The sequence below is a fragment of the Gordonia sp. SL306 genome (assembly GCF_026625785.1).
Taxonomy (GTDB): domain Bacteria; phylum Actinomycetota; class Actinomycetes; order Mycobacteriales; family Mycobacteriaceae; genus Gordonia.
In genome coordinates, this window is the sequence record NZ_CP113063.1 from 3,210,802 (window position 1) to 3,441,487 (window position 230,686).

Sequence of the window (230,686 nt, forward strand, 5' to 3'; positions counted from 1 at the left end):
CAGGCCAAGGCCCTGTTGGCCAAGCGTGGCTTCGATCCGGTGCTCGGTGCCCGGCCGCTGCGTCGGACCATCCAGCGTGAGATCGAGGACCAGCTCTCGGAGAAGATCCTGTTCAACGAGATCGGCGCAGGCCAGATCATCCTGGTCGACGTCGAGGGCTGGGACGGCGAAGACGACGGCGAGGACGCCAAATTCGTGTTCACCGGCTCCGAGAAGCCGCGCGAGGTGCCCGACGCACCTGCCGAGCTGACCAAGGCCGGCGACAGCAACGGCGAGTCGAACTAGTCGCTCACACAACTGAACACAGACGGGCCGCCGCGACAGTCATTGTCGCGGCGGCCCGTTCGTGTCGGTCGCCTTCGTTCCCTGCGTAGTTCTTGTTCCCTGAGGTGCGAGGCGCCAGCCGAGCCTCGAAGGGGCCGGCGTGCCCTTCGAGACGCTCGCAAGCTCGCTCCTCAGGGGGCGGGGGTGCGGTGCCGGGAGCACTCACAGCGCCGCGATCTTCTCCTCGAGGACCCGACGTTGAGCTCCGTTGGCGGCGAGGTCGCGGGCGCGTTCGAGTTCGATCCGCGCATCGTCGGTCCGGCCGAGTCGCATGAGCAGCTCCCCGCGGACGCTCGGCAGCAGGTGCGACCCGGCAAGGGCCCTGTCGTCGACCTCTGCGGCGAGTAGCTCCAACGCCGTGTCGGCGCCCGACGCCATGGAGATCGCGACGATCTTGTTCAGGGTCACCACGGGGTTGCGGGTCAGTTGCTCCAGGGCCTCGTAGAGCACGACGATCTGGGGCCAATCGGTTGCGTCGACGTCGGGCGCACCTGCGTGGCAGGCGGCGATGGCCGCCTGCAGGGCATATGGACCGCGACCACGCCCGAGCGCGTCGGACCGCTCGAGTGCAGTCAGCCCGCGGGCGATCTGTCCGCGATCCCACCGACGACGGTCCTGGGCGGCGAGCAGCACCGGTCGCCCGTCGGCGCCGACACGAGCTGCGAAACGGGAGGCCTGCAGTTCCATCAACGCGAGAAGTCCGTGGACTTCGGGCTCGCGGGGGACCAGAGTGGCGAGAACACGCCCGAGGCGAACCGCCTCCTGCGCCAGGTCGTGACGCATCCAGGTCTCGCCCGCCGTCGCGGCATACCCTTCCGTGAAGATCAGGTAGATGACGCCGAGCACGCCGGAGAGGCGTTCTCGCCACTCCGGCGGCTCGGGGACCTCGTAGGGCACGCGGGCGGCCGAGAGCGTCTTCTTGGCGCGCACGATCCGCTGCTGCATCGTCGGCACCGACGTCAGGAACAACCGGGCGAGCTCCTCGGTGCTGAGCCCACCGACGACCCGTAGCGTCAAGGCCACCTGCGCTTCTCGTTTCAGAACGGGGTGGCACGCGGTGAACACCAGTTTGAGCACGTCGTCGCGGACCGGTTCCCACTCCTCCTCGGTGACCGTGCCGAGATCGCGCGCGATGACCTCATATCGCTGATCGAGGCGTTCTTGTCGGCGCCACCCGTCGATCGCGCGTCGTTTCGCGACGGCCGTCAGCCAGGCGCCCGCGTTTCGCGGGACACCCGACCGCGGCCACTGTTCCAACGCCTCGGCGACGGCTTCTTGCGCAAGGTCCTCGGCAAGTCCGACGTCACCGACCACGCGGGCCAGAGTGGCGACGATCCGGGTGCCCTCGATGCGCCAGACCGCATCGACCCTGCGCCGTATCTCGACGTCGTTCACTCCGAAGCGAGCTGTTCCCGCCAGCCCTTCTCCTTCTGGATGTACTCGTTGTCGGCGAACTCCGCGAAGTCGGTCTCGTCGTTGATCCGGCGGACCTCCAGTTTGGAACCGGTCCCGAGCGGGGCCTTCTTCGCCCACTCGAGCGCCTCTTCCCGGCTGGAGACCTGCAGAATCCAGAATCCGTTGAACAGTTCGTGGACCTCGCCGTACGGACCGTCGGTGACCAGGGGTTCGTCGTCGTCGGAGAAGGTCACCACGACGCCTTCGGACGGGTCGCTGAGTCCCTCGCCGGCCGCGAGGACTCCGGCGTTGATCATCTCCTCGTTGTACCGGCCCATCGCGTTGATGATCTCGGTGAAATCGACCTCTGCAGAGGCTGCGATGGCTTCCTCGTTGTCTCGCATGATGAGCATGAACTTCATGGTCTTGCCTTTCGTCACGGGGCCGCGGGGTCGAGGCCCTCTAACCATGCGTCGAACGGGCTCGCGACAGATCGACACAGTCCGGAGAATGATTTTCCGCCAGGGTTAGTATCGCGAACGTGACTTCAGATCAGACCGCTTCCGGCTTGTCCGCTGCCGAGTCGGAGGGTGTCATCTCCGTTGAGCTCGACGAAGAGATCGCGGTGATCCGTCTCAACCGCCCCGACCGCCTGAACGCCTTCACCTACCAGATGGGGGAGGAGATCAAAGCCGCCCTGGACAGGTGCGACGCCGACGACTCGATCCGGGCCGTCGTGATCACGGGGAACGGCCGGGCGTTCTGTGCGGGCGCAGACCTCGGTGGAGGAGCCACGACATTCGAACTCGAGGAGCCCGCTCCAGGCGAGATCCCGCCGGATTCCGGCGGACAATTGACCCTCCGGATCTTCGAGTCGTTGAAACCCGTCGTGATGGCGATCAACGGCGCCGCCGCGGGCGTCGGCGTGACGATGACGCTGGCCGCCGACGTCCGGATCGCATCCGAGGATGCGAAGTTCGGATTCGTGTTCGCCCAGCGAGGATTGGTCCCGGAGGCGTGCTCGACCTGGTTCCTGCCTCGACTCGTGGGACTGCCAACCGCGCTGCAATGGACGATGGGTGCACAGATGGTGCCGGTGGGCGAAGCCCACGAACAGGGGCTGGTGCAGCAGGTGGTGCCCAAGGCGGATGTGCTGGCCACCGCGATCGGGGTGGCGAGGAAGATGACGTCCGGCACCGCGCCGGTGTCGGTCGCCCTGACGCGCCAATTGCTGTGGCGGATGGCAGGTGCGCCGAGCCCCCGGGTGGCCCACGAGGCCGATTCGAAGGCCATCTATTACCGCGGCACCATGCCCGACGTCGCCGAGGGGGTCACCTCCTTCTTGGAGAAGCGACCCGCCACCTTCACCGATCGGGTGTCGACAGATCTGCCGCAGATCTTCTGATCACCCGGCGCGCACAACACCTTCGGCATGATCGGCGGGGTCTGTGCGCTCGGTGGGTGACCCTGTGTGAGACTATCCGTCATGAGGCGTGAACTCGTGACCCGCGCGGCGACCATCGCCGCGTCCGTGGCCGCCGTGGCCGCCGTCGTGGTCCCCGGTACCGCGATCACCGAGACGGTCAGCCCTCCGGTGAAGGCGAATGCCGCGGGCTCCGGCCACATTCCCAAGACGTATGTGGCACTGGGCAGTTCCTATGCCGCCGGGCCCGAATTGTCGTCGGCGCCACGAACGCCCTGTATGCGATCGACCGACAACTACCCGCACCAGGTGGCCTCGGCCCGTCGGATGCGCCTGGTGGACGTCACCTGCTCCGGGGCAAAGACAGCCGACATCGTCGACCGCGCGCAGCGGGGCAAGACGAGCGAGCCGCAGGTCGCCGCGGTCACCCCGAAAACGGCCCTGGTGACGATCACGACCGGCGGGAACGATCTCGACTACATCGGCCGTTTGACCTCACTCAGCTGCGGCAACGCAGTGCAACCAGCCGCTGCCGGAGTGGCCCAACGAGTCTGCGGTGCAGGGCGCCTGCCCGCTCCCGAGCCGACGCCTGCCGCCTACCGCGAGGTCGAGCGGACGATCGCCCGAACCGTCGAGGCCGTTCGTGCACGAGCTCCGCATGCCGAGATCGTCCTGGTCGATTACCCGCCGGTGATCGGGACGACCTCGACATCGTGTTCCGAGCTACCGCTCACGTACTCAGAACGCGCAGAGACCAAGCGTGTCTTCGACGGGCTGGCCGAGGCCACCGCCCGCGCCGCGCGGTCGACCGGAGCCGTACTGGTCACCGCATCGAAATCGGGTGCTGCCCATGCTGTGTGCTCGCAGCGCCCCTGGCTGTACGGATTCGAACGCGGAGTCTTCTACCACCCGAATCGCACGGGCAAGAGCGCTGTCACGCAGCTGATTCTCAGAGCGCTGCGGTAGCGGCTCGGCGCTGACGCCAGAACGCCAGACCCGCGGAGACGAGCAGCAGGGCGCCGGTGGCGACGATGAGATCGCCCACGAGAGCAGCGAACACAACGCGCAGGAGCACACCCAGAGCGATGGCGATGGTCGCCACGGCCATCGATCGGCCGGGATTCTGGGTTCGCCAATCGATGGTGCTGCGGCCGGTCGTGATCAGACTGATCGGGCTGCGCCGCAACACCTCCACGATGAAGATCGTCAGGGCGACGGTGCCCACGTAGGCGACCAGGATCAGCGGCCAGGTCGGTAGATTTCGATGCTCGGCGATGATGGGCATCAATTCGCTGAGCGCGAGCGCATGCGCCAGGTAGATGCCGAACGAGCGGTCGGCGGCGGTCCGCATGAAGTTGTCGGGTACGGAGCCCTTGGTGCGGCGGCTCTGCCAGATCGTGCCGAGGCAGTAGAGGATCGTGATGATCGCGATGTAGGCGAATGTGTTGTGCACCATGAACACGTTGGTGGCCCGGAAGATGGTCTCGCCCATGTGTGTCTCGTGCAGGTAGTAGAGCAGCGTCAGCGCGATCACCACGGCTGCGCCGGCGATGAGCGGCCACCGCCACCGGGTCATGAAGTGCTGGAACGCCGGGTAGTGCATCGCAGCAACGCATCCGGCGAGCACGAAGAACTGGTACGGCAGGATCGTCGCGACGAGATGCGCCCACAGCATGTGCTGGGGGCCGTGGGTGAAGAAGTCGAGCGGAGGCCGGACCATGAAGTACAGCAACGTCGTCTGCGCCGCAAAGCTCACGAGCAGCAGGTACCGGTGATATCCCCAGGTCTTGCGGAGCACGATCAGGATGAGGGGGAAGACCGCATAGATCTGCATGCTCACCGACAGGAAGTACAGGTGATACCAGGCGTTGCCGGTGACGAGGTCGTAGGCGATGCTCTTGAGCGACAACGCGATCGAGTGGGGGGAATCGATCAGATCGCCCAGAGCGGACATACCGCCCGCGCGGTAGCGTCCGTACACCCAGTAGAAGAGGCTCCACACCAGGAACGGCAGACCGATCAACTTGTATCGACGTCGCCAGAAGGTGAGGGGTTTCAGTTCGCGGTCGCGGTATTGGTATGTGAGGACGAAGCCGGTCAGCGCGAAGAACGAGTACCTGGTGTAGCGCAACAGGAGCCCGAGTGCTCCGGCGCCGACATCAGTGCCGGTCGCGATGCCGAGGAGGACATGGTCGAGGATGACAGCTGCGAACGTCACCAGTCGGACGAAGTCGATCTGGTAGAGGTGCCGGTCCGGCTTTGCGGTCACCGGCTTCGCAGGGGCAGCCAATTGGGTTGCAGCGCTGTCCGGTTCGTCCGGATTCGGCGGAGGTTCGGGGGGCTGTGTCTGTTGTTCCTGTGTGACGATGCCCCGGCCCTCCCGCTTCACTACGGCCACCTCGGACACCAGATGGCCGAGGGACCCGCGGAGAGGTTACTCCTCGAACCTGAGAGTTCTCGGCTCACCCCGCGAGCCTTCGCGACGATGGTTCGGTGAACCGCCCCGAGCGGGCGTCGTGGTGAGTTAGCGTCAGTCGCGAATCCCGCCGACGACGAGGTCGGGGACCTGCAGAGGAGCGCACCATGACCGAAACGTTCACCGTGACCGCAGGCGACGGGAGCCCGCTGCTGGGCCGCCGATGGGTTCCTGACGGCGATGCCCGCGCGGCAGTGGTGCTGGTGCACGGCATGGGCGAACACTCACAGCGCTACGCGGAGACTGCCGAGGCGCTCGTCGATGCCGGGTTCGTGGTCCACGCCTACGATCACCGCGGTCACGGTGGGTCGGTGCTGGCGGGACGTGAGCCCGGTGACCTCGGCCCCGACGGCTGGCAGCGCCTGGTCGACGATATCGGCGTCGTCGTGGCCGGCGTGCGCGCCGAGTGCCCCGGCCTGCCGGTGGCGATGATCGCCCACAGTATGGGGTCGTTCGCCGCGCAGCAGTTCCTCCTCGACCGCAGTGACGCCGTCGACGCGGTGGTCTTGAGCGGGACCGCTGCGCTCGACGGCCTCGAGCCCGCGCTCGACCTCGACTCCGAGATCGATCTGTCGGGATTCAACGCGCCGTTCGAGCCGGCTCGAACCGAATACGACTGGCTCAGTCGCGACGATGCGATCGTCGACGCCTACGTCGCCGATCCCCTGTGCGGCTTCGGCCTCGATGCCGAGTCGGGCAAGGACATGTTCGTGCAGGCCCGCGCGATCGCCGACCCCGATCGGGTGGGCGGCATGGCTTCGTCGCTGCCGATCCTCATCGCCGTCGGTGACCTCGATCCCGTCAACGGAGGGCTCGCCCTGTCGAATCTGCTCGCCGATCACTATCGGGCAGGCGGCCTTACCGACGTCACCGTGAAGGTGTATCCCGGTGCGCGGCACGAGATCCTCAACGAGATCAATCGTGACGAGGTGCGGCGCGATCTCACCGAATGGATCGAACGCACGCTGGCCGGCCGAGACTGATCGCGGTCGGGGCGACCGGTCAGGTGGGCAGTGGCAGGGCATCGCGGGCGCGGAGCAGCAAGGTCATCTGCCCGATCTCGTCACCCTCGTCACTGATCATCGTCAGGGCGAGCTGCTTTGTCACGGAACTCGCCCGGGCATCGTTGTGAGCTGCCGCGGCCATGTCGATCCCACCGCGATGGTGGCGGATCATCAACTGTAGGAAGAGGATTTCGGCGGCACGGCCGTGGGCGACCGACAGCCGCGTCAGTTCGTCGATGCTCGCCATCCCGGGCATCGGCGGCCGATCGTCCGGGGACACGTCGTGATGATGGCTCTGCGGGTGGTCCATCCACGACATCGGATGATCCGAGGTGACCGGGAGGCCGAACCACGTCAGCCATCCGCGCATTGTCGACGTCTCGGCCGTCTGCGACACGACGATCCGGTCGGCCAGACCGCGGATCTCGGGTGCGGTGTCGGGAGAGAGGCTCTGTGCCATGAGGATCGCCTGATCGTGGTGGGCCGACATGTCCTGGGCGAACCCGATGTCGGTGACGCTCGGGCGGTACGAGGTGCCGGTGCCGTCGTGGGTGCTCTGCCATGCCACGCCTGCCACCACCCCGACCGAGATGAGCAGCACCGCGACGGCGGCGGTGGCGACGGCGCGGATGGTGGTGCTCATCCGATCGTCGACTGCTGGTCGGCGGGCGGCGTGTAAACCTTCGGGCTCAGGGCGAGTGCGTAGAACCCGCCGTCGGCACACGTCGTCCAGAGTTCGTTGCCATGGAACTCGGGTGGCGAGAGGCACCAGTCGGTGGACATGTCGCCGCCGATCACCATGCCGGAGCGCGGGCCGATGACGTCGCCGAGCTTCACCTTCCCGTGCGCCATCGACATCCCGAGGCTCAGGAAATCGACGGCCGGGACTCCGATGACGGACCCGAGAACGTGCGGTGAGTTGGGCGCATCGGCAAGGGTGGCGCCCTTGCGTGCGGGTGGATTGAAGTAGGCGATCTCCCGGATCCTCGTGAAGTCGCGGATGTCGAAGACCCGGATTCCGGACGACTCCCAACCACACGCCAGGGTGGTCGGATTCGTGGGGCGGTCGACGGCGCAGTAGTGCGGATTGCTGCTGAACAGCGACCCACCCATCGACGAGCGCACGTTGCGGTCGAGATTGTCGGGCAGGTTGATCTCGAGTTTGATCTGTGCGGCATATCTCGGCCGGTCGACCGTGCTGACGTCGAAGATCTTCACGCCGCCGGAGCCGCCCTCGTCGGCGGTGATGATGTACGGCCGAGATCGGCTGGTGATCGGGATCGAATGCTGATTGAGCTGGCCGTCCGGCCACAGATAAGCGGCGAGATGAGGGACCTGCGGATAGGGGGCGCGACGCTGCACGGCACTGATGTCGAGGACGGTGATCCCCGCCATGTTCGAGAGGTACATCCGATTGCCGTCGGGGGAGATACCGAACCCGTGCCCGAGCAGACTGTGCAGGCCCTGCCAGATGACCCTTGGCCTGCGCGGATTCGAGACGTCGATCGCCGACAGGTGCCCCGGCGACAGGCCGGAGGCCCAATAGGTTCGCCCGTCCGGGGAGAATCCGCCTTCGTGCGAGGTGAACGGCAACGGCGTGGCGAGGCCTGGACCGCCGGCATTGAGCAGTTTGGGGTGTGCGCAGTCGGAGATGTCGTAGACGGCGAAGAGGCCGCCACCCCACAGCAACGGGACGGCCGTCGCCGCCAAGAGCTTGCGTTGCCGGTTGACCTTCAGCGTTTCCCAGGTGCCACCACGCATGGCGGGATCGGTGAGCGAGCCGACGACGTGCGGGCGCTCGGGATTCGACGCATCGACCACCTGCACGCCGGGCTGCTTCACGAAGTTGTCGCCCGGGAACAGACTGCCCGTATAGCTGCAGTGGTCAAAGGTGGCCGAGACGATCCCGCCGCCCGCGCCGCGCACATTTCCGAGTTGGGTCAGGTTGCATCGATAGCCGCGTGTACTGCGACCCGAGTTGCGGTCCTCGGCGCTGACCTCGCCCTGCAGGCCACGTTCGGGAAGTGCCCCCGGGCCGCATTCGGCCTTCGGTACCGACTTCTCCGAGATGTCGGGGAAGTAGTGCGTGGCGGCAGTGGCAGGTGCCGCGCCGAGGATCGAGATGAGCACCATGCCCACCGTGAGCACGGCTGACGCCGCGATGTGCGGGCGACCGCCCGACCGACGTGAGAACAACGCACGGCCCGACATGTAGCCCCCCAGGTTCGACCGACTTCCGTGTGGCGATCACCCTAGACGGTTGGACGTCCTCGCATCAGTGGTTTCCGGTATCTGGTTCGGTAAGGGTGTCGGTGGGAGTCAGTCGCGCTCTCTGCACGCGTCGGCGGCGCCACACCAGCACGCCGAGCGCGGCTGCTACGAAACACGCGGCGGCACCGACCGCCAGGCCAACGCGTGCACCTGCCGATTCGCTGATCGCCCCGATGATCGGCCCGCCGATCGGGGTCGATCCCATGAACGCCACCGACCACAACGACATCACCCGTCCCCTCATCCGGGGCTCGGCGTTGAGCTGCAGCGTCGCATTTCCGGTGGACATGAACGTCACGCTCAGCCACCCGACGAAGAACAGGGCCGCTATCGCGACCGGCAGGGTGGGCGCCACGGCGGTGATCGCGATCGTCACCCCGAAGCCTGCCGCTGCGATCGTGAGCGGCCGCAGGCCCGTGGTTCCACGGGCGGCCACCAGGAGACCGCCGACCACCGCGCCGATGCCCATCGCGGACGTCATGAATCCGAGGGCCTGTGGCCCACCGTCGAACGTCTCCTTGGCTGCCGCGGGCAACGACACCTGGAACTCGTAGGCGAGGGTGCCGACGAGTGCCATCATCACCAGGGGAATCCACAGTGTCGGTGACCCGGCGACGTAGCGCAGACCTTCGCGCAGCTGTCCACGCGCCCGGACGATCGGTTCCTCGTGTTCGATCGACGCGGTGTTCATCACGATGAGGGATACGACGACCGCGACGAAACTCCCGGCGTTGACGGCGAAACACCAGCCCGCGCCGACCGCGGCGAGTAGCACGCCCGCGACTCCGGGGCCGACGGCGCGTGCGGCATTGACCATCACCGAGTTCAGCGTGACCGCATTGCGGATCAGCGACTCACCGACGATCTGGTGGATGAACGCCTGCCGAGCCGGATTCTCGAATGCGTTGTTGAGCCCGAGTAGCAGGGCAAGGACGGCCACGTGCCAGATCTGCACCCGGCCGGCGAGGGTCAGCGCGGCGAGCACCGCGGCGAGCACGCCCATGACGGACTGCAGGATGATCATCAGCCGTCGACGATCGACCCGATCGGCGATCACGCCGGCGTAGGGCCCGAGGAGCAGCACCGGCAGCGCCTGAAGCGCGACGATGACGCCGAGGATCGATGCCGACCCGCTGAGGGTGAGGACGAGCCAGGCCTGTGCGGTGGCCTGCATCCAGGTGCCGACCAGGGACAGCGCCTGCCCGAAGAAGTAGAGCCGGTAATTCGGGTTGGCCAAGGAGGCGAATGCGCCGCCGGCGGCCGGTTTCGCGGCTTCGGGTTGCGGAGTACCCGGTTCGTAAACGTCGGGCATCCGGTCTTCGGTCATCGACTTCCATCGTATGCCGAGCGATCTGGGCCGCCGTGCCCCTACCCGTTGGTCGAGTGGCCGCGCCACCGACCGGCAAGCGAAATCACATCCATACCGCCCGCGAGCCGCTGTCGCCGATTCTGTAGATCGTGATCACCGATCCTATTGCCACGACGAGCGTCGCGGCGCCGAGCAACCAATCGACGGCCCGGCCCGCTCGCCCGAACACAGGAAAACGGTCGGACACGAACGCTCTCACGCGTTCGTCGTGCGCTGCCCACCAGAGAAATGTCAACGCGAAAAGCGGTCCAGCCCAGTAGATCATCTGCTCGCCCAGTTGGGTGTGGTGCTCCACGGCTTCGGTGTGCGGTACCCGTGCCTCCAGCGCTTCACCCGCACTGGTGGCCAGCGGCACCGCGATCAGGGCGGCCAGCGCGGCCAGTGGGACAAGGAATTCCAGACGCCGGCGTGCGGCGGGCCAGAGCACTGCGAGTACCGCCATCAGCGAAGCCAATGGGACGAGCACGACAACCGCATGAACGAGTAACGGGTGCGCGGGCAGTCCATTGACCGTGTTCACGCCATGAACGTAGACCCGCGAAGTTGAAAGGAAGCTGAAAGCGTGGCACCGCTGGTCCGCGGTCAGGCCCCCAGCGCCCGTGCGAACATGGGCCACGACTCGTGCATCTGGTCCTGCCAGTAGCCCCACGAATGTGTGCCGGTGGCAGGGAACCTCACCGTTGCCGGGATATGGAGCTGGCTCAACCGCCGGACGAGGGCGTCGGTGCAGTATCGTGCTGCCGCCTCGTCAACTCCTCCGGCGATCACCTGCTGAGCGAGTCGACCGCCGTTCCCGGCGATTCTGCGGTCGGCGAGGTTGTCGTGACCACCGGGGAGTCCGCTTGCCGCGCTTATCCACAGCGCTGGGGTACGCCGAGCCAGCTTGTGCGCGTTGATGACCGGGTCCTGTGCCGCCCACTCGGGGTCGCCCGGCGGCCCGTACATGTTGCTGGCATCGGCGCCGTCGGGGAGCCCGGTGACGATGCGGACGATGAGTTGTCCTTGTACAGAGGCCGTCTCGGCACACCCCGAGTACGCGCCGACGGCACGGTACATTCCGGGATGGTTCTCGGCGATCCGCACGACAGATGTACCCGACATCGAGATCCCCGCGATCCCGCGCGAACGACCGGGACCTGGTCCCCCATGGGCGCGCTCGAATGCCGACGGCAGTTCCGACGTCACAAATGTCTCCCACCGGAGCGGTCGGGTGGTCTTGACCCCGAACCGGAAGTTCGCAGCCGGATCCACTCTCTGCCAGTCGGCGTAGTAGGTCGCCGCACCACCGATCGGCGTCACGGTCCACACGTTCTTTGAACCGTAGAAAGCATTGGCATCGGTGGCGTGTGTCCAGTCGTCGCCGCGTTCGCCTCCGCTCGAGCCGTTCAGAAGGTACATGACCGGTGCGCCGGGGTTCCGATTCGCCGGCGCCTGCACCAACACGGGCACTTGTGTGGCCATGGATCGGGACCACACCGATGCGACGAGGTTTCTCGGCGAGAGCCTGGTCTCACGATAAGGGTGGGCAGCGCTCGCATGTGCGTAGCTGATGCCGTCCAACGTGTCCGCCGTAGCGGCGGGTGATCCGGTGAGTGTCATCCCGACGGCGGCCGCCACCGACAGGACCAGCACGCTGACCCTGGCAAAGAGTGCGTACCTCGTGCGCTGCATGCCGAGATGTTCCCATGGTCGACACGAGTTCGGGGCGAACTCAGCGAGCTGCTCCGCTCGGTCGAATGGTGCCACGGCCGAGTTTGTGCGATCCGTCGCACATCGGCGTGATGGAACTGCGTCCACACCGACACAATGCAACGGTCGAACGTCGGACCGGGATTGGGCTACCGTCGGAACGGCAGAGATCTATCGGTCCTCGCACAAGCAGGGGTCCGTCGTCGCAGACCACGATCATCGTCGGTGCGATGCGCCTGCCTCGGTCGTCGTCATCATCTTGGAGGCTGGAGTCCATTTGTCCTCACCTTCCGCACACCCGATCGACAGCAGTGGCGTCGACGCTACCAGCGCAGGTCAGCCGCGAATGCCGCTTCCAGCGCCACGTGGGCCGTTGAGCCGCACCGTCGTATCGACCCTCACCGGCCATCACACCGGACTCGATCAACTGCGTGACCGCATGGTTGCGGATCTGCCTACGGGCAACGACTTTCTGCTCGACGAAGACATCGCGATCACGCTGACAATGCTCTACGAGCTGCACCTCAGGGGAATCGTGGGAGTGTCCGACGACTGGGAGTGGAACGCGGACCTGCTGGCTGCGCGCGCGGTTCTCGAAGCCCGCTTTCTCGAGGCCATCGACGACCTGGTCGGAATGGTGCACCCGCCGGCCGACCTGGAAGGTGCTCTGTGGGCGGTCGGTAATGCGGATGACGGTCCGCCTCTGTCGTCGTTCATGGCGCGAACGGCCGAATGCGATCACTTTCGCGAATTGATCGTTCACCGCTCGTTCCATCAGCTTCGCGAGGCCGACGTGCACACGATGGCAATACCGCGCTTGCACGGCGCCGCGAAGGCAGGTCTTGTCGAAGTCCAGATGGACGAGTACGGCGGTGGATCCGTCGACAGAATGCACGCGACTCTCTACGCGCGGATGATGCGTGCACTGGGGCTGAACAGCGACTATGCACACTATATCGACGTGATTCCGGCGTCGACGCTGGCCGGGGTGAATGCGTTGTCGATGTTCGGCGTGCATCGCTCTCTGAGGTATGAGCTGATCGGTCACCTGTGCACAGTCGAGATGACCTCGGCGCTACCGAGCAGGAAATACAGTCGAGGGCTTGCCAGGCTCGGGTTCGGCCCCGATGCGCGACTCTTCTTCGATGAACACGTGGAGGCGGATTCGGTTCACGAGCAGCTCATTGTTCGCGAGGTGGCTGGTCGTCTGGCGGCCGGCGATCCCGCTGCCGGGACAGCGTTGATCCGAGGTGCCCGTGCCTGCGCCGCTTTCGACGTACTGGCCGCAGAGCATGTCTGGCAATGCTGGGAGTCTGCCGAGACGTCACTGCTGCGTTCACTCGAGGGCGTTACATCGTGAGTTTCAGCCGAATTTAAGTGTCTGGGTATTAGCGTCGATGAGATGTCCACAGTCAATGAGGAGAGTAGCCACCGGTGTGCGGCGGGAGGGTTGTGAACTGCATGATGAATGCTGACCGGGCCGTAATGCGTGGGCGCGGAGCACATGGGTGACGCGATCCTTGACCGGCGGACCCACGGCATCCTCAGTGCACTCCCCGGTCCCGTGCCTCAGATCGCGGAGCATCCCGAGGTGTACCGACCGTCGGTCGACTCCGCGCTGCTGTGTCTTGGGCTCGCCGAGGAGTTCCGGGTACGTCCGTCCCGATCGTCGTCGGCCACCGAACTCTGTGCGGGCGCAGGTCTAGCGAGCCTCTATGCGACCCGCTGGGCGTCCACGGTCATCGCCGTCGATCGGAACCCGGCAGCGATTGCGGTGATGCGGTCGAACGCTCGGGTGAACGGCGTCGCGCTGGATCTCCGCTGTGCCGATGCGAACGACCTGGACCGTTCCTTCGCGGCCGACGTGGTGTTCGCGAACCCGCCCTATGTGCCGACTTCTCCCGATGCGACTCGATCCGCACTCGGGTATGCCTGCAACGGTGGTGAACTCGGCCGCGATGTGATCGACTCGATCATCGAGCGCGCACCGATTCTCGTTCGCCCCGGTGGGACCTTGCTTCTGGTCCAGTCGACGATCAGCGGTGCCGAGCAGACCATGGCCGCACTGTCTGCTCTGGGCTTTCAGGTATCGGTGTCACACACGCGGACAATACCTTTCGGGCCGGTCATGCTGGGGCGTGCGGTGTGGATGGAAGAGCGAGGGCTGATCGCACCCGGGCAGCGATGGGAGCAGCTCGTGGTGATCCGAGCACGTCGACGGTGAAGCCCGTGTCTACATCCAGGATGATTCCGATGAATCGGGCACAGTCAGCTCTCTGGTACGCCCAGCAGGCTCTGGGGGACGTCCCACTTGCAGTGGCGCACTACATCGAGTTGGCGGGCGACGTCGACGTCGACACGTTGTGTTCGGCAGGTTCGCAGGCGGCGGTCGAGCTCGGTATTGCTTCGTCTCGGGTGATCACCGGGGCGGAGGGTGAGCCCCGACTTGTGATCGGGGCGGGGTCGCCCGACGCCGTACCGCGGATGTCCGCGAGTTCCGTCGCAGACGCGCTCCGACAGATGGAGGAAGCTGCGGCGAGTCCGCTTCCGCTCGACGGCCCGCTCACCGAGTCGATGGTGATCGAGGCCGACGGGCGGTGGTTCTTCTATCTCCGTGCCCACCATCTCGTGATCGACGGGTACGGTGCCGCAGCATTGCTGTCCCGGACTGCCGAGTTGTACCGGCGCGCGGTCAGGGCCGAGACGGACGCAGACGGCCCCGCCCCGCAGTCGCCGGAGGTGATCGTGGATTATGAGCAGAAGTATCGCTCGTCGTCGCGTCATGGGCAGGATGGGCAATACTGGTTCGAGGAGCTTACCAAGCGTCCGGAACCGTTGTGGCTGAACGGATCACCGGCGGACCCGGTTGTCTCACCGGTCCTCTCCGGCATCGACATCGAGGCGTCGATAGCGGCCGGAATCGAGGAATGTGCGCGGACTCACCGTACGGCCGTTGCGGCCATCTGGATTGCGGGTATCTGCCTTTACCTCTCGCGTGCGCGTGACCGTGCCGATATCCCGTTGCTCATCGCCAGCTCCGGGCGTACGACAGCGAGGCTGCGAGCGGCCGCTGGATGCATGTCGAATCTGCTTCCGGTCGCGGTTCAGGTGAACACGGGCGCCTGCGTCGCGGACTGGATCGGTGAGGTGTCGGCAGTGCTCTCAGAGATGTTGCGGCACCAGCAATTTCGTGTAGAAGAGATGAGACGCGACCGTGACCCGGGGATGTCCTCGCCGTTGCACGACGCGCCGGTGATCAACATCGCACCGGTCGCTCAATCCCTCGAGCTCGGTGATGCGGTGACGTCGCGCCATCGTATCCTCACCACCGGTCCCGTAGCCGATGTCAACATTGACCTGTACGCGACAACGCCTGGCGCCTGGCGCCTCGACGTCGAGGCGAACCCACGACGATACGAGAACGCCGATGCGGCGGCCATCGCCGACGGTGTGTTGGCCTGTGTACAGGCGTTGTCGGAATCAGCGGCCGACGCGGTGGTCGGCGACCTGCAACCGTGGCCGGCCAGGCCGGAAGATCCGCGACCGCAGGCAGGGCTCGCCACCATCGGGGACTGCGTCGTGAGCCACGCCGGTGGTGCCTCGACGGCGGTGGTCGACGCGGATGTCGAATACACCTATGCAGACATCGACGCGGCCGCGCGCCGAATCGCCGATGTCTGCCGCCGCCACGGCGTGCACCCAGGAGACATGGTTGCCTCCGTGCTGCCGCGCAGCGTCGCGGAAGTCGCAGTGTTCTGGGGTGTCGCGTACGCGGGAGGCTGTTTTGTCCCGATCGACCCCGCGCATCCTGTTCGCCGGCAACAGGCGATGGTCGACACCGTTCGGCCGGCGATCGCCTTCCACGCCGGCCCCCGGCCCGCGCTGGGCGGCGTCGAACAGGTCGATGCGGCACCGCTGATGTCGTCATCGAGCAACTGCGTGTCGGACGACCGCGCCGCGGTCACGGTCGACACCCCGGCATACGTCATCCACACTTCCGGTTCCACGGGGCAGCCGAGGGCAGTGGTGGTCTCGCATCGTGGAATAGGCGATCTCGCTGCAGAGATCGTCCGATCGTATGACCTCGACGAGAACTGCGTGGTCGCGCATGTTGCCGCGCCGGGATTCGACACCGCTGTGGTGGAGATACTCGCCGCTGCGCTGGCAGGTGCGTCCCTGGCTGTGGTGCCGGACAAGATCCGCGGCGGGACGGAACTCGCGGAGTTCCTCAATCGCCACCGGGTCACCCACCTACTCATCACGCCCGCCGCACTGGCGACGCTCCCGATCGATGACATCGAGACGGTCACCCACCTCGTCGTCGGAGGGGATGTTTGCCCCGCACCGTTGATCGATCTCTGGGCAGCCGAACATGTCGTCCGGTGTGCCTACGGACCTACGGAGGCGACGTGCAGTGTGGCCATGACGGACCCGATCGAGCCGTTTGGCACCAGGCGGCGAATAGAACTCGGCGATCCGATGAGCGGTGTCGCCCTGTTGGTCCTGGACAGCCATCTGCGAGCGGTGCCCCTGATGGGGGAGGGGGAGCTCTACATCGCCGGTCCCAGTCTCGCGCTGGGATATCTACGACAACTCGGCGTCACCAGTGCTCGTTTCGTAGCGCACCCATGGGGTGAACCGGGTAGCCGGATGTACTGCACGGGGGACCGGGTGATCGTCCGCGCAGAGGGTCGATTGGAGTACGTCGGCCGGTCCGATGAGCAGGTCAAGATTCGCGGATTCCGCGTGGAGCCAGCTGAAGTCGACGCCGCAATACTCCGAACCGGACGTGTCGCGGCGTGTGTCACCGTGGCGCGGCGGCGTCGTGATCTGACCGAACTGCATTCGTATGTGGTCACACGGGAACCGGCCCGAGACCTACTCGTGCAGCTGCGGTCCGAGTTGTCGTCCGAGCTGCCCACCTATCTGTTACCCGCGAGTATCACCCCGATCGCAGACATCCCGGTCACCGCCAACAACAAGGTCGATCGCGCGAGGTTGCCGGAGCCGCTGTTCGTGTCGAGCGCTCGGTTCGCAGCACCCCAATCCGTGCAGGAGCGTCAGGTGGTCGCTGCGTACGAGCGGCGACTCGACGTTGCCGACGAAATCGGCGTCGACGACGACTTCTTCGAGCTCGGGGGCAATTCGCTCAGTGCCACAGAGCTCGTCGCCGACCTCGCTCCGCAGTATCGGGTGACGGTGCGTGACGTTTTCGACGGACCGACCCCCCGCGAGCTCGCAGCGCGGCTCACGCTGCGCACCGATGACGAACTCCGCGCACCGTGGACGGCGACCACGGGGAGGCCCGTCCCGCTTTCCCCGGCACAGCGCAACGTTCCGCTACCGGACGGGTCGTCCGCAGGCCTGATCCCGTTCGTGCTGACCGTCCCGGGTGTGATCGACGCCGGCGTCGTTCGTGCCATGGTGCGCGGCACTGTCGAACGCCACCAGATGTTGCGATCCACTTTTTCCGGCGATCGGATGTTCGTGGACGCGCTTGCGCGGGACGACCGGTGGTCCGTGACCGAGGTCGAGGACACGGATTCCGGGTTCGATTGGGCGCGTGCGTTTCTCCACCGTCCAATGGATCTCGCGTCCGAGTACCCGTTTCGCATCGGTGTCGGTCGCGGTGACGCCTGCACACACATAGCCGTCGCGTTCCACCACATCGCGGTGGACGGTGATTCATTGCGGGCGCTGGCCACGGCGCTCCGCGGAGGCATGTGCCCAGCGGGGTACGACTACCTCGACTACGTACCGATCGCATGTCGCGAACAAGCCAGGGTCCGCGAGTCGGAACTGAGCTTCTGGCGGTCGACGGTACAACCGGGACGTCTTCTCGTCTCGGGAGCGGATCGGGCGCGGCCAACTGTGTTGGATCAGGATGGCCGCCGATTCACGCGAACGGTTCCCGAATCACTCTGGCCGCGCGTGCTGGATTACGCACGGCATTATCGTCTTCCATGGCTGACCGTTGTCCGGGCAGCCCTTGCCGTCTGCCTCTCGGCCCGGGGTGGTCAGGATTCGGTGCACATCGGTGGGCTCGTATCCGGTCGTGACGACCGTCGATGGAGCGGAGTCGTGGGCATGTTCGTCAACACTGTGACGGTCGTCTGTCCAGTCTCAGACACCATCTCGGGAACAATTGCGGCCGTTCGTGACGCCGAACTCCACGCGTACGCCCATGCGCGGACGCCGTTCGTGGAGGTTGCGGCGGAACTCGGTGGACACGTCTCGAATGCACACCCGTTGTTTCAGGCGATGGTGACGGTGGACGATCTGTCCCTCGGTGATACGGCTGCGAGCCCGGATTCGAACGCTGAATTGTTCACCGGATTGGATATCGGGGTCACGCCTCTGCCCACGGACGTCGCCAAGTGTGATCTGCACGTATCGATTGTTCCGGTCCGCGGACGCCAGGCCACTATCGAGATCCTTTATGCGACAGCACTCTATGACGAGGAGACGGCGCACGCGATCGTCGATGAACTCCTGGTGATCCTTCACGCTGTCGTTGCGGGCCCGAATACGTCGGATTGAGCGTGTCGAATCGAGGCCACACCCTCACGCGACCGACCGCACCCAATTCGTCGCATCCCGTCCCGTCCAGTTCGCGAGTTGCTCGGTCGGCCCGGCCTGGGGCCGCGGTTCGATGACGGGCCCGAACGGGACCTCGGCATCCCCACGGATCTCCGCCGGGATGAACTGCTGCGCCACTGCCAGCACGGGTCCGACGAACTCGGGATCGGCCTCGGCAGGTTGGCCGGTGGCCACCGCGAGGTCCCACCCGTGCACCAAGGTCTCGCTGACATAACCCCACAGGGCGCCGGCGCCGGGAACCTCGCCCCAGGGCACGCGCACCATTGCCCCGAGTTTGGCGTCGTCGGACCACAGCTCGACGGCCCGGGCGACAAGGGCGGCATAGGATTCGGCGTCGTGGGTCTCGGCAAACCTAGGCACCGCGAGAACGTCGCCGCCTTCGGCCAGCACGATGGCACGCTGTGCGGTCGCGGTCACATGTGCCGCGAGCGTGCCGACGTCGAACTCCTCGCACGGGGTCGGCGAGGTGAGCTGGTCGTCGGAGACCGCGGCGAGCAGGCCGATGACCCACGTGGTGGCGGAAGCGTAGGCGGGTCGGGGATCGGCGGGTTGGTTGCTGGTCATCGCAGTTCCTTCGGTTGTTCGGGCTGGTGATGACCAGTCAATCGCATAAACATGACATCTACTGTCATGTTTTCTTGGGATGATTGTGGACATGCGAGCGGAACGCCTGTTGTCGGTGCTGATGTTGCTGCGCTCGAAAGGTCACATGACCGCAGCCGAGCTCGCGGTCGAGCTGGAGGTCTCCGAGAGGACGATCCTGCGGGACATCGAGGCGCTGTCGCTGTCGGGCGTGCCGGTGTATGCCGAGCGTGGCCGCAACGGTGGATTCGCGTTGGTGCAGGGGTACCGGACGGACCTGTCCGGGTTGACGTTGCCGGAGGCGATTGCGCTGTTGTCGGGTGGTGGTCGGATCGATTCGGCTGCGGCGGCGAGTGCGAAGCGCAAGTTGGCGGCGTCGTTGCCGGAGGTGCATCGCGGTGGTGTGGCGGAGGCCAGTCAGCGGATTCTGGTGCGGCCGGACGGTTTTGTGCGTCCACCGCAGCAGCTCGAGGCATTGGCGCCGGTGCAGCAGGCGGTGTTCGAGGGTCGTCGTGTGCGCCTGTCGTATGAGCGGCGGGGAGGCATGTCTGCTGAGCGGGTGCTGGACCCGATCGGGCTGATCGTGGCCGGCGACACCTGGTATCTGGTGGCGTACTCCGACGGTGTGGAGCGGATGTATCGGGTGTCACGGATGTCAGAGGTGGTGGTGCTCGATGATTCAGCGCAGCGGGAGCCGTCGGTGGATCTCGAGGAGGTGTGGGAGCGGCATCGGGAAGCGTTCCGCTCGACGTTCGAGCCGGTCGATGTGGTGATCGACTGCGCGGCGGGCGATGTGGAGAGGGTGTCGGCGTTTGCTGAGGTGCTCGGTCGCGTCGAGTCCGGGAAGGGGGTTCGCGTGGGCTTGAGGTTCGCCGACCGGAATCACGCGATGCGGGTCCTGTGGATGGGCTACCTGGAGTCGACGTTCAGCGTCGTCGAGCCGGAATGGATTCGGGACGGACTGCATGATCGCGTTGGTGTGGTGGCGGAGATTACCGCGGCCGGTGACGGGTGAGTCGCCGCTTCATCCCGACTCGAACGCTCGAGCAGTACCACGTCGGTAATGTCTTGGACGTCGGCAGCATGAGACGTCGGACTCCGATCAGGTGGACGAGATCGTGTCGCCGGTGGCTGGTGCGTTCAACATGGGAACCAGGAATTGCCGTGCGACGTCCGCGAGTTGGACATCGTCGTCGAGGTCGATGATCCGGCTCGGTACTGTCAGGAACGAAGCAGAGACGCGAACCATCATCTCGGCCGCGAGTTCGGTGTCGAGGTCGGCGGAGATCGTGCCCGCCTGCTGTTCGCTACGGAGCTGCCCGGCGACGAAACCGCGGACGGTGGCCAGCAGACTCCCGTTGTCGCCGATGCCGATGATCGAGCCGATCAGCAGGGTCGGCTCGGTCTCGAGCAGACCGCCAATGAGTGGATTGCCGGAAATGGCGCGCAGCGAGCTGACGAAGCCGGCCACCACGCGATCCGCGACCGTGTCGGCGCCGGCGATGTCGTCGAGGAACCGGGCGAAGTACCTCCGGAACTCGCGAATGACGACTTGCTCGACGAGCGTGTCCTTCGTGTCGAACTTCCGATAGATGGTGATGCGCGTGACGCCGGCGCGACGAGCTACCTCTTCCAATGAAGATCGCTGAATTCCCATGCGGCAGAACTGATCATATGCGGCGTCCAGAATTCGGGTCCGCGTCGGGTCGTCGTGGTCGTCGTCGTCCTGAGAGATCAACCCGATGTAGGCGCGCTCGAGGAGCGATTTGGAGGGCACTGCCGCCGTCGGACGTGGTTGCACGATTTCCCTCCTCGACGGCCGCCTTCGCCGATCAGCCTATCGACCGCGATCGGCGACCCGCCCCTTGTGATGCGGACCACAATCATGGTAGCAATGTTACAGAGTTACAGTCATTGTTACATCGCGTCATCGAGTCGGGCGTTCGACGGGAGTGAAGAATGGAAGATCTGAAAAGGCGCACGCTGCTGAAAACCGGGGGAACGTTGGGGGCCCTCGGTGCGGCAACGGTCGTCGCACCGGCCACACCGTGGACGTGGTCACCGGCGGGGTCGGTACCAGGGGTCGGAAGCGGCGCGGATCCGAAGGGCGAGTGGGATCCGGAGGCCGATGCCGTGATCGCCGCGTTGCTCGATCGCGGCGAGGTGCCGAAGGTCAACAAGATCCTGCGGTCGTGGACCAAGAACGGTCAACCGCTGCCCGCCGGCCTGCCCACGGAGCTGCGGGACTTCATGGAGCACGCCCGGCAGTTGCCGCCGTGGACCGACCGCGAGAAGCTCGCGACGGCGGTCCGTTTCAACCAGAAGCGGGGCACGTATCTCGGTGTGCTGTACGGCTTTGCGAGCGGCATGATGAGCACGGTCATCCCCAAGGAGGCGCGGGCGGTCTATTACTCCAAGGGTGGCGCGGACATGAAGGACCGCATCACCAAAACCGCCAAGCTCGGATACGACATCGGGTCGCTCAATGCCTATCAGCCCGATGGCGAGATGATCGTCACCTGTGTGAAGACGCGAATGGCGCATGCGGCCGTTCGCCACCTCCTGCCGCAGTCACCGCACTGGGTGCATGCGGCGCCGGAGAAGAAGCCGATCAGCCAGGCCGACATCATGGTCACCTGGCACAGCCTGCCGACCACGGTGTGGCGCAATCTGCAGAAGTGGAATGTGCCGATCGCTCGGGACGAGTCCGAGGGGTTCCTGCACTCGTGGCAGGTGAGCGCCGCCATGCTCGGTGTCCAGGATCAGTACATTCCGGCGTCGTGGAGTTCGGCTGACTCGCAGGCGAAGCAGGTACTCGACCCCATTCTGGCGCCCACGCCGGAGGGCAAGAAGCTGGCCGACATTCTGCTCGGCCTCGGCTTCAACCTCGATCTGTCCCTGCTCTCGAGGGGTGTGCTGGGGGCGCTGACCAGATTCATGCTCGGCGACAAGATCGCCGACTGGCTCGACATCCCCAGAGAGCCGGTGTGGAGTCCGCTGCTGGAGACCGCGTGGGGCCCGTATGTCGCAGTCCGCGAGGGTGCTCTGAATGTCGGCGTACCAAAAGAGGCGTACTGGCTCTTCGACGAGTTCCTGAGGCAGTTCGTGTTGTTCTACATGTCCGAGCTCCACATGCCCATCAACATCGAGATCCCGGTGATCAACAATCCGAAGTACGGCTGATGTCGATCCTTTGTCGACAGATACCGGCGAATAGTTCTGTGGGGGAATGGAGATGGTGATGGGTGCGGTCCAGCCGTGGCATGTCGTCGTGGTGGCGATTGTCTTTGTCGTGTTGTTCGGTTCCAGCAAATTGCCGGCCGCCGCGCGGGGTCTGGGCAGCTCGTTGCGAATCCTCAAGAGTGAGGTCAATGAGATGCACGATGACGGTCCCGAGAACCCACGTGACAATAGGTCCGAGGGGGTCTGACTCGATGGACAGACAGGCGCTCGACGACGGTCTGTCGCTCGTCGATCTTCCCGACGACGGGCTGACCGTCCGCTTCTACCAGATCCTGTTCGACCGGTATCCCGCAGTCGAGCCGATGTTCCGTCGCGACAACAAGGTTCAAGCCGCCATGCTCAGGACCGCGATCGTGTCGGTACTGGACCATCTCGACGACGGCGACTGGCTGACCGCCAACTTGCAGGCATTGGGGCGGCGTCACGGCGACATGGGTGTCACGGCAGAAATGTATGACGCGGTGGGCGAATGCATGATCGCGGCGATGGTCGAGATCGGCGGGGACCGCTGGAGCTCCGAGATGACCCGGGCCTGGCGGGAAGCACTCGGGGTGGTCTCCGCAATCATGCTCGACGGCCACCGTTCCGTGGCCGCATCCTGAGGCGGCTCCCGGTTCGGCCATGGCTACCCTGGCCACCGTGAAACATGCTCCCGATGTCACCTACGCCGACGATCTGCAGGTCGGCGCTCGGTATCCGCTCGACACCTACACCGTCACCGAGGCCGAGGTGATCGACTACGCCACGGCCTGGGATCCGCAGGGCTTCCACGTCGACAAGGAGATCGCCGAGGCCGGCGCGTATGGAGGACTCATCGCGAGTGGGATCCACACGCTGGCCATCTACCAGCGGTTGGCGGTATCTGGTGTCTTCGGCGGCTGGAGCGTGATCGCGGGCAAGAGTCTCACCGACGTCCGGTTCCTGCGGCCGGTCCGGCCCGACGACACTCTCAGCGGTTCGATCGTGGTCGACGCGATCGACATCGACGAGCGGGGGCGGGCGTTGGTGACGACGACGGCCGAGCTCGTCAACCAGCGTGGCGATTCAGTGATGACCCTCGTCGTCGAGGCATTCGTGCGCGTGCGGCCGTAGTCGGTCTCCCGCCTCCGAACGCCGGCGGTGGCCTGCGCTGTACTCCCTTACTAGGATATGCAAGTATTTGGGGGATATCCGACGACGTTCGAGGAGTAGATGATGGTGGACGAACCATCGGTGCTGTCCGTGGTGGACGGTCGGCTCGCGACGCTGACGCTCAACCGGCCCAAGTCGATCAACGCGCTCGACCATTCGATGGTGACCGCGATGGACGAGCGGTTACGCGCCTGGGCGGCCGACGACGCGATCGCCGCGGTGGTTCTTGTCGGTGCTGGTGAGCGCGGCCTCTGCGCCGGCGGCGACATCGTCACGATCCACCGCGATGCCGCCGCCCTGAGCGGTGATGCGACGGCTGGGGACGCCGAGGCGGCGGCCTGCCCGTCCGCGGCGTTCTGGCGCGACGAGTACCGGCTCAACGCCGACATCGCGCGCTACCCGAAGCCCTATGTCGCGATCATGGACGGCATCGTGATGGGTGGCGGCGTCGGTATCTCCGCCCACGCGAACACCCGGATCGTCACCGACCGCACTCGCCTGGCCATGCCCGAGGTGGGTATCGGGTTCGTGCCCGATGTGGGCGGGACACATCTGCTGGCTCGGGTACCGGACGGCTTGGGGGCCTACGCCGCGCTCACTGCCCGGACGCTCTCCGGTGCGGATGCCATTGCGCTCGGCCTTGCCGATCACTTCGTTCCCGCCGACGACCTCGACGCATTCCAGCGGGCTCTCCACACGACACCGCTCGAAGACGCGCTCGCCGAATATGCGCAGCGGACACCGGAGTCGGCGCTCGCCACGCAGCGGAACTGGATCGGTAAGGCGTTCGCGGCTGAGACCGTCGCAGAGATCATCGAGCGCTGCCGAGCTGTCGGCACCGAAGAGGCGACCAAGGTCGCGGACACGATCGCCGCCAAGAGTCCGACCGCCCTGGCGGTCACGCTCAGGTCGTTGCGAGACGAAAAGCCCACGCTGGAGGAAACCTTGGCGCGCGAGTACCGCGTTTCGTTGCGTAGTCTCCTGCATCCGGACATGGCCGAGGGTATTCGCGCGCAGGTGATCGACAAGGACCGCACACCGTCGTGGCGACATAGCGACCACTCGGCAGCGACCCCAGCAGAGGTCGACGCATTTTTCGCCCCACTTCCCGACGAGCTGGAATTGACCATCGACACCGCACCACAGGAGGATTCGAGTGTCTGATCTGGAGACGATCATCGTCGAGCGCGATGGACGAGTCGGTGTCATCACACTCAACCGGCCGAAAGCCCTGAACGCGCTCAATACCACCCTGATGAACGAGGTGGTCGCTGCGGCAACCGATTTCGACCGCGATCCGGATATCGGCGCCATCGTGATCACCGGCTCCGGTAAGGCGTTCGCAGCAGGTGCCGACATCAAGGAGATGTCGTCGAAGACCTACAGCGCGGTGGTGACGGAATCCTTCTTCGGCGCGTGGGACGAACTGTCCCGGCTGCGCACGCCCATTGTCGCGGCCGTCACCGGCTACGCCCTCGGCGGTGGTTGCGAACTTGCGATGATCTGCGACATCCTCGTCGCCGGCGACAACGCGGTGTTCGGTCAACCCGAGATCAACCTCGGTGTGATCCCGGGAATCGGTGGCTCCCAGAGACTCACACGGGCGGTCGGCAAGGCCAAGGCGATGGACATGATCCTCACTGGCAGGAACATGAAGGTCGACGAGGCCGACCGACTCGGCCTGGTGTCGAGGGTGGTGCCGGCCGAGGATGCGCTCGACACGGCCAAGGAAGTAGCGGCCACGATCGCGTCGAAGTCGTTCATCGCCGCCTCGCTGGCCAAGGATGCGGTGAACCGGGCCTTCGAATCCGGTCTCGCCGAGGGGATCCGTGCCGAGCGGGCACTGTTCTACTCCACGTTCGCCACCGACGACCAGACCGAGGGTATGGCGGCCTTCGTGGCGAAACGCGACCCGAAGTTCACGCACAGCTGAACCTCGATCACACCGATCCGCCGGTCCGTTCGCCGGTGGAGTAGCGGCGAGCCGCCAGGCGAGCCGTGTATCGAGACCACGGGTCGACGAGGTCAGAGGCTGCCACCTGCGTCGATCACCTGGGTCGTGCCGGTCACATAACGCCCGTCGTCGGAGACGAGATAGACGATGGCGTTCGAGATGTCGACCGGGTCGAGCGCCGGGACCGGCAGTCGGTTCATCTCGCGGGCGGCGACTTCATAGTCCTCTCGGGTCGGCGCTGGGAGATCCGGTCGGAAGAGGCGGTAGGTCGCATCGTTGAGGACCATCTCGGTGGCGACCGTCGTCGGGTGCACGGTGTTGACCCGAATGCTCTGCGGGCCGAGCTCTTTCGCGAGGACCCTCATCAAACCGACCAGTCCGTGCTTGGCCGCCGTGTAGTGTGCGATGTTCTCGTTCGCCACGAGTGCGGCGAGGGAGCTCGTGAGCACCACCGAACCGCCGCGTCCGCCCTCGACGATGTGGGGGACGGCCGCGCGCACCGTCTTCCATGCGCCGGTGAGATTGATGTCGATCATCGTGTCCCACATCTCCTCGTCCATCTCGAGGGTGGGCGCCATGGTGTTGATGCCGGCGTTCGCAAGGACGATGTCGATGCGCCCCAACGCGGCCATGCCGTCTGCCGCTGCTTTCTGCAGCCCGGCGAGATCACGCACGTCGACCTCGGAGGCGATGATGCGGCGGTCGAGCGCCTCGACCTCCTTGACGGTCTGCTCCATGTCGCCCGGCCGGGCGGTGTCGTAGGGGACCGTCGAGACCTGCTCGGTGACGTCGACCGCGATGACGTCGGCACCTTCCTCGGCCAGTCGGATCGCGTGACTTCGTCCCTGACCACGTGCCGCACCGGTGATGAAGGCGACCTTGCCCTCCAATTTGCCCATCTGACGCACTCCCTTTCGCTGCGGACATGTGATCCACGTCTCAGGTCGAGGCTATGTCACACGGTGACAAAACACCAGGGTGTCGATTCCGGTGGTGCCGGTCCGACGGTGAGACGATGGTCCGATGAGTCGCGAGGTCACGCCAGGTGATGCGGGGGTTTCCTCGGAAGGCGAGATCGATCGAGGTGGACGTCCCGCGAGTACCAGTGCCCGCGAGCTCGCGGCCGCCGCACAACGGCTGTTCCTCGGTGACGGCTTCGACCAGACGACGGTGGAGGACATCGCGGCCGCCGTTGGCGTGAGCCGGCGGACGTTCTTCCGCTACTTCGCCACCAAGGCCGACGTGGTGTGGGTCGAGTCGGATGCCGAGCTCCGGCATTTCCGCGCGATGATCGCGGAGTCGGCGCCCTCCGCGAATCCGGTGGACGTCGTCGAGGAGGCGTTCATCGAGGCGCTGGACCATGGGATCGCCGAGGATGAATGGGCCCGGCATCGTGCCCAATTGATCCTGCACGCTGCGGCGGTGCAGGCGCAGGCGGGTGCCGTGTACCGGCAATGGCGCACCGTGATCGCCGAATTCGTGGCGGAACGGACCGGTCGTCGGCACGACGACGAGTACCCGCTGGCCGTCGCGTATGCGGTGATGGCCGCATCGTCGGCCGGCCATGAACGCTGGCTGGCCGACCCGGACGCCCGGCTCACCGAATGCCTGCGACCGATGTTCGCGCTCATGGTTCCGCGCCACCCGGACGTCACAACTGACTAACAAGCCTGTTCCACGACTTGGGGCGACGATGACCCACGGCTAGCATTTGTGACAGATGTGACTTTTGTGACTGAAGGGAATCGTGGTGGACACACGTTGGGGTCCTCGATGGGGTGCGTGGGTCAGTGCCGCGGCCGCGGTTGCCGTCGCACTCACGATGGGGTCGGCGGCGGCGTCCGCAGCCCCGGTCCCCGACCCGGCCGTGTCCCGGATCGACACGGTGATCCACGACAACAAGCAGCAGGCCACGGCCATCGTCTATTCGGCGTCGATGCGGCGGATGATCCCGATCACCGTCCTCCGGCCACGCGACACGAGCAAGCCGCGCCCGACCTTCTATCTGCTCAACGGGGCGGGTGGTGGTGAGGACTCGGCGACCTGGGCGGCCAAGACCGACTACGTGAAGTTCTTCTCGGACAAGAACGTCAACGTCGTGACCCCGATCGGTGGCGCATTCTCCTATTACACCGACTGGCGCCACGACGATCCGGTGTTGGGACGAAACAAGTGGCAGACCTTTCTGACCAAGGAATTGCCACCCTTGATCGACAAGGAGTTCGGCACGACGAAGGTCAATGCGATCGCCGGGATCTCGATGGCAGGCACCTCGGTGCTGAATCTCGCGATCGCGGCTCCGCACCTCTATCGGTCGGTCGCGGCGTACAGCGGGTGCGCGCGGACCAGTGATCCGGTGGGGCAGGCCTACATTCGCATGGTGGTTGCCGACCGCGGCCAGGGCAATCTCGACAACATGTGGGGACCGGTCGGCGGGTCGGGCTGGCGGGAGAACGACCCGTTCGTCAACGCCGCCAAGCTGCGGAGCACCAAGGTGTACATGACGGCCGGCACCGGCCTGCCCGGCCCCTACGACCGTCCCGAGGCGCGCCTGATCCAGGGCAACCCCCTGACGTTGGCCAACCAGGTCGTGCTCGGCGGTGTCATCGAGGCCGCGGTCAACTCGTGTACGCAGCAGATGGCGACACGGATGCGTGGTCTTCGCGTTCCGATGCAGACCATCTCGCGTCCGACCGGCACGCATTCCTGGGAGTACTGGGAGTCCGATCTGCGGCGTACCTGGCCGATGCTCTCGGCCGATCTGAACCGGAAGGTGGCGCCGGCGAAGCCCGCGGCGCATTCAGCCCACTGACCGCTCCACCCCTCGCTCCGCCTAGCGTCGCCGATCGTGCGCAATTCTGCGTCGATCGTGCCCAGTTTGTCGTTGACTGTGCGCAGCCTGGTGTCGATCGTGCGCAGCCGCGCACGATCGAAGAACGTTCGCGCACGGTGGGCGAGAAGCTGTGCACGGTGGGCGAGGAACTGTGCCCGCTCGGCGAAGGAGGACGGTCGGATCGGTGCTGAGGCAGCCGGGTGACTAGTCCGCGCGATCCTTGAGGAGCAGTCGAACGGTCAGTTCGAGTCGGTTGGTGACGTCGGTGGCCGAGGCGCGACGGGTCAGCCACTGCACCAGATTCGACATCCAGACGTCCGACAGGACCCGCGCGATTGCGAGGTCTTCTTCACCGGGCTCGCCGTTGCCGACCATGGCGCCCGCCAGAAGGCGATCGATGATGCCGGCCACCTGATCGACCTCGGCGGTCGCAGACGCGTCGGCGAACATGAATGCACGCGTCATGGCTTCGGTGAGCAGGGGGTCGCGCTGCATCGCGTATGTGATCATGTCGAGGACATGCCGCAGGCGTTCGACCGCGGTGTCGCCTCGCAGTTGCGAGCGATCGACGCGTGCCTCGACCCGCTCGAACTCGCGGGCCAGCGCGGTCACGAGCAGGTGGACCTTGGACGGAAAGTACCGATAGAGGGTGCCGACGGCGACGTCGGCCTTGTCGGCGACGGTCCGCATCTGGACCGCGTCGTAGCCGCCCTTGGATGCCAGCGCCAATGTGGCGTCGAGAATGCGACGGCGGCGTTCGCGCTGGGCCGACGATCCGGTCTCGGTTCCCCCCGACGATGTGCCGGCCGTCGGGGCGGGGTTCGCCGCCGTGTCGACGGAGGCGCTTGCCGGTGCAGAACGTGCCATGTGGTCGAAGACATCCTCACGTGTTTCGGTTCCTGAAGGGTGCCTACCGGTTGGCAACCACCCATGGCATATTAGAACAGGTTCTAATTGCCCGTCACAACCTGACATACAGAGGAATAGCGTGACAATCGCCACGTCAACCGAACAGATCGCCGTCTGTGACGCGATCGCAACCTGGGCGCATGGTGTCCAGACCACCGAACTGGTCCGCGCGGATATCGACAAACCGGCGGATCAATGGACCGGGCTGCTCGCCCAACTCGCCGAATTCGGCGTGTTCGCGGCGGCGCTGCCCGAGGAATATGGGGGTTTCGGCGCCACCTTCACCGATGTCGCCGCGATGATCGAACAATGTGGCCGCAGCCTCGTGCCGGGACCGATCGGCCCCATCGTCGCAGCGGCTCTCGGACTGTCTCGCAGCACCGACGACGACCGAGCCGCCGGTCTGCTCGCCCGCCTCGCGGCAGGTGAAGTGGCCGCCGCGGCGCCGGCAACCGCCTTCGCGGGCGCAGGTGTCACGGAACTCCGCGACGGCCAGATCGATCTCGGATCGGTCCCCGGCTACGTGGACGGCTCTGCGCTGCTGATCCCGCTGCGGTCCGCCGATGGTGATCTCGCATGGCGGATCCTGCCGCCCGGGATCGGCGTCTTCGACGTGACGCTTCAGGGGTCCGTCAGCGGCACCGAGTCGGTCTCGCGGGTTCGCGTCACGTCGGTCGCACCGTCGGATCTCATCGCCCTCGACGACCCGGACTTCGTGGCGGGCGTTCTGTCCGCGACACTCGCCGCGTATCAGAGCGGGGTCGCCCGGTGGGCCCTCGACACCGCGGTGGACTACGCGAAGGTGCGGACGCAGTTCGGTGCGCCGATCGGTTCGTTCCAGGCGATCAAACACATCTGCGCGGACATGCTCTGTCGGAGCGAAGAACTCACGGCCGTGGCCTGGGACCTCGCGCGCGCGGTCGACGACGTGCTCGTCGGCGTGGAACCCGAACGCGCACACGGGCAACTCCGGATCAGCAGATGCGCCGCCGACACGATCGTCGCCGAGGCGGCGGTCGCCAACGCCAAGGACTGCGTCCAGGTGCTCGGCGGGATCGGTTTCACCTTCGAGCATGACGCCCATCTGTATCTGCGATCGGCGATGAATGCCCGAGCCGCATTGGGCCAGGCCGTCCATGCCCGTCGTGAGCTGGGTCGTCTCGGTGTCCAGGGTGCGCGGCGGGATTTCGAGATCGACCTGTCGTCGGTGGAGAAACGGCGCCCTGAGGTACGGGAGGCGGTGGCGGCGATCAAGGCAGCCGAGCCGGAAGTTCGTCGTCAGGCGATGGCCGAATCGGGCTATCTGATGCCCCATTGGCCCACGCCGTACGGTCTGTCGGCCGAGCCGGCACTCCAACTCCTGATCGACGGCGAGTTCGATCGGGCCGGAGTTGTGCGGCCGGACCTGGTGATCGGCGCATGGGCCATCCCGACGATCCTCGAACACGGCACCGACGCGCAGCGTGACCGATTCGTCGGCCCGACGCTCGCCGGCGACATCGTGTGGTGTCAGTTGTTCAGCGAACCCGAGGCCGGTTCGGATCTGGCCGCACTGCGGACCAGGGCAACCCGAGTCGACGGTGGCTGGCAACTGCAGGGGCAGAAGATCTGGACGTCACAGGCGCACAACGCCACCTGGGGGGTCTGCCTCGCTCGGACCGATCCGGATGCGCCGAAGCACAAGGGCATCACCTACTTCCTGATCGACATGAGCTCGCCGGGTATCGACATCCGGCCGTTGCGTGAGCTCACCGGCCGGGCCAACTTCAACGAGGTCTTCCTCGACGATGTGTTCGTCCCCGACGATCACGTGGTCGGCGAGGTCAACGGGGGGTGGCGGCTGGCGCGCACCACGCTCGCGAACGAACGCGTGGCCATGGGCGGATCTGGCCTCGGAAAGGAGATGGACGCACTGCTGCGGCAGGTCGTCGACATGCCCAGGACTCTCGAACCCGACGAGATGGCGACCCTCGGCGGACTCGTCGCCGAGGCACACGTCGGGCAGGTGATCGACGCGCGTGCGGTGACCCAGCGGTTGGCCGGGCACGATCCGGGTGCGCTGTCGAGCGTGCGGAAGCTGATCGGCGTCCAGCACCGTCAGGCGGTGCCGGAGTTCGCTCTGGATCTCCTCGGCACGGACGCGGTGGTGGCGGGTGACGCATCGGACGTTTTCCTCCAGAATCGATGCCTCTCGATCGCGGGCGGGACCACACAGATCCTGCGGACCGCAGCAGCGGAACGGATTCTCGGTTTGCCCCGCGGCTGACCCCGGCGAATCCGCGAATTCGGCAACGAATTGGCAGATGAGGGCCGGTAGCGGACACGGGCGCTAACCCGTCTGATACAACTAGAACAGGTTCTAATTGTCGCAAGGAGGCAGTAGGGTGGACTTTGCCCTCGACGACACGGCGGTCGCGGTACGCGATGCCGCCGCGGAGGTTTTCGCCCGGCACCAGCCGGACTGGGAGACCAAGTTCGGTCAGCGGGGTTTCGGCCCCGAGGTGACGGGTGCGTTCGACGACGTTCTCTGGCGATCGATCGCCGACGCCGGACTGATGGCGTTGCCGCTCCCGGCGGATCTCGACGGCGACGACGTCGCCGTGATCGATCTCCTTCCGCTGTTGCGGAAGATGGGTGAGTCCGCGGCGGTCACGCCGGCACTCGGAACGCTCACCTCGGCGCTCACGCTGCGCCATGCATCGGGCACATCTCGCGCCACGTGGGGTCCGACGTTGCAGGGGGCGGCGTGGCATGCGGTGGCCATCGGCGAGCAGGGCGACACCCTGACGCCGACGCCGCGCACCACGATCCGTGATGGTCGGCTGACCGGAACGAAGACCGGTGTGCTGCACGCGGACGGTGCCACGGCTCTCGTGGTGTCGACCGACGGCGGCGTCGTGATGGTTTCCGCCGACAAGCCGGGCGTCACCATCTCGCGGACGCCGACCTCCAGTGGGTGGGGCGAGTACACCGTGCGTTTCGACGATGTCGAGATCGACGAGGCCGATGTCCTCACCCCCGATGTCTCGGTGCTGCGTGATCGCTACCGGCTGGTGCTGTCGGCCTATGCAGACGGCCTGGTGGCCGGTGCGACTCGGCTCACCGCCGACCATGTCACCGGGCGTGAGCAGTTCGGCAAGCCGATCGCGCTCTTCCAGGCGGTGGGTCAGCAGCTCGCCGACATCTACGTGATCGAGCGCTCGATTGATCTCGCGACCACCGCGGCCGCGTGGCGGATGGCCGAAGGGCTCGACGCGACACAGGATCTCGGGATCGCGTCGTATTGGCTCGCGGCGGAGATCCCGGCGACCATGCGCACCATGACCCACCTGCACGGTGGGATCGGCGTCGACGTGACCTACCCTCTGCATCGCTACTTCTCCATTGCCAAGGATCTCGCGCGGCTGATCGGCGGTGCCGATGCCCGTCTGGACGAGGTCGCCGACGATTCCGATGCGCGGCTCGATTCGAAAGCGCAGGCAGCACATGTTCATTGATCTCACGCCGGAACAGAAGTCCCTTCGTGCCGAACTGCGCGAGTACTTCGCGAACCTGGTCAGCCCGGCCGACGCCGAGGCGATGCTCACCGAGCGTCACGGCGAGACCTACCGCAAGGTCATCCGGCAGATGGGCAAAGACGGCTGGCTCGGAGTTGGCTGGCCGAAGGAGTATGGCGGCAAGGGTTTCGGTGAGATCGAACAGCAGATCTTCACCAACGAGGCGGTGCGCGCCGACGTGCCGTTGCCTGCGGTGACACTGCAGACCGTCGGACCCACGTTGCAGGTCCACGGCACACCGGAACTGAAGGACAAGTTCCTGCCCGACATCCTCGCCGGTGAGGTGCATTTCGCCATCGGGTACACCGAGCCGGAGGCAGGCACCGACCTCGCCTCCCTGACGACGAGTGCTGTCCTCGACGGGGATCACTACGTTGTCAACGGGCAGAAGATCTTCACCACCGGTGCGCACGACGCCGACTACATCTGGCTGGCCGTCCGGACCGACAAGGAAGCCCCCAAACACAAGGGCATCTCGATCCTGATCGTCGACACCAAGGACCCCGGCTTCAGCTGGACTCCGATCATCACCGCCGACGGTGCGCACCATGTGAACGCGACGTACTACAACGACGTCCGCGTGCCGGTGTCGATGCGTGTCGGCGACGAGGGCGGCGGCTGGAAGCTCATCACCACGCAGCTCAACCACGAACGCGTCATGCTCGGCCCCGCCGGCCGCATCGACGGCCTCGCGGCCCGTATCAGGGCGTGGTCTCAACAGCCCGGTTCCGACGGCACGGTGATCGCCAAGCATCCCGATGTCCGACGCGCTCTCGCCGAGATCGAGGCCTACGCCCGGATCAACGAGTTGCTGAACTGGCAGGTCGCATCCACCGGAGAGGCGATCTCGATGGCCGATGCCGCCGCGACCAAGGTCTTCGCCACCGAGCGTCTCCAGCACATCGGCCGCCTCATCAACGAGATCGTCGGGCGCTACGGAGATTTCACCGATCCCGAGACCGCGGCGCTGGTCGACTGGTTGGACGTCCAGCAGAAGCGCAATGTGGTGATCACTTTCGGCGGTGGTGTCAACGAGGTCATGCGCGACATGATCGCGACCTCCGGACTGGGATTGCCGAGGGCGAAGCGATGACTGAAGTGGACATCCGCGCCGCCGCAGAAGCCATCAAGGCCGACGGCCGCAGCGCACCCGTCGCCGGGCGTGACCCGATCAACCAGCCGATGATCAACAACTGGGTCGAGGCGATGGGGGACGAAAACCCCATCTACGTCGACGAATCGGTGGCACGCGCCGCGGGGCACCCGGGTGTGGTCGCGCCGCCGGCCATGGCCCAGGTCTGGACGATGCGTGGACTGCACGGGCAGCGCAGCACCGACGATCCGCTCGGTCGCGCCAGCGAGCTGTTCGACGAAGCGGGCTACACCTCGGTCGTCGCGACCAACTGCGACACCGTCTATCACCGCTACACCGAGCCGGGCGAGGAGGTCAGCCTGTCCGCTGAACTCGTCGACGTGGTCGGCCCCAAGAACACGGCGCTCGGTGAGGGATGGTTCTTCACCACGCGCAACGTGTGGTCTGTCGGCGACGAGGTGGTCGCCGAGATGTCCTTCCGCATCCTGAAGTTCCGCCCGCCGTCGTCGGAGGCGGAGACAGATGTGGCCACGACGGTTCCCGAGGATCTCGACCCGACTCGCATGCTCAAGCCGAGCGCTTCGCGAGACACCGCGTTCTTCTGGGACGGCGTCGCGCAGCACGAGTTGCGGATTCAGAAAGTGGCCGACGGGACGCTGCGACATCCGCCGATCCCGGCAACCTGGAAGCCGCGCGAGGCGGACGGCGTTGTGCCGGAGACGGATTACGTGGTCTCGACGGGGCGTGGAGCCATCTACAGCTACGTCGTCCATCACGCGCCGAAGGTGCCCGGCCGCCAACTGCCCTTCGTGGTGGCACTCGTCGAGCTCGACGAAGGCGTGCGCATGCTGGGCGAGCTCCGCGGCATCACGCCGGCACAGGTGCGGGTGGGCCTGCCGGTCGAGGCGACATATCTCGATTTCCCGGCCGACGCCGACAGTGGATCCGACTCGTGGACCCTGTACGCATTCACACCCGTCGAGGAAGGAAAGTCGTGACAGCCCTTGCACCCCAACCGGTTCAGGTGGCAGACACGCTGCCGCCGTTGACCATCGAGGCGACACCGACGTTCGTCGTCGCGACCGCGCTGGCCACCCGCGACTTCCAGGACGTGCACCACGACCGGGATCTCGCCCAGGCCAAGGGTTCCAAGGACATCTTCGTCAACATCCTGACCGACACCGGTCTGGTGGAGCGTTTCGTCACCGACTGGGCCGGTCCGACCGCGCGGATTCGATCGATCTCCCTGAAACTCGGCGTGCCGTGGTACGCCTACGACTCGGTGACCTTCGCCGGTGAGGTCACCGACATCACCGACGGCCTGATCACCGTGTCGGTGACCGGCACGAATTCCCTGGGAAAGCACGTGATCTCGACGGTCACGCTCACTCACGGGCAGACCACGGAAAGGACGGCGTGATGGCGGGGCTCTCCGGACAGGCCGCGATCGCCGGCATCGGCGCCACCGAGTTCTCGAAGAACTCCGGGCGCAGTGAATTGCGACTGGCGGCCGAGGCTGTGTCGGCCGCGGTTGCCGATGCCGGGCTCACCCCGGCCGACGTCGACGGTCTGGTCTCTTTCACGATGGACACCAACGCCGAGATCGCTGTGGCGCGTGCGGTGGGCATCAAGGAGATGACCTACTTCTCGCGTATCCACTACGGCGGTGGTGCGGCCTGCGCGACCGTGCAACAGGCGGCGATGGCAGTTGCGACCGGAGTGGCCGACGTCGTCGTCGCCTACCGGGCCTTCAACGAACGGTCCGGCCTCCGATTCGGTCAGGTCAACAGTGCTGTCGCCAATCAAGAGAATTCGTCAGGTACCGACAACGCGTTCTCCTACCCGCACGGGCTGTCAACGCCGGCCGCCTTCGTCGCGATGGTCGCGCAGCGGTACATGCACGAATATGGCGCGACCAGTGAGGATTTCGGGCGAATCGCGGTGGTCGATCGCAAGCATGCGGCGGTCAACCCGAACGCGTTCTTCCACGGCAAGCCGATCACCCTGGAAGATCACCAGTCCTCCCGTTACATCGCCGAGCCGTTGCACCTGCTCGACTGCTGTCAGGAATCCGACGGTGGTGTTGCCATCGTGGTCGTGTCGGCCGAGCGTGCGCGCGACCTGCCGCAGGTGCCCGCAGTGATCTCGGCGGCCGCGGCAGGCAGCGCCGACGACCAGTTCATCATGTCGAGTTACTACCGCGACGACCTCGCGGGCCTTCCGGAGATGGGCCTGGTGGGCCGGCAGTTGTGGAAGCAGTCGGGGCTCGGTCCGTCCGACATGGACATGGCCATCCTTTACGACCACTTCACTCCTTACACGCTGATGCAGCTCGAGGAGTTGGGGTTCTGTGGTCGAGGAGAGGCGAAGGACTTCGTCCGGCGCCCGGGCGCGCTCGAGGTCGGTGGCGACCTACCTCTGAACACCCATGGGGGACAACTCGGTGAGGCCTACATTCACGGGATGAACGGGATCGCGGAGGCGGTCCGACAGATACGTGGCGATTCGGTCAATCAGGTCGAGAACGCCGACAAGATCGTGGTCACCGCGGGTACGGGGGTCCCCACCAGCGGTCTGGTGCTCACGCGGTCTCAGGTCAACTAGGCGAGTTCAGCAAAAGGGAGAAAGACAATGAAGTTCAATCTGGCCGACGTGTTCGAGGCAGTCGCCGATTCGGTGCCCGAGCGCATCGCGCTGAGCTACCAGGGGCGTCAGATCAGCTACGCCGAACTCGACGGGCTCGCCAACCAGGTCGCACATCTGTTGGCCGGTTCCGGTATCGGCGCCCATGACAACGTCTCGTTGTTCCTGAAGAACAGTGTCGAGCATGTGACGAGCCTGCTGGGTCTGCTGAAGATCCGTGCTGTGCCGGTGAATATCAACTACCGCTACACCAATCCCGAGCTGAAGTACATCTTCGACAACTCGGATTCGCGCGCGATCATCGTCGAGCTGCCCGAACACCAGCGCAGCGTCGCTGCCCTGCTGCCCGAACTGCCCTCGGTCCGCACAGTTCTGGTGATCGGTGAGGTCGAGAACGAGCTGTCGGACGCCGCAGTCGATCTCCCGGGTGACCGATCCGTGGAGATCGTGTCGTTCGCCGATGCGGACACGAAGTCCACCGAGCGTGACTTCGAGGCGCGCAACGGTGAGGAGCTGTACCTCCTCTACACCGGTGGCACCACGGGCTACCCCAAGGGCGTCATGTGGCAGCACGACGACTTCTTCCGGAAGCCGCTGTCGGGCGGGAACCCGTACGGTGAGGCTCGGAAAGACCTGGCCGAGATCGCCACTGCGGTCAAGGATTTCCCGTCGATCGCCTTCCTGCTTGCGGCTCCGCTGATGCATGGTGCCGCGTCGTACTCGCTGTTCACCTTCTTCACCCTCGGCGGGCGGCTCGTCATCGAGCGTGACTTCGACCCCGTGGCCATCGTGTCCACGGTCGAGGCGGAGAAGGTTCAGATCATCCTCATCGTCGGCGACGCCATGGGAATGCCACTCGTCGAGGAGTTCGAACGTCGCACCGGCGAGGTCGACCTGTCGTCGCTGTTCTCGGTCACCTCCGGTGGCGCGATCTGGTCGCAGCATGTGCGCGACCGCTTCCTGGCGGTGAAGTCGGATCTGGTGTTGCGCGACAACTTCGGTGCATCGGAGTCGGGCAACGACGGCGAGATCATGATGGACGACAACGGGAATCTCCGGGTGCCGCCGACCGACCGGATGATGGTGGTCGACGAGTCGCTCAACAAGATCGAACCCGGTTCCGGTGATGTCGGCTACATCGCGCGCATCGGCAACGTTCCGCTCGGCTACTACAAGGACGAGGCGAAGACCGCGAAGACCTTCCCGACCCTGCCGGACGGCACCCGGATCTCGATCCTCGGCGACATGGGCACGGTGGAGGCCGACGGCACGATCGTGTTCCTCGGTCGCGGGTCGCAGTGCATCAACACCGGCGGCGAGAAGGTGTACGCCGAAGAGGTCGAAGCCGAACTCCACGCGCACCCTGCGGTCGCCGACGCGCTGGTCGTCCCGGTGCCCGACGAGCGTTACGGTCAGCGCGTGGCGGCCGTCATCCAGGTGGCCGACGGCGCAATCGAGCCGACGCTGGAGGAGATCCAGGAACATTGCCGGAAGAGCCTCGCCCGCTACAAGGTTCCGCGAACCGTGGTGTTCGTCGACGAGGTCAAGCGGACCCCGGCGGGTAAGGCCGACTACCGCTGGGCGAAGTACGCCGCCGCCGTCGCCGGCGAGACCGCGGGCGCTGCCACGTAGACGCGCCCTTCCGTCACATCTGACACCTCGCCGATCGGGTACAGAATCCCGCCGACCGTGCGCAATTTCCCATCGAGCGTGCGCAATTCGTCGTCGGTCGGGCACTGGATCGCGTCGACTGTGCGCAGCAGTGAGCAGCATCGACTGATTGCGCACGATCGGCGGATTTCTGTGCACGGTCGGCGCGGTGTTGTGCCCGATCGGCGTGGTGCTGCACGGTCGGCGGGGTCAGCTGACCTGCAGGCTGATCCACAGCGCGACGACCGCTGCGATCAGGGTGGGCGGCACCGACAACAACCCGAGCTGCAGGTAGCGCCGCGACGGCGGCGGCAGGGCCTGGCGGTGCATCACGTCGCGCCACAGCAAGGTCGCGAGCGAGCCGAAGTAGGCGAGGTTGGGACCGATGTTGACGCCCAGTAGCACTGCGAGTACCAGCGCGGGCTGATGAGCGACCAGCGGTACCAGCAGCAGGGTGGCAGGCAGGTTGTTGAGGACGTTGGCCAGCACTGCGGCGAGGGCCGCGACGGCAAGCAGTGCCAACAGGCCTGAGCCAGATGGGATCAGGCCGGCGACCGCGTCGCCGAGCGGTCCCTCGCGAACGGGCAGGATGACCACACCGAGAGCCGCGACGAAGGCGAGGAACGGGACGTTGGCCGCCCGAAGGACGTGGATCGTGTCCGAACGGGGAGCCGCCACCAGCAACGGCACCGCCATCAAGACGGCGCCGATGGTGGCGACGCCCACCAAGGGGATGCCGAGCGGTTCGGCGACGAGAAATCCGATCAACAGGATCCCCAAGCAGGTGAGAGTCCAGCGTGGTGGACGGGGTGTGTCGCGTTCGCCGCTGCTCGACGGCGTCCCCGACGATCCGGACGTCGTCGGCCGGGCGCGGAGGTCGTCGGCGAAGAATACTCGGAAGACGATGAACTCCACCACGATCGCGACGATCCACGGCGCGGCCATCGTGGCGGTGAAGCCCAGGAAGGTCAGCCCGGTGGCCGAGAACGCGATGAGGTTGGTCAGATTCGACACCGGCATCAATGTCGACGCACTGTTCGCCAGGTGTGCACTCGCGTAGCCCACTGGGGCGACCCGGGCTCCGATCCGTCGCGCCGTGTCGACGGCAAGGGGTGTCAACAAGACGATGGTGGCGTCGAGGCTGAGGATTGCTGTGACGATTGCAGCCGCGGCGAACACGATGCGCAACAGACGGTTCGGTGAATCCCGGCTCCACCGGGACATGAGGGAGCCCACCCACGCGAAGACCCCGGTGCGGGCGCAGACATCCGCGACGACCAGCATTGCCGCCAGGAACCCGATGGTGGGCGCCATGAAGTCGAGTTCGTCGGCGGCGCTCGACCATGACGTGAGCCCGGTCGCGACCACCAGAACTGCGGCGGGCACCGCGACGACGGCCGGGGGGAGCCGACGGGCGGTCATGGTGAACGCGATGACCGCGATGAGCAGCGCGATCGACACCCCTGCGCCGAACACGTTGTCGGCCGAGATCATGGGTGAGCGGGCGGCATTCAGCCGCCTGGCCGCGTATCGACGGTATCGGCGTCGGCGTCAGTGTCCTCGGGGGCGGCACCGTCGGCGTCCGCGAGGCCGGAATCGTCGGTGCCGTCGGGAGATTCCTCGACGATGCGCATCGGCGCCAGCCAGAACAGAAGTAATGAACTGGCGACGATCAATGATCCGAGCACGATGTAGGCCTGGCTCAGCGGACCCATGAATGCCTCGCGGGCCCCGTCGAGGATGCGGGCGGCGAGTGGGCCCGCCTGATCGGCGAGACGGTCGGCGACGGCGCTCGCCTCGGCGAGGGACCGGCGAATGGTGCCGGCTGCGACATCGGCCTGCGCGATCAGTGCCTGCCCGCCGGCAGCGTCACCGGCAGCGATTCTCTCCTGTCCGGCCTCGACCATCTGGTCGCGGGCCGCGTCGGCCACTGGGCCGATCCGCGACGACCAGCCCGCTGCCACGATGCTTCCCGCCAATGCGATCCCGATGGCCGCGCCGACTTCGCGAGATGTGTCGTTGACCGCGGACCCGATTCCCTGGTTGTCCAGGGGAGTATTCGACATGATCGCAGTGGTCGACGTCGCGTTCGCCAGCCCGATACCGCTGGCGAAGATCCCGAGAATCCATGCGACCGAAAGATAGTCGTCGTAGTCGATGGCCCCCATGAGGATGATGCCGACCCCGGATAGCAGCACACCGCCGCTGATGAAGTACTTCACCATGTGAAAGCGGACAGCGGCCCAGTTGCCGACCAGCGAGAAGATGCCGACGCCCGCGACGAAAGGAAGCAGGGCAAGAGCGGACTTGAGTGGCGAGTATCCGAACACCAATTGGAGTTGCTGCAGCAGCAGATAGAACATACCGAAGGAGCCGAGGAACTGCATCGCCACCGACAGGGATCCCGACCCGAAAGCGCGGTTGGCAAACAGGCGGATGTCGAGCAGCGGCGACTCCCGTCGCAACTCGATGATGCAGAACACCCCGACGAGCAGGATGCCTCCGACGAGGCAGACCAGAACGACCGGATCATCCCAACCGCGGTGCGGCGCTTCGAGGAGACCGAACACGATGGCCGTCACGGCCAGCACCGAGGACATCGTGCCGAGATAGTCGAATGCGCCGGGATTGCGGTCTCGTGAGGTGCCGATGGTGAAGCACAACGCCGCCGATATCACCGACGACGCGGCGAAGGTTATGAAGATCGAGTGCCACGAGAAGAATTCGAGCAAGATGCCGGTGACCAGGAAGCCTGCGATGGCGCCACCGCCTGCGACGGCCGCCCAGATGCTGACAGCCATCGCACGCCGCGACTCCGGCACGCCGGAAGTGATCAACGAGAGGGTGGTCGGCATGATGAGCGCAGCGGCCGCGCCGGCAAGGCAGCGGGTCGCGATCAATTCGGTGGGGCTACTCACCCAGATGGCGAGCAGGGATGCGATGCCGAAGATCACGAGACCGGCGATCAGAACGCCACGGCGGCCGAATCGATCACCGACGGCGCCCGCCGGCAGCAACAGTGCGGCCAGCGCAAGGGTGTATCCGTCGACGATCCATGTCATCTGTCCGGCGTCGGCGCCGACGTCGATGGCGATGTCGGGGAGCGCAGTGTTCAGTGCGGCCATCGCCGCGACGACCATGCTCACCGCCGCGCACGCGATCGAGATCAACCACGCAGACCGGAGGTCGTCTCGACTCATATTCGGGCGCATCGCCTCACCTCATCAGATCCCCGGTCGCGGTGTTGCTGTTTCGTAATCGAGACACGCGGCGTCGGCGACGTCAACCTGAGCGCAACATGTGACACATTTATCACTGCAGTAACAAAATCCCGGCGATAGTCGGCCGTTCGGTCGACCATGACCCGGACAACCGAAAGTGGGAGATCATGGCGTCATCCCGTGTCGCCTCTTCACAAGGTACCGACTACTCGCCTGTGCGCGTGCACGTATGGCGTGTGCTCTCGATGGTGGCGGCGTTGGTCGCGGTGGTCGTCGGCCTGCTCGTCATCGTCACATCTGCCGCCTGACACGATAACGCGCGCCGCCGAGGACTCCTCGGCGACGCGCGCGTGGTGGCGAGTCGAATCAGCCTGCGTGCTTCTCGATTGCGGCGCCCACTCGAGGGAGCGCCGCAATGACATAGCCTTTGGCCTTGCCTCGCAACGAGTTGTAAGCCTTGGCCAGCGACGGCTTCGCGGTCGCGGCCTGATCATCGGTGACCGTCAACAGTGCTTCGGCTGCGGTATCGCCGTTGGCGACGAGATGATCGCCGAAGGTGACCCCGGCAGGCTTCGAGTCCCACAGCGGTGCAAGCGCCGACAAGAAGTCCGGGAGCATCTTGTCGGTCGCCGATGCGGTGATGCCGGGCTTGACCTTCTGGGCGGCCGCGTAGGCCGTCTTCACGGCGGCGCCGCCGAGTCCCTTCTGGTCCGACACCTCGGCGTCGATCACCTCGACAAGGTCGGCGACCACGGCGGGGCGATCGTTGTCGAGCAGGGACTGCAGCGAATCACTCATGAGTTCTCCTCGCGGATGCCCGGCGGCCGGGCAAAGTCGACGGCGGTTGTCCGCGTCGAGATTACTGCCCGGCCGACCGAGTTGGGGTCACGCGCACCGTGCTGTGGCGCAGACCACTCGAACTCCTCGATCAGTACTTCTCGGACTGTCCTCCGTCGATGGGGATGACGGTCGCGTTGATGAACGACGACTCGTCGGAGAGCAGGAAGGCGACCAGGTGACCGACCTCCTCGGGCCGACCGAATCGCTTCATCGGGTTCACGCTGACGAACTGTCGGCCGGCCTCTTCCCAGTTCTCCGGGTCCAGCTGCTTGAGCGAACCCTCGACCATCGGGGTCATGATGGCCCCCGGTGCGATGGCCTTGACCGAGACGCCGTACTGCCCGTACTCGATTCCCGAATTACGGGTCAGGCCAACCACGCCATGCTTGGCGGCGGCATAGCCCGACTGGTTGCCGACGCCGCGAATACCGCCGACCGATGCCGTGTTCACGACACTGCCCGATCCCTGCTCCTTCATGACCGCGAGCACATGCTTGAGGCCGAGAAACACTCCGCGCAGGTTGATCGAGAGCACTTTGTCGAACTCTTCGGTGCCGAAGTCCTGCGTGAGATCCTGCTTTCCCTCGATGCCTGCGTTGTTGAAGAACGCGTCGATGCGACCGAAGGTCTCGACGGTCCGGGCGACGTAGCCCTTGACCGCATCTTCGTCGGCGACGTCGGCGACGATCTGGATCACCTTCGCGTCGGAGGCGACCTCGGCGATGGCGTCTGCAGTCCCGGCCAGGCCCTTCTCGCTGACGTCCACCAGAGCCAGGGCGGCCCCTTCGCCGGCGACCCGAGTTGCGGCGGCCCTGCCGAGCCCCGAACCCGCGCCCGTGATGAGCACTACCTTGTCGCTGAAGCGAGCAGTCATGGTGCGAACCTTCTTCCGTGAAAACCCGGCCCGTCCCATTGGCGGGTCGTACAGTCCTAATAACGAGACGTATGGTTCCGTTATTCCGGAGGGCAGGGCGAGATGGTCGACGGTGAGGTCGGGCGAGGGCGAGGTCGCCCACGAGACGAGCGACTCGACGAGAAGATCCTCGACGCCACCAGGGCGCTCATCGACGAGGTCGGATATCACCAGACCACGATGGATGCCATCGCCGCCCGTGCGGGCGTGGGCAAGGCGTCGTTGTATCGGCGCTGGCCGACGAAGGCCGCGGTCATCACCGACGCCGTCGCTGCCGACCTCGCCGCCCCACCGGCTCCCGATACGGGTTCGGTCGGCGGGGACGCCCTGAGCTATCTGCGCGACCTCAGGCACGCGCTGACGCTGCTGGGTGGGCCGTCCGTGGTCGCCGGAGCGCTCGCCGAGCGCGGCGAGGCCGGGCAGCTCGAATTGCGTGAGATCCTTCGCGCATGGAACGAGCCGGGAGCGGCGCTCCTGCGTCGGGGGATCACACGATCGGAACTACCTGCCGACCTGCCGATCGAGGTCATCGTCGACAGCTGGACCGGGTACCTGATCTATCAGATCGTGTTGGTCCGCGTGGTGCCGTCCGACGACGACCTGCGTCGGCTCGTCGGTCTGTTGTCCGCGGGATGATCTCGATACGACTTCCTCGCTGCGCTCGTCGTCTACTCGATCAGCGGTGAAATGCTTACCGCGGGTCGGCGTTGAAATGCCTACCGCGGGTCGGCGGTGAAGTGCTTCCCGCCGGTCGAGTAGTCGGCGAGCGCAGCGAGTCGACGTATCGAGACCCTGTGTAGCCGAAAGCCTCTCGTTCCCTCAGCGCGCGACGGTGAGTACCACGTTCGCCAGTGCCGGCGCGCCGTCGCGGTCGGCGACGGTTGCCGTGACGAGAAGTTGCTCGCCCTCGTCCCAGACGTTCACGTCCAGCGTCTCACCGGGGAACACCACACCGGCGAAGGACGCCGAGTAGTCGCGGACCGCGGTGACATCGCCACCGAGGACGACATCCGTGACGGCGCGGCAGACTGAGCCGTAGGTGCAGCGACCGTGCAGGATCGGACGCGGGAAACCGGCATTCGCGGCGAACTCCGGGTCCGAGTGCAACGGATTACGGTCACCGCACAGCCGGTAGAGCAGTGCCTGTTGCGGGAGCGTCGGCACCGACAGTCGATGGTCGGGTTCTCGATCCGGGTAGGCCACTTTGGCGGACGCGCCGCGTTCGCCGCCGAAGCCGCCCTCGCCCTTGGCGAAGATCGACCACTGGGTGGTCCAGAGCGGACCGGCATCGTCGGAGGTCGCTGCTTCCAGGATGACGACCGCCGCGGAGCCCTTGTCCTGGACCTCGATGATCCGCGTCCGGCTCGTCGCCTTGCCGGCCGCCGGCAGTGGACGATGCGCGGTGATCTTCTCGCTCCCGTGCACCACCTTCGCGAGATCGATGTCGATGCCGGGAAAGTTGACCGTCGGGGGCTCGGTCATGTGGAACGACGCGGCGACAGCAGCGAACGTCGGTAGAACCTTCGGCGCGACGTCGTCGACGTAGGCGAGCCCGGTGGTGTCCATCGGGTCGGCCGCTGCGCCGACGGCGAGGTGATACAGCGCGACGTCGGAGGCGGACCACTCGAAGGAGACCTCGCCGAGATCGGCGCCGACGGCTACGGATGGATCGATGGGCACGGTGATCAGGCTCCTGTGGTGCTCGTGGACGGTGCTGCGGTCTGCGCCTTCGCCGCGGCATCGAGGGCCGCGAGATATCCGAAGACCATGGCCGGGCCGATGGTGGCGCCCGGGCCGGCGTAGGTGTGGCCCATCACCGGTGCGCTGGTGTTGCCCGCGGCATAGAGGCCGTCGATGACGGAGCCGTCGGCCCGCAGTGCGCGACCGGACGCGTCGGTGTCGATGCCGCCCTTGGTACCGAGGTCGCCGGGAACCATCTTGGCCGCATAGAACGGCGCCTTGGCCACCGCGCCGAGGCTCGGGTTCGGCTTGTTGGTGATGTCGCCGTAGTAATGGTCGTAGCCGCTCTTGCCGCGTCCGAAGTCGGCGTCCACACCGGAGCGTGCGAAGCCGTTGAATCGCTCGGTGGTCGCCGCGAGGGCGTCCGCAGGCAGGCCGGTCTTCTCAGCGAGTTCGGCGATGGTATCGGCTTTGACCACCACACCCGACTCAAGCCACTTCTTCGGAAGCGGTTGGCGCGCATTGATTCCCGCGAACAGATAGCGGTTACGACAGGTCTGGTCGAAGATCAGCCACGACGGCACGTTAGTGCCGGGCCCCTCGCCCTGACCGAACTCTCCGCCGTACATCTGATGCACCGCCTCCACGTACGGCAACGATTCGTTCATGAATCGCTGTCCCTGCTCGTTGACGATGAAGGTGCCGGGAACGGACCGTTCCGACAGCGCGAACCACGGACCGCGGGGCAGCGGGATCGTCGGGCCCCACCAGGCGTCGTCCATCAGTGAGACCGCAGCGCCGATCTTCTGTCCCGCACTGATGCCGTCACCGGTGTTGGACGGTGCGCCGGTGGTCCAGTCCGAACCGATCGGCTCCCGCTGGTACTTGCGCCGCATCTCGGCGTTGTTCTCGAAGCCGCCGCACGCCAGGATCACGCCGTGCCGAGCGTGGATGGGGAAGGTCGCGCCGTCGGACTCGGCGACCACGCCGACCACGCGGCCGTCCTCGGTCAGCAGATCGGTGAGACCGGTGTTGAGACGGAGCGGAACTCCGAGCTGACGGACCCCGAGCAGGAGTTCGGCCGCGAGTGCGGCACCCATCGCGATGAGCTTCTTGCCGCGCGAGCGGGCCCAGAAGAACCGACTACCGACCTTGGCCATCCGCAACGGCCCCCGCCAGTGCCGGAGACCGGTGTTGAGCCACCGGTAATCCGACTGCAGCACCACCATGTTCAGCGGAGCCTTGGTGTACTGCGGATGCAGGGTCTTCAGGTCGTCGCCGAGTTTGCGGGCGTCGAACGGGCGGGGCTCGACGGACCGACCGCCGAGGCGGCCACCAGGGGCCTCGGGGTAGTAGTCGGAGTAGTTCTTCACCCATTCGAGGTCGAGCGGGGCGTTCTTCATGAGGAAGTCCAGCGCCTCGGGCCCACGGTCGATGTAGGCGTCGATGCGCTCGGCGGGCGCGTGTTCGCCGATGATCGCGTGCACGTACTCGCGGGCCCTGTCGGTGGTGTCGTCGACACCGTCCCGCTTCAGCACCGAGTTGTTCGGGATCCAGACACCACCGCCCGAGCGTGACGTCGAGCCACCCCAGTACGGGGACTTCTCGATGATGACGGTCTTCAGGCCGCTCGCGGCGGCCGTGATGGCCGCGCTCAAGCCGGCCGCCCCGGCACCGACGACGACGACGTCGTACGTCTCGCCCTCGGTCGACTGTGCCGTGGTGTTCTGTTCTGCAGGATCGGTCGCGCCGGCCATGGAAGTCCCTTCGTGCGCCGCGGGGTGCAACAAGTTCTTGTTCTGAATTAGAACACGTTGCAGAAATGGTACGCCAGAGGAGGCCCGCAACTCCGGGTCACTGAGAGCTCCCGTCGTCGAGCGATCCGAACAGCGGAGGCAGACCGCCGCGGCGCAGCATCTTGGTCCGGAGCCCCCGTGGCGATGTCACGCAGGGTCGAGCCGACCTGGCGGCGGGCGGCCGCGTCCGTGATCATCCAGCGGTAGTAGTCCTGCATCATGCGCACTGCCTTGGCCCCACCGAGGGCCTGCTGCTGGGCCGCCGGGCCACTGCCGATGATCCGGTTGACCGTCAGATAGAAATCGTTGTCGGGATCCCTTATCGGCTGCTTGATGTACCGGAGCGGCGGGAGACCGTCCGGGCTCGCGGCGACCTCGTTGGGTGACCGGACGTCGACGATGTCAGTGACGCCCAGTGCGACGAGCTTCTGCTTATCCACATCGGTCAACGTGTTGAGTGCATTGCTGCGATAGACGACGCCGGTGTGGACGGTGGGAGCGTGGCGATCCCGACCGACGTCAGGCAGATGCTGACGGCCGCAACGGCGCCGCGGATGCCGACGGCGAATCGTGGTCAGGACAGGATTGTTCCCTCCTTCTCGAGTGGGTTGTCGATCAGAATCTGATGCGGGCGAAATCACCGTTCGGCCGGGCCTGGCATGCCAGGACGTAGCCGGCTTCCAGGTCGTCCTCGTCGAGCACGCCGGTGTCGGTCATCGTCACGTCGCCGTCGACGACGACACAGGCGCAGGTGCCGCATTGCCCTTCGCGGCAGGAGTAGGGGACGTCGATTCCGTGGGCGAGCATCGCTTCCACCAGGTTCTGCGATCGCGGCCAGTCGATGGTGTGAGTGTCTCCGTCGGTATCGACCTGCGCGGTCGTCGTGGCGAGGACATCGGACTCCGAGGCGGGTTCCGGTGCGCGTGGTTCCGATGTGCGCTGGGCGAAGGGGTCGCCGCGAAGAGATGCGAAGACCTCGGCGTGCACCCGTGACCGTGGTACGCCGAGGCTCGCCATCGCGTCGCGAACCGTCGCCATGAACCCTGCGGGACCACACACGTAGGAGTGGCGGTCGGCGAACGGCTCGGCCAACCGTGCGAGTCCGTCGGCGGTCGGTCGTTCCCGGACGGATTCGAGCCAGTGGATCACGACCAACCGGTTCGGGTGCCGCGCTGCGAGAGTGCGTAGTTGCTCGTCGAAGATGATCGAGTCGGCATCGCGGTTGGCGTAGATGAGCGTGACGTGCCCACTCCCGATCGCGAGGGTGGACTTGAGAATCGAGAACAGCGGGGTGATGCCACCACCGGCTCCCCAGAGGAGGAGGTCCTCGTCTGCCGACGTCGGCGTGAAGGCGCCGGACGGCGGGAGCAGGTCGACGACGTCTCCTTCGGACACGTTGTCGCACAACCAGTTGGAGCCGTAGCCGTTCGCGGTGCGCTTGACCGTGACCATCAGCTCGTCGTCGCTGACCGGGCAACTGGCGAGGGAGTAGCAGCGGGCCACCGACCCCGTTGTGTCGCTGGGGATGCGCAGGGTGAGGAATTGGCCGGGACGATAGGTGAAGTCGTGCGTGCGGTCGGCCGGCACCTCGAACACGATGGACTTCGCGTCCCGGGTCTCGTCGATGACTCGTGAGACCCGGGCCGACGCGGGACGCGGCGGGGCCACGCGGGCGGCAACCGTCGTCATACCAACCTCCTTCGTTGCGATGACGTCATGGTGTGTGGTGGGTCGGCTCCGCGGAGCGGCGGATTCTGTTGTCCGGGAGAGATTCGGTGGCTGCCCGCTGAGTGGGAGGCGTGCCGTCGCGTGCGGTCGCGGCGGCCTTATGGTCGCGGCCATGCACAGGTGCTCCGGGAGAACCGAATGAATCGCATGCGTGATCAGGTCGTCCTGGTCACCGGCGCGGCCAAGGGGATGGGGCGAAGCCACTGCGTGCGGCTCGCAGAGGAGGGCGCGAGTGTCATCGCGGTCGACCTCGAGGCGTCTGCCGACGATCTGGCCGGCACGGCGCGCGAGGTCGACTGGGTGGGTGGGCGCTGCGTGACCGCTGGTGCCGACATCCGCGACTTCGAGAGCCTCGCTGGGGCTGTTCGCGGCGGCGTCGACGAGCTCGGCCGCCTCGACGCCGTGGTCGCCAACGCGGGTGTCTACCCGGAGGCCCGCCCATCGTGGGAGATCGACGATGACAGCTGGCGCCGCGTCATCGACATCAATCTGACCGGAGCGTGGCACACGGTGAAGGCGACGGTGCCCTTGATGGAACCGGGCGGATCGTTGGTGATCATCGGTTCGACCAACGGGCTCAAGGGGATGGCCGGAACGGCGCACTACTGCGCGAGCAAGCATGGTGTCGTCGGGCTGACCCAGACATTGGCGAACGAACTCGGCCCGAACGGTATTCGAGTGAACGCCGTCCATCCGGGATCGGTGGGTACGTCGATGATCCTCAATGAACGGGTCTTTGCGAAGCTGCGCCCGGACCTCGCAGCACCCGCCGAGGACGACGCCGCAGTCGCGCTCGCCTCCCGCAATCTCCTGGGCGTGCCGTGGGTCAGCCCCGTCGACGTCAGCAACGCCGTGCTGTTCCTGTTGTCCGCGGAAGCACGCTACGTCACCGGGACGAATGTCGTGGTGGACGCCGGCCTCGTGGCGAAGGTCTCGTGATGGGCCGCGTGGCAGGGCGGGTGGCGCTGGTGACCGGTGCGGCGCGCGGTATCGGGCGAGCTCAGGTGTTGCGCTTCGCCGAAGAAGGGGCCGACATCATCGCCCTCGACATCTGCCGGTCCGTGGAGACGACGGTGACACCGCCATCGACCCCCGAAGACCTCGCCGAGGTGGCATTGCTTGCCGAGAAGCAGGGCTCACGGGTGATCTCCGCTGTCGTCGACGTCCGCGACGGCGAGCTCCTCCGCGACACCGTCGACGCTGCTGTCGCTGATCTCGGTGGCCTCGACATCGTCTGTGCAACAGCGGGCATCACCTCGAAGGGCGCGGCGGTCGAACTCGGCGACGACGAGTGGGACACGATGCTCGATGTCAATCTCACGGGAGTGTGGCAGACCTGCAAGGCGACCGCACCGCACCTCATCGAGAAGGGTGCTGGTGCGATGATCCTGACCAGCTCCATCGCCGGGCTGCGGGGACTCTCCGGAGTTGCCCACTACGTGTCCGCCAAGCACGGCGTCGTCGGCCTGATGCGGTCGCTGGCACATGAACTGGCGCCGTACGGCATTCGGGTGAACTCGGTACATCCGACCAACGTCGACACGCCGATGATCCAGAACCCCATGGTCCGCAAAGCGTTCCGGCCCGATCTGGAGAACCCCACCCGCGAGGAGTTTGCGGCCGCGGCCCAGACGATGAACATGTTGCCGGTCCCGTGGATCGAACCGGTCGACATCGCGAACGCCGCGCTGTTCCTCGCCTCGGACGAGGCGCGATACATCACGGCGGTCACGCTGCCCGTGGATGCGGGGTCGACGCAACGCTGACAGCGAGACTCGCACTGTGACCGACGACGTGGCCCCGTATGGAGCGGGCCACGTCGTCGTCTGCGTCGATGACTTTGCCATTCGTAATCATGTTGCAGTGCAGATTGTTTCGTGACGAGTTCTGGATGATCATCTGTCCCGAACAGCGGGAACCTCGGCTGGTGCAGGCAGTTCGGTGCCGGTGTGATGTGACTGGCACCACATCCCGTGGTCGTCGATCACTTTGTTCCGACGCGCGGTCTGCGGGTCGGTGTCCCTGGAAGGTATCCGATGCCTGTACAACCCACCCCGAGCGAGGGCTCGGGCGTCACGCCTGGCGCGACGACATCCGACTCCCAGCGGGTCTGGACCCCCCGGCTCGTGCTCGGTCTCGTGTCCATCGTGCTGTTGCTGGAGGTCCTGGCGATCAGCTATCTGATGATCTCCACGGCACTGCCGTTCATCGTCACGCATTATCAGACAACGCAGGGGGCCTGGCTGCTCACAGCATTCCTGCTCACCGGCGCGGTCACGGCGCCCGTCATCGGCCGCCTCTCGGACATGTTCGGCAAGCGTCGCCTCCTGCTCGTCTGTGTCGCGTTGGCTGCGGTCGGGTGCCTGTTGTCGGCGATCGCGCCCTCGTACGGCGTGATGATCGCCGGCCGTGCACTGGCCGGATTCCTCGTCCCGTGCCTGTTCCTCGGTTATTCGCTGATCCGAGATGTGTTCCCGCCGAAGGCCGTCGCCCTGGCGGTCAGCATTGCGACAACCGGGATGGGCCTGGTGGCGGTGCCTGCGCCGTTCCTCACCGGCTGGCTGATCGACGACTTCGGATTCCGCAGCATCTTCTGGTTCCTCTTCGCCGTGGTGGTCGCGATCGGGTTCGCGATCCTCGTCACGGTCGACGAGTCGCCGCTGAGGGTACGGACAACCGTCGATCTGGTCGGCGCGGTGCTGCTCGGCGCGGGTCTCGCCGGAGTGCTGGTCGGCGTCAGCTTCGGGCCGTCCTGGGGCTGGACCGCGGCATCGACCCTCACCTACCTCCTCGGTGGGGCTGCGTTGCTCATGGCATGGCTGGTGTCGGCGAGAACGGTCGCCGCGCCTCTGGTGGATCTGGATGTGCTGCGTCGTCGTCCGGTGTATCTCACGACCATCAGCGCCGGTGTCGCTTATGGGATCTCCGGGCTGTTCGCGGTTCTGTTGCCGATGATGGTGATGGTGCCCGGCATCATGGGACTCGGGTACGGCTGGGGTTTGTCGGCGGAGGATTTCGCGCTGTTCCAGTTGCCGATGGTGATCGCGATCGTGGCCGGCGGACTGTTCGTCGGTGTGTTGGTGAGCCGAGGCTTCGCGCCGCGGCTGCTCATGCTCGCGGGCCTCTCGCTGATGGCGATCGGCATGCTCGTGGTGGCGTTCAACCATTCGGAGAAGTCGACGATCATCCTGGGAGCGGTGATTCTCGGCCTGGGTCAGGGTATGTCGTATGCGGCCGTGCCGAACTTGGTGATCGAGGCCGTGTCGCCCACGCTGCAGGCCAGTACGGCCAGCATTGTCGCCGTGAGTCAGAGCATCTTCCCGGCGGTGCTGTCGGTGGTCGCGTTCACCGTGCTGAACAATTCGCACGTAGCGATGGTTGCGGAAGGCGCCACGTTCTATGACTCGGACGGGTTCAAGGTGGCCTTCGTGATCGGTGCGATCGTCTCGGTGGTGGGCGCGCTGACCGCGCTGGCCATGCCACGGCGAGCGAGTGACGAAATCATCGAGACCACTGGAGTTCTCGGCGCTGCCTGATCGGCGACGGCGCCATACGGTGTCGCGTATCGCGCACCACTCCGTCGGGTCGGAAGACCCTGATCTGGGTGGCCGTCGGGTACGCGACACCGTACGGTGTTGCCCGATACTCACACTGTGGAGTTTTCAAGGGACAGATGCGGTCCCCGCCGGGGCAGGGCGCGTGGGGAGTCGTGCAGATCGTCCACGTCGGGTCAGGTAGGCGGGGATCTCGGTGTCATGCCGGTTTGGGCCGGATCACGCAGCCGCAGGAGGGTTGTCGAGATTCAGTGTGCGCCGGTTGTGAGCCGGTATCGGTTGCCGTCTGGAGTCCACGGTGGTCGGTGGGATCAGCCAGGGGTGTCTGTCGAGTCCCATCACCACGTCCCAGCCGTTGTGGTGAACGTCGGCGTGACAGGACGGGCAGAGTAAACAGCCGTTTTCCAGACAGGTTTCGCCGCCGTCGGCCCAGTGATGCAGATGGTGCGCATGGGTACGGGATGCGGGCGCGCCACATTTGATGCAGCACTTGTCGCGCTCATGCAGAGCTCTCCGTATCGGCGCCGGAAACAGTCGTTTTTCCCGGCTGATGTCGAGGGGCACCTTCTCCCCGTCCACGATCATGGTGGTGATGGTGCCGTCGCACGTGAGGGTGTGCAGGGTGGCTTCGGTGATCGAGCCCATGAACTCCGACTCTGCCTGCGTGGGTCTCTGCGCCGGCACGGTGATCAATGTTTGGGTCCGGGGTGCGGATGCGATATGGGTGTTCCCGCCGCGGGCGGCGATATCGAGCAGCGTTTCCAATGCATCGGCCTGGCGGCGTTCGGTCGACCGCGCGTCCGGTGACCCGTCGGGTTCGAGCCGGGGTTTGGCGAGTTCTTCGATGGCGGCATGGAACTTTTCGCCGACTTCGACGTTGAGGTCGGCACGCACTTCCAGGCGACCATCGTTGTCAATGGATTTCGACAGGGCATTCAAATCACGGTCTTCGGCCGCGGGGATTCCGCCGGTGTCGTCGGCGTGCTGATTACCCAGTGTACGAGCATGTTTGGCGATCTGGGCGGATGTGGCGCCGGAGAAGAACTGGCCGAGAAGGTCTGTCACAAAGGTCAGACGCGTCGCGTCGTCGATCGGTTCCGCACATCGCGAAGCAGCATGGGTCATCCCCTTGACGATGGCATCGACGTGTTCGCCGGAGATCGCACCGTCGATGGCATGTGCGTGCAGTGTCGGCAACGATGACGAGGCTGCGGCGACGCGTTGTAGCCGGGCGGCGAATGCGGGGGCGAGGCCCATGACGATCAGCAGTTCGGTCATCTTGCGGCCGTGGTCTTTGGCGACTCCGAGGCGGTCGAGGTGGCCGGCCACGGTCGCCATGCGGTGTTCGAGCAGGTTGCCCATCACGATGAGCGCTCTCATGGTGTCGAATGCCGAGGGCTTCGTCAGATCCGAAACGTCGTCGAAGTGCAGGTCACGCACCGAATCGACAACGGTATCGACTGTGGTCATGAGTTCCCCCGAAGTTCTCATGCCAACCAAGATATTCGAACAAATGTTCGACGTCAAGGTTTTTCTTGAAGATAGTGCAGAGGATTTTCAGGGGTAGGGAGGGGATCTCGATACGAGCTCGGCTGGCGCCTCGCTCTACTCGATCGGCGGAGCATGCGAGCTCGGCGGAGCATGCGCTCAGTTGGGTGACGAGTCTCGACGCGTGCCCAGGAGTATGGCGTTGTCAACGCCTTTCGGCCGCCGCGGCTCCGGCGCGCCGTCCGAAGAAGGTGCCGTCGCCCAGTGAGGTGCCACTGATGTAGCCCCACGAGTGCAGGCCCGACGTCGCGCGCCCGGCCGCGAAGAGCCCTGGTATCGCCTCTCCGTCGAGATCCAGGACCGCCCCGTCGACTGTGGTGCACACGCCACCGAGGGTGAAGACCTCTGCTCCGCCGCCACCGGCGGCACCGTATTCCGGTGGGGCGATGCCCTTGCGGACGTCGATGGCGGCGAATGGAGCCTGCAATGGCCGCAACCACCGGGCGGACTTGTGGAAGTAGGGATCGATGCCCTCGCCGGCATACCGGTTGTATTCGGCCACGGTGTTCTGTAGGGCTCCGTCAGGCATGCCGATCTCGCATTCGAGCTCTGCGACGGACTCGGCGACGAAATGAGGTACCACACCCCATCTCTCGTTCTCCGGGACCTCCTCGTACCCCCTCTCGTCGAGAATCACCCAGACTCGCAATCCGTGCTTGAACAGAGCGGCCTGACCGACCAGGCCGGGGTACACATCCTCGTTGATGAAGCGCTGGCCCAGGTCGTTCACGATCATCCCGCGGACCATCATCCCGGGGATCAGCGAGATGCCGACCTGGCCGGCCGACATGTGCCGGATCGCGGCACCGGCCGCTTGTGCCATCCGGATACCGCGACCGTCGTCGCCGCCGTCACTGTTGACGCCCAGGCCGACGAGCTGGGGAGCGTGCTGAGCGACCATCTCGGTGTTGTCGGCGAAGCCACCGGTGGTGATCACGACCCCGCGCGCCCGGTAGGTAACGGTCTCGCCGAAATGACGGGCGGATACGCCGACGACCCGGTCGTTCTCGACGATGAGTCGTTGGACCGCGGTATCGGTGTGGACGGCCACTCCTGATGCCGCGATCGCGTCACCGAGCACCGCCATCAGAACCTTGCCACCGAAGCCGTCCGAGGTGACGCGGTGGCCGCGGGGTGCCGGTGTCGCAAGGTCGCAGAAGGGATACGCGTTCTCGCCCATCCACATCAGGCCGTCGTCGGTCGGGGGGACCCAGGTGGGCGAGTCCCACAGCGACGGCTTGAACGGAACGCCCTGTGCAACCAGCCATTCGTAGTGCTCGACACTGCCGTGGCAGTAACGTCGGACCTTGTCGGTGTCTGCGTCCGGGCCGAGGGCGGCGAGCAGGAATTTCTCCATCTCCGCAGGCGTATCCGTGAATCCGCACGCCTGCTGGATCCCGGTGCCGCCGCCCAAGTAGATCTCGCCGCCGGACAACGCGGCCGATCCGCCACCACCGCTCTGCCGCTCGAGGAGGATGGTGTGGGCGCCGGCAGAGTCTGCCTCGAGGGCGGCAGCCGCACCGGCACAGCCGAATCCGATCACGAGCACGTCGGTTTCGTGGGTGAACTCGTCGACCTCGGACGCTGCGAGCGGTCGGACGGATCTGGGCGTGCTGGTCATGCCTGGCCTCCTGTGGGGTGACTGTCGCTATCGGGTGCCGCCGACGGCGGGCTCCCGCCGCAGAAACGCCGACACCGCACTCTCGAAAGCCGACTTCTGCTCGATCATGGCCCAGTGGCCGCATCGCGGGAACACGTGCAACTCGGCGTTCGGGATCGTTCGCATCGGGATCAGCGCCATGTCCAGCGGGCTCACGCGATCGTCGCGACCCCACGTCAGCAAAGTGGGTGCGCTGACCTTGTGCATCGTCGCCCAGGGCGGGGGAGTGTCCGAGTTCTCCATCGCCGCGATCATCGCGGCGAATGCCGTTGAGCCGTACATCCGTCGCGCGCTCTCGAGCGTGCCGGGCTCGGTGGCTTGCGCCCAACGTTCCTCGATGAGCTCGTCGGTGATCAAGGCGGGGTCGTAGACCATCGAGTGCAGCCAGCGCACGAGTCGCTCGCGGTTCGGGTCGTCGGTGAATTCCTGCAGGAGCCGGATTCCTTCACTGGGTCCCGGGCTGAAGAGGTTCTTGCCGATTCCGCCGATCGTGACGAGGCTCCGGACCTTGTCCGGGTGGGCGGCCGCATAGCTCAGGGCGACGCCGCCGCCCATCGAGTTGCCGATGATCGCGGCATCCGTCAGATCCAGCGCGTCGACGAACTCCTCGACCGCGGCCAGCGCGGTGACCATCGGATGGCCGCCGAAGTCGTCGCTGACGCCGAAACCTGGGAATTCCAGTACGAGGCAACGGAAATGCTCCGCAAAGAACGGTAGATTTCCGCGGAAGTTGCGGAGCCCGGTGACGCCAGGTCCTGAGCCGTGCAGAAGCAGCAGGATCGGTCCGTCGCCGGCCTCGTGGTAGCGAAGGACGCCCCGGGAGGTGGTGATCTCGTATGTCGTCACCCCAGGGATCGTCACAGCGGGATTCGTCACGGTCATGATCACTGTCCCATCGCGTAGGCGACGGTGGGGCCCGCGGTCCATCCGCCGTCCACGGCGAGCTCGGCACCGGTCATGTATGCGGCGTCGTCGGACAGGAGGAAGCTGACGGCGCCGGCGATCTCGTCCGGGAGCCCGACCCGACCCATCGGCGTGTTGGGATACTTGCCGTCGCCGGTCTCGATACCGATCGACGATGTCATCGGCGTGTAGGTCATTCCGGGGTGGACCGAGTTGACGCGGATGCGATCCGTGGCGAGTTCTACCGCGGTGAGCTTGGTCAGTCCGCGGACGCCCCATTTCGATGCGCCATAGCCGCTGGTGAGTGGCAATCCGGTGAGTCCGGCAGCGGAAGAGATGTTGACGATCGATCCGCCGCCGGCCGCCCGCAGCGGTGCGATGGCGGCGCGGATGCCGTTGAACACGCCGACGAGGTTGATCTCGAGGACCTGTCGGAAGTTCGCGAGCGTGTCCTGCTCGACGAATGCGCCCGTCGAGATCCCGGCGTTGTTGACGATCCCTGTGAGGGATCCGAATTCGGCCTGTGCGTGCGCGACGGCTTCCGACCACTGGTCGGGATCGGTGACGTCGAGACGGACGTAGCGTGCGGCGTCACCGAGATCCTCGGCGGTCTGCTTGCCCACATCGTCGAGGATGTCGCCGATCACCACCTTGCCGCCGCGCGCGACGATGCGGTGCGCGAACGCCGAGCCGAGGCCTCGCGCGCCGCCGCTGACGATGATCACCTTTCCGGCCAATTGTGCTGTGTCCGATGGTGTTGTTGGAGTGCTCATGATGTCAATCTCCTGAGGTGTTCTGATCGCGGCGCAATCGGTTGGGTAGTCCGCGGGTCGGCTCGACCCGAAAGCTGTCGGTCGCCAACCGTCCGCTGCGTGCGGCTTCTTCGATGGTTTCGCGGAGCGCGGGGCACGTCGGGATGGCGCTCACGTTCTCACCGGCCGCAGTGATGCGAGCGAACTCGGGGCAGGCGTGGTTGGCATCCTCGAGCCACTGAATGCTGGTATGGCTTGGACTGAACTTCTCCGCGAGGACAGTGGTTCGGCAAGTGCCGCAAGTCAACTCTTGCATCACGGGCCTCAGCGGTCGGCAGCGGCGCGGCGTGCCGCGACGTAACCGAAGACCATGGCGGGACCGATGGTCGCACCGGCGCCCGCATAGTCGTTGCCCATCACCGCGGCGGACGTGTTGCCGGTCGCGAAGAGACCGTCGATGACGGTTCCGTCGTCGCGTAGGACCTGTGCGTCTGCGTTGTACACGAGACCTCCCTTGGTGCCGAGGTCGCCGGCACGCATGCGGAGCGCATAGAACGGGCCGCGATCGAGAACGTCGAGTGTTGGCTGATCGAGACTGGGGTCGCCGTAGTAGTTGTCGTACGCGCTGTCGCCGCGACCGTGATCAAGATCTTTCCCGCTACGGGCGAAACCGTTGTAGCGCTCCACGGTTCCGGTGAAGGTGGCCGGGTCGACGCCGATGGCGAGCGCGAGTTCGCCGAGGGTGCTCGCCTTCACCAGGAGACCGCTCTGTGACCAGTCCTGCGGGAACGATTGTCCGGGCATGATGCCGCCGATCGGATACCGGTTCTTCGCAGTGCGATCGAAGATGAACCATGCCGGTTCGTGACCGCCGGCCAGTTGGGCGTGCACGAATGTCACATAGGGCGCCGCCTCGTTGGTGAACCGGCGGCCGCTTTGATCGACGATGATCGAACGCGGAATCGATCGCTCGGACACCAGGACCTGGTTGATGCCGTCGGGACGCTGGAAGGACGGCATCCACCAGGCGTCGTCCATGAGATCCACCGCGGCACCGACGTCGGCGCCGGCGACGATCCCGTCTCCCGTGTTGTCCTTCGACGCCGCGCTGTAGTCGTCCTGGCCGCCGGACGGGAGATGGCGTTTGCGCATCTCGTCGTTGTGTTCGAAACCTCCGGTCGCCAGCAGTACTCCGGCACGGGCCCGGATGCGGATCTGCTCGCCGCGATGTTCGGCGACAACACCGATCACCGCACCGGACGCGTCGGTGATGAGTGACTGCAAGGGCGTGTCGAGGAGCAGCGGCACACCGGCATCCTTCGACGCCAGTCGCAGCCGGGCGACGAGTGCTCGGCCGAGCGTGTCCATATGACGTCGCAGGACAACCGCTTTGACTGCCCGGAGCCCCGTCATCAACGCGGTTCGTCTGCCCTTCCAGGTGCGCATCACCATGTTGAGCGCGACGAAGTCCTTCGACGTGATGAACAGGCCGGGAGGCGTGGCCAAGGCGGCCGGGCGCAGCCGGTCCTCGTCCTCGCCGAGCTGCCTGAGATCGACCGGCAGTGGCTCGATCGACCGGCCTTCCGGACGACCGCCGGGCCGCTCCGGATGGTAGTCGGAATACCCCGGACACCACTGGAAACGCATGTGCGAACTGGACTTCTCCAGGAACTCGATCATCTGCGGCCCCTCGTCGATGAAGGCGTCGACGTTGGCGGAGGGAACCCGGTCGCCGACCACGGCGTCGAGATAGGCACGCACATTCTCGCGCGAGTCGACGATCCCTTCACGGCGCAGCGTGGCGTTGTTCGGAATCCAGACCCCGCCGCCCGACAGCGCCGTGCTTCCGCCGAAGACCGAGGCCTTCTCGATGATGAGCGTGTCCAGTCCTTCCGCGGCAGCGGCCAACGCACCGGTGAGCCCGCCGGCCCCGCTCCCGACCACGACGAAGTCGACGTCGCGATCCCACTGCAGTTCATCTGTGGTCATGTCCGGTCTCTCTATCGGTTCTTGATGGTCAGGTCGTCGGGTCCCCAGATCGCACGCATGCTGGTGATCTGGGCGTCGTCGTCGAACGTCATGATGTCGATGGGTTCGACGACGATGACCTGGTCGGGAGTTCTTGTGGTGACGCGGAATCCGAATGCAGCGGTGTGGCCGGCCACGCGCAGCGTGAGGAGTTCGGCGTCGCAGTCGGCTCCGCTCAGCGCTCCGTAGAATTCCTCGATCGCCATTCGGCCGGTACGGATTTCGGAACCGACGGGGTCCTCGACGGTGGCGTTGTCGGCGTAGAGGGCGGCGATGTCTGCGGCCGTTCCGGCTCCGATCGCCGACAGATATTGCAGGACCCGGGAGCGGATCAGGTCATTCGGCTTCATCGGCACTCCTCGAGATCGTGGTGTCGGGGTCGGGATCTCCGGTGCGGGAGAGCATGTCGAGGGCTGCGAGGTGGCTGAACAGGACCGAGGCGCCGATCGGGTTGCCGCCGCCTGGATAGGTGGTCCCACTCACCGCGGCCATCGTGTTGCCCGCGGCGTAGAGGCCATCGATTCGTCGGCCCGTCTTGTCGAGAGCGGCCCCGGTACTGTCGGTGCGCACGCCACCCTTGGTGCCGAGGTCGGAGATGCCGAAGGCTGCTGCGTGATAGGGCGGCTGGTCGATCGGCACCATCGGCGGCTCCCCGCCGGAGAACGCCCGGTCATACGCCTCGTCGCCCCGGCCGAAGTCCGGATCGACGCCATCGGCCACGAACTTGTTGAAGCGCTCGACGGTCGCCACGAGTCCGGTCGGGTCGACCCCGATCAGGGCGGCGAGGTCCTCCAGCGTGTCGGCGGAGTGCCACAATCCCGCGGACTCGTAGTCCTCGGTGTCCACCATGGACACGTTGGATGCCTTGACCGGCGGGACCACACCTTCCTTGTCGTCATAGACCATCCAGAAGGGCAGGGCCAGCGTTTCCTGTTCGATGGCCTGGATGACCTCGCGCCCCAGTCGGTCATACGGTGCGGACTCGTTGACGAATCGCTGCCCGTCCTGGTTCACGAAGATGCCACCGGTGAACCACAGGGCAAACGCCGAGCGCCCGTCCGGATGGGTCATCCCGGGCGACCACCAGGCCTGATCCATGAGGTCGAGGTCTGCGCCCGCGGTGATCGCGGCCTGATGTGCGCGGCCGAGATTCCCCCACGGTCCCATCGTGTCGCGCGCCGAGCCGGGAACCCCGAACCGATCGCGCATCTCGTCGTTCTGCTCGAAGCCGCCTGCAGCCAGCAGCACGCCACGGAAGGTCCGGATCGCACGGCGCGTCCCGTCGTGTTCGACGATCGCCCCGACCACCGAACCGTCCTCGACGACCAGGTCGACCAGAGGCGAATCGAGGTGTAGTGACGCATTGGGGAACCGGCTGAGGGCCTTCAGGAATCGTCCGATGAGCGCTTGTCCGCCGATGAGCAGGTCCGGGGGTGGCGCACCCAGCCGATCGGTGTCGAGCGGACCGCGCAACGAGTCCCGCAGGTCGCCGAGTTCCGACGCGGGTAAAGGTACGGGAGTGATGTGGCGCTGTCCGTCGAGCCGCGCCCCTGGCGCCTTCCCGAAGTAGTCGGGCCAGGGGAACATCTCGAAGTCGAACGCCGGATCGCTCTCCAGATACTCGATCACGTCGGACCCGCGACGGATGTAGGTCTGCTGGAGATCGGCCGGAGTCCGATCGCCGACGACCGCCTCGAAGTACTCGAGTGCCTCGTCCAGGGTGTCGTCGGTGCCGGCTCGACGCAATGCCGGGTTACACGGAAACCACATCCCGCCGCCGCCGGAATACGCGGTGGTACCCCCGAACTTGTCGGTGGCCTCGACCACGGCCACACGCAGTCCTTCGCGTGCCGCGGTGTAGGCGCCGGCGAGTCCGCCACCCGATCCCGCGACGAGCACATCTACTTCGTCGTCCCAGTGCATGCTGTTCCCCTTCCGTGAACCAATGCCGACGGTAGGCGAGCAGGGCGAGTCGCGGAGGTGCGTTGTCCCGATGATCGGGAGGATGATGTGACCGGTGCCGGGTGTGCCGATCAGCGGGAGGAACACTGGCATCCGGCGGGCTCGCGATCCTAGCGTCGGCGGTCAGTGAAACGTACCGATCGGAAGGCGAATTCACGTGGAGAGCACCAACTCAGAAGCCGCCGCACATGTGCGTACCGTCGACGTCGTCGTTGTCGGTGCGGGAATCGCGGGATTGTATGCACTGCAGCGGTTCCGACGTGACGGTCATTCCGTCCAGGTCTACGAGGCCGGCGGCGGAGTGGGCGGCGTCTGGTACTGGAACCGCTATCCCGGCGCGCGTTGTGACGTCGAGAGTGTCGACTACTCATACTCTTTCGACGATCAGCTGCAGCAGGAGTGGGACTGGAGCGAGAAGTACGCCACGCAGCCCGAGATCCTCCGATACCTCAACCATGTGGCGGACCGATTCGACCTCCGGCGCGACATCGCATTGAACACCCGGGTCATCGATGTGACGCTCGACGAGTCGACACTTCGCTGGCTGGTGCGGACCGACACCGGTGAGGAGGTGTCGGCCAGGTTCTGTGTACTAGCTCTCGGACCGCTTTCGAGTGCGAACATCCCGCAGATCCCCGGCCTGACATCGTTCGCCGGCGATGTCCACCACACATCCTCGTGGCCGCACGACGGCGTCGATTTCGCCGGGCGACGTGTCGGGGTGATCGGGACGGGATCGTCGGGGATACAGGCGATTCCACGAATCGCCGAGACCGCGACAGAGCTCCATGTCTTCCAGCGGACACCGAATTACAGCATCCCGGCCGGCAACGTGCCGCTCGACGATGCGACGCGAACGGCCCACAAGGCCGATTACCCGGAGCGTCGTCGCCGATCGATGGAGAGCGGCGGGGGCTCACCGCACCAGCCGCACCCGCGGTCGGCGCTGGACGTGTCCGACGACGAACGCCGGGAGGCATACGAAAAGCGTTGGCTCCTGGGCGGAGTACTGTTCAGCAAGACCTTCCCGGACCAGCTGACCGACCTCGACGCGAACCGGACCGCCCAGGAGTTCTGGGAGCAGCAGATCCGTGCGGTGATCGACGACCCGGCGGTCGCCGACCTCCTCATCCCGCGCGACCATCCGATCGGTGCGAAGCGGATCTGCACCGACGACAATTACTTCCAGACGTTCAACCGTCCGAACGTGCACCTCGTCGACGTGCGCGCGACGCCGATCGAGCGGATCACGCCCGCGGGTATCGACGTCGACGGTCGATCGATCGTGTTGGATTCGCTGGTGCTGGCCACCGGATTCGATGCGATGACCGGCTCGGTGGAACGGATCAATATCGTCGGGCGTGGGGGTGAGACCCTCAAGCAGGCCTGGAGCGAAGGACCGCGAACCTACCTCGGTCTGGGGGTCGCCGGATTCCCCAACCTCTTCAACCTGACCGGTCCCGGCAGCCCCTCGGTCCTGGCGAACATGGTGCTGCACTCCGAACTTCATGTGGATTGGGTGGCCGACGCACTCACGGCCCTCGACGCTGTCGGGGCGGAGGCCATCGAGGCCCGGCCCGACGCTGTCGACAGTTGGGTCCGGGAGTGCTCGGAACGAGCTGCTCGAACATTGATGCCCGAGGCGAACTCCTGGTACCTGGGTGCGAACATCCCGGGAAAGCCCAGGGTGTTCATGCCGTTCGTCGGGGGGTTCGGCGTGTATCGCGACATCGTCGAGGAGGTGGCGGCGGACGGGTACCGCGGCTTCGAGCTGATTCGCAGCCGGTCCGAATCCGGGTGACCTGCTCGCGGTCGGATCAACCGATCACACCGGCGCTCCCCGTTGGATCCACCGCGGGGAGCGCCGTCGGTCATCCGACGAGATCGCCGAAGGTGCCGAGGCCACCACGGAAGAAGAGCAACGGGCCCTTGACTTCCTGCGCCGACAACCCGGTGATCTGCGCGACGACGATGGTGTGATCACCGGCGTCGTGCTCTGCGTCCAGACGGGCGTCGATGTGGGCCAGCGCGTCGTCGAGGATCGGGGCACCGGCGAGACCGGGTCGCCAGCCGATGCCCCGGAACTTCTCGGTTCCGGTTCGGGCGAACTGCCGGCACATCTCGTGCTGATCGTCGGCGAGGATGTTGATGCAGAACTCGCCGATCGCACGGATCCGTGGCCAGCTCGTGGATGTCGCGGACGGGCAGAACGACATCAGCGGCGGTGCCAAGGAGACGGACACGACGGATTGGCAGGTGAAGCCGATGGGTTCCGTCCCGTCGTGTGCGGTGATCACCGCCACACCGGTCGCGAAGTTGCCCCACACGCGCCGAAGGCTGCGCTCATCGATGTCGAACTGCCTGGTCATCACCTTGTCGTGACTCATGATTCCTCCGAAAGTTGCCGTGTCACAACAGAATCAGCTCATCGCGTCGACGAATCAACGGGCTGTCCCGCTGAGTGCGCGGCCACGTCGCGAGCGTCCGGCCATCAAGTTGGTAGCATTTTGCCCGTGACCTCGGAAAAAGTTGACTTCGAGGACCTGCCCAATCTTCCTCCGACCTCGTGGGCTGTCCTCTGCATGCTCGCTTACGAGGAAGAGGTCTCCGGGTACGACATCAAGAAGTGGGCGGACTGGAGCCTTCGTCACTATTACTGGAGTCCGTCGTTCAGCCAGATCTATTCCGAGCTCAAACGGATCGAGAACCACGGGTACGCCACGTCGCGGATGGCCACCGGCGATGGCGGCCGGAATCGTAGGGTGTACAAGATCACCGATGCCGGTCGCCGGGCGGTCCGCATCTGGGCGCTCGATGCACCGGTCGATCCTCCGATGCTCAAGCACGGCGTGTTGTTGCGGACCGCATTCGGGCACCTCAGTACGCCGGAGACGGTCAAGGCGATGCTACGCGAACATGTGGAGCGGGTTGAGGCGTTGCAGCACAGGGTCGCTGTTGATGCCGCCGCCGCCGAGGCGGAACCGGCATGGGCATACGCGCGGATCGCGATGCGATGGGCCGAGCGCTATTACGCCAACGAACGTGAACTGGCGCTGGAGCTGATCGACGAGATCGACGGCGCCGAAGAGATTTTCACCGCGGGCAAGCACGGCGAGAGCTTCCCGCGCCCGCGACCGGGACATTGGCGTGAGGTCGAGAAGCAGGTCCAGGCAACCGAACACGACGACTGATCGATCTCAGTCCTGATCCGCCAGCGCGCGAAGGTCGGTCCATGCCTGCTTGCGTGCGGCCTCACACAGGTCGAGAACGGGCATCGTCATGAATCCGTGGATGGCGCCTGCATGGTCGTGGTGGACGGTCCGGACGCCGGCCGCAGCGAGCGCACGCGCGAGGTCGGCACCTTCCGACCACAGCGGGTCATACCCGGCAGTGATCACGAGGGTCGGGGGCAGGCCGGCGAGGTCCGCCCGAATGGGGGAGGCATGGGGGTGTATTCGGTCTGCGGGTTCCGGAACGTACTGATCCCAGTACCATTTCATCGCGGCTGCCGTGTTGTAGTGGCCGTCGGCGAACCGGACATATGAGTCGCTGGTGAAGTCAGCGGCAACGACCGGGTAGAGCAGCGCCTGCGCACGAATCCGGGGTTCGCCTGCCTCGCGGGCCAGCAGCGACGCGACGGCGGCGAGATTCCCGCCTGCGCTGTCACCGGCCACGATCAGGCGCTCCGAATCCGCGCCCAGGTCGGTGGCCACCTCAGACGCCCACATCGTGACCGCGTGGACATCATGGGCAGCGGCCGGCCACGGATGTTCGGGAGCGCGGCGATAGGCGACAGACACGACGACGGCGCCGGCCCCGTTCGCCATCGAACGACAGAGGTCGTCATGGCTGTCGAGGTCGCAGAACACGAATCCGCCACCGTGGGCGAACACGATCAGCGCCCGTGCGGTCTCGTCGGTGTCCCGATCCAGAGGCCAGTAGATCCGCACCGGGATCTCGCCACCGGGCCCGGGGACCGTCCGATCATGGACGCGGGCCACCGGGACGGGCTCTGGATCAGGTTGCAGCCGGGCACGGATAGCTGCCCGCGCCGCAGGGGCCGACATCGTCTCCACTCGAGGAAATCCCTCGTTCAGTCGAGGCAGGATGGCGGCGACTCCCGGGTCGATCATCGTGCCACCCGGGTCGGCGCGCCGCTGATCGGGGAGACCGACGCCCGACGCATCCCGAGATGCTGATGCCTGCGCTGCAGGGTGGGCACCACCCGGCCCGATCCGCCCTCGAGGTTGCGCCATATCGCCAAGGCCGTCATACGCACGGGTGCCGCCAGCCGGTGATCGAAGTTCATCCGGTCTGCGGGACCGCAGACCGATACCGCGGCGACGGCCTCGTCGAGGTCGCCGATCGGCGCCGCGACACAACCGATGCCGGGAAGCGACTCTTCACGCTCGTAGGCGATCCCGTGGGTGCGGATCTTGACGAGTTCGGTCTCGAGGCGGGAGCGCGTCGAGATGGAGTAGCGCGTCTTCTGGGTCAGCGGTTGACCCGCTCCGGGTTCCCGGTTGTCCGCCTGGTGGTCCGAGTGCGCGAGGATCGCCTTGCCGACCGCGGTGCAGTGGGCCGGCTGCCGGCCGCCCACCCGCGTCGGGATGGCGGCCGCGAGGGTGCCGCCGATCTTCTCCAGGTACACCACATCCGGTCCGTCGAGGATCGCAAGATGGACGACGAATCCCGTGGTCCGGTGCAACTCGTGCAGGAACGGAAGGGCCGCCTCGTGCAGGCGATCCTGATGGACGGCGATCGAGCCGAGTTCCATCAACCGGATCCCCAGTTCGTAGTCACGTCCCTGCCGACGTAGCCACCTCAGCGCGACCAGACGTTCCAGCATTCGGTGGGCTGACGATCGCGGCAGGCCGGTGCGCCGCACGATCTGGGCGAGGGTGAGTCGGCCTGGCCCGTCGAACGCGTCGAGGACGAGGGATACACGGTCGAGTACGGCATTCGGGGTGGATGTCTCCATCTCGAGGGTCATGACACCTCCATGGGGGAGCAGTGAGGAGTGCGGGCTGCACGCTATGCCTAATAGGCATATGCCTATTAGTAACATAAAATGTGGGCGCTGTCACACAATTCTCCCGGCGGACCCGAGCCGACCCATCTCGACGCAGACGGGGCGTCCCACCCTCAGGTGAAACGCCCCGTCTGTCTCATGACCGCAGATCGCTGCTACATCGCAGCCAGTGGCTCACTTCCCGACCAGTCGTGGCCCCAGTAGCTGTCGGCGGTGATCTCCTCGGCCGTGTAGTGGGCCTCGTCCACCTTCATGCCCTCGGTGCCGAATTCGATGTCCCAGCCCCCGGGTGCCCGGACGTAGAAGGACACCATCTTGTCGTTGGTGTGCCGGCCCAGCGTGGACGAGACGGAGAAGCCGTCCTTGACCACACGGTCGAGGGCCTGGCCGACCGCGTCGAGGGAGTCGACCTCGACCATCACGTGGATGAGACCCGGTGCTCCGCCGTGGGGCGCAGGGCAGAGCGCGAGGCTGTGATGGCGCTCGTTGACGCCGAGGAACCGGATACGCATCGGGCCGAACTCCGGCGGTGCCGGAAGGCGCATCGCTCCGCGGGGCAGGAACCCGAGGACATCGGTGTAGAAGTCGAGGGCCCCGACCGGGTCGGTGGTCGGTAAGACCACGTGGCCAAGGCCCTGCGCGCCGGTCACGAAGGTAGCGCCGAACGGAGTGACGATCGGGCTGTGATCCAGGACCGGTCCATGGAACACCTCGACGTTGGCCCCGGTCGGATCGGTGAAGGAGATGACCTGCTCGACGCGACGGGCCTCGGCCTCTTCGACGGACAGTGGCTTCACGGCTGCGCCGGCCCGTTCCAACGCGGACTGGACTCGCGCCAGCGCCGCGCCGTCGCGCACTTCCCAGCCGATGTCGACGACCTCGTCGGTGTCACCCGGCACGACGACGATGCGTGCTGCCCGTTCGTCCATCCGGAGGTACAGGGCGTCCTCGTCGGGTCCGCTGCCCTGCGCGAAGCCCAATACGTCGAACGCGAAGGTGCGCCAACGGTCGATGTCGGTGGTCTGGATCTTGAGGTAGCCCAGACCCTTGATCTCTGTCATGTCGATTCCTTTGTGGATCAGTTTCTTACGTGGTGATGGCCGGTCAGATCATCTTCTGGAGCTGCTCGGGTGGCTCGATGCCGAGCGAGCTGAGGGCCGAGGCGTGATAGACCGTGCTCGGCACGTGAATTGCGTGGTTCAGTCCGGCGTGCGCGTCGCGCCAGAATCGCTGCAGTGGCTTGTCCATGCGCAGGGCGTTGCCCCCGGAGCGCGCAAAGATCTGATCCACGGCCATCACGGCCCGCCATGCGGCCCGCACTTGGGTCCGACGCCCGGCGGCCCTCTGGTCGAACGACACCTCCTTGCCGGCATCGACGATGTCCCACATGGTGTCGACGGTGGCCAGCAGCTCCTGTCGGGCCGCGTTGATGTCTGCTGCGGCCTCGCCGACGGCAAACAAGACGTAGGGGTCGTCCTTGATCGCGGTCCCCTGGGCGCCGACCCGTTCGCGCTGATAGTCGAGGTGCGCGGCGAGAGCGCCCTCCGCGATTCCGATGACCGCCGAGGAGATGCCCAGCGGGAACATGTTGGACCACGGCATCTTGTAGAGGGTCTCGGTCACGCCGTACTCCCGCTGCGCTGTGCCGTCGATCACCTGGTCGCCGTTCATCACCCGGTACGAGGGGACGAAGGCGTCCTTGACGATGATGTCCTTGGAACCGGTTCCCTTGAGGCCGACCACGTTCCATGAGTCATCGACGATCTGGTAGTCGCTGCGGGGCAGGATCATGTGCAACATCGTCGGGGGATCGGCGATGGACCCGTCGGCCGTGCCGAGCAGTGCACCGAGAAAGATCCAGTCGCAGTGATCGGTGCCGGAGCTGAATTGCCAGCGGCCGTTGAAGACGTATCCGCCGTCGACCGGGACGGCGAGCCCTGTCGGGGCATACGGTGACGCCATCCAGGTGTCGTTGTCGGTACCCCAGACCTCTTCCTGGACCTTCGGATCCGCGAACGCCAACTGCCACGGGTGGACGCCGACGATGCCGCAGACCCACCCGGTCGCACCGTCGAGTGCGGCGGCGGCCATCACGGTCTCGGCGAACTCACGCGGATGAGCTTCGTAGCCGCCGTACTTCTTGGGCTGCAGCAAGCGGATCGGACCGGCCGCCTTGAGCTTCTTCGCGGTCTCGTCGGGCAGCCGGCCGATCCGCTCGGCCTCATCGGCCTGGCCGCGGATCTCCTCGGCCAGCGCGGTGATGTTCTCGAGTGCTTCGTTCATGTTCGCTTCCTCGTGCTCGTGGTGGTGTGCGGTAGACCGGGCCCGGTCAGGCGTGGGCTTGCAGTGTGTTGCTGTTGGCGATGTTCTCGGCGACCTCGGCCTCCCAGCTCTGCACCGCCCGCTCGGTGTCGATCTCGAACTCGAAGCGGTTGGTCATGTCGTCGGTGACCTCGTCGACATCGACGTAGAACTGCTCGTACCAGCGGCGCAGCTGGTATACCGGTCCGTCCTCTTCAGAGAGCAGCGGGTTGTCGATGGGCGCTTTGTTCTTCCAGATCTCGATGTCCTGCTCGAAACCCATCTCCACGCCCTGGGCGAACTGTGCTGCCATGCCGGCGGCCGCCTCGTCGGACATGCCCTCGGGCTTCTTGACCATCGCGCCGTACTGCAGCACAAAGGAATTCGACGAGACCGGGTAGTGGCAATTGATCAAGACCGTCTCGATGGTCATGCCCTGAGCCTCGCTCCACAGCCAGTCGATCATGTACGACGGACCGAAATACGATGCGTCGGAACGCAAGGTGGAGTTCGGATCGTCGTAGTTCGTGCCCACTTCGATGTCCTGGCGAGGAGTGGATCGCATGTACTGCGTGGCGACATGACCTTCGAAGACGTTCTTGAAGTAGCGGGGGAACGCGTAGTGCACGTAGAAGAAGTGCGCCATGTCCACCACGTTGTCGACGATCTCGCGGCAGTGAGATCCTTCGACGAGGAGCGAGTTCCACGTCCAGCCGGTCCATTCCGGACTTCCGAATCCCTCGATCTCGGGGATCGTCACGTCGTCGGTTGGCTTGCTGCCCTGCGGATCATGCCATACGAAGAGCTGTCCGTTGCGCTCGAGCGTCGGCCACGAGCGGGTCTTTGCCACCGGGGGGACCCGCTTGGCGTAGGGGATGTCGGTGCAGCGGCCGTTGCCGCCCCAGCGCCAGTCATGGAACGGGCAGGCGATCGAATCGCCTTTGATGGTGCCGAGTGCGAGGTTTCCGCCCATGTGCCGGCAATAGGCGTCGAGGATGTGGAGCTTCCCGGTCTCCGCGGCCTGAAAGACCACCAGCGTGGTACCGAAGGCCTTGACCTGGTGAGGCTGACCGTCCCGGAAAGTGTCGAGCAGCCCGAGGCAATGCCAGCCGCGGGCAAAACGGGCCGGCGCGGCCGCCGCTTCGATCGTTCTGAACTCCTCGGTTTCCGAGGGGCATTGACCATTCGTGTGACCCAGCATCGAGACCTCCAACTCTCCAGACGGACTGGTGTGACGGTTTCGATGGTCGCCGGAACCGGTGGCGAGCGAACGGCTCCTTCCCGGTCAGTGGGCGGGAATTCCGGCTTCCCGCTCAGTGGATGCCGATTGCACCCGCGACGACGTCGTCTGGTGGTATCGCTGGGGTAGCGCCGAGAGAGGGAGAACTGCGATGCAGCCAGGCAGTGGACAGCAACACGGTGGACAACACGACGTGGGTCAGCGGTATCGGGGACGCCGGGTCCTGATCACCGGTGCGGGTTCGGGGATCGGTCAGGCGACCACCTTGCGGATGCTCGAGGAAGGGGCGCAGGTTGTCGCGGCCGATGTGAGCGAGGCGGGCCTGGCCGACACCAAGGACAAGGCGGGGGCCTCGGCGACCCTGACGACTGTTGTCGTCGACGTCGCCGACGAGGCGTCGGTCCGGGCGGGCGTTGCCGCGGCGGTCGAGTCGCTCGGCGGCCTGGACGTCCTGGTCAACGCCGCGGGAATCCTGCGTTCGGCGCACAGCCACGAGATGTCGGTGGAGTTGTTCGAGAGCGTCCTCCGGATCAATCTCACGGGTACCTTCCTGATGATCCGTGAGTCCATCCCGGCACTGCGGGAGGGGACATCGCCCGCGGTGGTGAACTTCAGCTCGACGTCGGCGGCATTCGCGCATCCCTACATGGCCGCGTACGCCGCCAGCAAGGGCGGCATCCAGGCGATGACCCATGCCCTGGCCTCCGAATACGGGAAGGCGGGCATCCGGTTCAACGCGGTACAGCCCGGATCGATCTCGTCGGGGATGACCGACGGCAGCGGAGCGAGCGGACAGAGTGCGGGACCCGGGCTGCCCGAGGATGCCGACTACTCCCTGTTCCCCACACCGCTGCTATTCGGCGGCGGCTTCGCGCCGCCGCAGGTGGTGGCAGGTGTGGTCGCGATGCTGGCCAGCGCTGACGCGGCGTTCATCACCGGCACCGAGGTACGGGTCGACGGCGGTTCGCACGCCTGACCTCATCTGCCGACGTCATTCGACCAACGGGGAGTGGCGGCGGCATGTCGCGAATCTGCAACATGTTCTAAACTAGAACACGTTCACTCGGTGTCGCCCGGAGCGCAGCGAGCGGGCCGAAGGCAACGGAGAAGGAGACGAAGTGGCGGTCGACCAGGCAATTCGTGAGCAGATCGCGGCCGATCTGTGGAACGCGGAGCAGACCGCGGTCGCGATCGATCGGCCCACCGACACTCACCCCGACCTCGATGTCGTCGACGCCTACGAGATCCAGCTGATCAACATCCGCAAACGGCTCGATGCCGGTGCGAATGTTGCCGGTCACAAGGTTGGCCTCGCCTCCGAGGCCATGCAGAAGATGATGAACGTCGATGAGCCGGACTACGGCCATCTGCTCGACGAGATGCAGTACTTCGAGAAGACCCCGATCGACGCGCAGAAGCTGTGCTTTCCGCGTGTCGAGGTGGAGGTCGGCTTCATCCTCGGCGCAGATCTGCCAGGCGAGGGTTGTACCAACGAGGACGTGATCGAGGCGGTCGAATGGGTGGTGCCGTCGATCGAGCTGATCGACTCACGCATCAAAGACTGGAAGATCACGCTGTGTGACACCATCGCCGACAACGCGTCGTCGTGCGGCTGGATCCTGGGCGAACAACGTGTCCCGATCAGCGAGATCGACACCGGGAACATCGACGCCGTGTTGCACCGTAATGGTGAGGTGATCGCCAAGGGCAACTCGTCGGGGGTGCTGGGCCACCCGCTGAACGCGGTCTCCTGGCTCGCCCGCAAAGTCGAGGGCTTCGGCGTGCGACTCCGCAGGGGCGACGTGATCCTGCCCGGCACCGCGACCCGCGCGATCGACATCAGTTCGGGTGACCATTTCGTCGCCGAGTTCGAGGGGTTGGGCAGCGTGACCCTGGACTTCGACTAGCTCAGCCCGCTGACGTGCTGGGACGTCCCGCACACGAGAACTGAAGAACTTCGACATGTACGAACGAGCAAGGAGGCGCAGGTGGCAGCCAAGCTGACCGCAGCGATCATCGGGTCGGGCAACATCGGCACCGACCTGATGTACAAGCTGGAACGATCCGGGGTCATCGAACCGAGGTGGATGGTCGGCATCGATGCCGACTCCGAGGGCATGAAGCGGGCCGCCGACCACGGCCTGATCACCATGAGCGGCGGGGCCGACGAGCTCCTGTCGTCGTCGGAACGTCCGGACTTCATCTTCGAGGCGACATCGGCCTACGTGCATCGCGAGTACGCCCCGAAGTACGAGGCCGCCGGGATCACCGCGGTCGACCTCACCCCGGCCGCGGTCGGTCCGGCGGTCGTCCCGCCGGCGAACCTCCGCGAGCACCTGGACGCGCCGAACACCAACATGATCACCTGCGGTGGGCAGGCGACGATCCCGATGGTGCACGCCGTGTCGTCCGTGGTGCCGGTGCCCTACGCCGAGATCGTTGCGTCGGTCGCGTCCGTCTCGGCCGGCCCGGGTACGCGCGCGAACATCGACGAGTTCACCGCGACGACGTCGAAGGGTGTGGAGACCATCGGCGGGGCGACCCGCGGCAAGGCGATCATCATCCTGAATCCGGCCGATCCGCCGATGATCATGCGCGACACCATCTTCTGCGCGATCCCGGAAGACGCGGACACCGACGCGATCGCCGAGTCGATCCACAAGCGCGAGAAAGAGATCCAGGCGTACGTGCCCGGCTACCGCCTGCTGCAGGATCCGCAGTTCGATCCGCCGTCGGTGCTCAACGGCGGGCATGCGCGGGTCTCCATCTTCGTCGAGGTCGAGGGCGCCGGCGACTTCCTTCCGCCGTACGCGGGCAACCTCGACATCATGACCGCCGCCGCCACCAAGGTCGGCGAGGAAATTGCAAAGCAGAAGTTGGGAGTCTCGGCATGACGACCGCAGTTGACCTGATGGCGAACGCACGTAAGTACTCCGACACCCTCGACATCCGCATCACCGACTCGTCGTTGCGCGATGGCAGTCACCACAAGCGGCATCAGTTCACCGAGCAGGAGGTGCGCGACATCGTCGCGGCGCTCGATGCCTCGGGTGTGCCGGTGATCGAGGTGACCCACGGTGACGGGTTGGGCGGGTCGTCGTTCAACTACGGATTCTCGAAAACCCCTGAGCAGCAACTGATCAAGGCTGCCGCCGAGACGGCGAAGCAGGCCAAGATCGCGTTTCTGATGCTGCCGGGCCTCGGGACCAAGGACGACATCAGGGCCGCGCAGGACAACGGCGGGCAGATCTGCCGGATCGCCACGCATTGCACCGAGGCCGACGTGTCGATCCAGCATTTCGGCTTGGCACGCGACCTCGGGCTGGAAACGGTCGGCTTCTTGATGATGAGCCACTCGCAGCCGCCGGAGAAGTTGGCGGAACAGGCCCGGATCATGGCAGACGCCGGCTGCCAGTGCGTCTACGTCGTCGACTCGGCGGGCGCGCTGGTGCTCGAAGACGTCACCGTTCGCGTGCAGGCGTTGCGAGCCGAGCTGGGTGACGACGCCCAGATCGGTTTCCACGGCCACGAGAACCTCGACATCGCGGTCGCCAACTCCATCAACGCGATCCGTGCCGGAGCCCAGCAGATCGACGGCTCGATCCGCCGGTTCGGCGCGGGCGCAGGCAACACGCCGACCGAGGCATTCGTCGGGGTGTGCGACAAGCTGGGCATCTCCACGGGCGTGGACTTCATGAAGATCGCCGACGCCGCCCAGGACGTGGTACGCCCGGCGATGCCGTCCGAATGTCTGGTCGATCGCTCGGCGATGATGATGGGCTACGCCGGGTGCTACAGCTCCTTCCTGAAGCACGCCGAGGGGCACGCCGAGCGCTACAACGTGTCGGCGGCCGAGATCCTGCTGGAGGCCGGTAGCCGCAAACTCGTCGGCGGCCAAGAGGATCAGCTCATCGACATCGCGCTGGAACTGAAGAAGAAGCAGGACGCGAACGCCGGAGTTTGAGTAGGGACGCGCCGGTCGTCTTCTCTCGCGCTGGCGGGTTCGGCTCTCGCGGGTCGTCGACGACCCGCGAGAGGCCGGACGACCCGCGTCCCGCGACGGCACCCGCGTGTGCGTCGCCTTGATGCCGATCACGCCGCGATGATGGCGAGTCGGGTCAACCACTCCCGGAGGATGCCCACCACGCGACCGTTCTCGAGGTCGGACCAGGTCCAGCGCACGACGACGATGTCGAGTCGACGGAGTGCGTCTTCGCGAGCTTTCTCGCGGATGACGACGTCGGAGGTGCTCTCGCCGGGCCGGACCAGCTTCTCGTACTTGACCTTTCCGTCGAACTCGCCCACCAGAAGTCCGGCCCAGTCGTAATCGGTGCGCGCGATGAACGTCCCGTCGGTGCCATGGAACTCGTGCTGAAGTCGGGGGACCGGTAAACCTGCCTCGATCATCTGGGCACGGCCCCACGATTCGCCCGGATTCTCCGACATCCCATCCGCATGATGCAGCGCCCGCCTGGCGTGAGCTGCGCCTCGATGCCTGCTGCCGAGCAGTCGCGCCATCACCTCGCGATCTGCGCCTTTGCGCAACGCGGAATCGAGGACAGCCAACGCCCCGGCAAATCCCAGGGGACTCGAGCAGGCAATGTCGACCGCGGTGCGTTCCAGGGAGGTCACTCGGAGACCCTCGAACTCGACGACCTCGTCGGGGGCGAACCTGCCGACATGTCGATGTTGAGTGGTGGTGCGGTAGCCGCCGTTCGGCGAGCCGGTGGTCATGTGGATGCGGCGCAGGTTCGGCCTCAGCATCTCGACGCCGTGGATCACGGCGGCCGACTGGTGGCTGAGTGTCGCGGCGACATCGCTTGTGACCGACGCCGCGACGGCCTTCAGCCGGTGCCATTCGGTGGGGGACCGCTTGCCCGCGGGTACACACACGCCTCGGCCGACGGAGATCGTCTCCTTGGATTGCAGTGCGCGTCGGTACTCGTCGGCCGAGAAGTGGGCGGACAGAACGGCAGCGCGATGGATCAGGCCGTGGCGATCGGTGGGGAACGGTGTCATGAACGTAGGACGCAGCAGGTCTGAGATCGGTGCCCACCGATCTCAGAACGCGGATCAACTCGGCTGACGCGGGGCGGCTGAGCAAACGCGGGTCGGCCGGCCGAACGCGGGTCGTCGACGACCCGCGTCAGCACAGTCGACCCGCGTCACCTCGGCCGACCCGCGTGCGGGAACCTTCCGCCGTCACGGTGCCTGTCGCATCATCCGCTCACATGGTTAACTATGTGTGATAACGGACGATGGGAGGGTCGATGGATTTCGCGCTGAGCTCCGACCAACAGGATCTGGCCGACGCCGAGCGTGCGTGGTTGCAGAAACATGATCCGATCCTGGAGCGGCGCCCGTCGATCGACGACGGACCCGCCACCGTCTCGTCGACCATGCGCAGGCACATGACCGAGGCCGGGTACGCGGGACTGCTGACGAAGGAGCTCGGCGCGACCAACGTCGACCTCCTGGTCCTCGTGGAGGCACACGGTTGGGCCGGCAGCCCGGTGCCGCTCGCGGAGGTGGCCATCGCCGTGGGGCTGCTCGAAACGATGGGGCACCGGGCGTGGGAAGACGCCGCCGCCGGTGAGGAGATCGTCATCCCGGTCCGTCCGTCCACGTCGGGTCGTCTCGACGTCGAACAGGTGGGTGGCGGACTCCGGATTCGTGGGACGACCGCTCCGGCAACCGGGTTGGTCGACGCCGACCGCATCGTGCTGGTGGCACAGACGGCCGATGGCGGTGACGTCGCGGCGGACATCCCCGTTCGCGACGTCGAAATCCGGGAGCGCGACACCCTCGATCTGCTCCGATCGTGGGGGGTCATCGACCTCGACGTCACCGTCGCGGCCGAACACTGGGCGTCGATGCCGACCGGCACGGTCGGAACGGTCACCGAGCAGCTGGCGACGTTCCGTGCCGCCGATGCACTCGGGTGTGCCGATCGGCTTCTCGGTCTTGCTGTCGACTATGCCGGGCAGAGAACGCAATTCGACAAACCGATCGGTTCGTTCCAGGCGGTGAAGCACCACCTGGCCAACATGGCCCTCGCGGTGGAGGCGTCTCGTTCGACGCTCTGGGCGGCCGCACTCGCTCTCGACGGCGACGACGCCACAGCGCGGGCCCGTGCGGTGTCCTCGGCTGTCGCGTTTGCCTGTCGGAGCGCGAGTGACGTCGCTCAACTGGCGCTCCAGGTCCATGGCGGAATCGGATTCACCTGGGAGCACGACGTTCATCTCATGATCCGGCGGATCAAGGTCGACGAACTCCTCGACGGTTCCGTGGACGATCATCGCCGCCGAATCGTCGACCTGCAGCCGGCGGCAGCGGATTAGTATCGGGAGCGTGCAATCCGACCGTGATCGAGTGCGTGACTCCCTGGCCGTGGACGGCGCGGTCCGGGCGCCGAAGGCGGCCGAGCAGATCGCGGGCAGATTGCGCGGGAGGATCGTTCGCGGCGAGTTGGCACCCGGCTCGAAGCTGAGGCCCGAGAGAGAACTCCTGGTGGAGTTCGGCGTGTCGAGACCGACACTGCGTGAGGCATTCCGGATCCTCGAGAGCGAGGGTCTGATCGTAGTGGTGACCGGCGCGGGCGGCGGGCCGCGCGTACAGCTGCCCGACCTCGGCGTGGTGTCCCGTCAGATCGGCTACTACCTGCAGATCAAGCAGACGACGCTCAAGGATCTGCTGGAGGCGCGCCAGGAGTTCGAACCGATCTGTGCGCGTTTGCTGGCCGAACGACGTACGCGAGGTGCCCTGAGGGAACTCGACACCCTGCTCGACGATCTCCGACAGGTCGCCGACGCCGGTTTCGCAACGGATTCCGCCTATGTGGCGTGGGTCGACATGACGCGCGAGTTCCACGAATCGATCGCCGACCACTGCGGCAACAACACGTTGGCGGCGCAGGCCCGGGCGCTCGGCGAGATGCTGCGGGCGCACCATCGGCGGAGCCTTCGGTCGGTGAATTTCCGGCCGAGTAAGCCAAAGCTCGCCTCGGAGCTGATCGGGGACTACTCGGAGCTGCTGGACCTGGTTCGGGCGCGCAACGGTGCGGGGGCCGAGCGACATTGGCGCGCACACCTGCAGCGCTCGGCCCGCCTCACGTATCGGAACCAGGATCCGCGGTCGGTGGTCGATCTCGTCGACTGAACGAGAACGCCTGCATGCCCAACCGGCCATGTGGGTAAGGTAACCAAGATAGATAACTCAGGACCGTGAATCGGTACCACCGAAGTGAGGAGGTCGGGTGACCAGTCCGTCGGGACGTCCTTTACCTCAGCCCACACTGCGTTCCGCCGAGTTCTGGGCATCCGGTGCGGACGGGGTGCTGCGCGTGGCCAGGTGTGGCCGATGTGAGCGCCTGACCCATCCGTGCCCGGCGGCATGCCCCCACTGCCGGAGTCGCGATATCGAGATGGCCGCGGTGTCCGGGCGCGCGGTGGTGGTGGCGTTGACGGTGAACGAGCAGCAGTGGTTGCCCTCGCTTCCGCCGCCGTATGTCATCGCCATCGTTGCACTCGACGACGATCCGGCCGTCCGACTGACCACCAACATCGTCGGTTGTGACGCCGCCGATGTGAGCATCGGGTCACGGGTACGGGTGACCTTCGAGAAGGCCGACGACGACATCTGGATTCCACTGTTCGAACTCGATCCCGACGCCATCGACCGGGGGACCGTGCCGGAACCGGAGGACCTGTCCGGGCGACTGCGCGCCAGGCCGTCGTCGTCGAAGTTCGAAGAGTCGGTGGCGATCACCGGGATCGGGCAGTCACGCGTGGGGCGCCGGCTCATGGTCGACCCGCTGACGCTGACAGTGGACGCCTGCGAGGCCGCGGTCGCCGATGCGGGCCTGACGTTCGAGGACATCGACGGCCTGGTGACCTATCCCGGCGGCGCGACAGCAGGCGGGCTCACCGAGGGCGGGATCATGCCGGTCGAGGAGATCCTCCGGATCCGGCCCACCTGGGTCAACGGCGGCAACGAGTTTCCCGGCCAGAACGGCTCGATCGTCGCGGCGATGCTTGCCGTCTCGGCGGGCCTGTGTCGCCACGTGCTCTGCTATCGGACCGTATGGGAGTCCAGCCATGCCGCGCTGGTCCGGGAGGGCCGGTGGCACTCGCCGAATGCGCGGGCGACCGGGATGATGGAAGGCCGTGCGCCGTATGGCGCGATGTCGGCGGCGAACTGGATCGCCCTGTGCGCCAGCCACTATTTCCACCGATACGGTGGTGGGCGGGAGACGCTCGGTCGGATCGCGGTCACCGCACGGACGAACGCGGCAGCCAACCCCGAAGCGGTGTACCGGAACCCGATCACTCTCGACGACTATTTCTCGGCGCGGATGATCTCGAGCCCGTTCGGCCTCTATGACTGTGACGTGCCCGTCGACGGCGCGGTCGCCGTGATCGTCTCGGCCGCCGACACGGCGCCCGACCGCCCGCATCCACCGGTGTTCGTCGAGGCGGTGGGGACCCAGATCATGGAGACGCTTTCTTGGGATCAGGGCACGTTGACGCATCTCCCACAGAGTCTCGGCCCGTCGGCGCACCTCTGGTCGCGTACCGATTTCGGGCCGGACGACGCGGATGTGGGACTCCTGTACGACGGATTCACCTTCAACGCGCTCTCCTGGCTCGAAGGGCTCGGTTTCTGCGAACCCGGCGGCGCCGCCGATTTCATCGGTGACGGTAGCGCGATATCCCTCGGCGGGCGGTTGCCGCTGAACCCGCATGGTGGACAGCTCTCCGCGGGCCGGTTACACGGATACGGGTTCGTGCGGGAGGCGGTGCTGCAGTTGCGGCAGGAGGCGGACGGTCGCCAGGTCGACGACGCACGACTCGCCGTCGTCACGTCCGGCGGAGGTGTCCCGTCCGGGGCGATCCTGCTCCGCAGGTGATCGCCCACGAGGCGGGGACCGCGGCCGACGTTGTCAATGGCGCTCGTGAGGTAACTTAACAAGTGAACGTTGTCGACTGGAGAGGACACCCCCACGTGACCGACAACTCGACTGTCCGGGTCTTCGCGACGCGCCATGATGCCGAGCGCGGTATCCGGACGCCGAAAACCGCCGAGCTCGTCGCCCGGAGGTTGCGGGGGATGGTCGTCGACGGCGAGCTCAAGGCCGGAGATCATCTGCCGAACGAAGCCGAGCTGATGGAGCTCTTCTCGGTCAGTCGGCCCACGCTGCGCGAGGCGATCCGCGTGCTCGAGGCCGAGCGACTTGTGGAGGTCCGTCGCGGCTCACGGTCGGGAGCCAAGGTGTGTGTGCCCGGTCCCGAGGTGGTCGCACGCCCCGCGTCGCTTCTGCTGGAGTTGTCCGGAGCGACCGTCGCCGATGTCTACCGTGCGCTCGAGGCTGTCGAGCCCACGGCGGCCCGGTTGCTCGCGGAGGAGGGATCCGAGGAGGCGTTCGACGAACTGGAACAATTCGTCGACGAAGTGGTCCCCGCCGAGTTCGCGTCCGGCCACCTGGGCCGCGCCGCAGCAGATTTCCACCTGCGGATGGTTCAGCTGTCGGGAAGCCCGACGTTGGCCCTGATCTCCGGCATGGTGCACGAGATCTTCGAACGCAATCATGTCGCGTTCGCCAAGGAACGCCTCGATTCCGGTCGTGCCCAACATGAATCGAACTACAAACTGTTCGTCCGATCGCAGCGACGCTTCATCAAGCTGTTGCGGGCCCGCGACGGGGCCGGGGCATCCGCCCACTGGCAGAAGCACATGGGTGTTGCGCGGGAGTTCGTGATGCTCGGCCGAGAAGACCTCCGGGTTCAGGACCTTCTGGACTGAGTGGCACCGCGCTAGCGTGGTGCGAAGCGCTGTCCGGCATCGAGTCGGATGCACTGGCCGTTCAGCATCGGGTTGTCGACGATCGCCAGTGCGAGTTTCGCGTACTCCTCCGGCCGTCCCATCCGCTTGGGAAAGGCGGCATCCTTCACCAGTGGGGCCACCTGCTCGTCCGTGAATGCCGCTGTGGCACCGGTGGAGAACAAGCTGGGCGCGATCGCGAGCACCCGGATTCCGAGCGGTCCGAGGTCGCGTGCCATGACCAGAGCGCTGCCGGCGATCCCGGCCTTGGCGGCCGCGTAGGCGACCTGACCGATCTGGCCTTCGAAGGCCGCGAGGGACGAGGTGTTGACGATGACCCCTCGTTCATCGTCGACCGGCTCGTTGGTGCTCATGTGCAGCGCCTGCAGACGGTTCAGGTTGAAGGTCCCCACCAGATTCAGATCGATCACCTGACGGAACAAGTCGAGGTCATGAGGGCCGTTGCGGCCCAAAGTCTTCTGCACCTTGCCACCGCCGGCGGTGTTGACCGCGATGTGGAGTCCTCCGAGATCGGCAACCGCGGCGGAGAGCACTTCTGCCACGCCGTCGAAATCCGTGATGTCGGTGGCATGGAAGACTCCGTCGATCTCGGTGGCGAGGTCTTTGCCGTCACTGCTCTCGCGGTCGAGGATGGCGACCCGCGCGCCTGCCTGTGCCAGGGCCAGCGCGGTGGCGCGACCCATCCCGGATGCTCCGCCGACAACGACCGCCGATTTCCCTGCGATGTCCATGCTGATCCTCACCCTCCACGCATCTGCTCGACCGCCGACTCGGGCGGCCTGGACTTGTTCTCACTTATAATACTATCTAAACTATGTCGGACGGTCGGGCAGAGTGGGCGACGTAGCTCGATCAGCGTGTCGTGAAGCGCGGTCACCGTGGGCTCGAGAATCGCGTGACGGTGCCCCAACCGGGATGAGGACTTGAGGTATCAGATGAACATCGCGTTGTTGTCGGACATGGCCGCGGAAGGCTTCGGAGATCGGGTCGTCGTGGGCACCCGGGACGCGGGGATCACCGCGACGGGCCTGCGGTCCATGTCCACCGCCGGTGCGGAGATCATCCGGAGGTCGCGCGCGGACGCGGTGGTCTACCTCGCGGTGAACGGCCCGGCCTTTCCGGTGGCGATGTTCTCGGCGGCGCGTGCCGGAGTGCCGTTGGTGCCGGTCAACTACCGGCTGGGGGGTGAGCAGCTCGATGCCCTGCTCGCGAATCATCGCTCGGCCCTGGCGATTGCCGATCCCGAGCATGTCTCGATCCTCGAACGTGCCGGACTCCGGGTTCTCACCACCGAGCAATGGTTGGATCAGACGTCGACCAGCACACCGATCGCCGCGTCGGACGGACCGTCGGTCGGCATCGATGCACCTGCCGTGATCATCTACACCTCCGGGACCACGGCCGCGCCCAAGGGTGTGTTGCTCCGCAACGAGAACCTCACCTCGTACGTGTTCGGATCGGTCGAGTTCGCGAATGCCGACGAAACCGAGGCCGCGTTGGTCAGCGTTCCTCCGTATCACATTGCGGCAGTGGCGAATGTGATCAGCAATCTGTATGCGGGACGCAGAACTCTCGTGCTCGAGCAGTTCACCCCGCAGGAATGGCTGCAGACGGTGCGGGACGAACACGTCACCAATGCGCTGGTGGTGCCGACGATGCTGTCGCGGATTGTGGAATCCGATGCAGACAAGTCGGTTCCGTCGCTGCGCAATCTCGCCTACGGCGGCGCCCCGATGCCGTCCCGGATCATCGAAGAGGCCCTCCGACTGTGGCCCGAGGTCGGTTTCGTGAACGCGTACGGTCTCACCGAGACGAGTTCGACGATCGCGGTACTCGGACCGCAGGATCATCGGGATGCCTTGGACAGTGACGACGAGCGTGTGCGCACACGGCTCGGTTCGGTCGGTCGAGCGCTACCGGGGGTTCGGATCGAGATCCGCGACGACTGCGGAGCGACGTTGCCCGCCGGTCACGTGGGGAGGATCTGCGTCACCGGTGAACAGGTGTCGGCGGAGTATGCGGGCGTCGGACGGGTCGTGGACGAGCAGGGGTTCTTCGATACGCGCGACAAGGGATTCGTCGACGACGATGGTTTTCTCTTCGTCGGTGGCCGCGCCGACGACACCATCATCCGTGGGGCGGAGAACATCGCGCCGGCCGAGATCGAAGACGTCATCCTGCGTCATCCCGACGTTCTCGACGTCGCGGTGGTGGGAGTGCCCGACGAAGAGTGGGGTCAGCGCATCGAGGCCGTCGTGGTCGTGCGGGCCGATGCCGGTCGCGATGCCGAAGGTCTTCGCGCACATGTACGCGCGACGCTGCGCGGCAGCAAGACCCCGGAGAGATTCGTCTTCTGGGACCAGGTGCCGCGCACCGAGACGGGGAAGCTCGTCCGACGGCATGTGGTCGACCGCCTGGTGAGTGAGTCCGAACCTGCGTCGGTGAACGGGGCGTGACGAGTCCTGCGGCGGTGCGATACTCACGTGAACGCGCAGACCGACGAAGGAGGACGACATCGTGGACCTCGATGCCCTGACCACAGTGATCGCCGAGCTCGACGATCACGTTCTGACGCTGACCCTCAACCGCCCCGAGCGGCTGAACTCGTTCACCGACACGATGCGTACGGAGTTCCGGCAGATCTGGGATCACGCGCGCGAGCAGGACGACATCCATGTCATCGTGCTACGGGCCGCCGGTGACCGTGCCTTCTCGACCGGTATGGACACCCGCGAGGGAACCTTCATCTCCGACAACGTCTTCAGTCGGCGTGACCCTGGAAACGATCTCTCTCCCAAGCACAACGGGTGTTGGAAGCCGCTGATCTGCGCGGTCCAGGGGATGGTCGCGGGCGGCGCACTCTACTGGCTCAACGAGGCCGACATCATCGTCGCCAGTGACGACGCCCAGTTCTTCGACCCGCACGTCTCCTACGGCCTGGTCGCGGCACTGGAGCCGATCGGCCTCGCCCACCGGATCCCGATCGGTGAGGTTCTTCGCATGGTCCTCCTCGGCCTCGACGAACGTATGTCCGCGCAGCGGGCACGTGAGATCGGATTCGTGAGTGAGATCGTTGCGCGCCCGGATCTCTGGCCGCGGGCCGATGCGCTCGCGCAGCGGATCGCTGCGAAACCACCTGCGGCGATCCAGGGCAGCGTCCGGGCGATCTGGGAGTCCCGGGACACCGGGCGGTCCCAGGCGCTGGCGACGGGCATGTCGTACACGTCGCTGGGCAACCCCATCGGCAAGGCGCAGGTGAACAGGTCCGAGGTCGCGACGCGCGACTACGAGGTCCGATGATCGCCCGAATGTGCACGTCGGGGCCTCTGAGGCGGAAGGGTGGACGATCGTGAAGTACGGAGTGACAGCTGAATTGAACGATTTCCGCGCCGAGGTGCGCGACTTCGTCGAGCGTCACGCGCCGGCGATCCCGCCCAAGGCCGGAGTCCGCGTCGCAGAAGACCGGGATGAACTCGCGCTCCTGAAAGAATGGACCGGCAAGCTGTTCGAGGCCGGCTACATCGGGGGATCATGGCCCCGCGAGTACGGGGGCAACGGCCCCGACCACCAACTCGAGCGCGACGTGGTGGTCGGCGAGGAGATCGCGCGCCAGCGGGCGCCTGCCCCCATCCAGGGCGCGGCGAATCTGGTCGCCCATGCGCTGATCGACCACGGCACCGACGAACAGAAGAAGGCGTACCTCGGCGGAATCCGAACGGGTGAACACATCTTCTGCCAGCTCTTCAGCGAGCCCGGGTCGGGGAGCGATCTGGCGTCGTTGCGCACCCGGGCCACGAGGCTCGACGGCGGTGGATTCCGGATCACCGGGCAGAAAGTCTGGACTACCAACGGGCAGTGGGCCGACTACGGTTACCTCCTGGCGCGAACGAATCCAGAAGCCCCCAAACACAAGGGCATCAGCGCCTTCATCATCGACATGACCCTGCCGGGTATCGATGTCCGGCCGCTGCGCGAGATGACCGGAACCGCCGACTTCAACGAGGTGTTCCTCGACGAGGTTGAGGTGGACCAGGGGGCACTGATCGGCGAGATGGACCAGGGCTGGCGGATCGCGAACTCGAGTCTCGGGCACGAGCGGTCGGGAGTGGCGAACAACGCGGTCCGGCTGCAACGCAACATATCCGCGCTGATCGAACTCGCCGGGAAGGTGGAGCGCCACGGCCGTCCGGCGATCGAGGACGAGTCGGTGCGGCAACGTCTGGGTGCCCTGTCCGCGTCGGTTGATGCGTTGTCGGCACTGGTCTATGCGGCTCTCTCCCGGGTCTCGCGGGGCGAAGTCCGTGCGGGCGATGCTCCGATGACGAAGCTGATGTTCAGCGAGCTCGGGGTGGAGATCGCCTCCTGTGCGCTGGAACTCTGTGGCGAGGACGGAATTCTGGTGTCCGGTGACGAGTCGGCTGTCGATCACGGGCGATGGCAGGACGAATTCCTCTATGCGCGTGCGTACACCATCGCCGGAGGCAGCTCGGAGATCATGCGGAACATGATCGCCGAGCGTGGATTGGGTCTCCCTCGCTGATCGTCGTCCCGGATGCTGTCTCGATCTCGGTCGACGGCCTCTCACAGGGTTGTCATAGTTAACTATGTCATATACCTTTGGTGCATAGACCTGGCCATCCCGAATCGGGAGTGCGCTGGCGGAGGGGCGGTGTCACCGCTCGGAGATCACTGGGTTCTGGCGCGCGAACAGGATTCGCGCGGAACGGAGGCGTCATGACGGGTATCAGACAAGCACTCCGCGAATTGTGGTCCGCCCCAGACGATGCCCGAATGATCCAGCAAGACGGACGGTGGTATACGTGGGGTGAGGTCCGCGCCCTCGCCGAGAAGATCGACCGCGAGCTGACCGGTATCGGCGCCTGCGGGGGATCTCGGATCGGCGTGGTCCTCGGAAACCGTATGGAGTCGATCGCGGCACTGGTGGCGCTCTTGAGTACCGGCCGCACGATCACGACGCTGAATCCTATGCAGCCGATCGGACGCCTCACCGCGGATCTGCACCAGTCCCGGCCGCGTGTCGTCCTGGCGCCTGCGAAACTCTGGGACTCCGTTGAGTTCAGCGCTGTTGCCGCCGACCTCGCCGTCGACGGCTTCGCCATCGACACTGGGCTCACGCGGCGGGCGACGGGGAGCGTGAGTGTGGAGGACGACGCGAAGCCGTCGGCAACGGTGGCGATCGAGATGTTCACCTCGGGAACGACCGGTCCGCCCAAGCGGATCCCGCTGACCTGGCGTCAGCTGGACGCGGCGATGTCCGCCGTGCATGGTCACGTCGGTACCTCGTCGTCGACGCGCCAACCGTCGACGCGCCAACCGTTGACGGGCCGTGTCGCGCTGGTCACCCTGGCGATCGTGCACATCGGCGGCATGTGGGGCGTGCTCCAAGCGCTGACCGAGGCACGCCCGTTCGTGTTGTTGCCGAGATTCACCGTGGCAGGGTGGGTCGGTGCCATCGAGGAGCACAAGCCGAGGATCGCGAGCCTCCCGCCCGCCGCGATGCGATCGCTCCTCAACGCGGACATCCCCGGTGAGAAGCTCGAGAGTCTGCGAGCGGTCACCGCAGGCACCACGTTCGTGAGCCCTGATCTGGCCGACGAGTTCATCGGGCGCTATGACATCCCGGTCCTCATCGTCTATGGGGCGACGGAGTTCTCGGGCGCGGTTGCCGGCTGGACGAAACCGATGCATGCGCAATGGTGGGCGAAGAAGCGGGGAAGCGTCGGTCGAGCATTCCCCGGTGTACAGCTGCGTGTGGTCGACGACCAGAAAGCTGTCCTCCCGCAAGGGGTGACAGGAGCCCTCGAGGTGTGCTCGGGTCAGACCGGATCGGGCTCCGATGAGTGGGTTCACACGAGCGACCTCGCCCACATCGACGACGACGGATTCCTCTACATCGACGGTCGCGCCGACGACGCCATCGTCCGAGGCGGGTTCAAGGTGCAACCCGAGGTCGTGGCCAACGCACTGCGTGGGCACAGTGCGATCCTCGACGCCACCGTCTACGGCAAGGACGACGACCGGCTGGGGCAGGTTCCGGTGGCGGTCGTCGAACTGGTGGACGGTACCCGGGTGGTCGACGAGGCGGAGCTGAAGGAGTTCCTGCGTGGCCATCTCACCGGGTATGAGGTCCCGGTGGCCATCCATGCGGTCGAATCCCTGCCTCGCAGTGTCTCTCTCAAGGTCGACCGTCGTCGTCTGCTCGAACTCGTCGCCGAACTCGAGGCGTCCAGCGCCTGAGTCCGGTCGCATCACACCGCGCGACCCGTGGAACGGGTCAGCCAGTCCGTCAGGAGATTCCGATGTCTGCAGTGATCGTCGAAGCCGTTCGCACGCCGGTGGGTCGCAAGAAGGGTTGTCTGTCCGGGATTCATCCGGCCGACCTCTCCGCGACCGTTCTCGCCGGACTCGTGGAACGGAGCGGGATCGATCCGGAGATCGTCGACGACGTGATCTGGGGCTGCGTCCAACAGGTCTCGGAACAGGCGATCGACATCGCCCGAACCGCGGTGCTCACAGCCGGCTGGCCGGAGTCCATCCCTGGTGTGACAGTCGACCGGCAATGCGGATCATCGCAGCAGGCACTGAACTTCGCGGTCGCGAGTGTCGAGGCGGGACACTACGACGTGGTGGTCGCAGGGGGTGTGGAGTCGATGTCGCGCGTCCCGATGGGTTCATCGACTTCGGTGGGGGAGAGCCCGTTCACTCAGCGGTACCGCGACCGGTACGACGGCGTCGTACCGAACCAGGGGATCGGCGCTGAGATGATCGCCCAGAAGTGGGGTCTGTCGCGAACAGATGTCGACAGCTATGCCGCCCGTTCACACGAGCGGGCCGCGGCCGCCCAGGATGCGGGATGGCTCGACGAGCAGATCATCCCGGTGGCGACGGAGGATGGCGTCGTGTCGAAGGATGAGGGAATCCGCCGCGGAACCTCGGTCGAGACCTTGGCGAAACTCAAGCCCGTGTTCGCCGAGGACGGTGTCATCCATGCTGGCAACGCATCCCAGGTCTCCGATGGTTCCGCGGCCCTGCTGGTGATGAGTGAGGAGGCTGCACGGCGCCACTCACTCACCCCGTTGGCGCGAGTGCACACGGCTGTGGTGACAGGTGCCGATCCCGTGATCATGCTGACCGGACCGATCCCCGCGACGGAGAAGGCACTCGCCAAGGCACGGCTGGATCTTTCCGACATCGGGGTCTTCGAGGTCAACGAGGCCTTCGCCACGGTTCCGCTGGCATGGCAGCGCGAGACCGGGGTGGACGACGACATCCTCAACCCGAATGGCGGCGCCATCGCGTTCGGCCATCCGCTGGGAGGTTCGGGCGCCCGGATCCTGACGGACCTCATCACGCATATGCGGCGCAACCGCATCCGGTACGGACTGCAGACGATGTGCGAGGGGGGCGGTCAGGCGAACGCCACGATCCTCGAACTGCTGCTCGACGCCTGAGGTCGATACGTCGGCCCGATCAGCATGGCTGACCTGCGTAGTCCCACTCGCCGGGAGGCGAGGCCCGATACCGCCCAGATCGTTACACCATGGATCACACCGGACGAATCGTGAGGAGTAAGCATGCACCGCCCGATGGAAGGCGTCCGCATTCTCGAGGTGGCCCAGTTCACCTTTGTTCCTGCGGCCGGGGCGGTCCTGGCCGACTGGGGTGCGGACATCGTCAAGATCGAGCACGCGGAAAAGGGCGATGCGCAGCGAGGGCTGGTGCGAGTGCTCGGCTACGACCTGGCCGGCTCGTCGTTCGCGCCCATCATGGAAGGCCCGAACCGTGGGAAACGCAGTGTGGGTTTGGCGCTCGAACGGGCGGAGTCCAGGCCGGTACTCGAAGAACTCGTCAAGAACAGTGACGTCTTCCTGACGAACTTCTTACCCCCCGCACGAGCCAAGCTCGGGATCACCCTCGAGGACATCCGGGCGATCAATCCCGACATCATCTACGTGTCAGGGAGCGGATTCGGTTCGGAGGGGCCTGATGCGGACAAGGGGGGCTACGACTCGACCGCATTCTGGGCTCGCGGCGGCAGCGCCTTCGGAACCACCCCGGCCGAGGCGGAGCGCGTCAGCTTCATGCCGGCGGGAGCGTACGGGGACAACATCGGCGGGATGACCATCGCGGGAGGTATCGCGGCAGCGCTGTACGGCCGTGCGATGACCGGGGAGCCGTCGGAGCTCGACGTCTCGTTGCTCGCGGTGGGTGCGTGGGCCACCCAATTCACCGTGAACATGGCCCTGATGCGCGGCGAGGCGATGCCTGCACCATCGGCGGAGAAGCGATCCGCGAGTGCCGGCAACCCGCTGTCCGGTGCCTACCGCACCTCCGATGGACGGTGGATTCAGCTGTCCATGCTGCAGGCCAAACGGTATTGGCCCGAGTTCTGCCAGGCGATCGGTCACGACGAACTCGTCGATGACGAGAGATTCGGGACCGATGCACTGATCACCCAGCACTATGCCGAAGCGCTGGAAATCTTCTCGGAGATCATCGGTGCGCAACCGCTCGACCACTGGCGTGCCGCACTGAAGAACATTCGCGGGCAATGGGCCGTGGTGCAGGATTCCTGGGATCTCGGCAACGACGAGGCCTTGACGGCCAACGGGCGCATTGCCGAGATGGTCGATTCCGAGGGCAACGCACAGAAGCTGGTCGCCAACCCCGTGAAGTTCGACAACTCGCCGGTATCTCTCACCCGCGCGCCAGGATTCGCCGAACACACCGACGATGTTCTCCGCGAGCTCGGGTTCGACGACGACCAACTCATCGCTCTGAAGATCGCTGGTGCGGTCACCTGACGGAGTCCACGTCGGATTCGTCCGAGAGCGAGATACCCGATACCTGAAACGGAGTGTGCGATGAAAGTCTCGATCGACCTCGACAAGTGTGCCGGCCATGCTCGTTGTTTCGCCACATCGCCCGAACTGTTCGAGATCGATGACGGCGGCTACGCACTGAACGCAGAGATCAGTGTGCCGGAAGGAGACGAGGCGGTTGCCCGCGAAGCCGTCGCGGCCTGCCCCGAGCGTGCCATCGAAACCCATTGATCCCGACAACGGTCCGGACCCGACACTCGTACCAGAGAGAGGTGCCCACATGGCGACTCGTGATGCCGTGATCGTCGAAGCGGTCCGGACGCCCATCGGCAAACGGAACGGCTCACTCTCCGGAATCCACGCGGCCGACCTGTCGGCTATCGTACTCCGTGAACTGGTGCGGCGCACCGGGATCGATGCCGGATCCATCGATGATGTGATGTGGGGCTGCGTCACTCAGCTGGGCGACCAGTCCAGCAATATCGGGAGATTCGCGGTGCTCGCCGCGGGATGGCCGGATTCCGTTCCGGCGGTGACGATCAACCGGGCATGCGGGTCCGGTCAGCAAGCGATCGAGTCCGCTGCCCATGCCGTGATCGCCGGGGCTTACGAGATCGCGATCGCAGGTGGCGTCGAGACTATGTCCCGGGTGCCGCTCGGAGCCGCACGGGAAAGTGGTTTCCCATACGGTCAAACCGTTTTCGATCGCTACGGTGTCGAGGAACTGAACCAGGGCCAGGGTGCCGAGATGATCGCCGACAAGTGGGGTCTGTCTCGTCTGGCTCTCGACGAGTACGCCACCCGCTCACACCAACTGACCGCCGACGCCATCGATCGGGGAGCATTCGACACCCAGGTGGTGCCGGTGGAGACCGCAGACGGCGTGTTCTCCATCGACGAGGGCCTGCGGCGTGGCACCACACCGGAGAAGCTCGCCGGCCTCAAACCCTCCTTCCGGCAGGACGGCGTGATCCACGCGGGTAACGCGTCGCAGATCTCCGACGGCGCGGCAGGCGTGATGATCATGACCTCACAGAAGGCGGCCGAGCTGGGGCTGCGTCCGATCGTCCGGCTGGTGGCGGGTTCGGTGGTGGGCGACGACCCGGTCCTGATGCTGACGGGACCGATCCCGGCGACCCGGAAGCTGTTGGCGCGCACGGGTCTCTCGATCCGCGATATCGGTGCGGTGGAGGTCAACGAGGCGTTCGCGCCGGTGCCGTTGGCCTGGCAGATCGAGCTGGGTGCGGATCCGGATCGGGTCAACCCCCTCGGCGGGGCGATCGCGGTCGGTCACCCTCTCGGTGCCTCGGGCGCGATCCTGACCACCCGGCTGATCAACCACATGCGGGACAACGACATCCGATACGGGTTGCAGGCCATCTGCGAGGGCGGGGGTACGGCGAACGCGACCCTCTACGAGCTCGTCGACGAACCACAGGCCGTCGTGGTATCGCATCAATGACACCGACCGAGGAGAACAATCGTGCCGCAACGCTTCTACGACGATGATCACGAGGCCTTCCGGCAGGTCGTCCAGAGCTTTGTCGCCCGCGACGTGACACCGAATCTGGATGCATGGGAAGAGAACCGCGAAACCGGCCGCGAGGTGTGGAAGGCTGCCGGCGCTCTGGGAATCCTCGGCGTGCGAACGCCCGAGGAGTATGGCGGCGGTGGTGCCGGGGACTATCGGTTCCGGTGTGTCGTCCAGGAAGAACTGGCACGTGTCGGTGCCGCCTCCCTGGCGTCGGGCTTCTCGATCAACGAGGACATCGTCGGGTCGTACCTCAACGAGCTCGGGACCGACCGGCAGAAGCGCGACTGGCTGCCCGGGATGGCACAGGGCGACGTGGTCGCGTCGATCGCGATGTCCGAGCCGTCCGCCGGAAGCGATCTGCGCGGCATGAAGACCACGGCGGTACGCAGCGGTGACGACTGGATCATCAACGGCGCCAAGACGTTCATCACGAGCGGATATTCATCGGATGTGGTCCTCACCGCGGCGCGGACCGGCGAGAAGGACGGCCGACCACAGCTGTCGCTGATCCTGGTGCCGACCACCGCGCCGGGCTTCGAGCGCGGTCGGAAATTGCGGAAGCTCGGCCTGCATGCCCAGGACACCGCCGAGATCTCCTTCAGTGATGTCCACGTGCCGGGCGAGAACCTGGTCGGCGCCGAGGGACGTGGCTTCCATCATCTCACGGCGCAACTCCCGCTCGAACGCCTCTCGATCGCGTGGCGGGCGCTGGCCGCCGCCGAGGCTGCGCTCGATTGGACCGTCCGGTACACGAGCGAGCGCAAGGCATTCGGTACGCGGATCATTGACTTCCAGAACACCAGATTCTCACTCGCCGAGATGACCACCGAGGTCGAGATCACCCGAGCATTCCTCGAGCAGGGCATCCTGGCGCTCAACGCAGGCGAGTTCGACGCCACGCTGGGCGCCAAGGCGAAATGGTGGACCACCGAATTGCAGAACCGGGTCATCGACCGGTGTCTGCAGATGCACGGCGGATACGGCTACATGGACGAGTACCCGATCTCGCGCGCCTACGCGGATGCCCGTGTTCAGACCATCGTCGGTGGCACCACCGAGATCATGAAGGAGATCATCGGCCGCGATCTCGCGAGCCGCCACCCGGGCTGACCCGTCCGTCCGGCGGCCGCGCCGGCATCGCGGGACCGAAAAGTTCTGCGGCACCGGAGGACATCTCCGGTGCCGCAGATCTGCTGTGGATGCGTGATCAACCAGTCGGCATCACTGCTTCGCCACGCTGACCTTGGTCGGATCGGTGAGCTTGCCGTCTTTCATCGTGAGCACGATCATCGTGTCGCCGCACAGCGACTTCAGGCCGGGAATCGCTGTTCCGTCACAGGTGAACGTGATGCCGTCGCCGGCAGGCAGTACGACGTCCTTGGCCGTCCTGATGGCGTTGCCGATGGTCTGCTGATCGACCTCGCCGGTCAGCCCCGCGGTCGCCCGCACCAATCCGAGCATGCCCTGGTAACCCGTGACGGCGTAGCCCTGCGTGGCGGTCTCCGGAGAGTACTTCTCCATGACCGTCCGATACAGGACGCTCTCCGGATTGTCGGAAACCGTGTCGGCGCTGCTGAAGACCCGGAGGTTCTCTACGCCCGTGGCGCCGACGGCCTGCACGACCTCGGGAGCCGCGCACGTCTGCGGTGAGATCGGGATGGCCTTGGAACCAAGGGTGTTCAGTGCCTTCAGGACCGACGTGCAGACCGTCGATTCGCCGTAGACCAGTACGCCGTCCGGATCGGCGTCGAGGCCTGCGCTCACCTGGGGCGTCGCGTCGGCGGTGCCGAACGGGATGGTGATCAGCTTGAACTTGATGCCGGCGGCCTCGAACGCGGGCCCGCCCATCCTCGTCAACGATCCGGTCGCGGCCGGACTGTCGATGCTGTAGGCCACCACCGACTTCATGCCCTGTTCCTTGGCGAACCGCGCCATCGCCTGCGACGTGTTGGAGCCGGCCGTCCAGACATACGAGTTGTCGCTGGTGATCTCCGCCTGGCTGCCACCGAGGGCTGTCACGTACGAGATGCCCGCCTTGGTGATGATCGGCGCAATGATGCTACCCAGGCCGGTGTTGGTGACGACCACCGCCGGGACCTTCTGCTCGACCATCTGATTTGCGCAGTTGCGGGCGGACACAGGGTCCTCCTGCTCCTTGCAGATGACCAGTTCGATGGGTCGGCCGGCGATCCCCCCGAGGTTCTCGTTGGCGTATTTCGTTGCCGCCTCGGCGGCCTCGCGGGTCTCCGGCAGCGACATCGCCTGGCCGCCCTCGTTGGCGATGAGGCCGATGCGCACCGGCGCACCCGATGCCACCTTTCCGGCGAAGGCGCCCGAGGGCACGGCAGCGCTGCTGTCGCCGCCGCTGCTACTGCTGTCTGAGTCGTCGTCGCTGCTGCACGCTGTCACAGTGGCAAACAGCACCGCTACTGCGGCCGCGGCGACGATCCGCGTGGTGTACGGACGGCGGGCGGATTTCATGGGGATCCCTTTCGGCGTCGCGGCGACTTGCCGCGATTTCGTGGTACGTCAGGAGCTGCTCATCGGTTTCGTTCGCGAAATGGTCGGATTCGCAATTTCTTCGGTGGTTCCAGAAGCGCGGAGACGCTACTGAATTGAGTCGGCGGGAACCTTGGGATCTGTACTCCCTCCCTTGTCCTCCTGGGCGCCCAGGTAGGCCTGCTCGATGCGTTCGGGTGTTGCGGCGAGCGTTCGGGCGGCGCCCCGGAGGACGTTCACCCCGTGCCGGAGGACCAGTGCGGTGTCGGCGACTTCGAGAGCAAGGTGGACATGCTGTTCCACGAGGATCACCGCGGTGCCGGTGTCGTCGGCGACCTGGCGCATCACCGGCAGCAGACGCTCGACGATCACGGGCGCGAGTCCCATGCTCAGCTCGTCGATCAGCAGGACGCCGGGGTGTTGGGCCAATGCGCGACCGATCGCCAGCATCTGTTGTTCGCCTCCGGACAACGCGCCGGCCTGGACACGCAGGCGATCGCGGAGGCCGGGGAAGTAGTCGAGGATCGCGTCGCGTTCGGCCGTCCATCTGCGTCGAGCACGGACGGCGAGCCGGAGGTTCTCCTCGACGGTCAGCGTGGTGAACAGCTCCCGGTTGTCGGGGACGAGAACGAGTCCCGCGCGCGACGCGGCCCGTGCGTGCCCCGCCTTCACCACGGTCCCGTCCACCTCGACCGTGCCGCCGAGGCTGGGCAACAGGCCGGCGAGTGTCAGCATCGCAGTGGTTTTCCCCGCCCCGTTGGGGCCGAGCAGGGCGAGGACCTCGCCCCGCTGGACCTCCAGATCGAGATCGCGCACGCACGGACGGCCTTTCGCGTATCCGGCCTGGAGACCGTCGCATCGGAGAACCGTGGTCATGCCGTCACCTCCTTGCCGCTGTGCGTCGCGCCGAGGTAGGCGCGGGTGACCTCCGGGTTGCTGCGCACCTCGTCCGGGGTGCCGATCGCGATCCGCTTCCCCAGATCGAGCACCACGATCCGATCGCATACCTCGAGGACCAACTCCATGTCGTGATCGACCATGACGATGGTGGTCCCGGCGTCGCGGATCGCCCGCAGTCGGTGCCCCAGCCAGACGCTCTCGGTGGTGTCGAGCCCCGCCGCGGGTTCGTCGAGTAGCACCACCTGCGGCCTGCCCGCCAGGGCACGGGCCACAGAGACGAGTTGTCGCTGGCCCTGCGAGAGTTCCCGGACCGGACGATCGGCCACCTTGTCGAGGTGCAGGACCTCGAACAGGTGGTTCATCTGCCCGGTGTCGAGCGGTGGATTGCCGGAGCCCCGGTGCAGCGATGCGGTGGTACCGACCGACACGTTCTCGCGGACCGACAAGTCGTCGTACAGGTCGATGCCCTGGAACGTGCGGCCGAGTCCCGCCCGACTGCGTTGGTGTGCGCGTCGTCCGTCGAGCGAGTGGCCGGCGAGCGACACCGTGCCGTCGGCGTCGGCGAACCCGCTGATCGCGTCGATGAACGTCGTCTTGCCCGCACCGTTGGGTCCGATGAGGCCGATGATCTCGCCTGCGCGCACATCGAAGGACACATCGTCGAGGGCCGTGATCCCGCCGTAGCGGACCCCGATGCCATGCGTGGACAGGACGACGTCGCCGACCTCACGGGCTGTGCCGCGGTAGATCTCGTCGTCCGTCAGTTCCACATCGAGGTCGGTTCCGAGCGCAGTCGCACCCGACGACCTGCCCAGCCGGGTCCGGAGTTGCCCGATGCGCTTGTAGACGTCGGAGATGATGCCCTCCGGGTTGGCGATCACGGTGATGACGAGCAGGATTCCGGTGATCACCGAGTAGTACTCGCCGACGTTCGCCACCCGGTCGAGGAAGACGAAGAGGATGCCACCGGCACCCATGATGCCGGCGAGCATGGCCCCCGAGACGCAGGTGATACCGGCCAGATAGCAGACCGCGAACATTGCGATCCCGCCGATGGCCGTGAAGGCCTCCGGAACGGCCATGGTCTGTTGATAGGCCATCAGCGACCCGCCGATACCCGCGATGAACGCGCCGATCGCGAACGCGACCAACTTGGTTCGTGACACGTTGATCCCCGAGGCTGCGGCCGACCGCTCATTCGCCCGGATCGCGAGCATCGAGGCGCCGAGCCTGCTGGTGCGCAACCGGACCACGGCCAGTGCCGTCACGATGAGGACGATGAGGCAGACCACGCCGAAGGCGATGCGCGGATAGGAGTCACCCGAGCCGATCCCGAGATCGAGACCGAACAGCGACGGGTCAGATACGTGCGCGCCGTCGATGCCGCCGTTGAACGTGTTGTTGCGGAACCAGAATGCCTCCAGGAACACCGCGAGGCCCAGCGTGACGACGGCAACCGGCAAACCGCGGATGCGCAGGGCGGGGAGGCCCACGACGACTCCGACGACGGTGGCGACGAGTGCCGCGAGGATCGGCGCGAACGGGAAGGGAATGCCCATGTCTCCCGTGAATCTGCTCAGCATGAACGCGCCGACACCGCCGAGCGTCAACTGCGCCAACGAGATCTGCCCCGCGAACCCCGTGACGACCACCTGTGAGAGCGCGATGATGGCCAGGGTGAACGTCATGATGATCGCACCGCGATAGCTGCCCTGGGTGAACATCAGGAACACGAGGGCGATCACCGTCCAGATCGAACCGATGACGAGTGAGTTCCTCGGCCGTGGAGCCGCGCCGAGCGTGTTCTGGATGATCGCGCCGCGACTGGGCAGCGGCTTGCCGCGGAACACGAGGAACACGAGGATGAGCACGAGTGGGATCAACTCGGCCATGCCGGATTGTGGCATCCAGTCGATCGTCGACTGCAGGTGCGTCATCTCCGACTGCAGGACACCGATCCCGAGCCCGGCGGCAACCGCCGGGCCGATCGCGCTGAAGTTGCCCACCAGGGCCGCGGCCAGCGCCGGCACGATGAACAAGGTGTACGACACGGGGATGAGGGGCACGATCGGAGCGATCAGGATGCCGGACAGGCCGGCGATCATGGTGCTCAGCGCCCAGTTGGCGTAGGCGATCCGCTCTGGCGACAGGCCGGTCACGAGTGCGCCGGTCTCGGTCTCGGCCGCTGCCCGGGTAGCCAGCCCGAAGCGGGTGAGCCGGAATGCGAGGATCAACAGCACCGTGAGCGCGACGACGATACCGGCGAACCACAGGCGGTCGACTGGGACCCGGATGTCGCCGAAGGTGACGATCCCGGTCGGGAGGATCGGATCGACGGAGACCGGCGTGGTCCCGACGCGCGCCGCGAGCAACGCCTGTATTGCGAGCATGAGAGCGATGGAGGCGACGGCCTTGGCGGTCGCGGGCGCCGTTCGCAACAGCCGGAACACGGCGAAGTACAACAAGACTCCGAGGGCCGCGGCGATGGCCAGCGAGATCACCATCGCCGGGAGGACATCCAGCTCTCCGCCCAAGTCGACCGTCTTCGGGAAGCCGGGGACCGGGATGAGGAGCTCACCGTTGCGGAGATAGGCGAACGTGTAGGCGATGTAGAGGGCGACGGCCCCGGTCGCAAAGTTCACCACGCCGGAACTGCGGTAGGTCATGACCAGGGCGAGGGCCAGCGCCGCGTACACGGCGCCGTTGCCCAGGCCCAGGAACAAGAACTGGATGTCTTGTGTCATCGCATTGCCTCTTGATCGGTGGGCGGATTGGTCACCCTCGCGCTACTGACCGCCGACGATCTGCGCATCGACGAGCTTGCCGTCCTGGAGTGTCGCCACCACAGATCCCTTGCCGCACACCGCTTTCATCTGCGGGCTGGCAGTGCCGTCGCAGGTGAAGGTGAGACCATCGCCGGCCGGGAGCACGACGTCTTTCGCGGTTCGGATCGCACCGGCGACCGCGGCGGGGGAGGTGTCGGCGCCGTCGAGAGATCGGGTCGCGCGGACCAGGCCCAGCACACCCTGGTACCCGACGTAGGCGTAACCCGAGATGTCCGTGTCCGGTGCATACTTGGCAATGACACTGCGGTACAGGGTGGCCTCGGGGTTGTCGCCGGTGGTCTGGGCGGCAGTGAAGATCTTGGTGCCGTTGATGTTCGAGCCGACGGCGGTGACGACATCCGGGGTGGCGCATGCCTGGATGCCCATCTTCTCACCCGAGAAGCCGAGCGTGCCGAGCGACTTCAGCGCTGCCGTGCAGAGGGTGCCCTCGCCGACCACGACCACTCCTTCGGGCGAGTCCGCAAGGCCGGCGCTGACCTGCGGCGTGGCGTCCGGGGTTCCCGGCGGGATGGTCACGATCTTCAGATCGACGCCACTGGCCTTGAAGGCGGGTGCGCCGATCGCCTTGAGCCCGTTGACCGCCGCCGGGACGTCGATGGTGTAGGCCGTGACGTGCTTCATGTTCTCGCTCTTGGCGTGTGCGGCCATCGCCTGCAGACTCGACGGGAAGCCACCGGTCCACAGGAACGCGTTGTTCGAGGTCAGTTCCTGCATGCTCTGGCCGGAGGCCGACACGTAGGGTATGCCGGCGCCGGTGATGATGGGAACCAGCACGTCACCCTGACCGGTCGTGGTCACCACCACCGCGGACACCTTCTCCTCGACCATCCGGTTCGCACAGTCGCGTGCGGACGTGGGTTCTTCGGCGTTCTTGCACTCCACCAGGTTGATCTTGTGACCGCCGATCCCACCGAGCTGCTCGTTCGCGTACTGAGCCGCCGCCTCGGCGGCCATGCGATTATCGGGTTGCGAGATCGCCTGGCCACCTTCGTTGTTGATCAGTCCGATCTTGATCTCGCCACCGGTGGCCGCCTTGCCGGGGAATGATGCGGGCGGGGCCGCTACATCGGACTGGGCAGTGGAATCGCTGCTCTCTCCGCCGCATGCGGTCAGTGCCGTCGCGGCAGCGATCGCGAAGGAAGCCGCCAGCACGCCGGCGGGACGAAGGCCACGCAGAGGATTCATCGGTATTCCTTTGGTAGTCGGTCCCGCCGGCGGATGGATCAGGCAACCGGGTGTCGGATGTGGATGTGTATCGCCGGTAGATGACCTAGCTAACTATGTATGTTTCGGTACTATCGCACATCGGCCGACCACGCGGAACAGGTTTATCGAACTATCTCTGCAGGCGGGACCGAGGGTTGACGGTGTTTCTGCGCTATGCCGAGGTTCAGGTCACGCGTTCGGGGGTGTGGCGAGTCCGAGTGCCTCCGGGTCGGGGATGAGACAAGGTCATATAAGTTAGTGTCCCGAGGGACATGAGGAGCGTCCCAGCTCTCTTCGGGGCCTCGGCCGAACCGGCGGATGATCGACGGCGACCCGGTTGCGTGGGGTCACATAGACAACTATGTTATATATGTTGCCGCGGTGAGTCACCGCAGTGCCGCGACCCACCGTCACCCGAGGGCGGAAGCTGCTCGGGTACTAGGAGTTGTCAATGCTCACAACACGTTTGACCGAGCTGTTCGGCATCGAGCATCCGATCGTGCAAGGCGGGATGATGTTCGTCGGCCGCGCCGCGCTGGCGGCCGCGGTGTCGAATGCCGGCGGCCTCGGAATCATCACCGCGCTCACCCAGCCGACCCCGGATGACCTGGCTGCGGAGATCGAGCGCTGTAAATCTCTGACCGACAGACCCTTCGGTGTCAACCTCACACTCACCCTCTCGATCAATCCACCGCCCTTCGCCGAGTACCGCCGGGTGATCATCGAGTCGGGTGTCGGGGTGGTCGAGACCGCAGGTTCGGATCCCACCGAACACATCGAACACCTCAAGGAACACGGGATCACCGTGATCCACAAGTGCACGAGTGTGGCGCATGCACTCAAGGCCGAACGGATCGGCGCGGACGCGGTGAGCATCGACGGCTTCGAATGTGCCGGGCACCCAGGTGAGGACGACATCCCCGGGCTCGTCCTCATCCCGGCGACCGCGGACGCCATCTCGATTCCGTTCGTCGCCTCGGGCGGTTTCGCCGATGGCCGTGGCCTCGCGGCGGCGCTCTCCCTCGGTGCGGACGGGATCAACATGGGGACGCGGTTCATGTGCACCCAGGAGAGTCCCGTGCACGACAACATCAAAGAACTGATCGTCGGGGCGACCGAGCGCGACACCCGGCTCATCATGCGGCAGCTACGGAACAGCATGCGGGTCGCCAAGAACACCGTGAGCGAGGAGGTCGTCGAGGTGCTGCAGCGTGGCGGCCGGTTCCGCGACATCAAGGACATGGTCGCGGGCGTCCGCGGGCGACGCGTCTTCGCCGAAGGAGACCCGGAACTGGGTATCTGGACGGTCGGTCTCGCACAGGGGCTCATTCACGATGTTCCGACCGCGGGCGACGTGGTCCGACGCAGTGCGGAGGAAGCAGAGCGCGTGATCGAGGGACTGGGGAAGATGATCGTAGGGGAATCACTCGTCACCGCGCGAGGGCCGAAGTGATGACCGGGAAGACCACACCTGAGGTGTCGGAGACACCGCCACTGCTGGTCGAGCGCGTCGATCAGGTGACGGTCTTGACCCTGAATCGTCCGGAACGCCGGAATGCGATCAACCGTGACATGCGCCGGGCGATCAAGAAGGAGTTGTGGCGTGCCGACGACGACCCCGACGTCCACGTGGTGGTCGTCAGCGGTGCGGGCAGTTCGTTCTCGTCCGGTGTCGACCTCCCGGAGGCGCTCTCGGGGCCGTCGCCGCGGACGGAGGGCCCGACACCGACGCAGGTGCTCCGCGCCATCTCCAAGCCGGTCATCGCCGCCGTCAACGGGCCTTGTTACACCGGAGGTTTCGAGCTCGCTGTCAACTGTTCGTTCATCATCGCATCGGAACAGGCCACCTTCGCCGACACGCATGCACAGATCGGACTGCTCAACGGGTGGGGTGGCAGCGCTCTGCTGCCCCGCACGGTCGGCCTGGCCGCTGCCATCCAGATCATCCTGAGCGGAGAACCGATCGATGCCGACACGGCGTTGCGGATCGGGTTGGCCAACGAGGTCGTGGCGCACGATCGCCTGCTGGACCGAACGCTCGAGATCGCGCACACGATAGCGGTCGGGCATCCCGGTGCCGTGCAACGGATGCTGCGTCTGCTGAAGGACGGCGCGGGCGCTTCGGTCACCGAGGCCCTCGCGCTCGAGGCCGAGGCGGCTGTGTCGTTCCGTACGACGGGCTCCGACATCACCGAGCGATACGGCCGGCGGCGGTCGGCGGCGAAGGGTTCCTGACGTGACCACCGATAGTGCGCGGCTCACCGGTGGAACCGGAGTCGGCGAGACTGCTGCACCGTGGCGTGAGCGGCTGGCGTCGCTGCTGGACGACTACACCCGGCGACCACGCCCGGGCACCTCTCGTGCCCGGTTCGATGCCGCGGTCGCCTGGCAATCCGAACTGGTGGACGCCGGCCTCGCGGCGCCTGGCTGGCCGGTGTCGGCAGGCGGCATGGGACTCGACCTCGACGATCAGCTCGACTACTACCGGATGACCTCGGCGGCGCGGGCCCCGAAACATCCCTGCAGCCTGTCGTTCATCGTCGCCCCGACCCTGATCGTCCACGGCACACAGCAGCAACGGGACCGCTACCTCGAACCACTGCTGCGCGCCGACGAGTTCTGGTGCCAGGGATTCTCCGAGCCCGGGGCCGGAAGCGATCTCGCGTCCCTCTCCACCCGTGCGGTCGCCGACGACGACGTGTATCGGGTGACCGGACAGAAGATCTGGACGACGATGGCCGACCGGGCCGACTGGATCTTCGCCCTGGTGCGGACGGGGCCGCCCGGCCGCGGGACCGCGGGTATCACCTACCTCCTCATCGCCATGGACTCGCCCGGCGTCGAGGTGCGTCCGCTGCGGGACGCGGCAGGCGGACACCATTTCGCGGAGGTGTTCTTCGACGATGTCGAGGTGCCCATGACGAACCGGGTGGGGGAGGAGGGGGAGGGCTGGTCGATCATGCGGACCTCTCTCGGGCACGAACGCGCGACGGCGTTCCTCGCCGACGAGTTCCGGTACCGCAAGACCGTCGATCAGGTGCTGCGCCTGGCCGTCGAGCAGGGGCGCCGCGACGATCCCCTCGTCCGGCAGCAAGTCGCCGACCTGGAAACCGATGTCCGTACGATCGCGACCAACAGCGCTCGAGCACTGAGTGCGGTTCTACGACAGGAAGATCCCGGTGGTGTCGCCTCGATCAATCGCCTCGTCAAGTCCGAGTTCGAGCAGCGACTGCACCGCCTCGCACTCCGGTTGACCGGGCCGGGCGCCGCCCTGGGTAGTCGGTCTGCCGGCGCGGTCGATGGTGGTCGATGGACGTACGGGTACCTGATGTCCCGGGCCTCGACCATCGGTGCCGGCACCGCGGAGATCCAGCGGAACACCATCGCGGAGACGGTTCTCGGCCTGTCATCGCACCGCGGTGAGGGACGTCGCGATCGGGTGGTGGAACCGGGACGCCCGTTGGCGACGCCGGAGAGCGATGAGCGCGCCGTCCGTTCGGCGGTCGCAGGCGTGGTGCGTTCCCGCGTCGACACCGACCGCATTCTCCACGGCCGTGTGGACACCGCCGAACTCTGGGATGCGCTCGTCGATTTCGGTCTGCCCGGACTCGCCGCACCCGAATCCCTCGGCGGTGGTGGCGCTTCGCCGCGGCTGCTGTGTGCGGCGATCGAGGAGGCGGCATACCGACTCGCCCCGGTTCCGCTTGTCCCCACCGTGGCCGCGCTCGCCTTGCTGCTCGCGTCCGGCGCCGAGGCCGCGGCCGTGCCGGTGATCGCCGGAGCACGTTGCGCCGTCGCCGTGGCCGTCGATGACTCCGGATGGCGCCTGGACGATACGGCTCCCACGGTGACCGACGGAGTGCTGACCGGTGTCGTGGACCGCGTCGTCGGGGTAACCGACGCCCAGATCCTCGTGGTCGTGGCGCGCAGCGCCGACACCGGGGACGCGGCCGTGGTGACCGTCGAGCCCGCGGATGCGGTGGTCACCCGGCAGGATCCGCTCGATCTCACGTCGTCGGTCGGTGCGGTATCCCTCGACGGTGTCCGTGGCGACGTGGTCGCGGTCGGGCCACAGGCCCGGCGCGGAATCGAAGAGGCACAGCGGATCGCACATCTGGCGATCGCTGCCGATTCGGTGGGCGTCGCCAATCGTGCCCTCGCCATGGCCGTCGACTGGGCCGGACAGCGGGAGCAGTTCGGCCGGACCATCGGATCGTTCCAGGCGGTGTCTCATCGCTGCGCCGACATGCTCGTCGAAGCGGAGGGCGCACGGAACCAGGTCCTCGCGGCCGCCGATCTCGACGGCGACAGCGTGGAAGCGGAACTGTCGGCTCAGCTGGCTGCGGCGCATGCACTGAGTGCTGCGGTCCGCGTGACCGAGTCATGCGTGCAGGTGCACGGCGGCATCGGCTTCACCTGGGAGCACCCCGCACATCTGCTACTGAGGCGGGCCCTCGCCAACGAGGCCTGGTGCGCGCGACCAGAATCCCTTCGCGATCAGGCTGCCGGCCGGGTGTTGGCGCAGTACTCCTGAGCGAACAGGCGTGAGCACTCGTACCGTCGGGCTGGGCGGGACAGCGCTCGCAGACCCGGCCGGCCGCGTGATCGATCACGCGGCCGGCCGGTGTCATGCGGGAACAGTTCGGTTCAGACGTCCCACTCCAGGATGATGTTCCCGTTGGGGCCGAGTTGGCCGCCGGACTCCGTCGGATGCGATTCCGGAGACAGCCGATAGTTCGGGATGTACCGGTGCCATTCCTCGAGGGCGATCCGCAGCTCGCGTCGCGCGAGGTGGGAGCCGAGGCAGCGATGTGGTCCGGCGCCGAAGGCGATGTGATTGTTCGGGCTGCGGTCCAGGTGAACCTCTTTGGCGTCCTCGTAGACCGATTCATCCCGGGTCGCCAGGTTGAGCGGTAAGCACACCATTTCCCCGGCCTTGATCGGGCATCCGGAGATCTCGGTGTCCTCGAGGACCTTTCGCGATGGGATCACGATCGCGAACGCGCGCAACATCTCCTCGATCGCCGAGGGGATCAGCTCGGGATCCTCGACGATCGCCTGCCGGTCCTCCTGGTGTGTCGACATATGGAGGAAGGTCGTCCCGAGGGTGGCGGTGACCGTGTCCAGACCTGCCATGAACATCAGGATGCAGAACGACTCCAGATCTTCCTGCGTCGCAGGCGCGTCGTCGATCTCGAAGGCGATGGCCTTGCTGATCAGATCGTCCTTCGGTTCCGCGCGCCGCTCGTCGATGAGCCCGCGGAAGTACTCGGTCAACTCGACAGTCGCCACCCCGCGTCGGCGAGCGGTCTCCTCGGCGTCGCCGGACACATGCAGGATCTCGTCTTCCCAGTGCAGGAACTTGTCGAGGTCCTCGAACGGCATCCCCATCAACTCGAGAAAAATGAACGACGGGTACTGGAGTGCGAAGTCCTGCATGAAGTCGCACTTGCCCTTCACCGCAATCGACTTGATCAACGAGACGGCACGCTCGCGAACCTTGTCCTCGAGTCCCTCGACGTTCTTCGGCGAGAACAACGGATTGAGCTGCTTACGCCACTGTTTGTGCTCGGTGCCGTCGAGCATCTGTGGGATCCAGCGGAATGTCGGGTTCGGATTGAACACGGTGACTGCCGTATTGGAGAAGACCTTGGCGTTCTGGTACGCCTTCAGGATGTCCTCGTACCGCGTGACGATGTAGTGTCCGTTGGCGAACTCGTTGCGTATGACGGGGGCCTCGTCACGCAGGTCGTCGTAACGGGCGAGCTTCTCGCCGAAGGGCAGTTCGGCATAGTGATTGAACTCGTGGATCGGGCACGTCGATGCGGATTCGGTTGTGCTCATGATCTCCTCCTGTGGTCGTGATCGGTGGTGGCCCGGTGGGGGTGCGGTTCAGTGGGTGTGCGCGGCCGACACCGGCTCGCCGAGGTCCATCGGTCCGAGCCGAGCGGCGGCGAGCAGCTCACCGATGTCGACCTCGAGGTCATCTGCCGCCGTGGTCGCGGCATCGAGGTCCTTGGTCAGATACCGGGATATCCGACGGCTGTAGGCTTCTGCGTCATCGCCGGAGGCGGCGATGTACCGGGATGCGGCGCTACCGCCACTCGCATCCGCGAGCAGGTCGAGGAACGCGCCCTCAGTGATGCCGAGGTCGGTGGCCGCCTTCAGCGCAGACAGCGTCACCTGGGTGCACGCGGCGAACAGGGCATTGTTGAGCAACTTCGCCGACAACGCCGCACCGGATGGGCCCATCCGGTGAATCGTGGCCGCGTACGCCGCGACGATCTCGGCGGAGCGGGTCATCGCGTCGTCGGCGCCGGCGAGTAGCACCGTGAGCGTGCCCTGCCGGATCAGCTCGGGCGTCCCGCTGAACGGCGCATCGACGACGGCCACCTCCCGCGGATCGCCGATCCCTTTGAGGCGCCGGATGGTACGGGGGCTCCCCGTAGTGTGCGAGACGAACACGGAACCCGGCGCCATCCGTTCGATGATCCCGCAGGCGACCTCGGTCAACTGGGCGTCGTCGAAGACACAAGCGATGACGACGTCCGATGTCGCGAGATCTTCGGCAGCAGGGACCATCGTTGCGCCGAGCCGTGTCAGGCGATCACGGACCTCGGGCCGCCGGGCGAACACCGCAGGATGTCGGCCCGCGGCGAGCAGGCGTTCGACCATGGGCTCGCCGATCTTTCCCGCTCCGACGAATCCGATCCGCGTGTGGTCCATACAGTTTCCTCGTGGTCGTGTGGTGATCGGCGGGTCGAGGTGGCCCCTCAGCCCGCCGCGACGCCCCAGATCATCGTCTTGGTCTGCAAGAACTCGTCCATGCCTGCCGCGCCGCGTTCGCGTCCGAGTCCGCTCTGCTTGTAGCCGCCGAAAGGGCCGTCGGGGTTCAGGCCGCCACCACCGCCGTTGATCGTGACGTACCCCGTACGGAGCTTCTGTCCGATCTGGTAGGCGCGGATGGGATCGTGTGCCCAGACCCCGCCGGCGAGTCCGTAATCACTGTCGTTCGCGATCCGCACGGCCTCGTCGTCATCGTCGAACGGCATCAGGATCATGACCGGCCCGAAGAATTCGCGTCGCGCGATGGTCATCGAGTTGTCGACGTCGACGAAAAGAGTCGGTTCGATGAAGAAGCCCGCGGTCAGATGCGCCGGTCGGCCACCGCCGACGGCCACGGTCGCGCCCTCGGCTATCCCGGTGGCGATCAGCTCTTCGACACGCGTTCGCTGGCCCGCGCTACCCAGCGGCCCCATCGTCGTGTCCGGGTGTGCCGGATCGCCGACGGTGACAGCCGCCAGCCGGTCCTTCACGAGTTCGAGCAGGTCGTCGAATCGCGATCGGTGCACGAGCGTCCGGGTGAGATATGCGCAACCCTGCCCGGCATGCAGAATGGTGTCCCGGATGACCGATTGGCTGGCGCGCGTGAGGTCGGCGTCGTCGCAGATGATGTTGGCGGACTTACCGCCGAGCTCGAGGACGACCTTCTTGAGTGTTGGCGCTGCCTGTTCGAAGACCTTGCGGCCCACGACGTCCGAGCCGGTGAAACTGACGACGTCGACCATGGGATTGGTGGTGAGCTCGGAGCCGGCGTCGACGTCGCCGGTGACGATGTTCAGGACACCGTCGGGAAGGCCTGCCTCCTGGGCGATCTCGCCGAGGATGAAGGCTTCCAGGGGTGTGGTCGGCGCGGGCTTGAGGACTGTCGTGCATCCGGCGGCGAGTGCCGGGCCCAGCTTCATCAGGTTGAGGAAGAACGGGAAGTTGTATGCGGAGACCAGCGCCGCGACGCCGAATGGCTCGCGCCGGACGACGCCCTGCCCGATACCCGCGCCGACCTGTGGTGGCAGGCCGACCTCCAGCGGGAACGTGGGCAGGATACGCTCGGCCATGTCGCGGAAGTGGGCCATCGGAATGCCCGTCTGAAAGGATTCGGCTCCTGCACGGGTACAGCCGGTCTCGGCGATGTTGAGCGCGACGATCTCGTCGCGGCGCTTCTCCATGGCCTCGGCCATTCGGATCAGGATCGCCGAACGCTCCCGGACGGACATGTGCGGCCAGGGGCCCTCGTCGAACGCGCGGCGGGCCGTCTCGATCGCCCGTACGGTGTCGGTTCGGCCCCCGACCGGCGCGACGCCGATGATCTCCTCGGTTGCCGGATTGATCACCGGCTCGACCCGGCCGGTGTCGCTGTCGACCCAGCTACCACCGATGAAGAGCCGGCGGTACTCCTTGAGCATGGACATCCGCTCCTACCTCAGCGAGTACGGGTTGGTGTGTGCCAGTGCGGTTCCGGCATCGATCTTCATCTGCATCCCGGTCACGAACTCCGCGTCATCGGACGCGAGGTAGAGGACCGCTTTGCTGACCTGTTCGGGTTCCACCCACGGCACGGGCATCGGCTGAATGGTCGCAAAGGCGTCGACCACGTCGTCGCGGGTCGGGGTCTCGAGATCCGGACGGAAGGTCTTGTACATCGGACCGCTGTGGAGCATGTCGGTGTTGCAGTTGGTGGGGTGGATGCAGTTGACTCGGATGGACTCGGGGGCGAGCGTCAACGCGAGATCGTGAACATACTGTGCGACCGCACGTTTCGAGTGTCCATAGGCGAATCCGCCCGGGCCCAGCACGTCGATCCCGCTGCCCTTCATCAACGCTGCCGCCGACCCGGTCGCGATGATCGATGCGCCGGACGACAGATAGGGGAAGGCGGCGCTGACCGTGTTGATCACGCCGACCAGATCGACGTCGACGGCATCGAGAAATGCTTTGCGTGCCACATCGCCGAGCGGGCAGATGCCTGCGTTGGCGACCACGATGTGGAGTCCGCCGAGCTCGTCGACGCCCTCCCGGATCGCGGTACGCAACTGACCGGGCTCGCGGACGTCGGCAATCGCGGTCAGGCAACGGCGATCCTCCTTCTCGACCAGGCGGCGCGTCTCGTCGAGATCGTCCTCGGTCGCGAGGCCGTATTCGTTGGTCTCGATATCCGCGCAGAGGTCGATCGCGATGATGTCGGCACCCGCGGCCGCGAGCGTGACCGCGTGACTGCGACCCTGACCGCGACCCGCGCCGGTGATCACCGCTACTCTGCCGTCCAACTTGCCCATCGTCCGATCTCCGTTCTGTCTCCTGGCCGTCGGGTCGGATCTGATCGACCGGCGTCCGACATATCTAAACTAGTTCAACTAGTACCGCCGCGGGCGCGTTCCTCGCAACGCCCGATACGGGCAGAATCGCAGCTGGTGCTGTGGTTCGGTGGTGACGTCCCGGTGATCGAGACACAGGGATGGCCCGTTCGGTCCGATAGGGAAGCCTCGTCTGAGTGGGGTGCCGAGCGTGCGTTGCCGTGCCCGCCGTCGGCTCTACATAGTTAAACTAGTTATCGTAAAACTGACTCGGCTCTCAGGAGGACTCTCATGCCGCTGCAGGATCACATGCACCTGATCTCGACAGACGATCACCTGATCGAGCACCCACGTCTGTGGCAGGACCGTCTGCCCAAGAAGTTCCTCGACGCGGGACCGAAGATCATCGAGAAGGAGATGCCGAAGTCCATTCACTCGGGCGACGGCGGCCGTGGCTCGGCGGGCACGAAGATCGCCGAGGTCTGGCAGTACGAGGGACGGATCTATCCCTACATCGGGCTCAATGCCGTCGCCGGGAAGAAGCCGGAGGAGTACGGCGCCGAGCCGACGCGGTACGAGGACATGATCCCGGGCTGCTACGAACCCAGCGCCCGGTTGAAGGACATGGACATCGACGGCGTCGAGGCCACGTTGTCGTTCCCGTCCTTCCCGCGATTTGCCGGCACCGTCTTCCTGGAGGGCGAGGACAGAGAACTGGCCCTGCTGTCGCTGCAGGCGTGGAACGACTACGTTCTCGACGAATGGTGTGCCACCGACCCCGACCGGCTGATCCCGCTGGTCATCCTGCCGATCTGGTCGATCGAGGAGTCGGTGAAGGAGATCTACCGGACGGCGGCCAAGGGTGCGCGCACCATCTCGTTTCCCGAGAACCCGCATCCGCTGGGGCTGCCGTCATTTCACACCGATCACTGGGATCCGGTCTACCGCGCCGCGGTGGAGACCGGTCAGCCGCTGTGTGTCCATTTCGGCACCTCGGGCAAACCTCCGATCACGGCGCCGGAGGCCCCGATGGCGGTGATGACCGCATTGTTCGGGTGCAACTCGATGTACGCGACGGCGGACCTCCTGTTCTCGCCGACCTTCCACAAGCACCCGGACCTCAAGTTCATGCTGTCCGAGGGCGGTATCGGCTGGGTGCCGTACATGCTCGAGCGGATGGACGGCGTGTGGGAGAAGCATCGCTTCTACCAGAACATCGATCAGTCGGTTCGACCCTCGGAACTGTTCGCCCAGCACATCTTCGGTTGTTTCATCGATGACGAGTTCGGCGTGGCGAACCGTCACGCGGTCGGCATCGACAACATCACGTGGGAGGGTGACTACCCGCATTCGGACTCCAACTGGCCCAACAGCCGGAAGATCGTGCACGACACCATGCGCGACATCCCCGACGACGACGTGCACAAGATGGTGGAGCGCAACGCCAGACGGCTGCTGAACTTTCCCCGTCGTTCGACGAATTGATCGCGATAACAGGACGGACCGTGACCATGGACGAACCGATCGAGCAGCGACCTGAAGACGACTGGGTGGACCAGGACCTGCTGACTCGCGAACTCGCGGGATCTCTTCTCGACGAGGAGATCGCTGCGGAACGAGACCGCATCGACCGGGTCGACCGGGGTGTCGGCGGCGACGACATCGTGATGAGCCGTGCCGACATGGCCCGTCGGCTCGCCGCGATGGAAGCAATACGCGCCGATGTGAACGTCAACGTGACCATCCAGTTCTGAGGCCCGGCGGCACGGCGGTTCACGCGGATAGCGCACCGGCCCATCTCAGTACCCAACAGTGGTGAAAGGTTAACCGTGAGTACGGAAACGGCTGCGAAGGCAGACGCGGAGGAGATCTACACCTTCAAGGACGAGGACATCGCACGCGCGCGGGACATCGTGGGCGTCTACCACGCAGTGCGAAAGCGCGAACAGTTCTCGCGGGCGAGCCCCGACATCATGCGGGCGTTCGCACGTGGCTACGGTGACGACAACCCGTTGTTCGTCGACGAGGACTACGGCCTCGACACACGCTGGGGGGCGCAGATCGCACCCCCGATGATCAACATCGCGGTGACCAAGGACCTGCTCGCCGATCCGATCCCGAAGGAGCAGCGACGACCGCCGTTTCGCGGCATCCACGTGTTCGTCTCCGGTAGCACGACCGACTGGTATCGGCCGGTCTTCGACGGCGACATCATCTACTCCTTCGAAGGTTTCGACAAGGTGGAACTGAAGGAATCGGAGTTCGCCGGACGCTCCCTGCTGGTGACCCGGATTCACGTGCAGTTCAATCAACGGGCCGAGATCGTCCAGATCCAGCGCGTGCTCACCATCCACACCGAGCGACACGAGTCGAAGAAGCGCAAGAAGTACGACACGATCGAGCGGGCCACGTACACCCCCGAAGAGATCGCCGCGATCGACGAGATCTATGCCGCCGAGCAACGTCGGGGCGCCGAGCCGCGATACTGGGAGGACGTACAGGTCGGCGAATCCCTCCCGACGATGGCCAAGGGCCCGCTAACGGTGACCGACATGGTTGTCTTCCATTCCGGTGGATATGGTTTCGCGCCCTACACGCCGTGTACAGGTCGGCTCTGGCATCAGAACCGGCAGCGCATCGGTGCCTTCTACATTCCCAACGAGCAGGGTGTGCCGGACGTGGCGCAGCGGATCCATTGGGATGCCGAATATGCCCGTTCGATCGGGCTGCCCGCGTCCTACGACTACGGGATGATGCGCGACTGCTGGCTCACACATGTGCTCACCGATTGGATCGGCGACGACGGCTGGATCGACTCGATGTCGAGTCAGATGCGCAGATTCAACTATCTGGGCGATACGCATACGTTCACCGGTGAGGTCGTCGGCAAACGGGTGGAGGACACCCGTCATCTCGTCGACATCGAATTCCGAGGCACCAGTCAACGCGACGAGGTGACATGCCCGGCGACCGCCACGGTGTCGCTGCCGAGCCGGGAGGCAGGGTTGGCCACGCTGCGTAAGCCGCCGGCCGAACTGGAGGCGATCGCCGCCCAGATGATCAAGCGGCACGGCGAATTACGCGCCGCCAAGCGGGCCGGGCAGGTCTGAGAGCACTGACCACCACGGGTCCCGGTCTTCCGGAACCCGTGAACGAGATTCGTGAAGGAGAATCGGGATGCGATTGACGGACCACACATTTTTGGTGACCGGCGGCGCCTCGGGCCTCGGCGCCGCGACAGCCGGGGCGATCGTCGATGCGGGTGGCCGCGTGGTCATCGCGGATCTGCAATCGTCAGACGGCAAGGCAACCGCGGAACGACTGGGACCGGCCGCGGTGTTCGCGCCCGTCGACGTGACCGACGAACAGAGCCTTGCCGATGCACTCGACGCCACCGAGGCCCACGGTCCGTTGCGCGGCGCCGTGCACTGCGCCGGCCGCGGCGGAGACCGCCTCCGTATCCTCGACAAGGCGGGAGATCCAGCGCCCCTCCAGAGTTTTCGCGATGTCCTGGAGGTGAATCTCATCGGGACGTACAACGTGCTGCGGCTCGCCTCGGCGCGCATCGCACGTAATGACCCGATCGACACCGAGCGCGGCGCCATCGTCCTGACGGCGTCGGTGGCCGCCTTCGACGGTCAGATCGGCCAGACCTCGTACACCGCGTCCAAGGCAGGGGTCCACGGCATCACGCTGGTCGCCGCACGGGATCTGGCCAGTGTCGGAATCCGGGTCAACACCATCGCCCCGGGCACCTTCGACACGCCGATGCTCGCCCGGTTGCGAGACGACATCCGCGACGGACTCGCGGCGTCGGTGCCCTTCCCCAAGAGGCTCGGTCTGCCAGAGGACTACGCGGGGATGGCGCTCACGTTGTTGCAGAACGCCTACGTGAACGGTGAAACGGTGCGTCTGGACGGCTCGATCCGGATGGCCCCGCGATGACCGATCAGGCCACGACGGCAGCTCAGGCCACGACAACGGATCAGGCCGGCGAGCAGGTGCCGGAAATCCTCACCGAGGTGACCGATGGCGTCCTGATCATGACCATCAATCGTCCGCGGCAACGCAATGCGATGACCAAGAGCGCCGCCGAGGAGCTCGCCGCCGCGCTGGATCGTCTCGACGACGACCCCGGCATCGCGGTCGGAGTGCTGACCGGTAGCGGGGGAACATTCTGTGCAGGAATGGATCTCAAGCGTTTTCAGCTCGGCGAGCGTCCGGTGGTGGAAGGGCGCGGGTTCGGCGGGCTGGTGCAGTCGCCGCCGGCGAAACCGCTGGTCGCGGCCGTCGAGGGCTGGGCGCTCGGCGGCGGTTTCGAGATGGTCCTCGCGGCCGATCTGGTCGTGGCGGGCGAGAGCGCCGCGTTCGGTTTGCCGGAGGTCAAGCGTGGCCTGATCGCCCGGGCAGGCGGCATCTTCCGGACACCTCAGGTGTTGCCGCGGGCGGTTGCGCTCGAACTGCTGTTGACCGGTGAGCCCATGAGCGCCACACAGGCGGAGCGCCATGGCCTGATCAATCGGGTGGTCCCCGACGGGCAGGCAGTCGAGGTGGCACGGGAACTCGCGTCCACGATCGCGGCCAACGCACCCCTGGCCGTCCGGGCGAGCAAGGCGGTGGCGCTGAGTTCGCGCACCTGGAACGACGACGAGGCCTTTGCGGGTCAGGTCGCGTTCACCGATCCGGTCTTCGCGTCCGAGGACGCGAAAGAGGGGCCGGCCGCCTTCGCCGAGCGGCGAGCGCCCCGATGGAAAGGGCGTTGACGATTCTCGTCAGGTGAGCAGTACGACGGATCGGCAGGCGTGATCTCACGCCTGCCGATCCGATGTGGTGGAGGCTCGGCAGGTCAACGGCCGAGATGGCTGTCCAGCAACAGCTGTGCGGTGGACGTGTAGTCGCCGTATCCGCCACGGAAGAAGAGCAGCGGGCGTTTCACGGATGCCACGGTCAGGTCCTGTATCCGACCCACGACGAGGAAGTGGTCGCCGAGTTCCACGGTCTTCTCGATGGTGCAGTCGACCCAGGCCACGACACCGTCGAGGATCGGGTTGCGGTACTCGGATTGCTCCCACTTCACCCCCGTGAACCGATCAGCGCCGCGCTTGGACATCTGACGGCACAGCCATTCCTGATCAGAGGCCAGAGCGTTGGCGCAGAACCGGCCCGCATCGAGGATCTTGGGCAGCGTGGTCGAGGACCGATCCACCAGAAACGAGACGAGCGGCGGGTCCAGTGAGACAGAGGTGAACGACCCCACCACCATTCCGGCCGGTTCGTCGGCGGTGACCATGGTGGTCACCGCCACGACTCCGGTGGGGAAATTGCCGAGGACGTCACGCAGGTAACGCGCCTCGAAGACCTGAGCAGTGTTGGGGTCGTCCATCGTTCCTGTCCTGTTCGTTCGGCGGCGGTCGCCCTCAGATGGTCACCAGCATCCCGGGTGGCGTCTCGAGGCCCATCTTGTGCAGGGAGTTCGAGTGGTAGGCGACACCGTCGACGTGGATCATGTGCTGCAATCCGACATGGGCGTCGCGCCAGTACCGCTGCATGGGACTGCTCTTGCGGATGGCGACGCCGCCCGATCGCGCGAAGATCTCGTCGAGCGCGGACACGGCCCGCCACGCGCACCGAACCTGGTTGCGACGCTGGTTCGATCGTTCCTCGGTGGTCGGGGTACCGCCGTTCTCGATGATGTCGTGTAGGCGGCCGATGCCCTCGATCAGCTGCACCCGCGACGCCTCGATCTCGGCGGCGGCCTCGCCTGCCGCGTGCAGCACGTAGGGATCGTCGCGGACCTGGACACCCGTGACCGCGACGCGGTCCTTCTGAATCGCGAGGTGGGTGGCCAGGGCGCCTTCACAGATGCCGATCACGGCGGCCGTGATGCCCAGCGGGAACATCACGCCGAAGGACAACTTGTACACCGCCTCCTCGCGTCCCGAACGTGCCGACGCGGTCCCGTCGGAGATGTCGCTCTGGGTGACGGTGCGATAGGCGGGTACGACGGCCTTGTCGACGACGACATCCTTGCTGCCGGTCCCGCAGAGCCCGACGACATCCCACGAATCGTCGATGAGCTGGTAGTCGGACCGGGGGAGTACGACGTGCATGACCTCCGGCGGCATCAGGGGTTTGCCCGACCCATCGCCCTTCATCGCTCCGAGGAAGTCCCATTGGCAGTGGTCGGAACCCGACGAGAACGGCCAACGCCCGCTGAGTACGAACGAATCGTTCTCGACCGGATCGGCGATGCCGTTGGGCATGTACGGCGAGGCCACCCAGGTGTCCGGGTCGTCGCCCCAGATCTCCTGCTGGAGGCGCCGGTCCATCTGTGCCAGCTCCCAGGGATGGACGCCGACGACGCCCGCGACCCAACCGGCCGCAGGGTCGTTTGCGGCGATCGCCATGACGGCCGCCGCGAAGTCGCGCGGATGCGCCGCATAGCCACCGAAATCGGTGGGCTGCAGCATCCTGATGACACCTGTCTGCCGGAGCAGGTCCGCTGTCTTGTCGCTGAGTTTGCCCAGCTTCTCGTTCTCCTCGGCCAGGGCCGCCAGTTCCGGGCCCAGCTCCTCGATGCGCTTGATGACTTCGTGTGCCATGCCGTCGTACCTCTGACTTCCTTCTCGTGCTTGTCCCCGCCCGGCGGCAGGATGTCCCGATTCTGTTTCGTCGGATCGTCGCGCGCCCGGTTCTGTCCGCTCAGTGGGAACTGCCGGCGACGACACGCTCATCTCGTTTCACGAGTGAGGAATTCGAGGACGACGCGTTCGAAGTCCTGCTTCTTCTCGACCTGAATCCAGTGCCCGCACTGGGAGAAGGTGTGCAACTCGACGTCGGGCAGCCAGCGGTTCGCGAAGTGCGCCTGGTCGTAGGGGAGCATCCGATCCTCTCGGCCCCACAGCATGAGTGTCGGCGTGGTGATGGAATCCGGACGCTTCCAGAGGGGCGTGTAGGTCTCGCGCAGGGTGGGGTTGAACATGGCACCGAAGATGGCTCGTGTCCGGTCGATGACGCCGTCGGCGGTGGCATTGCGCATCCGTTCGTCGACCAACTCGTCGGTGACGAGGGACTTGTCGTGAACCATGGTGTTGATCCACTCGACCATGCGCTCACGGGTGGGATCGGAGAGGAAGGCGAACAGTCGCTGGAAGCCCTCGCTCGGTTCGGTCTGGAACATGCTCACCGACATGCCTCCGGAGCCCATGATCGCCATGCGCTCGACCCGATCGGGGAGGTGTCCGGCCATCTCCGCGGCGATGGCTCCGCCCATCGAATTGCCGACGAACACCGCGGATTCGATGTCGAGCTCGTCCATCAGCCGTGCAATCCAGCGTGCGCCGGCGAGCGTGTACACCTCTTTCAGCTCGGGCAGGGACGTCCCGCCGAAGCCGGGGAGGTCGGGCATCACCACACGGAAATGCTCGGCGAAGAACGGGAGGTTGCGGCTGAAGTTCGACCATGCGGTCACACCCGGGCCGGAGCCGTGGAGCATCACGAGCGGACGACCTGACCCGGCCTCGTGATAGTGGAAATCGAGGCCGTCGATCGTCGTGGTGGCGGAGGTCGTCTCGTAGGTCAACTCGGCAGTCATGTCTTCCGGCCTCTCGTCGGGGTGTCACCGGTGCGGGTGGGTAGTGGAAAGCTTTTGTGGCACTGCTGTGTCCGATCACGTGCACTGCCTATCGCGGGTGCTCGACCGGCGTTCGGTACCCGAGACCTCAGACGCGACGTTAGGCCGCCGTGTGCACCGCGGGGAGGTCGATCCCGGACACCGGGACCGGTGAACCTGCGTCGTCCACGATCACCTGGTGCGCCCGGAATCGTTCCATCACTTATAGCACTTGTTCAACTATGAGAACCAGCGAATCCGATACCTGACCGGGAGGTCGTCGCCGGTCTCGCTCAGTGGAACTTATATGGGCGCCCAGGGGCAACCCGGCCACACTTGGTGAAGGCTTCGACTAGGTGAACCAGGTCAGGAGAGGGGCGGCGTGTGAGCGACGTGGTCGTCTCGGATCCGGAGGAGTCCGGAACGGGCGCGCCGAACGCGCCGCACGTCCCGGGGGAACAGGGGCTGTGGGTCTTCCTCCTGGGCGACATGGTGATCTTCGCGGTGATGTTCGTGGCCTTCCTTGCCGATCGCGCCAAGGACCCGGATCTGTTCGGGGCGGCTCGGGAATCGCTCGATCTCACCATCCCGGTGACGAACACGATGGTGCTGCTCGTCAGCTCGCTCGTGGTCGCGATCGGCCTGACGAGCGTGCGTTCGGCAGATCATCGCAGGGCGGCAGCGGTCTTCGCGATGGCGATGTCGTGTGCCATCCTCTTCGTCGTGCTCAAGGCCGTCGAGTACGTCCACCTCGTTCACGGCGGCGACGGACCGGATTCGAATCCCTATTTCATGTGGTTGTTCATCCTCACCGGCATCCACCTCTCCCATGTCGTGGTCGGTGTGGTGGTCCTCGGGATCCTGTTGCAGCGAGCACGTCGAGCGGTGCCGGCGGATGGCCGCGGGCGCATGTTCTACGAAGGGGGAGCGTGCTATTGGCACATGGTCGACCTGCTGTGGATGGTCCTCTTCCCGCTGGTCTACCTGGTGGCGTGATCGCATGACACTCAGCGAAGTCGTGGGCCGACGGTACGTACGGACGTGGCTGATCCTCGTTCTGTTGGCGGTGGTCATCCCGATCGTCAGTCGGCAGACCCACGCCGGAACGGCAGCGACGGTGGTGGTTCTCGCCCTTGCCGCATACAAGGTCCGGTTGGTGGGGCTCGACTTCATGGAGATCAGAAGCGCACCGAAAGGCTTGCGGTGGGCCTTCGAAACCTATTGCGTCGGACTGTGGGTCGTACTCGCAGGCGCATTTCTGCTGCTGTGAGCGGCGCGAGTGAATCCGGGCATCGGAGCAACGAGAGAAAACACAGGAGGAAGTCATGTCGGACAACGAAGAGAACTATGACGTCGTGGTGGTCGGATCCGGCGGAGGCGGGTTGATCGGCGGGTACATCGCCGCTTCCCGCGGCCTGCGGACCCTCGTCATCGAGAAGACGGATCAGGTGGGCGGCACCACGTCGTATTCTGGTTCCGGCCTGTGGTTTCCGGGCAGTGCGCCCACCAGGCGAGCGGGCATCGACGACACCGATGTGGAGGCGGCGCGACAGTACATGCGGAAAGCGGTGAACGATCCCGGCCGCGAGGAGTTACAGGATGCCTACCTGTCGGCCGGTATCGCGCTGATCGACGAACTCGAACAGAGTGAGTGGTTCCAAACGTTCGAACATCAGCCGGTCCCGGACTATCTCGACCATCTGGAGGGAGCGACTCCGCACGGTCGAAGCATCTTCCCACCGCCCATCGCGGTGAACGAGCTGGGCGACAAGGCTTCCATCGTGCGGAAGTCGATCTATACGGAGCGCTATGGGCACACCGAGGACGAGATGTTCGTCGGAGGGCGCGCCCTCATCGCGCGAGCGTTGTCTGCCTTCCTCGAGACCGGGAATGGCGTGCTCAAGCTGAACACCGCACTCACCGGACTCGTCGTGGATGGTGACCGGATCGTGGGCGTCGAGGCGCTGAGCGACGGCGAGCCGGTGCGGTTGCGCGCCGCGCGGGGGGTCCTCCTGGCGGCCGGCGGGTTCGAGCACAATGCCGAACTGCGAGCCAAGTACGGCACGTTGCCGTCCAATGCGGAGTGGTCCGACGGAGTCGACTCGAACGTTGGCGATGCCCTCGTGGCAGGCATCGCGGTGGGCGCGGAGACGGACCTGATGGACGAGGCCTGGTACGTGCCCGGCACCGTCCAGCCCGACGGAAAGCCGGTGTTCCAGAGCGGTATCCGCGGAGGTATCTGGGTGAACGGTGCCGGTGAACGATTCGTCAACGAGCTCCGTCCGTACGACCAGGCAGGCCATGTGATCCGCGACGGAGAGCGTGAGGCGGAAGGCTCGCACGCTCCCGCGTACTGGGTGTTCGACCACAAGGCGTTCGAACGAGACGGATTCGGTGGCAAAGGTCCTGATGTTCCGGTGTCGGCAGAGTGGTTCGAGTCCGGAGCACTCAAGAAAGCCGACAGCCTCGAAGAGCTCGCCGAGCTGATCGGCGTACCGCCCGCCGCGCTGGTCGATTCCGTGAAGACCTTCAACGGATATGTCGAGGACGGTGTCGACGAGGAGTTCCACCGGGGCGAGAGTGCCTGGGACCAGATGTTCCAGTTCATCGTCGGGTACCCGGCCCTGCCGGAGCAGAACTTCGTGGTTCCGTTGCCTGCTGAAGGTCCCAATCCGCTGCTGACGGCCACCGACACCCCGCCGTACTACGCGGCGACCATCCTGCTCTCCGATATCGGGACGAAGGGAGGGCTCAAGACCGACGCGAGCGCACGGGTGTTGGGTGCCGATGGTCAGCCCATCGGGGGGTTGTACGCGACGGGCAACACGATGGCGGCGATGTCGGGCCCGGTGTATCTGGGCGCGGGGACACCGATCGGGTCGTCGCTGGCCTTCGCCTACCGCGCCGCCCTCGACCTGGCGGATACCACGGAATGAGGTGACGTGTCGGCGTGACGGTCGGCCACCCACTTGAGCCACGGTTCCTCAGGGAACCGTGGCTCTTCGGTCTCTGACGGCTCGGTCTCCGATGGCTGCGCGATGCGGCCGATGTCGATCCCAGAGGGCAGCAACGAAAAGGTGCTCCCACGGAATCCGCGGGAGCACCTCGGTCGGGCCGGCGACGGGTGTGCGAGGCCCGCAGGTCAGACGAGGACGGGCACTGCCTCGTCGGCGGTCTCTGCTTCCTCGGACTTGACGGCCTTGAGGAGGAGAAGAGGTGTCGCCACCTTCCAGACCAGGTACGCGAGACACGGAAGCCAGAAGGCGAACAACCCATTCCAGGCCAGCGGTCCGGACGTGAACACATAGATGAACGCGCCCGGAGCGAGTACCACGGCGAGGATGAAGTTGAGGTAGGCGAACCAGCGCGGGAAGATCGGCTCGGTGCGTTTGTCGATGAGCACTGCGATACCGATCACGACGCACTGCAGGCAGAAGATGAATGCGAAACCGACGTAGGCGAAGTAGAACAGGTCGGTCATCAGCTGCAGGATCTCCGGTGACCTGTCCGCGGCGCGATAGGCGGCCGCCGAGAGGATGAACATCGGGTAGAAGAACCCGATCGGTGCCACGACACCGGTGAGGACCTGGGTCATGGTGAGCACTCCCCAGCCGCGCTCGATACGGCGCATCTGCCAACTGGTGGTCACCACGAAGAAGTATTCCAGCGGGATGACGAAGGAACAGATGACCGTGGTCCAGAGGATTCCGGAACGGTTGTCCACCATCCAATCCTTGACCTGCTGGCCCGACCATTCGGGGTCGATGGGTGGCTGGACCTTCGACAGCATGAAGAAGCACACGCCGACCACGGCCATGACGAGAAACCCCGACCACGCCGAGAAGCGTTGGAACTTATACAAGTAGCCCTTGTCTACATCCACTTCACCGTCTCCTTGGTTTGATTGTGGTTGTGCCGCTGCGAGAGATGGGTCGACAGACGGCGGACACATCACAGTGTGATGAACGCCGCACGGGTGCCAGTGCGCGATTCCGTTCACCGGGACGGGACCGACATGCGAACGCTCCGAGGCGTTCCCGGTGAGCGAGATCGTTTCTGTCCCGCGGGTACCGTGTCCCTACGCTTCTGGTCAGGTGCTTTGTCGAAAACGTGTGAGGAGAACGGATCATGACCGAAGCAGGGCCCGAACGGCCACGGCTCGCGCATTGTGGGGCCATCGCGCTGGGCACACCCAGACTCGAGACATCAGTCGGATTCTTTCGCGACATATTGGGTATGGAAGAAGTCGAAAGGGTCGGTGACACCGTCTATCTCCGTGGCTACCAGGAGATGAAGCACCACTCGCTCGTCTTGTTCCAGAACGAGACCGCGACCGTGGATTCGTACAGTTTCCGGGTACAACGGCCGCAGGACGTCGAGTTGTTCTACCACGAACTCGTCGCCCAGGACGTGGAGGTCGTCGAGCTGCCGTCCGGTCACCAATCGGGACGGGGCACCGCGATCCGCTTCCTGGTGCCGCACGCGGGTCATGCATTCGAGCTCTACTACGACATCGAGGCCCCGAAGGCCCCGGAGGAGATCCGCTCGAAGCTGCTCAGCAATTCGTCGCGGCGTCGTGGCCTCGGCGTCCGCCGGCTCGATCACTACAACATCCAGGCCAATCTGGAGAACGTCGGCAAGGCCGAGGAATGGCTGCGCGAGAACATGGGATTCAAGCGGCGCGAATTCGTCTACATGCCGGAGGCCGACGACATGCTGATCGCGTCGTGGAACTCGGCGACCTCGCAGGTCCACGATCTCGCGATCGCGATGAGCATGACCGGCGAGGACGCCCAGCTCCATCACGTCGCCTTCAACATCGAGAACCACAGCGATCTGCTCGTGGCGGCGGACACGCTTCGTGATCTCGACGTCAAATTCCATTGTGGGCCTGGAAAACACGGCATCGGGCAGGCAATGTACCTCTACCTCGAGGAGCCGGGTTCCGGACACCGGATCGAGCTTTACTCCGGTAGCTACCACATCTTCGATCCGGATTGGGAAGCACTGGGATGGACGCCCACCAATCCGGACGGGATGACGTGGTTCGGTCAGGAGCTCGACGTCACGCAGGGCGGCTCGATGGCGTCATCGACCGATTCGGTGTCGTCGGTGACGTCACTACTCGGTCAAGCGGCGGCGGTCGGGCAGGCCTGACGCCCGTTGCGAGAGAGTCTGACGCCGTGAGCAATTCGGAATCTCGACCACCGGGATGCTGGCTGACCGTGTGTTCGGACCCTCTTTAATCTGACCGAAGACCCGCGGGCACGGCACTCGCACAATTCCCACGTTCGAAGCTCGATCTGGACAAAGTCGAAGACGGAGAGCAGATGTCCAACCAACGTTATCTACACCTGAACCTGGTCGGCAACGAGATCAATCACCACCAGGGCGCACCCGCGTACGAGCGCGACCACGGCAGCGGCCCGAGCCGGCGCAACGCCTATCTTCCGATCCTGGAGATGGGCCGGCTCGCCGAGGAAGGCCTGTGCACGGCCATGTTCCTCGGCGACATCGCGGGTACCGCAGGGTCGCCCGCGCCGGATCACGGCCCTCCGGAGCCCATCACCGCGTTCGCGGCGCTCGCCTGCCAGACCCGATACCTCGGCCTCATCGCCACCGCCTCGACGTCGTTCTACGACCCGTACAACCTCGCCCGGCTCCTCGGCTCACTCGATCAGATCTCCAACGGCCGCGCCGGCTTCAACGCGGTCACCAGCGTCAGTGAGGAATGGGCGCTGAACTACAGCAAGGAAAGCCATCCGGACCGCAAGACCCGCTACCAGATCGCCGACGAGTTCCTCGATGTGGTGACCGGCCTCTGGGAGAACCGCGAACTGCGGTTCGATCCCGACGGCATCAGGCGCTTCTATGCCGATCCGATCAACCACCAGGGCAAGAACTATCAGGTCCTCGGCCCCCTCAACGTTGCGCCGAGCCCGCAGGGCCGCCCGCTGATCGCGCAGGCCGGGGGTTCTGGCCCGGGTATCAAGGTCGCGGCCAAGCATGCAGAGATGGTGTTCACGAATGCGAACACGCGTGAGCAGGCGGCCGAATACCGGGCGCAGCTCGACCAGGCACTGGCCGAGGCCGGCCGCGCGCAGGGTACCGTCCCGGCGATCCCCGGTCTGATCCCGTATCTCGGCCGGACGCTCGCCGAGGCCGAGGAGAAGCAGCGCGAGCTCGATCAGCATGTGGACTACGAGCTGTACGCGCCGTTCGCGCTGGTCCAGTTCGGGCTGGAGTACACGTTCGACAGCATCGATGATCCGTTCCCGCTCGACCAGCTCCCGAAGCCGGAGGACGTCCAGGACACCATCAAGAGCACCTACGGCAACTACGTCGGCCTCTACACCTGGATCACCGAGCATCCCGGTGCCACGGTGCGCGACGTGACCGCTCACTCGTTGGCCAGGGGCGGTGCGCAGCACCGTAAGTTCATCGGTTCCTACGACGATTTCGTCGAGGATCTGGCGACCTGGCACGCGGACGGTCACGTCGGTGGTTTCAACCTGATGTTCCCCACGGGGGTGATCGACATCCGTGAGTTCGTCGACGAGGTGGTTCCCCGTCTGATCGACCGGGGCATCTATCGAGGACGGCCCGACTCGCGTCCACTTCGTGAGCGATTCAGCGCGTGAGCATCCGGCGCGACATGGAGGCTCACAGCCAGTGATCACGTTTCGCGGCAACACCTTCGGTCAGATTCTCTCGAAAGAGGTGAGTACGAGATGACGCTCCCCGAACAGGCCCCGGGGCCGCAGCCAGAGGCCTATGACCCGGAATGGGTACGCGAGAAGTACGCGTACGAACGCGCCAAGCGGCTGCGGTCGGACGCTGTCGGACAGTTCATCGAGGTGACTGCCGAGTTCTCGCACTACGCGGATGATCCCTACACGGAGTTCGTCGAGCGCGACCCCGTCGATGACGAGGTGCAGGTCCTCGTCATCGGCGCCGGGCTGGGCAGTCTGATCGCGGCTGTCCGGTTGCGGGAGGCCGGATTCGACGACATCCGAATCGTCGACAAGGCGGGTGACGTCGGTGGCACCTGGTACTGGAACCGCTATCCGGGCGCCCAGTGCGACATCGAGTCGTACATCTACATGCCCATGCTCGAAGAGCTGGACTACATTCCCGAGCGCCGGTACGCATTCGGCCCGGAGATCCGCAAACACTGTGTGGGGATCGCCGAACACTACGATCTCTATCGCAATTCGCTCCTGCAGACCGCTGTGACGGAGATGGTATGGGACGACAGCGCACGGAAGTGGACGGTGACGACGGATCGGGGGGACCGGATCAGAGCGACCATCGTTCTGGTCTCGCCCGGGCCGCTGAGCAGGCCGAAGCTGCCCGGTATCCCCGGCATCAACTCTTTCGGAGGACACACCTTCCACACGAGTCGCTGGGACTACTCGTACACCGGCGGTGACGAGACCGGCGGTCTGGATCGTCTGCGCGACAAGCGCGTCGGGATCGTCGGCACCGGAGCCACCGCACTGCAATGCATTCCGCATCTCGGAGAGTGGGCCGGCACGCTGTACGTGTTCCAGCGGACGCCTGCCGCGGTCGACGTCCGGGGCGACCGGCCGACCGATCCGGAATGGGCGGCGAGCCTGCAACCGGGATGGCAACGCGAACGAATGGAGAACTTCACGCAGGTGACCGGCGGTATGGGCGCCGACGACGATCTCGTCGGCGATGGGTGGACGCAGGTCGCTCTCGAGCTGACCGGTCCCGCCGTGATGAAGGAGATGGAGCGTCGCGGCACCGCCATGTCGATGGAGGAGATCGCCGATTTCCTGTTCGAGGAGGACTTCAAGTCGATGGAGCGTGTGCGTCGCCGCATCGAATCCGTCGTCGAGGACCGGGAGACTGCCGAACGGCTGTTGCCCTGGTACAAGCGACAATGCAAGCGCCTCAGCTTCCACGATGCCTACCTGCAGACCTTCAATCGGGACAACGTCGAGTTGGTGGACACCGACGGCCGCGGATTGAACCGGCTGACCCGCGACGGCGTGGTGGTCGACGACGTCGAATACAAGGTCGACGCCTTGATCTTCGCCACCGGGTTCGAGGTGGCGACGAATTACACGAGGCGGGCAGGATTCGACATCACCGGTCGTGGTGGAACCCGTCTCAGTGACAAGTGGGCCAAGGGGCCGCGCACATTCCACGGACTGCAATCGCACGACTTTCCCAATTGCTTCTTCCTGGGATACACGCAGACGGGGATCGCGCCCAACTACGTGCACACCGCCGAGGAGCGGGCGCGTCATGTCGCGTACATCCTCAAGGAGTGGGCGAATCAGGGGGGCGAGCTGGTGGAGGCCGACCAGGAGGCCGAGGACGAATGGGTGCAGACCATGGCCGAGAGCACGGTGATGGGCAAGCAGTTCTTCGCCGACTGCACACCGAGCTATCTGGATTCGGAAGGTGACACCGAGAACCCCGACAGCCTGCTGTCCGCCGGATACGGGGGCGGTCCGGTCGCCTTCTTCGAGATCCTGGAGAAGTGGCGTGCCGCGGGGACCATGGAGGGTGTGACGGTCGAATGATCTCGTGGGCGCCCGGTGGTGGCAGGCTTCCGTAAGCCACCACCGGGCACCCGTGCACGCGGGGAACCTGTTGCGTGACGGCAGTCCGGGAGCAGTCAGGTCAGGAGAAGCGGCTGCCGTGAATGAGTTTGTCGGAGATTGTCCTTGCCGCACGGAGCACCATCGGGGCGAGTGGCTCGAGCGGGCTTGCGTGGCGCGTGACGATGGAGATCGCACCGACGGGTCCGTCGGCGTTGCGTACGGCCGCGCCCACGCACGCCAGATGTCCGAAACATTCGCCACGCTCGGTGGCCAGACCGTTCCGTGCGCGGATCCGGGCGAGTTCCTGGTGCAGCACGACGATGTCACTGATGCTGTAATCGGTACGGCCACTTCGGATCATGCTGGAGTACTGATTGTCGACGTATTCGGGAGACAGGTTGGCCAGGATTGCCTTGCCTGCTGCGGTGCAATGCGCGGGAGCTCGGCCACCGACCTGGGAAGGGACACGATGGCCGTTTCGTCCACCGAACATGTCGAGATAGTAGATCTCCGAGCCGGCCAGAGACGCGAGATGGACGTACAAGCCGGTACGAAGCGCCAACGCCTGCAGGGTGTCCGAAGCCGCCGAACGTAATTCGTGCTGGGCGAGTTCGCGTCCCCCGAGCGTGAGCGCGAGGCTGCCGAGGCTGTAGTGGGTCTTGGCGTGGATGAGCCAGCGACACTGCACGAGCTGATCCAGGATCCGGTGTGCCGTCGATCGCGGCAGGCCGGTGTGCTGGGTCACTTCATCGAGAGTGAGCCGGGCCAGCGGCCGGTCGAATGCCTCCATGATCAGCGTCATCCGCTCGACCATCGACAGAGGCAAGGCGTTCTGCACGTTCACCGCGCAGTCGTCGGTCAGCAATGCGGTCATGTTGCACCATCCAAAGTGATCGGCCCAGGGTGCCTGGGGTTCGCATGTGTGAATTTTGCAGTGAGGTGACGAGATGACTACCGGCGTCGTCAGCCGGCCCGAGAACCGCGCACGTGCCCGGCCGCGCAGTAGCCGATGATCTGCAGATGATGACGGGCAGCGAACACCTGCGCCTCGGCTCTGTCGAGCAGACCGTCGGAGCGGCGGCCGGTTCCGACCAGGGTGGCGAACACCGCCGCCACCGAACCGGCACACTCGGTCAGTCCCAGTGCAAGACCGGCGAGTTCGTGCCACGGAGGGCTCACGGCGACACGAACGGGGAGGACATGACCTGGGCGCGTGAAGTCGCTCGGCACGCAATCACGCCGTCCCAGGGTGTTGATGGTCTGTGTCCGGTCCGTGGCCGAGATGCCGGTACCGGTGGCCGCCGCGGCGTCCACCCCGACGCACTGCTGGGAGGACCGCCGGTCGACCGTGGGGGCGACGGGTGGCAGCTGCAGGCGGTCGCAGCGCGCATCGCGGAGCGCCACCTGCAGGAATCCAGAGGTGTGGCGGACGAGGAACGCGGTTTGCTCGGTGGTCAGGCGATCGGCGGCGCACACCAGATCGTAACGGGGTGAGACGCTGACATCATCGCAGATCATCACCATCTCGCCGCGCCGGAGCCGTGACACCGCTTCCTGCGCCGAGGCGCAATCACCGTGTTCCTGAAGGGAATCACCAAAGTCCATCCCGAGATCGAGGAGAGAGCCGGCACTCATCGGGATCAATCCGATGCCGGTAGTGGCGACGCGGCCTTGATGGTCAACGACGTCCCGTCGATGGCAAGTGTGCCGTTGCCTGGCTTGGTGCAGAGCAGTTCGACGTCTCCACCGTCGGTGCAATACCGCTTGCCGAGTTGCGTGGCACCCGTTCGCGGAGGTTCGCCCGCGGTGGCCGGGGGAGTCTCGCTCATCGGTGCACCTCCGCAAGTAAGATCGAGATCGATGTCGCCCCAGCGGATCACGACGACGGAGGTGGTGTCGACGGTGCTGAAGAGTGCCTTGCCGGGTGAGGGTTTCATCTGGTGTGCCTTTCTGTTCGGTTGGCTGCATGCGGTGGAACGGTGGGACCGTCGATTCGTCCGCGTCCGCTGCTAGAAGGACAGCGTCTGCCCGATGATCTTCTCGTGCTCCAAACGCTCGATATCGCTCTCTGACAGTCCGAGTCCGGACAGGATCTCGACGTTGTGCTCGCCGAGCAGCGGGGCTGCTCTGACGGTGAACTCACCCGGCCCGGCAGAGAACGTCAGAGGCAACGTGCTGTGCGAGGCTGTCCCGTTCACAGAATGCTCGACCTGTGCGAAGAACCCGCGCGATTGCAACTGCGGCAACTCGGCCTGTCGGTGCGGCTGCATCACCTTGCCGACGGGAACGTCGACGCTCCACAGTCTGTCGACGATGTCGTCATCGTCGAGGCCCCTGCACCATTGGGCAAGGTGCTCGTCGATGAGATCGTGCTGTTGCCGACGGCCCTGGGCGGTCAGCAGTGCGGGGTCCATGGCCCACTCGGGAGATCCCAGTGCGGATCGGAGTGAGAGCCACTGCTCGTCGGTCTCGACCGCGATGGCGACCCAGCGATCGTCGCGCCCGAACTCGTCGAGGCCCGCTGCCTGATAGAGGTTCTGCGGTGCCGCAGTCGGTCCCCGGTTTCCGTCTCGGGTCAGCAGATTTCCGTACGCCGAGTGTTCGACCACCTGCTCGGCGGTGACATTGAGCGCTGCGTCGATCATGCTCGCCTCGACGAGCGTGCCCTTGCCGGTCTTACGGCGATGTTCGAGCGCAATCAACAGCCCGAGCAGCGCATGGACTCCCGCATTCGGATCCCCGATGGAATAGGGCTCGACGGGATTCTGGTCGGGATGTCCGGTGAGCCAGGTGAGGCCGGCCGCGTCCTCGATGACATAGGCGAAGGCCGCCTTGTCACGCCACGGTCCGTCGAGCCCGAAACCGGGCATGCGGACCATGATGATGTCCGGGCGCAGTTCTCTGACGGAGTCGTAGTCCATGCCGATCTGGTCGAGCACCCGCGGAGTGTAGTTCTCCACCAGCACATCACACGTCTTGACCAGCTCTCGGAGCAGCTCCTGCCCCTGCTCGGTCTGGATGTTGATCGTCACGCTCTTCTTGTTCGTGTTCAGTCCGGAGAAGATCGGCGACTTCTCCCACCAGAGTTCGTCGGTCATCGGCACTCCGGCGATCATCCGGGTGCCGTCCGGGCGTGAGGTCGACTCCAGGTGGATCACCTCGGCCCCGAGCATGGCGAGTACGTGTGTGCACGAGGGGCCCGCCCAGAAGGCGGTCATGTCGAGAACTCGGACGCCCTCGAAGGGAAGTGCGGACGCGCCACCTCGGGCTCTGCCTTCCACCGTGGACCGATCATCTGCCTGCGCGACTTGCGCGCGGTACGCGTCGGTGTGCTCTCCCAGCGTCGGCGCGTTGTCCGGTTGAGGGAGTGCGAAGGCGCTCATCCGGTACGGGTGACCGGGCTGGCTGAAGCCTTTCGAGGGGTTCTTGATGAACGAGCCGCGATCGTCGTGGTGGGGCATACCGGTGACGTTCGCGCCGTTCGCCACCGGGGAGTTCGGTATCCGGAAAGCGGTGGCCTGCTCGCACACCTCGTCCACGGTCCGGGCACGAATCCATTCGTAGATCTCCGGGGCGACCTTCGCCGCTGTCTCGGTGATGGCCAGTGGGTTGTCCCGGTCGATCCATTCGGGATGGCCGACGAGTACGCAGAGGTCGAACCACTGCTGGGCGGTGGCAACCCCGACCGCCACCATCCCGTCGGATGCCTGCGACACACCGGGGACGAAAACCGATCGTTCTGATCGGAACGGCCGGTCGCGCAGTTCGAGGAAGGTCACCGGGTGGTAGGTCAGACCTTGGATCTGGGTCTCGAGCATCGACAGGTCGATCAGATCTCCCTGTGCGGAGTCGGCGCGTCTGCGCAGTGCCGTGAGGGTCCCCGCTGCGGCGTATGCGCCGGCGAACCACTCGCCGATCCGGCCGCCGACATGGACCGGGGCGCGATCCGGTGCCCCACGCCCGAGTCCGACGATACCGCCTGACCAGGCTTGCAGAGTGAATTCCGTTGCCGCCCTGTCGCTCCATGGCCCCTCGAGGCCGAAGGGGGTGATCGCGGTGACCACCAGGTGCGGATGGGCGGATCGGATCGCGTCCGGTCCGAAGCCGCGACGACCCGCGAAACGTGATTCGCGAGACCACACCACGGCGTCGGCGCGAGCAAGCACGCCGTTCAGCGTCTCGAGATCCGCCTCGCTGTCGGGATCGACCACCACACTCCGCTTCGAGCAGGCGAGGTGGGTGAATAGCGCACCGTCGGAACCCGGCTCCACGGAAGCACCCGAGGCCGACCAACCGCGCAGCGGATCACCCTCGGGTGGCTCGATCTTCACGACCTCTGCGCCGCCGTCGGCGAGCACTTTCGTGCAGTAGGCGCCGGCGATCCCGGCCGACAGATCGACGACGACGTACTCGTCGAGGGGGAGATGCGTGGTGGACATCGCGGTAGCTGACCTTCCGGGTTCGAGCGGGTATATGCCGGGTTGGGGAGCGACGGTGTGTTCAATCGGCCCGTCGTCGGCCCGACTTGCTCAACCTGAAGTCGGGTGGGAAGAGATCGTCGTTGTCCTTCACCGCGTTGTTGATGCCGCCCGACACCGTGTCCTCGTCCAGGACGAGGTCGTGTGCGTCCGGATGTGCATATCCGCCAAGGGATTCGAACAATCCGGTCAACATGCTGCCCAGGTACTCGCCCTGGGACTGCTTCATCATCTCGAAGAACATCTTCTGCATGAAGACGGTGTCGGTGGGTCGCGTGCGCGCACATGCCAGCGCGTACTTGTCGGTCTCGGCCTCTAGCTGGTCGCGAGGGACCACCCGATTGGCGAAGTTGCAGTCGTACATCTCCTGGGCCGTGAACGGTCTGCCGGTGAAGACCATCTCTTGGAATCGGCGAATCCCCATGGTCTGCGCCCAGGTCCACATGCGGGGACCGAAGCCGATGTAGCGGAACGCCGGGTGTCCGAACAGCGTGTCGTCAGAGGAGATGAGCAGGTCGGCGTCGGCAGCCTGATAGAAATGCCATCCGTAGCAGTAGCCCTTTGCCTCGACGATGCTGATCTTCTTGAACTCCTGCAGGCTGCGGCAGCCTGCCGCGGAGTTCGCGTACCACTGGGTCAGCGTGGCGCCGTGGCGGAAGGAGCCGGGCGGCGGGAAGTTGATCGCGGACTCGTCGTCGACGCGGAGTTCGCGCATCCGGGCCAGATTGGTGGAGTCTGCTTCCATCTCCATGGCCTCGGGGATGTCCGCACCCGAACCGAGGTTGGAGCCGACGCCGCGGATGACCACGACCTTGACATCGTCGTCGACGTTCGCGCGATGCAGGAGATCCGCGTAACGCAGTCGGGCATCCGCCGTCGGTGCGTTGAGATGATCCGGACGGTTGAACGTGATGGTCGCGATCTTTGTCGCCGGATTCTTGTCATAGAGAATGATCTCTTCAGCCGAGGGACGTTCATTCTGAATGGTCGATGCGTCGGTCATGCTGACACCCCTCCTGTCGCCCATGAATGCGCATCCTTACTCTTCGAATAACGTCGAAGAATGGATAATCGCTCACGGTTGAATGTGGTGGTCGAATATCATCTGTTGTGCGCACTGAATTGACCGGCTGGCTGTCGGACCCGAACTGAGGTCCCGATCCTGCCGAGGTCGGATGAACGCGAAGGTCCTGTGTCGGCCCTCGCACCCATGAGAGCCAGTGAACCGCATCACACGCAATAAGTCAATCAATCGATTGACTTAGTCGAAGTAAGTATCGCCTGCGCAGGTCGCCGGATCGATGTCGACCCGCGGTCGGGGTGGAGCCGGGTGGCCGAACTCGATGCGCCGACCGGATGGACGGGCGTTCGCTGCCCTGGAGATCTCAGACCGGGGTGACGGGCGCGGTCCATATTCCGACCAGCGCATCGACCAGCCCGGTCGCCATCTCGGACCAGGTCGCGCGGATCAGCGGCAGACCGTCGGCGAGTGCCCGCTCGCGCTGTGCGCACATCTGGATGATGAGGAACATGGCGCAATCGGTGCGCTCGGGCAGTACCTGGGTGGGGAAGAAGGGCAGGCATTTCAGGAGGCCGTCGACCGTCTGCTGCAGTGACGGCGATTCGCGCCAGGACTCTTCGAGCAAGATGTCGCTCAGCTCCGGATCGGAGATGAGTTGAGCGCCGAACCTCGCGAACCAGGTGGGAGAACCGAGTTCATCGAACCGGTTGGTGATGGGACGAACCTGACATTCGAGCCAGTCGCGGAGCTGATTGGAGCCGCTGATCTGTTCCAGGAGCGCCTCCCGCGAGGGTTCGATCCCCCGGTGGAAGCGGCTGACCAGAGCCCTGATGAGGTCGGTCCGGTTGCCGAAATGGTATCCGACGACGGCGGTGTTTCCCTGCCCGGCGGCTTCGGCGATCTGACGGTTGGAAACCGCATAGATGCCGTTCTCGGCGAACAAGCGCTCCGCGGTGTCGAGGATGAGCTCCTGAGTGGCCTCCTTCTTGCGCCGGCGCGGGGCAGGCTTGTCGGCCTGCCACTCCTCGGACGCGCCGCCCGAGGACTCAGAGGGAATCGTGACCACGTTGGGTGACCTTTCTTGCTCATCGCTTCGCCCGTCCGGGCATGTCGTTTCGGCCACCGTCCCCCCGCGTCCGGAGATGCCGACCGGACTCGGTTCTCGCTCCAAAATTAGGCCAATATCGGTCATGTGTAAAACAGTCGATTTACCGTATGGCCGACGGAACAAGTTTCAGTTGTGCCTCTGAACTGCATTTATATGCATCAGCGGCCGCGCGTCTGGGCCTCGATCGATGGGATGGGTCGGTCGATGTAGAAGATTTGCCGCGTTGGCGGTCTGCTGCACTCCGCCGAGATCGCCGGCCTCGCGTTGTTGCTCGCCACAAACGGGAGGGCCTGACCGCGAAACCGCAGGTGATCGACGGATGGGCGCATGATGCCTGCGGCTGACGCCGTCCCGGCGCCGAATGACTGAGAAGTCCAATTTCAATCAATCGCTTGACAAGTTTGGGGTGCTGCTGCGAGTCTGTCAACACAGTAGTGAGACCCACGACACACTGTGAACATTCCGGATCGCTGTCGGAGACCTTCACCATTCGGCGAATCTGCGGCGCTGCCGCACCGGATAAGCGTTCGAGCGGATCCATCCGTAGTAAGAACATGCACATGTCGTCGCCGTGTGGCGCCGACTGACATTCTTTATCGGCCACGGTCTCTCTGTATGTGAACAATTGACGTAGAAATCCATTCGTGTCTTTTCGCAAATGAACATCACCATCGATTCCGAAGGGTGGCCACATAATGGCCGATGAGTTGTCTGGGAAAGTTGCCATTGTCACCGGCGGGGCGTCGGGGCTGGGGCAGGGCATCGTGGGGAAGTTCGTCGCAGAGGGTGCGCGGGTGGCGATCGCCGATGTCGACGAGGAGGGCGGCGTTGCGCTGGCCTCGGCGTCGGGTGACTCGACCTTCTTCCGTAGGACGGATGTGTCGAACCCCTCCGACGTCGCAGGACTCGTCGACGACGTCGTCGAGAGGTTCGGCCGACTGGACGTGATGGTCAACAATGCCGGCGTCTCGGGCACCATGCATCAGAGTTACCTCGATGACGACCTGGCCGACTTCGATCTCGTGATGGGCGTCAACCTGCGAGGTGTGATGGCGGGGACCAAATACGCCGCGAGGCAGATGGCGACCACGGGCGGTGGGGCGATCGTCAACATCTCGTCGATGGGCGGCATCCAGGCCGGCGCCGCGGTGATGACGTATCGGGCCTCCAAGGCCGCAGTGATCCACTTCTCGAAGTCGGTGGCAATTGATCTGGCGCAGCATGATATTCGGGTGAACTGTATCGCGCCCGGGAGTATCCCTACTCCGCTTCTGGCATCGTCGGCGGCGAAGATGGGTGCCGACGCGGAGACCTTCACCGCGATGGTGCGCTCGATGATGGCTGCGAACCGACCGCTTCAGCGCGAGGGCAGCGCGGAGGACGTCGCCGAGGCGGCGCTGTTCTTCGCGACCGACCGGTCGCGGTACGTGACCGCGACGTTGCTACCCGTGGACGGTGGCACGGTGGCCGGCCCTCCTGCGAAGTCCATGCAGGGCGCCGAAGCGTTGCCGCAGTCCGATGGCGAACCCGCACTCGCCGGCGCCCCCGGGGCAGACGACGCAAGGTGATCTGACATGACGGTCCACACCGACGTTCTCATCGTGGGGGCCTCCGCGGCCGGACTTGCGACTGCAGAGGCACTGCGGCGCGGCGGGTTCGAGGAACGGATCATGCTGATCGGGGCGGAATCGCACGCGCCCTATGATCGGCCCCCGCTGTCGAAGCAGGTTCTGTCGGGGGCATGGTCACCGGACCGGACGCGGCTACGGCCGGCCGACTTCATCGATTCGCTGGCTCTCGACATCGCGCTCGGCGAGACGGCGGTCTCGTTGGATGCCGCATCGCGCACCGTGCAGACCGACCGACGGGCCGTCACCGCCGACCACGTCGTGATCGCCACCGGAGCGAAGCCACGCGGACTTCCGCAGCAGCCGGAGTTGGCGGGGTTGCACTCATTCCGTTCGCTCGCCGACGCCTCGGCGCTGCGAGGCGACCTCCGCGACGCCGACCGGTTGGTGGTGGTCGGTGACGGAGTTCTCGGTGCCGAGCTCGCGGCGACGGCGTGCGGCATGGGGGTCGACGTCACCGTCGTCGGACCGCAGGCCGCGCTGATGGAGTCCCAGCTGGGACCGGTCGTGGCCGGCCTCCTGACAGAACTGCATGCAGCACAGGGTGTTCGGGTCCGTCCGGGCACCCAGGTCGTCGGTTTCGCCGATGCGGACCGGCGAGTGACCGGAGTCCGATCAGCGACCGGCGACACCCTACCCGCCGATGTCGTGGTGGTGGCGATCGGTGCCGTTCCCGCCACGGACTGGCTGTCGGGCAGTGGACTGCACGTCGACGACGGCGTCGTGTGCGATCGATGGTGTCGGGCCGCGGACGGAATTCACGCCGCCGGTGACGTCGCACGGATCCGAGACGCGACGACCGGAACGTCCTATCGCCGGGAGAACCGGACCAACGCGACCGAACAGGGCATCGCGGTGGCGGCGGACATCCTCGGGATCTCGGCGCCTGCCACCCCGATTCCGTACTTCTGGTCCGATCAGTTCGGGACGAAGATCCAGGTCGACGGATCAATCCCCCGCGACGCCGAGATGTCGGTTCTCGACGGGGATCCGGCGGCCGGACGGTTCGTCGCGAGCTTCCAGCGTGACGGCGTGGTGACCGGGATTCTCGGTTGGAACATGCCGAAGCAATCCCGACGACATCGCGGCCGGATCGGGATCGCGATGTCCGATGTGGAGCAGGGCGTCGCGTGAGCAGAACACATACGGCGCCGACAACCGTGTCCATCGCCACCGGAACAGCCCCGTGTCGTCGCGAGTGGTCTCGGGCGACGGCATCACGTTCGCCGGCGAGCGACACCCAGGTAGGAGAAACCGATGAAGATCACGATCGACCAGGACAAATGCATAGCTTCGGGCCAGTGCGTGGCTGCGGCATCCGACGTCTTCGATCAGCGAGACGAAGACGGTATCGCTTTCCTCGTCAACGATGACCCGCCAGAGGACGAAGCCGCCGACGTCCGGCACGCCGCTGCCGTATGTCCCGCGTTGGCGATTCTCGTCGAAGACTGACAACTTCCAGCACAGCCGACACACGAAGGATCACATCTGATGTCAGACACGGCCACCGAACTACGCAACGAGACCGCGCCGCATTTCCCGATGGACCGGGACACGCGGTGTCCCTTCGCCCCGCCGGAAGGCACTCGAGTCCTTCGGGAGAAGAATCCGGTGAGTCGTGTCGAGATCTGGGACGGCTCCAAGCCGTGGCTGGTCACAGGTCACGAGCAGCAGAAGGCTCTGCTCAACGATCCGCGGATCAGCGTGGACGAGACACTCCCGGGGTTCCCGCACTGGAACGAGGGCATGGCGGCCAACGTCTCGATGCGGCCCAAATCGGTGTTCAACTCGGACGGAGAGGTGCACGCCCACTTTCGCCGGATGATGACCCGGGCCTTCACTTTCAAGCGGGTGACCGCCCTGCGACCGTTCATCCAACAGACCACCGACGAACTCATCGACGCGATGCTCGACGGTCCGAAGCCGGGCGATCTGGTCACCGCGCTCGCGTTGCCACTCCCGTCGATCGTCATCTCTCAGATGCTCGGCGTGCCGTATGAGAATCACGCCTTCTTCCAGGAGAACTCGGTGAAGAGCGTGGACCGGTACGCGACGCCGGACGACAACATGCAGGCGTTCGCGGCAATGTTCATGTTCATGAACGAACTCGTCGAGCAGAAGATGACCGACCCGACCGACGACGTCCTGAGCGACTTCGCCAGACGGGCCAAGGACGGTGAGATCGAGCCGGCCGAGGCCGCGCAGATGGGCCTCGGCATGCTCATCGCCGGACATGAGACGAGTGCCAACATGATCGCACTGGGTACTCTTGCACTGCTGGACAATCCGGATCAGCTCACGTTGCTGCGCGAGTCCGAGGAGCCGGATGTGATCGCGAATGCGGTCGAGGAGTTGATGCGCTACCTGGGCATCATCCACAACGGACAGCGGCGCATCGCCACCGAGGACATCGAGATCTCGGGACAGCAGATCCGCGCCGGCGACGGTGTGATCCTCGAGCTCGGCTCGTCGAACTGGGATCCCGCCGCGTTCCCGGAGCCGGAGAAACTCGACCTGACCCGCTCCGCGCGGCATCACACGGGTTTCGGCTTCGGCCCGCATCAGTGCATCGGACAGCAGCTGGCACGTGTGGAGCTGCAGATCGTCTACAAGACCCTCTTCCGTCGCATTCCGGACCTCCGGGTCGCATGCCCGCGTGACGAGATCGAGTTCAAGTCGGACCGTCTCGCATACGGCGTCTACGCGCTACCCATGACGTGGTAGACCCCGGCGCACCGAGAACCGCTGAGTCTGCGAGCTGAATGAGGTACTGCAATGCGTGAGTGGGACTACGAGACCGACTTCCTCGTGATCGGATCGGGAGGTGGCCTGGTGGGGGCGCTACGCGCGTCTGCCCTGGGCATGGACGTCCTGGTCGCCGAGAAGTCCGAGATGATCGGCGGATCGACGGGAATGTCCGGAGGCGTGATCTGGCTCCCGGACAACCCGCTGATGGCGCGCGACGGTGCCACGGATTCGTTCGCGGAGGCGACGGCGTACTTCGATTCCGTGGTCGGGACGGCCGCGGAGTCCAGTCCGGCGGCGTCGGACGCACGGCGCCGGACATATCTGTTGGCCGGCAACAAGATGTTCTCCTTTCTCGAGAGTGAGGGCGTCCCGTTCCTCAGGATCGATGGGTACAGCGACTACTACGCGGGAGTCCGCGGTGTGGTGGGTGGCAAGGCCCGGTCGCGGTCGGTCGAGACGCCCGCCTTCGATCTCAAGCAGCTCGGGGAATGGGCCGAGCGCCTGCGCCCACCCGTTGCCGGCAACATGACGATGTACACCGGGGAGGCGGCGTATGCCTCGAATCTCCTCACCCGCAAGGGTATGTCGGTGATGACGCGGGTCATGGCGCGGACCGCGCTTGGCCGCCTGCGCGGCAGGAAGAACGTGACCAACGGTGCGGCCCTGATCGGCTATCTGCTCAAGGCGCTGCTCGACCGTGGCGTCCCGGTATGGCCGGAGACCGCACTCGTCGAGTTGATCGTCGAAGACGGTGAGGTCCGTGGAGCCGTGGTGGACCGAAACGGTACGAGCGTCCGAGTTCGTGCCCGCGCAGGTGTGTTGATCTCGGCCGGCGGGTTCGCGCACAACGGCGTGATGCGGGACGAATTCTCCGGCGGCCAGCCCGGCCGGCCGGAATGGACCAGTGCGAATCCCGGGGACACGGGTGAGGCGCTCCAGATCGCGATGAAGCACGGGGCGGCCACCGACATGATGGACGAGGCATGGTGGCTGCCGTCTTGGTTGATGCCCGACGGCGTGCCGTCGATGTGCATCAGCGAACGGAGCAAGCCGCACTCGATCATGGTCGATGCCAAGGGGAACCGCTACTTCAACGAGGCGATCGCGTACCAGGAAGCCGGCCAGTGCATGTTCGAGCACGAGCGGACCGTCGGTGGGGCCCTGCCGACCTGGCTGATCGTCGATTCACGGCACCGCTCGCGGTACGTCTTCGGCTTCGCACCCCCGGGCCGGACTCCCAAGGACTGGATCGCCAGTGGGGCCATGAAGAAGGCAGATTCCCTCGAGGACCTCGCCGCGCAGTGCGGCATCGATCCGGCGGGGCTCGTCGCAACGGTCGATCGGTTCAACGGCTTCGCGGAATCCGGTGTGGACGAGGACTTTCATCGCGGCGAAGGTGACCACGAGAAGTATCAGGGTGACATCACGCACAAACCGAACGCCTGCCTCGGGTCGGTGGCCAAGGGCCCGTTCTACGCCGTCCCGATGTACCCGGGCGACATCGGGACCAACGGTGGACTGCTCTGCGACGAGAATGCGCGAGTTCTGACCGACGATGGGCGGCCCATCTCCGGGCTCTATGCCGCGGGCAACTGTACGGCTTCGGTGATGGGGCGGAAGTACCTGGGCGCCGGTGCGACCATCGGGCCGTCGGTGGTGTTCTCCTATGTGGCGGCCGACGACGCGGCGAACCGGATCGAGTCGCCTCGGTCGTAGCAGACGTTGCCGTACAGCAGAACTCAGTCCCCGGACGGAAATCCTGTCCGGGGACTGTGGCTGTGGGCCGGTGCCTGATCTGAGCGGTAATGGTGTCGATACCTGGGGCTAATCCTCGAGAGAGATGGCCCGGCGCGGGCATTGACGTACCGCGTCGCGGACCTCCTCCTCGATCTCCGGGGTCACGGTGTCACGGAGCAGGTGAAGGTTGTCGTCGTCGTCGAGATCGAAGACCTCGGGCGCGGCACCCACGCAGAGGCCGTTGCTCTCACAGACGCCGAAGTTCACGTCGATCTTCATGCTGATCCTCAAAGACTGTGGGCGGGTGCGGTTGCTTGCCACCGAGGGAGGCAAGTAACCGCACCCGCCGCGTCGGCTACTTCAGGCAGGCGCCGGCGTCGACCGGCAGCGTGACGCCGGTGATGTACCGGGCCTCGTCCGAGGCCAGGAACAGGACGGCGTTGCTGATGTCCTCCGGTTCCACCCACGGGACCGGCAACGTGTTCATCATCTGGGACAGCGGAGCGAAGTCGTCTGGGCCGGGGTTCTCCAGATCCGGACGGAACATCTTGTAGGTGGCGTCGTTCATGATCATCGCGGTGTTGACCTGGGTCGGGTGGACCGAGTTCACACGGATGTTGTTCTGCGCCAGCTCGATGGCGAGCGTCCGCATGATCCCGATGACACCGTGCTTGGCGGTGACGTAGTGCCCGCAGAACGGGTAGGACTTGAGGCCGCCCACCGAACTGGTGAGGACGATCGATCCGCCACGGCCGCCCGCGACGATATGCGGAATCGCAGCTTTCGCGGTGTGCCACACCCCGGTCATGTTGACGTCGATCATGTCCTGCCAGGTCTTGCGGTCCATGTCCTCCAGCGACGATCCCCCGGTGGCGATACCCGCGTTGGCGGCCACGATGTCGAGGCGCCCGAGCTGGTCGACACCGGTCTGGACGGCCTGGGTCAGTGCGTCGAGGTCACGGACGTCGACCTTGGCGGTCACCACCCGACGATCGTGCGCCTTCACGAGCTCGGCGGTCTCCGCCAGGTCGTCTTCGGTGGCCAGATCGAACGGCACACCGTCGATGGGTTCGCACACATCGATCGCGATGATGTCTGCGCCCTCGGCAGCCAGACGTACGGCGTGGGTGCGGCCCTGGCCGCGTCCGGCGCCGGTGATGAAGGCGACCTTGCCGTCTACTCTTCCGGTCATTGAGATTTCTCCTTCTCGATGGTGACGTGCCCGGCCTCTGTCGGGCGGATGGGATCAGAACGTGGACGGCAGTGTGTCCCAACCACGAACCGTCGAGGTCGGTGACAGCGATGCCTGCGAGAGATCGACGTCCCACTCCGGGAACCGCTTGAGGATCTCCTCGATCGCGATGCGTCCCTCGAGACGTGCCAGGGCGGAGCCGAGGCAGAAGTGGGTTCCGACGCTGAAGGTCAGGTGCTGCTTGGTCTTCCGGTGGATGTCGAAGGCGTCGCCGTTCGGGAACTGACGGTCGTCGCGGTTGGCCGAGGCGATGAGCATCATCATCACACTGCCTTCCGGCACCGTCTGCCCGTGGAACTCGACGTCGCGGGTCACGTAACGGGCGACGTGCGGCGCCGGTGCCTCGAACCGCAGGAGTTCTTCGATGGCGTTGGGAATGAGATCGGGATTCTCGACGAGTTCACGCCGCTGGTCGGGGTGCTCTGCCAGGACCTTGCCCGCCCAGCCGATGAGTCTGGTGGTGGTCTCGTTGCCCGCACCGGAGACCACGTTGACGTAGGTCAGCAGTTCGTCGCGGCTCAGTTTCCGGACCGTGCCCGTCTCGTCTTCGAACTCCACGTTGAGCAATTCCGTCATGATGTCGTCGGAGGGATGCTCGGCGCGCCAATCGATGTAGGCGCCGAAGATGTCACCGGAGACCATTCCTTCCTCGGCCGCCTTCATCGGCTTGCCCTCTTCGGTACGCATCTGGTCATTGGCGAAGTCGCGGATCGCCTCCTGGTCTTCCTCCGGGATGCCGAGCAGCATGCCGATGACCTTCATGGGCATCTGCGCGCCGAGGTCTTTGACGAAGTCGAACTTGCCGGTCCCCACCAGAGGGTCGAGCGATGCCGCACAGAACTCCCGGACCTGTGGTTCGAGAGCGAAGATCTTGCGGGGGGTGAACATCCGGGCGAGCAGCTTGCGGTGGATGTCGTGAATGGGGGGATCCTCGAAGATCAGCACCCCCGGCGGGATGTCGATGTTGGCCTTGATCAATTCGAGGATCGCCCCGCGGCTGGAGCTGAATGTCTCGTAGTCGTTGAGGGCGGCGGTGACGTCCTCATGCCTGCTCAGGGCGTAGAAGTCATGCTCGGAGTTGTAATAGAGCGGCGCCTCTTCGCGAAGAGCTTTGAACATCGGATACGGGTCGGCATTGAGCTTGACGTCATACGGGTCGTACCGGACGTCGCTTGTCGTACTGCTCGTCACTGGGGATGGCCTCTCGCGCGGACTGCTTGCGGATCTGAACAGCGTCGATCGCGGCTGTGCGACCGGCACCTCGGGCCAGTCTGGGGTAGGCGGCATCCGTGAACAACCGTGATCTCACTGAGCGAGAGTAGGGCTCGCGAAGCCAAGAGCGTGTGGCACGCTTCCGAGATGTCAACGCGCGCCACAGATCTGGCGTGCAGGTCCGAGGTCGCAGATGACCATGGCGATTCCCATCGATGAGAATCACGTTCTCCGGAGGGGTTGAGGGAAGATGAACATGCGAATGCCCGCGGCGTCGGTGAGTACGTACCGGTGACCCCGGCACATGGCACCCGCGGCGCACCCGCGGTCAGCGGGATGCTGGCCCGCTACTCGGCCGCTCCCCTGAAAGCGGTTGGCGGACTGTTCATGATGGGGGCGGATGCGGCGGGGTTCGCCTTCCGCCGGCCGTTTCAGGGGCGCGAGTTCATCGAGCAGTCCTGGTTTGTCGCCCGGGTGTCGCTGATGCCGACCGTTCTGGTGGCCATACCGTTCACGGTGCTCGTGAGCTTCACCCTCAACATCCTGCTTCGCGAACTCGGAGCCGCGGATCTCAGCGGTGCGGGCGCCGCATTCGGCTCCGTCACCCAGGTTGGCCCCATGGTCACCGTGCTGATCGTGGCCGGAGCGGGCGCCACCGCGATGTGCGCGGACCTGGGTTCGCGCACGATCCGGGAAGAGATCGAGGCGATGGAGGTTCTCGGCATCAATCCGGTGCAACGACTCGTCACTCCTCGAGTGCTCGCATCCGGGCTCGTCGCGTTGCTGCTCAACAGTCTGGTCTGCCTGATCGGTGTCGGCGGCGGCTATGTCTTCTCGGTCTTCGTACAGGGGGTAAACCCTGGCGCGTTCGCCGCCGGGATCACCTTGTTGACCGGTATGCCCGAGGTGATCATCTCATCGGTGAAGGCACTCGTGTTCGGGCTGATCGCCGGCGTGGTCGCCTGCTATCGCGGGCTGATCGTCTCCGGCGGGGCCAAATCCGTCGGCAACGCGGTGAACGAGACCGTGGTGTATGCGTTCATGGCGCTGTTCGTGGTCAACGTCGTGATCACCGCCATCGGTGTCCAATTGACGGCGAGGTGAATGGTCTTGTCGCTCATATCATCACCGAAACTCGCACGCCATGGGTCGAGTCCGAGCGTGATTCATCCCCGGCTGCGCCGTGAGATCGGCCGTCCGGTGGGCGCGCTCGGCCGAATCGGCGATCATGCGATCTTTTATGCCCGCGCGTTACGCAGTGTGCCGCACGCGGCCTTCCACTACCGTCGCGAGACGATCCGGCTCATCGCCGAGACCAGCATGGGCGCAGGGAACCTTGCGCTCATCGGTGGCACCGTGGTCATCGTCGGATTCCTCACGCTCGCAACCGGTAGCACGCTCGCGGTACAGGGATACAGCACTCTCGGCGACATCGGCATCGAAGCGTTGACCGGGTTCCTGTCGGCGTTCATCAACGTGCGAATCGCGGCGCCGGTGGTCGTGGGTATCGGTCTGGCGGCCACGTTCGGTGCGGGCGCGACGGCCCAACTCGGAGCCATGCGGATCAGCGAGGAGATCGATGCCCTCGAATCGCTTGGCATCAATCCGGTCGCTTACGTCGTCGGCACACGGATCGCTGCCGGCATGGTCGTGATCGCTCCGCTCTATGCGATCGCACTGATCGCTTCGTTCGCGGCGTGCCGGTTCACCACCGTGATGCTGCTCGGCCAGTCGTCCGGTCTGTATGCACACTACTTCTCGACGTTCCTCAATCCGCTGGACCTCGTCTGGTCGTTTGTGCAGGCCTTCGTGATGGCGTTGCTGATCTTGCTGATCCACACGCACTTCGGGTTCTTCGCGAGCGGTGGGCCGGCAGGCGTCGGGGTGGCGGTCGGCGACGCGGTCCGTACCTCACTGGTTGCCGTGGTGACAGTGACACTGCTGGTGGCGCTGGCCATCTACGGCTCCAACGGAAACTTCAATCTATCGGGCTGAGGCGGGACATTGTCTAAGGGAGTCGTCCGGCCGCTGGCCGGTGCGGGGATGCTGTTGGTCATCATCGCGTTGGTCGTCGTCGCCGCGATGATGTTCGCCGGTGTGACCCAGCAATCCGCAACCGTCACGATGACTGCACCCCGAGCGGGATTGGTGATGGATCCCGATGCGAAGGTGCAGATGCGGGGGATCACGGTCGGCCGGGTGTCGAAGATCGACTACAACCAGGTGGACAGCGCGAAGCTGACGTTGGAGATCGCCCCCGACCAGCTCGCGAGGATCCCCGGCAATGTCGGTGCTCGGATCGCCGCGCCAACCGTGTTCGGCGCCAAGGGGGTCGAGTTGGTGGTCCCCGACGATCCCACGGGGCGGTTGCACGACAACCAGGTGCTGAACGCGAAGGCCGTGGAGGTCGAGGTCAACACCGTGTTCGGTGAGCTCACCGAGGTGCTGGCACAGATTCGGCCTGCGGAGCTCAACGCGGCGCTCAGTGCGATCTCGACCGGGTTGAGCGGTCACGGAGAACAGTTCGGTCAGATGCTCACCGATCTGAACGGTTTCATGCGCCAGACGAATTCGGCCATTCCCGCCCTCCGTTCGCTTCTCGATGATGCCCCGGCGATGATGCGGGTGTACGCCGATACAAGCCGGCCATTGCTCGGTGCGGTGAAACACACGAGCGACATCAGTGACACCCTCGTGGCCGAGCAGGGCAACCTCGACGCATTCCTGACCAGTGTGATCGGGCTGTCCAACACCGGCAACCGTGTCCTGGGCGACAATCGCCAGAGCCTGGCGAAAGCGCTGAAGTTGCTCGTTCCCACGACCGCCCTCACCGATGAGTACAACGAGGCGATCACCTGCGCAATGGAGGGTTTCGGCAGCCTGGCGTATTCGCCGCCGTCCGACGTACCCGGATTGGGGCTTTCCGCGAACTTCCTCTGGGGTGCCGAGACATACGATCCGAAGACCAACAAGCCCAAGGTCTCCGCTTCGGGCGGCCCTCAGTGTTCGGTGTTGCCGGTGAAGTTCCAGCAGCGGCCGCCGTACGTCGTGACGGACACCGGTGCCAATCCCTATGCCAAGGGTCGAAAGTCGTTGGAACTGAATGTGAAGAGTCTGCAGCAGGCATTGTTCGGTCCGCTCCCGGATGGAGCGCCGCGGTGAGAACGAGAATCCATTCGACGACGATCAAGTTCGCTGCGTTCACGACCGTGATGGTGTTCGTCGCGGCGTTCCTGTTGCTGGTGTTCAGCGATCACCAGTCCGGCGACACGACCCGGTACAACGCGGTATTCACCGACGTCTCCGGACTGAGATCCGGCGACACGGTGCGGATCGCCGGTGTGCGCGTTGGCAGTGTGCACGCCGTCGACCTCGGGTCCGACAACAAGGTCCGCGTGACGTTCGACGTCGACAGCTCGATCGGGCTACCCACCGGCAGTGGTGCCGCGGTGCGCTATCTCAACCTCGTCGGAGATCGGTACCTGGAGGTCACCGAGGGTTCAGGGGCGGTGATGCACGGTGGCGGTGTGATTCCGTCGACGCGGACCAAGCCTGCTCTCGATCTCGACGTCTTGCTCGGGGGCCTCAAACCCGTCATCGCCGGATTGGAACCCAAACAGGTGAACGCTCTGAGCTCGTCGATTCTCGATGTGCTGCAGGGCCAGAGCGGGACGGTTCGTTCCCTCTTCGAGGGAAGTTCGTCGCTGTTCACCACGTTGGGGCGAAATGTCGGGGTCATCGAGCAGGTGATCGATCAGCTGAAGAAGGTCATGGTCACCCTCGACGGCAATCGGACCCGCTTCGCCGAAGCCATCGACCGACTGGACACCGTGATCGGTGACCTTGCCAGGGATCGCGATCCGATCGGTGCGGCGATCACCGCCCTCGACAACGGGACCGCCACGGTGTCGAACCTGTTGACGCAGGCACGGCCGCCGCTGTCCGGCTCGATCGACCAACTATCCAGGCTGGCACCGAATCTCACTCACGACATGCCGACGTTGGAGAAGGCGATTCAGCGTTCGCCCGAGAATTTCCGCAAGTTGGTGCGGACCGGAACATACGGCAACTTCATCCAGTACTACGTCTGCGCGGTGAGCGTCCGGGTCTCGGATCCGTCGGGCAAGGTCGTCACGTTGCCCTGGATCGAGCAGACGAAGGGGAGGTGTTCGGGCTGATGTTGCGTTATCGCGGCGCGGGCCTGATCAGGTCGGGCTTTGTGGGGTTGGCGCTGATCGTCTTGCTGGTCATGGCCGGACTGAACATGGCCAAGTTCGCCACCTGGTTCACGTCGGTCACCTATGAGGCTGATTTCGACGAGGCAGCAGGCCTGGCAGGCGGGGCGGACGTGATGGTGTCGGGCGCCCGGGTGGGTTCGGTCACCGATGTGAAGTTGGAGCAGGGTAGGGCAAGGGTGACGTTCACCGTCGACCAGTCCACCCGCCTCGGCGAGACCACAACCGTGCAGATCAGGACGGGATCGCTGCTGGGCCAACGCATTCTGACAGTCGCACCCTCGGGTTCCGGCACCATCGGTCCCACCGAGGTGATCCCGGTGTCGCGAACCTCATCGCCATACTCACTCAACGAGGCGGTCGACGATCTCACCACCAACTCCAAGGGCATCGACACGACGTCGCTGAACAAATCGCTGAATGTGTTGTCGACGACGATGAACGACGTGGCGCCGGATCTGGCTCCGACGCTCGACGGACTCGCCGAGATGTCGCGCGGCATCAACTCTCGCAACGAGGCCCTCCGCACATTGCTGTCGACCACCAGCGATGTCACCTCGGTGATCGGGTCGCGCGCCAATCGCATCAACTCGCTCATACTCAACGCGAACATGCTTCTCGACGTTCTGGTCGATCGACGTCAGCAGATCTCGTCGTTGCTCGTGAACACCGCGGCGGTGTCGCGGGAACTCACGAACCTGGTGGCCGACAACGAGAAACAACTGCAGCCGACACTGACGTCACTGAACTCGGTCCTGGCCATGCTGGAGCGGAATCGGGATGACGTCGGGAAGGCCATCTCCGGGTATGTCAAGGTGTCCCAGACCCAAGGCGAGGCGGTGTCGAGTGGCCCCTTCTACCAGGCGTACGTTGCCAACCTGCTGCCCGGTCCACTCCTTCAACCCTTCATCGACAGGGCTTTCGGCGTGCACCCGGAAGCGAAGTTCCCGTTGCCGGGAGCACAGTTCCCGCTTCCAGGCGGTGGCCGGTGAAGCGATTGGCACCGATGACGAGGCAGACACGGACGGTCGTGATCGCCGCCGTCCTGATCGTGGTGGTGGTCGCGGGGCTGGTCGTCGGCTACCGCCAGCTGACCCGGCCGACGACGATCGATGCGATCTTCGACACCACCACGGGGATCTACGTCGGCGACGATGTGCGGGTCTCGGGTGTGAAGGTGGGAAAGATCGCCGCCATCGAACCCCAGGGCGAAACGGTCCGCATGGAGCTGAGCGTCGAGCACGGTGTGAGGATTCCTGCGGATGCACGAGCGATCATCGTCGCCCAAAATCTCGTGGCCAATCGTTACGTGCAGCTCGCGCCGGCATATGCGACGAGTGGTCCCGTGATCCACGACGGCGCGACGATCCCGCGCACACGCACCGCAGTCCCTGTCGAATGGGATGAGATCAAGGACCAACTGACGCGACTGGCAACGGATCTGGGCCCACAGGGTGGCGTATCGGGGAGTTCGGTCGGACGGTTCGTGGACAGCACCTCACGCACACTCGACGGCAAGGGCCGCAAGCTCGGCGACACGCTGGGCGAGCTCGGCAACCTGGCCCAGCTTCTCGGAGAGAACACCGGGAACATCACCGACACCATCCGTAATGTCCGAGCCTTTGTCAGCGCGGTCCGCGACAGCGGCACACAGATCGTGCAGTTCGAGAATCGTCTGGCAACCCTGACATCGGTGCTGAACGGCAGCCGATCTGATCTCGACAAGGCTCTCACGACCTTGGCCCGCGCAGTGCAAGACGTGCAACGCTTTGTGGTCGACAACCGGGATGCGGCATCCGAACAGGTGCGACGACTCGCGTCCGTGACCCAGATCCTGGTCGATCACGACGCCGATGTCGAGCAGCTGTTGCACGCGTTCCCCACCAATCTGTCCAACTTCTACAACATCTACAACCCGGACACCGGCACGGAGGCGGGCGTGTTCACCGTCAACAACTTCTCCAATCCGATCCAGTTCATCTGCTCGTCGGTGGCCAGCATCGAGAACCTGACCGCGGCCGAAGGTGCGAAGAGATGCCGCAAGTACCTGGGCCCGATAGCGCCGATGCTCGCATTCAATTATCTTCCCGTGCCGGTGAATCCGGTGCTGGGTCCGGACGCGTCGAATGTGATCTACAGCGAGAAGAGCCTGATGCCGAGCAAACCGCAGGGAACGAGCGCGCGGTCGCGGGATCAGCTTCTCCTGCCGGGACAGGGAGGCCGACGATGATCGGACGATCTCGCCGAACACGTGTGGTGCGAGTGGTTCTGACCTTGCTCTGTGTGGCGATCCTCGGTGCCGGATGCCAGTGGAACGGGGTGAACTCGCTGCCGCTGCCGGGGACGGTCGGGACCTCGAGAGCCGACTATCACATCACCGTCGAGATCGCGAATGTCGGTACTCTGTCCGAGAATTCGCCCGTCTTCATCGATGACGTCGAAGTGGGCAGCGTGGGGCATATGTATGTTCGCGACTGGCATGCGGTGGTCGATGTCCGGGTGAAGCGCGGGACAGTGGTGCCGGGCAATGCGAAAGCGACCGTGGGCCAGACGAGCTTGTTGGGTTCCATGCATCTCGCTCTCGACCCGCCCAAAGGCGAGCCGCCGGCAGGCCGGCTTGCGCCCGGCTCGAGGATTCCGCTCGCTCGTTCTGCCTCGTACCCGTCGACGGAAGAGACCCTTGCGGCCGTGTCCTCGGTGGTGAACGGCGGTGGAATGGGCCAGTTGGGCGGGATCATCCGATCCCTCAATGACGGATTCGGCGGGCGGGAAGACGACACCCGCGAACTCCTGGGACGGATGTCGACGTTCGTCAACACACTGAATCGCCAACGGGGAGATCTCGTGGACCTGCTGACACAGGCTCGTCGTCTGAGTTCGGGATTCGCCGCCCAGAACGACGTGATCGACGCGGCCCTGCAGAAGATCCCGCCCGGCCTGGCCGTCTTGGAGCAGCAGATGCCGAAGATCACCACAGCAGTTGACCGGTTGCGGGTCTTTGCCAACACCAGCACGGGAGTGGTCACGCAGATCCAATCCGACCTGTTGTCTGATCTACGTCACCTTCAACCGACATTGAGATCGCTGGCCGACGTAGGTCCGCAGATGAATGCCGCGCTGGCATATGCGTTGGTCTTCCCGTACGGACAGAAGGTGATCGACCGAGCGGTACGGGGCGACTACCTCAACCTCCATGCGACCATCGACCTGACGGTGCCGCGACTGAAGAAGGAACTGTTGCTGGGCACCCCATTGGGCGATCCGAGTGAGACGGTGCCCTTCGCTCCCGGAGACCCTGGCTACAGCCGGCAACCGACCCACAACCCCTTGTTCTTCCCGATTGCGCCCAAACGTCGAGGTGGCCGATGATCCTCTCGCGGTTCGTACGTGCCCAGCTGGCCATCTTCACCGTGGTGGCGATCATCGCCACGTGGATGATGCTGTTCTCCTATATGAAGGTCCAGTCGAAGATCGGGGTCGGCCGGATCAACGTCACGTTGCAGGCCGACCGCACCGGAGGTCTCTACAAGTTCGCGAATGTGAGCTACCGTGGCGTCGACGTGGGACAGGTGACCGATGTCAGCCTTACCGACACAGGAATCCGGGCCACGCTCTCGATCAGCAGCGATCAGCACATCCCCAGCGACCTCGAAGCGGACATCCGGAGCATGTCGGCGGTCGGCGAGCTGTACGTCAATCTCCGGCCGAAGACGAGCAAGGCTCCGTATCTCCACGACGGTTCGGTCATCGAATCCGGCGAGGTGAATGTCCCGCCTCCGGTCGCGCCCATGTTGGAGAAGCTCAACGGACTCGTGACCAGCATTCCGAAAGATCGTCTGTTCACCCTCGTCGACGAGCTGAACAACAGCCTCGGTGGGCGAGGCTACGATCTGCAAAGACTGCTGACCTCGTCGTCGACGCTCGCGGCCGGACTCAAGGATGTCGGGAACGACACCAGTACCTTGTTGAAAGATTCTGTACCTCTTGTGGACTCGCAGGTCGACAGCGTCGATGCGATCCGCATGTGGACGACCAACCTCGAGGGTTTCACGGGTCAAGTGGTCACCAACACGCCGCAGGTGCGCAGGCTGCTCAGCTCTGGTCCCGGCTTTGCCGACGAGGTGGAGAAGACATTGGACTCGGTCAAGCTGACCTTGCCGGTTCTTCTTGCCAACCTGACCACGGTCGGCCAGCTGGCGGTGACCTACAACGCCGGCCTCGAGCAGATCCTCGTTCTTCTGCCGCCGGCGATCTCGATGATCCAAGCGGTACAGCCGAATCGCAATGGCACGCAGTGGGGACTGGGGACCTTTCGGATCAGCGGAACCTCAGACCCGCCTGCTTGTACTGTCGGATTCTTGCCGCCGTCTAAGTGGCGGCCCCCGGAGGACACCACCACCATCGATACACCGAGCGATCTGTACTGCAAGTTGCCGCAGGACAGCCCGATCGGGGTACGTGGCGCGCGCAACATCCCGTGTCTGGCCCATCCGGGCAAACGTGCGGCAACCGCGGCCATGTGCAACAGCGACAAGGAGTTCAAGCCCCTGGCCACCCGGCAACCCGTGGTCGGACCCTATCCGCCGGATCCGAATCTGCAGCGGCAGGGCATCACACCCTCGTCCTACAGCGGTGGCGGATCGTCGAGGACACCATCGGTGGGCGCGGCACAGTACAACCCGGACGACGGCACCTATGTCGGTGACGACGGTACCGCTTACCGACAGACGAATCTCACGCGGCCGGGACGCGCGTCATCGTGGCAGGGAATGTTTCCGCGATGACGTCACGCCCCGACCGACGGTTGACCCGAGAGGGCCGCGACCTGGTCTCGGCCCTCTCTCTCGTGGCGAGTGGGAGTCGGAGCGGCTCATCCGCTGACGCCACCCACCAGACAAGTGCCGGGCGTGGATGATCACCACCGACAGATCCACCGCTCGCCGAAACGAGCGGTGGATCGAGGTGGTCGTGGAGCCGTGAAGTAGCTCAGACCGGATCGAACGACGAGATCAGCCAGTTGCCATCCACCCGGTGCAGCGCAACTTTCACGCTGCTGGAGGTCAATTCGGGGTCGGGCTTGGTCTTGCTCGTGGTCGACTGGTTGACGAACGCCAGGATCTCCGCATCATCTGCGGACAGCTTTGACACCGCTGAGCGCACCACCTGTGCCTTGGTCTCGACGTTGTTCTCGGTGGCCGCTGGTTTTACCACCTTTGCGGTGAATTCCTTGTAATACGTCAGGAATTGGCCGGTGAGGTGCGACTGGCCCTTCGCGAGATCGGCGTCGAGGGATTTGGGCGAATAGGACAGTAATGCCACCGTGCCGTCGTTCGCCGCGGCCACCGCCTCGCGTGCCGATTCGCCGTTGGTGGCCTGGTCATCGCGGTACACGGTGGCGTAGGCGGTGCTGGCGGCCGCCACGGCCGCGATCGTCGATATACCCAACGCGATCGGCACGAATCGCCCCCGGCTGAATGCCGAACGGACTCTGCGCAGACCGCGCCGCGGTGTCTGTTGCTGTGCGTCGGGCCCGGCGTCATCCGACTCGACGTCAGCGTCGAGGGCGGTATCCGGGTCGATGTCAGGTGCGCTCTGCGCGGAGTCCGACGAGGTGTCGTTGTCGACGAGATCGGCGTCGGCCTCGGACGTTCTGGGCATGCTCATGGTACGAAATCCACCTTCGAGATCTTCATCGTTCCGTCGACGTCGGACACGGTCACGCGCAGACGCCATGTCCGTGGTTCCTGCTTCGCGCCTGCGGCGTTGGTGACATCCGAACCGGCCGAGACCAGGATGACGGCGTCGTCACCGTTCATCGATTCGACAGCCGATCCGGTGACCTTGCCCTTCGTGGTCACCTTCGATTGTTCGATGACCGACGTGAAGTCTTTTGCACGGCCCTTGAAGTCGTTGTAGAAGGCGCCGGTGGATTGGTCGAGAATGCGTTGGACGTCTCGTTGCGCGTTGTTGAAATCCAACGATGTGATCGCGGTGACCCCGCGGTCGGCGGCGGCCGTGAACGCCTGTGCACGTTCGTGTTCGGATGTCGCCGTGTGGTGATGCCAGCCGATGAGGGCCGTCGTCACGAGTGCCGCGACGGTGATCACCGACATCACCGTCACCGCGATTCCTCGTTTCGTCGGTCGTCGAAGTGACGGCTTCCGAAGTCGAGTGGCCTTCGCGAGTCGGCGAATTCTGCTCGGCCGGTCGGTGGAGTCGTGTTCCGCAACAGCATCCGAGGCGGCTCGACCGGAATCGGCAACGGCCGTCGAACCGGCGGCGGAGGGGGGTGGGTCGGCAGCGTCGCCCGCGACGGCAGCGCCCGCGACGGCGCGCTTTTCGGCAATCTCCGCGGCGTCCGCGGCGTCGTCGATGGCCGTCTCGGGACCGGTCGCGTTGTCGGTATCGGACCGCGGCTGCACGCTGTCGGGTTCTCTGTCGGTGGGCGCCTTCACCTCACCACGCTGCGTGCGTGCAACGCGTGCGCGGGCCAACGCGGCATTTGCGCGGGCTCGGGCGGCGGCCGCCTCGGCCTCGGCAGCGGCGACCTCGGCCTCTGCCACCTCGAGATCGGTGGCATCTTCGGATGGATCGGTGGACGGGGCGACCTCGTCCGACCCGTTCAGGAGCGATCGCGTCATGTCCGTGTCCCCCGAATCGTGGTGGATGTCCTGGCCTCGCCGTCAGGGCGGGTCACCCACGGTTCGGAGCCCCCCGCGTTGCCATGGTCTTCTGCGTCTTTCCGTTTCGGATGGCTCACCATCTCTCCTTTCGCGCCCCTCCGCGGCCCCGGCATCCGCATCCCGAACAGTCGTGTGCGAACCACTCTTCCCAGTTCCTACGTGGCGGCGCATGTCGATGACAAGGGCACTCCCGACCACCGAGATGGTGCTGGACATCCCCTGGGCCGGTGGATCACGCTCTCGCGAGAGCGGTCCGATGTGTGGGCCTTCCGCAGAGAATCACCGAGAAGCGAAGGGGACGAAGATGACGGTGCAGTCGGTGCTGGACGAGATCCGCGACCTACCGGGAACAGGGGAGGTGATTCCCATCGTGGACCCGGCGACCGAGGAGCAGATCACCGAATTCACCGACGTCGGTCCCGAAGCAGTCGACAACGCGGTCGCGCAGGCGAAGAAGGCCGCCGACTCCGGCGTGTGGTCGGGTGTGCCCGACTACGATCGCGCCAAGATCTTGTGGCGGGTCGCCGACCTGATCGATGAGAACGCCGATCTGCTCGCCGATCTCGAGTCGGTCAATGCGGGCATACCGCCGTCGCAGGCCAAGGTGATCACGGCGGTCGGTTCGGAGTGGTTCCGCTATTACGCCGGCTGGTGCACGAAGATCGACGGAATCGCACGAGATGTGAACACCGGTGGTCTGACGGGCGTCGAGTCGCATATGCACGCCTACACGTTGAGAGAGCCGTACGGTGTTGTGGGACTGATCTTCCCGTGGAACGGTCCGGTGTTCAACTTCTGCGCCAAGCTCGCGCCCGCGCTGGCGGCGGGGTGCAGCACGGTCGTCAAGCCTGCTGAAGAGACGCCACTCTCGGCGCTTGTGCTCACCCGAATCCTGGCCGAGGCGGGGGTGCCCGACGGCGTGGTGAATCTCGTGAACGGCTATGGCCACACCGTGGGCGCCCAGATCACCGCGCACCCCGACGTCGAGAAGGTCGCGTTCACCGGCTCGACCGAGGTCGGCAGGGAGATCATGCACGCTTCGGCGTCCAGCAATCTCAACAAGGTCACCCTGGAACTCGGTGGCAAGTCACCGGTTCTCATCTTCGACGACGCCGACCTGGACACGGCGATAGCGATGGCGGGCTTCGGCTGCTTCCTGCACTCCGGGCAGGTGTGCATGTTGGGCTCGCGCATCTTCGCGCAGCGGGGTGTCTACGAACGCGTCGTCGAGGGCATCGCCACGATGGCGAACAATCTGTTGCTGGGCGGACCGCAGGACGAGGGCGCCATGATCGGCCCGCTCATCAGTGAGAAGCAGCTCAATCGCGTGATGGGTTACCTCGATCAGGGCCGCAGCGACGGCGTCGAACTCGTGACGGGTGGACATCGCCTCGACCGGAAGGGGTACTTCGTGCACCCGACGGTGGCCACCAAGGTTGATCCGTCCACGAGCAGGCTGTTCCAGGAAGAGATCTTCGGGCCGGTCGTCACCGTCCTGCCGTTCGATGACGAAGACGAGGCCATCGCGCTCGCGAATGACACGGATTACGGCCTCGCCGGGACCATCTGGACCTCGAATCTTGCTCGAGCGCATCGCCTTGCGAAGAGGGTGAAGGCAGGGACCGTGGGGCTGAACTGCCAGCTCCAGTTCGACCACTCGATGCCGTTCGGCGGGTACAAGCAGTCCGGCTGGGGCTACGAGGCCGGTAAGGCGGGTGTCGACACCTACCTGCAGTCGAAGACTGTCTGGGCGCAGATGTAATCACCTCGGACCCGTGGCCGCGCGGAGCGGGGCGCCGGCATGGCGAGGCCGGCGCCCCGCTCACTTCGTGGAGAGCACCGTCATTCCGGACGCCGAGGTCTCGGCGCGACCTGTTCCGCATTCTCATCGGTCCGAACGACTACAGGAGATGGCAGATGACCGCAGTGCAGCTGACTGTGCCGAGAGACTGGGGCGACATCGCCCCGGAATGGATGACCGCCGTTCTTGCCACCCACCATCCCGATGTCGAGGTGTCGGGAGTCGAGGTGCAACTGCGCGACGACGGCACGAACCGTCGCGCCCGTCTTGGAGTGACCTATGCCGAAGGGATCGGGCCGGCGACGGTGTTCGTCAAGGCGGCTGATCCGGAACACGTTGTGCTGCACAAACTCACGAGCGGCCTCTTCCATGAGCCCCGCCTGTTCAACTCCGGGGTGACGCTGCCGGTCGAGTGCCCTCTGACCTACGCCGCCCTGATGGAGCCCGACGACGACAACTTCTGCCTCGTGATGGAGGACATGGCCGCGCGAGGCGCCGACATGCGTGATGCCACCCGGCCGTTGACTGTTGAGCAGGCGGCCAACGGGGTGCGTGCGCTGGCTCGTCTGCACGGCCGATTCTGGGGGGATCGCGTCGCGTCGGAACCGTCGCTGGATTGGCTCGAACCGTTCGAGACGTGGGAGGGCATGGATGCGGCGCCGATCGAGCAGGCGTTCGCCCATCTCGGCGACGATGCGCCTGAGGAGGTGACGTCCCTGAGTATCGGTGAGCTGATCGATGACATCTGGAAGCCCTACATCCACACGCTGACCGCCGGACCGCAGACGTTGCTGCACGGTGATCCGCACATCGGCAACACCTACCTGCTGCCTGACGGTGAAGTCGGCTTCCTCGACTGGCAGGTGGTACGGCGCGGAAACTGGTCGCTGGATCTCGGATACTTCCTGCAGGGAGCGCTGACAGTCGACGATCGACGACGCAGTGAGCGGGATCTGCTCACCGAGTACCGCGACGCGCTCGCGGTGCCGGAGAGCGAGAAACCCGGTGCTGACGACATCCTGCTGGGTTATCGGGCATCGGCTGCGCATGGTTTGACGCTGTGGCTCTGCACCGCGAGTGCGGGTGAACTGTGGCAGCGTCCCGACATCGCCAGGGCACTCGCCGGCCGGTATTCGTCGGCATACGCCGATCTCGATACGCGAGAGGCCATTTCGCAGATTGCCGGTTGAGGGGTACCTTCCGCTGGTCGAGTAGGCACCGAGCGCCCTTCTGCTGGTCGAGTAGGCACCGAGCGTAGCGAGGCGCCGTATCGAGACCACTTGCGGCTCAGATGGTCTCGATACACCGCTCGCCTAGCGGCTCGCGGCTACTCGGCCGGCGGGTGGGGTGGCTGGTGGCTACTCGTCCGGCGGGTGGGTCGCTCGCCTCAGGCCTACATCCCGGCAGGCGGATGTCCCAGGGAGATGATGGCGCCCAGCGGGTCGGTCACGGCGGCCAATGTGCCGTACGGCGTCACCTCGCCGGGCATCAGGACCGTGCCACCGAGTGACTCGACCTGGGATACCGACGCCGCGACGTCGTCGACGGTGATGTAGACCTGCCAGAAGGAGGGCACCTCCGCCGGGTGGATCTTGGCGGCGTCCATGATCCCGGAGTAGGAACTGTCGCCGATGAACATCTGCCCGTAGTGATCAGGTCCGACGGCATCCGGGTCGCCCCCGGTACCAACCTCCTCGATGCGCGCGCCGAGTACGGCTTTGTAGAACTCGATCGACTTCGCGTAGTCCTTGGAGTGGGACTCGAACCAGTACGGCGTGCCGTGGTCACCCCACTGGCTGAAACCGTGATGCTGATTCGGCTTCCAGAATCCGATGGCGGCACCCGCGGTGTCGGTGGCGACCATCATGGTGCCCTCGTCGCCGACATCCATCGGCGGGAACATGACGCTTCCTCCGGCCTCCTCGATCGCCTTGCCGGTGGCCGCCGGGTCGTCGGTGTGCAGGTACACCGACCACACGTTGGCCGGCCCGCCCGCCTCGGCCATGTAGGGACTCAGTCCCGCGACGCGCTTACCGTTCTTGGTGAAGTTCTGGTAACCACCGAACTCCTCACGCGGGGGTCCTTCGACATCCCAGCCGAAGAGTGCGCCGTAGAACTCCACGGCTTTCGCCGGATCACTGCTCATCAGGTCGAACCAGATCGGTGCGCCGACCGGTGCCGAATAGTCGCTCATTGCCGAGTCCTCTCACGGGGTTGGGATCGTTCACACTGTTGACCTCAAGCGTGGCGGAAAATCATCGACGACATGCCGGATTTGCCGGACACCGATGAGAACCGGCGACCTGCGTGGTCGACACCTTCAACGGACCGTCGTCAGACCGGAACGAGGAGCCCCCATGCAGTCCACCGATGTCACCTATGCAGCACAGATCTCCACCGCGGCCGACGCGATGCTCGGCCTGGCGGCCAAGGTCGACGACGACATGCTCCACCGACCGACGCCGTGCGTGGGCACCGACCTCGGTGCGCTCCTGGCGCGCGTGATCGGGCTGAGCGAGGCCTTTGCGGCCGCCGCTCGAAAAGATCTGGGCCCGTCGACATCCACGGCGCCGCAGGTGTCGGAGAGTGTCCTGCCCGACGATTGGCGGGCGACGCTGCCGTCCATGCTGCGTGACCTCGCGGCGAGCTGGCAGCGTCCGGACGCGTGGCAGGGGATGACGCAGGCCGGCGGAGTCGATGCGCCGGGGGCGATCATGGGCACCATCGCGCTCTCCGAACTCGTCCTCCACGGTTGGGATGTGGCGCGCAGCATGGGTGTCGATCTCGAACTACCCGACGGCATCTTGCAGGTCGTCTACGACTTCCACCATCCGCCGCAGCCGCAGAGTGAGCGTGAAGGGATGTTCGGGCCGGTCGTCGAGGTCCCGGAGGACGCCAGACTCGTCGATCGGTTGGCGGGGCTGACCGGCCGCGACCCGTTCTGGCCGCATGGCACCCTGGAGGAATGACCGACGGAGTCGACCGACCACGGCCCGACCACGTGCGCCGATGGACCTGGCCTGCCGGGTTGCTCGGCGGACTACTGCTCGTCGCGTTCAGTCTCGTCCCGTGGGGTGTGTCCGATCAGGGGGTCAAGCCGTCGGTGACCGGTCTCGGCCGGGTCTCGGTGCCGGGCGCGGCGCCCGAAGACGTGGCCTTCCTCGAGGACCTCACCCGCAGACCGGGGCTGATCACCGTAGTCGTCGGTGTGGTGATCGCGATCGCTGCCGCGCTGGCGTGGTGGCGATCGGAGTTGCGGTGGCCCGCCGTCGTGGTGGTGGGGGTCGGGTCGGTCGTCTCGCTGGTCGTCGCCGTCGTGACATTGTCTGATCCCGGCAAGCATCTGTTCGAATCCCGGGTCACCGACGCCGTCGATGCCGACACACCGATCATCTCGGTCGGGTACGGCCTGGTCGGGGTGCTGGTCGTCAGTGTGGTGCTCCTCGGCCTGATGATGTCGACGGTGATCATCGGACGAGACGGTGCGGCGGAATCCGCACCCGATCCGGACGTGGCTAGCCCAGCCGACGAATCGTCTTGAGCGGGGGCATGCGATCGAGCGGCGTGAAGCCGATCGGCACCCCGTTCGGGCCATACGCGTTGAACACCTGGCCGAAGCCTGCGTAGATGCCCACGTGGCTGGCATCCCGCCAGAAGATCATGATGTCGCCCGGAGCCAGGGCCCCGAACGGGATGGCGTGACCCACCCGTGCCTGCTGCTGGCTGACCCGTGGGAGCTGGATCCCGGCTGTGCGGAACGCCCATTGCACAAGGCCTGAGCAGTCCCACGAGTTGGGCCCGGTCCCACCCCACTTGTACGGCTTGCCTATCTGCGTCACGGCCGCGTTGAGGGCCTGCACGCCCGCCGGTGTGGATACCGGGAGGTAGATCTCCATCGACCCCGACGAACCGGACGAACCGGTGTCCGCCAAGGCTGGGGGCTGCGCCGCGAATGACGCGCCGATCGCAATACCGGCCGCACACGCGATGCCGGCTACACGACGTCGAAGATTCTGCATGTCAATACAGTGACCGACTCGGCACGAATCGGCTCAACCTTTGGTTGAGATCGGGGCAGAAGTGGCTGAAGTGGCCTGTGGGGCGTGTTACCAGTAGCCGTCGGGGTCGCTGTCCGGCGACTCACCCGGGATGATCCCCTCGGCGACGCCGTGATCGATGCTGGCCGACATCCGTGGGCATGTCGGCATCATCGCGCCCGGCAGGAGTGCCCGGCCCGTGTTGCGGTCCGGTTCGAGTTCGTTGCACCGGGCGCGTGCCTCGGTGTTCCACTGGACGCTCGTATGAAACGAACTGGTCTTCTTGACCAGCACACAGGCGTGGCAGCTACGGCATTCGATCTCGCGCATGCCACCGCGCAGATAGTGGTCGCGGTCGCGCGCGGTGGCGTCGTGGACAGCCGCGCGCCGGTCGGGATCGGCATGGAAGTCGGGCGCCTTGGCCCATTCCGATGACCCCGTGATCCCGCCGCGCTCGGCCGCCCGCGTCATCGCCTCAGACCTCGGCCTTCTCCGAGGACTCGGCGTTGCGGCCATCGGCCGCGGCTTCCTCCTCCTGGCGGCGCAGGTTCTCCTGGATCTCGACGCCCCAGCTCTCGAGGGCCTTTTCCGTGTCGATCTCGTATTCGAAGCGCTCGGACATCTCCTCGGTGACGTCGGCCTTGTCGACATAGAACTGCTCGTACCAGCGACGGAGTTGATAGACGGGACCGTCTTCTTCGACCAGGAGCGGGTTGTCGATGCGGGTCTTGTTCTTCCAGATCTCGACGTCCTGGAGGAAGCCGACCTCGACACCCGCCGAGATCTTCGTGGCCATCTTCGAAGCTTGCTCGGCGGTGAGGCCATCCGGGACCTTCGCCATCACTCCGTACATGAGAACGAACGAGTTCTCGTCGATCGGGTAGTGGCAGTTGGTCAAGATGGTCTCCACCGCGTATCCGCCGTAGTACTGGACCATCGGATTGAGCATGTAGGAGGGGCCGTAGTACGCGGCGATGGACTCCAGGCGGCTGTCGCCGTAGTTGGTGCCCAGCGAGATGTCGGGTCGCCCGTGCGAGTTCATGTACTGCGCGGCGATCTCACCCTCGAAGACGTTCTTGAAGTAGTCCGGAAGGGCGAAGTGCACGTAGTAGAAATGCGCCATGTCGACGACGTTGTCGATGATCTCGCGGCAGTTGGAGCCCTCGATCACGATCCGGTTCCAGGTCCACGCGGTCCATTCTTCGGAGCCGACCTCCTCGAGGTCCGGGATGATGCAGTCCTCGGGAGGCGGGTTGCCCTCCGGATCGTTGTAGACGAATATCTGTCCGTTGCGCGTCATCGTCGGCCACGCCCGGGTCTTGGCGAGCTTCGGGTTGCGCTTGGCGTAGGGCACGGTGGCGCACCGGCCGTTGCCCTTCCACTGCCAGCCGTGGAACGGGCACGCGACGTTGCCGTTCTTGACGCTGCCCTGACTGAGGTCGCCGCCCATGTGCCGACAGTACGCGTCGAGAACGTTGACATTGCCGTCCTCGTCGGCCCAGACGACCAGCTTGGTCCCGAAGATCTGCACCGAGTGCGGCTTGCCGTCGGTGTACTCCGACACCAGGCCCAGGCAGTGCCAGCCGCGTGCGAATCGCGTGGGTGGTGCGCCCGTGTCGATCTCCCGGACGTCGACATCGTCACCGGCGGGGGCTGTGGCGCCGGCCTTCGTGTCGGGTGTCGCAGACATCCATTACTCCTGTCATCTGACGCGTGACTCGCCCGTTCGGTGCGAATCGGCTCACTGCCAATACTAGAACATGTTACAAAAATGGGGAACGAATCGCCCATCGAGGTGTAGATCGGGGCAGGAAATGGGCACAAAGGCCCAGTGCTCGACATAAATGAGAACGTGTTCTAATCTCAAACACGAACGAGAACCAGGGGCGACCTCGACGGTCGTCGAGCAACGAGTAGGAGCAGGCGACATGCCTAGTCAGCGGAGCGAAGCGGCCGAGCAGGTCCTGGAGAAGATCAACGCGCTGCTTCCCGAGATCGAACAACGGGCTCAGCAGACCGAAGACCTGCGTCGAATCCCGGACGAGACCGTCTCCAGCCTCGAAGGCGCAGGTTTCTTCAAGCTGATGCAGCCGGAGCAATGGGGTGGATACCAGGTCGACCCGGTCACGTTCTACGAGGCCGTCCGCCGGATCTCCACCGCCTGCGGCTCGACGGGCTGGGTGTCTGGCATCATCGGCATCCACAACTGGCACCTCGCGCTGTTCACCCAGCAGGCCCAGGAGGATGTCTGGGGCAAGGACACCTCGGTTCGCATCTCCTCGTCGTACGCCCCGATGGGCATGGGCGAGGTCGTCGACGGCGGATACAAGGTCAACGGCAACTGGGCGTTCTCGTCGGGATGTGAGATCGCCGATTGGGTCTTCGTGGGCGGTCCGGTCATCAAGAACGGGAAACCGGTGGACTTCGTGTCCTACCTGCTCCCGCGCGAGGACTACAACATCAAGGACGTCTGGCATGTGGTGGGGCTCAAGGGCACCGGCTCCAACACGATCGAGGTCAAGGATGCGTTCGTGCCGACGCATCGCGTGCTGAGCATGCGCACCATGGCCACCTACCAGAGCCCGGGCCTCGAGCGGAACACCGCGCCGGTGTACAAGATGCCCTGGGGGACAATCCATCCGAGCACCATCTCGACCCCGATCGTCGGCATGGCCTACGGCGCCTACCAGGCGCATGTCGAGCATCAGGGCAAGCGTGTGCGCGCGGCATATGCCGGGGAGAAGAGCAAGGACGATCCGTTCGCCAAGGTGCGGATCGCCGGCGCGGCAAGCGACATCGACGCCGCGTGGCGTCAGCTCACGGGCAACCTGCAGGACGAGTACGACCTGATCCTCGCGGGTGAGGAGCCGCCGATGGAGCTGCGACTCGCGGCGCGCCGCGATCAGGTGCGGGCCACCGCCCGTGCGGTTGCCGCGATCGACACGCTCTTCGAGAACTCGGGCGGTGGCGCACTCAACCTGGATTCGCCGATCCAGCGGTTCTGGCGTGATGCCCACGGCGGACGTGTGCACGCGGCCAACGATCCCGAGCGCGCCTACGTCGCCTTCGGCAACGGCGAGTTCGGCATCCCCATCGGCGACAGCATGGTCTGATCGGCGGGCCCTTCGAGACGCTCGCAAGCTCGCTCCTGCGGGAGCGGTCGAACACAGGAGTCAGAACAGATGAGTGACAGTCCGATCCGGTCTCTCGGATACATGAGGATCGAGGCCACCGACGTCGACGCCTGGCGCGACTACGGTCTCAAGGTGCTGGGCATGATCGAGGGGAAGGGGCTCACCGACGGCGCCCTCTACCTTCGGATGGATGACTTCCCGGCTCGGCTGGTGATCATCCCGGGCGAACACGACCGCCTGGCGAGTTCCGGCTGGGAATGTCCGAATGCCGAAGCCCTGCAGGATGTGCGGGATCGCCTGTCGGCGGCCGGAGTCATCTTCCGGGAGGGTAAGGACGACGAGCTCGCGGACCGCCGCGTGGTCGAGATGATCGTCTTCACCGATCCGGCGGGCAACACCATCGAGGCGTTCCACGGTGTGGCGCTGGAGCATCGCCGGGTGGTCAGCCCCTATGGTCACAAGTTCGTGACCGGCGAACAGGGACTCGGGCACGTGGTGCTGACGTGTGATGACGACAAGGCGGCCCTGGCGTTCTACCGAGATGTGCTGGGGTTCGGTCTCCGTGACTCGATGCGCCTACCGCCGCAGGCCGTCGGCCGGGAGGAGGGCGACGAGTCGCCATGGCTTCGCTTCCTCGGCTGCAACCCGCGCCATCATTCGCTGGCGTTCCTGCCGATTCCCAACAGCACCGGGATCGTGCATCTGATGCTCGAGGTGGAGAACTCGGACGACGTCGGGCTATGTCTGGATCGCGCGCTGCGCAAGAAGGTGAAGATGTCGGCGACCCTCGGGCGACACGTCAACGATCTGATGCTCTCCTTCTACATGAAGACACCCGGTGGCTTCGACGTCGAGTTCGGTTGCGAGGGAAGAACCGTCGTCGACGACGAGTGGGTGGCGCGGGAGAGCACCGCCGTGAGTTTGTGGGGACATGACTTCACCGTCGGATTCCAGAACTGAGATGACACACACACCGTACGGCTCGGCGGACTTCGACTCGAGGCAGTTCCGGACTGCGATGGGGCAGTTCTGTACGGGCGTCACCGTCATCACCACGACCGGTGAAGACGGGGCGCCGGTCGGATTCGCCTGCCAGTCCTTCGCCGCCCTGTCCCTGGACCCTCCGCTCGTGATCTTCTGCCCGATGAAGACCTCGCGGAGCTGGAAGGTCATCGAGCAGACCGGCAAGTTCTGTGTCAACGTGCTGTCCAACCGCCAGCAGGACGTCAGCGCCGCGTTCGGAGCCCCGGGTGACGACAAGTTCCGCACCATCACCTGGGACCCGTCGCCGGCTGGACTGCCGGTGATCCGGCATGCCCTGACGTGGGTGGAGTGTGACGTCGAGCGGGTCACCGATGGCGGGGATCATCACATCGTCATCGGTCGTGCACTGACCTTGGGTGATGTGTTGCAGGACAAGCCGTTGCTGTTCTACCGCGGCGGATACCTGTCCACCGAGCATCCGCGGGTGACGCCCGCACAGGCCGAACTGGAGAATTTCCTCACCTGGACCGGAGGCGACACCTGGCTATGAGCTCACCGACGAGCGAATCAACCGACACGGGGATCGTGCGTCCCGTCGATGTCACGCGGCCACTGACCGATGCGATCGCCGAGGCGGAGAGGTTGATCGCCTCCGCCGAGTTCGTGGAGAGCGAGCAGGATCTCGCCGAGGGGTACGACTACCTCGGTGGGAGTATCGCCGCGATCGTGCAGTTGGTCCGGACCCGGCAGAAGAGCCACCCGAACTTCATCACGTCGACCGGACCGACGACGAAGATGGGCCTCGACAACCCGGACACGCTGTACTACCACGCCGACGTGGAGGCCGACGGCACTTATGTGGTCCGCGGACACCGTGGCAGCACAGTCGATCTGAGCTTCCAGGTGCTCGCAGGCGATTACACGGCGTCGAACGTCCCCGGCGGTGATGATGCGTTCGACGATCGCCGAATCCCGATCGATGCGGACGGCAACTTCGAGATCACCTTCGGCCCGCCGATCGACGATCAGCGTGACGACTACTTCGTGTTGGCGGAGGGTGCCTCGATGCTGGCGGTCCGTGAGGTGTACGGCGACTGGTCGCAGAGGAAGGGATCCATCTCCATCGAACGGTCCGACACCGTCGGAACCGCGCCGGAGGAACCGGATCTCGCCCGCGTGACGCGCCGATACGCAACGGCGGGCAAGATGCTCACATCGCGGATCAACACCTGGTTCAACTTTCCGAAGTGGTTCTACCTGGACGAGCCGGTCAACACCTTCACGGCGCCTCGGCTCACTCCTGGCGGGCTGGCGACCCAGTCGTCGTCGGTCGGGCATTTCCGCCTGGCCGACAACGAGGCGATGATGATCACCGTGCCGAAGTCGGATGTGCCGTACCAGGGTTTCCAACTGGGCAGCATGTGGTACATCTCGCTCGATTATGTGAATCACCAGACCAGCCTCAATTCAGCGCAGGCGCAGGTCGATCCGGACGGCATGATCAGGATGGTCGTGTCGCGGCGGAATCCGGGCGTCGCCAATTGGATCGAGACCACCGGACGTACCACCGGGATCATGCAGTTCCGCTGGCAGCGCACCGATCACCCGGTACCGTCAGAAGGCGGACCGACGGCACAGGTGATCGACATCGACGATGTCGAGGCGCATCTGCCGTACTGGTCGGACAATGTCATCGACGGGGCCGGATGGGCCGAACGAATCGCGGCGCGCCAGCGTGCTTTTGCCGAAAGGATGTTGGGATGACGTCATCGGTCTCCGGAGGACTGCTCGCCGACAAGGTGGTCGTGGTGTCGGGGGTGGGGCCGGGTCTGGGTAGATCGATCTGTCTGCGCGCCGCGGCCGCGGGCGCGAAGGTCGTGCTGGCCGCGCGTACCGAGTCTCGCCTGAAAGAGGTCGCCGCCGAGGTCGATGATGCCGGCGGCACGTCGTTCGTGGTGCCGACCGACATCACCGACGACGATGCGGTGAACGGACTGGTGGCGGCGACGATCGGCGAGTTCGGTCGGGTGGATGTGGTGGTGAACAACGCGTTCGCACTGCCCTCGATGAAGCCGTTGGCGCGCACCGACTTCGATCACATCACCGCGAGTCTCGATCTCACCGTCCTGGGTACGCTCCGGGTGATCAAGGCCTTCACCGATTCGCTCGCCGAGACCGACGGAGCCTTCGTCAACATCAACTCGATGGTCATCCGGCACTCCGAACCGCGTTACGGAAGCTACAAGCTGGCCAAGTCGGCGATGCTCGCGATGTCGCAGACACTCGCGACCGAGTTGGGCGACAAGGGTATCCGGATCAATACCGTGGCGCCCGGATACATCTGGGACGATCAGTTGAAGTGGTACTTCGGCGAGGTGGCGAAGAAGTACGGGATCACCCAGGAGCAGGTCTACGAACAGACCGCGAGCAAATCGGATCTCAAGAGATTGCCCGAGCCGGATGAGATCGCCGAGGCGGTGGTGTTCCTGGCATCACCGATGGCCAGCGCGATCACCGGCCACACCCTCGACGTCAACTGCGGTGAATACCATGACTAGTGCGGCTCGCGTGCCAGGCGCCGGGAGCGAAGCGAGCGGGCCGCGTCTGAATGTCGGCACGGCCACCGATCTGCACGAATCTGCCATGCGAGCAACGGGTCTCGACGACTTCGGTGATCAGGACGACTACCGCGAGGCGCTGGAGGTGCTGCTCGAGTCGTACGCACGGGACGCGGACCTCACCGAACTGGGCAGCAAGATGTTCCGCTTCTTCCTCAAGGGAGCGCTGATCGCCCGGCTGTTGTCCGAGTCGTCGTGGCAGGCCAATCCGTCTTACGTGGACGTGCCCGTCACGCGACCGATCTTCGTGACCGGGTTGCCGAGGACGGGCACCACGGCTCTGCACCGACTCCTCACCGCGGATCCCGCACACCAGGGATTGGAGATGTGGCTCGCGGAGTTCCCGCAGCCGCGTCCCCCGCGCGACACCTGGGCGTCGAACCCGGTGTATCAGCAGATCAACGCCGGACTCGAGAAACATCACGTGGCGAACCCCGAGTTCATGGGTCTGCACTACCTCGACGCCGGTGAGGTCGAGGAGTGCTGGCAACTGCTGCGACAGAACGTCATGTCGATCTCCTACGAGTCGCTGGCCTATCTGCCCACCTATTCCCGGTGGCTCGCGCAGCAGGACTGGACGCCCACGTATCAGCGGCACCGCCGGAATCTGCAGATGATCGGACTGAACGATCCGGAGAAGCGCTGGGTCCTCAAGAATCCCAGCCACATGTTCGCACTCGACGCGCTGATGGCCGCCTATCCAGATGCGCTGGTGATCCAGACCCACCGGCCCCCGGAGACGATCATCGCGTCGATGTGCAGCCTGGCCGAGCATGCGACCCCGGGATGGTCGAACACCTTCGTCGGAGACAAGATCGGCGAGGCGCAGCTCGAACTCTGGTCGCGAGGGCTGCGCGAGTTCGAGGCCGCGCGCCGCAACCACGACCCGGCGCAGTTCCTCGACATCGATTTCACAGATCTGCGCAGCGACCCGTTCGGCACCGTGGAGCGGGTGTACTCGGCGCTGGGTGCGGAGTACACCGCCGAGGCGCGCAGCGCGATGGAAGCCCTCGATGCCGAGAGCCAGTCGGGCGCACGTAAACCGCAGCACCAGTACAGTCTTGCCGACTATGGACTGACCGAAGGCGCCGTCGCGGAGGCTTTCGCCCGCTGAGCGGTCCCCTGAGGAGTAGTCGGTACCGATCGGTTCGCTACTCGCTCGATGACGAACTGCTGGATGACGAGTCGCCGGCCGACGATCCGCTCTCAGAACCGGACCCGGCCGGGCTGGTGGCTCGCCCCCGTGGCGCAGTGGCAGACCCCCTCGGCCGCTGACGACCTGGTCAAGGCCGCCGTGGCCGGTCGATAGCAGGAAACGTGGGATTCACCGCAACCGAGCACTCGACCGAGGGTCATCGTACTGTCTGGATCATGGCCGACTACGAGTCTCGTCGCACCGAGGAGGGATTCCGGCGGCTGATCACGTTCGCGGATGCCGTGGTCGCGATCGCGCTGACCCTCCTTGTGCTGCCGCTTGCCGACATCCCGCGGGAGATCTCGGACGACACCACGGTCGGTGACGTCCTCTCCGAGTACCTGCCGGAGATCATCAGCTTCTTCGTCAGCTTCATCGTGATCTGGGTTCTGTGGCGCAATCATCACCGGATCATGGAGCATTTCCGGACCTACGACCGGGTGCTGTTCGAACTCCACTTCGTCTGGTTGCTCACCATCGTGGTGCTCCCGTTCGTCACGGCCATGCTCGACAACGAGCACATCGAGCGTGCCAACGCCGTCTACATGGGAGTGCTTGCCGTATCGATACTCTCGTTGATCTCCATGACCGCGTGGGGCGCCCGTCGCCGCGAGCTGCTGGAGCCGGGCGACGACATCGAACTATGGCTCCGCCGGCGCTCGGGCGCCGTGACGTTCCTGCTGCTGGTGGTCGCCATGGTCATCGCGATCATCTATCCCGAGACGGATTCCTGGCCCCTGCTGCTGCTGGTTCTGTCGGGACCGTTGGAGAAGCTGCTGGCCCGGCTCCGCGGCCGCAGGGCGGAGAGTTCGCCGGGGTGAGACGCAGCGCGGTACCGGGGCGTGGTGTCGTCAGCCGAGGGTCGACGCCCGGGCCACCAGCTCTGGCTGAAAGACGGGATTCGACGGCTGGTGTCGTTGCGGCGACTCGGTGGCCGCGGAGATCAGGAGCTCGACAGCGGTTGCGCCGATGAGGGAGGTCGGCTGCTGGACGGATGAGAGAGGGACAACCGCCGAACGCGCGAAATCGATGTCGTCGTAGCCGATCAGGGCGATGTCGTCGGGGACACGAACATCACCACCCAACATGGTGAAGGCCTGCAGGACGCCTATCGCGACGAGGTCGTTGGCACAGAACACGGCGTCGGGCCGGGCGGCAGGGCTCCTGCGCTGCAGCGCGTCCCCGACCTCGCGCCCTGCGAGCACGCTGAGTGCCGAGGTCTCCACCACCTCCAGGGATGCGCCGTCGACCTCGGCAACGGCCTGCTCGGCACCGCGTAGCCGATCGGCGACCTGGCGAAGTCCCGCCGGCCCGCCGACATAGGCGATCCGGCGGCGCCCGATCGAGCAGAGATGCGACACCGCAAGGCGACCCCCGGCGATATCGTCGACGGCCACGGAGTCGAAGGGGGTGCCATTGGCATCCCGGTCGACCAGGATGACCGGCGTGCCGCGCCTTCGGAGCAGGTCGAGGCGCCCCAGATCGTCACCGATGGGTGACACCAGCAGCCCGTACACCCGCTGCTCGTCGAAGGCGTCGATGTAGTCGTGCTCGCGTCGTTCGTCGTCGTCGGACGTTCCGAGCAGCACGGTCAGATCGTGTTCACCTGCACGGCGCTCGGCCGCGCGGGCGATGTCGGTGAAGAACGGGTTGCCGACGTCGAGCACGACGAGGCCGACGCACCGGGAGCGGCCGGCCCGAAGCTGCCGAGCCGCATCGTTGCGGACGAACCCGAGCGCCTCGATCGCGGCCTGGACCCGGATCACCGTCGCCGGGGCCACCTTGTCGGGGGAGTTGAGCACGTTGGAGACGGTGCCGACCGAGACCGACGCCGCGGCCGCGACGTCGCGCATGCTCACTCCCATGGGCTCATCTCATCAGATCTCGGGCGCCTGAGTCGCGCGCCCGACACGGTCGGAGGTGGTTCACTACACACATGTCGATGCCGGCCGGCCCGCTGTCCGATCAGTACCAGCCCGATCCACGGCGCTGGAAGGCACTGGCAGTGTGCCTGGTGGTCGGCTTCATGACCCTGCTCGACGTCTCGATCGTGAACGTGGCACTGCCGTCGATCGAGAAGGGCCTCGGCGCGACGTCGGCCGACCTGTCGTGGGTGGTCTCCGGATATGCCCTGACCTTCGGCCTCGTGCTGGTACCGGCAGGCCGCGTCGGGGACGCCCGGGGCCGCAAGACCACATTCCTCGTCGGATTGACGCTGTTCGTCCTCGCGTCGGCGGCGTGCGGACTCGCACCGGGCCCGGGCATGCTGGTCATCTCGCGGCTCATCCAGGGAGCCGCAGGCGGCATTCTCAGCCCCCAGGTGTCGGGACTCATCCAGCTCCTGTTCCGAGGCGCCGAGCGGGGCCGGGCGTTCGGGATGTTCGCCGCGACCATCGGTATCTCGACCGCGGTCGGGCCGCTGCTCGGCGGCATCCTCATCCAGATCGGCGGTGAGGAGCACGGCTGGCGATGGGTGTTCTTCGTGAACGTGCCGATCGGCATCCTGGCCTTCATCGCGGCAGTCCGGCTGATACCGGCCCGGCCGGTCGAGACCAAGCAGCCGCTGCGCGCATCGTCGTTCGACCCCATCGGGGTGCTGCTGCTCGGCGTCGGTGTCGTCGCGCTGATGCTGCCGCTCGTCCAGGAACAGCAGTGGGACGGTAATGGCAAGTGGCTGTTGCTGGTCGTCGCCGCGGTGCTCCTGACGGCCTTCGTGTGGTGGGAGCTGCACCAGGCGCGCCGGGGCCGTCAGCAACTCGTGGACCTCTCGTTGTTCTCGCTGCGGTCGTATTCGCTTGGCTGTGTCATCGCGCTCGTGTACTTCGCCGGTTTCACCACCGTCTTCTTCATCTACACCCTCTATGTGCAGCAGGGACTGGGCTATTCGGCGCTGATGGCGGGTCTTGCCGTGACACCCTTCGCGCTCGGTTCCGCGGTGTCGGCAGGCATCGGCGGGAACATCGTCGGGAAGTTCGGCCGCAAGCTGGTCGTCTTCGGGCTGCTGCTCGTCGTCGTCGGCATGGTGGCGACCGTGATCGCAGTTCACCTGGTGCCCGGCGACAACGTGGGCTACGCGGCCGCAGTCCCGTTGCTGGTGGCCGGCATCGGATCGGGGTTGGTGATCTCGCCGAACCTCACCCTGAGTCTCGACGAGGTCCCGGTGTCCAAGGCGGGCATCGCGGGTGGCGTTCTGCAGACCGGTCAGCGCATCGGCTCGGCCGCCGGTATCGCGGTGGTGGGAGCCGTGTTCTTCGCGCAGGTGGCGAGTACACACGGGGACTGGGCCAAGGCGTTCGAGCTCGGGCTGTCGACGGCGGCGCTGCTGGTGCTGGTCGCGCTGATCGTCGGGCTGGCCGACCAGTTCGCGGAGCGACGTGAGGTTGGAACGTCCCGCCGGCCGAGTGGTCCGAGGAGCTAGTGCACGGCGTATCGAGGGTGCGGGGAGTCGGCCTAGGCCTCGATACGCTCCTCACTTCGTTCGTCGCTACTCGGCCGGCGGTGGGGTTCGTCGCTCTTCGGTCGGCGGAAGACCTGGTCGCTGTCCGAGCGGCGGTAGGGTTCGTCGCTATCCGAGCGCCACGGGCCGTGACCGGGGCACCAGGCGTTCCAACTGCGTCACGTGATCCGGCGTCAGTTCCTCGAGCGAGGCGACACCGAGAAGGCGCATGGTGCGCGCGATCTGCTCGGAGAGGATCTCGATCATCCGGTCGACGCCTGCCTCACCACCGGCCATCAGGCCGTACAGGTAGGCGCGCCCGACCAGGGTGAAGTCGGCACCGAGGGCGATGGCCGCGACGATGTCGGCACCGGAGGAGATGCCGGTGTCGAGGATGATCTCGGTCCGCTCGCCGACCTCGCGCGCTACGTCGGGCAGCAGATGGAACGGTATCGGCGCCCGATCGAGCTGACGCCCACCGTGATTCGACAGCACGATGCCGTCGACCCCCAGATCGGTGACGGCCTTGGCATCCTCGACGGTCTGGATGCCCTTGACCACCAGCTTGCCCGGCCACTGCGACTTGATCCACGCCAGGTCGTCGAAGGTGACAGTCGGGTCGAACATGGTGTCCAGCAGTTCGGCGACGGTTCCCGACCACCGGTCCAGCGACGCGAACGCCAACGGCTCGGTGGTGAGGAAGTCGATCCACCATTGCGGGCGCGGCAAGGCGTTGACCACGGTCTTGGCGGTCAGGGCAGGCGGGATCGACATGCCGTTGCGCTTGTCCCGCAGGCGTGCTCCGGCGACGGGGACGTCGACGGTCACCAGCAGCGTGTCGTAGCCGGCCTTGGCGGCGCGGTCGACCAGCGCCATGGACCGTTCGCGGTCCTTCCACATGTAGAGCTGGAACCAGTTGCGGCCGTGCGGGTTGGCGCTCTTGACGTCTTCGATCGACGCGGTACCCATCGTCGACAACGAGAACGGAATGCCTGCCCGCGCGGCCGCGCGCGCCCCGGCGTACTCACCCTCGGTCTGCATCATCCGGGTGAAACCGGTGGGGGCGATGCCGAACGGCAGCTCCGACCGATCACCGAGGATGGTGCAGCTCGTGTCGACCTTGGAGACGTCGCGCAGGATCGCCGGATGGAACTCGATGTCGCTGAACGCCTGACGGGCCCGGGCGATCGACAACTCGGCCTCGGCCGAACCGTCGGTGTAGTCGAACGCGGCCTTCGGCGTCCGTCTCTTGGCGATCGTCCGGAGGTCCTCGATGGTCAACGCCGCGTCGAGCCGACGCTTCTTGGCATCGAACTGCGGCTTCTTGAACTGCATCAACGGTGCGAGATCGCGAGGCTTGGGAACTCGGCGCTTCATGGGGGAACTGCCCTGCATGGTCATGCCTTTCCTGCTCCGACCGCAGCGTGGTGACGCGTGCTGCGGGAACGTCGGGGTGCGTAGTGTTGCGGCGGGAACCGGTCGGCGACGATGGTCCGCATCGCCTCCAGGTCGCCATCGATCAGATCGTGGGCTCGCGCGGTGATCAGCACGTTGCCCAGGGCGGTGGCCTCCACCGGCCCGGCCTGCACGGGCAGGCCCAGTCGGTCGGCGGTGAGCTGGCACAGCAGTCGGTTCTGCGAACCACCGCCCACCATGTGCACGGTGCGGACATCCTTCCTCGACAGCTCGGCCGCGGTGCGCACGCTGTGGGCGAATGCGGCGGCGAGGCTCTCGACGATGGCGCGCACCATCTCCGGACGCGTCATCGGTGGTTGCATGCCACGCTCGGCGTACCAGTCGCGGATGCGGCCCGGCATGTCTCCCGGTGGAAGGAACCGCGCGTCGTCGGTGTCGAAGACCTCGAACCCAGAGGTGACCTCGGCTGCCTGGGCCAGCAGCTCCGCGAGATCGGCACGGTAGCCGTCGCGCTGATACTGCCGGACCGTCTCGCTGAGCAACCACAATCCCATCACGTTGTGCAGGTAGCGGATTCGGCCGTCGGCACCGACCTCGTTGGTGAAGTTGGCCTTCCAGCCGGCCCGGGAGACCTCCGGTGCCTCGAGTTCCACACCTACGAGACCCCAGGTGCCGCACGAGATGTACGCCGCCGACGACGGATCCATCGGGATCGCCGCCACCGCCGACGCGGTGTCGTGGGAGGCGACCGCGGTGACGTGCGGACGCTCGACGAGGCCGAGGCGATCGGCGACATCGGTGAGCAGCGGGCCCTGATCGGTCCCGGTCTCGACGATGTCGGGGAACAATCCGACGGGGAGGGCGAGCCGCTCCATCATCGCAACGTCCCACTCGCCGTTGATGCCGAGCAGACCGGTGGTCGACGCGTTGGTGCGTTCGGTGCCGCGTCGGCCGGTGAGCCAATAGGTGATCAGGTCGGGGATCAGCAGGGCGCTGTCGGCCTCGTCGAGCAGACCGTCCCGATTCTCCGCCGCCAGTTGATAGACGGTGGTGAAGGGGAGGAACTGCAGGCCGTTACGGAGATACAGGTCCACCGGCCCGAGTTCGGCGTGCACCGCCTCGACGCCGTCGGTGGTCCGCGCATCCCGATAGTGATGCGGCAGACCCAGCATGCGCCCCTCACGCAGGAGTGCATAGTCGACCGCCCACGAGTCGACGCCGATACCGACCAGATTGTCGGACTGGCGGCCCGCCTCCGCGAGCCCGGCACAGGCGTCGCGGAACAGGCCGGGCAGATCCCAGTGCAGCGCCGTGCGATTCCCGTTCCAGATCTGGACCGGACCATTGTCGAATCGCGCGACCTGTTCGAGTTCCAGCCGACCCTGCGAGATGTCGGCGAGCATCACGCGTCCGCTGGTCGCGCCCAGGTCGATCGCGGCGACCTGGGCGGACCGTGATGAGCGGCTCATCGCAGGAACGCTGCAGCGACCCCCGCGTCCACCGGCACGTGCAGGCCGGTGGTGTGGGAGAAGTCGGAGGTGCAGAGGGCGAATGCGGCATTGGCGATGTTCTCCGGCAACACCTCTCGCTTCAGGAGTGTGCGCTGCGCGTAGAACTTGCCCAGGTCCTTCTCCTCGACGCCGTAGACCGCGGCACGCTGTGCGCCCCAGCCGCCGGCGAAGATGCCCGAACCGCGCACCACGCCATCGGGATTGATGCCGTTGACCTTGACGCCGTGCTCACCGAGCTCGGCGGCCAGCAGCCGCACCTGGTGGGCTTGGTCGGCCTTGGTGGCCGAGTACGCGATGTTGTTGGGTCCGGCGAACACCGAGTTCTTCGACGAGATGTAGAGGATGTCGCCGCCGAGCTTCTGATCGATCAGGGCGCGTGCCGCGGCCTTCGACACCAGGAACGAACCTCGTGCCATCACGTTGTGCTGGAGATCCCAGTCGGCAGCGGTGGTGTCCAGCAACGACTTCGACAGCGAGAGGCCGGCGTTGTTCACCACGAGGTCGATGCCGCCGAACGCCAGCACGGTCGCATCGATCGCAGCCTGGACGGCGGCTTCGTCGGTGACGTCCGCTGCCACGCCGATTGCGACGTCGGTGGAACCGATCTCGTCGGCCGCGGCCTGCGCCTTCTCGACATCGAGGTCGGCGATCACGACGCAGGCGCCTTCGGCGGCCAGACGCCGGGCGATGGCCTTGCCGATTCCCGATGCTGCGCCGGTCACCAGCGCGATGCGGGTCGCGAGGGGCTTCGGCTCGGGCATCCGCGCGAGCTTGGCCTCTTCCAGAGCCCAGTACTCGATGCGGAACTTCTCCGTCTCGTCGATGGGCGCGTAGCTCGAGACCGCTTCGGCGCCACGCATGACGTTGATGGCGTTGAGGTAGAACTCGCCTGCCACTCGTGCGGTCTGCTTGTCCTTGCCGAAGCTGAACATCCCGACGCCGGGGACGAGCACGATCGCGGGGTCGGCACCCCGCATGGCCGGGCTGTCGGGGGTGGCGTGGCGTTCGTAGTAGCCGCGGTAGTCGGCGCGGTAGGCCTCATGCAGTTCGGCGAGCCGTTCCTTGCACTCCTCGACAGTGGCGGTGGGTGGGAGATCGAGCACCAGCGGCTTGACCTTGGTACGCAAGAAATGGTCCGGGCAGCTGGTGCCGAGTTCGGCCAGGCGCGGATGCTCCTCGGCGGCGAGGAACTCCAGCACCGGGTCGACGTCGGTGAAGTGGCCGACCTGTGGGCGGTCCATCGACGCGAGACCGCGGATGAACGGTGCGAGGGCGGCCGCCTTGGTCCGACGCTCGTCGGCAGGCAGCGCGCTGTACCCGTCGAGCTCCCGACCGAACGGCTGCGGGCGACCGTTGGCGTCGATGTACTGCTCGGCGGTCTGGATGATCTCCAGCGAGTTGGCCTGCGCCTCCTCGGAGGTGTCGCCCCACGCGGTGATGCCGTGACCGCCCAGGATGGCTCCGATGGCCTGCGGATTGGCCGTCTTGATGGCGGAGATGTCGAGTCCGAGCTGGAAGCCGGGACGACGCCATGGAACCCACACGACGCGGTCCCCGAAGATCTTCTGCGTCAACACCTCACCGTCGGACGACGTCGCGATCGCGATGCCGGAGTCGGGGTGGAGGTGGTCGACGTGGGCAGCGTCGACGAGACCGTGCATCGCGGTGTCGATCGACGGTGCGGCGCCGCCCTTGCCGTGCAGGCAGTAGTCGAAGGCGGCGACCATCTCGTCCTCGCGGTCGAGCCCGGGGTAGACGTCGACGAGGGCACGCATACGGTCGAGGCGCAGTACGGCCAGGCCCTTTTCGGTCAGCGTGCCCAGGTCGCCGCCGGAGCCCTTCACCCACAGGAGGTCGACGTTCTCACCCGTGACGGGGTCGGTGTCGGTGCCCTTGGCGGAGGTGTTGCCGCCGGCGTAGTTGGTGTTCTTGGGGTCGGAGCCGAGCCGGTTGGATCGCGCGATCAGCGCGGCAACTGTCGGGTTGGTCATGAGGGGTTCTCCTCGGAATCAGAAGGTGTCGGTGTCGGGAGAGGTCAGGCGCCCCAGGAGGACTGCGTGCCGCCGATTCGCTCCTCGGCGATCTGTGCGGCGTGGCCGGACGCGGCGTAGGCCGCCATCGGGTCGGCGGGTAGCCCGCGTGCCTCGCGACGCTCGGCGAGCATCGGGCGGACATCGGTGTAGAAGGCGTCCATCATGATCGCGTTGGCGCCCAGTACGTCTCCGGACTCCTGGGCCGCGGTCAGGGCGTCGGTGTCGACGAGGAGGGCACGTGCCGTCATCTCCTGGACGTTGAGGACCGAGCGGATCTGGCCGGGGATCTTCTCCTCGACGTTGTGGCACTGGTCGAGCATCAGTGCGACCGGCGAGCCCGTGTCGAGGCCACCGCCGCGGATGACCTCGAAGAGGATCCGGAAGAGCTGGAACGGATCCGCGGCACCGACGATCAGGTCGTCGTCGGCATAGAAGCGGGAGTTGAAGTCGAACGAGCCGAGTTTCCCGAGGCGCAGTAACTGCGCCACGATGAACTCGATGTTGGTTCCCGGCGCGTGGTGTCCGGTGTCGAGGCAGACCATCGCACGCTCACCGAGGGCGGAGACCTGCGCATACGACGTTCCCCAATCCGGGACGTCGGTCATGTACATGGCCGGCTCGAAGAACTTGTACTCCAACACGAGTCGCTGATCGTCGCCGATGTGCTGGTAGATGGTCGCGAGCGACTCGGCCAGGCGATCCTGACGTCCGCGGATGTCGCCCTGCCCTGGGTAGTTGGTACCGTCCGCGAGCCAGATCTTGAGGTCGCGCGAACCGGTCTCGTTCATCACGTCGATGCAGGCGATGTGATGATCGATGGCCTTCTGCCGCACCGTCTTGTCGGTGTGGGTGAGGCTGCCGAACTTGTAGTCGTCGTCCTGGAAGGTGTTGGAGTTGACCGTGCCCAGGCGGACGCCGAGATCTTCGGCGTGGGCGCCGAGGGCGCGGTAATCGTCGACGGTGTCCCACGGGATGTGCAGCGCGACGGTCGGTGCCAGGCCGGTGAGCTCGTGGACCTTGGCGGCATCGGCGATCTTCTCACCGACTGTGCGCGGGGTGCCCGGGGTGCCGAACACCTTGAACCGGGTGCCGGAGTTGCCGAATGCCCAGGAGGGGAGTTCGATCTCGAGGTTGTCGAGGATCGTCTCGTCAAAGGTGGTCATGAGGAACATCTTTCGGTTGTGGTTCCCCGCCGCCGACGTGGCGGGGGAGTCGCCGGCGGCGGGGAGGTGTGTGAATCGTTTCAATCGAGGCAGGTCAGGCGGAGGTGCGGCTCGGTTCTGCCACCGAGATGTCGTGGGTCGTCGGTGCAGCGGGTGCATCCTCCACGAGCTCGGGGGACACGGGCGCCCCGTAGCGCTCGGCCTCGATCTGCTGGAGGGTCTTGCCCTGCGTCTTGGGCGCCCAGATGGCACCGATGACCAGTGCGATGGTCAGCAGGCCGACGAGGAGGGTGCCGACGGTGGTGAGTCCGGTGGCGGCGAGCATCGTGGGGAAGAAGTAACTCAGGAGACCGGTGGCGCAGCGGCAGACGAAGAACATCACGCCCTGGGCGCTGGCCCGGTACGGAGTTGCGAACATCTCACTCGCCCAGAGGCTGTAGAACGCTTGAGCACCGATACCTGAGGACACACCCCACAGGATCGCGAAGATCAGCATGGTCGCGATACCGCTGTCGGTGAACGCGACCAGCACGATCCAGGCGACGATGCCGAGGGCTGCGCCGAACACATAGAGGGCCTTCTGCGAGACGCGGTCGGCGTACCGCATGAAGCCGAAGTACGTGGCGAGCACGGTGCAACCCCAGACCAGCACCTGCAGAAGGTTCTGCTGGACGGCGCTCTCGAGACCTGCGGTCTCGTAGACGCGCGGCATGAAGATGCCTGCCTGGCCGGCGACGGTGTTCCAGAACAGGTAGATGCCGCCGAGGAACAGCAGCGCCATGATGTTGACCTTCTTGGAGAAGAGGCCCTTCACGCCGCGTGCGCCGACCGACGAGTTGAGCTGCCGTGTCTCGTCGACAGCCTCGTCCTGCCAGATCTTCGACTCGTGCAGACCCTGGCGAATCCACCAGACCACCGCGGCCACGACGAACAGGTGGAGGAAGATGAGGCGCGATCCCCACAGTCCGAGCGGTGCGAGCGCTGCGGCGAGGGCGAAACCGATCAGCGGCCCCACGGACCAGGCCAGCTGCGCCGTGCCGACATGTTTCGCACGTTCGACTGATGGCGCCTGTTCGGCGATGTAGGTCCACGACGCCGGGACGCCCGCGCCGACTGCGAGGCCGGTGATGACGAAGCCGGCGAGGAGCATGCCGAAGTTCAGTGCGAACGCGGCCAGCAGCACACCGGCCATGTAGACGAGCAGGTCGTAGGTGTAGATCGCCTTACGTCCGAAACGGTCGCAGAGGGGGCCACCCACGGCGGCCCCGACAGCAGCGCCGAAGGCGTTGGCGCTCAACGCCGCGAGCAAGCCGACGGCGAAGTTGCTGATGCCGAACTGGTCCTGCCAGAACGTCAGGCTGGTCGCGATCGCGATGATGGAGCCGGCCTCGATGTAGTTCGACATGGCGACCGAGATGGTCGCCCGCCAGCCGGTGGTGGAGCGCGCTCCTACTTTCATGGTGCTTCCTTGCGTCGGGTCTCAGTACAGAGGGTGGGGATCGAGGAGGTCAAGCCGGGTGTCGTCGATGTGGGGGCTCCCGTCCGGTGCGTCAGGCGAGGTGGAAATACTCCACGAGCTCGGTGCGGATGGTGTCAGGGTTGGCGCCGGGCGTTCCGTCGTCGCCCGGCGGGGTGCTCGGCGGGCGGAAGAACTCCGACATCTGGGCCTGCCAGCGGGCGTTGACCTCGGTGGCCTCCATCGCGGCGGTCGCCGCGGCGAAGTCGTCGGTCTCGAGATAGCCGACCACCATGCCGTCCTCGGGCCGCAGGAACAACGAGTAGTTGCGCCAACCGCTCGCACGCAGGGCGTCGAGCATCTCGGGCCAGACCTCGGTGTGGGCCTCGAGGTAGTCGTCGACCCGCTCGGGACGTAAGTGCAAGAGGAAGCACACCCGCTGTGGGTCGCTCATGACATCTCCTCCGGTCTCTGGGCGAACGTTTCGTCCTGCTCCGATCGAGCTTGTTTGCAGACTGTGCTGAATCATGGTTTGAAACGTTTCAATTTGTGATTGCGGCAACATTAGACCGGGCGATGTGAGTGAGTCAAGGCGGGTGTGGAGAAAGTGAGGTCGGGAGGCCTCGGGGTCACAGGGTGTCGCGTGTCGAACAGCAGGCCGCGGGTGCGCTCGGCTCACGCGGGTCGTCGACCACTCGCGAGAGCCGAGCAGACCTGCGTGAGCCGAAGCGCGGCCGGTCGCAGGGTCGGGGGCTCTCAGTCGAGGAGGCGCCCGCTCAGCTCGGTGATCACCTCGTGCGGCTGCCCGAACAATTGGGCACTGCCGTGCGCGCGCTTGAAATAGAGCTGGATGTCGTGTTCGGCCGTGATCCCGATGCCCCCATGGAGCTGAATGCCCTCGCCGGTGACACGTGCGAACGCTTCCGAGCAGTACACATGTGCCGCCGATGCCAGGTCGTCGGCAGCCGGATCGCCGGTGACGATTGCCGACACGGCAGCCCTGGAGATCGACCGAGCGGTCTCGACCAACGCGTACATGTCTGCCATCCGGTGCTTCAGCGCCTGGAAGGATCCGATGATCCGACCGAACTGCTTGCGTGACTTCGTGTAGTCGACGGTGAGGTCGAGTGCTGCCGCGGCGCCGCCGACCTGCTCGGCGGCCAGCAGGGCCCGTGCATGGGTGCGCAGTCGGCCGGGCAGGTCCGGGCCCGACGCGATCGTGCCCGCCGGTGCCTCGTCGAAGTCGATCCGCGCGAGGGGCCGACTGGGATCGACCACGGGTAGGGGGGTGACCGTCACCCCGTCGGCGTCGGCATCCACCGCGTGCAGGGTGGTGCCGTCGCCGCTGCCGGCGAGGACGAGCAGGAGATCTGCCGACTCGCCGTCGATCACGTAGTCGGCTGTGCCGGAGAGCAGTCCGCCGTCGGCGTGCACTCCCGGTCGGTCCCATCCGTCGCGGCCGGCCCAGCACACCGTCGCGATGCGCTCGCCGGACGCGATGGATGGCAGCAAGCGCGCAGTGGCCTCGTCGTCGCCGGCGATGAGGATCGCCGCAGTGGCCAACGCCGTCGCGAAGACGGGCACCGGGCTCAGCGATCTGCCCAGTTCCTCGAGAACAGCCGCCGTCTCGGCGAAGGATGCGCCTGCGCCGCCGGCATCTTCCGGGATGGGGAGGGCCGAGACACCGATCTCCGCGCACAATGTCTGCCAGAGCTCGCGATCGATCCGTGGCGTCGCGCGCATCGCCGCTCGGGCGGATGCCGAGTCGGCGCGGCGGGTCACCAGATCGCGGATGGCCTCGGCGAGCGCCTCGCGCTCCTCCGCCGAGACCGCTGCGGGGGCGATCACATCACTGGTCACAACGACTCCAGTACTCGCTGCCGCAGGACCGCGGGAGTTCCCCACGCGGTGAGCAGTGCACGCGTCTTGGTCAGGTAGAGAGACAGATCGTGCTCGGTGGTGTAGCCGATGGCCCCCAGCACCTGCAGCGCCCGGCGCGAGGCGAGGTGGGCGGCGTCGCCGGCAGCGACCTTGGCCGCGGCGACGTCCCGGCGGATGTCGGTGTCCTCCGGTGCCAGACCGTCGATCCCGAGAGCGGCGGCGTGGACAAGCGGTCGTGCCATCTCGATCGCGATCGCGACGTCGGCAAGGTGGTGCTTGACCGCCTGGAAGGAGCCGATGGGACGGCCGAACTGCTTGCGCGCCTGGGCATAGTCGGCGGCGAGGGTGAGCATCGCGCCTGCCATGCCGAGCAGCTGTGCCGCCGCCGCGAGGATGCCGATGTCGATCGCATCGTCGATGGGAACCCCATCGGCCAGTACCTCGCCCGGGGTCAGCTCGGCGACCATGCGGGTGGGATCCACCGTCGCCACCGGTTCGCCGACGGTGGCGGTGCTGAGCACGCCGTCGCGTACGAGGTAGGCGACGTCGGCGACGGGGGCCATCGGCGCGATCGGTGGGATGGCGCAGGTGGCGATGGTACCCTCGGCCAGGGCGCTCAGACGTTCCCCGGTGATGTTGGCGGCGTGGAACAACACCGGCAGCACCGCGATGGTCTCGATGACCGGTCCGGGCAGGGCGTGGCGTCCGATCTGTTCCATGGCGACGGCCATCTCGATCGCGCCGGCCGAAGAGCCGCCCGACGACTCGTCGATCAGCAGGCCGCTGATCCCGGTCTCGGCCAGCGTGGCGAAGACCTCGGTCGCCGGTTGCGGATCGCCGTCGGCCCACGCGCGGGCGCGCGAGGCGACATCGGCCTTGGTGAGCAGGGCGTCGACCGTGGAGCCCAGGTCGTCGTGCACATCGGAGAGGAGGAATTCCATGGTGTCACCTGTCCCCACGCGGGAGGCCGAGTAGGCGTTCCGCGATGACGTTGCGCTGGATCTCGTTGGTACCGGCGTAAATCGGGCCGGACAGCGAGAAGAGGTAACCGTCCATCCAGGCGTCGTCGAGTTCGGCGTCGACGCCCTGGAGGTCGAGGGCGGTCTCGTGGGTGGCAATGTCCCACTGGGACCAGAAGACCTTGTTGATCGACGATTCCATACCCAGCTGGCCGCCTGCGGCGAGACGGCTGACGGTCTGGTACGTCGAGAGCTCGTAGGCGCGGGCGCCGATCCACGCATCGGCAACGCGGGCATCGACATTCGCCGTCGACGGCACTGCGTCGCGATTGCGCTTCCACAGATCGACGAGTCGATCGGTGGCGGCCAGGAAGCGGCCGGGGGAGCGCAGCGAGAGCCCGCGCTCGTTGGCGGCGGTGCTCATGGCCACGCGCCAGCCGTTGTCGATCTCACCGATGACGCCGGAGTCGCCGGGATCGGCCGGGTCGTCGGGGACGAAGACATCGGAGAGGAAGAGTTCGGCAAACCCGGGCTCGCCGTCGAGCTGCGCGATCGGCCGTACCGTGACGCCCGGACTGCGCAGATCGAACATGAAGTACGTCAGGCCCTTGTGGCGCTTGGCCTCTTTGTCGGTGCGGAACAGGCCGAACGCCCAGTCGGCGAAGCTCGACCGCGAGCTCCAGGTCTTCTGACCGTTGAGCAGCCATCCGCCGTCGGTGCGGGTCGCCGTCGACCGTAGCGAGGCGAGGTCGCTGCCCGCCTCTGGTTCGCTCCACGCCTGACCCCAGATGTCGTCGGCGCGCGCCATTCGGGGCAGGATGCGGGCGAGCTGGTCGGGGTTGGCGTGTTCGAACAAGGTGGGGGCCAGCAGGAAGATGCCGTTCTGGCTGACGCGGCCGGGCGCACCCGAGCGGTAGTACTCCTCCTCGAAGATCACCCAGTGCAGCAGGGGAACGTCGCGACCACCGTATTCCTCGGGCCAGCTCACCACCGACATCCGATCGGCGGCCATTGTTCGTTCCCACTCCCGGTGCGCCTCGAAGCCCTCGGCGGTGTCCATCGACGGGAGTGGCTCGGCGGGAACGTGTTCGGCAAGCCACGAACGCACTTCGGTGCGGAACTCCTCGGCGTCGTCGTCGAAATAGAGATCCATGTCAGCTCCCCGACCCGTTGGAGGCCGACGCCCCACTCGCCTTCATCGACTTGGCGTCCATGCCGCCGAGCGAATCACCGCCTGATTCGGAGTTGGCCGCATGCGCGAAGTGATGCCACCCGAACACCGAGTCCATCGAGTTCCGCAGGCCCATCTGGTCCTCACAGATGTTGACGGCCTTCTTGCTCAGGAAGAGTCCCTGCATCGGCATCGCGATCATCTTCTCGGCGATCGCGTCCACCTTGGCGGACAGTTCATCCCGGGGCACGACGTGGTTGACCATGCCCCACTCGGCGGCCTGCGCGGCGGTGAACCGTTCGCCGGTGAAGAGGATCTCCTTGGCGCGGCGGGTGCCGAGCGCGTAGGCGTGTGCGAAGTATTCCACGCCCGGGATGCCCATGCGGGCAACAGGATCGGAGAAGAAGGCGTCGTCGGAGGCCACGATGAAGTCGCAGATCCACGCGAGCATCAGACCGCCCGCGATGCAGGCGCCGTGGACCTGGGCGATGACCGGCTTGGGCATGTCACGCCAGCGGCGGCACATGCCCATGTAGACCTCCATCTCGCGGGCGAGACGTTGATCTGCCCCCGACTTGTCGGTGTGATCCCAGTGCAGAGTGGCGACGTTGTCGTAGTACGTGTCGAAGTCGCGTTCGGGGGTACCGATGTCGTGTCCGGCCGAGAAGTGCTTGCCGTTGGCGCGGAGCACCACGACCTTGACCGCCGCGTCGTCGACGGCCTTGCGGAAGGCCGCATCCAGCGAATACGTCATCACCGAGTTCTGGGCGTTGCGGTAATCGGGCCGGTTCAGCGTCACGTAGGCGACAGCGCCTTCGGGACCGCCGACCTCGTAGGCGACGGGTGTCGAATCCGGCCCGAGGTCATCGGGGCCGAGTGCGGGCGGGATGACGGCATCACTCATGCCCCGAGCCTAACCTAGCAAGTGCTTGGTTGGTAGTCGGGTGTCGCTCGATCCGGGCGGCGCGGTCGGGGACTCGGTCAGCCCACGCGCATGGTTCCGCTACAGGAGGTGCTCGGTATCGCCCACAACGCGTTGCGGTTCACGGCGCTGAACGTGACCCGAACCGTTCCGGGCCCGGTGTCGAGCCGGAACGTTGGTCCGCCGACGAACAGCCTGATCTGCGCGGTGTTCAACGCGACGCCCTTCTTGCCGGTCGAGAGGTTGTGCCAGTCGAGGCGTCCGGCCGATTGGTACCCGCCTGTCGGTGTCCAGAAGCTGGAGACGTCGCGCACCGCAGCGATGACTCGGCCTCGTCCGTTCGGACTCACGAACAGTCGAGCGGTACTGAACGGCTGGTCGACGATGTTGGGACTCACTCCCCAGCACCGGTCGAGCGGCACGACCGTCTCTGCGGACGCGGTGGTGGGCGCCACGGCGCCGAGTCCGATTGCGGTGATGGCGGCGAGGAGAGCGATGATGAGGCGGAACGGGCGGCGACCACGCACCGGGGCCGGAGTCGCGGGAGCCGTGGTCGTGAGGTGAGGGAGCTGTGACATGCCGGCGACCGTAGCCGATGAGCCGATCTGCCGGATATCGGATGTTTGCGAATTATGGGAACTGTGATGGTGTTGTGACTGGTGTGTCAGATGAACGGGGGACTGGGCGAGTTCCCTATCGCAACTGTTCGGAGATCCGGTCGGCAGCGGATCGCGTCGCCTCGGCGATCGTGGTCAGCTCGGTTGCCGCCATCGTGGTGTTGGGGCAGGTGACGATCGAGGCCACCACGCCACGGTTGGCATCCCTGATCGGAGCGCCGATCGTGACCGCGGCGACGTCTCCGGTCAGCTCGTCGGGGAGGTAGTCGATCACCGACAGTTCGGTCAGCAGGTCTCCGACCTTCGCGCGCAGGCCGTCCGACATCGTGTCGAGTGAGCTCAACGCGTCGACCATGGCGACGTGATCGTCGGTCATCCGCTCGATCGAGTACCCGCGCTCGGCGATGACGTCGAGGACCAGTCGCAGCCGCGTCCGGGTGGTCTCCGGAGCCTGGGCGATCCATTCGGCCCGGACCTCCGCCGTGTCCCACGCGAGGAACTCCCGGCAGATCGGTGGGCGCAGCCGGATGCGCTGGCCATGCCGGAACCACGGTGATGCGTCGCCGTCGTCGGTGAGGTGATCGGGAACCGCGTGTTCGGACACGGTGATCGAATCGCGTGCGGTGCGTCGGGCGACGAAGCAGGGGATCGACAACCGCTCGCTCAGTTCGCGTGCGGCGCTACCCGCCCATCGACTCAGGTGATCGGCATTGTCGGCGGACCGGGCGAGCGCGACGAATCCCGGACCCATCCCGTAGGTGTTCGACGCCGGGTCCCGGAACAGCCAACCGTGTTCGACGAGCTCGCCGACGATCGCGTGGGCGGTGGCGCGCGACAGCCCGATCTGGCGGACAATCTCAGCAAGCGTCATCGATTGCCTGGCCGGATCGGCGAGGAGTTCGATGATGCTGACGACGCGGGCGGTGGGAGGTGAGGCGCCGGCGCGCGACGGTTGACTCACGCCAGACGACTCACCTACGGTTTGTGTCACATACTCAATACTGAGTGTCGAATATCCGACATGTCAAGGAGATGGTCAGTGTCGAGCACGGCAGACGCGACAGGTCATCGCGTGCACCACGGGTACGAATTGACCCACCTGGATGCGCTCGAGGCCGAGTCGGTCCACATCATCCGCGAGGTTGCCGCCACTTTCGAGCGCCCGGTACTGCTGTTCTCCGGTGGCAAGGACTCGGTGGTGATGTTCCACCTGGCGCGCAAGGCATTCTGGCCGGCCCCGGTGCCGTTCCCGCTGATGCATGTCGACACCGGACACAATTTCGACGAGGTCATCGATTTCCGTGACCGGGTGGTCGAGCAGACCGGTGTGCGACTGGTGGTCAGCTCCGTCCAGGACGATATCGATGCGGGTCGTGTCGTCGAGGACACCGGTCCGGGTACGAGCCGCAACCGGCTGCAGACCACCGCACTCCTTCGTGGCATCACCGAGAATCGTTTCGACGCGGTGTTCGGCGGCGCGCGGCGGGACGAGGAGAAGGCGAGGGCCAAGGAGCGGGTGTTCAGTTTCCGTGACGAGTTCGGTGCCTGGGACCCGCGCGCCCAACGCCCGGAACTCTGGCACCTCTACAACGGCAGGCATCACAAGGGCGAGCACATCCGGGTGTTCCCGCTGAGCAACTGGACCGAGCTCGACATCTGGCAGTACATCGGCGCCGAGCACATCGAACTCCCGCCGATCTACTACGCGCACGAGCGCGAGGTCATCCCGCGCGACGGCATGTTGCTCGCCAAGACCCGATTCCTGCAGCAGTACCCGGGGGAGGAGACGAGGACCGAGACGGTCCGCTTCCGTACCGTCGGCGACGCCACATGCACGGGCTGCGTCCTCAGCGGGGCCGACACCATCGAGAAGGTGGTCGAGGAGATCGAGATCACCCGGGTCACCGAACGGGGTGCCACCCGCGCCGACGACCGCATCTCCGAAGCGGGTATGGAGGATCGGAAGAAGGAGGGGTACTTCTGATGCCCAAAGAACTGCTTCGCCTGGCGACGGCCGGATCGGTCGACGACGGCAAGTCGACCCTCATCGGCAGACTGCTCTTCGATTCGAAGAGCATCTTCACCGACCAACTCGAATCCATCGAGCGCACAAGCGCCGAGCGTGGTGACGAGTATGCGAACCTCGCGCTTCTCACCGACGGTCTGCGGGCCGAACGCGAGCAAGGCATCACGATCGACGTCGCCTACCGGTACTTCACGACCCCGAGGCGTAAGTTCATCATCGCCGACACGCCTGGACACGTGCAGTACACGCGCAACATGGTCACCGGCGCCTCGACCTCCGACCTGGCGATGATCCTCATCGACGCCCGCAAAGGCGTGCTGGAACAGACTCGGCGGCACGCGTTCCTCTCCTCACTCCTCGGCATCCCGCACCTGACGATCTGCGTGAACAAGATGGACCTCGTCGACTGGTCGCAGGAGCGGTTCGACGAGATCTGCGACGACTTCGTCGCCTTTGCCGCGAAGCTCAACGTCATCGATCTCACCTTCATCCCGATGTCTGCGTTGCAGGGCGACAACGTGGTCGAGCAGTCGGTGAACATGCCGTGGTACGAGGGCCGGCCGTTGCTGAACCACCTCGAGAACGTCTACATCGCCTCGGACCGCAACCTGATCGACGCGCGGATGCCGGTGCAGTACGTCATCCGGCCGCAGCGCAGCGACGGTGCCGACCACCGCGCCTACGCGGGCACGGTGGCCGGTGGCGTGTTCTCGCGAGGCGATGAGATCGTCGTCCTGCCAGGGGGATTCAGCACGACCATCACCGAGATTTGGGGGCCCGGCGGCACCAAGGTGGACGAGGCGTTCGCGACGATGGCGGTGTCGATCGAACTCGCCGACGAGATCGACATCGTGCGTGGCGACATGCTGGCGCGTCCGAACAACCGTCCGTACGTCGGCCGTGACCTCGACGCGATGGTGTGCTGGTTCGCCGACGACACCGAACTGCGTCCGGGCAACCGTTATCAGATGATGTGCGGCACGCGGTTGACCCGCGCGCAGGTGAGCGGTCTGAATTATCGCCTCGACGTCAACACCCTGCACCGTGACGAGGAGGCGACCAGCCTCGGGCTCAACGAGATCGCGCGGATCACCGTGCACACCCAGCAGCCGGTGATGTTCGACGCCTACCGCAAGAACCGGGAGACCGGCAGCTTCATCCTCATCGACGAGGGGAGCAACAAGACGGTCGCGGCGGGCATGATCACCGCGCCGGTCAGCAAGGACAGTCACGTGGTGTGGCAGACCACCAAGGTGTCGCGTGAACAGCGGACGCACCAGGGTGCCACCATCTGGCTCACCGGACTGTCCGGTTCCGGCAAGTCCTCGTTGGCCGTCGAGCTCGAACGCCGACTGGTGGCCGAGAGCCGTCCCGCGTACCTGATGGACGGCGACAACCTCCGACATGGCCTCAACGTCGACCTCGGATTCTCCGACGACGACCGTCGGGAGAACATCCGCCGAACCAGTGAGGTCGCCGCCCTGTTCGCCGATGCGGGGGCGATCGCGATCGTCTCGCTGATCAGTCCGTTCGCGGAGGAGAGGCAGCGGGCGCGCGAGATCCATGCGCAACGGCGACTGCCGTTCTTCGAGATCTTCGTGGACACCCCGCTCGAGGTGTGTGAAGAACGTGACCCGAAAGGCCTGTACGCCAAGGCACGCCGCGGCGAGATCAGCCAGTTCACCGGAATCGACTCGCCATACGAACGTCCCGGCCATGCCGACGTGGTGGTGACACCATCGGATGGTTCGCCGGTCGACGTGGCCGAATCGATCATCCGAAACCTGGGACTGTAGGAGAGCGACTTGTCCACCGATCGTGTGCTCGCCGGTGATCTGGCCACCGCCGCGGGAGAACTGCTCCTCGAGATCCGTGCCGCCAGCGGGCTCTCCGGAAAGGAACTCGGCAAGGCGGGCGATCTCCGGTCCGACGAGTTCATCCTGGCGCGACTGGCGGCCGAGCGGCCGGATGACGCGGTGCTATCCGAGGAATCAGCCGACGACAAGCAGAGATTGACCGCGCCGCGGGTCTGGATCGTCGATCCGGTCGACGGCACGAGGGAATACGGCACCGAAGGTCGCACCGACTGGGCAGTACACGTCGCGCTGTGGTCGGCGACCGACGGGCTGATCGCGGGTGCGGTGGCACTCCCGGCTCTCGGCGTCACCTATCTCGACGACACCGAACCGGTGACTCCGACCGGCGGACTCGCGGCCGTGCCTGCGGGGGATCGGCCGCGGGTGGTGGTGAGCGCTTCTCGTCCGCCCGCCTTCTCTGCGCCGGTCGCCGACGCCATCGGCGGCGAGGTGCTGGCGATGGGGTCTGCCGGTGCCAAGGCCATGGCGGTCGTCCGGGGCGAGGCCGACGCCTACGTGCATGCGGGCGGCCAATACGAGTGGGATTCGGCGGCACCCGTTGCGGTGGCCCAGGCGAAAGGCCTGTGGTGCGGCCGAATCGACGGCTCGGACCTCGTCTACAACCGCGACGACACCTACCTGCCCGACCTGGTGATCTGCCGTCCGGAACTGAGGGACGTGATCATCGGGATCACCTCCGCCGACGCCTGAGCCTCACCTCTGGGAGTCGACGAGGACCTGCGCGATCGCCTCGAGACCTCGCTGGTCGGCGAGGCCGAAACGATCGGGGACCGGGCTGTCGAGATCGAACACCCCGATCAGTTCCGTCCCGATCAGCGGTATCACCAGCTCAGAGCGACTGGCCGCATCACAGGCGATGTGGTCGGGGACCGCGTGGACGTCGGCGACGCGTTGCGTGGTGCGCGTTCGTGCCGCGGCCCCGCACACGCCGCGATCGAGCGGGATGCGCACACATGCCGGCCGACCCTGGAACGGGCCGACGACGAGTTCGCTGCCGTCGTAGAAATAAAAACCCGCCCAGTTGAGATCGGGGAGCGAATGGAACACCAGCGCCGACAGATTGGCGGCATTCGCGACCAGGTCGGACTCGTCGGCGACCAACGCGCGGGCTGCCTCGACGAGTTCGTCGTATCGCGCGTCGACCGACCCCGTCGGCGCAGGGATCTCGAAGCTCATGAACTCAGCGTAGACAGCCGCACGCGCACGTCGACCGTTACACCCATGCAGGGTCAGTCGCGGATGATCACGGCAGGTCGACCTTGGACGCGAGCCATCGGTCACCGATCTTGTCCATCGTCATCACCACACGGCTGCGGTCGATCCGCGGCTCGGGAGTGGATGCATTGCGCACCGTCTGGTCGATGAAGAGGAGCACCACCACCTTGTCGGTGGTCGCCGACTGGATGCCGGATGCGATGACCTTTCCTTGCGCGTCGGCCTTGTTGTCGACGAGCAGCTGACGCAACTGCGCGCTCGACTTCGCGTACATGTCCTTGAACCCGCCGGTGGCGCCGCCGAGGACGGTTGCGAAATCCTTGTCGACGCTGTCGGCGCTGACGCTGGTCAGGGAGACGGCGTACTGCTCGGCGACCGACTTCGCGGCCGTGGCGGCGCTGTCGACGTCGCGTGCCTGCTTCCATTCCATGCCGAACCAACCGGCAAGTACCACACCGACGATGGCGACCAGAGTGACGACGGCGGCGACGACCCGCCGGGTTCGGCGCCCGGTGAGGGCCGCCCGGAGCCGCGCACGACGCGTCGGGGATGCAGTGGGTTCTTCCTCGTGATCGGCGGCGGCCGCCTCGTCGCCTGCGGTGACCTCCGGCGGATCGGAGCTGACCTGTGCCGGATCGGCCGCGACGGCGTCGTCGTCGGACAGTGGTGTGGTCGCGGGGTCGCTCGGCGACTCGGGGGACTTCTCGCGGCGCACCGAGGGCGCCGCGCCGGCTATCCGCTTGGCCGTGGATCGTGCGGACGGCGGACGCACGGACGAGGACTTGTTCGGTGCCTTGGTCGTCATGGAGTTCACGATTGTCCTTTCGATCGATCTTCCGGTTGTCAGGGTTTGGACGGCAATGCGGGCCCGGCGAAGGGCAGTGGAATCGACTGCGGCCCAGTCGGTGAGGGGCTCGATCGGGCGTCGGGCGCGGCGCCGGGTGGTGGGCCTGCGGTGTCGTCGCCCGGCGGTCGGGGGGCATTGCGGGCACCCCGGATCAGCACCGACGGGTCGGGGTTGTTGCAGTAGGTGTACAGATAGGGTTCCGGGTGATCGGGTTGTGACGGTGGCAGGCGCGGCAGCCCGTAATCGCACGTGTTGCGCGGATAGATGTTCACCGCGGCCCAGATGCCGCCGTCTCGCATGGTGGTGCTCAGTGCGCCGAGAGTGGATCCGTCCCGATCCTTGGGGAAGAAGAATTCGTTGAGAGCGGGGATGTGCACGTAGGCCATCTGTGTCACGGTTGCGAGATTGCCCAGCAGCTGCACCATCGTGGGCGCGTTGTCGGCGATGATCGCATCGGTGGCCCGCAGTGCTGCGGGAGTGCGTCTCAGCAGCGTCCGGTAGCCGTTCTGCTTGCGCGCGGCGCCCGCCATCAGATGGCTGAGATCCTCGGACGTCTCGGTGAGGGCCGGTGCTCCCTGGCCCAGGGTGGTCAGCACGGTGCGGCTCGTCTTCAACAGACTCACCGTCTGCGGCAGAACGGAATCGAGGGTGGAGATCAGGAACGTCCCGCCGTCGATGATGTCGGCGAGCCTTTCCGAACCCTGCGACGAGACGCCGAGTTCATGCGTGATGGTCCGCAGTTTCTCCGGGTCGATCTGCTCGAGTGTGCCGCTGAGGTCGTCGAGGACATTCGCGAGCGGGACCGGGGTGGTGGTCTGGTCCGCCGAGATCACCGTTCCGTCGTCGAGGAACGGCCCCGACGACGTGGTGGGACGGAAGTCGAGATACTGTTCGCCCGCCAGCGACAGGCCGGCCACGCGGACCTCGCCCCGCACCGGGATCTGGACGCTCGAGTCGATCTCGGCCTGCGCGACGACACCGTCGCGGGTGAGGTCCACCTGCCGCACCCGGCCGACCGGAACGCCGCGGAGTGTGACGTTCTGGCCGGCGAGCAGGCCGCCGGATTCCTTGAGCTGCACGCGGACCACGATCGGAGAAGCTGCGGGCGAGCTGTGGAAGACGCCGAACACGAGATATCCGATGCCCAGGACGAGCACGACGAACAGCCCGATTGCGGACAACCCGAGCCGATGCCTGCGCCCCCGTCGGGTGGCCGACACGATGCCGCGTGCCGGGACCTCCAGGAAGCCGGTACGGAAGGCCGAGGCGCCGGACGTCGCGAACGAACGGCCATCGGTTGTCGACGTCATCGCGGCGGCTCCAGCTTCTTGCGCAGCTTCTCCAAGGTGTACGTGATGGTCCCGACGAAGTTCCCGACATCGGTGACGTCGGGTAGTCGGGCTCCCGGATCGGCGCGGTGCCGGGGGTCGGCCAGCGCGCCGACCGACAGGTCCTGCAGGTCGGCATTGACGTGAGCCGCCGTGGAATTCGTGATCTTGATGACCGGAGCGAGCAACGAGTTCATCTTGGTCAGGTCTGCCCCGGGTGCCGTCGCGGCGTCATTGAGTCCCTTCGAGAGGGTGTTGAGGTTGGCCACCAGATTCTGTGTCTTGCCGGTGGCGATCGACGGATAGCGCGACAGCTGGGTGCTGATCTGTCCGATCTGATCGACCAGGGTCAGGATCTGATCCGAGTTCGACGAGATGACATCGAGCGCGGGTCCGGCGGCGGCGAGCGAATCGTTGACCGTCTTCTGCTGCGCCGACACGGTGGAGACCAGAGCGTCGGTCTGGCGCAGCGCATTACGGATGTCGCCCGAGCGTGCGGACAACGCGGAGATCAACCGGGTCGATCGTGCGATCAGGTCCGACAATTGGTCACCACGATTGCCCACGGTTCGCCCCAGGCCGTTGACGATCTTGGTCAGGTCACGCAAGACGCCCCCGTTCACCAGCAGCGCCGAGGTGGAGAGGATCTCCTCGACGGTGGTCGCGGCGCCGGTGTCGTGCAGCGGGATCGTGTCACCGTCGCCGAGGTCGGCGGTGTCTGTGGTGAGCGGCTTCGGCGGCTGCAGGGCGACGAAGACGTCGCCGAGCGGAGTGGCCGAGCGCAGTTCGGCTCGGGTGCCCCGTGGCAGCTTCACCTCGTCCGCGACGTGCATGGTCACCACGGCGACGTAGTAGCGCACGGACATGCTCTGGACCGAACCCACATCCGCGCCATTGAGTTTGACCTTTGCCTCCTCGGGAAGGTTCAGCGCGTTCGCGAACTCGGCGCGCAACGTATAGGTCGCGCCCGATTCGGTTCCCTTCTTGGGCAACGGGAGGTCGGCGAGGCCGACGCCGCACCCGGCGAGCGTGCACATGCAGAGGGCCGCCACCAACAGTCGGACGATCGTCGAGTACCTCATTGCGGCTTCCCCGCCATCGCTTCGAGCATCCCGTCCATGCCGAAGTCGGGCCCGAAGTCGCGCAACGTTCCCGTCGAACAACCGAGTTGACGCATCCCGAGGACGTTGCAGACCTCCTTGACGAGTCGTCCGTCGAAGAAGACCTTCTCGAGCTGGGCGTGGACCCGGGCGATTCCGGCCTTCTGATCGATCGTGTTGTACGCGTTGTCCATCACCAGCGGCGCGACGTCGAGGAACTCCGACAACGATCTCCGGTAGTCCGCGAGGGCTCGCGTGACCGTGGTGGCGCCCGAGACCGTGTCCGCGACATCCTTGCGACGCTGCTGCATCAGGTCGGTCGCCTCGCCGAGAACCGCGTTGATCTTGGCGCCGGTGGTGCCCCACCCGATGTTCTGGTCCGCGAACAGATCTGACATCTGTTGGACCGACGATCCGAACTCGCGGATGGTGGCATCGTTTCGGGCAGCGGTCGCGGAGAGCGACGACATGTCGTCGACGATGTCGGTGATCGCGTTGCGCGTCTGCTCCCCGTGATCGGAGCCCATCGCCAGCGCACGAGACAGCGAGCCGAGGGCCGACCGGATGTCCGGCCCGTTCCCCGACGTCATCGCCGCACTCACGTTCAGCAGGTCGGCGACCGGCCCGCCGCCGCGATTGTCGCCCTGCAGTTGGACCGACAGTTTGTCGGCCATGGCCAGCATCCGGTCGACCTCGACGGGGGTCCTGGTCCTGGTCAGGCCCAAGTGGGCATTGTCCTGCAACTGGGGACCGCCCTGATAGACGGGGGTGAGCTCGACATGCCGGTCGGTCAGTACCGACGTGGAGACCGTCACGGCGGACGCGTCGGCCGGAACCGGTGTGTCCGAACTGATGTCCATGGCCACGTCGACGAACCCGGCATGCGGGGTGATCTTGGTGACCTTGCCGACCGGCATCCCGAGGACAGCGACCGCGTTGCCCTCGTAGAGCCCGGAGGCGTTGTCGAACTGCGCGACGACGGAGATCGTGTGGTCGTCGTCGGTGCACGACCGGGCGACGCCGACGACCAGCAAGACCGCTACGGCGAGCAGTGCCACCTTGATGATTCGACCCCGGGTCATCGGCAGTCCTTGAAGTAGGGCGGGAGGTTGGCGAGGTTTGCCTGCTTGGAGATCGCGCACATCCACGAATCGATCAGCGGGCCCGTCAGGGAGGTGAAGTCTGTCTCGTTGCCGGTCCCGGTGACGTTCGCGAAGTTCCGCACGGGCACCGGAAGGATCTCGAGGGTGTTGCGCAGCAGCTTGTCGTTGCGCCGCAGGCTGTCCAGGAGGCCGTCGAGGTTGGTGACCAATTTGTCGAGACCCGACCGGTCGGCGACGACCACCTGGCGGAGCTGATTGGCCAGCACCGTTGTCGAGTTGAGGAGCCGATCGATCATCACCTGTCGGGTCAGTAACGCACGCAACAGATCACGTCCCTGCGTCATGAGCTGACCGAGACCGGACTCTTGCCTGCGGACGACTGCCGTGAGCTTCTGGGTGCTGGTCAGCAGGGAACCGATCTGCCCCCGACGATCGGCGAGGATCGTCGACAGGCTCTGGATGTTGGTGAGGACCTGCGGGATCAGCTCGGGTGTGCCGTCGAGCTGCCGCGACAACGTGGTCATCGACGTCCCGATCTTCTCGGCATCGACCTGCTCGAAAGTCGTTGTCGCGTTTTGCATGACCTGTTGCAGGTCGTACGGGACAGCGGTGTGGGACAGGGGGATGAGATCGTCGGACAGCGAGCCGGGGCCGGCAGGTGAGATCTCGATGTATCGGGAGCCGAGCAGAGTCGTCAGCTTGATCGATGCGCGTGTGTCCGATCCCAGGGGGACGTCGTCGCCCACCTCCATCGTCACGGTGACGAAGGTGTGGTCGAGCCGGGTGTCCTTGACCGTGCCGACCGGAACGCCTGCGACACTGACCGAATCGCCGGGCGTGAGGCCGGCGGCCTGGGCGAACTGGGCCCGGACCGAATGCTTGCCGACGCCGGCGGAGCCGATCTTGATCAGCCCGAGGGCGACCACCACGATGGCAACCAGCGCGACGGCGCCGATGATCACCTTGTTCCAGTTCTCGATGGGCCGGGACAACGAGTTGCGGACACGCTCGGTGAAGGATCTCATCGTCTCACCTGCAGATCGGGGATTGTGTGACTTTGCCACCCGGCGTCGCGTGGGCGACGATCGACGGGATGACCGTGCTCAACGCGGGTACCAGGGTCACGTTGAAGTTGCACAGGTAGGTGTCGATGTACGCGCCCGCCTGTGTGGTCCGTGCCAGGCCTTTCAACAGCGGTGGCAGATTGAAACCGAGGTAGGCGAACTCGTCCTTGTTGGCGAGGAAGTGGCCGAGGAAACCGGGTTGGCGCGAGAGCATCTGCTGCGCCTCGGGTAACGCCCCACGGGCGAGCGTCGATGCGCGATCGGCGACCTGCGCGGTCTTGTCGAGCGAGCCGATGAATGAATCACGTTGTGCGGACATCTGTTCGAAGATCCGGCGAGAGCTGACGAGGACGGTGTCGATGTTGCTGCGCTGGGCCGCGAACGTCCCGACCACACGGGACAGGTTGGAGATGACGTCGCCGAGCACCTGATCGGGTCCGGCGACCGATTCGGCGAGGGACGACGTCTCGGCGACCAGGGTGGTGATCGATGACGAATCTCCCTGCAGGGCCCGGATCAACGCCTCGGTGACGTTGTCGACCTGCTTCGGATCGAGGACGCTGAACAAGGGCTCGAATCCGTTCAGCAATGCGGAGATGTCGAAGGAGGGCTCGGTGTGCGCGAGGGGGATCTCGCCGCCTTTCAGCGGCGTGGGGTGGGGAAACTCTCCGCGAGACAGGCCGACGTAGCGTTGCCCGACGATGTTCTGGTAGACGATCGAGGCCTTGGTGCTCCCGTCGACGACCTGATCGGAGTCGACTCGAAACGAGACGCGTGCCGCGGTCCCGTCAAGACCGACCGAGTCGACCCGTCCGACGCGGATCCCGGCCATGCGGACGTCATCGCCTGCCTTGAGTCCGGTGATGTCGGTGAACACCGCGCTGTAGCTCTTCGTGTCCTCCGAGACGTCACGTTGAAGGGTGACGTAGACCGTCGAGGTCAATGCCAGCGACACGAGGAGGAAGAGAATCAACCCGATGAGGGGCTTCCGGATGCTCATGGTGCACCCTTCTGGTTGTCGGGGGACACCGTGACGGATGCGCCGCGGGCGACGGGGCCGAGAATGAGTGTGTTGGCGCTGTTCGGGCCCCCGCCGACGAGCTTGCCGAGGGTCGCCTGTTCATCGGCGCTGCCGACCGAACCGACGTTGCCGCCCATGCCGGCCGTCTGGTATCCGGCGGTGACTCCCTTGCGTGCGTTGCCTTTCAGGACCGGGGGCGACACGCTGGTCGGGGCAGTTGAGCAGCTGGGGCCCTCCAGATTTCCGTATCGGGGGCAGTCCGCACGGGTGTAGAGCTTGTGGGGGGTGATCTGGAAGAGGAACTTTCCCCTTCCGTTCGCCAGGCCCGCCGGCCAGAAATCTGAGAACCATTTGTCTGCGATGACGCCGATGTTCGTGACGATCGAGGTGAATCCGGAGCTGCCGTCGGCCACCACCGACACGACCGGGGCGGCCTGGCCGGTGATCCGGATGATCTGGGCGGTGTTGCGCTCCAATGCGGTGTTGACCCGTGCCGTGGTGGTGATGCCGGAGCCGAGAAGGTCGGAGAGCGCACCGGATTCGCGCGCCACCGTTTGCATGGGTCCGACCGAGCTGTGCAGCGCGTCGAGGAGATCGGGTGCCGACTTCCGCAGACCCGTGACCGCGGAACTGAGCGACTTCAGGGTGGACGGCCCTCCATCCGGCCGGACCACGCGATCGAGCTCGTCGACGATGCGGTCGAGTTGTGCACCGGCCCGGGAGATGTCGGAACCCCGCCGATCGGTGGCGGTGGCCACCGCAGCGAGCATGCCGACCGTGCGGTCGCTCCCGGCGCGTGCGGTCGCCGAGACGATGGCGCGTAGCTTGGACAACGCCGTCTGGAATTGCACCGTCGAGGCATTGGTGTCCTGGGAGATCACGTCACCGGCTGCGATCGCCGGTGCGGAGCCGTTGTCGATCAGCTGCACCGACGACACCGCGAAGACGTTGCTCGGCACCACGCGAGCGGTCACCGTGCGAGGGATCTGCGGGGCACGGTCGGGTGCGATCGAGATGTCGACCGTGTTGTCCGGGCCCGCGATCGCCGGTGTCACCCCGGTGACCGTGCCGACGATGACACCTCGGTACTTGACGTCGGAGTTCACCGGGAGGCCGTCGCCGACGTCGGCGAGCTGGGCGGTCACCGGTACTTTCGGGGTGAAGGTGCCACCCGACTTGAGTGCGATCGCCGCGAGAACGGCCACGATCACCGCGATGGCGATGATGCCGCTGATGAGCAGCTGCCGGTTCGATAGTCCGTGCGGTCCCGCGTCGTAGATGCTCGGTGAGTTCATCCGCTCAACCTTGCTCCGCTTCCGACTCCCCAGAATGCCACGGTGAGAAGGAGATTGGCGACGATCATCACCGAGATGCTGGCTCGCATCGCACGGCCGGACGCGGTGCCGACGCCCTGCGGGCCGCCGTGGGCATAAAAGCCGTAGTAGCACTGGATGGTGGTGGTGATGACCACGAAGATCACTGCCTTGATCAACGAGTACATGATGTCGGTCGGGTTGAGGACCAGCTCGAAGTAGTGCTGATACGTACCGCCCGACAGGCCGCCGCTCAGTCCGACGACGAGTTGGACGGACACGTAGTTGACCGCGAGACAGACCAGGTAGAGCGGGATGACGGCGACGATGGAGGCGAGCAGGCGGGTCGAGACGAGGTAGGGGATCGGCCGGATCGCGAGGGCCTCGAGCGCATCGATCTCCTCGGAGATGCGCATGGCCCCGAGTTGAGCGGTGAAACGACAGCCCGCCTGTGCGGCAAAGGCCAAGGACGCCATGATCGGTGCGAGTTCGCGTGTGGTGGCGGTGGAGGCGACCATGCCGGTTGCCGGCTCCATGCCGAGCAGGTGCAGCGCGTTGTAGCCCTCGATGCCCACGATCGCGCCGGCGGCGCCGCCGAGGACGATGATCACGCCCGCGGTTCCGCCGCCGACCACGATGGAGCCGTTGCCCCAGGTGACATCGGAGAGGATGCGCAGGCATTCCTTGCGGTAGTGGCGAACGGCGATCGGGATCGAGATGAGTGCGCGCCCCAGGAATGCGGCGAGGTGCCCGATGCGGAGGATGACGCTCCCGACCGCGTCGGTTGCGCGTACGAGAGGGCGGAGCCCGGTCGGGTAGTACGTCGCCGCCATCAGAACCCCGTCCTCGGGAAGAGCAGTACGTACATCTGTGTGAAGCCGACGTTGACCAGCATGAGCAGGATGATGGAGGCGACCACCGTGGCGTTGACGGAGTTGGCGACGCCTGCGGGACCGCCACGGGTGGTCAGTCCTTTCTGGCAAGCCACGATCGCCACGATCGCACCGAACACAATGGATTTCACGATCGTCAGGTAGAAGTCGGAGAGCGTCGCGAACGAGGCGAAGGTGGTGACGAACGTGCCCGGCGTCCCGTTCTGGACGAACGTGTTGAACAGGTAGCCGGACAGGAATCCGACGAAGCAGACGACTCCCGTCAGTGCGGTACTGACCAGGATCGCCGCCGCCAATCGCGGGACGACCAGCCTGCGGATCACCGAGAGACCCATCACCTCCATGGCGTCGATCTCGTCGCGGATCTTTCGGGAACCGAGGTCGGCGCAGACGGCGGAGCCCGCCGCCGAGGCCATCAGGAGAGCCGAGACCATCGGCGCGCCCTGCCGGATCACGGCGAGACCGCTGGCCGCACCTGCGAGCGACGTCGCGCCGACCTGACCGGCCAGGAGCGCGAACTGGATGGACAAGGTCATGCCGATGGGAATGGCGACGAAAATCGTCGGCAGCGCAGAGGCCGAGGCCATGAAGGTCGACTGCCGGATGAACTCCTTGACCGGGAACCGGAGCGTCAGGAGATCGACGATGAGGTGCTGGACCGCGCGGATGCCCAGGACGAACTGGCCGCCAACGGTTTCCAGTGATGCCCGCGGGTGACGGTGCACATAACCGGCCATCCACGAAGTGATCTCGTCGGTCGCCCTTGGCGTCGTCTCGGGTGCCTGTGGATCCGGTGGTGGCGCGGACCGCGGTGACGAGTCGTCGACGCCACCGGCGGAGATCGGCCGGGTCGGCGCATCATCGTCCGCAGGGGCGGCGTGCGTCGTGATGTCGCTGTTGACGGTGGACACCGTTTCCCCCCTCTCGCGCCCGGTTCATCCTCGGCAGGCAGAGGCCAGACCACCGGCGGTGATGGTCAGGGGTGCGCACCCCGGGCTGAGGGTGCTCACTCGGGAAAGTCGAGCGTCAGATGTACCAGCCGCCGTTGACGCCGATGGCCTGTCCGGTGATGAAGCCGGCCTGATCCGAGCACAGGAACGCCGCGGCGGCCGCGACATCGCCGGGCAGTCCCGCGCGGCGCACGGGTGTCATGGCCGCGAGGTCCTCGATCGCGGGTACCAGGCCTGCCTCGACGGCCTTCTCGGCCATCGGCGTCGCGATGATCGACGGCGGGATCGTGTTGACGGTGATGCCATGCGGCGCGTACTCGAATGCCAGTGCCTTGGTCAGCCCGATGACGCCGCCCTTGGACGCCACGTAGTGGGCGCGCTCGGGAGCGCCGGACTGGGCGCTGGAGGACGAGATCGTCACGATGCGTCCCCATTGGCCGGCCTGCATGTCGCCGATGACCGACTGTGTGCAGTTGAACGTGCCGGTCAGATTGACCGCGATGATGCGGTCCCACTCGTCCTGCGCGATCTCCGGGTAGGGCATCTGCGATTCGATGCCGGCGCTGGTCACCAGGATCTCGATGGGGCCGAACCTCTCCCGGACCACGCCCATGGCCTTCTCCACCGCGGTCCGATCGCTCACGTCCACGGCGTGGGCGATGGCCTCGGCACCAGTGGAGCGAAGGTCGGCAGCCACCTTCTCGGCGGCCTCGGCGTTCTGGTCGAGGACGCCGATGCGATGTCCGGCTGCCGCGAGATGCTCGGCGACGGACTGCCCGATCCCCGACCCTCCACCGGTGACGACGCTGGTGCGGATGGTGGCTGTCGCAGTGGTGGTCGTCATGTCTGCTCCTCAGGCCTTCGGGGTGAAATCGAGATGCAGGGTGGTGAGACCGCGCAGGATGTAGGTCGGTTCGAAGTCGTAATGGCGGTGGCCGTTGTGACCGTGGTGCTCCTCTGACACGCGGATGTCGGCCATGCGGGCCAGGAAGCGCTCGACGGTGACCCGGCCCTCGATGCGGGCGAGCGGGCTGCCCGGGCACGAATGGATCCCGCGGCCGAAGGTCAGGTGCTCACGCACATTGGTGCGCTCGAGATCGAAGGTGTTCGGATCCGGGAAATGGTCGGGGTCGCGATTGGCCGCGCCCGGACAGAACATCAGCGTCGTGCCGGCGGGCACGACTGTGTCGCCGACCGTGGTGGTCTTGCGCGCCACCCGGAAGCCGCTCTTCACCGGGCTCTCGAGTCGCAGTGTCTCCTCGATGAAGATCGGGATCAGTTCCGGCTCGTCGCGCAGTCGCTGCTGGATGTCGGGTCGTTCACCGATCACCCGGAGCGCGGCGCTGATCAGCTTGGTCGTGGTCTCCTGGCCTGCGGCGAAGAGGAATGTCGCGGTCCGCACCACCTCGACGACCTCGGGTGTGCTGCCGTCCTTGTACTTCGATTCGGCCAGGGCGGTGAGGACGTCGCCGCGGGGCGTTGCGCGGCGGTCCTCGATGTACTTCGTGAACTTGTCGTCGAGCCACTGCAGCGGGTTGTCGGACATGACCTCCGAGTCCAGGGCGCCCGGCCGGGCGCCCTTACGCGGCGCGCCCAGAACGGTCCGGAACTCTTCGTGATCCTCTTCCGGAACTCCGAGTAGATCGGCGATCACCAAGAGCGAGAACGGTTTTGCGAAGTCCGACATGAGTTCGCACTCACCGTTGGCCACGAACTCCTCGATGTACTCGTCGGCCAGCTTCCACATGAACTCCTCGTTCTCCTGGATACGCCGCGGCGTGAGGAGGCGGCTCAGCAGACTACGAGCACGGCTGTGGTCCGGGGGATCCATGGTCACCATGTGCTCATGCAGGGGCAATTCGTCGCGATGCTGGTCGATGAGCTCGCCGACGTCATCGCCCTCGGGCTCGAACGGCAGGCCCGGGAAGGGGCCGGTGGCGGCGAGGCAGGACGAGAACGTGGCGGGGTCCTTGAGGACGGTCACCGCCTCCGCGTGTCCGGTGATCGCGAGGACGCCGAAGTGTGGCTCCTTGGTCACGGGGCACTTGCTGCGCAGCTCGTCGAAGTAGGGGTATGGGTCGGGAACCAGGCTCTCGTCGGTGAAGTAATTCAGTTCGGTCAGATCGCTCACCGGAAACCTCCTGTGCGGCAACTCTCGTCAGGGAGAGGGTGCGTAAGGGCTGTGTTGGCTGGGAACTCTGGGTAAAGATGCTGAGCGAGTGCTCAGCGGGGTGTAATACTTGTTACCATGCTCCGATCAGTGAGGTCAAGATCACATTCTCAAAATGGACATATCCCGTTTCCGGTTTAGGGTGAGTTCGGGGCGCGACAGGAGAGGTGGAGAGTGTGACCGAGCGCAGATTCGGATCGGTGGAGGCCAAGAACAGGTCGATCCTGTTGGATGCGGCTGAGGTTCTCATGCTCGAAAGTGGCTATGCCGCAGTCACTTCACGGAAGGTCGCGCAGGCCGCCGGTCTGAAGCCGCAACTCGTGCACTACTACTTCCGCACGATGGACGAGCTGTTCCTGGAGATGTTCCGGCGCCGGGCGGATCAGGGTCTGGAACAACAGCGGGCCCTGCTCGAGTCGCCGCAGCCGCTGTGGGCGCTGTGGCAGTTCAGCATCGACCCGTCGGTTTCCCAGTTCACGACCGAGCTCCTGGCGCTCGCCAATCACCGGAAGGAGCTCCGCACCGAGATCGCTCGCTACTCGGAACAACTCCGTGACCAGGCGCAGGAGGCGATCGCGAAGCTGTTACCCACGTACGGCGTGAGTTCGCGGGAGCTGCCGGCGGAGGTACTCATCGTGATCATCACGAGTGTGTCCCGGCTGGTCATGATGGAGAAGTGGCTGGGGTTCGAGAAGGGGCACCGTGAGACGTTCGAGTTCATCGAGCGGTACCTCCACAAGCTGGAGGGCGAGCCCCACCGTCACCACGTCATCGCATCGATCGGTTATGGCTGAGCTGCAGACCCGACAGCACCCCCGACAGTGCGGTTCGGACGTCGGTCACCTCGACGCGCATCAGGTCGTCATGTGACAGGGACTCGAGATCGCCGAGAGCGGAGAGGCGGTACTCACGCTCCTCTTCGGCGGCCTCGATGATGTTGCGGATGAAGCGCCCGTTGCCTGCGATGTCGCTGGCCCGTCGCCGGGCCGGACCCTCGCCGCGTACATCGTGATAGAGCGGCGTACAGGCCAACTCGATCTCGGCGACCGCCTCGGGGGTGAGGAGCGAATCCCGTTTGCGCGCAATGAACTCACCGATCCGGGCCAGTTCTTCGGGAGTGTAGGAGTCGAATCGCACGCGGCGTGCGAAGCGGGACGCGAGGCCGTCGTTGGACGACAGGAAACGGTCGATCTCGGAGTCGTAGCCTGCGATGATCACCACCAGTCGGTCGCGGTCGTCCTCCATCCTGGCGAGCAGGGTGTCGACGGCCTCCTTGCCGAACGCATCGCCGCCCGACAGCCCCTGCTGGATCAGCGTGTATGCCTCGTCGATGAACAGCACGCCGTCCATCGCCGAGTCGATGACCGCCGACGTCTTGGGTGCGGTCGACCCCAGGTGCTCGCCGACGAGGTCGCGACGTGTCGCCTCGATCACCCTGTCCGTCTTGATGAATCCGAGCCCGCAATAGATCTTGGCCACGATCCGCGCCACCGTCGTCTTGCCTGTTCCCGGTGGGCCGGTGAAGGCGAGATGCAGGCTCCGGGCCGAGGTGTTCAGTCCGCGATCGGCCCGGACCCTGGCCAGGGTCGCGGCCGATTGTAGTTTCGCCACTTGCTGTTTGACGGAATCCAGGCCGATCTGATCGCCGAGTTCACGCTGGGCGTCGTCGACCATCTCCGCCATCTCGGGCTGCCCGGTGGTATCCGAGACGAGGGTCTCGACCGGGTCGGTGACCGACCGGGGATCCCACGGATCGCGGCGTTCGCCGATCTCGTCGGGGGAGGTGATCACGAGGCGGAAGCTCGGCGATTTCAGTGCCTGGCCCGCGATGGAGTTCGGATTGCGCGCGTACGCCTGCTCGAACAAAGCACGGGCCTTCTCCTCCTGCCCCTGCTCGCGCAGCGCCATGCCGTGGGCGACCATCGCCTCGGTGGCGAGCGTCGGGATGGGGCCGTCGACCGCGTTCTGCAGTCGTCGGATTCCCTCCCCGAACATGCCCATCTGGATGCACGCGGTGCCGGCCATGAAGTCGGCGGCGGCCTGGAGGAAGGTGTCGTTCCATCGCTCCGAGCGGCGCAGTGCGGTCAACAGATCAGTCCAGCGCTGGGTCGACATGAACAGGGTTGCCTGCACGAACTCGACGATCGGCACGCGGTGGGCCGCCGGGATCTCGTCCAACACCTCCTGGGCCCCGGCGAAGTCCTTCCCGCGCGCCAACGACGACGCGTAGGCGGCGGTGGCCTCCGTGACACCGGAGAGGTGGTAACTGATGTCGCCCACCACCCAGCGCCCGGCCAGCGTGCCCTGCGGTAGCCCGAGACGCCGTTGTTCGAGGCCGATGGTGGCGCGATTGCGGTACAGGGCGAGCAGGATCTCGTCGGTGTCCTCACCACAGGCCAGCCGGCCCAGCCACGCGTCGCCCATCGTCGGGTCCCATTCGCTGGCGCGGGTGAAGGCCTTGGCGGCCTGCTGTGGATTGTTGATCGGTTCCTGACCCTCGACCGCGATGCCCAGCGACAACACGCCGAGTTCGAACAGTTGCCGCGCCTTGCGGACGTCTGCCATCTCAGGCCCCCCAGGTACATGCCTCGTGCAGGCCGTCGTCGACGTCGTCGACCTGTCCGTGTCCGAAGTCAGCCTAGCGTTGGCATGGGTCACGCCACCACGCGCCCGCGATGGTGCCTCACCTACACTGGCTAGAGTGAATGCGCAGGTGGATACCGTCTCAGCCGCTGCAGGCAGCCCAGATCAACCCCAACCGTTCCGCGAACTCGGCCTCAAGGACGACGAGTACGCCCGGATCCGCGAGATCCTGGGCCGTCGGCCGACAGATGCGGAGCTCGCGATGTACTCGGTCATGTGGTCCGAGCACTGCAGCTATAAGTCCTCGAAGGTGCATCTGCGCTACTTCGGGGAGACCACCACCGACGAGATGCGGGCCGGCATGCTGGCCGGCATCGGTGAGAACGCGGGTGTCGTCGACGTCGGGGACGGCTGGGCGGTGACCTTCAAGGTCGAATCGCACAACCATCCGAGCTACGTCGAGCCCTACCAGGGCGCGGCAACCGGTGTCGGCGGCATCGTGCGCGACATCATGGCGATGGGCGCACGTCCGATCGCGGTCATGGACCAGCTCCGCTTCGGTCCGGCCGACGCGCCCGACACCCGTCGTGTCGTGGACGGCGTGGTCCGCGGCGTCGGCGGCTACGGGAACTCCCTCGGACTGCCCAACGTCGGCGGCGAAACCGTTTTCGACGCCAGCTATGCCGGTAATCCGCTGGTCAACGCTCTCTGCGCGGGCGTGCTGCGCACCGAGGACCTGCATCTCGCCTTCGCGTCGGGAGCGGGCAACAAGATCATCCTGTTCGGTGCGCGCACCGGGCTCGACGGCATCGGTGGAGTCTCGGTGCTCGCGTCGGAGACCTTCGACGACCACGGCGAAGGCCAGTCGGGTCCCAATCGGAAGAAGCTGCCGAGCGTGCAGGTCGGCGACCCGTTCACCGAGAAGGTGCTCATCGAGTGCTGCCTCGAGCTCTATCACGCCGGTCTCGTCGTCGGCATCCAGGATCTCGGTGGCGCCGGACTGTCCTGCGCGACCTCCGAACTCGCTGCCGCGGGCGACGGCGGCATGCACATCGATCTGGAGAAGGTGCCGATGCGCGCCGAGGGCATGACCCCGGCGGAGGTGCTCTCCAGCGAGTCGCAGGAACGCATGTGCGCCGTGGTCACCCCCGACAACGTGGACGCGTTTCTCGAGGTCTGCAAGAAGTGGGACGTGTTGGCCACCGTGATCGGTGAGGTCACCGACGGGGAACACCTGCAGATCACCTGGCACGGCGAGACCGTCGTCGACGTCCCGCCGCGCACCGTCGCCCACGACGGTCCGGTCTACGAGCGACCGGTCGCTCGACCCGAGTGGCAGGACGGGGTCATCGAGTCGACGACCGCACACCTGGCGCGTCCGGACACCGCGGAGAAACTGCGCGCGACCACCCTGCAGATGCTCGGCTCGCCCGCCCTGTGCAGCCGCAAATTCATCACCGAGCAGTACGACCGGTACGTCCGCGGCAACACCGTGCTCGCCGAGAACGCCGACTCCGGCATGATCCGGATCGACGAGAGCTCGGGCCGCGGCATCGCGCTGGCCACCGACGCGTCGGGTCGCTACACCTTCCTCGATCCCTACCGCGGTGCGCAGCTCGCGCTGGCCGAGGCGTACCGGAACGTCGCGGTGTCTGGTGCGGCACCCAAGGCGGTGACGAACTGTCTGAACTTCGGCTCTCCCGAGGACCCTGCGGTGATGTGGCAGTTCCAGCAGGCCGTGCGCGGGCTCGCCGACGGCTGCGCCCAGCTGGGCATCCCGGTGACGGGCGGCAACGTGAGCTTCTACAACCAGACCGGCTCGACCCCGATCCTGCCCACGCCGGTGGTCGGTGTGCTGGGTGTGATCGACGATGTGCATCGCCGCATCCCCACCGGTTTCGGTACCGAGCCCGGGGAGACCCTGATCCTGCTCGGATCGACCCTCGACGAGTTCGACGGCTCGATCTGGGCGCAGGTCGCCCACGACCATCTCGGCGGTGTGCCGCCGCAGGTCGACCTCGAACGCGAGCGGTTGCTGGCCGACATCCTGATGGCGGCCTCACGCGACGGTCTCGTGTCCGCCGCGCACGACCTGTCCGAGGGCGGACTCATCCAGGCGGTCGTCGAGTCTGCGCTCGCCGGCGAGACCGGTTGTCGCATCCTGCTTCCCGAGGGTGCCGATCCGTTCGTGTGGCTGTTCTCCGAGTCGGCGGGTCGAGCAGTCGTCGCGGTGCCGCGCACCGAGGAGTCACGCTTCACCTCGATGCTCGACGCACGCGGGATGCCGTGGGCCCGGGTCGGCGTGGTCGATCAGGGCAGCGACGCGGTGTCGGTGCAGGATCAATTCGAGATCCCGCTCACCGAACTGCGCGAGGTCTACGAGGGCACGCTGCCGACGTTGTTCGGCTGACGCTTCCGGCCGGGGTACGCTCGGCCGGGTTCAGGGCGTCCCCGCGTGGGGTACGTCCACCGAGATCGCGATGAGGCTTCCCTCGCGCGCGTTCTTGCGGGCTTCCTCGTGAAAATCGGGTGCGGCGCAGGCGAACAACGTGCGCCCGTCCGATCCGCCGAGCATGCACGCGAAGACGCCGGTGCCCACGGGGACCTCGTCGACGATGTCGCCGCCCTCGACGACCCGGACGAGGCGGGCGCCGAGCGCATCGGCGATCCAGAGCGCGCCGTCGGCGTCGAGGCAGCAGCCGTCGGGTGCCACGGAGAGTTGCGGAAGCGCCTTCTCGATCTCGGGGTCCGTGGGCAACTCGCCGAACTGTGCCCACACCCGACGATTGGTGAGGCCGCCGTCGTCGCCGATGTCGAACGCGGTGACCCGATTGCCGAAGGTCTCGTCCACCAGCAGGACCCCGTCGTCGGTGATCACACTGCCGTTGGGGAACCACAGGTCGTCGGCAGCGACAGTGACCGCCCCATCGGGATCCACCCGCAAGAGCACTGCGGTCTGCAGCGGTGCACCGCCCATGAGGTCGAATCCGAACTCGCCGACGTAGGCGCGACCGGATGACGGGTCGACGACCATGTCGTTGGGATGGCCGGTCACGTATCCGGAGAGATCGGCATGTGTCACCAGCTCGCCGTTCGGCTCGCGACGGAGTATCCGCGCGTCGCGCATCGAGACGATCAGCAGCCGGTCGTCGGGAAGCCAGCCGAGCCCGGACGGTTGCTGCGGCACCTCCGCCTCGACCCGCAGGTCGCTGCCGTCCTCGGCTGCCGAACACACACGGTAGGTGTAGAAGTCCACGAACCAGATGCGTCCGGCGTGCCACCGTGGGCATTCCAGATACGCGAATCCGTCTGCGACAGTGGTGATGCCACGGCTTGAAGCGTCTCCTTCGATGCTCATGATGCCTTCCTCCCAGAAGTGGTGGTTTCGAACGCCTTCCCAGTCTCGCCGATCACCTGCCGTCCGCGTCGAAGATTCCGTCGCGTTCCGCGGCCGTCGAACTCGACGCTGCGCCCGTCAGCGCCGCGACCACACCCTCCGGGTCGTCGGTGGTGATCTGATCGACCCGCAGTTCGACGAGCCGTCGTGCCTGCCGGACGGACTCGCCGTCGGCACGGTAGAGCGTGTAGGCGTCGACGGTGCGCGCGTACGCGTGGAATGCGTCGATGATGTCGAAGCCGCGACGATCCGCCTCGAGGACCAACCGACGTTCGAGGTAGATCATCTCGGCGCGGGGCGACGCCGCGACCGCGCGCTCGACGAAGGTCGCGAAATCACCCGAGCGCAGGACCCGGTCGACGGCACCGTGATGGCAGGGGTCGTAACCGACACGGATGCCCGGGACCGGGTCGGTCAGCAGGCGTACGGCCTCGGCATCACCGCACGAGAGGATCGCATTGCGCGCGATCGGTGCGACCGCACGCGCGAAGGTGTCGATCGCTGCGGTGTCCAACGCCTGGGCGTCCTCCTTGAAATCCAACTGCAGCAACGCGCCCGGATGAACGGTCGGCCGGGTGAGGACGTCGGAGAGGTCCTCGAGGAGCAGGACCGGCTCGTCGAGCGGAACTCCGGCGTTGGACCGCAGGAACAGCGTGCGGACATAGCTCGCCGGGAGGTCGGAGATGTGGCCGGTTCCCGTGGTGGCGTGTGCGACGTCGCGGTCGTGCAGGACCGCGAATCCACTATCGGCATGGATCACCAGGTCGACTTCGACACTTGCGCCGAGCGCCATGCCCTCGACGATGCGAGACCTCGTGAAAGCGGCGTCGTCGACACGACGTCGCGCCCGGTGCCATTTGATCTGCGTGGCGTGGCCGTCGTGGGTGACGGCCGTCGGCGCGGGTGGGTCGGTCACCTCACCGACCGTACGTGACCTCGGCAAACGAGAGGTGAATCCCTGCGGTGTCCACCGGGATCGGCAAAATCACACGGCAGAATTGGAACATGTTCTACCTTGGGGTCATGACTCTTCGTGTGGTCGAGTGGTCGACCGGAACCGTGGGTAGACATGCAATCGCCGGGATCGATGCCCGGCCTGATCTGGAGCTCGTCGGGGTCTGGGTGTCGGACCCGGCCAAGGTCGGCAGGGATGCCGGCGACCTCGCCGGACTCGATCGAGAACTCGGTGTCGTCGCCACCGACGACCGTGACGCGCTGATCGCCCTGCGGCCCGACTGCATCGTGCACACCGCGATGACCGACGATCGAATCTTCGAGGCGATCGACGATCTCATCTTCTTCGTCGAGAACGGGATCAACGTCGTGTCGAGCGGACCGGTGGTGCTTCAGTTCCCGCAGGGCATCCTCAACCAGGAGTTGCTCGACCGGATCGCGGCCGCAGGCGAATCCGGCAACGCCAGCCTGCACGTGAACGGCATCGATCCCGGGTTCGCCAACGACGTTCTGCCGTTGGCGATGACGAGTCTCTCGCAGCGGATTGACGAGGTGCGCTGCCTCGAGATCGCCGACTACTCGACGTACTACCAGCCGGTGGTCATGAAGGACATCTTCGGGTTCGGACAGCCGATGGATGCGACGCCGCTGCTGCTGCTGCCGGGCGTGCTGGCGATGGGGTGGGGCAGCGTGGTCCGGCAGATCGCCGCCGGACTCGGGCTGACCCTGGACGAGCCATTGATCGAACGTCACGACCGGGTGGCAGCTGACCGCGACTATTCGACGGTGTCCGTGGAGATCCCCGAAGGGACCATGGCGGCACTCCATTTCGAGGTGGTCGGGCAGGTCGACGGCGTCGATCGCGTCGTACTCGAGCACTACACCCGCACGGATCCGCAGCAGTGTCCCGACTGGCCGACGCCCGCCGAGGGCGACGGCTGCTACCGCATCCTCATCTCTGGTGAACCCGAGATGAAGGTCGAGTTCGGCCACCACGGCGAGCACGGCGACCACAACGTGTCGGGGATGATCGTGACGGCGATGCGGCTGGTCAATTCCGTTGCCGCCGTAGTGGATGCGAAGCCGGGACTCGTTACCGCCTTGGACCTGCCGATGGTGAGCGGTCGGGGGTTGGTGGCGGGGGCCTAGGCGACCCGCAGTTCTTCCCCCGGGTCTGTGTCCGCCCCCCAACTACAGTGGGGGGACGAATACAGACCCGGGGGAAGAACTTGCGGCGACCGGCCTCCGGCTAGGCCTGCGCCATGTGCTTCTCGTTATAGCGACGCTTCCATTCGTCGCGCGACCGGATCGACACGTCGACGTCGGCGGCCGATCGCCGGAGGGCACCGACGTTGATCTCCTCGCGGGTGTGCTTGTCGAGCGGATTCCAGTTGAAGAAGCGCGCGGAGTTCTCCCATGAGATCTGATTGATGTCGGAATCGTCGGCACCGGCAGCCTGGAGCTCGCTCAGCATCTGTTCCGGGGCGTCAGGCCAGAAGCAGTCCGAGTGGGGGTAGTCGCACTCCCACGCGATGTTGTCGATACCGATCTCGTGACGGAGCAGCAGGGAGGTCTTGTCGGTGACGTAGCAGGCCAGTGAGTGGTCCCGGAAGACCTCGCTGGGCAGCTTGTCGCCGAAGTCGCGGCGGAGCCACTTCTGGTTTGTGTAGTGCCGGTCCGAGCGATCGAGATAGAAAGGTATCCAACCGATCCCGCCCTCGGAGAACGCGAACTTGAGGTCGGGATAGGTGCGCATCGCCGGACCCCAGAGGAGGTCCTGCGCGGCGAGCGCCGAGATCTGCGACGCCAGCACCATGAGGCTGTCGATGGTCGAATCCTTGGCCAGGTTGAGCGCGCCGAAGCCGGTGCCGATGTGCAGGCACATCACCAGGCCCGTCTCCGACAGGGTCTCGAACACCGGACCCCAGTAATCCAGGTCGTGGTAGCTCGGCAGGCCTTCGAGGTGGGGGAGCTCGGGCATGGTCACCGCTCGGCAGCCCTTGGCCGCCACCCGCCGGATCTCCGCACACATCGCGTCGACGTTCCAGGTGGGCAGCAGTGCCAATGGGATGAAGCGATCGGGGTAGGCGCCTGCCCACTCGTCGATGTGCCAGTCGTTGTATGCGGACACCATCACGAGGGTGATGTCGCTCTGGTGCTGGTTCAGGTGACGTGCGGAGAACCCGGCGAAGGTGGGAAAGCACATCGACGCCCAGATCCCGTTGCGGCTCATGTCCCGAACGCGCTCGTGGACGTTGTAGACCCCGGGCCGCATCTCGGCGAATCCGGCCGGGTCGCGGCCCCATTCCTCGGCGGGCCAGGACACCACCGCGTTGAGTCCGCTGACCCCCGCTTGCTTGCCCATGTAGATCCACTGATCGACGCCCTTGTCGTCGGTGATGACGACCGGTGCCTGATCGCGGTACTTGTCCGGGACGTGGCGGAGGAACATGTCCGGTGGTTCCACCACGTGGTCGTCGATGCTGATGAGCACCAGGTCGTCAATGTTCATGACACTCTCCTTCGTGGCTGGTGGAGTTGCCGGTGGTTCCCGGCTCTGTCTGTGTTCATCCGCGGTCTGCGGTGGTCAACCAGACCGACCGGACCGCGATGTCGCCGAGTTCCATCTCGGCGAAGCCTGTGACGGAAATGCGCATCGTCCCGGCAAAGGGTCGTTTGGCGTGCACGGTCACTCCCGAGTCGAGGGTGAGGCCCACGGAACCGAAGTACTCGAGCATCGCCGGGTCGGAGTCGGCGATGCGGGCCACCGTGCCGGTGTCACCCGTCTCGCAGGTCGATAGCGGGCGCAGCGCGGGGGTGGTCACCCGACCGTCGGCGGCGGGAATGGGATCGCCGTGCGGATCCCGTGTCGGGTGTCCCAGTTGCCGGTCGATGCGCTCGATCAAGTCGTCGGAGGCGGCATGGGCGAGGGTGTCGGCGTCGTCGTGAACCTCGTGCCAGCCGTAGCCCAGCTCTCGGACGAGGAAGGATTCGATGAGTCGCATGCGCCGGATGATGTGTGCGGCCGCGGCCTCACCATGGCTGCTGAGTGCCACGGCACCGTAGCGTTCATGCCTCACGAGCCCCTTGTTGGCGAGGCGCCGGACCGCGTCGGACGCAGTCGATGGCGAGACGCCGACGCGCTCGGCGATCGCCTTGGTGGTGACCGGATTCCGATCCCACTCACTCGCGTCCCAGATCGCTTTCAGGTACTGCCGCGACGCTGCCGTCAGATCGCCGAGCGGGTCACATGGACCGCCGTCGGACGCGATACTGGCCGGATGCATGCCCACAGAATAGCATCGTGATCTCTCTCACGGAGAATCTTATTCTCACCTCTTCAGGGCCGAAGATCGCCGTGGCACAGCGTGACCGTCGAGTTCACGGTGGTCGGCGCGCGGTCGGCGTCCCGGCCGCCGTGACTGCGAAACCTCATCTCACGGTAGGGGCGGTATTGGCATTCTCATTTTCTGCAAGTATCGTATCCGCTGATGGAACCACAGACTGAAACAGCCTCCGGCATCCCGCTGGACCCTGCCTATGGGCCGAACCCCGACTCCGCGGTCCCCCCGTCGCCGGGGGAGTACCCGTTCACCCGGGGGAACTTTCCGACGGGTTACCGGGGGAGGTTGTGGACCTTCCGGCAGTACTCCGGATTCGGTACCGCCGAAGAGTCGAATCGCCGCTACCGGTATCTGCTCGATCAGGGCGGCACCGGGCTCTCGGTCGCGCTCGACCTACCGTCGCAATGCGGGTACGACTCGGATGATCCGGAATACGGGGAGGAGGTCGGCCGAGTCGGTTGCGCGGTCGACACCCTGGCCGACGCCGAGATCCTGTTCGACCAGATCCCGCTCGACAAGATCAGCACCAGCTTCACCATCAACGGGACGGCGGCCATCCTGCTGGCGTTCTACGTGGCGGCTGCGGAGCGCAAGGGCGTTCCGCGGGCCAAGCTGACCGGCACGATCCAGAACGACATCCTCAAGGAGTACGCCTCCCGCGGAACCTGGATCTGGCCTCCTGAACCGTCGTTGCGTCTGATCGCCGACACCATCGAGTTCTGCGCGGCGGAGGTGCCGAGGTTCAACGCGATCTCGGTGGCCGGCGCGCATTTCCGCGACGCGGGTGCCAATGCCGTGCAGGAGATGGCGTTCACGCTCGCAGACGGTGTGACGTACTGCGACACGGTCGTCGAGCGCGGGCGGATGACGATCGACCAGTTTGCGCCGCAGATCTCGTTCTTCTTCTACACCCACGGCGACTTCTTCGAGGAGATCGCCAAGTATCGCGCCGGGCGACGTCGCTGGGCGACGATCGTCCGCGAGCGTTATGGGGCGACCACCGACAAGGCCGCGATGTTCCGGTTCGGCTGTGTCGCCGGCGGGGCGTCGCTGTATGCGCCACAGGCACAGAACAATCTGGTCCGCGTCGCCTACGAGGCGATGGCGTCGGTGCTCGGGGGAGTGCAGTCGATGTTCACCGCCGCGTGGGACGAGCCCTTCGCCCTGCCGAGTGAGGAATCGGCGACGATGGCGCTGCGGACCCAGCAGATACTCGCATACGAGACGGGTGTTGCCCGCGTTGCGGATCCGTTGGGTGGGTCCTACTTCGTGGAGGCCCTGACCGATGCGACCGAGGAACGCATCATTGAGGTGATGGCCGATCTCGAGGCACACGGCGGCATGGTCCGAGCGATCGAGGAAGGCTACCTGCAGGGTCTCATCGCCGACGAGGCGTACCGGGTCCATCAGGAGGTCGAGGGTGGTGAACGACCGGTGGTGGGTGTCAACAGGTTCGTGGCCGACGAGCCCGCGCCGGAGATCGCGACCTATGAGCTCGATCCCGAGGGGCGCGAAGTGCAGCTCAAGCGCCTCGCCAAGGTCAAGGCCGAACGAAACGCGAACGACGTGGCGAACACGCTTGCCGCATTGTCGCGGGGAGCAGAAGGAGACGAGAATCTGATGCATCGCCTGATCGACTGCGCGAACGCGTATTGCACCGTCGGAGAGATGGTGTCGGCACTCAAGGGTGTATGGGGCGAGTTCCGGCAACCGGTGGTGTTCTGATGACCGCCCGCATCCTGGTCGCCAAACCGGGTCTCGACGGTCACGACCGCGGCGCCAAGATCGTCGCCCGGACGTTGCGCGACGCCGGTTTCGAGGTCATCTACACCGGCATCCGGCAGCGGATCGAGGACATCGTCTCGATCGCGCTGCACGAAGACGTCGCGGTGGTCGGCCTGAGCATCCTGTCCGGCGCGCACGTCGCCTTGACGCGGCGAACCGTCGATGCCCTGCGGGCGGCCGACGCAGGCGACATCGCGGTCGTCGTCGGTGGCACCATTCCGCAATCCGACGTCGACACCCTGATGGAAGCCGGTGCCGCAGCGGTGTTCCCGACCGGTACGCCACTCGAAACGCTGGTCACCGAGGTGCGGGCCCTCACCGCGGCGGCATCGCCGTCGTGACGACCTTTATCGCAGCCGCATCGAGAAGTGCCGGACACCTGGAGGAATCATGCGCGTCGGAGTGATGATCGGGCCGGAACGGGGCGATTCCGCCCGCAAGGCCGGTCGAATGCTGAAAGACATCGAATGGGCGGAGTCCGCGGGCATGGACACCGCGTGGATTCCGCAGGTGCCGTCCGATTTCGACGCCCTGGTCACCGTCACGATGATGGCGACGCGCACCTCGCGGATCGAACTCGGCACAGCCGTCGTCCCGTTGCAGGCGCAACATCCCATCGCACTGGCGCGCCAGGCCCTGTCCGCGCACGCGGTGGCCGACGGGCGACTCGCGCTCGGAGTGGGGCCGTCTCACCACTGGATCGTGCAGGACATGCTCGGTCTGCCGTACGAGCGACCGGCACGCTTCACCCGTGACTACCTCGACGTCCTGGATCAGGCACTGACCGGGCCGGGGGCCGTCGATGTCGAGAACGACTCGTTCACCGTGCACAACCCGCTCGAACTCGGTCCGGTCAGCCCGGTGCCGGTGCTGCTGGCCGCGCTCGGGCCGGTGATGCTGAATCTGGCGGGTGAACGCACCGACGGCACCATCCTGTGGATGGCAGACCACCGTGCCATCGCCGATCACGTGGTTCCCCGGATCACCAAGGCCGCCGACAACGTCGGCCGTCCGGCTCCACGCGTCGTCGCGGGTCTGCCCGTGTGTCTGTGCCGTCCATCGGAGGTCGACGAGGCGCGTGAGCGCGCGAATCGCATTCTGGCCGAGGCGGAATACTCGCCCAACTATCAGCGTCTACTCGAACAGGGAGAGGCGCGCAACGTCGGCGATCTGTGCGTGGCCGGCGACGAGGAGGCGATCCTCGAGCAGTTCCGTCGTTACGCCGACGCGGGCGTGACCGATCTGTCGATGCGCCTGCTCCCGATCGGTGATACGCGCGACGAACTGGTGGCGTCGAAGTACCGCACCCGCGAGGTGGTCGCCGAGCTGGTGAAGGAACTGCGTTGAGTCCCAGTGGTACCGGGGATGCCACGGCTGTCGGTCCGTTGGCCGGTATCCGAGTCCTGGAGGTCGGCACGATGCTGGCCGGCCCCTACGCGACGATGATGCTCGCGGACCTGGGCGCCGAGGTGATCAAGATCGAGCCGCGGGGCGGCGACATCTCCCGGCAGGTGAGTGACGAGTACTTCGCCAGCCTGAACCGGGGAAAGCGCAGTGTGCGTCTGGACCTCACGGCGGCCGAGGGGAGGCAGAGCCTCGGCGAGCTCGTCGGGACCGCGCACGCGCTGCTGGTGAATCTGAAACCGTCGGCGATCCACCGTCTCGGGCTGACGTATTCGTCGTTGCGTGAGTTCAACGAACGCATCGTCTGCGTCGCGATCACCGGCTTCGGACTCAACGGCGGCGACGATCCGGCCTTCGACTACGTGGTGCAGGCGGCGACCGGGGTGGCCGCGATGACCGGTGATCCGGATGGGCCGCCGACACTGCCCGGCTATTCATCTGCCGACAATTCGACGGGACTCACCGCCGCGCTCGGCCTCCTCGCCCAGATCATCTCGGGGCGTGGCGGACAGATCGACGTCTCGCTGCGGGACGTGATGCTGTCACAACTCAACTACCACGCCTCGGCCTACCTCGACGCCGGTGTCCGACCGGTGCGCAGGCCACACGGTGCGCATTCGTTCTACGTACCGGCGCAGATCTTCCCGACCGCCGAGGGACACCTGGCGCTGTTCATCACCCACGATTCGTTCTGGAAGTCGTTTGCCGAGGAAGCGGGTGTCGCCGGGTTCTGGCAGATGGCCGAACGTGCGGCCAATCGTGATGCCGTGATCGATCTGGTCACCACCGCGCTGGCCGTGGATTCCGCCGTGAATTGGCAAGAACGACTGCGCAAGTGGGGTGTACCCGCTGCGGCGGTGCGCACCCTGCCGGAGGCGCTCGACGACACCCCGGAGGCGGTGGTCGCGGTCGGCCAGCGCCGCGCCGTGGGATGTCCGATACACGTGGACGGATTCGAGCCGGACTACACGCCGGCGCCGATGCTCGGTGAGATGAGCGCACCGACGAGCTGAGAGGGATGCCCGCCGATGCGCTCATCGGTGCCGGCGAAGGATCCCGGCACCGGTCGGTGATCAGCTCTCGGTGACGACCTCGAGGAAGCGCATGACCGGGGGCGGGTCCATCTGCATGGCATCGCTCATGGTGAAGCCGCCGTTGCGAAACGCTGTGAAGAGTCCTCGGGCAGCATCTTTCAGATCGGTTCCGTCGATCTCGTAGAGGGAGACGAGCGTGCCGTCGTCATCGATCGGACGCAGGCGCCGCCCCGAGACGAAGCCGTCGAGTTTCAGTACCTCCGGCATGTGCACGTCGTCGTACCACTGGCCGAACTCCTCCGCGCGGTCTGGCGAGCTCGGTCGACCTTCTACCATCAGAATGCCTTTGGGCATGTGTGATTCCTTTCTCGTGCTGTCGATGATGTGGTGCGGTGTCGTGCTGCGGTATGGATACTGCGAGGCGACGAGCGATCAGGCCTCGTAGTCGACGACCGTTGTCTCCGTGTCGGGTACGGCCTGGCAGGTGAGAACGTAACCGTCCTCGATCTCGTCGTCCTCGAGGGCGTCGTTGACCCGCATCGTGGCGGTGCCCTCGTCGAGGTGGGCCATGCAGGTGGCACAGTTGCCCGCTTCGCACGAGAACGGTGGCGTCAGACCGGCCCGCCGCCCCGACTCCAGCAAGGTCTCGTTCGGTTGGCGGTCGACAGTGACCTTCTTGCGGCCGAGTTTGATTGTGATCGTGCCGGTGACGCCCTGATCGTCGTCGGATGCCGTGTCGGACGTCGTGGTCGCTGCACCGGATTCGAGGTCGTCGCCTCCCGATTCGGTCGATTCCGCCTCGTCGGACTCAGCGATCGGCAGGGCCGCAGCGGCGCCGAAGCGTTCGATGTGGATGGATGCGGACTCGGGCAGGATCGATTCGACGAGGTCCATGAAGGGTTCCGGGCCGCAGACATAGAAGTTCGCGTCGACATCGTCGCCGATGAAATCGCGGACGGCCGATTCGGTGAGGAAGCCGTTCTGCTCGTCGAGGCTGCGGATAACCGAGAGTCTGCCGGGGTATCGCTGCTCGAGCTCAGCGAGCCCCGCGTCGAAGATGACGGCGTCGCGATCACGGTCGGCGCAGAGCAGTCGGACCGCACGGTCGGTTGTCGCGAGCGCGCTCTTGGCGATGGAGAATATCGGGGTGATCCCGCTGCCGCCACTGAAACCCAAGATCGGCGCGGTGTCGTCGGTGAGACAGAAGAGCCCGGCGGGACGTGACATGTCGATGACATCGCCCTCCCCGACGTTGTCGAGGATCCAGTTCGACACCCGTCCGCCCGCCACCCGCTTGACAGTGGTTGCCAGCTCGTCATCGGTCTCGGGGGAACTGGACATGGAGTAGGAGCGGTAGAGCTCCTCGCCGTCGACGGTCACGCGGAAGGTGCAGAACTGTCCCGCCTTGTAGGTCACCGGCCCCGTCTCCGGAGCGAGTACGTAGGTACGCGCGTCGTCGGTCTCCTTGACGACCCGGGTCACGGTCGCTTGCTGGAACAGTGGTGGTCTCGCCACGGTCCATCCTCTCGGTATTGAGATTCTGCCTCTGTGAGAACTATATTCTCTCATTGAGGTACGATCTTCTCAAGGTGCTTGTGGGAGATCCCTGTGATTCGACCGGAATCTGCCCGGAGGGGGTGATGGCGTGACGGAGGCAGTGGCCCTCGCCTTCGACGACGCGACCTACACCCTCCGCCACCTCGATGAGCTGGCAGGCGGCCTTGCCGCCGAGCTCTCGGCGACCGGGGTGCGACGCGGCTCGCGAGTCGCCCTGATGTCGTCCAACCGCCCAGAATTCGTAGTGGCCGTGCGTGCCATCTGGCGGCTGGGTGCGGCCGTGGTGCTGATCAGTCCCGCATGGCGAACGGTCGAGGTCGCTCATGCGCTCGACGTGGCGGGCGCCACGCATGCGGTCGGCGACAATGCGGTCCTCGCCGATCTGATGGCGATGCGCGACCTCGACGAGACCATCCCGCGGGGAGGTGCAGCGTTCGCCGAACCGGACTCCGACGACGACGCTGTGTTCGTGTTCAGCTCGGGCACCACCGGAATGCCCAAGGCCGTGCGGCACACCCATGCATCCTTCGGAACCGCTGTCCGGCATTGGCGGGATGCGCTGGAGCTGACCGACGCGGATCGCATCCAGGTGCTCACGCCGCCGTCGCACATCCTCGGCCTCCTCAACATCGTCACCGCACTCGACACGGGCGTCTGGGTTCGCCTGCACCGACGTTTCGACCTCGACACCATGCTCAGGCACATCGAGATCGACCGGATCACCGTCGAGATGGCGGTCGCACCGATCGCCTTGGCGATCGCATCGCACCCGGATCTGGAGAGTTTCGATCTCTCCTCCCTCCGGTACATCATGTGGGGCGCAACGCCTGTGACGACGAGTGTCGCAGAGGAGGTCACCCGACGCACGGGTGTCGGGTGGCTGCCCGCCTACGGTGCCAGCGAAGTCCCGGTGATCGCGTGCAACCCGATCGACGGGGCGCGTCTCGACACGGTGGGGCGTGCGGTCCCGGGCGTGCACGTCCGGGCTGTCGACCTCGAGACCGGGGTGCCGTCACCGCCGGGGGTGCCCGGGGAGATCGTCATTCGGTCGCCGTCGCTGATGGCCGGCTATCTACCCGAATCCGAGAACGACGACGCCTTCGTGGACGGCTGGTACCGCACCGGTGACGTCGGTGTGGTGGACGCCGACGGCTGGATCGCCCTCGTCGATCGGTCGAAGGAGATGATCAAGGTCCGCGGTTTCCAGGTGGCGCCCGCGGAGATCGAAGCGGTGCTGCACGGGCATCGCGCGGTTGCCGACTGCGCGGTGTTCGGCGTCGACGACGGAGTCGGGGGTGAACGCATCGTCGCCGCGGTGCGGACGGTCGCGCCGATCGAACCCGGCGACCTCATCGACCTCGTCGGTGCAGCGCTGGCCAGCTACAAACGGCCGAGCGCGATCGTGTTCGTCGACGACATACCCCGGCTCCCGTCGGGCAAGGTGCTGCGCCGGGTGCTGAGAGACACGGTGGTGAGAGACAGAGTGTTGGAGGAGAGCCATGGATGTACGTCTGACAAGTGAGCAATCGCAATTGCGCGATGCCGCAGCCAAACTGGCCGACGATCTGGGCCCCGGCTCGGTCGCCGACCTCGAGGACGGCACCAGGCGGGATCGGCTCGCGGCAGCGATCGACCGAACAGGCTGGCGCAGTCTTCGGTCCGACAGCGCCACCGGCGTCGAGGTCGCGATCGTCGCCGAGGAGTTCGGCAGAGGACTGGTCGACGCGGCCTTCCTCGGACCGACGCTCGCCGACGATCTGCTCCGGCACACCGGAGACGTTGCAGGTGCGGCAACGCTGGCGATCGACGGCCTCGCCCCGGACGCCGATGGTCTCGACCGCGTGGTGACCCTGGACGGAACCTCCGTCCGAGAGGGGAGGGCAGGCGGGATCGTGCCGTCGGAAGACCTCACACGGGTCGCCAAGCACGTTGACACGGTGGATGATTCGCCGATCGTGACGTTGTCCGACGACGACGCGCAACGCTTTCGTGCACTGGCATTGGTGGTGACCGCCGCCGACATCCTCGGAGCGGCCCGTGGCGCCCAGGCCCTGGCCTGTGACTACGCCAAGATCCGGGAGCAGTACGGGAAGACGATCGGTTCCTATCAGGCCGTCGGCCACATGCTGGCCGAGAGCCTCGCGGTACTCGAGGGATCGGCGAGCATTCTCCGCCACGCGGCCTGGGCGGTCGACGAACTGGAACCGGCCGAAGCGGTCGGTGCCGCCCAGATGGCCAAGCTGTACTGCGCGCGATCCGCCCGAACCGTGTGCGAGAACTCGATTCAAGTGCACGGCGGCATCGGCAACACGTGGGAATGCCTCGCACACGTCCATCTGCGGCGAGTTCTGGTGTCTACCGAGAACTTTCCGGTGAGCCTGAAGGAGATCGACCTTGGACTATCGTGACTCCACCGACGAAGGCGCATTCCGGGAACGACTGCGGGGCTGGCTCTCCGAGCACGCCGCCGAGTTCCCGACGTCCGGTGACGAATACTGGGCCCGCCAGGGCGAGTGGCACCAGGCGCTCTACGAGGCCGGCTTCTTCGGCCTCTCCTGGCCGGCGAAATTCGGTGGCCACGACCTGGCGCCGGTCTACGACGTGATCCTCGACGAGGAGATAGCCCGTGCCGGCGCACCGCCGCGGCCGAGCCTGGGCTATCTGCTACACGGGCTCGGGAGGCATGCGAGTCCGGAACTGCAGGAACGGTTCCTGCCGGGGATGATCAACGGCACCGAACGCTGGTGCCAGGGCTTCTCGGAACCCGGCGCGGGATCGGATCTGGCGTCGTTGCGGACCACCGCGACCCGTGAGGGCGACCACTACGTGATCAACGGGCACAAGATCTGGACGAGCTATTCCGACGTGGCGGATTGGTGTCTGCTGCTCGCCCGTACCGATCCCGACGCCCCGCGGCACCGTGGCATCTCCGCGTTCATCATCTCGATGAAACAGCAGGGGATCGAACAGCGGCCGCTGAAGATGATGAGTGGCATCACCACGGAATTCGGCCAGGTGCTCTTCGACGGCGCGCGGGTGCCCGCTGATCAGATGATCGGCGCACCGGGCGAGGGATGGGCGCTCGCGATGACCGTCGTCGGGCACGAGCGGGAGCCCTCGACACTGGGATATGTCGCCCGATACGGCAAACTCGTCCGCCAACTGGCCAAGCGCTCGGACGAGTACTCGGAAGAAATCGCCTGGGCGGCAGTGCAGACCGAGATGCTGCGACTGCACGTGCGCAGACGCCTGTCCGAACAACTCGACGGCGTCTCGCACACGTCGGAGGGATCGCTGGACAAACTCTTGATGACCTGGGTCGATCAGTCCGTCGGCCACGCGGCCGTGTCGGTCGGCGGGACCAAGGACCCGGAACTGTTGAGCGCGTACCTGTACAGCCGTGCACAGAGTGTCATGGGTGGTACGTCGCAGATCCAGAAGAACATCATCGCATCGAGACTGCTCGGATTGGGAGTGTGACATGTACGGGATGCCCGAGGAGATCGAGGTCACCGCGGAGGGGCCACTGCGGATCATCACGCTGAATCGTCCGGACGCGCTCAACGCGGTCAACGACGCCCTGCATTCCGGGCTGGCCGAGCTGTGGACGCGCTTGAGCGAGGACCCGCAGGTGCGCGCCACAGTGCTCACGGGCCGCGGCAAGGCATTCTCGGCGGGAGGCGACTTCGGCTACCTCAAGGAGCTCGGTGAGGATGCGGCTCTGCGGGCCAAGACCATTCGGCACGGACGTGAATTGGTGCTCGGCATGGCCAGGTGCCGGGTCCCGGTGATCAGTGCCGTCAACGGGCCCGCGGTGGGGCTGGGGTGCAGCCTCGTCGCCCTCAGCGACATGGTGTACATGAATCCAGCGGCCTACCTGGCCGACCCGCACGTTCAGGTGGGCCTGGTGGCGGCCGACGGCGGACCGTTGACGTGGCCACTGCAGATCAGTCTGTTGCAGGCCAAGGAGTTCGCGCTGACCGGCACCCGGATCTCGGCGGAACGGGCGGTCGGACTCGGGCTGGCGAACCACGTGGCCGACGACCCCTTCTCCGAGGCGATCGTGTGCGCGAAGAAGATGATGGAGCTGCCGCAGCAGGCTGTCGAGTCCACCAAGCGGATGCTCAACATCCACCTCGAACGTGCGGTGCTCGCGAGCCTCGACTACGCAAATGCGGCCGAGGATCTCTCGTTCCAGACCGACGACTTCCGGGCCACCATCGCGCGCCTGACGGCGCCCAAGAGCTGAGTCGGCCGTTCTGGCCGCACCTTCCGCCTCTGGCCGCAGCATCAGCTGCAAGCCGGAACACGGAAGTGCGGCCGGAACGCCGGGAGGTTCAGAATCGCCGGGCGGCTGAGGGGTAGGCGGCCAGCAGTTCCTCGGAACGCTGGACCGTTCCGGTGATGCCGTCGGCGCGCTGTGCGGCCAGGATCGTCGCGGCATGGCCCATGGTCTCCGGTGGCTCGACCATCTCCGGCGGGATCTCCCGTCCGCCGCCTGCGGCCTGCCAGCCCTCGGTGAGAACCACCCGGGTGGGGCTCAGACAGTTGACCGCGACGTCGTCGTCGCGAAGATCGTGTGCCAGGCCGAGATAGAGCCGCTCGACCGCTGCCTTGGACACCCAGTAGGCATTCGCGCCACGGTCGATCATCCCGACTCCGCTCGTCGTGACCGCCAGCAGGGAGCCGCCGCCCCGCGCGCGCAGATGCGGGATCGCGGCCTTGGTCACCAGGAACGTCCCGGTCAGGTTCACGTCGAGGCAGAGCTGCCATCGTTTGAGCGGTGTGGACTCCACGGGCCCGAGCCACAGCACACCTGCGTTCGCGACCACGATGTCGACGCCGCCGAACTCGTCGACGGTGGTGTCGAACGCCGCGGCCACCGATTGTTCGTCGGTGATGTCGCATGCGACCGGGAGCGCCGTACCGCCCGCCGCGGTGATCGACTGGGCAACATCGTGGATCGTGCCCGGGACGCGTCCGACCGTCTCGGTTCGGGCCGCCACCGCCACCGCGGCACCGGCCGAGGCCAGTGCCGCGGCGACGGCCGCCCCGATGCCCCGGCTCGCGCCGGCGACGAAGGCGACCTTGCCGTCGAGGACGGTCACTTCGGTGGGAAGCGCAGCGCGCCGTCGAGGCGGATGACCTCGCCGTTGAGGTAGTCGTTCGAGCAGATGTGCTCCACGAGCGCCGCGTACTCGGGCGACTGTCCCATTCGCTTGGGCCAGGGAACCTGCTTGCCCCAGTGCTCCTCCAGCTGATCGGCGTGCTTTCCGTATGCCGGGGTGTTGAACGTCCCCGGCGCGATCGTGACGACCCGGATGCCGAGGGGCGACAGGTCGCGCGCGGCGACGAGTGTCATGCCGACCACACCGCCCTTCGCCGCCGAGTACGGCAGCTGTCCGATCTGTCCCTCGTACGCTGCGATCGACGCCGTGTTCACGATCACGCCGCGGCCCGTGTCAGTCGCCTCCTGACGTGCGATCGCGGCTGCCGACAGCCGCATGACGTTGAAGACGCCGGTCAGGTAGACGTCGATGGTGGTCCGGAAACCGTCGAGATCCAAAGGACTGCCGTCTTTTCCGACGAGTCGTCCACCCGACGCCGGCCCGCCGTGGGTGTCGACGGAGATCCGCAACGGGGCGGCCTCCTCGGCCTCGGCGATCGCGGCATTGACGTCATCGGTCGATGTCGCGTCGGTGCGGACATAGCGCACGCCGAGTTCGGCCTCGAGTTCCTTGCCCTTCTCGTCGGCGAGGTCTGCCACCACCACATGTGCTCCGGCCGCGTGCAGGCGGCGGACCGTGGCCTCGCCCAGTCCGCCGGCTCCGCCGACCACCAGTGCTGAAGTGCCCGCGATATCCATTCGCATTTCCCTTCTTGCGACTAAGACTCTCTCTCTGAGAGAATAATGTTCTCATGAACATCACCATGATCCTCGAAATGACGTCAGAAGTCGATGACAGATTGGTCATCACCTCTGGCGGACGCTCCGTGACCGCGGTGGAACTCGCCGTGCTGGCGCGGCGAGCGGCACATTCGTTCGCCGGGCACTCGGCGGTGCTCTACGAAGGCGTCAACGACCTCGCCTACCCGGTGGCGCTCTTCGGGGCGGCATTCGCGGGTATCCCGTTCGTGCCGCTCAACTACCGGCTCAGCGACACCGCGCTCGCGGGACTCGAGGGCAAGCATCCCGACGCGGTGATCCTGCGATCGGGCGAGCTCGACCGCTGGCTCACCGGTCTCGACGATCGTCCCGATCCGGCACCAGACGAGCTCACCGCGGACCTGTCGGATCCCGACTCGGTCGCCGTCGTGATCTACACGAGCGGGACGACGTCGGAGCCCAAGGCGGCGGTCCTACGCCAACGGCATCTGTTGGCGTATGTGTTCAACACACTCGAGTTCAACTCCGCGGCGGTCGAGGACGCGGCGCTCGTCGCGGTGCCGCCCTATCACATCGCCGGACTCACGAACCTGATGTCCAATCTCTACACCGGCCGTCGGATCGTCTACGCGACGGGATTCGATGCCGCGCAATGGATCGACACGGTGCGATCCGAGTCGGTCACCCACGCCATGCTGGTGCCGACGATGCTCGCCCGGGTGATCGACGCGTTGCCTGCCGACGGTGTGGGGCTGCCCTCGCTGAAGAATCTCGCCTATGGCGGCGCGCGGACGCCCCGATCCGTGATCGAGGGTGCGCTGCGGGCGCTGCCGGACACGAATTTCGTGAATGCCTATGGACTCACCGAGACCGCGTCCTCGATCGCGGTGCTCGCTCCCGACGACCACCGGGTGGCCATCGAATCCGACGATGCCGCGATCCGCGGTCGTCTCGGTTCCGTGGGACGACCGCTACCCGGCATCGAGGTCACCATCCGTGACGAGAACGGCGAGCAACTGCCGGCGGGGGACGAGGGGCTCGTGTTCGTCCGGGGCGATCAGATCTCGGGTGAGTACGGCGGCCGGAGCGTGCTCGACGGCGAGGGCTGGTTTCCGACACGTGATCTCGGCCGCCTCGACGACGATGGGTACCTCTACATCGAGGGCCGGGCCGACGACACCATCATCCGGGGCGGTGAGAACATCGCGCCTGCCGAGATCGAGGACGTGTTGATGGAGCATCCCGCGGTCGCCGAGGCGGCCGTCGTCGGTGTGGCAGACCCGGAGTGGGGACAACGGCTGGTGGCCGTCGTCGTCGGCGAGGGAGACGCCGAGGAGATCAGGGCCTGGGTCCGCGACCGGTTGCGCTCGTCCAAGACGCCGGACTCGATCGTGTTCACACCCGTCCTGCCGCGCACCGAAACCGGAAAACTGCTGCGCCGCAATCTGATGAATGACCTGGCAACCGCTGAGCAGAACCCCGAACTGGAGAAGAACAATGCCTGAAGCCGTCATCGTTTCCGCTCGCCGGACGCCGATCGGAACCGCGTTCAAGGGAACACTGCGCGACACCGATGCCTTCGACCTCGCCGAACACACCGTCGCGGCCGTCGTCGAGGAGCTGGGTTCGGCCCCCGTCGACGACGTGATCCTCGGCGAGGGCCTCTACGGCGGCGGCGTGATCGCGCGTCACGCCGCGATCACGGCCGGCCTGGTCGACGTCCCGGGCCTCGCGGTCAACCGGCATTGCGCGGCCGGGCTGGCCGCGGTGCAGACCGCCGCCGGCAGCATCCGGGCAGGCATGGACACCTTGATCCTGGCCGGGGGCGTCAATTCCGCGTCCACCTCGCCGAAGTCGAAGTTCCGGGTGGGTGAGGAGTGGATCGAGCCCTGGATGTCGCCGACCCATCCCAATCAGCCTGACGCGCCGAACAAGGACATGTCGATCACCGTCGGTTGGAATTCGGCTGTTGCGGCGGGTATCTCGCGGACCGAGATGGACGAGTGGGCGCTGCGCTCGCATCGCAACGCGATCGCCGCGATCGATGCCGGGCGCTTCGACGACGAGATCGTGCCGATCAAGACCGTCCACGGTCTGTTCTCCGTCGACGAACATCCGCGGCGGGAGACGAGCATGGAGAAGCTGGCATCGCTCAAACCTCTCCACCCCGAGATCGAGGGCTTCTCCATCACCGCGGGTAACGCCAGCGGCGCGAACGACGCGGCTGCGGTACTCGCGATCGCCAGTGACGAACTCGGACTTCCGGCGCTGGCCACGGTTCGGTCGTGGGCGTCGGTGGGTGTCGATCCGGCACAGACCGGCCTGTCGCCGGTGACCGCGATCCCGAAAGCGCTGAAGCGCGCAGGACTCTCGCTGTCGGACGTCGACCTGTTCGAGATCAACGAGGCTTTCGCCGCGAACTGCGTCGCGTGCGTGAAGCTGCTCGACATCGATCCCGAGATCGTCAACGTGAGTGGCAGCGGGTGCTCGCTCGGGCACCCGGTCGCGGCGAGCGGCGCCCGGATGCTGACCACGCTGGTCTATGAATTGAGAAGGCGTGGAGGGGGTATCGGCGTCGCATCGATGTGTGCAGGCGGCGGCATCGGATCGGCTACGGTCGTCGAGGTCCATGGCTGACGAGAAATCGCTGCGCGCGTCCGTCGACGATCAGTTGGCGGCCGCGCGAGGCGGATCGGCGCGCGCGGCCGGTAAGCTGCTCACCCTCGTCGAGGGTGCCGGGCGGGACATGGTGCTGGAGGCGATCGGACCGGCAGCACAATCGATCTCCGCTATCGGGATCACCGGGCCGCCGGGTGCCGGGAAGTCCACCACCATCACGGCACTCGTCGCCGCCTATCGATCGGCGGGAAAGCGTGTCGCGGTTCTCGCGGTCGATCCGACCTCGCCGTACAGCGGAGGCGCCCTGCTGGGCGACCGGATCCGGATGACCCAGCACATCGACGACCGGGACGTGTTCATCCGGTCGATGGCGACCCGCGGCCATCTCGGGGGTCTCGCCTCTGCGGTGCCGGCCGCCATCCGGCTCCTCGAGGCACTGGACTACGACGTCGTCCTGGTCGAGACCGTGGGAGTGGGCCAGTCGGAGGTGGAGGTGTCCGCGGTCTCCGATCCCACCGTCGTCATCCTCAACCCTGGTGCGGGCGACGCGGTCCAAGCGGCGAAGGCCGGTCTGCTCGAGGTCGCCGACCTGCTGGTGGTGAACAAGGCGGATCGGGAAGGCGCCGATCAGACGGTGCGAGACCTGCGAATGGAGTCGTCGGTGCCGGTGATGACGCTCGTCGCCTCGCGGGGAGAGGGAGTGAGCGAGCTGGTGGAGGCGATCGAGAATCATCGTCGCGACGACGACCCGGTGCGCCGCGCGGCCCGATTGCGGGGCCAGATCCTGTCACTCGCGATGACCCGGCTGCGCATGCACCCGGCGTTGTCGGAGCTCGTCGACGCCGTGGTGTCCGGTGGGATGGACCCGTACACGGCGGCCGAGAAACTCATCGCCCCCGTCTAGGCCCCAACCCCTGGTTACCCCCCCCGCCGACAGCAACCCAAATTTCGCCGAGAGCAACCCGTTTCCCGCCGACAGCAACCGGCATTTCGTTGAGAGCAACCACCTGTTGCGCTGTGCGGGGTTTGGCCGAGGAGTCGGCGCACGGTCGACCACATACGGGTTGCCGTCGGCGCAATTCGTGTTGCTGTCGGCGAGGTATCGGTTGCTGTCGGCGCAATTCGTGTTGCTGTCGGCGGGGTCAGGAGAGTTCGGCGACGATCTGCGGGAGGTCGACCGAGGTGCGGATACCCGGAGCGGCCGCGCAGACGTGGCGTACCGCGTTCACCGCTCGGTTGGCGGTGTAGCCGGGCGTGGTCTCGGCCATCCGATCGAGGTCGATCGGCATGTTGATGTCGACGGACAGCGGCGCGTCACCGTCCACGACTACGCGCCATCCGGTGGCCAGGAGATCCCACCGTGGCTCGATGTCGGACGTGCAGTACCAGTTGGCGCGGAAACGGAGGATCTCCCTGCCGCCTCGCATGCCGGAGACCGTGATCCGTTGGGCGCCGACCGAACCCGCGGGCAGCGTACCCGCGGCGATCGACACCTCGCGCGTCGTCAGCCCGACCTCACCGTGTACCTCGACCGAATCCAGCGGCATCCCGATCGACTCGGCGACGAGCTGGAGCGAGGGACCGAAGCTGCCGCGGAGGTACTCCAGACGGTAGTCCTCGAATTCGCGCGCCTCGCCGCCGAAGCCCATGATGCCGAAGAGCAGGTCGGGGGAGTTCCGACGGGAGAGATCTGCGAACTCGTCGATCGCGATCTTGTCGACGCGGCGCTGGATGGAGCTGAGTACCAACGGAATCGCCTCGGTGATGAACCCCGGGCTGCTGCCGGTCGAATGGATCGACGTACCACCGGCGAGGCATGCGTGCTCGATACGCTCACGCAGGTCGGCATCCATGCTCGCGGGACGTTGGAACTCGCCGCGCGTGGTGACGATGTCGATCCCGGCCGCGAGAAGCCGGACGACGTCGTCGACGTCGAGCGCAGCGGGCATGTACAGGACGCAGTCGGGTGTCAGTGCGATGATGTCGTCGACACTGTCGGTGGCCTTCACCCCGGTCGGCGGCACTCCGCACAGATCGCCTGCATCGGCTCCGTTCTTCTCCAGAGAGGTCACGTACACCCCGACGAGATCGAGATGGGGGTGCTCGATGATCGCGCGCAGCGAGCGGGCGCCGATGTTGCCGGTGGCCCACTGGACACACCGATGGCGGCGCGGTGTGGCAGCACCCGCTACCGCGGGCGAAGTGGTCGCCGCGGTCACGACGGCATCCTGACAACTGCCTCCTGCGCGAAAGAGGCGACCAGCGAGCCACTCTCGGTGATGATGTCGCCTCGGCCGTAACACCGTCCGCCCGCGATGATCGGGCTGTCCTGTCGGATCAGGAGCCACTGGTCGGTGCGAATGGGTCGATGGAACCACATCGTGTGTGAGGTCACCGCCGAATGGAAGGCGGTTCCGTTGCCGCCCTGGCTGAATCCGTCCAACGGTCGCAGCGCCGTACCGATGATGGTGAGATCGGTGGCGTACGCGGCGACGCACGGATACGCACGGTCGTCGTCGGCCGCAGGTGTTCGCATCCACATCTCGTGATGCGGTGCGGCAGAGGCCGGGTCGTCGAGGTCGTCGAAGGACCGGTTCTCCCAGGGCAACAGTCCGACGGTGATCTCGTTGTCGGCGCCGGGCAGATCAGGGGCGGGATCGATCGTCTGGATGTCGGGCCCCTCGTCGGCGACGTGCATCGCGACTGTCGCCACGGCGATGAGTCGGTCGGTCTGGGTGGCGCTGATCTGAAGTGTGTCGAAGGAACGTCCGCGATGTCGGTGGTCGACCTGGTAGGTGACGTCCTCGTCGACCAGCCCCTCTCGCAAGAAGTTGGCGTGTATCGACCTGATGGTCTTCTCCGGGGCGGCCACGCCGGCCGCGGCCACGAACTGCGCGAGCAGCTGCCCGCCGAACAGGCGCCGATACGGGAGCGAGAGATTGGTGCCGCGGTAGCAACTCGAGGTGGACACCGAGGAAGCACCGGTGGTGGCCGAGGAACGGTCGGGGGCGCCGACACCGATCGGTGTGCAGTCATGCAATTCGAGAACGGAGATCAGCTCGCGCCAGTCAGTTGCCATGACGGCAGTGTAATCGCAGATTGCGAAAATGAGAATATGATTCTCGGGCCGTCAGGCGTCGCGACTGAATCCCTGCGCGCAGAACTCCCAGACCTCGTCGGCGGTGATGGGATGGTTGTCAGGGTCCTCGGTGGGCGCGCTCGACTGGGCGATGAACATGACCGTCTGCATGACCATCGCGGCCACGCGCCGTGGATTCAGACCCTCGCGCAGTTCGTCTTCGTCCGAAGCCTCCTCGAGGAATTCTGACAGCAGTGCGACCAGCGGCGCGTGAGCGACGCGCACCTCGGTCGGATGCGTGAGGAGAAGTTGCGGCGCGAAGTCACTGAACAAGGGCCGCTTGGCATTCGGGTCCGGTCGAGACAGCTCGAACAGCAGGGTCACCGCGACCCGGACGCGTTCGATGGGGTCCGTCTCGGTGGCCGCGGCCGCCCGGATCTGGTCGGCGGACTTGCTGAGGGCGTCCTCGAACAGGGCGAGGAGCAACTCGTGCTTGCCGTCGAACTGAAGATAGAAACTGCGCAAGGATTGTTTCGACCGCTCGACGACCTCCTGCACCGTGAACTCGGTGGTGCCCTTCTCGGTGATGATCGCCTGCGCAGCGTCGAGGAAGCGTTGCACACGCTGTTCGGCACGCAGTTTGGCGGTCTTGATCGACCGCTCGACTGCGCGCTGCTTCCATGCGGGCTCTTCGTTCGCGCTTGTCATAGCGCCCGATTCCCGCCGAGTTGCCTATGCATAGGCCGAGTTTAGCTGAGTGAACAATGCATCGCGGCGAAGGGCGCTCTACAAGTTGAAAGTGTTACATTCTGAAATGGAGAACGCTATTCTCAATTTGTGGATAGATCAGTCTCTCCGTCGTCGTCAGTCGTCGGGGCACACAGGAAGCCGAGAGGAGAGTGTCCGTGCTCGTAGAGTTCGATTCCGACCAGCGGCTATGGGGTAAGACCGTACGGGAGCTGCTGGCGAAGGAATGCTCGCCGGCATGGATCCGGCAGGTGGTCGATGAGGACGTCGATCCGGCGCCACTCTGGGCGACGTATGTCGATCAGGGCTGGACGGAACTGGTGGAACCGGCCGAATCCGTCGAGCTCGCCATCGCCCTGGAAGGCATGGGCGCGGCGACCGATCCGACGCCGTTCCTCGCGACCGTGACCCAGTTCGCGCCACTGGCCGGGGAGCTGGCCGAACCCGGCAGGACGGGTGCGGCGGTCCCGACCGGTATCACCGCACATCTCGACGACGACGGGTGGTTGCTGTCGGGTACCTGCCGGAACGTTCTCGACGGCGACCGCGCCGAGCAGTTCGCCGTGGTGACCGCTGCAGGTGTGTTCGTGATCCCCGCGGAGGTCGCCATCGTGACGCGGGTGCCGTGCTTCGATCCGCTGATGCATGTCGCTGATGTCACGTTTCCGTCTGTGCGCGTACCGGATTCACGGCGCAACCCGGTTCCCGATGTCGCTCGGGCACGTGCCGTCGCGCTGATGGGGTTGTCCATCACGATGGTCGGTGCCTGCCAGCGCATCCTCGACCTCGCGCTCGAGCATGTGACCAACCGGCAGCAGTTCGGCGTCGCGATCGGCAGCTTCCAGGCCGTGAAGCACAAGGCAGCCGACATGCACGTCGCGGTGGAGCGGGCCCGGGCTCTCGCGTACTACAGCGCGTTGACGATCGCGACCGGCAGCGCCGACATGCGGTTGGCGGCGTCGATGGCGAAAGCCTCGGCGGGAGAGTGCCAATCGCTGGTGTTCCGCAACGGCTATCAGCTGTTCGGTGCGATGGGATACACGTGGGAGAACGATCTGCAGTTCCCACTCAAGCGTGCCAAGGCAGGAGAACTGATGCTCGGCGGTTCGGACGAACACCGGGCATTGATCACCGAGGAGTATCGTGCAACTCAACTTTGACGCCGATGTCGAGGAGTTCCGGGCGGAGTTCGTCGCGTTCCTCGACGAGCATCTCCCCACCGAGGCGCAAGCCGGCCGTCGGACGAAATCCAGTTCGGACATACCGGATTGGGCCCGTGAGTGGCAACGCCTGCAATTCGATCACGGATGGCTACAGCCCGGGAATTCACCGGAGTTCGGTGGACGAAACGCCGGAATCCTGCAGCAGTACGTCCATCTCGTCGAGCTGTCACGGCGGCGCATCTACCACAGCTACAACCCGCAGGGGCTCGGCATCATCGCGGCTTCGCTGCTGACCTTCGGGACCCCGGAGCAGAAGAGCAAATGGGCGGTGCGCATCCTGCGTGCCGAGATCACGGCGTCGCTGGGGATGAGTGAGCCGGGGGCCGGCTCGGATCTGGCCTCCCTACGCACCAAGGCGCGACTCGAGGGCGACGAGTTCGTGGTGAACGGACAGAAGGTCTGGACGTCGGGAGCGCATGACGCCGACGTTCTGTTGACCTTCGTGCGCACCGACCCCGATGCGCCCAAACACAAGGGCATCAGCGCCATCCTGATCCCGACCGATCTGCCCGGCGTCACCCGCCGCCCGTTCGGGGCGATCTCGTCGCCCACGGATCTGGACTTCAACGAGGTCTTCTTCGAGGATGTGCGGGTGCCCGCCGAGAATCTGATCGGCGAGCTCAACGGGGGTTGGCACGTCGCCAACGGATCGTTGGGACACGAGCGAACCCTGTTGTGGCTCAGTTTTGCCGAGCGTCTGGAGGATCTGCTCCGCGACTACCGGCCGGAGACCGTACTCGACCGCGACCGCTACGCGACCCTCGTGATGGACTCGTATGCGCTCCGGTTGCTCGGCTCGAAGGCGCTGGGCCGGGCGGCCCGGGGTGAGCAGGATGTGCCCGCGTTGTCGGTGCTCAAGCTCATGGGTTCGGAAGCCGTGCAGAACGCGACCGAGCATGCCCTCGCCGCCTCAGGCGAGAACGGGCTGTCGCATCCCGGGCTGACCGCACCGTACAACCACATGGACCTCGAGATGCTGTACACCAGTTGGTTCGAACGCTATGCGCGCAGCTTCGGCTACACCATCGCCGGTGGCACCTCGGAGATCCAGCGGAACGTCATCGCGGAGCGAGTGCTCGGATTACCCAGGCGCTGAGTCGGTATCGATGAAGGACACAGATGAACATCTTGTATGACGTGAAGGACAAGATCGCGACTATCACGCTGAATCGTCCGGAGGTGGCCAACGCCCAGAACGCCGAGCTCCTCGACGAGCTGGACGCGGCGTGGACCAGGGCAGCCGACGATCCGGACGTCAGTGTGATCGTCCTGCGTGGCGAGGGTAAGCACTTCTCCTCCGGACACGACCTCAACGGTGGCGGCCCCAGGCCGGACAAGATCACCCTGGAGATGGTCTACGGCACCGAGGCCCGGCGATACCTCGACTACAGCCTGCGTTGGCGCAACATCCCCAAGCCGAGTATCGCTGCGGTGCAGGGTCGTTGCATCGCAGGTGGTCTTCTGCTCTGTTGGCCTTGCGACCTGATCATCGCATCGGAGGACGCCAAGTTCTCCGATCCCGTCGTGATGATGGGTATCGGTGGCGTCGAATATCACGGCCACACCTGGGAACTGGGCCCGCGCAAGGCCAAGGAGATCCTCTTCACCGGACGCCCGGTCACGGCCGTGGAGGCGGAACAGACCGGCATGGTGAACCTGGTGGTCCCACGAGATGAGCTCGATGCGCGGACCGCGGAGATGGCGGCCAGGATCGCGACCATGCCCCCGTTCGCCTTGCGCCAGGCCAAGCGGGCCGTCAACCAGACGCTCGATGTCCAGGGCTTCTATGCGGCGATCCAGTCGGTGTTCGACATCCATCAGACCGGACACGGAAATGCGCTGAGCATGAGTGGGTTTCCCGTGCTCGTCCATCTCGACGAGATGAAGGGCCGAATGAGCTGAGTCTGCCGACCGGGGTCAAATGGTCCGCGCGGCAACAATATTGCTCATAGGAAATTCTCAGTTTCGGCACAAACGGGCAGGTGATTGCCCTATTCTCTAGAGAGAGAATGTGATTATCACACTCGGTCGCCGGCACCCACTGCCGTCGATGCTTCATGAATCAGTTGAGCGCCCGTGATATCGAGCGTTCACAAGAAAGGACACCACCATGCGCAGAACTTTCACCGCGCGGGCTCTGGCCATGTGTGCGGGGGCGGTCATGATCGTCGGCGTCGCGGCCGGTTGTAGCGACTCGGACTCGAGTGATTCCAGCTCGAGCGCAACCAGTTCGATGGCATCGACGTCGATGGCCGCGGCCGCCGCGGACCCGGCCACCACCAAGGAGATCACCGACGCGTATGTGGTCTTCTTCAACGGTCAGACCCCGCCGGCCGAACGCGCCGCGTTGATCGAGAACGGCGACGCGTTCCTGCCGGTGCTGCAGGGGCTGACGCAGAATCCGCAGTCCATGCAGACGACGGTGGCGGTGAAGGATGTGAAGGTGACCGACGCCGACCATGCCGACGTCACGTATGACCTGCTGATGCAGGCGAACCCGGTGATGCCGGGTCAGACCGGCCAGGCGATCAAGGAAGAGGGGAAGTGGAAGGTCTCCGCCGACACCTTCTGCGCGCTGATGGCGGTGCAGGGGGACGGGGGACAGATTCCTGCCTGCGCCTGACACACGGAAACCCCTTCGGGCCGGCCTCGATTCGAGGCCGGCCCGAAGTGTGTCATGACCAGGTGCGTGATGGCGAAGCGAGTGAGACGCCCGTGCTCAGAGCTCGACCAACCGCGGAGCGGTCTGCGAGGCACGGATCAGGGCGCCGGCCTCGCGCGTCAGCTCTCGACTACTGCCCAGCAGCGAGTCGAGCATGATCACCCTGCGGGCATGCCGATGGAACGGATGTTCGGCGGTGAAGCCGATCCCGCCGAGGACCTGCTGGACATGACGAGACGTGATCGAGGCGGCCCGACCGGCCGCTGCCTTGGCGAGAAGCGCGCCGAAGTCGTCCTGGGCAACCTGGAGGGTGGCCTCGGCCCCCTCGATGGCCACCAGGGTCTCGGCGAGCCGATGACGAACCGCTTGGAACGCGGCGATCGGCCGACCGAACTGTGTGCGGTCGAGTGCGTGGGTCCGCGCGAGATCGAGCATGGCGCGGCTGGATCCGAGCAGCCACCATCCGAGCGCCAGACGTGCCTGCACGAGCGGGACCTCGACGCCCCGCGTCACCTCGTGAAGGGGTAGCTCCGGATCGATCGAGTCATGCCCGTCGGCGTGCACTCGCGCCCACTCCACCCACCGGTGCCCCACGAAGGGCAACGGCACCACGGACCCAGGCTCTCCGTCGTGGTCGAGCAACACCACGTCGTTGAGAATGGAACTGTGCGTGCCGGTTTCGCCGAGCAGGCGGAAAACGAGCGGGATGGCGACGTCGGGGATGTCGGTTAGCATCTCCGACCATCCGAGTTCGGCGAGCGCCTTGTCGAGGACAGGCCCCGAACTCGAGGACATGACCTTGCGCAGGGTGTCGGCGAAGAGATCCTGTTCGGCGCTATCCACTGTCACCCTTTCCCAGATCGAGTAGTCGGCGCGCGATGATGTTGCGCTGGATCTCGGCGGTGCCGCCGTAGATCGTCGCCGCACGTGAATAGAGGTATTCCGAACGCAGCACCGGATCGGTCCACTCGATCGCACCGGGGACGAGATCGCGACAGGTGTCGAAGAGTTGTTGTTCCGCGGTCGCCAGCAGCACCTTGTCGACCGACGTCTCGGGCCCGAGGCGGCCGCCCGCGCCGAGCCGTTGCTGCGTCGCATACGAGCGGGAACGGACGGTGTGTGCGGCGAGGTAGGCCGCGCCGAGATCGAGGTCGTCGACGGGATCCGACTGCTGCACAAGATTGTCCAGGATGGAGTACAGGTAGGCGATGCGATGCCAGAAGCACGTCGATCGTTCGTGTGGCAGCAGGTCCATGGCGACCCGCCATCCGTCGCCCGGCCGGCCCAGCATCCGATCGGCCGGTACCACGACGTCGTCGAACCAGACCTCGGCGAACTCGTCGACGCCATGCATCGTCCGCAGCGGTCGCACCGTGATGCCCGGGGTGTCCATGTCGACGAAGAACGCGGTGATGCCCTCGTGACCCGGGCCGGTGCGGGTCAGGAGCACGCACCGGGCGGCGAACTGGGCGAGACTGGTCCATACCTTCTGGCCGTTGATGATCCACGTGTCGGAGTCGGGATCCGGTGCCGCGCGCGTACTCAGTGACGCCAGATCGCTACCGGAGCCGGGTTCGGAGAAGCCCTGGCACCACTGCTCGTCGCCGTTGAGCAATCGTGGCACCATCTCGGCAGCCAGCTCGGGCCGCGCGTAGGAGATGACGGTCGGCGCGAGCACTTCGATCATCGAGTAGATGCCGGGTTCGGCGAGATTGCGTGTCGCGACTTCTTCGCCGAGCACTGCCCGCAGCACCGCCTCGCCGCCGAGGCCGCCGACCTCGGCAGGCCAGCCGTAGCGCATCCAGTCGGCGTCGTAGAGCGCACGTCGGACACGGGACAGCTGGGCGACCTGGGCGTCGAAGGAATGGTCGTCGCCGGGGGACAGGTCATGGGTGTCGAGCCACCCGCGCACCGCCGCCCGGAACTCCTGTGTGTTCATTCCCCCGTGAAGGAGATCGCGTGGGGGCGACCCGAATTGTGCTCACCGTTACGACGGATGAACGTCATCGCCCTGGTGCGCAATCGCCACCCGACGTCGGTGCGGACGTAGGTGTCGTTGTAGTAGCCGATGCGCATGTCCTGCTGGGTGTGGTCGATGAAGCAGAGGGGTTGGGTGCCGGTCGCGGTGTCGTTGTCGCTCTCTCCGTCGAGGTCGATGAGGGCTGTTCCGGTGAGGAAGAGGCCTTTGGGTGCCGCGGCGACCAGTTGGGGAAAGCGGTCGAGGGGGTAGACCTCGCCGAACGCACTGTAGGTGCCGTCCGGCGTGAACACCGACACCACGCCGTCGGTGTCGCCCTTCGTCATCGTGACCGCGTATTTGGCCAGCAGTTGCTCGATCTCGATCAGGTCGTCATTTCTTGATGCGTCATTTCTGGACAAAGACTTTGCCACCTTTCATCACGAAGCGGACATCTTGCGTGACGGTGATGTCCTCCAGTGGATTTCCGGGAACGGCGATGATGTCGGCGAGCAGCCCCTCGGCCAGCCGGCCGCGGTCGTCGACCCGGATCAACTCGGCGGCGGTGACGGTGGCCGCACGCAGTACCGCGGATGCCGGCATCCCGCGCTCGACGAGAGCCACGAGTTCGTCCGCGTTCTTGCCGTGGGGAATTGCCGGCGCATCTGTGCCGACCGCGATCTTCACCCCGGCGTCATACGCCTTCTTCACCGAGATCCGGGCCTTCGGGAACATCTCGGCCGCCTTCGCCTGCAGCTCGGGCGGGGAGTGCGAGACATCCATCGCGTCGGCCAGCCGGGTGGTCGGAACCAGGAAG

The 230,686-nt window shown here is 65.8% G+C and carries 211 protein-coding genes and 1 pseudogene (2 of these 212 running past the window's edge); 108 read left to right on the forward strand and 104 right to left on the reverse strand.

All coding sequences use genetic code 11. The features are described from left to right. Positions 1 to 285: the 3' portion of an ATP-dependent Clp protease ATP-binding subunit gene (locus OVA31_RS14665; protein ID WP_267627354.1), read on the forward strand. 2,262 nt of this gene lie to the left of the window's left edge; only the last 285 of its 2,547 coding nucleotides appear in the window; its start codon lies beyond the left edge, outside the window; it ends in the stop codon at positions 283 to 285. A 201-nt stretch (positions 286 to 486) separates the two neighbouring features. Here the strand turns inward: OVA31_RS14665 and OVA31_RS14670 are convergent, their stop codons facing one another. Beyond that, positions 487 to 1,719 carry an RNA polymerase sigma factor gene (locus OVA31_RS14670; protein ID WP_267627355.1) on the reverse strand — a complete coding sequence of 411 codons (1,233 nt, stop codon included), beginning with the start codon at positions 1,717 to 1,719 and terminating at the stop codon, positions 487 to 489. After that, positions 1,716 to 2,141, reverse strand: a complete 426-nt coding sequence (locus tag OVA31_RS14675; RefSeq protein ID WP_267627356.1) for a YciI family protein — start codon at positions 2,139 to 2,141, stop codon at positions 1,716 to 1,718. The genes OVA31_RS14670 and OVA31_RS14675 overlap by 4 nt, the downstream gene beginning before the upstream one ends. 119 nt (positions 2,142 to 2,260) lie before the next feature. Between OVA31_RS14675 and OVA31_RS14680 the strand changes: the two genes are divergently transcribed. Together OVA31_RS14680 and OVA31_RS14685 are read left to right on the forward strand one after the other, a co-directional pair. Continuing rightward, positions 2,261 to 3,124 carry an enoyl-CoA hydratase-related protein gene (locus OVA31_RS14680; RefSeq protein WP_267627357.1) on the forward strand — a complete coding sequence of 288 codons (864 nt, stop codon included), beginning with the start codon at positions 2,261 to 2,263 and terminating at the stop codon, positions 3,122 to 3,124. Positions 3,125 to 3,205: 81 nt separating this feature from the next. Then, positions 3,206 to 4,108: an SGNH/GDSL hydrolase family protein gene (locus OVA31_RS14685; RefSeq protein WP_267627358.1), complete on the forward strand. Its 903-nt coding sequence runs from the start codon at positions 3,206 to 3,208 to the stop codon at positions 4,106 to 4,108. Here OVA31_RS14685 and OVA31_RS14690 read toward each other — a convergent pair. After that, positions 4,092 to 5,411, reverse strand: a complete 1,320-nt coding sequence (locus OVA31_RS14690) for an acyltransferase (RefSeq protein ID WP_324290107.1) — start codon at positions 5,409 to 5,411, stop codon at positions 4,092 to 4,094. The two genes, OVA31_RS14685 and OVA31_RS14690, sit on opposite strands and share 17 nt — an antisense overlap. Before the next feature lie 314 nt (positions 5,412 to 5,725). On the opposite strand from OVA31_RS14690, the gene OVA31_RS14695 reads away from it, so the two are divergent. Continuing rightward, complete coding sequence (locus OVA31_RS14695) at positions 5,726 to 6,601, forward strand: alpha/beta hydrolase (RefSeq protein WP_267627360.1); 876 nt, start codon at positions 5,726 to 5,728, stop codon at positions 6,599 to 6,601. Positions 6,602 to 6,620: 19 nt separating this feature from the next. Here the strand turns inward: OVA31_RS14695 and OVA31_RS14700 are convergent, their stop codons facing one another. The 6 genes from OVA31_RS14700 to OVA31_RS14725 form a co-directional block, all read right to left on the reverse strand. Continuing rightward, on the reverse strand, positions 6,621 to 7,265 hold the full coding sequence (locus OVA31_RS14700) for a DUF305 domain-containing protein (protein ID WP_267627361.1): 645 nt from the start codon (positions 7,263 to 7,265) through the stop codon (positions 6,621 to 6,623). Further along, positions 7,262 to 8,755, reverse strand: a complete 1,494-nt coding sequence (locus OVA31_RS14705; protein WP_267631542.1) for an LVIVD repeat-containing protein — start codon at positions 8,753 to 8,755, stop codon at positions 7,262 to 7,264. The genes OVA31_RS14700 and OVA31_RS14705 overlap by 4 nt, the downstream gene beginning before the upstream one ends. A gap of 142 nt (positions 8,756 to 8,897) precedes the next feature. Continuing rightward, entirely contained in the window at positions 8,898 to 10,220 is a 1,323-nt protein-coding gene (locus tag OVA31_RS14710) for an MFS transporter (RefSeq protein ID WP_267627362.1), read from the reverse strand. An 85-nt stretch (positions 10,221 to 10,305) separates the two neighbouring features. Then, entirely contained in the window at positions 10,306 to 10,782 is a 477-nt protein-coding gene (locus OVA31_RS14715; RefSeq protein WP_267627363.1) for a DUF2231 domain-containing protein, read from the reverse strand. A 62-nt stretch (positions 10,783 to 10,844) separates the two neighbouring features. Beyond that, positions 10,845 to 11,933, reverse strand: coding sequence for an alpha/beta hydrolase (locus tag OVA31_RS14720; protein ID WP_267627364.1), 1,089 nt, complete (start codon positions 11,931 to 11,933; stop codon positions 10,845 to 10,847). A 40-nt stretch (positions 11,934 to 11,973) separates the two neighbouring features. After that, positions 11,974 to 12,228 carry a CDGSH iron-sulfur domain-containing protein gene (locus tag OVA31_RS14725; protein ID WP_420714044.1) on the reverse strand — a complete coding sequence of 85 codons (255 nt, stop codon included), beginning with the start codon at positions 12,226 to 12,228 and terminating at the stop codon, positions 11,974 to 11,976. A 69-nt stretch (positions 12,229 to 12,297) separates the two neighbouring features. Here OVA31_RS14725 and OVA31_RS14730 point away from each other — a divergent pair, with 69 nt between their 5' ends. The 3 genes from OVA31_RS14730 (at position 12,298) to OVA31_RS14740 (ending at position 18,491) form a co-directional block, all read left to right on the forward strand. After that, a complete protein-coding gene (locus OVA31_RS14730) occupies positions 12,298 to 13,311 on the forward strand; it encodes an iron-containing redox enzyme family protein (RefSeq protein ID WP_420714045.1) in 1,014 nt (337 codons plus the stop codon). 144 nt (positions 13,312 to 13,455) lie between these two features. Continuing rightward, positions 13,456 to 14,175, forward strand: coding sequence for a HemK2/MTQ2 family protein methyltransferase (locus OVA31_RS14735; RefSeq protein WP_267627366.1), 720 nt, complete (start codon positions 13,456 to 13,458; stop codon positions 14,173 to 14,175). Positions 14,176 to 14,204: 29 nt separating this feature from the next. Continuing rightward, positions 14,205 to 18,491, forward strand: a complete 4,287-nt coding sequence (locus OVA31_RS14740) for an amino acid adenylation domain-containing protein (RefSeq protein ID WP_267627367.1) — start codon at positions 14,205 to 14,207, stop codon at positions 18,489 to 18,491. 24 nt (positions 18,492 to 18,515) lie between these two features. Here OVA31_RS14740 and OVA31_RS14745 read toward each other — a convergent pair whose 3' ends face one another. After that, positions 18,516 to 19,115, reverse strand: a complete 600-nt coding sequence (locus OVA31_RS14745) for a TIGR03086 family metal-binding protein (protein ID WP_267627368.1) — start codon at positions 19,113 to 19,115, stop codon at positions 18,516 to 18,518. A gap of 91 nt (positions 19,116 to 19,206) precedes the next feature. Here OVA31_RS14745 and OVA31_RS14750 point away from each other — a divergent pair, with 91 nt between their 5' ends. Next, positions 19,207 to 20,148: a helix-turn-helix transcriptional regulator gene (locus OVA31_RS14750; RefSeq protein WP_267627369.1), complete on the forward strand. Its 942-nt coding sequence runs from the start codon at positions 19,207 to 19,209 to the stop codon at positions 20,146 to 20,148. Positions 20,149 to 20,235: 87 nt separating this feature from the next. On the opposite strand, the gene OVA31_RS14755 is transcribed toward OVA31_RS14750, so the two are convergent. Next, positions 20,236 to 20,934, reverse strand: a complete 699-nt coding sequence (locus OVA31_RS14755; protein WP_267627370.1) for a TetR/AcrR family transcriptional regulator — start codon at positions 20,932 to 20,934, stop codon at positions 20,236 to 20,238. A 158-nt stretch (positions 20,935 to 21,092) separates the two neighbouring features. Between OVA31_RS14755 and OVA31_RS14760 the strand changes: the two genes are divergently transcribed. From OVA31_RS14760 to OVA31_RS14785, 6 genes and pseudogenes are all read left to right on the forward strand, one after another. Next, entirely contained in the window at positions 21,093 to 22,316 is a 1,224-nt protein-coding gene (locus tag OVA31_RS14760) for an oxygenase MpaB family protein (protein ID WP_267627371.1), read from the forward strand. Between the two features lie 58 nt (positions 22,317 to 22,374). After that, positions 22,375 to 22,536 (forward strand): annotated as a pseudogene (gene tatA, locus OVA31_RS14765) (Sec-independent protein translocase subunit TatA); the annotation flags it as partial. Between the two features lie 31 nt (positions 22,537 to 22,567). Further along, positions 22,568 to 22,978 (forward strand): globin domain-containing protein, encoded by a 411-nt coding sequence (locus OVA31_RS14770; RefSeq protein ID WP_267627372.1) that lies wholly within the window; start codon positions 22,568 to 22,570, stop codon positions 22,976 to 22,978. A 19-nt stretch (positions 22,979 to 22,997) separates the two neighbouring features. Next, a complete protein-coding gene (locus OVA31_RS14775; RefSeq protein ID WP_267627373.1) occupies positions 22,998 to 23,468 on the forward strand; it encodes a MaoC/PaaZ C-terminal domain-containing protein in 471 nt (156 codons plus the stop codon). A gap of 102 nt (positions 23,469 to 23,570) precedes the next feature. Further along, positions 23,571 to 24,671 (forward strand): enoyl-CoA hydratase/isomerase family protein, encoded by a 1,101-nt coding sequence (locus OVA31_RS14780; protein WP_267631544.1) that lies wholly within the window; start codon positions 23,571 to 23,573, stop codon positions 24,669 to 24,671. Next, positions 24,664 to 25,440: an enoyl-CoA hydratase gene (locus OVA31_RS14785; protein ID WP_267627374.1), complete on the forward strand. Its 777-nt coding sequence runs from the start codon at positions 24,664 to 24,666 to the stop codon at positions 25,438 to 25,440. The genes OVA31_RS14780 and OVA31_RS14785 overlap by 8 nt, the downstream gene beginning before the upstream one ends. Positions 25,441 to 25,532: 92 nt before the next feature. On the opposite strand, the gene OVA31_RS14790 is transcribed toward OVA31_RS14785, so the two are convergent. Continuing rightward, positions 25,533 to 26,360 (reverse strand): mycofactocin-coupled SDR family oxidoreductase, encoded by an 828-nt coding sequence (locus OVA31_RS14790; RefSeq protein WP_267627375.1) that lies wholly within the window; start codon positions 26,358 to 26,360, stop codon positions 25,533 to 25,535. Between the two features lie 124 nt (positions 26,361 to 26,484). Here OVA31_RS14790 and OVA31_RS14795 point away from each other — a divergent pair, with 124 nt between their 5' ends. Further along, positions 26,485 to 27,126 carry a TetR family transcriptional regulator gene (locus OVA31_RS14795; protein WP_267627376.1) on the forward strand — a complete coding sequence of 214 codons (642 nt, stop codon included), beginning with the start codon at positions 26,485 to 26,487 and terminating at the stop codon, positions 27,124 to 27,126. A gap of 157 nt (positions 27,127 to 27,283) precedes the next feature. Continuing rightward, positions 27,284 to 28,273 carry an alpha/beta hydrolase gene (locus OVA31_RS14800; protein ID WP_267631545.1) on the forward strand — a complete coding sequence of 330 codons (990 nt, stop codon included), beginning with the start codon at positions 27,284 to 27,286 and terminating at the stop codon, positions 28,271 to 28,273. Positions 28,274 to 28,498: 225 nt separating this feature from the next. Here the strand turns inward: OVA31_RS14800 and kstR are convergent, their stop codons facing one another. Then, on the reverse strand, positions 28,499 to 29,161 hold the full coding sequence (gene kstR / locus OVA31_RS14805) for a cholesterol catabolism transcriptional regulator KstR (protein WP_267627377.1): 663 nt from the start codon (positions 29,159 to 29,161) through the stop codon (positions 28,499 to 28,501). Positions 29,162 to 29,282: 121 nt separating this feature from the next. Between kstR and OVA31_RS14810 the strand changes: the two genes are divergently transcribed. From OVA31_RS14810 to OVA31_RS14840, 7 genes are all read left to right on the forward strand, one after another. Continuing rightward, positions 29,283 to 31,469, forward strand: a complete 2,187-nt coding sequence (locus tag OVA31_RS14810; RefSeq protein WP_267627378.1) for an acyl-CoA dehydrogenase — start codon at positions 29,283 to 29,285, stop codon at positions 31,467 to 31,469. Between the two features lie 118 nt (positions 31,470 to 31,587). Continuing rightward, entirely contained in the window at positions 31,588 to 32,700 is a 1,113-nt protein-coding gene (locus tag OVA31_RS14815) for an acyl-CoA dehydrogenase family protein (protein ID WP_267627379.1), read from the forward strand. Beyond that, positions 32,690 to 33,853, forward strand: coding sequence for an acyl-CoA dehydrogenase family protein (locus OVA31_RS14820; protein WP_267627380.1), 1,164 nt, complete (start codon positions 32,690 to 32,692; stop codon positions 33,851 to 33,853). Before OVA31_RS14815 ends, OVA31_RS14820 begins: the two co-directional genes overlap by 11 nt. Next, on the forward strand, positions 33,850 to 34,851 hold the full coding sequence (locus tag OVA31_RS14825; protein ID WP_267627381.1) for a bifunctional MaoC family dehydratase N-terminal/OB-fold nucleic acid binding domain-containing protein: 1,002 nt from the start codon (positions 33,850 to 33,852) through the stop codon (positions 34,849 to 34,851). The genes OVA31_RS14820 and OVA31_RS14825 overlap by 4 nt, the downstream gene beginning before the upstream one ends. Next, a complete protein-coding gene (locus OVA31_RS14830) occupies positions 34,848 to 35,273 on the forward strand; it encodes a MaoC family dehydratase (RefSeq protein WP_324290110.1) in 426 nt (141 codons plus the stop codon). The genes OVA31_RS14825 and OVA31_RS14830 overlap by 4 nt, the downstream gene beginning before the upstream one ends. Further along, positions 35,273 to 36,457 (forward strand): lipid-transfer protein, encoded by a 1,185-nt coding sequence (locus OVA31_RS14835; protein WP_267627382.1) that lies wholly within the window; start codon positions 35,273 to 35,275, stop codon positions 36,455 to 36,457. The genes OVA31_RS14830 and OVA31_RS14835 overlap by 1 nt, the downstream gene beginning before the upstream one ends. A 27-nt stretch (positions 36,458 to 36,484) precedes the next feature. Further along, positions 36,485 to 38,128 (forward strand): acyl-CoA synthetase, encoded by a 1,644-nt coding sequence (locus OVA31_RS14840; protein WP_267627383.1) that lies wholly within the window; start codon positions 36,485 to 36,487, stop codon positions 38,126 to 38,128. A gap of 228 nt (positions 38,129 to 38,356) precedes the next feature. On the opposite strand, the gene OVA31_RS14845 is transcribed toward OVA31_RS14840, so the two are convergent. Further along, positions 38,357 to 39,640 carry an SLC13 family permease gene (locus OVA31_RS14845; protein ID WP_267627384.1) on the reverse strand — a complete coding sequence of 428 codons (1,284 nt, stop codon included), beginning with the start codon at positions 39,638 to 39,640 and terminating at the stop codon, positions 38,357 to 38,359. Between the two features lie 17 nt (positions 39,641 to 39,657). After that, the gene (locus tag OVA31_RS14850) at positions 39,658 to 41,358 is read right to left on the reverse strand and encodes an MFS transporter (RefSeq protein ID WP_267627385.1); all 1,701 of its coding nucleotides are present in this window, start codon (positions 41,356 to 41,358) and stop codon (positions 39,658 to 39,660) included. 176 nt (positions 41,359 to 41,534) lie between these two features. Between OVA31_RS14850 and OVA31_RS14855 the strand changes: the two genes are divergently transcribed. Continuing rightward, positions 41,535 to 41,675: a hypothetical protein gene (locus OVA31_RS14855; protein WP_190266530.1), complete on the forward strand. Its 141-nt coding sequence runs from the start codon at positions 41,535 to 41,537 to the stop codon at positions 41,673 to 41,675. Positions 41,676 to 41,733: 58 nt separating this feature from the next. Here OVA31_RS14855 and OVA31_RS14860 read toward each other — a convergent pair whose 3' ends face one another. Both OVA31_RS14860 and OVA31_RS14865 read right to left on the reverse strand, forming a co-directional pair. Continuing rightward, positions 41,734 to 42,165 (reverse strand): DUF6918 family protein, encoded by a 432-nt coding sequence (locus OVA31_RS14860; RefSeq protein ID WP_267627386.1) that lies wholly within the window; start codon positions 42,163 to 42,165, stop codon positions 41,734 to 41,736. 130 nt (positions 42,166 to 42,295) lie between these two features. Next, on the reverse strand, positions 42,296 to 43,081 hold the full coding sequence (locus tag OVA31_RS14865) for an SDR family oxidoreductase (protein ID WP_267627387.1): 786 nt from the start codon (positions 43,079 to 43,081) through the stop codon (positions 42,296 to 42,298). A gap of 102 nt (positions 43,082 to 43,183) precedes the next feature. Here OVA31_RS14865 and OVA31_RS14870 point away from each other — a divergent pair, with 102 nt between their 5' ends. Continuing rightward, positions 43,184 to 43,756, forward strand: a complete 573-nt coding sequence (locus tag OVA31_RS14870; RefSeq protein ID WP_267627388.1) for a TetR/AcrR family transcriptional regulator — start codon at positions 43,184 to 43,186, stop codon at positions 43,754 to 43,756. Between the two features lie 183 nt (positions 43,757 to 43,939). On the opposite strand, the gene OVA31_RS14875 is transcribed toward OVA31_RS14870, so the two are convergent. The 4 genes from OVA31_RS14875 to OVA31_RS14890 are packed head-to-tail and all read right to left on the reverse strand — an operon-like array spanning position 43,940 to position 48,285. Then, positions 43,940 to 44,800, reverse strand: coding sequence for a MaoC/PaaZ C-terminal domain-containing protein (locus tag OVA31_RS14875; protein WP_267627389.1), 861 nt, complete (start codon positions 44,798 to 44,800; stop codon positions 43,940 to 43,942). 5 nt (positions 44,801 to 44,805) lie between these two features. Then, positions 44,806 to 46,557 carry a 3-oxosteroid 1-dehydrogenase gene (gene kstD / locus OVA31_RS14880; RefSeq protein ID WP_267627390.1) on the reverse strand — a complete coding sequence of 584 codons (1,752 nt, stop codon included), beginning with the start codon at positions 46,555 to 46,557 and terminating at the stop codon, positions 44,806 to 44,808. Between the two features lie 47 nt (positions 46,558 to 46,604). Beyond that, positions 46,605 to 47,237: a tyrosine-protein phosphatase gene (locus OVA31_RS14885; RefSeq protein ID WP_267627391.1), complete on the reverse strand. Its 633-nt coding sequence runs from the start codon at positions 47,235 to 47,237 to the stop codon at positions 46,605 to 46,607. Continuing rightward, positions 47,212 to 48,285: a ferredoxin--NADP reductase gene (locus OVA31_RS14890; protein WP_267627392.1), complete on the reverse strand. Its 1,074-nt coding sequence runs from the start codon at positions 48,283 to 48,285 to the stop codon at positions 47,212 to 47,214. The genes OVA31_RS14885 and OVA31_RS14890 overlap by 26 nt, the downstream gene beginning before the upstream one ends. 177 nt (positions 48,286 to 48,462) lie before the next feature. Here OVA31_RS14890 and OVA31_RS14895 point away from each other — a divergent pair, with 177 nt between their 5' ends. From OVA31_RS14895 to OVA31_RS14905, 3 genes are all read left to right on the forward strand, one after another. Then, a complete protein-coding gene (locus OVA31_RS14895; RefSeq protein WP_267627393.1) occupies positions 48,463 to 49,263 on the forward strand; it encodes a mycofactocin-coupled SDR family oxidoreductase in 801 nt (266 codons plus the stop codon). Continuing rightward, positions 49,263 to 50,090: a mycofactocin-coupled SDR family oxidoreductase gene (locus tag OVA31_RS14900; protein WP_267627394.1), complete on the forward strand. Its 828-nt coding sequence runs from the start codon at positions 49,263 to 49,265 to the stop codon at positions 50,088 to 50,090. Before OVA31_RS14895 ends, OVA31_RS14900 begins: the two co-directional genes overlap by 1 nt. A gap of 270 nt (positions 50,091 to 50,360) precedes the next feature. Continuing rightward, on the forward strand, positions 50,361 to 51,860 hold the full coding sequence (locus OVA31_RS14905) for an MFS transporter (RefSeq protein ID WP_267627395.1): 1,500 nt from the start codon (positions 50,361 to 50,363) through the stop codon (positions 51,858 to 51,860). A gap of 237 nt (positions 51,861 to 52,097) precedes the next feature. On the opposite strand, the gene OVA31_RS14910 is transcribed toward OVA31_RS14905, so the two are convergent. The 7 genes from OVA31_RS14910 to OVA31_RS14945 form a co-directional block, all read right to left on the reverse strand. Further along, positions 52,098 to 53,348, reverse strand: a complete 1,251-nt coding sequence (locus tag OVA31_RS14910; RefSeq protein WP_267627396.1) for an HNH endonuclease — start codon at positions 53,346 to 53,348, stop codon at positions 52,098 to 52,100. Positions 53,349 to 53,571: 223 nt separating this feature from the next. After that, complete coding sequence (locus OVA31_RS14915; RefSeq protein WP_267627397.1) at positions 53,572 to 55,047, reverse strand: FAD-dependent oxidoreductase; 1,476 nt, start codon at positions 55,045 to 55,047, stop codon at positions 53,572 to 53,574. 27 nt (positions 55,048 to 55,074) lie between these two features. Next, a complete protein-coding gene (locus OVA31_RS14920; protein ID WP_267627398.1) occupies positions 55,075 to 55,932 on the reverse strand; it encodes an alpha/beta fold hydrolase in 858 nt (285 codons plus the stop codon). Positions 55,933 to 55,970: 38 nt separating this feature from the next. Further along, entirely contained in the window at positions 55,971 to 56,762 is a 792-nt protein-coding gene (locus OVA31_RS14925) for a glucose 1-dehydrogenase (protein WP_267627399.1), read from the reverse strand. 303 nt (positions 56,763 to 57,065) lie between these two features. Further along, the gene (locus OVA31_RS14935; RefSeq protein WP_267627401.1) at positions 57,066 to 58,730 is read right to left on the reverse strand and encodes an FAD-binding protein; all 1,665 of its coding nucleotides are present in this window, start codon (positions 58,728 to 58,730) and stop codon (positions 57,066 to 57,068) included. A gap of 11 nt (positions 58,731 to 58,741) precedes the next feature. Beyond that, positions 58,742 to 59,119, reverse strand: a complete 378-nt coding sequence (locus OVA31_RS14940; protein ID WP_267627402.1) for a nuclear transport factor 2 family protein — start codon at positions 59,117 to 59,119, stop codon at positions 58,742 to 58,744. Then, positions 59,106 to 60,692 carry an FAD-binding protein gene (locus OVA31_RS14945; protein ID WP_267627403.1) on the reverse strand — a complete coding sequence of 529 codons (1,587 nt, stop codon included), beginning with the start codon at positions 60,690 to 60,692 and terminating at the stop codon, positions 59,106 to 59,108. The genes OVA31_RS14940 and OVA31_RS14945 overlap by 14 nt, the downstream gene beginning before the upstream one ends. 196 nt (positions 60,693 to 60,888) lie before the next feature. Between OVA31_RS14945 and OVA31_RS14950 the strand changes: the two genes are divergently transcribed. Continuing rightward, on the forward strand, positions 60,889 to 62,532 hold the full coding sequence (locus OVA31_RS14950) for a flavin-containing monooxygenase (protein ID WP_267627404.1): 1,644 nt from the start codon (positions 60,889 to 60,891) through the stop codon (positions 62,530 to 62,532). A gap of 70 nt (positions 62,533 to 62,602) precedes the next feature. On the opposite strand, the gene OVA31_RS14955 is transcribed toward OVA31_RS14950, so the two are convergent. Next, on the reverse strand, positions 62,603 to 63,118 hold the full coding sequence (locus tag OVA31_RS14955; protein WP_267627405.1) for a flavin reductase family protein: 516 nt from the start codon (positions 63,116 to 63,118) through the stop codon (positions 62,603 to 62,605). A gap of 126 nt (positions 63,119 to 63,244) precedes the next feature. Here OVA31_RS14955 and OVA31_RS14960 point away from each other — a divergent pair, with 126 nt between their 5' ends. Next, a complete protein-coding gene (locus OVA31_RS14960) occupies positions 63,245 to 63,922 on the forward strand; it encodes a PadR family transcriptional regulator (protein ID WP_420714047.1) in 678 nt (225 codons plus the stop codon). Between the two features lie 6 nt (positions 63,923 to 63,928). On the opposite strand, the gene OVA31_RS14965 is transcribed toward OVA31_RS14960, so the two are convergent. The 5 genes from OVA31_RS14965 to OVA31_RS14985 form a co-directional block, all read right to left on the reverse strand. Then, positions 63,929 to 64,864: an alpha/beta hydrolase gene (locus tag OVA31_RS14965; RefSeq protein ID WP_267627406.1), complete on the reverse strand. Its 936-nt coding sequence runs from the start codon at positions 64,862 to 64,864 to the stop codon at positions 63,929 to 63,931. Then, on the reverse strand, positions 64,861 to 65,724 hold the full coding sequence (locus tag OVA31_RS14970; protein WP_267627407.1) for an IclR family transcriptional regulator: 864 nt from the start codon (positions 65,722 to 65,724) through the stop codon (positions 64,861 to 64,863). Before OVA31_RS14970 ends, OVA31_RS14965 begins: the two co-directional genes overlap by 4 nt. A gap of 194 nt (positions 65,725 to 65,918) precedes the next feature. Beyond that, the gene (gene bphC / locus OVA31_RS14975) at positions 65,919 to 66,824 is read right to left on the reverse strand and encodes a biphenyl-2,3-diol 1,2-dioxygenase (protein ID WP_267627408.1); all 906 of its coding nucleotides are present in this window, start codon (positions 66,822 to 66,824) and stop codon (positions 65,919 to 65,921) included. A 43-nt stretch (positions 66,825 to 66,867) separates the two neighbouring features. After that, entirely contained in the window at positions 66,868 to 68,046 is a 1,179-nt protein-coding gene (locus OVA31_RS14980) for an acyl-CoA dehydrogenase family protein (protein ID WP_267627409.1), read from the reverse strand. 46 nt (positions 68,047 to 68,092) lie between these two features. Next, positions 68,093 to 69,265 carry a Rieske 2Fe-2S domain-containing protein gene (locus OVA31_RS14985; protein ID WP_267627410.1) on the reverse strand — a complete coding sequence of 391 codons (1,173 nt, stop codon included), beginning with the start codon at positions 69,263 to 69,265 and terminating at the stop codon, positions 68,093 to 68,095. Between the two features lie 190 nt (positions 69,266 to 69,455). Here OVA31_RS14985 and OVA31_RS14990 point away from each other — a divergent pair, with 190 nt between their 5' ends. From OVA31_RS14990 to dmpG, 4 genes are all read left to right on the forward strand, one after another. Further along, the gene (locus OVA31_RS14990; protein WP_267627411.1) at positions 69,456 to 70,280 is read left to right on the forward strand and encodes an SDR family NAD(P)-dependent oxidoreductase; all 825 of its coding nucleotides are present in this window, start codon (positions 69,456 to 69,458) and stop codon (positions 70,278 to 70,280) included. A gap of 142 nt (positions 70,281 to 70,422) precedes the next feature. After that, positions 70,423 to 71,211 carry a 2-keto-4-pentenoate hydratase gene (locus tag OVA31_RS14995; RefSeq protein ID WP_267627412.1) on the forward strand — a complete coding sequence of 263 codons (789 nt, stop codon included), beginning with the start codon at positions 70,423 to 70,425 and terminating at the stop codon, positions 71,209 to 71,211. 81 nt (positions 71,212 to 71,292) lie between these two features. Further along, complete coding sequence (locus OVA31_RS15000; protein WP_267627413.1) at positions 71,293 to 72,198, forward strand: acetaldehyde dehydrogenase (acetylating); 906 nt, start codon at positions 71,293 to 71,295, stop codon at positions 72,196 to 72,198. After that, positions 72,195 to 73,268: a 4-hydroxy-2-oxovalerate aldolase gene (dmpG, locus tag OVA31_RS15005; RefSeq protein WP_267627414.1), complete on the forward strand. Its 1,074-nt coding sequence runs from the start codon at positions 72,195 to 72,197 to the stop codon at positions 73,266 to 73,268. Before OVA31_RS15000 ends, dmpG begins: the two co-directional genes overlap by 4 nt. A gap of 128 nt (positions 73,269 to 73,396) precedes the next feature. Here dmpG and OVA31_RS15010 read toward each other — a convergent pair whose 3' ends face one another. Further along, positions 73,397 to 74,323 carry a hypothetical protein gene (locus tag OVA31_RS15010; protein WP_267627415.1) on the reverse strand — a complete coding sequence of 309 codons (927 nt, stop codon included), beginning with the start codon at positions 74,321 to 74,323 and terminating at the stop codon, positions 73,397 to 73,399. A gap of 251 nt (positions 74,324 to 74,574) precedes the next feature. Between OVA31_RS15010 and OVA31_RS15015 the strand changes: the two genes are divergently transcribed. The 4 genes from OVA31_RS15015 to OVA31_RS15030 all read left to right on the forward strand — a co-directional run bounded on the left by OVA31_RS15015 (position 74,575) and on the right by OVA31_RS15030 (position 79,105). Beyond that, positions 74,575 to 75,645 (forward strand): acyl-CoA dehydrogenase family protein, encoded by a 1,071-nt coding sequence (locus OVA31_RS15015; protein WP_267627416.1) that lies wholly within the window; start codon positions 74,575 to 74,577, stop codon positions 75,643 to 75,645. A 10-nt stretch (positions 75,646 to 75,655) separates the two neighbouring features. After that, positions 75,656 to 76,462 carry a FadR/GntR family transcriptional regulator gene (locus OVA31_RS15020; RefSeq protein WP_267627417.1) on the forward strand — a complete coding sequence of 269 codons (807 nt, stop codon included), beginning with the start codon at positions 75,656 to 75,658 and terminating at the stop codon, positions 76,460 to 76,462. A 97-nt stretch (positions 76,463 to 76,559) separates the two neighbouring features. Then, positions 76,560 to 78,212, forward strand: a complete 1,653-nt coding sequence (locus tag OVA31_RS15025) for a thiolase C-terminal domain-containing protein (protein WP_267627418.1) — start codon at positions 76,560 to 76,562, stop codon at positions 78,210 to 78,212. A 95-nt stretch (positions 78,213 to 78,307) separates the two neighbouring features. After that, positions 78,308 to 79,105, forward strand: coding sequence for a FadR/GntR family transcriptional regulator (locus OVA31_RS15030; protein WP_267627419.1), 798 nt, complete (start codon positions 78,308 to 78,310; stop codon positions 79,103 to 79,105). Positions 79,106 to 79,116: 11 nt separating this feature from the next. Here OVA31_RS15030 and OVA31_RS15035 read toward each other — a convergent pair whose 3' ends face one another. After that, positions 79,117 to 79,875 (reverse strand): SDR family NAD(P)-dependent oxidoreductase, encoded by a 759-nt coding sequence (locus OVA31_RS15035; RefSeq protein ID WP_267627420.1) that lies wholly within the window; start codon positions 79,873 to 79,875, stop codon positions 79,117 to 79,119. A gap of 204 nt (positions 79,876 to 80,079) precedes the next feature. Here OVA31_RS15035 and OVA31_RS15040 point away from each other — a divergent pair, with 204 nt between their 5' ends. The 9 genes from OVA31_RS15040 (at position 80,080) to OVA31_RS15080 (ending at position 90,631) form a co-directional block, all read left to right on the forward strand. Then, the gene (locus OVA31_RS15040) at positions 80,080 to 81,600 is read left to right on the forward strand and encodes a class I adenylate-forming enzyme family protein (RefSeq protein WP_267627421.1); all 1,521 of its coding nucleotides are present in this window, start codon (positions 80,080 to 80,082) and stop codon (positions 81,598 to 81,600) included. Between the two features lie 61 nt (positions 81,601 to 81,661). After that, entirely contained in the window at positions 81,662 to 82,444 is a 783-nt protein-coding gene (locus OVA31_RS15045; protein ID WP_267627422.1) for an enoyl-CoA hydratase/isomerase family protein, read from the forward strand. A 49-nt stretch (positions 82,445 to 82,493) separates the two neighbouring features. After that, positions 82,494 to 83,684, forward strand: a complete 1,191-nt coding sequence (locus tag OVA31_RS15050; RefSeq protein ID WP_267627423.1) for an acyl-CoA dehydrogenase family protein — start codon at positions 82,494 to 82,496, stop codon at positions 83,682 to 83,684. Between the two features lie 194 nt (positions 83,685 to 83,878). Then, positions 83,879 to 85,402: a class I adenylate-forming enzyme family protein gene (locus tag OVA31_RS15055; RefSeq protein ID WP_267627424.1), complete on the forward strand. Its 1,524-nt coding sequence runs from the start codon at positions 83,879 to 83,881 to the stop codon at positions 85,400 to 85,402. Positions 85,403 to 85,464: 62 nt separating this feature from the next. Beyond that, the gene (locus OVA31_RS15060; protein ID WP_267627425.1) at positions 85,465 to 86,616 is read left to right on the forward strand and encodes a thiolase family protein; all 1,152 of its coding nucleotides are present in this window, start codon (positions 85,465 to 85,467) and stop codon (positions 86,614 to 86,616) included. 123 nt (positions 86,617 to 86,739) lie between these two features. Continuing rightward, on the forward strand, positions 86,740 to 87,969 hold the full coding sequence (locus OVA31_RS15065; RefSeq protein ID WP_267627426.1) for a CaiB/BaiF CoA transferase family protein: 1,230 nt from the start codon (positions 86,740 to 86,742) through the stop codon (positions 87,967 to 87,969). A 60-nt stretch (positions 87,970 to 88,029) separates the two neighbouring features. After that, the gene (locus tag OVA31_RS15070) at positions 88,030 to 88,218 is read left to right on the forward strand and encodes a ferredoxin (protein WP_267627427.1); all 189 of its coding nucleotides are present in this window, start codon (positions 88,030 to 88,032) and stop codon (positions 88,216 to 88,218) included. A gap of 49 nt (positions 88,219 to 88,267) precedes the next feature. After that, complete coding sequence (locus OVA31_RS15075) at positions 88,268 to 89,449, forward strand: thiolase family protein (RefSeq protein WP_267627428.1); 1,182 nt, start codon at positions 88,268 to 88,270, stop codon at positions 89,447 to 89,449. 21 nt (positions 89,450 to 89,470) lie between these two features. Next, positions 89,471 to 90,631 carry an acyl-CoA dehydrogenase family protein gene (locus tag OVA31_RS15080; protein ID WP_267627429.1) on the forward strand — a complete coding sequence of 387 codons (1,161 nt, stop codon included), beginning with the start codon at positions 89,471 to 89,473 and terminating at the stop codon, positions 90,629 to 90,631. 111 nt (positions 90,632 to 90,742) lie between these two features. Here OVA31_RS15080 and OVA31_RS15085 read toward each other — a convergent pair whose 3' ends face one another. Then, positions 90,743 to 91,819, reverse strand: coding sequence for an ABC transporter substrate-binding protein (locus tag OVA31_RS15085; RefSeq protein WP_267627430.1), 1,077 nt, complete (start codon positions 91,817 to 91,819; stop codon positions 90,743 to 90,745). Here OVA31_RS15085 and OVA31_RS15090 point away from each other — a divergent pair. Then, positions 91,812 to 92,135, forward strand: coding sequence for a hypothetical protein (locus OVA31_RS15090; RefSeq protein ID WP_267627431.1), 324 nt, complete (start codon positions 91,812 to 91,814; stop codon positions 92,133 to 92,135). The genes OVA31_RS15085 and OVA31_RS15090 overlap by 8 nt on opposite strands. Here OVA31_RS15090 and OVA31_RS15095 read toward each other — a convergent pair. The 3 genes from OVA31_RS15095 to OVA31_RS15105 are packed head-to-tail and all read right to left on the reverse strand — an operon-like array spanning position 92,129 to position 96,951. After that, the gene (locus tag OVA31_RS15095; protein WP_267627432.1) at positions 92,129 to 92,896 is read right to left on the reverse strand and encodes an ABC transporter ATP-binding protein; all 768 of its coding nucleotides are present in this window, start codon (positions 92,894 to 92,896) and stop codon (positions 92,129 to 92,131) included. The two genes, OVA31_RS15090 and OVA31_RS15095, sit on opposite strands and share 7 nt — an antisense overlap. Continuing rightward, a complete protein-coding gene (locus OVA31_RS15100; protein WP_267627433.1) occupies positions 92,893 to 95,664 on the reverse strand; it encodes a branched-chain amino acid ABC transporter permease/ATP-binding protein in 2,772 nt (923 codons plus the stop codon). Before OVA31_RS15100 ends, OVA31_RS15095 begins: the two co-directional genes overlap by 4 nt. A gap of 42 nt (positions 95,665 to 95,706) precedes the next feature. Then, complete coding sequence (locus OVA31_RS15105; protein ID WP_267627434.1) at positions 95,707 to 96,951, reverse strand: ABC transporter substrate-binding protein; 1,245 nt, start codon at positions 96,949 to 96,951, stop codon at positions 95,707 to 95,709. A gap of 472 nt (positions 96,952 to 97,423) precedes the next feature. Here OVA31_RS15105 and OVA31_RS15110 point away from each other — a divergent pair, with 472 nt between their 5' ends. From OVA31_RS15110 to OVA31_RS15120, 3 genes are read left to right on the forward strand one after another with little or no spacing between them, the layout of a single operon-like run. Then, on the forward strand, positions 97,424 to 98,425 hold the full coding sequence (locus OVA31_RS15110) for a nitronate monooxygenase family protein (RefSeq protein WP_324290112.1): 1,002 nt from the start codon (positions 97,424 to 97,426) through the stop codon (positions 98,423 to 98,425). Continuing rightward, positions 98,425 to 99,207, forward strand: a complete 783-nt coding sequence (locus tag OVA31_RS15115) for an enoyl-CoA hydratase-related protein (RefSeq protein ID WP_267627436.1) — start codon at positions 98,425 to 98,427, stop codon at positions 99,205 to 99,207. Before OVA31_RS15110 ends, OVA31_RS15115 begins: the two co-directional genes overlap by 1 nt. A 1-nt stretch (position 99,208) precedes the next feature. After that, positions 99,209 to 101,506 (forward strand): acyl-CoA dehydrogenase family protein, encoded by a 2,298-nt coding sequence (locus tag OVA31_RS15120; RefSeq protein WP_267627437.1) that lies wholly within the window; start codon positions 99,209 to 99,211, stop codon positions 101,504 to 101,506. A gap of 113 nt (positions 101,507 to 101,619) precedes the next feature. Here the strand turns inward: OVA31_RS15120 and OVA31_RS15125 are convergent, their stop codons facing one another. Genes OVA31_RS15125 through OVA31_RS15140 form a run of 4 tightly spaced genes read right to left on the reverse strand, consistent with a single transcriptional unit; the run spans position 101,620 to position 106,085 of the window. After that, a complete protein-coding gene (locus OVA31_RS15125; RefSeq protein ID WP_267627438.1) occupies positions 101,620 to 102,816 on the reverse strand; it encodes a cytochrome P450 in 1,197 nt (398 codons plus the stop codon). 48 nt (positions 102,817 to 102,864) lie between these two features. Continuing rightward, a complete protein-coding gene (locus OVA31_RS15130) occupies positions 102,865 to 103,698 on the reverse strand; it encodes an NAD(P)-dependent oxidoreductase (protein ID WP_267627439.1) in 834 nt (277 codons plus the stop codon). Positions 103,699 to 103,745: 47 nt separating this feature from the next. Then, positions 103,746 to 105,215, reverse strand: coding sequence for an aldehyde dehydrogenase family protein (locus OVA31_RS15135; protein WP_267631548.1), 1,470 nt, complete (start codon positions 105,213 to 105,215; stop codon positions 103,746 to 103,748). A gap of 12 nt (positions 105,216 to 105,227) precedes the next feature. Then, the gene (locus tag OVA31_RS15140) at positions 105,228 to 106,085 is read right to left on the reverse strand and encodes a mycofactocin-coupled SDR family oxidoreductase (protein WP_267627440.1); all 858 of its coding nucleotides are present in this window, start codon (positions 106,083 to 106,085) and stop codon (positions 105,228 to 105,230) included. A gap of 309 nt (positions 106,086 to 106,394) precedes the next feature. On the opposite strand from OVA31_RS15140, the gene OVA31_RS15145 reads away from it, so the two are divergent. The 5 genes from OVA31_RS15145 to OVA31_RS15165 all read left to right on the forward strand — a co-directional run bounded on the left by OVA31_RS15145 (position 106,395) and on the right by OVA31_RS15165 (position 110,866). Then, the gene (locus OVA31_RS15145) at positions 106,395 to 107,588 is read left to right on the forward strand and encodes an amidohydrolase family protein (RefSeq protein WP_267627441.1); all 1,194 of its coding nucleotides are present in this window, start codon (positions 106,395 to 106,397) and stop codon (positions 107,586 to 107,588) included. Between the two features lie 26 nt (positions 107,589 to 107,614). Further along, complete coding sequence (locus tag OVA31_RS15150) at positions 107,615 to 107,857, forward strand: hypothetical protein (protein WP_267631549.1); 243 nt, start codon at positions 107,615 to 107,617, stop codon at positions 107,855 to 107,857. A gap of 75 nt (positions 107,858 to 107,932) precedes the next feature. Then, entirely contained in the window at positions 107,933 to 109,213 is a 1,281-nt protein-coding gene (locus tag OVA31_RS15155) for an FAS1-like dehydratase domain-containing protein (RefSeq protein ID WP_267627442.1), read from the forward strand. Positions 109,214 to 109,280: 67 nt separating this feature from the next. Continuing rightward, a complete protein-coding gene (locus OVA31_RS15160) occupies positions 109,281 to 110,048 on the forward strand; it encodes an SDR family oxidoreductase (RefSeq protein WP_267627443.1) in 768 nt (255 codons plus the stop codon). Positions 110,049 to 110,104: 56 nt separating this feature from the next. Further along, on the forward strand, positions 110,105 to 110,866 hold the full coding sequence (locus tag OVA31_RS15165) for a crotonase/enoyl-CoA hydratase family protein (RefSeq protein ID WP_267631550.1): 762 nt from the start codon (positions 110,105 to 110,107) through the stop codon (positions 110,864 to 110,866). An 83-nt stretch (positions 110,867 to 110,949) separates the two neighbouring features. Here the strand turns inward: OVA31_RS15165 and OVA31_RS15170 are convergent, their stop codons facing one another. The 3 genes from OVA31_RS15170 to OVA31_RS15180 all read right to left on the reverse strand — a co-directional run bounded on the left by OVA31_RS15170 (position 110,950) and on the right by OVA31_RS15180 (position 113,697). Next, complete coding sequence (locus OVA31_RS15170) at positions 110,950 to 111,486, reverse strand: flavin reductase family protein (RefSeq protein WP_267627444.1); 537 nt, start codon at positions 111,484 to 111,486, stop codon at positions 110,950 to 110,952. A gap of 34 nt (positions 111,487 to 111,520) precedes the next feature. Beyond that, a complete protein-coding gene (locus tag OVA31_RS15175) occupies positions 111,521 to 112,705 on the reverse strand; it encodes a hydroxylase (RefSeq protein WP_267627445.1) in 1,185 nt (394 codons plus the stop codon). Between the two features lie 128 nt (positions 112,706 to 112,833). Continuing rightward, positions 112,834 to 113,697, reverse strand: coding sequence for an alpha/beta fold hydrolase (locus tag OVA31_RS15180; RefSeq protein ID WP_267627446.1), 864 nt, complete (start codon positions 113,695 to 113,697; stop codon positions 112,834 to 112,836). 402 nt (positions 113,698 to 114,099) lie between these two features. Between OVA31_RS15180 and OVA31_RS15185 the strand changes: the two genes are divergently transcribed. The 3 genes from OVA31_RS15185 to OVA31_RS15195 are packed head-to-tail and all read left to right on the forward strand — an operon-like array spanning position 114,100 to position 116,651. Further along, positions 114,100 to 114,711, forward strand: coding sequence for a cytochrome c oxidase subunit 3 (locus tag OVA31_RS15185; RefSeq protein ID WP_267627447.1), 612 nt, complete (start codon positions 114,100 to 114,102; stop codon positions 114,709 to 114,711). Between the two features lie 4 nt (positions 114,712 to 114,715). Then, positions 114,716 to 114,985 (forward strand): cytochrome C oxidase subunit IV family protein, encoded by a 270-nt coding sequence (locus tag OVA31_RS15190; RefSeq protein WP_267627448.1) that lies wholly within the window; start codon positions 114,716 to 114,718, stop codon positions 114,983 to 114,985. Positions 114,986 to 115,040: 55 nt separating this feature from the next. Then, the gene (locus tag OVA31_RS15195; protein ID WP_267627449.1) at positions 115,041 to 116,651 is read left to right on the forward strand and encodes an FAD-dependent oxidoreductase; all 1,611 of its coding nucleotides are present in this window, start codon (positions 115,041 to 115,043) and stop codon (positions 116,649 to 116,651) included. 206 nt (positions 116,652 to 116,857) lie between these two features. Here OVA31_RS15195 and OVA31_RS15200 read toward each other — a convergent pair whose 3' ends face one another. Further along, complete coding sequence (locus tag OVA31_RS15200; RefSeq protein ID WP_267627450.1) at positions 116,858 to 117,598, reverse strand: hypothetical protein; 741 nt, start codon at positions 117,596 to 117,598, stop codon at positions 116,858 to 116,860. Between the two features lie 245 nt (positions 117,599 to 117,843). Here OVA31_RS15200 and OVA31_RS15205 point away from each other — a divergent pair, with 245 nt between their 5' ends. From OVA31_RS15205 to OVA31_RS15215, 3 genes are all read left to right on the forward strand, one after another. Then, entirely contained in the window at positions 117,844 to 118,872 is a 1,029-nt protein-coding gene (locus OVA31_RS15205; RefSeq protein ID WP_267627451.1) for a VOC family protein, read from the forward strand. Between the two features lie 173 nt (positions 118,873 to 119,045). Beyond that, a complete protein-coding gene (locus tag OVA31_RS15210; RefSeq protein ID WP_267627452.1) occupies positions 119,046 to 120,356 on the forward strand; it encodes an NtaA/DmoA family FMN-dependent monooxygenase in 1,311 nt (436 codons plus the stop codon). Positions 120,357 to 120,446: 90 nt separating this feature from the next. Continuing rightward, a complete protein-coding gene (locus tag OVA31_RS15215) occupies positions 120,447 to 122,273 on the forward strand; it encodes a flavin-containing monooxygenase (RefSeq protein WP_267627453.1) in 1,827 nt (608 codons plus the stop codon). A gap of 100 nt (positions 122,274 to 122,373) precedes the next feature. Here the strand turns inward: OVA31_RS15215 and OVA31_RS15220 are convergent, their stop codons facing one another. From OVA31_RS15220 to OVA31_RS15245, 6 genes are all read right to left on the reverse strand, one after another. Next, positions 122,374 to 123,168: an IclR family transcriptional regulator gene (locus OVA31_RS15220; protein WP_267627454.1), complete on the reverse strand. Its 795-nt coding sequence runs from the start codon at positions 123,166 to 123,168 to the stop codon at positions 122,374 to 122,376. An 89-nt stretch (positions 123,169 to 123,257) separates the two neighbouring features. Further along, positions 123,258 to 123,929 carry a 3,4-dihydroxy-2-butanone-4-phosphate synthase gene (locus OVA31_RS15225; protein WP_267627455.1) on the reverse strand — a complete coding sequence of 224 codons (672 nt, stop codon included), beginning with the start codon at positions 123,927 to 123,929 and terminating at the stop codon, positions 123,258 to 123,260. 5 nt (positions 123,930 to 123,934) lie between these two features. Further along, on the reverse strand, positions 123,935 to 124,231 hold the full coding sequence (locus OVA31_RS15230; RefSeq protein ID WP_267627456.1) for a hypothetical protein: 297 nt from the start codon (positions 124,229 to 124,231) through the stop codon (positions 123,935 to 123,937). Positions 124,232 to 124,303: 72 nt separating this feature from the next. After that, complete coding sequence (locus tag OVA31_RS15235; protein ID WP_267627457.1) at positions 124,304 to 126,733, reverse strand: CaiB/BaiF CoA transferase family protein; 2,430 nt, start codon at positions 126,731 to 126,733, stop codon at positions 124,304 to 124,306. A gap of 61 nt (positions 126,734 to 126,794) precedes the next feature. Continuing rightward, complete coding sequence (locus OVA31_RS15240; protein WP_267627458.1) at positions 126,795 to 127,775, reverse strand: enoyl-CoA hydratase/isomerase family protein; 981 nt, start codon at positions 127,773 to 127,775, stop codon at positions 126,795 to 126,797. A 382-nt stretch (positions 127,776 to 128,157) separates the two neighbouring features. Further along, positions 128,158 to 128,985 (reverse strand): TetR/AcrR family transcriptional regulator, encoded by an 828-nt coding sequence (locus OVA31_RS15245; protein ID WP_267627459.1) that lies wholly within the window; start codon positions 128,983 to 128,985, stop codon positions 128,158 to 128,160. Between the two features lie 611 nt (positions 128,986 to 129,596). Here OVA31_RS15245 and OVA31_RS15250 point away from each other — a divergent pair. The 5 genes from OVA31_RS15250 (at position 129,597) to OVA31_RS15270 (ending at position 134,993) form a co-directional block, all read left to right on the forward strand. Next, the gene (locus OVA31_RS15250) at positions 129,597 to 130,469 is read left to right on the forward strand and encodes an SDR family NAD(P)-dependent oxidoreductase (protein ID WP_267627460.1); all 873 of its coding nucleotides are present in this window, start codon (positions 129,597 to 129,599) and stop codon (positions 130,467 to 130,469) included. A 6-nt stretch (positions 130,470 to 130,475) separates the two neighbouring features. Then, positions 130,476 to 131,663, forward strand: coding sequence for an NAD(P)/FAD-dependent oxidoreductase (locus OVA31_RS15255; RefSeq protein WP_267627461.1), 1,188 nt, complete (start codon positions 130,476 to 130,478; stop codon positions 131,661 to 131,663). A gap of 123 nt (positions 131,664 to 131,786) precedes the next feature. After that, positions 131,787 to 131,981 carry a ferredoxin gene (locus OVA31_RS15260; RefSeq protein ID WP_267627462.1) on the forward strand — a complete coding sequence of 65 codons (195 nt, stop codon included), beginning with the start codon at positions 131,787 to 131,789 and terminating at the stop codon, positions 131,979 to 131,981. Between the two features lie 39 nt (positions 131,982 to 132,020). Then, positions 132,021 to 133,253 carry a cytochrome P450 gene (locus OVA31_RS15265; protein ID WP_267627463.1) on the forward strand — a complete coding sequence of 411 codons (1,233 nt, stop codon included), beginning with the start codon at positions 132,021 to 132,023 and terminating at the stop codon, positions 133,251 to 133,253. 51 nt (positions 133,254 to 133,304) lie between these two features. After that, a complete protein-coding gene (locus OVA31_RS15270; protein WP_267627464.1) occupies positions 133,305 to 134,993 on the forward strand; it encodes an FAD-binding protein in 1,689 nt (562 codons plus the stop codon). A 108-nt stretch (positions 134,994 to 135,101) separates the two neighbouring features. Here OVA31_RS15270 and OVA31_RS15275 read toward each other — a convergent pair whose 3' ends face one another. The 3 genes from OVA31_RS15275 to OVA31_RS15285 form a co-directional block, all read right to left on the reverse strand. Further along, positions 135,102 to 135,293: a ferredoxin gene (locus OVA31_RS15275; RefSeq protein WP_420714049.1), complete on the reverse strand. Its 192-nt coding sequence runs from the start codon at positions 135,291 to 135,293 to the stop codon at positions 135,102 to 135,104. A 76-nt stretch (positions 135,294 to 135,369) separates the two neighbouring features. After that, positions 135,370 to 136,206, reverse strand: coding sequence for a mycofactocin-coupled SDR family oxidoreductase (locus tag OVA31_RS15280; protein WP_164307388.1), 837 nt, complete (start codon positions 136,204 to 136,206; stop codon positions 135,370 to 135,372). Between the two features lie 54 nt (positions 136,207 to 136,260). After that, positions 136,261 to 137,457, reverse strand: coding sequence for a cytochrome P450 (locus OVA31_RS15285; RefSeq protein ID WP_267627465.1), 1,197 nt, complete (start codon positions 137,455 to 137,457; stop codon positions 136,261 to 136,263). A 357-nt stretch (positions 137,458 to 137,814) separates the two neighbouring features. Here OVA31_RS15285 and OVA31_RS15290 point away from each other — a divergent pair, with 357 nt between their 5' ends. From OVA31_RS15290 to OVA31_RS15325, 8 genes are read left to right on the forward strand one after another with little or no spacing between them, the layout of a single operon-like run. Further along, on the forward strand, positions 137,815 to 138,582 hold the full coding sequence (locus tag OVA31_RS15290; protein ID WP_267631552.1) for an MlaE family ABC transporter permease: 768 nt from the start codon (positions 137,815 to 137,817) through the stop codon (positions 138,580 to 138,582). After that, entirely contained in the window at positions 138,583 to 139,473 is an 891-nt protein-coding gene (locus OVA31_RS15295; RefSeq protein WP_267627466.1) for an MlaE family ABC transporter permease, read from the forward strand. It begins immediately after the preceding gene. Positions 139,474 to 139,482: 9 nt separating this feature from the next. Further along, positions 139,483 to 140,640: an MCE family protein gene (locus OVA31_RS15300; protein WP_267627467.1), complete on the forward strand. Its 1,158-nt coding sequence runs from the start codon at positions 139,483 to 139,485 to the stop codon at positions 140,638 to 140,640. Further along, complete coding sequence (locus OVA31_RS15305) at positions 140,637 to 141,656, forward strand: MCE family protein (RefSeq protein WP_267627468.1); 1,020 nt, start codon at positions 140,637 to 140,639, stop codon at positions 141,654 to 141,656. Before OVA31_RS15300 ends, OVA31_RS15305 begins: the two co-directional genes overlap by 4 nt. Then, positions 141,656 to 142,705 (forward strand): MCE family protein, encoded by a 1,050-nt coding sequence (locus OVA31_RS15310; RefSeq protein ID WP_267627469.1) that lies wholly within the window; start codon positions 141,656 to 141,658, stop codon positions 142,703 to 142,705. The genes OVA31_RS15305 and OVA31_RS15310 overlap by 1 nt, the downstream gene beginning before the upstream one ends. Before the next feature lie 14 nt (positions 142,706 to 142,719). Continuing rightward, positions 142,720 to 143,943 (forward strand): MCE family protein, encoded by a 1,224-nt coding sequence (locus tag OVA31_RS15315; protein WP_267627470.1) that lies wholly within the window; start codon positions 142,720 to 142,722, stop codon positions 143,941 to 143,943. Next, positions 143,940 to 145,082, forward strand: coding sequence for an MCE family protein (locus OVA31_RS15320; RefSeq protein WP_267627471.1), 1,143 nt, complete (start codon positions 143,940 to 143,942; stop codon positions 145,080 to 145,082). The genes OVA31_RS15315 and OVA31_RS15320 overlap by 4 nt, the downstream gene beginning before the upstream one ends. Continuing rightward, the gene (locus OVA31_RS15325) at positions 145,079 to 146,497 is read left to right on the forward strand and encodes an MCE family protein (protein WP_267627472.1); all 1,419 of its coding nucleotides are present in this window, start codon (positions 145,079 to 145,081) and stop codon (positions 146,495 to 146,497) included. The genes OVA31_RS15320 and OVA31_RS15325 overlap by 4 nt, the downstream gene beginning before the upstream one ends. Before the next feature lie 202 nt (positions 146,498 to 146,699). Here OVA31_RS15325 and OVA31_RS15330 read toward each other — a convergent pair whose 3' ends face one another. Together OVA31_RS15330 and OVA31_RS15335 are read right to left on the reverse strand one after the other, a co-directional pair. Then, entirely contained in the window at positions 146,700 to 147,377 is a 678-nt protein-coding gene (locus OVA31_RS15330; protein ID WP_267627473.1) for a hypothetical protein, read from the reverse strand. Then, entirely contained in the window at positions 147,374 to 148,354 is a 981-nt protein-coding gene (locus tag OVA31_RS15335; RefSeq protein WP_267627474.1) for a hypothetical protein, read from the reverse strand. The genes OVA31_RS15330 and OVA31_RS15335 overlap by 4 nt, the downstream gene beginning before the upstream one ends. A gap of 346 nt (positions 148,355 to 148,700) precedes the next feature. Between OVA31_RS15335 and OVA31_RS15340 the strand changes: the two genes are divergently transcribed. Continuing rightward, positions 148,701 to 150,158: an aldehyde dehydrogenase family protein gene (locus OVA31_RS15340; protein WP_267627475.1), complete on the forward strand. Its 1,458-nt coding sequence runs from the start codon at positions 148,701 to 148,703 to the stop codon at positions 150,156 to 150,158. 155 nt (positions 150,159 to 150,313) lie between these two features. Continuing rightward, entirely contained in the window at positions 150,314 to 151,387 is a 1,074-nt protein-coding gene (locus OVA31_RS15345; protein ID WP_267627476.1) for a phosphotransferase, read from the forward strand. A 203-nt stretch (positions 151,388 to 151,590) separates the two neighbouring features. On the opposite strand, the gene OVA31_RS15350 is transcribed toward OVA31_RS15345, so the two are convergent. After that, the gene (locus tag OVA31_RS15350) at positions 151,591 to 152,391 is read right to left on the reverse strand and encodes a VOC family protein (RefSeq protein WP_267627477.1); all 801 of its coding nucleotides are present in this window, start codon (positions 152,389 to 152,391) and stop codon (positions 151,591 to 151,593) included. Between the two features lie 163 nt (positions 152,392 to 152,554). Between OVA31_RS15350 and OVA31_RS15355 the strand changes: the two genes are divergently transcribed. Both OVA31_RS15355 and OVA31_RS15360 read left to right on the forward strand, forming a co-directional pair. Next, entirely contained in the window at positions 152,555 to 153,166 is a 612-nt protein-coding gene (locus OVA31_RS15355; protein WP_267627478.1) for a TIGR03086 family metal-binding protein, read from the forward strand. Beyond that, on the forward strand, positions 153,163 to 153,738 hold the full coding sequence (locus tag OVA31_RS15360; protein WP_267627479.1) for a hypothetical protein: 576 nt from the start codon (positions 153,163 to 153,165) through the stop codon (positions 153,736 to 153,738). Before OVA31_RS15355 ends, OVA31_RS15360 begins: the two co-directional genes overlap by 4 nt. Here the strand turns inward: OVA31_RS15360 and OVA31_RS15365 are convergent. The 3 genes from OVA31_RS15365 to OVA31_RS15375 form a co-directional block, all read right to left on the reverse strand. After that, the gene (locus OVA31_RS15365) at positions 153,713 to 154,216 is read right to left on the reverse strand and encodes a C40 family peptidase (protein WP_267627480.1); all 504 of its coding nucleotides are present in this window, start codon (positions 154,214 to 154,216) and stop codon (positions 153,713 to 153,715) included. The two genes, OVA31_RS15360 and OVA31_RS15365, sit on opposite strands and share 26 nt — an antisense overlap. Positions 154,217 to 154,303: 87 nt before the next feature. Continuing rightward, positions 154,304 to 154,705, reverse strand: coding sequence for a hypothetical protein (locus tag OVA31_RS15370; RefSeq protein WP_267627481.1), 402 nt, complete (start codon positions 154,703 to 154,705; stop codon positions 154,304 to 154,306). 4 nt (positions 154,706 to 154,709) lie between these two features. After that, positions 154,710 to 155,924 (reverse strand): Rieske 2Fe-2S domain-containing protein, encoded by a 1,215-nt coding sequence (locus tag OVA31_RS15375; protein ID WP_267627482.1) that lies wholly within the window; start codon positions 155,922 to 155,924, stop codon positions 154,710 to 154,712. 238 nt (positions 155,925 to 156,162) lie between these two features. On the opposite strand from OVA31_RS15375, the gene hsaA reads away from it, so the two are divergent. From hsaA to OVA31_RS15410, 7 genes are all read left to right on the forward strand, one after another. Then, on the forward strand, positions 156,163 to 157,347 hold the full coding sequence (gene hsaA / locus OVA31_RS15380; protein WP_164307373.1) for a 3-hydroxy-9,10-secoandrosta-1,3,5(10)-triene-9,17-dione monooxygenase oxygenase subunit: 1,185 nt from the start codon (positions 156,163 to 156,165) through the stop codon (positions 157,345 to 157,347). Positions 157,348 to 157,416: 69 nt separating this feature from the next. Then, on the forward strand, positions 157,417 to 158,328 hold the full coding sequence (gene hsaC / locus OVA31_RS15385; RefSeq protein WP_267627483.1) for an iron-dependent extradiol dioxygenase HsaC: 912 nt from the start codon (positions 157,417 to 157,419) through the stop codon (positions 158,326 to 158,328). 1 nt (position 158,329) lies between these two features. Then, a complete protein-coding gene (hsaB, locus tag OVA31_RS15390) occupies positions 158,330 to 158,902 on the forward strand; it encodes a 3-hydroxy-9,10-secoandrosta-1,3,5(10)-triene-9,17-dione monooxygenase reductase subunit (protein ID WP_267627484.1) in 573 nt (190 codons plus the stop codon). Next, positions 158,899 to 160,116: a hypothetical protein gene (locus OVA31_RS15395; protein WP_267627485.1), complete on the forward strand. Its 1,218-nt coding sequence runs from the start codon at positions 158,899 to 158,901 to the stop codon at positions 160,114 to 160,116. Before hsaB ends, OVA31_RS15395 begins: the two co-directional genes overlap by 4 nt. After that, positions 160,113 to 160,910, forward strand: a complete 798-nt coding sequence (locus OVA31_RS15400; RefSeq protein WP_267627486.1) for an SDR family oxidoreductase — start codon at positions 160,113 to 160,115, stop codon at positions 160,908 to 160,910. The genes OVA31_RS15395 and OVA31_RS15400 overlap by 4 nt, the downstream gene beginning before the upstream one ends. Next, positions 160,903 to 162,084, forward strand: a complete 1,182-nt coding sequence (locus OVA31_RS15405) for a sulfotransferase family protein (RefSeq protein WP_267627487.1) — start codon at positions 160,903 to 160,905, stop codon at positions 162,082 to 162,084. The genes OVA31_RS15400 and OVA31_RS15405 overlap by 8 nt, the downstream gene beginning before the upstream one ends. Positions 162,085 to 162,341: 257 nt before the next feature. Continuing rightward, complete coding sequence (locus OVA31_RS15410; protein WP_267627488.1) at positions 162,342 to 162,986, forward strand: TMEM175 family protein; 645 nt, start codon at positions 162,342 to 162,344, stop codon at positions 162,984 to 162,986. 30 nt (positions 162,987 to 163,016) lie between these two features. On the opposite strand, the gene OVA31_RS15415 is transcribed toward OVA31_RS15410, so the two are convergent. After that, a complete protein-coding gene (locus OVA31_RS15415; protein WP_267627489.1) occupies positions 163,017 to 164,030 on the reverse strand; it encodes a LacI family DNA-binding transcriptional regulator in 1,014 nt (337 codons plus the stop codon). Positions 164,031 to 164,101: 71 nt separating this feature from the next. Here OVA31_RS15415 and OVA31_RS15420 point away from each other — a divergent pair, with 71 nt between their 5' ends. Next, on the forward strand, positions 164,102 to 165,583 hold the full coding sequence (locus OVA31_RS15420) for an MFS transporter (RefSeq protein WP_267627490.1): 1,482 nt from the start codon (positions 164,102 to 164,104) through the stop codon (positions 165,581 to 165,583). A 147-nt stretch (positions 165,584 to 165,730) separates the two neighbouring features. On the opposite strand, the gene OVA31_RS15425 is transcribed toward OVA31_RS15420, so the two are convergent. The 12 genes from OVA31_RS15425 to OVA31_RS15480 all read right to left on the reverse strand — a co-directional run bounded on the left by OVA31_RS15425 (position 165,731) and on the right by OVA31_RS15480 (position 179,721). Then, positions 165,731 to 166,978, reverse strand: a complete 1,248-nt coding sequence (locus tag OVA31_RS15425) for an alpha-hydroxy acid oxidase (protein WP_267631553.1) — start codon at positions 166,976 to 166,978, stop codon at positions 165,731 to 165,733. Between the two features lie 20 nt (positions 166,979 to 166,998). After that, positions 166,999 to 168,486: a rhamnulokinase gene (locus OVA31_RS15430; RefSeq protein WP_267627491.1), complete on the reverse strand. Its 1,488-nt coding sequence runs from the start codon at positions 168,484 to 168,486 to the stop codon at positions 166,999 to 167,001. Further along, positions 168,483 to 170,519 (reverse strand): bifunctional aldolase/short-chain dehydrogenase, encoded by a 2,037-nt coding sequence (locus tag OVA31_RS15435; protein ID WP_267627492.1) that lies wholly within the window; start codon positions 170,517 to 170,519, stop codon positions 168,483 to 168,485. Before OVA31_RS15435 ends, OVA31_RS15430 begins: the two co-directional genes overlap by 4 nt. Positions 170,520 to 170,563: 44 nt before the next feature. After that, the gene (gene rhaI, locus OVA31_RS15440; protein WP_267627493.1) at positions 170,564 to 171,724 is read right to left on the reverse strand and encodes an L-rhamnose isomerase; all 1,161 of its coding nucleotides are present in this window, start codon (positions 171,722 to 171,724) and stop codon (positions 170,564 to 170,566) included. A gap of 94 nt (positions 171,725 to 171,818) precedes the next feature. Next, positions 171,819 to 173,183 carry an MFS transporter gene (locus OVA31_RS15445; RefSeq protein ID WP_267627494.1) on the reverse strand — a complete coding sequence of 455 codons (1,365 nt, stop codon included), beginning with the start codon at positions 173,181 to 173,183 and terminating at the stop codon, positions 171,819 to 171,821. A gap of 91 nt (positions 173,184 to 173,274) precedes the next feature. Then, complete coding sequence (locus OVA31_RS15450; protein ID WP_267627495.1) at positions 173,275 to 173,634, reverse strand: L-rhamnose mutarotase; 360 nt, start codon at positions 173,632 to 173,634, stop codon at positions 173,275 to 173,277. A 302-nt stretch (positions 173,635 to 173,936) separates the two neighbouring features. Beyond that, positions 173,937 to 175,040 carry an acyl-CoA dehydrogenase family protein gene (locus tag OVA31_RS15455; RefSeq protein WP_267627496.1) on the reverse strand — a complete coding sequence of 368 codons (1,104 nt, stop codon included), beginning with the start codon at positions 175,038 to 175,040 and terminating at the stop codon, positions 173,937 to 173,939. After that, on the reverse strand, positions 175,037 to 176,002 hold the full coding sequence (locus OVA31_RS15460) for an acyl-CoA dehydrogenase family protein (protein ID WP_267627497.1): 966 nt from the start codon (positions 176,000 to 176,002) through the stop codon (positions 175,037 to 175,039). Before OVA31_RS15460 ends, OVA31_RS15455 begins: the two co-directional genes overlap by 4 nt. 4 nt (positions 176,003 to 176,006) lie before the next feature. Next, a complete protein-coding gene (locus OVA31_RS15465; RefSeq protein ID WP_267627498.1) occupies positions 176,007 to 177,173 on the reverse strand; it encodes an acyl-CoA dehydrogenase family protein in 1,167 nt (388 codons plus the stop codon). 1 nt (position 177,174) lies between these two features. After that, positions 177,175 to 178,095 (reverse strand): enoyl-CoA hydratase, encoded by a 921-nt coding sequence (locus OVA31_RS15470; RefSeq protein WP_190266444.1) that lies wholly within the window; start codon positions 178,093 to 178,095, stop codon positions 177,175 to 177,177. A gap of 77 nt (positions 178,096 to 178,172) precedes the next feature. After that, positions 178,173 to 178,691: a hypothetical protein gene (locus OVA31_RS15475; RefSeq protein WP_267627499.1), complete on the reverse strand. Its 519-nt coding sequence runs from the start codon at positions 178,689 to 178,691 to the stop codon at positions 178,173 to 178,175. A gap of 115 nt (positions 178,692 to 178,806) precedes the next feature. Further along, the gene (locus OVA31_RS15480) at positions 178,807 to 179,721 is read right to left on the reverse strand and encodes an IclR family transcriptional regulator (protein WP_267627500.1); all 915 of its coding nucleotides are present in this window, start codon (positions 179,719 to 179,721) and stop codon (positions 178,807 to 178,809) included. Between the two features lie 48 nt (positions 179,722 to 179,769). Between OVA31_RS15480 and cysD the strand changes: the two genes are divergently transcribed. The 3 genes from cysD to OVA31_RS15495 are packed head-to-tail and all read left to right on the forward strand — an operon-like array spanning position 179,770 to position 183,323. Further along, positions 179,770 to 180,714, forward strand: coding sequence for a sulfate adenylyltransferase subunit CysD (gene cysD, locus OVA31_RS15485; RefSeq protein WP_267627501.1), 945 nt, complete (start codon positions 179,770 to 179,772; stop codon positions 180,712 to 180,714). Further along, the gene (gene cysC, locus OVA31_RS15490) at positions 180,714 to 182,552 is read left to right on the forward strand and encodes an adenylyl-sulfate kinase (RefSeq protein WP_267627502.1); all 1,839 of its coding nucleotides are present in this window, start codon (positions 180,714 to 180,716) and stop codon (positions 182,550 to 182,552) included. Before cysD ends, cysC begins: the two co-directional genes overlap by 1 nt. 9 nt (positions 182,553 to 182,561) lie before the next feature. After that, complete coding sequence (locus tag OVA31_RS15495) at positions 182,562 to 183,323, forward strand: 3'(2'),5'-bisphosphate nucleotidase CysQ (RefSeq protein ID WP_267627503.1); 762 nt, start codon at positions 182,562 to 182,564, stop codon at positions 183,321 to 183,323. A gap of 3 nt (positions 183,324 to 183,326) precedes the next feature. On the opposite strand, the gene OVA31_RS15500 is transcribed toward OVA31_RS15495, so the two are convergent. From OVA31_RS15500 to OVA31_RS15555, 12 genes are all read right to left on the reverse strand, one after another. Next, a complete protein-coding gene (locus OVA31_RS15500; protein ID WP_267627504.1) occupies positions 183,327 to 183,809 on the reverse strand; it encodes a GAF domain-containing protein in 483 nt (160 codons plus the stop codon). 67 nt (positions 183,810 to 183,876) lie between these two features. Continuing rightward, complete coding sequence (locus tag OVA31_RS15505) at positions 183,877 to 184,653, reverse strand: hypothetical protein (protein WP_267627505.1); 777 nt, start codon at positions 184,651 to 184,653, stop codon at positions 183,877 to 183,879. Positions 184,654 to 184,691: 38 nt separating this feature from the next. After that, the gene (locus tag OVA31_RS15510; RefSeq protein ID WP_267627506.1) at positions 184,692 to 186,005 is read right to left on the reverse strand and encodes an MlaD family protein; all 1,314 of its coding nucleotides are present in this window, start codon (positions 186,003 to 186,005) and stop codon (positions 184,692 to 184,694) included. Beyond that, entirely contained in the window at positions 186,002 to 187,105 is a 1,104-nt protein-coding gene (locus OVA31_RS15515) for an MlaD family protein (RefSeq protein ID WP_267627507.1), read from the reverse strand. The genes OVA31_RS15510 and OVA31_RS15515 overlap by 4 nt, the downstream gene beginning before the upstream one ends. Next, positions 187,102 to 188,205, reverse strand: a complete 1,104-nt coding sequence (locus OVA31_RS15520) for an MCE family protein (RefSeq protein ID WP_267627508.1) — start codon at positions 188,203 to 188,205, stop codon at positions 187,102 to 187,104. The genes OVA31_RS15515 and OVA31_RS15520 overlap by 4 nt, the downstream gene beginning before the upstream one ends. Then, positions 188,202 to 189,251, reverse strand: coding sequence for an MCE family protein (locus tag OVA31_RS15525; RefSeq protein WP_267627509.1), 1,050 nt, complete (start codon positions 189,249 to 189,251; stop codon positions 188,202 to 188,204). The genes OVA31_RS15520 and OVA31_RS15525 overlap by 4 nt, the downstream gene beginning before the upstream one ends. Positions 189,252 to 189,255: 4 nt before the next feature. Further along, complete coding sequence (locus OVA31_RS15530) at positions 189,256 to 190,290, reverse strand: MCE family protein (protein ID WP_267627510.1); 1,035 nt, start codon at positions 190,288 to 190,290, stop codon at positions 189,256 to 189,258. Next, a complete protein-coding gene (locus OVA31_RS15535; protein WP_267627511.1) occupies positions 190,287 to 191,606 on the reverse strand; it encodes an MlaD family protein in 1,320 nt (439 codons plus the stop codon). Before OVA31_RS15535 ends, OVA31_RS15530 begins: the two co-directional genes overlap by 4 nt. Beyond that, complete coding sequence (locus OVA31_RS15540; RefSeq protein WP_267627512.1) at positions 191,603 to 192,457, reverse strand: ABC transporter permease; 855 nt, start codon at positions 192,455 to 192,457, stop codon at positions 191,603 to 191,605. Before OVA31_RS15540 ends, OVA31_RS15535 begins: the two co-directional genes overlap by 4 nt. Beyond that, positions 192,457 to 193,254 carry an MlaE family ABC transporter permease gene (locus tag OVA31_RS15545; RefSeq protein WP_267631554.1) on the reverse strand — a complete coding sequence of 266 codons (798 nt, stop codon included), beginning with the start codon at positions 193,252 to 193,254 and terminating at the stop codon, positions 192,457 to 192,459. The genes OVA31_RS15540 and OVA31_RS15545 overlap by 1 nt, the downstream gene beginning before the upstream one ends. Before the next feature lie 289 nt (positions 193,255 to 193,543). Continuing rightward, entirely contained in the window at positions 193,544 to 194,311 is a 768-nt protein-coding gene (locus tag OVA31_RS15550) for an SDR family NAD(P)-dependent oxidoreductase (RefSeq protein WP_267627513.1), read from the reverse strand. Between the two features lie 9 nt (positions 194,312 to 194,320). Then, the gene (locus OVA31_RS15555) at positions 194,321 to 195,598 is read right to left on the reverse strand and encodes a cytochrome P450 (protein WP_267627514.1); all 1,278 of its coding nucleotides are present in this window, start codon (positions 195,596 to 195,598) and stop codon (positions 194,321 to 194,323) included. A gap of 215 nt (positions 195,599 to 195,813) precedes the next feature. Between OVA31_RS15555 and OVA31_RS15560 the strand changes: the two genes are divergently transcribed. Then, positions 195,814 to 196,431: a TetR/AcrR family transcriptional regulator gene (locus tag OVA31_RS15560; protein WP_267627515.1), complete on the forward strand. Its 618-nt coding sequence runs from the start codon at positions 195,814 to 195,816 to the stop codon at positions 196,429 to 196,431. Here the strand turns inward: OVA31_RS15560 and eccA are convergent. Then, positions 196,406 to 198,202, reverse strand: a complete 1,797-nt coding sequence (gene eccA / locus OVA31_RS15565) for a type VII secretion AAA-ATPase EccA (protein WP_267627516.1) — start codon at positions 198,200 to 198,202, stop codon at positions 196,406 to 196,408. The genes OVA31_RS15560 and eccA overlap by 26 nt on opposite strands. Before the next feature lie 148 nt (positions 198,203 to 198,350). Between eccA and purL the strand changes: the two genes are divergently transcribed. Continuing rightward, entirely contained in the window at positions 198,351 to 200,630 is a 2,280-nt protein-coding gene (purL, locus tag OVA31_RS15570) for a phosphoribosylformylglycinamidine synthase subunit PurL (RefSeq protein WP_420714050.1), read from the forward strand. A gap of 30 nt (positions 200,631 to 200,660) precedes the next feature. Here the strand turns inward: purL and OVA31_RS15575 are convergent, their stop codons facing one another. Next, complete coding sequence (locus OVA31_RS15575; RefSeq protein ID WP_267627518.1) at positions 200,661 to 201,578, reverse strand: SMP-30/gluconolactonase/LRE family protein; 918 nt, start codon at positions 201,576 to 201,578, stop codon at positions 200,661 to 200,663. A 52-nt stretch (positions 201,579 to 201,630) separates the two neighbouring features. After that, positions 201,631 to 202,533 (reverse strand): glycerophosphodiester phosphodiesterase, encoded by a 903-nt coding sequence (locus OVA31_RS15580; RefSeq protein WP_267627519.1) that lies wholly within the window; start codon positions 202,531 to 202,533, stop codon positions 201,631 to 201,633. Positions 202,534 to 202,640: 107 nt separating this feature from the next. Between OVA31_RS15580 and OVA31_RS15585 the strand changes: the two genes are divergently transcribed. Beyond that, positions 202,641 to 203,720, forward strand: a complete 1,080-nt coding sequence (locus OVA31_RS15585) for a diacylglycerol kinase (protein WP_267627520.1) — start codon at positions 202,641 to 202,643, stop codon at positions 203,718 to 203,720. Positions 203,721 to 203,820: 100 nt separating this feature from the next. Here the strand turns inward: OVA31_RS15585 and OVA31_RS15590 are convergent, their stop codons facing one another. Continuing rightward, positions 203,821 to 205,083, reverse strand: a complete 1,263-nt coding sequence (locus OVA31_RS15590; RefSeq protein WP_267627521.1) for an amidohydrolase family protein — start codon at positions 205,081 to 205,083, stop codon at positions 203,821 to 203,823. 55 nt (positions 205,084 to 205,138) lie between these two features. Then, positions 205,139 to 205,858 carry a metal-dependent transcriptional regulator gene (locus tag OVA31_RS15595; RefSeq protein WP_267627522.1) on the reverse strand — a complete coding sequence of 240 codons (720 nt, stop codon included), beginning with the start codon at positions 205,856 to 205,858 and terminating at the stop codon, positions 205,139 to 205,141. A 204-nt stretch (positions 205,859 to 206,062) separates the two neighbouring features. Here OVA31_RS15595 and OVA31_RS15600 point away from each other — a divergent pair, with 204 nt between their 5' ends. From OVA31_RS15600 to OVA31_RS15615, 4 genes are read left to right on the forward strand one after another with little or no spacing between them, the layout of a single operon-like run. Next, positions 206,063 to 207,640, forward strand: a complete 1,578-nt coding sequence (locus tag OVA31_RS15600; RefSeq protein WP_267627523.1) for a methylmalonyl-CoA mutase family protein — start codon at positions 206,063 to 206,065, stop codon at positions 207,638 to 207,640. Continuing rightward, a complete protein-coding gene (locus tag OVA31_RS15605) occupies positions 207,640 to 208,041 on the forward strand; it encodes a cobalamin B12-binding domain-containing protein (protein ID WP_267627524.1) in 402 nt (133 codons plus the stop codon). The genes OVA31_RS15600 and OVA31_RS15605 overlap by 1 nt, the downstream gene beginning before the upstream one ends. 49 nt (positions 208,042 to 208,090) lie before the next feature. Next, the gene (locus tag OVA31_RS15610; protein ID WP_267627525.1) at positions 208,091 to 209,047 is read left to right on the forward strand and encodes an LLM class F420-dependent oxidoreductase; all 957 of its coding nucleotides are present in this window, start codon (positions 208,091 to 208,093) and stop codon (positions 209,045 to 209,047) included. Continuing rightward, the gene (locus tag OVA31_RS15615; protein WP_267627526.1) at positions 209,044 to 210,117 is read left to right on the forward strand and encodes a CaiB/BaiF CoA transferase family protein; all 1,074 of its coding nucleotides are present in this window, start codon (positions 209,044 to 209,046) and stop codon (positions 210,115 to 210,117) included. The genes OVA31_RS15610 and OVA31_RS15615 overlap by 4 nt, the downstream gene beginning before the upstream one ends. A gap of 60 nt (positions 210,118 to 210,177) precedes the next feature. Here OVA31_RS15615 and OVA31_RS15620 read toward each other — a convergent pair whose 3' ends face one another. After that, positions 210,178 to 210,492 carry a hypothetical protein gene (locus OVA31_RS15620; protein WP_267627527.1) on the reverse strand — a complete coding sequence of 105 codons (315 nt, stop codon included), beginning with the start codon at positions 210,490 to 210,492 and terminating at the stop codon, positions 210,178 to 210,180. 78 nt (positions 210,493 to 210,570) lie between these two features. After that, positions 210,571 to 211,653, reverse strand: coding sequence for a ferredoxin--NADP reductase (locus OVA31_RS15625; protein WP_267627528.1), 1,083 nt, complete (start codon positions 211,651 to 211,653; stop codon positions 210,571 to 210,573). A 130-nt stretch (positions 211,654 to 211,783) separates the two neighbouring features. Between OVA31_RS15625 and OVA31_RS15630 the strand changes: the two genes are divergently transcribed. Genes OVA31_RS15630 through OVA31_RS15645 form a run of 4 tightly spaced genes read left to right on the forward strand, consistent with a single transcriptional unit; the run spans position 211,784 to position 215,944 of the window. Beyond that, positions 211,784 to 213,217 carry a class I adenylate-forming enzyme family protein gene (locus tag OVA31_RS15630; RefSeq protein ID WP_267627529.1) on the forward strand — a complete coding sequence of 478 codons (1,434 nt, stop codon included), beginning with the start codon at positions 211,784 to 211,786 and terminating at the stop codon, positions 213,215 to 213,217. After that, entirely contained in the window at positions 213,195 to 214,103 is a 909-nt protein-coding gene (locus tag OVA31_RS15635; RefSeq protein ID WP_267627530.1) for an acyl-CoA dehydrogenase family protein, read from the forward strand. Before OVA31_RS15630 ends, OVA31_RS15635 begins: the two co-directional genes overlap by 23 nt. Further along, a complete protein-coding gene (locus tag OVA31_RS15640) occupies positions 214,090 to 215,175 on the forward strand; it encodes an acyl-CoA dehydrogenase family protein (protein WP_267627531.1) in 1,086 nt (361 codons plus the stop codon). Before OVA31_RS15635 ends, OVA31_RS15640 begins: the two co-directional genes overlap by 14 nt. 1 nt (position 215,176) lies before the next feature. Next, positions 215,177 to 215,944, forward strand: coding sequence for an enoyl-CoA hydratase/isomerase family protein (locus OVA31_RS15645; RefSeq protein WP_267627532.1), 768 nt, complete (start codon positions 215,177 to 215,179; stop codon positions 215,942 to 215,944). 88 nt (positions 215,945 to 216,032) lie between these two features. Here OVA31_RS15645 and OVA31_RS15650 read toward each other — a convergent pair whose 3' ends face one another. Both OVA31_RS15650 and OVA31_RS15655 read right to left on the reverse strand, forming a co-directional pair. Further along, the gene (locus tag OVA31_RS15650; protein ID WP_267627533.1) at positions 216,033 to 216,803 is read right to left on the reverse strand and encodes an SDR family NAD(P)-dependent oxidoreductase; all 771 of its coding nucleotides are present in this window, start codon (positions 216,801 to 216,803) and stop codon (positions 216,033 to 216,035) included. Then, a complete protein-coding gene (locus OVA31_RS15655) occupies positions 216,800 to 217,561 on the reverse strand; it encodes an SDR family oxidoreductase (protein ID WP_267627534.1) in 762 nt (253 codons plus the stop codon). Before OVA31_RS15655 ends, OVA31_RS15650 begins: the two co-directional genes overlap by 4 nt. Positions 217,562 to 217,614: 53 nt before the next feature. On the opposite strand from OVA31_RS15655, the gene OVA31_RS15660 reads away from it, so the two are divergent. Genes OVA31_RS15660 through meaB form a run of 3 tightly spaced genes read left to right on the forward strand, consistent with a single transcriptional unit; the run spans position 217,615 to position 221,105 of the window. Continuing rightward, complete coding sequence (locus tag OVA31_RS15660) at positions 217,615 to 219,087, forward strand: class I adenylate-forming enzyme family protein (RefSeq protein WP_267627535.1); 1,473 nt, start codon at positions 217,615 to 217,617, stop codon at positions 219,085 to 219,087. Next, a complete protein-coding gene (locus OVA31_RS15665) occupies positions 219,080 to 220,219 on the forward strand; it encodes a thiolase family protein (RefSeq protein WP_267627536.1) in 1,140 nt (379 codons plus the stop codon). Before OVA31_RS15660 ends, OVA31_RS15665 begins: the two co-directional genes overlap by 8 nt. Then, positions 220,212 to 221,105 (forward strand): methylmalonyl Co-A mutase-associated GTPase MeaB, encoded by an 894-nt coding sequence (gene meaB, locus OVA31_RS15670; RefSeq protein ID WP_267627537.1) that lies wholly within the window; start codon positions 220,212 to 220,214, stop codon positions 221,103 to 221,105. Before OVA31_RS15665 ends, meaB begins: the two co-directional genes overlap by 8 nt. Positions 221,106 to 221,343: 238 nt before the next feature. Here meaB and OVA31_RS15675 read toward each other — a convergent pair whose 3' ends face one another. Genes OVA31_RS15675 through OVA31_RS15685 form a run of 3 tightly spaced genes read right to left on the reverse strand, consistent with a single transcriptional unit; the run spans position 221,344 to position 223,988 of the window. Continuing rightward, positions 221,344 to 222,420 carry a dihydrodipicolinate reductase gene (locus tag OVA31_RS15675; protein WP_267627538.1) on the reverse strand — a complete coding sequence of 359 codons (1,077 nt, stop codon included), beginning with the start codon at positions 222,418 to 222,420 and terminating at the stop codon, positions 221,344 to 221,346. After that, complete coding sequence (locus OVA31_RS15680) at positions 222,417 to 223,280, reverse strand: acyl-CoA thioesterase (RefSeq protein WP_267627539.1); 864 nt, start codon at positions 223,278 to 223,280, stop codon at positions 222,417 to 222,419. The genes OVA31_RS15675 and OVA31_RS15680 overlap by 4 nt, the downstream gene beginning before the upstream one ends. A 51-nt stretch (positions 223,281 to 223,331) precedes the next feature. Further along, entirely contained in the window at positions 223,332 to 223,988 is a 657-nt protein-coding gene (locus tag OVA31_RS15685; RefSeq protein ID WP_267627540.1) for a TetR/AcrR family transcriptional regulator, read from the reverse strand. Positions 223,989 to 224,185: 197 nt separating this feature from the next. On the opposite strand from OVA31_RS15685, the gene OVA31_RS15690 reads away from it, so the two are divergent. From OVA31_RS15690 to OVA31_RS15705, 4 genes are all read left to right on the forward strand, one after another. Continuing rightward, complete coding sequence (locus tag OVA31_RS15690; protein WP_267627541.1) at positions 224,186 to 225,187, forward strand: acyl-CoA dehydrogenase family protein; 1,002 nt, start codon at positions 224,186 to 224,188, stop codon at positions 225,185 to 225,187. Then, positions 225,171 to 226,346, forward strand: a complete 1,176-nt coding sequence (locus OVA31_RS15695; protein ID WP_267627542.1) for an acyl-CoA dehydrogenase family protein — start codon at positions 225,171 to 225,173, stop codon at positions 226,344 to 226,346. Before OVA31_RS15690 ends, OVA31_RS15695 begins: the two co-directional genes overlap by 17 nt. Before the next feature lie 23 nt (positions 226,347 to 226,369). Next, on the forward strand, positions 226,370 to 227,152 hold the full coding sequence (locus tag OVA31_RS15700; RefSeq protein WP_267627543.1) for an enoyl-CoA hydratase: 783 nt from the start codon (positions 226,370 to 226,372) through the stop codon (positions 227,150 to 227,152). A gap of 208 nt (positions 227,153 to 227,360) precedes the next feature. Continuing rightward, on the forward strand, positions 227,361 to 227,873 hold the full coding sequence (locus OVA31_RS15705; RefSeq protein WP_267627544.1) for a hypothetical protein: 513 nt from the start codon (positions 227,361 to 227,363) through the stop codon (positions 227,871 to 227,873). 96 nt (positions 227,874 to 227,969) lie between these two features. Here the strand turns inward: OVA31_RS15705 and OVA31_RS15710 are convergent, their stop codons facing one another. The 4 genes in view from OVA31_RS15710 to OVA31_RS15725 are tightly spaced (each overlapping or abutting the next) and all read right to left on the reverse strand, a layout consistent with a single transcriptional unit that may run on beyond the window. Continuing rightward, positions 227,970 to 228,755, reverse strand: a complete 786-nt coding sequence (locus tag OVA31_RS15710; RefSeq protein WP_267631555.1) for an acyl-CoA dehydrogenase family protein — start codon at positions 228,753 to 228,755, stop codon at positions 227,970 to 227,972. After that, positions 228,748 to 229,851, reverse strand: a complete 1,104-nt coding sequence (locus OVA31_RS15715) for an acyl-CoA dehydrogenase family protein (protein WP_267627545.1) — start codon at positions 229,849 to 229,851, stop codon at positions 228,748 to 228,750. The genes OVA31_RS15710 and OVA31_RS15715 overlap by 8 nt, the downstream gene beginning before the upstream one ends. After that, positions 229,848 to 230,291 carry a nuclear transport factor 2 family protein gene (locus OVA31_RS15720; protein ID WP_267627546.1) on the reverse strand — a complete coding sequence of 148 codons (444 nt, stop codon included), beginning with the start codon at positions 230,289 to 230,291 and terminating at the stop codon, positions 229,848 to 229,850. Before OVA31_RS15720 ends, OVA31_RS15715 begins: the two co-directional genes overlap by 4 nt. Beyond that, positions 230,278 to 230,686 carry the 3' end of a metal-dependent hydrolase family protein gene (locus OVA31_RS15725; RefSeq protein ID WP_267627547.1) on the reverse strand. It continues 803 nt past the right edge of the window, so only the last 409 of its 1,212 coding nucleotides appear in the window; its start codon lies beyond the right edge, outside the window; the stop codon is at positions 230,278 to 230,280. The genes OVA31_RS15720 and OVA31_RS15725 overlap by 14 nt, the downstream gene beginning before the upstream one ends.

Coding starts and splice junctions, on each gene's coding strand:
- OVA31_RS14675 (WP_267627356.1), bottom strand. CDS start 2,141: ATGAAGTTCATGCTCATCATGCGAGACAACGAGGAAGCCATCGCAGCC.
- OVA31_RS14685 (WP_267627358.1), top strand. CDS start 3,206: ATGAGGCGTGAACTCGTGACCCGCGCGGCGACCATCGCCGCGTCCGTG.
- OVA31_RS14695 (WP_267627360.1), top strand. CDS start 5,726: ATGACCGAAACGTTCACCGTGACCGCAGGCGACGGGAGCCCGCTGCTG.
- OVA31_RS14700 (WP_267627361.1), bottom strand. CDS start 7,265: ATGAGCACCACCATCCGCGCCGTCGCCACCGCCGCCGTCGCGGTGCTG.
- OVA31_RS14705 (WP_267631542.1), bottom strand. CDS start 8,755: ATGGTGCTCATCTCGATCCTCGGCGCGGCACCTGCCACTGCCGCCACG.
- OVA31_RS14710 (WP_267627362.1), bottom strand. CDS start 10,220: ATGACCGAAGACCGGATGCCCGACGTTTACGAACCGGGTACTCCGCAA.
- OVA31_RS14720 (WP_267627364.1), bottom strand. CDS start 11,933: ATGCAGCGCACGAGGTACGCACTCTTTGCCAGGGTCAGCGTGCTGGTC.
- OVA31_RS14725 (WP_420714044.1), bottom strand. CDS start 12,228: ATGGACTCCAGCCTCCAAGATGATGACGACGACCGAGGCAGGCGCATC.
- OVA31_RS14730 (WP_420714045.1), top strand. CDS start 12,298: ATGCCGCTTCCAGCGCCACGTGGGCCGTTGAGCCGCACCGTCGTATCG.
- OVA31_RS14735 (WP_267627366.1), top strand. CDS start 13,456: ATGGGTGACGCGATCCTTGACCGGCGGACCCACGGCATCCTCAGTGCA.
- OVA31_RS14740 (WP_267627367.1), top strand. CDS start 14,205: ATGAATCGGGCACAGTCAGCTCTCTGGTACGCCCAGCAGGCTCTGGGG.
- OVA31_RS14745 (WP_267627368.1), bottom strand. CDS start 19,115: ATGACCAGCAACCAACCCGCCGATCCCCGACCCGCCTACGCTTCCGCC.
- OVA31_RS14750 (WP_267627369.1), top strand. CDS start 19,207: ATGCGAGCGGAACGCCTGTTGTCGGTGCTGATGTTGCTGCGCTCGAAA.
- OVA31_RS14760 (WP_267627371.1), top strand. CDS start 21,093: ATGGAAGATCTGAAAAGGCGCACGCTGCTGAAAACCGGGGGAACGTTG.
- OVA31_RS14770 (WP_267627372.1), top strand. CDS start 22,568: ATGGACAGACAGGCGCTCGACGACGGTCTGTCGCTCGTCGATCTTCCC.
- OVA31_RS14775 (WP_267627373.1), top strand. CDS start 22,998: ATGGCTACCCTGGCCACCGTGAAACATGCTCCCGATGTCACCTACGCC.
- OVA31_RS14780 (WP_267631544.1), top strand. CDS start 23,571: ATGGTGGACGAACCATCGGTGCTGTCCGTGGTGGACGGTCGGCTCGCG.
- OVA31_RS14790 (WP_267627375.1), bottom strand. CDS start 26,360: ATGGGCAAATTGGAGGGCAAGGTCGCCTTCATCACCGGTGCGGCACGT.
- OVA31_RS14795 (WP_267627376.1), top strand. CDS start 26,485: ATGAGTCGCGAGGTCACGCCAGGTGATGCGGGGGTTTCCTCGGAAGGC.
- OVA31_RS14800 (WP_267631545.1), top strand. CDS start 27,284: ATGGGGTCGGCGGCGGCGTCCGCAGCCCCGGTCCCCGACCCGGCCGTG.
- kstR (WP_267627377.1), bottom strand. CDS start 29,161: ATGGCACGTTCTGCACCGGCAAGCGCCTCCGTCGACACGGCGGCGAAC.
- OVA31_RS14820 (WP_267627380.1), top strand. CDS start 32,690: ATGTTCATTGATCTCACGCCGGAACAGAAGTCCCTTCGTGCCGAACTG.
- OVA31_RS14825 (WP_267627381.1), top strand. CDS start 33,850: ATGACTGAAGTGGACATCCGCGCCGCCGCAGAAGCCATCAAGGCCGAC.
- OVA31_RS14835 (WP_267627382.1), top strand. CDS start 35,273: ATGGCGGGGCTCTCCGGACAGGCCGCGATCGCCGGCATCGGCGCCACC.
- OVA31_RS14840 (WP_267627383.1), top strand. CDS start 36,485: ATGAAGTTCAATCTGGCCGACGTGTTCGAGGCAGTCGCCGATTCGGTG.
- OVA31_RS14845 (WP_267627384.1), bottom strand. CDS start 39,640: ATGATCTCGGCCGACAACGTGTTCGGCGCAGGGGTGTCGATCGCGCTG.
- OVA31_RS14850 (WP_267627385.1), bottom strand. CDS start 41,358: ATGCGCCCGAATATGAGTCGAGACGACCTCCGGTCTGCGTGGTTGATC.
- OVA31_RS14855 (WP_190266530.1), top strand. CDS start 41,535: ATGGCGTCATCCCGTGTCGCCTCTTCACAAGGTACCGACTACTCGCCT.
- OVA31_RS14860 (WP_267627386.1), bottom strand. CDS start 42,165: ATGAGTGATTCGCTGCAGTCCCTGCTCGACAACGATCGCCCCGCCGTG.
- OVA31_RS14865 (WP_267627387.1), bottom strand. CDS start 43,081: ATGACTGCTCGCTTCAGCGACAAGGTAGTGCTCATCACGGGCGCGGGT.
- OVA31_RS14870 (WP_267627388.1), top strand. CDS start 43,184: ATGGTCGACGGTGAGGTCGGGCGAGGGCGAGGTCGCCCACGAGACGAG.
- kstD (WP_267627390.1), bottom strand. CDS start 46,557: ATGGCCGGCGCGACCGATCCTGCAGAACAGAACACCACGGCACAGTCG.
- OVA31_RS14890 (WP_267627392.1), bottom strand. CDS start 48,285: ATGACGACGGTTGCCGCCCGCGTGGCCCCGCCGCGTCCCGCGTCGGCC.
- OVA31_RS14895 (WP_267627393.1), top strand. CDS start 48,463: ATGAATCGCATGCGTGATCAGGTCGTCCTGGTCACCGGCGCGGCCAAG.
- OVA31_RS14900 (WP_267627394.1), top strand. CDS start 49,263: ATGGGCCGCGTGGCAGGGCGGGTGGCGCTGGTGACCGGTGCGGCGCGC.
- OVA31_RS14905 (WP_267627395.1), top strand. CDS start 50,361: ATGCCTGTACAACCCACCCCGAGCGAGGGCTCGGGCGTCACGCCTGGC.
- OVA31_RS14910 (WP_267627396.1), bottom strand. CDS start 53,348: ATGACCACAGTCGATACCGTTGTCGATTCGGTGCGTGACCTGCACTTC.
- OVA31_RS14915 (WP_267627397.1), bottom strand. CDS start 55,047: ATGACCAGCACGCCCAGATCCGTCCGACCGCTCGCAGCGTCCGAGGTC.
- OVA31_RS14925 (WP_267627399.1), bottom strand. CDS start 56,762: ATGAGCACTCCAACAACACCATCGGACACAGCACAATTGGCCGGAAAG.
- OVA31_RS14935 (WP_267627401.1), bottom strand. CDS start 58,730: ATGACCACAGATGAACTGCAGTGGGATCGCGACGTCGACTTCGTCGTG.
- OVA31_RS14940 (WP_267627402.1), bottom strand. CDS start 59,119: ATGAAGCCGAATGACCTGATCCGCTCCCGGGTCCTGCAATATCTGTCG.
- OVA31_RS14945 (WP_267627403.1), bottom strand. CDS start 60,692: ATGCACTGGGACGACGAAGTAGATGTGCTCGTCGCGGGATCGGGTGGC.
- OVA31_RS14955 (WP_267627405.1), bottom strand. CDS start 63,118: ATGAGTCACGACAAGGTGATGACCAGGCAGTTCGACATCGATGAGCGC.
- OVA31_RS14965 (WP_267627406.1), bottom strand. CDS start 64,864: ATGATCGACCCGGGAGTCGCCGCCATCCTGCCTCGACTGAACGAGGGA.
- OVA31_RS14970 (WP_267627407.1), bottom strand. CDS start 65,724: ATGACCCTCGAGATGGAGACATCCACCCCGAATGCCGTACTCGACCGT.
- bphC (WP_267627408.1), bottom strand. CDS start 66,824: ATGACAGAGATCAAGGGTCTGGGCTACCTCAAGATCCAGACCACCGAC.
- OVA31_RS14980 (WP_267627409.1), bottom strand. CDS start 68,046: ATGAACGAAGCACTCGAGAACATCACCGCGCTGGCCGAGGAGATCCGC.
- OVA31_RS14985 (WP_267627410.1), bottom strand. CDS start 69,265: ATGCTGGGTCACACGAATGGTCAATGCCCCTCGGAAACCGAGGAGTTC.
- OVA31_RS14990 (WP_267627411.1), top strand. CDS start 69,456: ATGCAGCCAGGCAGTGGACAGCAACACGGTGGACAACACGACGTGGGT.
- dmpG (WP_267627414.1), top strand. CDS start 72,195: ATGACGACCGCAGTTGACCTGATGGCGAACGCACGTAAGTACTCCGAC.
- OVA31_RS15010 (WP_267627415.1), bottom strand. CDS start 74,323: ATGACACCGTTCCCCACCGATCGCCACGGCCTGATCCATCGCGCTGCC.
- OVA31_RS15015 (WP_267627416.1), top strand. CDS start 74,575: ATGGATTTCGCGCTGAGCTCCGACCAACAGGATCTGGCCGACGCCGAG.
- OVA31_RS15035 (WP_267627420.1), bottom strand. CDS start 79,875: ATGGACATCGCAGGGAAATCGGCGGTCGTTGTCGGCGGAGCATCCGGG.
- OVA31_RS15040 (WP_267627421.1), top strand. CDS start 80,080: ATGAACATCGCGTTGTTGTCGGACATGGCCGCGGAAGGCTTCGGAGAT.
- OVA31_RS15055 (WP_267627424.1), top strand. CDS start 83,879: ATGACGGGTATCAGACAAGCACTCCGCGAATTGTGGTCCGCCCCAGAC.
- OVA31_RS15060 (WP_267627425.1), top strand. CDS start 85,465: ATGTCTGCAGTGATCGTCGAAGCCGTTCGCACGCCGGTGGGTCGCAAG.
- OVA31_RS15065 (WP_267627426.1), top strand. CDS start 86,740: ATGCACCGCCCGATGGAAGGCGTCCGCATTCTCGAGGTGGCCCAGTTC.
- OVA31_RS15070 (WP_267627427.1), top strand. CDS start 88,030: ATGAAAGTCTCGATCGACCTCGACAAGTGTGCCGGCCATGCTCGTTGT.
- OVA31_RS15075 (WP_267627428.1), top strand. CDS start 88,268: ATGGCGACTCGTGATGCCGTGATCGTCGAAGCGGTCCGGACGCCCATC.
- OVA31_RS15090 (WP_267627431.1), top strand. CDS start 91,812: ATGCGCACCGGCGCACCCGATGCCACCTTTCCGGCGAAGGCGCCCGAG.
- OVA31_RS15095 (WP_267627432.1), bottom strand. CDS start 92,896: ATGACCACGGTTCTCCGATGCGACGGTCTCCAGGCCGGATACGCGAAA.
- OVA31_RS15100 (WP_267627433.1), bottom strand. CDS start 95,664: ATGACACAAGACATCCAGTTCTTGTTCCTGGGCCTGGGCAACGGCGCC.
- OVA31_RS15105 (WP_267627434.1), bottom strand. CDS start 96,951: ATGAATCCTCTGCGTGGCCTTCGTCCCGCCGGCGTGCTGGCGGCTTCC.
- OVA31_RS15110 (WP_324290112.1), top strand. CDS start 97,424: ATGCTCACAACACGTTTGACCGAGCTGTTCGGCATCGAGCATCCGATC.
- OVA31_RS15115 (WP_267627436.1), top strand. CDS start 98,425: ATGACCGGGAAGACCACACCTGAGGTGTCGGAGACACCGCCACTGCTG.
- OVA31_RS15125 (WP_267627438.1), bottom strand. CDS start 102,816: ATGAGCACAACCGAATCCGCATCGACGTGCCCGATCCACGAGTTCAAT.
- OVA31_RS15130 (WP_267627439.1), bottom strand. CDS start 103,698: ATGGACCACACGCGGATCGGATTCGTCGGAGCGGGAAAGATCGGCGAG.
- OVA31_RS15135 (WP_267631548.1), bottom strand. CDS start 105,215: ATGCTCAAGGAGTACCGCCGGCTCTTCATCGGTGGTAGCTGGGTCGAC.
- OVA31_RS15140 (WP_267627440.1), bottom strand. CDS start 106,085: ATGGGCAAGTTGGACGGCAGAGTAGCGGTGATCACCGGCGCGGGTCGC.
- OVA31_RS15145 (WP_267627441.1), top strand. CDS start 106,395: ATGCCGCTGCAGGATCACATGCACCTGATCTCGACAGACGATCACCTG.
- OVA31_RS15150 (WP_267631549.1), top strand. CDS start 107,615: ATGGACGAACCGATCGAGCAGCGACCTGAAGACGACTGGGTGGACCAG.
- OVA31_RS15160 (WP_267627443.1), top strand. CDS start 109,281: ATGCGATTGACGGACCACACATTTTTGGTGACCGGCGGCGCCTCGGGC.
- OVA31_RS15170 (WP_267627444.1), bottom strand. CDS start 111,486: ATGGACGACCCCAACACTGCTCAGGTCTTCGAGGCGCGTTACCTGCGT.
- OVA31_RS15175 (WP_267627445.1), bottom strand. CDS start 112,705: ATGGCACACGAAGTCATCAAGCGCATCGAGGAGCTGGGCCCGGAACTG.
- OVA31_RS15180 (WP_267627446.1), bottom strand. CDS start 113,697: ATGACTGCCGAGTTGACCTACGAGACGACCTCCGCCACCACGACGATC.
- OVA31_RS15190 (WP_267627448.1), top strand. CDS start 114,716: ATGACACTCAGCGAAGTCGTGGGCCGACGGTACGTACGGACGTGGCTG.
- OVA31_RS15195 (WP_267627449.1), top strand. CDS start 115,041: ATGTCGGACAACGAAGAGAACTATGACGTCGTGGTGGTCGGATCCGGC.
- OVA31_RS15205 (WP_267627451.1), top strand. CDS start 117,844: ATGACCGAAGCAGGGCCCGAACGGCCACGGCTCGCGCATTGTGGGGCC.
- OVA31_RS15210 (WP_267627452.1), top strand. CDS start 119,046: ATGTCCAACCAACGTTATCTACACCTGAACCTGGTCGGCAACGAGATC.
- OVA31_RS15215 (WP_267627453.1), top strand. CDS start 120,447: ATGACGCTCCCCGAACAGGCCCCGGGGCCGCAGCCAGAGGCCTATGAC.
- OVA31_RS15220 (WP_267627454.1), bottom strand. CDS start 123,168: ATGACCGCATTGCTGACCGACGACTGCGCGGTGAACGTGCAGAACGCC.
- OVA31_RS15225 (WP_267627455.1), bottom strand. CDS start 123,929: ATGAGTGCCGGCTCTCTCCTCGATCTCGGGATGGACTTTGGTGATTCC.
- OVA31_RS15230 (WP_267627456.1), bottom strand. CDS start 124,231: ATGAAACCCTCACCCGGCAAGGCACTCTTCAGCACCGTCGACACCACC.
- OVA31_RS15235 (WP_267627457.1), bottom strand. CDS start 126,733: ATGTCCACCACGCATCTCCCCCTCGACGAGTACGTCGTCGTCGATCTG.
- OVA31_RS15240 (WP_267627458.1), bottom strand. CDS start 127,775: ATGACCGACGCATCGACCATTCAGAATGAACGTCCCTCGGCTGAAGAG.
- OVA31_RS15245 (WP_267627459.1), bottom strand. CDS start 128,985: ATGACCGATATTGGCCTAATTTTGGAGCGAGAACCGAGTCCGGTCGGC.
- OVA31_RS15250 (WP_267627460.1), top strand. CDS start 129,597: ATGGCCGATGAGTTGTCTGGGAAAGTTGCCATTGTCACCGGCGGGGCG.
- OVA31_RS15255 (WP_267627461.1), top strand. CDS start 130,476: ATGACGGTCCACACCGACGTTCTCATCGTGGGGGCCTCCGCGGCCGGA.
- OVA31_RS15260 (WP_267627462.1), top strand. CDS start 131,787: ATGAAGATCACGATCGACCAGGACAAATGCATAGCTTCGGGCCAGTGC.
- OVA31_RS15265 (WP_267627463.1), top strand. CDS start 132,021: ATGTCAGACACGGCCACCGAACTACGCAACGAGACCGCGCCGCATTTC.
- OVA31_RS15270 (WP_267627464.1), top strand. CDS start 133,305: ATGCGTGAGTGGGACTACGAGACCGACTTCCTCGTGATCGGATCGGGA.
- OVA31_RS15275 (WP_420714049.1), bottom strand. CDS start 135,293: ATGAAGATCGACGTGAACTTCGGCGTCTGTGAGAGCAACGGCCTCTGC.
- OVA31_RS15280 (WP_164307388.1), bottom strand. CDS start 136,206: ATGACCGGAAGAGTAGACGGCAAGGTCGCCTTCATCACCGGCGCCGGA.
- OVA31_RS15290 (WP_267631552.1), top strand. CDS start 137,815: ATGCTGGCCCGCTACTCGGCCGCTCCCCTGAAAGCGGTTGGCGGACTG.
- OVA31_RS15295 (WP_267627466.1), top strand. CDS start 138,583: ATGGTCTTGTCGCTCATATCATCACCGAAACTCGCACGCCATGGGTCG.
- OVA31_RS15310 (WP_267627469.1), top strand. CDS start 141,656: ATGTTGCGTTATCGCGGCGCGGGCCTGATCAGGTCGGGCTTTGTGGGG.
- OVA31_RS15315 (WP_267627470.1), top strand. CDS start 142,720: ATGACGAGGCAGACACGGACGGTCGTGATCGCCGCCGTCCTGATCGTG.
- OVA31_RS15320 (WP_267627471.1), top strand. CDS start 143,940: ATGATCGGACGATCTCGCCGAACACGTGTGGTGCGAGTGGTTCTGACC.
- OVA31_RS15325 (WP_267627472.1), top strand. CDS start 145,079: ATGATCCTCTCGCGGTTCGTACGTGCCCAGCTGGCCATCTTCACCGTG.
- OVA31_RS15330 (WP_267627473.1), bottom strand. CDS start 147,377: ATGAGCATGCCCAGAACGTCCGAGGCCGACGCCGATCTCGTCGACAAC.
- OVA31_RS15335 (WP_267627474.1), bottom strand. CDS start 148,354: ATGACGCGATCGCTCCTGAACGGGTCGGACGAGGTCGCCCCGTCCACC.
- OVA31_RS15340 (WP_267627475.1), top strand. CDS start 148,701: ATGACGGTGCAGTCGGTGCTGGACGAGATCCGCGACCTACCGGGAACA.
- OVA31_RS15345 (WP_267627476.1), top strand. CDS start 150,314: ATGACCGCAGTGCAGCTGACTGTGCCGAGAGACTGGGGCGACATCGCC.
- OVA31_RS15350 (WP_267627477.1), bottom strand. CDS start 152,391: ATGAGCGACTATTCGGCACCGGTCGGCGCACCGATCTGGTTCGACCTG.
- OVA31_RS15355 (WP_267627478.1), top strand. CDS start 152,555: ATGCAGTCCACCGATGTCACCTATGCAGCACAGATCTCCACCGCGGCC.
- OVA31_RS15360 (WP_267627479.1), top strand. CDS start 153,163: ATGACCGACGGAGTCGACCGACCACGGCCCGACCACGTGCGCCGATGG.
- OVA31_RS15365 (WP_267627480.1), bottom strand. CDS start 154,216: ATGCAGAATCTTCGACGTCGTGTAGCCGGCATCGCGTGTGCGGCCGGT.
- OVA31_RS15370 (WP_267627481.1), bottom strand. CDS start 154,705: ATGACGCGGGCGGCCGAGCGCGGCGGGATCACGGGGTCATCGGAATGG.
- OVA31_RS15375 (WP_267627482.1), bottom strand. CDS start 155,924: ATGTCTGCGACACCCGACACGAAGGCCGGCGCCACAGCCCCCGCCGGT.
- hsaA (WP_164307373.1), top strand. CDS start 156,163: ATGCCTAGTCAGCGGAGCGAAGCGGCCGAGCAGGTCCTGGAGAAGATC.
- hsaC (WP_267627483.1), top strand. CDS start 157,417: ATGAGTGACAGTCCGATCCGGTCTCTCGGATACATGAGGATCGAGGCC.
- hsaB (WP_267627484.1), top strand. CDS start 158,330: ATGACACACACACCGTACGGCTCGGCGGACTTCGACTCGAGGCAGTTC.
- OVA31_RS15395 (WP_267627485.1), top strand. CDS start 158,899: ATGAGCTCACCGACGAGCGAATCAACCGACACGGGGATCGTGCGTCCC.
- OVA31_RS15400 (WP_267627486.1), top strand. CDS start 160,113: ATGACGTCATCGGTCTCCGGAGGACTGCTCGCCGACAAGGTGGTCGTG.
- OVA31_RS15405 (WP_267627487.1), top strand. CDS start 160,903: ATGACTAGTGCGGCTCGCGTGCCAGGCGCCGGGAGCGAAGCGAGCGGG.
- OVA31_RS15410 (WP_267627488.1), top strand. CDS start 162,342: ATGGCCGACTACGAGTCTCGTCGCACCGAGGAGGGATTCCGGCGGCTG.
- OVA31_RS15415 (WP_267627489.1), bottom strand. CDS start 164,030: ATGGGAGTGAGCATGCGCGACGTCGCGGCCGCGGCGTCGGTCTCGGTC.
- OVA31_RS15420 (WP_267627490.1), top strand. CDS start 164,102: ATGTCGATGCCGGCCGGCCCGCTGTCCGATCAGTACCAGCCCGATCCA.
- OVA31_RS15425 (WP_267631553.1), bottom strand. CDS start 166,978: ATGAAGCGCCGAGTTCCCAAGCCTCGCGATCTCGCACCGTTGATGCAG.
- OVA31_RS15430 (WP_267627491.1), bottom strand. CDS start 168,486: ATGAGCCGCTCATCACGGTCCGCCCAGGTCGCCGCGATCGACCTGGGC.
- OVA31_RS15435 (WP_267627492.1), bottom strand. CDS start 170,519: ATGACCAACCCGACAGTTGCCGCGCTGATCGCGCGATCCAACCGGCTC.
- rhaI (WP_267627493.1), bottom strand. CDS start 171,724: ATGACCACCTTTGACGAGACGATCCTCGACAACCTCGAGATCGAACTC.
- OVA31_RS15445 (WP_267627494.1), bottom strand. CDS start 173,183: ATGAAAGTAGGAGCGCGCTCCACCACCGGCTGGCGGGCGACCATCTCG.
- OVA31_RS15450 (WP_267627495.1), bottom strand. CDS start 173,634: ATGAGCGACCCACAGCGGGTGTGCTTCCTCTTGCACTTACGTCCCGAG.
- OVA31_RS15460 (WP_267627497.1), bottom strand. CDS start 176,002: ATGGAATTCCTCCTCTCCGATGTGCACGACGACCTGGGCTCCACGGTC.
- OVA31_RS15465 (WP_267627498.1), bottom strand. CDS start 177,173: ATGGATCTCTATTTCGACGACGACGCCGAGGAGTTCCGCACCGAAGTG.
- OVA31_RS15470 (WP_190266444.1), bottom strand. CDS start 178,095: ATGAGTGATGCCGTCATCCCGCCCGCACTCGGCCCCGATGACCTCGGG.
- OVA31_RS15475 (WP_267627499.1), bottom strand. CDS start 178,691: ATGTCACAGCTCCCTCACCTCACGACCACGGCTCCCGCGACTCCGGCC.
- cysC (WP_267627502.1), top strand. CDS start 180,714: ATGCCCAAAGAACTGCTTCGCCTGGCGACGGCCGGATCGGTCGACGAC.
- OVA31_RS15500 (WP_267627504.1), bottom strand. CDS start 183,809: ATGAGCTTCGAGATCCCTGCGCCGACGGGGTCGGTCGACGCGCGATAC.
- OVA31_RS15505 (WP_267627505.1), bottom strand. CDS start 184,653: ATGACGACCAAGGCACCGAACAAGTCCTCGTCCGTGCGTCCGCCGTCC.
- OVA31_RS15510 (WP_267627506.1), bottom strand. CDS start 186,005: ATGACGTCGACAACCGATGGCCGTTCGTTCGCGACGTCCGGCGCCTCG.
- OVA31_RS15515 (WP_267627507.1), bottom strand. CDS start 187,105: ATGAGGTACTCGACGATCGTCCGACTGTTGGTGGCGGCCCTCTGCATG.
- OVA31_RS15520 (WP_267627508.1), bottom strand. CDS start 188,205: ATGACCCGGGGTCGAATCATCAAGGTGGCACTGCTCGCCGTAGCGGTC.
- OVA31_RS15525 (WP_267627509.1), bottom strand. CDS start 189,251: ATGAGATCCTTCACCGAGCGTGTCCGCAACTCGTTGTCCCGGCCCATC.
- OVA31_RS15530 (WP_267627510.1), bottom strand. CDS start 190,290: ATGAGCATCCGGAAGCCCCTCATCGGGTTGATTCTCTTCCTCCTCGTG.
- OVA31_RS15535 (WP_267627511.1), bottom strand. CDS start 191,606: ATGAACTCACCGAGCATCTACGACGCGGGACCGCACGGACTATCGAAC.
- OVA31_RS15540 (WP_267627512.1), bottom strand. CDS start 192,457: ATGGCGGCGACGTACTACCCGACCGGGCTCCGCCCTCTCGTACGCGCA.
- OVA31_RS15545 (WP_267631554.1), bottom strand. CDS start 193,254: ATGGCCGGTTATGTGCACCGTCACCCGCGGGCATCACTGGAAACCGTT.
- OVA31_RS15550 (WP_267627513.1), bottom strand. CDS start 194,311: ATGACGACCACCACTGCGACAGCCACCATCCGCACCAGCGTCGTCACC.
- eccA (WP_267627516.1), bottom strand. CDS start 198,202: ATGGCAGACGTCCGCAAGGCGCGGCAACTGTTCGAACTCGGCGTGTTG.
- OVA31_RS15575 (WP_267627518.1), bottom strand. CDS start 201,578: ATGAGCATCGAAGGAGACGCTTCAAGCCGTGGCATCACCACTGTCGCA.
- OVA31_RS15585 (WP_267627520.1), top strand. CDS start 202,641: ATGACTCTTCGTGTGGTCGAGTGGTCGACCGGAACCGTGGGTAGACAT.
- OVA31_RS15590 (WP_267627521.1), bottom strand. CDS start 205,083: ATGAACATTGACGACCTGGTGCTCATCAGCATCGACGACCACGTGGTG.
- OVA31_RS15595 (WP_267627522.1), bottom strand. CDS start 205,858: ATGCATCCGGCCAGTATCGCGTCCGACGGCGGTCCATGTGACCCGCTC.
- OVA31_RS15600 (WP_267627523.1), top strand. CDS start 206,063: ATGGAACCACAGACTGAAACAGCCTCCGGCATCCCGCTGGACCCTGCC.
- OVA31_RS15605 (WP_267627524.1), top strand. CDS start 207,640: ATGACCGCCCGCATCCTGGTCGCCAAACCGGGTCTCGACGGTCACGAC.
- OVA31_RS15610 (WP_267627525.1), top strand. CDS start 208,091: ATGCGCGTCGGAGTGATGATCGGGCCGGAACGGGGCGATTCCGCCCGC.
- OVA31_RS15620 (WP_267627527.1), bottom strand. CDS start 210,492: ATGCCCAAAGGCATTCTGATGGTAGAAGGTCGACCGAGCTCGCCAGAC.
- OVA31_RS15635 (WP_267627530.1), top strand. CDS start 213,195: ATGGATGTACGTCTGACAAGTGAGCAATCGCAATTGCGCGATGCCGCA.
- OVA31_RS15645 (WP_267627532.1), top strand. CDS start 215,177: ATGTACGGGATGCCCGAGGAGATCGAGGTCACCGCGGAGGGGCCACTG.
- OVA31_RS15655 (WP_267627534.1), bottom strand. CDS start 217,561: ATGGATATCGCGGGCACTTCAGCACTGGTGGTCGGCGGAGCCGGCGGA.
- OVA31_RS15660 (WP_267627535.1), top strand. CDS start 217,615: ATGAACATCACCATGATCCTCGAAATGACGTCAGAAGTCGATGACAGA.
- OVA31_RS15665 (WP_267627536.1), top strand. CDS start 219,080: ATGCCTGAAGCCGTCATCGTTTCCGCTCGCCGGACGCCGATCGGAACC.
- meaB (WP_267627537.1), top strand. CDS start 220,212: ATGGCTGACGAGAAATCGCTGCGCGCGTCCGTCGACGATCAGTTGGCG.
- OVA31_RS15680 (WP_267627539.1), bottom strand. CDS start 223,280: ATGGCAACTGACTGGCGCGAGCTGATCTCCGTTCTCGAATTGCATGAC.
- OVA31_RS15685 (WP_267627540.1), bottom strand. CDS start 223,988: ATGACAAGCGCGAACGAAGAGCCCGCATGGAAGCAGCGCGCAGTCGAG.
- OVA31_RS15700 (WP_267627543.1), top strand. CDS start 226,370: ATGAACATCTTGTATGACGTGAAGGACAAGATCGCGACTATCACGCTG.
- OVA31_RS15705 (WP_267627544.1), top strand. CDS start 227,361: ATGCGCAGAACTTTCACCGCGCGGGCTCTGGCCATGTGTGCGGGGGCG.
- OVA31_RS15715 (WP_267627545.1), bottom strand. CDS start 229,851: ATGAACACACAGGAGTTCCGGGCGGCGGTGCGCGGGTGGCTCGACACC.